General features: G+C 73.2%; 195 protein-coding genes, 7 pseudogenes and 1 riboswitch (2 of these 203 running past the window's edge). Of the genes and pseudogenes, 89 read left to right on the top strand and 113 right to left on the bottom strand.

Annotated elements, in window-relative coordinates; translation table 11 throughout:
* Positions 1–460: the 5' portion of a sulfite exporter TauE/SafE family protein gene (locus CP982_RS36690; RefSeq protein WP_150514420.1), read on the bottom strand. The gene continues 308 nt to the left of window position 1, outside the view; only the first 460 of its 768 coding nucleotides appear in the window; its start codon is at positions 458–460; its stop codon lies off the left edge, out of view.
* An 84-nt stretch (positions 461–544) separates the two neighbouring features.
* Here CP982_RS36690 and CP982_RS36685 point away from each other — a divergent pair, with 84 nt between their 5' ends.
* The 6 genes from CP982_RS36685 to CP982_RS36660 all read left to right on the top strand — a co-directional run bounded on the left by CP982_RS36685 (position 545) and on the right by CP982_RS36660 (position 17,723).
* Positions 545–1,468, top strand: a complete 924-nt coding sequence (locus tag CP982_RS36685) for a LysR family transcriptional regulator (RefSeq protein WP_150514419.1) — start codon at positions 545–547, stop codon at positions 1,466–1,468.
* Between the two features lie 479 nt (positions 1,469–1,947).
* Positions 1,948–5,907, top strand: a complete 3,960-nt coding sequence (locus CP982_RS36680; protein WP_229879001.1) for a non-ribosomal peptide synthetase — start codon at positions 1,948–1,950, stop codon at positions 5,905–5,907.
* Positions 5,904–15,029: a non-ribosomal peptide synthetase gene (locus CP982_RS36675; RefSeq protein ID WP_150514418.1), complete on the top strand. Its 9,126-nt coding sequence runs from the start codon at positions 5,904–5,906 to the stop codon at positions 15,027–15,029. Before CP982_RS36680 ends, CP982_RS36675 begins: the two co-directional genes overlap by 4 nt.
* A 30-nt stretch (positions 15,030–15,059) precedes the next feature.
* Positions 15,060–16,115 (top strand): GSCFA domain-containing protein, encoded by a 1,056-nt coding sequence (locus CP982_RS36670; RefSeq protein ID WP_150514417.1) that lies wholly within the window; start codon positions 15,060–15,062, stop codon positions 16,113–16,115.
* Positions 16,081–16,785, top strand: a complete 705-nt coding sequence (locus CP982_RS36665) for a hypothetical protein (RefSeq protein WP_184925378.1) — start codon at positions 16,081–16,083, stop codon at positions 16,783–16,785. Before CP982_RS36670 ends, CP982_RS36665 begins: the two co-directional genes overlap by 35 nt.
* Before the next feature lie 65 nt (positions 16,786–16,850).
* Positions 16,851–17,723, top strand: coding sequence for a TauD/TfdA dioxygenase family protein (locus CP982_RS36660; RefSeq protein WP_144322327.1), 873 nt, complete (start codon positions 16,851–16,853; stop codon positions 17,721–17,723).
* Positions 17,724–17,781: 58 nt separating this feature from the next.
* Here CP982_RS36660 and CP982_RS36655 read toward each other — a convergent pair whose 3' ends face one another.
* The 4 genes from CP982_RS36655 to CP982_RS36640 form a co-directional block, all read right to left on the bottom strand.
* Entirely contained in the window at positions 17,782–18,585 is an 804-nt protein-coding gene (locus CP982_RS36655) for a SpcZ (RefSeq protein WP_150514416.1), read from the bottom strand.
* 78 nt (positions 18,586–18,663) lie between these two features.
* Positions 18,664–19,599 (bottom strand): aminoglycoside phosphotransferase family protein, encoded by a 936-nt coding sequence (locus CP982_RS36650; RefSeq protein WP_229879000.1) that lies wholly within the window; start codon positions 19,597–19,599, stop codon positions 18,664–18,666.
* 72 nt (positions 19,600–19,671) lie between these two features.
* A complete protein-coding gene (locus CP982_RS36645; RefSeq protein WP_150514414.1) occupies positions 19,672–20,976 on the bottom strand; it encodes an MFS transporter in 1,305 nt (434 codons plus the stop codon).
* Positions 20,969–21,763, bottom strand: a complete 795-nt coding sequence (locus CP982_RS36640) for an inositol monophosphatase family protein (protein WP_150514413.1) — start codon at positions 21,761–21,763, stop codon at positions 20,969–20,971. Before CP982_RS36640 ends, CP982_RS36645 begins: the two co-directional genes overlap by 8 nt.
* Before the next feature lie 374 nt (positions 21,764–22,137).
* Between CP982_RS36640 and CP982_RS36635 the strand changes: the two genes are divergently transcribed.
* From CP982_RS36635 to CP982_RS36600, 8 genes are all read left to right on the top strand, one after another.
* A complete protein-coding gene (locus tag CP982_RS36635; RefSeq protein ID WP_170316568.1) occupies positions 22,138–23,262 on the top strand; it encodes a Gfo/Idh/MocA family protein in 1,125 nt (374 codons plus the stop codon).
* 105 nt (positions 23,263–23,367) lie between these two features.
* The gene (locus tag CP982_RS36630) at positions 23,368–24,696 is read left to right on the top strand and encodes an aspartate aminotransferase family protein (protein ID WP_150514411.1); all 1,329 of its coding nucleotides are present in this window, start codon (positions 23,368–23,370) and stop codon (positions 24,694–24,696) included.
* 24 nt (positions 24,697–24,720) lie between these two features.
* Positions 24,721–25,527, top strand: coding sequence for a sugar phosphate isomerase/epimerase family protein (locus tag CP982_RS36625; RefSeq protein WP_150514410.1), 807 nt, complete (start codon positions 24,721–24,723; stop codon positions 25,525–25,527).
* A 9-nt stretch (positions 25,528–25,536) separates the two neighbouring features.
* Positions 25,537–26,727, top strand: coding sequence for an ABC transporter substrate-binding protein (locus CP982_RS36620; RefSeq protein ID WP_150514409.1), 1,191 nt, complete (start codon positions 25,537–25,539; stop codon positions 26,725–26,727).
* Positions 26,728–26,791: 64 nt separating this feature from the next.
* Entirely contained in the window at positions 26,792–28,111 is a 1,320-nt protein-coding gene (locus tag CP982_RS36615) for a DegT/DnrJ/EryC1/StrS family aminotransferase (RefSeq protein WP_150514408.1), read from the top strand.
* On the top strand, positions 28,108–29,016 hold the full coding sequence (locus CP982_RS36610) for a radical SAM protein (RefSeq protein WP_150514407.1): 909 nt from the start codon (positions 28,108–28,110) through the stop codon (positions 29,014–29,016). Before CP982_RS36615 ends, CP982_RS36610 begins: the two co-directional genes overlap by 4 nt.
* 1 nt (position 29,017) lies before the next feature.
* Positions 29,018–29,845 (top strand): glycosyltransferase family 2 protein, encoded by an 828-nt coding sequence (locus tag CP982_RS36605; RefSeq protein WP_150514406.1) that lies wholly within the window; start codon positions 29,018–29,020, stop codon positions 29,843–29,845.
* A gap of 58 nt (positions 29,846–29,903) precedes the next feature.
* Complete coding sequence (locus tag CP982_RS36600) at positions 29,904–30,707, top strand: DNA-methyltransferase (protein ID WP_170316567.1); 804 nt, start codon at positions 29,904–29,906, stop codon at positions 30,705–30,707.
* 171 nt (positions 30,708–30,878) lie between these two features.
* On the opposite strand, the gene CP982_RS36595 is transcribed toward CP982_RS36600, so the two are convergent.
* Entirely contained in the window at positions 30,879–31,919 is a 1,041-nt protein-coding gene (locus tag CP982_RS36595) for a Gfo/Idh/MocA family protein (protein WP_150514404.1), read from the bottom strand.
* Between the two features lie 220 nt (positions 31,920–32,139).
* Here CP982_RS36595 and CP982_RS36590 point away from each other — a divergent pair, with 220 nt between their 5' ends.
* Positions 32,140–33,069: an NAD-dependent epimerase/dehydratase family protein gene (locus tag CP982_RS36590; protein ID WP_150514403.1), complete on the top strand. Its 930-nt coding sequence runs from the start codon at positions 32,140–32,142 to the stop codon at positions 33,067–33,069.
* 29 nt (positions 33,070–33,098) lie between these two features.
* Here CP982_RS36590 and rfbB read toward each other — a convergent pair whose 3' ends face one another.
* Complete coding sequence (rfbB, locus tag CP982_RS36585) at positions 33,099–34,091, bottom strand: dTDP-glucose 4,6-dehydratase (RefSeq protein WP_150514402.1); 993 nt, start codon at positions 34,089–34,091, stop codon at positions 33,099–33,101.
* A gap of 98 nt (positions 34,092–34,189) precedes the next feature.
* On the opposite strand from rfbB, the gene rfbA reads away from it, so the two are divergent.
* Positions 34,190–35,065 carry a glucose-1-phosphate thymidylyltransferase RfbA gene (gene rfbA, locus CP982_RS36580; protein ID WP_150514401.1) on the top strand — a complete coding sequence of 292 codons (876 nt, stop codon included), beginning with the start codon at positions 34,190–34,192 and terminating at the stop codon, positions 35,063–35,065.
* Positions 35,066–35,155: 90 nt separating this feature from the next.
* Here rfbA and CP982_RS36575 read toward each other — a convergent pair whose 3' ends face one another.
* The 6 genes from CP982_RS36575 to CP982_RS36550 are packed head-to-tail and all read right to left on the bottom strand — an operon-like array spanning position 35,156 to position 41,923.
* A complete protein-coding gene (locus CP982_RS36575) occupies positions 35,156–35,662 on the bottom strand; it encodes a DUF4430 domain-containing protein (RefSeq protein WP_150514400.1) in 507 nt (168 codons plus the stop codon).
* 56 nt (positions 35,663–35,718) lie between these two features.
* A complete protein-coding gene (locus tag CP982_RS36570) occupies positions 35,719–37,221 on the bottom strand; it encodes a prenyltransferase/squalene oxidase repeat-containing protein (RefSeq protein WP_150514399.1) in 1,503 nt (500 codons plus the stop codon).
* On the bottom strand, positions 37,133–38,158 hold the full coding sequence (locus tag CP982_RS36565) for an ECF transporter S component (RefSeq protein ID WP_308294324.1): 1,026 nt from the start codon (positions 38,156–38,158) through the stop codon (positions 37,133–37,135). The genes CP982_RS36570 and CP982_RS36565 overlap by 89 nt, the downstream gene beginning before the upstream one ends.
* Complete coding sequence (locus CP982_RS36560; RefSeq protein ID WP_150514398.1) at positions 38,155–39,759, bottom strand: ABC transporter ATP-binding protein; 1,605 nt, start codon at positions 39,757–39,759, stop codon at positions 38,155–38,157. The genes CP982_RS36565 and CP982_RS36560 overlap by 4 nt, the downstream gene beginning before the upstream one ends.
* Positions 39,756–40,868 carry a CbiQ family ECF transporter T component gene (locus CP982_RS36555; RefSeq protein WP_150514397.1) on the bottom strand — a complete coding sequence of 371 codons (1,113 nt, stop codon included), beginning with the start codon at positions 40,866–40,868 and terminating at the stop codon, positions 39,756–39,758. Before CP982_RS36555 ends, CP982_RS36560 begins: the two co-directional genes overlap by 4 nt.
* Complete coding sequence (locus CP982_RS36550; RefSeq protein ID WP_150514396.1) at positions 40,865–41,923, bottom strand: hypothetical protein; 1,059 nt, start codon at positions 41,921–41,923, stop codon at positions 40,865–40,867. Before CP982_RS36550 ends, CP982_RS36555 begins: the two co-directional genes overlap by 4 nt.
* A gap of 159 nt (positions 41,924–42,082) precedes the next feature.
* Positions 42,083–42,233: riboswitch (cobalamin riboswitch) on the bottom strand.
* 259 nt (positions 42,234–42,492) lie between these two features.
* On the opposite strand from CP982_RS36550, the gene CP982_RS36545 reads away from it, so the two are divergent.
* Positions 42,493–42,765: a DUF6355 family natural product biosynthesis protein gene (locus tag CP982_RS36545; RefSeq protein ID WP_184925407.1), complete on the top strand. Its 273-nt coding sequence runs from the start codon at positions 42,493–42,495 to the stop codon at positions 42,763–42,765.
* A 58-nt stretch (positions 42,766–42,823) separates the two neighbouring features.
* Here CP982_RS36545 and crcB read toward each other — a convergent pair whose 3' ends face one another.
* The 3 genes from crcB to CP982_RS36530 all read right to left on the bottom strand — a co-directional run bounded on the left by crcB (position 42,824) and on the right by CP982_RS36530 (position 44,171).
* Positions 42,824–43,198 (bottom strand): fluoride efflux transporter CrcB, encoded by a 375-nt coding sequence (gene crcB, locus CP982_RS36540; protein ID WP_150514394.1) that lies wholly within the window; start codon positions 43,196–43,198, stop codon positions 42,824–42,826.
* Positions 43,195–43,689, bottom strand: a complete 495-nt coding sequence (locus CP982_RS36535; RefSeq protein WP_150514393.1) for a fluoride efflux transporter FluC — start codon at positions 43,687–43,689, stop codon at positions 43,195–43,197. The genes crcB and CP982_RS36535 overlap by 4 nt, the downstream gene beginning before the upstream one ends.
* 218 nt (positions 43,690–43,907) lie before the next feature.
* A complete protein-coding gene (locus CP982_RS36530) occupies positions 43,908–44,171 on the bottom strand; it encodes a GlsB/YeaQ/YmgE family stress response membrane protein (protein ID WP_150514392.1) in 264 nt (87 codons plus the stop codon).
* A 358-nt stretch (positions 44,172–44,529) separates the two neighbouring features.
* Here CP982_RS36530 and CP982_RS36525 point away from each other — a divergent pair, with 358 nt between their 5' ends.
* The 4 genes from CP982_RS36525 to CP982_RS36510 all read left to right on the top strand — a co-directional run bounded on the left by CP982_RS36525 (position 44,530) and on the right by CP982_RS36510 (position 47,117).
* The gene (locus CP982_RS36525) at positions 44,530–44,904 is read left to right on the top strand and encodes a VOC family protein (protein ID WP_150514391.1); all 375 of its coding nucleotides are present in this window, start codon (positions 44,530–44,532) and stop codon (positions 44,902–44,904) included.
* A 60-nt stretch (positions 44,905–44,964) separates the two neighbouring features.
* Complete coding sequence (locus CP982_RS36520) at positions 44,965–45,306, top strand: DUF6479 family protein (protein WP_150514390.1); 342 nt, start codon at positions 44,965–44,967, stop codon at positions 45,304–45,306.
* A gap of 112 nt (positions 45,307–45,418) precedes the next feature.
* Complete coding sequence (locus CP982_RS36515; protein WP_150514389.1) at positions 45,419–45,775, top strand: DUF779 domain-containing protein; 357 nt, start codon at positions 45,419–45,421, stop codon at positions 45,773–45,775.
* A gap of 82 nt (positions 45,776–45,857) precedes the next feature.
* Positions 45,858–47,117 carry a phosphodiester glycosidase family protein gene (locus tag CP982_RS36510; protein ID WP_229878999.1) on the top strand — a complete coding sequence of 420 codons (1,260 nt, stop codon included), beginning with the start codon at positions 45,858–45,860 and terminating at the stop codon, positions 47,115–47,117.
* Positions 47,118–47,150: 33 nt separating this feature from the next.
* Here CP982_RS36510 and CP982_RS36505 read toward each other — a convergent pair whose 3' ends face one another.
* From CP982_RS36505 to CP982_RS36470, 8 genes are all read right to left on the bottom strand, one after another.
* Positions 47,151–48,731, bottom strand: coding sequence for a hypothetical protein (locus CP982_RS36505; RefSeq protein ID WP_150514387.1), 1,581 nt, complete (start codon positions 48,729–48,731; stop codon positions 47,151–47,153).
* Between the two features lie 96 nt (positions 48,732–48,827).
* Complete coding sequence (locus CP982_RS36500; protein WP_150514386.1) at positions 48,828–49,022, bottom strand: hypothetical protein; 195 nt, start codon at positions 49,020–49,022, stop codon at positions 48,828–48,830.
* Between the two features lie 126 nt (positions 49,023–49,148).
* Positions 49,149–50,006, bottom strand: a complete 858-nt coding sequence (locus tag CP982_RS36495; protein WP_150514385.1) for a phosphatidylinositol-specific phospholipase C/glycerophosphodiester phosphodiesterase family protein — start codon at positions 50,004–50,006, stop codon at positions 49,149–49,151.
* A 214-nt stretch (positions 50,007–50,220) separates the two neighbouring features.
* On the bottom strand, positions 50,221–51,261 hold the full coding sequence (locus tag CP982_RS36490) for a 2-hydroxyacid dehydrogenase (RefSeq protein ID WP_150514384.1): 1,041 nt from the start codon (positions 51,259–51,261) through the stop codon (positions 50,221–50,223).
* 37 nt (positions 51,262–51,298) lie between these two features.
* Positions 51,299–51,919, bottom strand: coding sequence for a histidine phosphatase family protein (locus CP982_RS36485; protein WP_150514383.1), 621 nt, complete (start codon positions 51,917–51,919; stop codon positions 51,299–51,301).
* Between the two features lie 10 nt (positions 51,920–51,929).
* Complete coding sequence (locus CP982_RS36480) at positions 51,930–53,447, bottom strand: FGGY-family carbohydrate kinase (RefSeq protein ID WP_150514382.1); 1,518 nt, start codon at positions 53,445–53,447, stop codon at positions 51,930–51,932.
* The gene (locus CP982_RS36475) at positions 53,440–54,933 is read right to left on the bottom strand and encodes an FGGY-family carbohydrate kinase (protein ID WP_150514381.1); all 1,494 of its coding nucleotides are present in this window, start codon (positions 54,931–54,933) and stop codon (positions 53,440–53,442) included. Before CP982_RS36475 ends, CP982_RS36480 begins: the two co-directional genes overlap by 8 nt.
* A 5-nt stretch (positions 54,934–54,938) precedes the next feature.
* Positions 54,939–56,273 carry an MFS transporter gene (locus CP982_RS36470; protein WP_150514380.1) on the bottom strand — a complete coding sequence of 445 codons (1,335 nt, stop codon included), beginning with the start codon at positions 56,271–56,273 and terminating at the stop codon, positions 54,939–54,941.
* Between the two features lie 219 nt (positions 56,274–56,492).
* On the opposite strand from CP982_RS36470, the gene CP982_RS36465 reads away from it, so the two are divergent.
* From CP982_RS36465 to CP982_RS36450, 4 genes are all read left to right on the top strand, one after another.
* The gene (locus CP982_RS36465) at positions 56,493–57,266 is read left to right on the top strand and encodes a DeoR/GlpR family DNA-binding transcription regulator (RefSeq protein ID WP_150514379.1); all 774 of its coding nucleotides are present in this window, start codon (positions 56,493–56,495) and stop codon (positions 57,264–57,266) included.
* A 141-nt stretch (positions 57,267–57,407) separates the two neighbouring features.
* Entirely contained in the window at positions 57,408–57,803 is a 396-nt protein-coding gene (locus tag CP982_RS36460; protein WP_150514378.1) for a TOBE domain-containing protein, read from the top strand.
* Positions 57,804–57,850: 47 nt separating this feature from the next.
* The gene (modA, locus tag CP982_RS36455; RefSeq protein WP_150514377.1) at positions 57,851–58,651 is read left to right on the top strand and encodes a molybdate ABC transporter substrate-binding protein; all 801 of its coding nucleotides are present in this window, start codon (positions 57,851–57,853) and stop codon (positions 58,649–58,651) included.
* Between the two features lie 26 nt (positions 58,652–58,677).
* Positions 58,678–60,648 carry an ABC transporter permease gene (locus tag CP982_RS36450; RefSeq protein ID WP_150514376.1) on the top strand — a complete coding sequence of 657 codons (1,971 nt, stop codon included), beginning with the start codon at positions 58,678–58,680 and terminating at the stop codon, positions 60,646–60,648.
* Positions 60,649–60,668: 20 nt separating this feature from the next.
* On the opposite strand, the gene CP982_RS36445 is transcribed toward CP982_RS36450, so the two are convergent.
* The 11 genes from CP982_RS36445 to CP982_RS36395 form a co-directional block, all read right to left on the bottom strand.
* Complete coding sequence (locus CP982_RS36445; protein WP_150514375.1) at positions 60,669–61,340, bottom strand: ABC transporter ATP-binding protein; 672 nt, start codon at positions 61,338–61,340, stop codon at positions 60,669–60,671.
* Positions 61,333–62,262: an ABC transporter ATP-binding protein gene (locus tag CP982_RS36440; protein WP_150515907.1), complete on the bottom strand. Its 930-nt coding sequence runs from the start codon at positions 62,260–62,262 to the stop codon at positions 61,333–61,335. Before CP982_RS36440 ends, CP982_RS36445 begins: the two co-directional genes overlap by 8 nt.
* A gap of 56 nt (positions 62,263–62,318) precedes the next feature.
* Positions 62,319–63,200, bottom strand: coding sequence for an ABC transporter permease (locus tag CP982_RS36435; RefSeq protein WP_150514374.1), 882 nt, complete (start codon positions 63,198–63,200; stop codon positions 62,319–62,321).
* Entirely contained in the window at positions 63,193–64,158 is a 966-nt protein-coding gene (locus tag CP982_RS36430; RefSeq protein WP_150514373.1) for an ABC transporter permease, read from the bottom strand. Before CP982_RS36430 ends, CP982_RS36435 begins: the two co-directional genes overlap by 8 nt.
* A 56-nt stretch (positions 64,159–64,214) precedes the next feature.
* Entirely contained in the window at positions 64,215–65,810 is a 1,596-nt protein-coding gene (locus tag CP982_RS36425) for an ABC transporter substrate-binding protein (protein ID WP_150514372.1), read from the bottom strand.
* Positions 65,811–65,921: 111 nt separating this feature from the next.
* A complete protein-coding gene (locus CP982_RS36420) occupies positions 65,922–67,019 on the bottom strand; it encodes an acyl-CoA dehydrogenase family protein (protein WP_150514371.1) in 1,098 nt (365 codons plus the stop codon).
* A complete protein-coding gene (locus CP982_RS36415) occupies positions 67,016–68,197 on the bottom strand; it encodes an acyl-CoA dehydrogenase family protein (RefSeq protein WP_150514370.1) in 1,182 nt (393 codons plus the stop codon). Before CP982_RS36415 ends, CP982_RS36420 begins: the two co-directional genes overlap by 4 nt.
* The gene (locus CP982_RS36410) at positions 68,194–69,171 is read right to left on the bottom strand and encodes an NADPH:quinone oxidoreductase family protein (protein WP_150514369.1); all 978 of its coding nucleotides are present in this window, start codon (positions 69,169–69,171) and stop codon (positions 68,194–68,196) included. The genes CP982_RS36415 and CP982_RS36410 overlap by 4 nt, the downstream gene beginning before the upstream one ends.
* A gap of 77 nt (positions 69,172–69,248) precedes the next feature.
* Complete coding sequence (locus CP982_RS36405; protein WP_150514368.1) at positions 69,249–69,884, bottom strand: helix-turn-helix domain-containing protein; 636 nt, start codon at positions 69,882–69,884, stop codon at positions 69,249–69,251.
* 63 nt (positions 69,885–69,947) lie between these two features.
* Positions 69,948–70,709 (bottom strand): PIG-L deacetylase family protein, encoded by a 762-nt coding sequence (locus CP982_RS36400; protein WP_150514367.1) that lies wholly within the window; start codon positions 70,707–70,709, stop codon positions 69,948–69,950.
* 136 nt (positions 70,710–70,845) lie between these two features.
* On the bottom strand, positions 70,846–72,147 hold the full coding sequence (locus CP982_RS36395; protein ID WP_150514366.1) for an alpha/beta fold hydrolase: 1,302 nt from the start codon (positions 72,145–72,147) through the stop codon (positions 70,846–70,848).
* A gap of 163 nt (positions 72,148–72,310) precedes the next feature.
* On the opposite strand from CP982_RS36395, the gene CP982_RS36390 reads away from it, so the two are divergent.
* From CP982_RS36390 to CP982_RS36375, 4 genes are read left to right on the top strand one after another with little or no spacing between them, the layout of a single operon-like run.
* Positions 72,311–73,066 carry a (Fe-S)-binding protein gene (locus CP982_RS36390; protein ID WP_150514365.1) on the top strand — a complete coding sequence of 252 codons (756 nt, stop codon included), beginning with the start codon at positions 72,311–72,313 and terminating at the stop codon, positions 73,064–73,066.
* Positions 73,063–74,538 (top strand): lactate utilization protein B, encoded by a 1,476-nt coding sequence (locus CP982_RS36385; protein WP_150514364.1) that lies wholly within the window; start codon positions 73,063–73,065, stop codon positions 74,536–74,538. Before CP982_RS36390 ends, CP982_RS36385 begins: the two co-directional genes overlap by 4 nt.
* Positions 74,535–75,194 carry a LutC/YkgG family protein gene (locus CP982_RS36380; RefSeq protein WP_150514363.1) on the top strand — a complete coding sequence of 220 codons (660 nt, stop codon included), beginning with the start codon at positions 74,535–74,537 and terminating at the stop codon, positions 75,192–75,194. The genes CP982_RS36385 and CP982_RS36380 overlap by 4 nt, the downstream gene beginning before the upstream one ends.
* Before the next feature lie 22 nt (positions 75,195–75,216).
* On the top strand, positions 75,217–76,380 hold the full coding sequence (locus CP982_RS36375; RefSeq protein ID WP_150514362.1) for an ABC transporter ATP-binding protein: 1,164 nt from the start codon (positions 75,217–75,219) through the stop codon (positions 76,378–76,380).
* A 129-nt stretch (positions 76,381–76,509) separates the two neighbouring features.
* Here the strand turns inward: CP982_RS36375 and CP982_RS36370 are convergent, their stop codons facing one another.
* From CP982_RS36370 to CP982_RS36360, 3 genes are read right to left on the bottom strand one after another with little or no spacing between them, the layout of a single operon-like run.
* Positions 76,510–77,460: an ABC transporter substrate-binding protein gene (locus CP982_RS36370; protein WP_150515906.1), complete on the bottom strand. Its 951-nt coding sequence runs from the start codon at positions 77,458–77,460 to the stop codon at positions 76,510–76,512.
* A gap of 50 nt (positions 77,461–77,510) precedes the next feature.
* Positions 77,511–78,197 carry an ABC transporter permease gene (locus tag CP982_RS36365; protein WP_150514361.1) on the bottom strand — a complete coding sequence of 229 codons (687 nt, stop codon included), beginning with the start codon at positions 78,195–78,197 and terminating at the stop codon, positions 77,511–77,513.
* A complete protein-coding gene (locus CP982_RS36360) occupies positions 78,194–78,871 on the bottom strand; it encodes an ABC transporter permease (protein ID WP_150514360.1) in 678 nt (225 codons plus the stop codon). The genes CP982_RS36365 and CP982_RS36360 overlap by 4 nt, the downstream gene beginning before the upstream one ends.
* A 125-nt stretch (positions 78,872–78,996) precedes the next feature.
* On the opposite strand from CP982_RS36360, the gene CP982_RS36355 reads away from it, so the two are divergent.
* The 8 genes from CP982_RS36355 (at position 78,997) to CP982_RS36320 (ending at position 90,661) form a co-directional block, all read left to right on the top strand.
* Positions 78,997–80,013: a peptidyl-alpha-hydroxyglycine alpha-amidating lyase family protein gene (locus tag CP982_RS36355; protein ID WP_150514359.1), complete on the top strand. Its 1,017-nt coding sequence runs from the start codon at positions 78,997–78,999 to the stop codon at positions 80,011–80,013.
* Positions 80,014–80,265: 252 nt separating this feature from the next.
* Positions 80,266–81,774: a glycoside hydrolase family 3 protein gene (locus CP982_RS36350; protein ID WP_150514358.1), complete on the top strand. Its 1,509-nt coding sequence runs from the start codon at positions 80,266–80,268 to the stop codon at positions 81,772–81,774.
* Between the two features lie 507 nt (positions 81,775–82,281).
* Positions 82,282–83,313, top strand: coding sequence for a phytanoyl-CoA dioxygenase family protein (locus CP982_RS36345; protein ID WP_150514357.1), 1,032 nt, complete (start codon positions 82,282–82,284; stop codon positions 83,311–83,313).
* Between the two features lie 14 nt (positions 83,314–83,327).
* The gene (locus CP982_RS36340) at positions 83,328–84,659 is read left to right on the top strand and encodes a DUF6271 family protein (RefSeq protein WP_150514356.1); all 1,332 of its coding nucleotides are present in this window, start codon (positions 83,328–83,330) and stop codon (positions 84,657–84,659) included.
* Positions 84,660–84,678: 19 nt separating this feature from the next.
* Positions 84,679–85,899, top strand: a complete 1,221-nt coding sequence (locus CP982_RS36335; protein WP_150514355.1) for a type III PLP-dependent enzyme — start codon at positions 84,679–84,681, stop codon at positions 85,897–85,899.
* On the top strand, positions 85,896–86,459 hold the full coding sequence (locus CP982_RS36330; protein WP_150514354.1) for a GNAT family N-acetyltransferase: 564 nt from the start codon (positions 85,896–85,898) through the stop codon (positions 86,457–86,459). Before CP982_RS36335 ends, CP982_RS36330 begins: the two co-directional genes overlap by 4 nt.
* A 5-nt stretch (positions 86,460–86,464) precedes the next feature.
* Positions 86,465–87,700, top strand: coding sequence for an MFS transporter (locus CP982_RS36325; protein WP_150514353.1), 1,236 nt, complete (start codon positions 86,465–86,467; stop codon positions 87,698–87,700).
* Between the two features lie 165 nt (positions 87,701–87,865).
* Positions 87,866–90,661: an alpha/beta hydrolase gene (locus CP982_RS36320; protein ID WP_150514352.1), complete on the top strand. Its 2,796-nt coding sequence runs from the start codon at positions 87,866–87,868 to the stop codon at positions 90,659–90,661.
* An 84-nt stretch (positions 90,662–90,745) separates the two neighbouring features.
* Here the strand turns inward: CP982_RS36320 and CP982_RS36315 are convergent, their stop codons facing one another.
* Positions 90,746–91,288, bottom strand: coding sequence for a flagellar hook-length control protein (locus CP982_RS36315; protein ID WP_150514351.1), 543 nt, complete (start codon positions 91,286–91,288; stop codon positions 90,746–90,748).
* Positions 91,289–91,490: 202 nt separating this feature from the next.
* Here CP982_RS36315 and CP982_RS36310 point away from each other — a divergent pair, with 202 nt between their 5' ends.
* A complete protein-coding gene (locus CP982_RS36310) occupies positions 91,491–92,105 on the top strand; it encodes a nucleotide triphosphate diphosphatase NUDT15 (protein ID WP_184925373.1) in 615 nt (204 codons plus the stop codon).
* Between the two features lie 125 nt (positions 92,106–92,230).
* Here CP982_RS36310 and CP982_RS36305 read toward each other — a convergent pair whose 3' ends face one another.
* Positions 92,231–93,676, bottom strand: coding sequence for a glyceraldehyde-3-phosphate dehydrogenase (locus tag CP982_RS36305; RefSeq protein ID WP_150514349.1), 1,446 nt, complete (start codon positions 93,674–93,676; stop codon positions 92,231–92,233).
* 206 nt (positions 93,677–93,882) lie between these two features.
* Here CP982_RS36305 and CP982_RS36300 point away from each other — a divergent pair, with 206 nt between their 5' ends.
* Positions 93,883–95,763 carry a reprolysin-like metallopeptidase gene (locus CP982_RS36300; protein WP_150514348.1) on the top strand — a complete coding sequence of 627 codons (1,881 nt, stop codon included), beginning with the start codon at positions 93,883–93,885 and terminating at the stop codon, positions 95,761–95,763.
* Positions 95,764–95,845: 82 nt separating this feature from the next.
* Here the strand turns inward: CP982_RS36300 and CP982_RS36295 are convergent, their stop codons facing one another.
* Together CP982_RS36295 and CP982_RS36290 are read right to left on the bottom strand one after the other, a co-directional pair.
* A complete protein-coding gene (locus tag CP982_RS36295; RefSeq protein ID WP_150514347.1) occupies positions 95,846–96,241 on the bottom strand; it encodes a VOC family protein in 396 nt (131 codons plus the stop codon).
* Positions 96,242–96,302: 61 nt separating this feature from the next.
* Positions 96,303–97,250 carry an EamA family transporter gene (locus CP982_RS36290; RefSeq protein ID WP_150514346.1) on the bottom strand — a complete coding sequence of 316 codons (948 nt, stop codon included), beginning with the start codon at positions 97,248–97,250 and terminating at the stop codon, positions 96,303–96,305.
* Positions 97,251–97,319: 69 nt separating this feature from the next.
* On the opposite strand from CP982_RS36290, the gene CP982_RS36285 reads away from it, so the two are divergent.
* Both CP982_RS36285 and CP982_RS36280 read left to right on the top strand, forming a co-directional pair.
* On the top strand, positions 97,320–98,180 hold the full coding sequence (locus CP982_RS36285) for a LysR family transcriptional regulator (RefSeq protein ID WP_150514345.1): 861 nt from the start codon (positions 97,320–97,322) through the stop codon (positions 98,178–98,180).
* Between the two features lie 140 nt (positions 98,181–98,320).
* Positions 98,321–99,292, top strand: coding sequence for an NADP-dependent oxidoreductase (locus CP982_RS36280; protein WP_150514344.1), 972 nt, complete (start codon positions 98,321–98,323; stop codon positions 99,290–99,292).
* 23 nt (positions 99,293–99,315) lie between these two features.
* On the opposite strand, the gene CP982_RS36275 is transcribed toward CP982_RS36280, so the two are convergent.
* Positions 99,316–99,729: a Fur family transcriptional regulator gene (locus CP982_RS36275; RefSeq protein ID WP_150514343.1), complete on the bottom strand. Its 414-nt coding sequence runs from the start codon at positions 99,727–99,729 to the stop codon at positions 99,316–99,318.
* Between the two features lie 293 nt (positions 99,730–100,022).
* Here CP982_RS36275 and katG point away from each other — a divergent pair, with 293 nt between their 5' ends.
* Complete coding sequence (gene katG / locus CP982_RS36270; RefSeq protein WP_150514342.1) at positions 100,023–102,248, top strand: catalase/peroxidase HPI; 2,226 nt, start codon at positions 100,023–100,025, stop codon at positions 102,246–102,248.
* 102 nt (positions 102,249–102,350) lie between these two features.
* Here the strand turns inward: katG and CP982_RS36265 are convergent, their stop codons facing one another.
* The 3 genes from CP982_RS36265 to CP982_RS36255 all read right to left on the bottom strand — a co-directional run bounded on the left by CP982_RS36265 (position 102,351) and on the right by CP982_RS36255 (position 108,352).
* On the bottom strand, positions 102,351–103,394 hold the full coding sequence (locus tag CP982_RS36265; RefSeq protein ID WP_150514341.1) for a glycoside hydrolase family 5 protein: 1,044 nt from the start codon (positions 103,392–103,394) through the stop codon (positions 102,351–102,353).
* A gap of 125 nt (positions 103,395–103,519) precedes the next feature.
* Positions 103,520–106,831 carry a CHAT domain-containing protein gene (locus CP982_RS36260; protein ID WP_229878997.1) on the bottom strand — a complete coding sequence of 1,104 codons (3,312 nt, stop codon included), beginning with the start codon at positions 106,829–106,831 and terminating at the stop codon, positions 103,520–103,522.
* A gap of 147 nt (positions 106,832–106,978) precedes the next feature.
* On the bottom strand, positions 106,979–108,352 hold the full coding sequence (locus CP982_RS36255) for an NAD(P)/FAD-dependent oxidoreductase (RefSeq protein ID WP_150514339.1): 1,374 nt from the start codon (positions 108,350–108,352) through the stop codon (positions 106,979–106,981).
* Positions 108,353–108,510: 158 nt separating this feature from the next.
* On the opposite strand from CP982_RS36255, the gene CP982_RS36250 reads away from it, so the two are divergent.
* Together CP982_RS36250 and CP982_RS36245 are read left to right on the top strand one after the other, a co-directional pair.
* The gene (locus tag CP982_RS36250; protein ID WP_150514338.1) at positions 108,511–108,942 is read left to right on the top strand and encodes a PPOX class F420-dependent oxidoreductase; all 432 of its coding nucleotides are present in this window, start codon (positions 108,511–108,513) and stop codon (positions 108,940–108,942) included.
* 130 nt (positions 108,943–109,072) lie between these two features.
* On the top strand, positions 109,073–111,961 hold the full coding sequence (locus CP982_RS36245; RefSeq protein ID WP_150514337.1) for an ATP-binding protein: 2,889 nt from the start codon (positions 109,073–109,075) through the stop codon (positions 111,959–111,961).
* Between the two features lie 64 nt (positions 111,962–112,025).
* Here CP982_RS36245 and CP982_RS36240 read toward each other — a convergent pair.
* Positions 112,026–112,865, bottom strand: a pseudogene (locus CP982_RS36240) (chitinase); the annotation flags it as partial.
* A 545-nt stretch (positions 112,866–113,410) separates the two neighbouring features.
* On the opposite strand from CP982_RS36240, the gene CP982_RS36235 reads away from it, so the two are divergent.
* The gene (locus tag CP982_RS36235) at positions 113,411–114,007 is read left to right on the top strand and encodes a hypothetical protein (protein WP_150515905.1); all 597 of its coding nucleotides are present in this window, start codon (positions 113,411–113,413) and stop codon (positions 114,005–114,007) included.
* 73 nt (positions 114,008–114,080) lie between these two features.
* Here the strand turns inward: CP982_RS36235 and CP982_RS36230 are convergent, their stop codons facing one another.
* The 9 genes from CP982_RS36230 to CP982_RS36190 all read right to left on the bottom strand — a co-directional run bounded on the left by CP982_RS36230 (position 114,081) and on the right by CP982_RS36190 (position 125,902).
* Entirely contained in the window at positions 114,081–114,845 is a 765-nt protein-coding gene (locus tag CP982_RS36230) for a methyltransferase domain-containing protein (protein ID WP_150514336.1), read from the bottom strand.
* A gap of 4 nt (positions 114,846–114,849) precedes the next feature.
* Positions 114,850–115,605 carry an SDR family oxidoreductase gene (locus CP982_RS36225; RefSeq protein ID WP_150515904.1) on the bottom strand — a complete coding sequence of 252 codons (756 nt, stop codon included), beginning with the start codon at positions 115,603–115,605 and terminating at the stop codon, positions 114,850–114,852.
* Positions 115,602–116,441: a TauD/TfdA family dioxygenase gene (locus tag CP982_RS36220; protein WP_150514335.1), complete on the bottom strand. Its 840-nt coding sequence runs from the start codon at positions 116,439–116,441 to the stop codon at positions 115,602–115,604. Before CP982_RS36220 ends, CP982_RS36225 begins: the two co-directional genes overlap by 4 nt.
* A gap of 57 nt (positions 116,442–116,498) precedes the next feature.
* The gene (locus CP982_RS36215) at positions 116,499–117,755 is read right to left on the bottom strand and encodes an aspartate aminotransferase family protein (protein WP_150514334.1); all 1,257 of its coding nucleotides are present in this window, start codon (positions 117,753–117,755) and stop codon (positions 116,499–116,501) included.
* 82 nt (positions 117,756–117,837) lie between these two features.
* Positions 117,838–122,067 carry a non-ribosomal peptide synthetase gene (locus tag CP982_RS36210; RefSeq protein WP_150514333.1) on the bottom strand — a complete coding sequence of 1,410 codons (4,230 nt, stop codon included), beginning with the start codon at positions 122,065–122,067 and terminating at the stop codon, positions 117,838–117,840.
* Entirely contained in the window at positions 122,064–122,648 is a 585-nt protein-coding gene (locus CP982_RS36205; protein ID WP_184925370.1) for a DUF6309 family protein, read from the bottom strand. The genes CP982_RS36210 and CP982_RS36205 overlap by 4 nt, the downstream gene beginning before the upstream one ends.
* Before the next feature lie 15 nt (positions 122,649–122,663).
* Positions 122,664–123,464, bottom strand: coding sequence for a phytanoyl-CoA dioxygenase family protein (locus tag CP982_RS36200; protein WP_150514332.1), 801 nt, complete (start codon positions 123,462–123,464; stop codon positions 122,664–122,666).
* 85 nt (positions 123,465–123,549) lie between these two features.
* Positions 123,550–124,797, bottom strand: a complete 1,248-nt coding sequence (locus CP982_RS36195; protein WP_170316566.1) for an MFS transporter — start codon at positions 124,795–124,797, stop codon at positions 123,550–123,552.
* A gap of 601 nt (positions 124,798–125,398) precedes the next feature.
* The gene (locus tag CP982_RS36190) at positions 125,399–125,902 is read right to left on the bottom strand and encodes a MarR family winged helix-turn-helix transcriptional regulator (protein WP_150514330.1); all 504 of its coding nucleotides are present in this window, start codon (positions 125,900–125,902) and stop codon (positions 125,399–125,401) included.
* A gap of 137 nt (positions 125,903–126,039) precedes the next feature.
* On the opposite strand from CP982_RS36190, the gene CP982_RS36185 reads away from it, so the two are divergent.
* The gene (locus CP982_RS36185) at positions 126,040–126,435 is read left to right on the top strand and encodes an ATP-binding protein (RefSeq protein WP_150514329.1); all 396 of its coding nucleotides are present in this window, start codon (positions 126,040–126,042) and stop codon (positions 126,433–126,435) included.
* 203 nt (positions 126,436–126,638) lie between these two features.
* On the top strand, positions 126,639–127,055 hold the full coding sequence (locus CP982_RS36180) for an STAS domain-containing protein (RefSeq protein WP_150514328.1): 417 nt from the start codon (positions 126,639–126,641) through the stop codon (positions 127,053–127,055).
* Between the two features lie 46 nt (positions 127,056–127,101).
* Here CP982_RS36180 and CP982_RS36175 read toward each other — a convergent pair whose 3' ends face one another.
* From CP982_RS36175 to CP982_RS36140, 8 genes are all read right to left on the bottom strand, one after another.
* Positions 127,102–128,334: a PP2C family protein-serine/threonine phosphatase gene (locus tag CP982_RS36175; RefSeq protein WP_150514327.1), complete on the bottom strand. Its 1,233-nt coding sequence runs from the start codon at positions 128,332–128,334 to the stop codon at positions 127,102–127,104.
* Complete coding sequence (locus CP982_RS36170; RefSeq protein ID WP_150514326.1) at positions 128,331–129,377, bottom strand: ATP-binding protein; 1,047 nt, start codon at positions 129,375–129,377, stop codon at positions 128,331–128,333. Before CP982_RS36170 ends, CP982_RS36175 begins: the two co-directional genes overlap by 4 nt.
* A complete protein-coding gene (locus CP982_RS36165) occupies positions 129,374–129,850 on the bottom strand; it encodes an ATP-binding protein (protein WP_150514325.1) in 477 nt (158 codons plus the stop codon). The genes CP982_RS36170 and CP982_RS36165 overlap by 4 nt, the downstream gene beginning before the upstream one ends.
* Positions 129,847–130,245, bottom strand: coding sequence for an STAS domain-containing protein (locus CP982_RS36160; protein ID WP_150514324.1), 399 nt, complete (start codon positions 130,243–130,245; stop codon positions 129,847–129,849). The genes CP982_RS36165 and CP982_RS36160 overlap by 4 nt, the downstream gene beginning before the upstream one ends.
* Positions 130,242–131,114: an STAS domain-containing protein gene (locus tag CP982_RS36155; protein WP_150514323.1), complete on the bottom strand. Its 873-nt coding sequence runs from the start codon at positions 131,112–131,114 to the stop codon at positions 130,242–130,244. Before CP982_RS36155 ends, CP982_RS36160 begins: the two co-directional genes overlap by 4 nt.
* Positions 131,115–131,511: 397 nt before the next feature.
* Positions 131,512–132,354 (bottom strand): RNA polymerase sigma factor SigF, encoded by an 843-nt coding sequence (locus CP982_RS36150; RefSeq protein ID WP_372503537.1) that lies wholly within the window; start codon positions 132,352–132,354, stop codon positions 131,512–131,514.
* Positions 132,355–132,541: 187 nt separating this feature from the next.
* The gene (locus CP982_RS36145; RefSeq protein WP_150514321.1) at positions 132,542–132,952 is read right to left on the bottom strand and encodes a VOC family protein; all 411 of its coding nucleotides are present in this window, start codon (positions 132,950–132,952) and stop codon (positions 132,542–132,544) included.
* Entirely contained in the window at positions 132,949–133,518 is a 570-nt protein-coding gene (locus CP982_RS36140; protein ID WP_150514320.1) for a hypothetical protein, read from the bottom strand. The genes CP982_RS36145 and CP982_RS36140 overlap by 4 nt, the downstream gene beginning before the upstream one ends.
* A 223-nt stretch (positions 133,519–133,741) precedes the next feature.
* Between CP982_RS36140 and CP982_RS36135 the strand changes: the two are divergent.
* Positions 133,742–134,119 (top strand): annotated as a pseudogene (locus CP982_RS36135) (DUF4232 domain-containing protein); the annotation flags it as partial.
* A 127-nt stretch (positions 134,120–134,246) separates the two neighbouring features.
* On the opposite strand, the gene CP982_RS36130 reads toward CP982_RS36135, so the two are convergent.
* The gene (locus tag CP982_RS36130) at positions 134,247–134,642 is read right to left on the bottom strand and encodes a RidA family protein (protein WP_150515903.1); all 396 of its coding nucleotides are present in this window, start codon (positions 134,640–134,642) and stop codon (positions 134,247–134,249) included.
* Positions 134,643–134,786: 144 nt separating this feature from the next.
* On the opposite strand from CP982_RS36130, the gene CP982_RS36125 reads away from it, so the two are divergent.
* Entirely contained in the window at positions 134,787–135,767 is a 981-nt protein-coding gene (locus CP982_RS36125) for a helix-turn-helix transcriptional regulator (RefSeq protein ID WP_150514319.1), read from the top strand.
* A 13-nt stretch (positions 135,768–135,780) separates the two neighbouring features.
* Here CP982_RS36125 and CP982_RS36120 read toward each other — a convergent pair whose 3' ends face one another.
* The gene (locus CP982_RS36120; RefSeq protein ID WP_150514318.1) at positions 135,781–136,878 is read right to left on the bottom strand and encodes a hypothetical protein; all 1,098 of its coding nucleotides are present in this window, start codon (positions 136,876–136,878) and stop codon (positions 135,781–135,783) included.
* A gap of 294 nt (positions 136,879–137,172) precedes the next feature.
* On the opposite strand from CP982_RS36120, the gene CP982_RS36115 reads away from it, so the two are divergent.
* The gene (locus CP982_RS36115; RefSeq protein ID WP_268255488.1) at positions 137,173–137,715 is read left to right on the top strand and encodes a cysteine hydrolase family protein; all 543 of its coding nucleotides are present in this window, start codon (positions 137,173–137,175) and stop codon (positions 137,713–137,715) included.
* Between the two features lie 26 nt (positions 137,716–137,741).
* Here CP982_RS36115 and CP982_RS36110 read toward each other — a convergent pair whose 3' ends face one another.
* The 4 genes from CP982_RS36110 to CP982_RS36095 all read right to left on the bottom strand — a co-directional run bounded on the left by CP982_RS36110 (position 137,742) and on the right by CP982_RS36095 (position 140,162).
* Entirely contained in the window at positions 137,742–138,110 is a 369-nt protein-coding gene (locus tag CP982_RS36110) for a VOC family protein (protein WP_150514316.1), read from the bottom strand.
* A 102-nt stretch (positions 138,111–138,212) separates the two neighbouring features.
* Positions 138,213–139,217 (bottom strand): iron-containing redox enzyme family protein, encoded by a 1,005-nt coding sequence (locus CP982_RS36105; protein WP_150514315.1) that lies wholly within the window; start codon positions 139,215–139,217, stop codon positions 138,213–138,215.
* Entirely contained in the window at positions 139,214–139,465 is a 252-nt protein-coding gene (locus CP982_RS36100) for a CDGSH iron-sulfur domain-containing protein (RefSeq protein ID WP_150514314.1), read from the bottom strand. Before CP982_RS36100 ends, CP982_RS36105 begins: the two co-directional genes overlap by 4 nt.
* Positions 139,449–140,162 carry a HemK2/MTQ2 family protein methyltransferase gene (locus tag CP982_RS36095; RefSeq protein ID WP_150514313.1) on the bottom strand — a complete coding sequence of 238 codons (714 nt, stop codon included), beginning with the start codon at positions 140,160–140,162 and terminating at the stop codon, positions 139,449–139,451. The genes CP982_RS36100 and CP982_RS36095 overlap by 17 nt, the downstream gene beginning before the upstream one ends.
* A gap of 234 nt (positions 140,163–140,396) precedes the next feature.
* Here CP982_RS36095 and CP982_RS36090 point away from each other — a divergent pair, with 234 nt between their 5' ends.
* Entirely contained in the window at positions 140,397–141,080 is a 684-nt protein-coding gene (locus CP982_RS36090) for a LysE family translocator (RefSeq protein ID WP_150514312.1), read from the top strand.
* Positions 141,081–141,111: 31 nt separating this feature from the next.
* Here the strand turns inward: CP982_RS36090 and CP982_RS36085 are convergent, their stop codons facing one another.
* The 4 genes from CP982_RS36085 to CP982_RS36070 all read right to left on the bottom strand — a co-directional run bounded on the left by CP982_RS36085 (position 141,112) and on the right by CP982_RS36070 (position 145,241).
* A complete protein-coding gene (locus CP982_RS36085; RefSeq protein ID WP_150514311.1) occupies positions 141,112–142,089 on the bottom strand; it encodes a hypothetical protein in 978 nt (325 codons plus the stop codon).
* Positions 142,090–142,099: 10 nt separating this feature from the next.
* Positions 142,100–142,879, bottom strand: coding sequence for a phytanoyl-CoA dioxygenase family protein (locus tag CP982_RS36080; protein WP_150514310.1), 780 nt, complete (start codon positions 142,877–142,879; stop codon positions 142,100–142,102).
* 2 nt (positions 142,880–142,881) lie between these two features.
* Positions 142,882–143,955, bottom strand: coding sequence for a class I SAM-dependent methyltransferase (locus CP982_RS36075; protein WP_150514309.1), 1,074 nt, complete (start codon positions 143,953–143,955; stop codon positions 142,882–142,884).
* Positions 143,956–144,209: 254 nt separating this feature from the next.
* Complete coding sequence (locus CP982_RS36070; RefSeq protein WP_150514308.1) at positions 144,210–145,241, bottom strand: glycoside hydrolase family 16 protein; 1,032 nt, start codon at positions 145,239–145,241, stop codon at positions 144,210–144,212.
* A gap of 329 nt (positions 145,242–145,570) precedes the next feature.
* On the opposite strand from CP982_RS36070, the gene CP982_RS36065 reads away from it, so the two are divergent.
* Positions 145,571–145,801 (top strand): hypothetical protein, encoded by a 231-nt coding sequence (locus tag CP982_RS36065; RefSeq protein ID WP_150514307.1) that lies wholly within the window; start codon positions 145,571–145,573, stop codon positions 145,799–145,801.
* A gap of 78 nt (positions 145,802–145,879) precedes the next feature.
* Here the strand turns inward: CP982_RS36065 and CP982_RS36060 are convergent, their stop codons facing one another.
* The gene (locus CP982_RS36060; protein ID WP_150514306.1) at positions 145,880–148,837 is read right to left on the bottom strand and encodes an AfsR/SARP family transcriptional regulator; all 2,958 of its coding nucleotides are present in this window, start codon (positions 148,835–148,837) and stop codon (positions 145,880–145,882) included.
* 126 nt (positions 148,838–148,963) lie between these two features.
* Positions 148,964–152,038: an AfsR/SARP family transcriptional regulator gene (locus CP982_RS36055; RefSeq protein WP_150514305.1), complete on the bottom strand. Its 3,075-nt coding sequence runs from the start codon at positions 152,036–152,038 to the stop codon at positions 148,964–148,966.
* A gap of 528 nt (positions 152,039–152,566) precedes the next feature.
* Between CP982_RS36055 and CP982_RS36050 the strand changes: the two genes are divergently transcribed.
* Positions 152,567–153,241 (top strand): DUF4232 domain-containing protein, encoded by a 675-nt coding sequence (locus CP982_RS36050; RefSeq protein WP_150514304.1) that lies wholly within the window; start codon positions 152,567–152,569, stop codon positions 153,239–153,241.
* 182 nt (positions 153,242–153,423) lie between these two features.
* Complete coding sequence (locus CP982_RS36045) at positions 153,424–153,624, top strand: hypothetical protein (protein ID WP_150514303.1); 201 nt, start codon at positions 153,424–153,426, stop codon at positions 153,622–153,624.
* A 115-nt stretch (positions 153,625–153,739) separates the two neighbouring features.
* On the opposite strand, the gene CP982_RS36040 is transcribed toward CP982_RS36045, so the two are convergent.
* Positions 153,740–154,663: an endo-beta-N-acetylglucosaminidase H gene (locus CP982_RS36040; RefSeq protein ID WP_150514302.1), complete on the bottom strand. Its 924-nt coding sequence runs from the start codon at positions 154,661–154,663 to the stop codon at positions 153,740–153,742.
* Between the two features lie 359 nt (positions 154,664–155,022).
* Here CP982_RS36040 and CP982_RS36035 point away from each other — a divergent pair, with 359 nt between their 5' ends.
* The 4 genes from CP982_RS36035 (at position 155,023) to CP982_RS36020 (ending at position 158,163) form a co-directional block, all read left to right on the top strand.
* Positions 155,023–155,487, top strand: coding sequence for an SSI family serine proteinase inhibitor (locus CP982_RS36035; RefSeq protein ID WP_229878996.1), 465 nt, complete (start codon positions 155,023–155,025; stop codon positions 155,485–155,487).
* Between the two features lie 102 nt (positions 155,488–155,589).
* A complete protein-coding gene (locus CP982_RS36030) occupies positions 155,590–156,816 on the top strand; it encodes a sensor histidine kinase (protein ID WP_150514301.1) in 1,227 nt (408 codons plus the stop codon).
* 14 nt (positions 156,817–156,830) lie between these two features.
* Positions 156,831–157,496 carry a response regulator gene (locus tag CP982_RS36025; RefSeq protein WP_150514300.1) on the top strand — a complete coding sequence of 222 codons (666 nt, stop codon included), beginning with the start codon at positions 156,831–156,833 and terminating at the stop codon, positions 157,494–157,496.
* Positions 157,497–157,671: 175 nt separating this feature from the next.
* Entirely contained in the window at positions 157,672–158,163 is a 492-nt protein-coding gene (locus tag CP982_RS36020) for a hypothetical protein (RefSeq protein WP_150514299.1), read from the top strand.
* Between the two features lie 129 nt (positions 158,164–158,292).
* Here CP982_RS36020 and CP982_RS36015 read toward each other — a convergent pair whose 3' ends face one another.
* The 4 genes from CP982_RS36015 to CP982_RS36000 all read right to left on the bottom strand — a co-directional run bounded on the left by CP982_RS36015 (position 158,293) and on the right by CP982_RS36000 (position 161,936).
* On the bottom strand, positions 158,293–158,823 hold the full coding sequence (locus tag CP982_RS36015; RefSeq protein ID WP_150514298.1) for a dihydrofolate reductase family protein: 531 nt from the start codon (positions 158,821–158,823) through the stop codon (positions 158,293–158,295).
* Positions 158,820–159,401: a TetR family transcriptional regulator gene (locus tag CP982_RS36010; RefSeq protein ID WP_150514297.1), complete on the bottom strand. Its 582-nt coding sequence runs from the start codon at positions 159,399–159,401 to the stop codon at positions 158,820–158,822. The genes CP982_RS36015 and CP982_RS36010 overlap by 4 nt, the downstream gene beginning before the upstream one ends.
* Entirely contained in the window at positions 159,376–160,893 is a 1,518-nt protein-coding gene (locus tag CP982_RS36005) for a carboxylesterase/lipase family protein (protein ID WP_150514296.1), read from the bottom strand. Before CP982_RS36005 ends, CP982_RS36010 begins: the two co-directional genes overlap by 26 nt.
* Positions 160,894–161,018: 125 nt before the next feature.
* Positions 161,019–161,936: an MBL fold metallo-hydrolase gene (locus tag CP982_RS36000; RefSeq protein WP_150514295.1), complete on the bottom strand. Its 918-nt coding sequence runs from the start codon at positions 161,934–161,936 to the stop codon at positions 161,019–161,021.
* A gap of 138 nt (positions 161,937–162,074) precedes the next feature.
* Here CP982_RS36000 and CP982_RS35995 point away from each other — a divergent pair, with 138 nt between their 5' ends.
* The 10 genes and pseudogenes from CP982_RS35995 to CP982_RS35950 all read left to right on the top strand — a co-directional run bounded on the left by CP982_RS35995 (position 162,075) and on the right by CP982_RS35950 (position 168,641).
* Complete coding sequence (locus CP982_RS35995) at positions 162,075–163,037, top strand: helix-turn-helix domain-containing protein (protein WP_150514294.1); 963 nt, start codon at positions 162,075–162,077, stop codon at positions 163,035–163,037.
* 180 nt (positions 163,038–163,217) lie between these two features.
* The gene (locus CP982_RS35990) at positions 163,218–163,607 is read left to right on the top strand and encodes a GerW family sporulation protein (RefSeq protein WP_150514293.1); all 390 of its coding nucleotides are present in this window, start codon (positions 163,218–163,220) and stop codon (positions 163,605–163,607) included.
* A 138-nt stretch (positions 163,608–163,745) separates the two neighbouring features.
* Positions 163,746–163,943, top strand: a pseudogene (locus CP982_RS43295) (helix-turn-helix domain-containing protein); the annotation flags it as partial.
* A complete protein-coding gene (locus CP982_RS43290; protein ID WP_150514292.1) occupies positions 163,918–164,283 on the top strand; it encodes a winged helix-turn-helix domain-containing protein in 366 nt (121 codons plus the stop codon). The pseudogene CP982_RS43295 and the gene CP982_RS43290, both read left to right, overlap by 26 nt.
* Positions 164,169–164,723 (top strand): hypothetical protein, encoded by a 555-nt coding sequence (locus CP982_RS35975; protein WP_170316565.1) that lies wholly within the window; start codon positions 164,169–164,171, stop codon positions 164,721–164,723. Before CP982_RS43290 ends, CP982_RS35975 begins: the two co-directional genes overlap by 115 nt.
* Before the next feature lie 100 nt (positions 164,724–164,823).
* Complete coding sequence (locus CP982_RS35970) at positions 164,824–166,140, top strand: alpha/beta hydrolase family protein (RefSeq protein WP_212669204.1); 1,317 nt, start codon at positions 164,824–164,826, stop codon at positions 166,138–166,140.
* A 205-nt stretch (positions 166,141–166,345) separates the two neighbouring features.
* On the top strand, positions 166,346–166,717 hold the full coding sequence (locus CP982_RS35965; protein WP_150514290.1) for a hypothetical protein: 372 nt from the start codon (positions 166,346–166,348) through the stop codon (positions 166,715–166,717).
* Positions 166,718–166,855: 138 nt separating this feature from the next.
* A complete protein-coding gene (locus CP982_RS35960; RefSeq protein ID WP_150514289.1) occupies positions 166,856–167,038 on the top strand; it encodes a hypothetical protein in 183 nt (60 codons plus the stop codon).
* A gap of 30 nt (positions 167,039–167,068) precedes the next feature.
* A pseudogene (locus tag CP982_RS35955) lies at positions 167,069–167,973 on the top strand (IS701 family transposase); the annotation flags it as partial.
* A 509-nt stretch (positions 167,974–168,482) separates the two neighbouring features.
* Positions 168,483–168,641, top strand: coding sequence for a hypothetical protein (locus tag CP982_RS35950; RefSeq protein WP_229878995.1), 159 nt, complete (start codon positions 168,483–168,485; stop codon positions 168,639–168,641).
* Between the two features lie 151 nt (positions 168,642–168,792).
* On the opposite strand, the gene CP982_RS43285 is transcribed toward CP982_RS35950, so the two are convergent.
* The 6 genes and pseudogenes from CP982_RS43285 to CP982_RS35920 all read right to left on the bottom strand — a co-directional run bounded on the left by CP982_RS43285 (position 168,793) and on the right by CP982_RS35920 (position 175,927).
* Positions 168,793–168,939 carry a trypsin-like serine protease gene (locus CP982_RS43285; RefSeq protein WP_150515899.1) on the bottom strand — a complete coding sequence of 49 codons (147 nt, stop codon included), beginning with the start codon at positions 168,937–168,939 and terminating at the stop codon, positions 168,793–168,795.
* Between the two features lie 1,221 nt (positions 168,940–170,160).
* Positions 170,161–170,469, bottom strand: a pseudogene (locus tag CP982_RS35940) (transposase); the annotation flags it as partial.
* Positions 170,470–170,531: 62 nt separating this feature from the next.
* Positions 170,532–171,902 (bottom strand): ATP-grasp domain-containing protein, encoded by a 1,371-nt coding sequence (locus CP982_RS41970; RefSeq protein ID WP_170316564.1) that lies wholly within the window; start codon positions 171,900–171,902, stop codon positions 170,532–170,534.
* A complete protein-coding gene (locus CP982_RS35930; RefSeq protein ID WP_150514288.1) occupies positions 171,895–173,505 on the bottom strand; it encodes a condensation domain-containing protein in 1,611 nt (536 codons plus the stop codon). The genes CP982_RS41970 and CP982_RS35930 overlap by 8 nt, the downstream gene beginning before the upstream one ends.
* Positions 173,495–174,259 carry a thioesterase II family protein gene (locus tag CP982_RS35925; protein WP_150514287.1) on the bottom strand — a complete coding sequence of 255 codons (765 nt, stop codon included), beginning with the start codon at positions 174,257–174,259 and terminating at the stop codon, positions 173,495–173,497. Before CP982_RS35925 ends, CP982_RS35930 begins: the two co-directional genes overlap by 11 nt.
* Before the next feature lie 183 nt (positions 174,260–174,442).
* The gene (locus CP982_RS35920) at positions 174,443–175,927 is read right to left on the bottom strand and encodes a condensation domain-containing protein (RefSeq protein WP_150514286.1); all 1,485 of its coding nucleotides are present in this window, start codon (positions 175,925–175,927) and stop codon (positions 174,443–174,445) included.
* A gap of 158 nt (positions 175,928–176,085) precedes the next feature.
* Between CP982_RS35920 and CP982_RS35915 the strand changes: the two genes are divergently transcribed.
* Positions 176,086–176,289, top strand: a complete 204-nt coding sequence (locus CP982_RS35915) for an MbtH family protein (protein WP_150514285.1) — start codon at positions 176,086–176,088, stop codon at positions 176,287–176,289.
* Between the two features lie 87 nt (positions 176,290–176,376).
* On the opposite strand, the gene CP982_RS35910 is transcribed toward CP982_RS35915, so the two are convergent.
* From CP982_RS35910 to CP982_RS35870, 9 genes are read right to left on the bottom strand one after another with little or no spacing between them, the layout of a single operon-like run.
* The gene (locus tag CP982_RS35910) at positions 176,377–179,598 is read right to left on the bottom strand and encodes a non-ribosomal peptide synthetase (protein WP_150514284.1); all 3,222 of its coding nucleotides are present in this window, start codon (positions 179,596–179,598) and stop codon (positions 176,377–176,379) included.
* Positions 179,595–181,403, bottom strand: a complete 1,809-nt coding sequence (locus CP982_RS35905) for a non-ribosomal peptide synthetase (RefSeq protein ID WP_150514283.1) — start codon at positions 181,401–181,403, stop codon at positions 179,595–179,597. Before CP982_RS35905 ends, CP982_RS35910 begins: the two co-directional genes overlap by 4 nt.
* 47 nt (positions 181,404–181,450) lie before the next feature.
* The gene (locus CP982_RS35900) at positions 181,451–182,665 is read right to left on the bottom strand and encodes a cytochrome P450 family protein (RefSeq protein ID WP_229878994.1); all 1,215 of its coding nucleotides are present in this window, start codon (positions 182,663–182,665) and stop codon (positions 181,451–181,453) included.
* A 29-nt stretch (positions 182,666–182,694) separates the two neighbouring features.
* A complete protein-coding gene (locus CP982_RS35895) occupies positions 182,695–183,513 on the bottom strand; it encodes a thioesterase II family protein (RefSeq protein ID WP_150514282.1) in 819 nt (272 codons plus the stop codon).
* Positions 183,510–184,802: a cytochrome P450 gene (locus CP982_RS35890; RefSeq protein ID WP_150514281.1), complete on the bottom strand. Its 1,293-nt coding sequence runs from the start codon at positions 184,800–184,802 to the stop codon at positions 183,510–183,512. Before CP982_RS35890 ends, CP982_RS35895 begins: the two co-directional genes overlap by 4 nt.
* Positions 184,799–186,610, bottom strand: coding sequence for a non-ribosomal peptide synthetase (locus CP982_RS35885; RefSeq protein ID WP_150514280.1), 1,812 nt, complete (start codon positions 186,608–186,610; stop codon positions 184,799–184,801). The genes CP982_RS35890 and CP982_RS35885 overlap by 4 nt, the downstream gene beginning before the upstream one ends.
* A complete protein-coding gene (locus CP982_RS35880) occupies positions 186,607–187,368 on the bottom strand; it encodes a hypothetical protein (protein WP_150514279.1) in 762 nt (253 codons plus the stop codon). Before CP982_RS35880 ends, CP982_RS35885 begins: the two co-directional genes overlap by 4 nt.
* Complete coding sequence (locus CP982_RS35875) at positions 187,361–189,184, bottom strand: non-ribosomal peptide synthetase (protein WP_150514278.1); 1,824 nt, start codon at positions 189,182–189,184, stop codon at positions 187,361–187,363. Before CP982_RS35875 ends, CP982_RS35880 begins: the two co-directional genes overlap by 8 nt.
* A gap of 47 nt (positions 189,185–189,231) precedes the next feature.
* Positions 189,232–190,524, bottom strand: a complete 1,293-nt coding sequence (locus CP982_RS35870) for an MFS transporter (RefSeq protein ID WP_150514277.1) — start codon at positions 190,522–190,524, stop codon at positions 189,232–189,234.
* Between the two features lie 434 nt (positions 190,525–190,958).
* Here CP982_RS35870 and CP982_RS35865 point away from each other — a divergent pair, with 434 nt between their 5' ends.
* Together CP982_RS35865 and CP982_RS35860 are read left to right on the top strand one after the other, a co-directional pair.
* Positions 190,959–191,660, top strand: coding sequence for an SDR family oxidoreductase (locus CP982_RS35865; RefSeq protein WP_150514276.1), 702 nt, complete (start codon positions 190,959–190,961; stop codon positions 191,658–191,660).
* 144 nt (positions 191,661–191,804) lie between these two features.
* Positions 191,805–192,553: pseudogene (locus CP982_RS35860) on the top strand (NADP-dependent oxidoreductase); the annotation flags it as partial.
* Here the strand turns inward: CP982_RS35860 and CP982_RS35855 are convergent.
* From CP982_RS35855 to CP982_RS35820, 8 genes and pseudogenes are all read right to left on the bottom strand, one after another.
* Positions 192,517–192,645 (bottom strand): annotated as a pseudogene (locus tag CP982_RS35855) (IS5/IS1182 family transposase); the annotation flags it as partial. The pseudogenes CP982_RS35860 and CP982_RS35855 overlap by 37 nt on opposite strands.
* A gap of 40 nt (positions 192,646–192,685) precedes the next feature.
* The gene (locus CP982_RS35850; RefSeq protein WP_229878993.1) at positions 192,686–192,916 is read right to left on the bottom strand and encodes a MafI family immunity protein; all 231 of its coding nucleotides are present in this window, start codon (positions 192,914–192,916) and stop codon (positions 192,686–192,688) included.
* 429 nt (positions 192,917–193,345) lie between these two features.
* A complete protein-coding gene (locus CP982_RS35845) occupies positions 193,346–194,086 on the bottom strand; it encodes a bestrophin-like domain (RefSeq protein ID WP_150514274.1) in 741 nt (246 codons plus the stop codon).
* Positions 194,087–194,129: 43 nt separating this feature from the next.
* Positions 194,130–195,455, bottom strand: coding sequence for a hypothetical protein (locus CP982_RS35840; RefSeq protein ID WP_150514273.1), 1,326 nt, complete (start codon positions 195,453–195,455; stop codon positions 194,130–194,132).
* Between the two features lie 177 nt (positions 195,456–195,632).
* Positions 195,633–196,049 carry a response regulator transcription factor gene (locus tag CP982_RS43040; RefSeq protein WP_280528648.1) on the bottom strand — a complete coding sequence of 139 codons (417 nt, stop codon included), beginning with the start codon at positions 196,047–196,049 and terminating at the stop codon, positions 195,633–195,635.
* A gap of 64 nt (positions 196,050–196,113) precedes the next feature.
* Entirely contained in the window at positions 196,114–197,469 is a 1,356-nt protein-coding gene (gene gad, locus CP982_RS35830; RefSeq protein WP_150514272.1) for a glutamate decarboxylase, read from the bottom strand.
* Positions 197,470–197,583: 114 nt separating this feature from the next.
* Positions 197,584–198,468, bottom strand: coding sequence for a dihydrodipicolinate synthase family protein (locus CP982_RS35825; protein WP_150514271.1), 885 nt, complete (start codon positions 198,466–198,468; stop codon positions 197,584–197,586).
* Position 198,469: 1 nt separating this feature from the next.
* Positions 198,470–199,318 carry an aldolase gene (locus tag CP982_RS35820; protein WP_150514270.1) on the bottom strand — a complete coding sequence of 283 codons (849 nt, stop codon included), beginning with the start codon at positions 199,316–199,318 and terminating at the stop codon, positions 198,470–198,472.
* A gap of 189 nt (positions 199,319–199,507) precedes the next feature.
* Between CP982_RS35820 and CP982_RS35815 the strand changes: the two genes are divergently transcribed.
* Positions 199,508–200,713, top strand: coding sequence for a cytochrome P450 (locus tag CP982_RS35815; RefSeq protein WP_150514269.1), 1,206 nt, complete (start codon positions 199,508–199,510; stop codon positions 200,711–200,713).
* Between the two features lie 42 nt (positions 200,714–200,755).
* Here the strand turns inward: CP982_RS35815 and CP982_RS35810 are convergent, their stop codons facing one another.
* A complete protein-coding gene (locus CP982_RS35810) occupies positions 200,756–201,721 on the bottom strand; it encodes a pirin family protein (RefSeq protein ID WP_150514268.1) in 966 nt (321 codons plus the stop codon).
* A gap of 224 nt (positions 201,722–201,945) precedes the next feature.
* On the opposite strand from CP982_RS35810, the gene CP982_RS35805 reads away from it, so the two are divergent.
* Positions 201,946–202,290 (top strand): tetratricopeptide repeat protein, encoded by a 345-nt coding sequence (locus CP982_RS35805; protein ID WP_144322186.1) that lies wholly within the window; start codon positions 201,946–201,948, stop codon positions 202,288–202,290.
* A gap of 24 nt (positions 202,291–202,314) precedes the next feature.
* Here CP982_RS35805 and CP982_RS35800 read toward each other — a convergent pair whose 3' ends face one another.
* Together CP982_RS35800 and CP982_RS35795 are read right to left on the bottom strand one after the other, a co-directional pair.
* A complete protein-coding gene (locus CP982_RS35800) occupies positions 202,315–203,694 on the bottom strand; it encodes a sensor histidine kinase (RefSeq protein ID WP_150514267.1) in 1,380 nt (459 codons plus the stop codon).
* Positions 203,691–204,443 (bottom strand): response regulator transcription factor, encoded by a 753-nt coding sequence (locus tag CP982_RS35795; RefSeq protein ID WP_150514266.1) that lies wholly within the window; start codon positions 204,441–204,443, stop codon positions 203,691–203,693. Before CP982_RS35795 ends, CP982_RS35800 begins: the two co-directional genes overlap by 4 nt.
* A 195-nt stretch (positions 204,444–204,638) precedes the next feature.
* Between CP982_RS35795 and CP982_RS35790 the strand changes: the two genes are divergently transcribed.
* The 4 genes from CP982_RS35790 (at position 204,639) to CP982_RS35775 (ending at position 208,626) form a co-directional block, all read left to right on the top strand.
* Entirely contained in the window at positions 204,639–205,952 is a 1,314-nt protein-coding gene (locus CP982_RS35790) for a glycosyltransferase family 4 protein (protein WP_150515896.1), read from the top strand.
* A 182-nt stretch (positions 205,953–206,134) separates the two neighbouring features.
* Entirely contained in the window at positions 206,135–207,076 is a 942-nt protein-coding gene (locus CP982_RS35785; protein WP_150514265.1) for a glycosyl hydrolase family 18 protein, read from the top strand.
* A 136-nt stretch (positions 207,077–207,212) separates the two neighbouring features.
* Positions 207,213–208,196 (top strand): aminoglycoside phosphotransferase family protein, encoded by a 984-nt coding sequence (locus tag CP982_RS35780; RefSeq protein ID WP_308294322.1) that lies wholly within the window; start codon positions 207,213–207,215, stop codon positions 208,194–208,196.
* Between the two features lie 163 nt (positions 208,197–208,359).
* Positions 208,360–208,626 carry a WhiB family transcriptional regulator gene (locus CP982_RS35775; protein WP_150514263.1) on the top strand — a complete coding sequence of 89 codons (267 nt, stop codon included), beginning with the start codon at positions 208,360–208,362 and terminating at the stop codon, positions 208,624–208,626.
* A gap of 44 nt (positions 208,627–208,670) precedes the next feature.
* Here the strand turns inward: CP982_RS35775 and CP982_RS35770 are convergent, their stop codons facing one another.
* On the bottom strand, positions 208,671–210,122 hold the full coding sequence (locus CP982_RS35770; RefSeq protein WP_150514262.1) for a dihydrolipoyl dehydrogenase family protein: 1,452 nt from the start codon (positions 210,120–210,122) through the stop codon (positions 208,671–208,673).
* A 118-nt stretch (positions 210,123–210,240) separates the two neighbouring features.
* Between CP982_RS35770 and trxA the strand changes: the two genes are divergently transcribed.
* Positions 210,241–210,621 (top strand): thioredoxin, encoded by a 381-nt coding sequence (gene trxA / locus CP982_RS35765; protein ID WP_150514261.1) that lies wholly within the window; start codon positions 210,241–210,243, stop codon positions 210,619–210,621.
* A 29-nt stretch (positions 210,622–210,650) separates the two neighbouring features.
* On the opposite strand, the gene CP982_RS35760 is transcribed toward trxA, so the two are convergent.
* Positions 210,651–211,748, bottom strand: coding sequence for a LacI family DNA-binding transcriptional regulator (locus CP982_RS35760; protein ID WP_150514260.1), 1,098 nt, complete (start codon positions 211,746–211,748; stop codon positions 210,651–210,653).
* 306 nt (positions 211,749–212,054) lie between these two features.
* Between CP982_RS35760 and CP982_RS35755 the strand changes: the two genes are divergently transcribed.
* The 6 genes from CP982_RS35755 to egtD all read left to right on the top strand — a co-directional run bounded on the left by CP982_RS35755 (position 212,055) and on the right by egtD (position 218,545).
* A complete protein-coding gene (locus tag CP982_RS35755) occupies positions 212,055–213,473 on the top strand; it encodes an amidase (protein WP_150514259.1) in 1,419 nt (472 codons plus the stop codon).
* Between the two features lie 56 nt (positions 213,474–213,529).
* Complete coding sequence (locus CP982_RS35750) at positions 213,530–213,847, top strand: hypothetical protein (RefSeq protein ID WP_150514258.1); 318 nt, start codon at positions 213,530–213,532, stop codon at positions 213,845–213,847.
* A gap of 246 nt (positions 213,848–214,093) precedes the next feature.
* Complete coding sequence (gene egtA, locus CP982_RS35745; protein ID WP_150514257.1) at positions 214,094–215,419, top strand: ergothioneine biosynthesis glutamate--cysteine ligase EgtA; 1,326 nt, start codon at positions 214,094–214,096, stop codon at positions 215,417–215,419.
* Positions 215,416–216,831, top strand: coding sequence for an ergothioneine biosynthesis protein EgtB (gene egtB / locus CP982_RS35740; RefSeq protein WP_150514256.1), 1,416 nt, complete (start codon positions 215,416–215,418; stop codon positions 216,829–216,831). The genes egtA and egtB overlap by 4 nt, the downstream gene beginning before the upstream one ends.
* Positions 216,831–217,586, top strand: coding sequence for an ergothioneine biosynthesis protein EgtC (gene egtC, locus CP982_RS35735; RefSeq protein ID WP_150514255.1), 756 nt, complete (start codon positions 216,831–216,833; stop codon positions 217,584–217,586). Before egtB ends, egtC begins: the two co-directional genes overlap by 1 nt.
* Positions 217,583–218,545, top strand: a complete 963-nt coding sequence (gene egtD, locus CP982_RS35730) for an L-histidine N(alpha)-methyltransferase (protein WP_150514254.1) — start codon at positions 217,583–217,585, stop codon at positions 218,543–218,545. Before egtC ends, egtD begins: the two co-directional genes overlap by 4 nt.
* A 55-nt stretch (positions 218,546–218,600) precedes the next feature.
* On the opposite strand, the gene CP982_RS35725 is transcribed toward egtD, so the two are convergent.
* On the bottom strand, positions 218,601–219,881 hold the full coding sequence (locus CP982_RS35725; protein ID WP_443744625.1) for an extracellular solute-binding protein: 1,281 nt from the start codon (positions 219,879–219,881) through the stop codon (positions 218,601–218,603).
* A gap of 242 nt (positions 219,882–220,123) precedes the next feature.
* Here CP982_RS35725 and CP982_RS35720 point away from each other — a divergent pair, with 242 nt between their 5' ends.
* A complete protein-coding gene (locus CP982_RS35720; protein WP_150514253.1) occupies positions 220,124–220,339 on the top strand; it encodes a dodecin in 216 nt (71 codons plus the stop codon).
* A gap of 69 nt (positions 220,340–220,408) precedes the next feature.
* Here the strand turns inward: CP982_RS35720 and CP982_RS35715 are convergent, their stop codons facing one another.
* Positions 220,409–220,897, bottom strand: coding sequence for a phosphatase domain-containing protein (locus CP982_RS35715; protein ID WP_150514252.1), 489 nt, complete (start codon positions 220,895–220,897; stop codon positions 220,409–220,411).
* A gap of 84 nt (positions 220,898–220,981) precedes the next feature.
* Here CP982_RS35715 and CP982_RS35710 point away from each other — a divergent pair, with 84 nt between their 5' ends.
* Entirely contained in the window at positions 220,982–222,028 is a 1,047-nt protein-coding gene (locus CP982_RS35710) for an MsnO8 family LLM class oxidoreductase (RefSeq protein ID WP_150514251.1), read from the top strand.
* A 74-nt stretch (positions 222,029–222,102) separates the two neighbouring features.
* On the top strand, positions 222,103–224,460 hold the full coding sequence (locus CP982_RS35705) for an ATP-binding cassette domain-containing protein (RefSeq protein WP_150514250.1): 2,358 nt from the start codon (positions 222,103–222,105) through the stop codon (positions 224,458–224,460).
* Between the two features lie 98 nt (positions 224,461–224,558).
* Here the strand turns inward: CP982_RS35705 and CP982_RS35700 are convergent, their stop codons facing one another.
* Complete coding sequence (locus CP982_RS35700) at positions 224,559–225,521, bottom strand: LysR family transcriptional regulator (protein WP_150514249.1); 963 nt, start codon at positions 225,519–225,521, stop codon at positions 224,559–224,561.
* Positions 225,522–225,556: 35 nt separating this feature from the next.
* Here CP982_RS35700 and CP982_RS35695 point away from each other — a divergent pair, with 35 nt between their 5' ends.
* Positions 225,557–226,498: a serine hydrolase gene (locus CP982_RS35695; protein ID WP_150514247.1), complete on the top strand. Its 942-nt coding sequence runs from the start codon at positions 225,557–225,559 to the stop codon at positions 226,496–226,498.
* A gap of 83 nt (positions 226,499–226,581) precedes the next feature.
* The gene (locus CP982_RS35690) at positions 226,582–227,571 is read left to right on the top strand and encodes an MBL fold metallo-hydrolase (RefSeq protein WP_150514246.1); all 990 of its coding nucleotides are present in this window, start codon (positions 226,582–226,584) and stop codon (positions 227,569–227,571) included.
* 21 nt (positions 227,572–227,592) lie between these two features.
* Here the strand turns inward: CP982_RS35690 and CP982_RS35685 are convergent, their stop codons facing one another.
* On the bottom strand, positions 227,593–228,298 hold the 3' portion of the coding sequence (locus CP982_RS35685) for a succinate dehydrogenase/fumarate reductase iron-sulfur subunit (protein ID WP_150514245.1). Its footprint extends 41 nt past the window's final position; 706 of the gene's 747 nt are visible here — the last part of the coding sequence; the start codon falls outside the window, past its right edge — the gene reads right to left on this strand; its stop codon occupies positions 227,593–227,595.

The following is a 228,298-nucleotide window of genomic DNA, read 5'->3' as shown; positions in this document are numbered from 1 at the left end:
CGAAGTATCCGCCGTACAGGGCGAGCAGGAACTGACCGCCGAGCACGGCCGTGGAGCCGAGGCCGAACGGGCGCCCGGTGGCGTCGCTCACCGCCCGCGCGAGGCGGCGGCCGAAGGCGAGGACCGCCGTGGCGAAGGCGAGCAGCCACGGCACCGCCGCGTCGAAGGAGGCCGCGGGCAGGGCCAGGAGCAGGACCGCGCCGAGGCCGCCGCCGACGGCGCTGACCACGGTGAGGGCCGTCGTGGAGGTCTCCCCCACCGGCGTGACGTCGCGGCGGTACACCCAGGCGCTCGCCATGGTGCCGGGCAGGAGCGCGACGGTCGACGACGCGTTCGCCGTCACGGGCGGCACGCCGACCGCGACGAGCGCGGGCAGTGCCACGAACGTGCCACCGCCGCCGAGGGCGTTCAGCGTGCCGGCGGCGACACCGGCGATGAGGGCCAACAGGATCTCGGACACCCGCCGAGCATCACGCGGCGGAGGGCGGCCCCACAATGCGTAATCGACACACTGTGCCTCAGCCTGTGCCATAGGCTCACGGGGGTGCGTTACGACTTGGACGACCTCCGGCTCTTTCTGCACATCGTGACGGAGGGGTCGATCACGGCGGGCGCGCGCCGGATGCATCTCAGCCTGCCGTCGGCCAGCGCCCGGGTGCGCTCCCTGGAGCGGCACGCGGGGGTGGCGCTGCTGATCCGGGGGCGGCGAGGGGTGCGGCCGACACCGGCGGGCACGGCCCTCGCCCGACATGCCCGGGACGTCCTGACGCACACGGCACGCCTGGAGAGCGCCGTCGCCAGCTACACCCGCTCCCCCGCCGCTCCCGTGACGCTGCTGAGCGGCGGCTCCGCGATGCACGGGCTCGTGCCGCGGGCACTCGTGACGTTCCTGCGCGAACACCCGGACACCGACGTCACGGTGTCCGAGAGCCGGACCCCGCGGACGGTGCGGATGCTCGCCGACGGTGAGGCGGACCTCGGGGTCGTCGTCGACGACGAGGCCCACGACAGCGGGCTCGTCCTGGAACCCCTCGGGGACGACTCGCTCGTGGTGATCGGGCAGGAGGGCGGGATCCTCGCCGGGCGGACGGCGCTGGCCTACAGCGAGGTCGCCGAGCACCCGCTCGTGGGGCTCGACGCCGAGTCCTCGCTGCGCCGCTGGATCGAGCGGCACCTCGGCCCGCACGCCCCGGTGGTGCGCTACCGCACGAGCGTCGCCGGGCTGAGCACCCTCGTCTCCCTGGTGGCCGCCGGGGTGGGGCTCGCCGTCGTGCCGCGCCGCGCCCTCGACCCGCACACGGGGCTGGAGGTGTGCGCGCTGCAGGACGCCTGGTCGCGCCGGAGGCTCCTGCTGGCGTGGGGCGTCGGGGACCGGTCCGCGGCCCCCGCGACGGCGGCCCTCGCCGAGCAGCTGCGGCGGGCGGCGCGGACCGAGGCACCGCCGCCCGGCCGCCGAGGCGCCGTCTGACCGAAGAACAGGTCCTGTCACGGCGGTTGGCGCCCACGGGTCCACCGGGGGCGGCGTCCGATCGGTGCCCCTAGCACGGAGGGGTCGGCCCAATCTGCCCGGAACCGGCCCCTCCAGGCAATACCCGAGCCTAAGTCTATGACCTTTCCCATACCGCTCGTTTGCGGCCGGGCAGGACAGGCGCAGCCATATTGACAGACCCTCAAGGGCTGATCGATCATCCCGTTGACGGCTCCCCACCTGTCCGGAGGTATACAGGCCGCACAGCAGGTCAGACGGCACGTCGAGCCCGCGCGGCAATGAATTCGCTTACGATCAGCGCCCCTTGGGTCCAAAGGCCCGACGCATTATGGATCCGATTGCAAATTCGGAACTGTCGGGATACTCGGCCGACCCCGCTGAGTAATAGCTCCGCGCCTTTCCGTCACCACTCCCCTCACCACCGTGAATAACCCACCCGCAGAGTGGAAGAGTCAGCTTTGTCCGCGAACCGCGACATCCCCCTTTCCGTCACCCTCCCGACCGCGGACCGCGATGCCCCCCTCGTGGCGTCCTCCGCACAGCAACGGCTGTGGTTCCTGTCGCAAATGCCGGGCGCGAGCGAGGCGTACCACCTGCCCACGGCGGTGGAGCTGCGGGGCGTCCTGGACCGGGAGGCGCTGAGCCGGGCCCTGGACGCGCTCGTCGCCCGCCACGAGGTGCTGCGCACCCGTCTCGTGGCCGTCGCGGGCGCGGCCGTCCAGCAGATCGACCCGCCCGGCGCGGGCCTGCCCCTCACCGCCGACGACCTGACCGGCCGGCCGGACGCCGAGGCCGAACTCGCGCGCGTGCGCCGGGAGGAGGCCGCCGCCCCGTTCGACCTGGCGCGCGGGCCCCTGGTCCGCGGCCGTCTGGTGACCCTCGGCGCCGACCGGCACGTCCTGCTGCTCACGGTGCACCGCATCGTGGCCGACGACTGGTCCATGGGCGTGCTGACCCGTGAGGTCGGCGCGCTGTACGCGGCCTTCCGCGAGGGCGCGCCCGACCCGCTGCCGCCGCTGCCCGCGCAGTACGCCGACCACGCCGCCCGGCAGCGGCAGTGGCTGGCCGACCCCTCGCCCGACGGGGGCGCGGCCCGGCAGAGCGCCTACTGGCGGCAGACCCTCGCGGACGCCCCGGCGATCCTCGAGCTGCCGACCGACCGGCCGCGCCCGGCCGAGCAGGACCACCGCGGCGGGCGCGTGCGCCTCTCCTTCGACGAGGACCTGACGGCCGCGCTCAAGGACCTCGGCGGGCGCGCCGGCGCGACGCCGTCCATGACGGTCCTGGCCGCGTGGGCCCTGGTGGTCGCGCGCGCCGCCGGCCAGTCCGACGTGGTGATCGGCACGCCCTCCGCGGGCCGCGGCCCCGAACTCGAAGGGCTCGTCGGCTGCTTCGCCCACTCCCTGGCGCTGCGGATCGACGTGTCCGACGACCTCACGGTGGCCGGGCTCCTCGACCGCGTCCGCACGGCAACGTTGTCAGCACAGAACCACCAGGACCTGCCGTTCGAGCAGGTCGTCGAGCTCGTCAAGCCGGTCCGCAGCCTCGCCCACACACCGCTGTTCCAGGTGACGTTCGCCTGGCGCGGCGACGAGGAGCCGTCGTGGGCGCTGCCGGGCCTGGAGGCGACGCCGCTCGCCTCGCCGTACCCGGTCGCCGAGTTCGACCTGGCCCTGTCCCTCGCGGAGGAGGGCGGCCGGCTCACGGGCACGCTCGTCTACGCCACCGCCCTGTTCGACGCCGGGACGGCCGAGCGGTACGGCCGCCAGCTGCGGCACGTCCTGGCACAGCTCGCCGCGGGTCCCGACACGCGGGTCGCCGACGTGACCCTGCTCGACGACAAGGCCCGCCGCCAGGTCCTCGTGGACTTCAACGACACCGCCCGCGCGGTCTCACCCGCCGGTCTGGTGGAGCGCTTCGAGGCCAGGGCGCGGGAGCTGCCCGGCCAGACCGCCGTCGTCCACGGCGACGACGCGCTCGACTACGCCACCCTGGAGCGGCGCGCCAACCGGCTCGCCCACGCCCTGATCGCGCGCGGCATCGGCACCGACCGCGTCGTCGGCCTGCACACCCATCTGTCGGTGGACCTGCTCGTGGGCATCCTGGGCGTCCTGAAGGCGGGCGGCGCGTATCTGCCGCTCGACCCCGCGCTGCCCGCGGAGCGTCTCGCGGGCATGGTGGCGGACGCCGGGGCCCTGCTCGTCCTGAGCAACGACGCCGCGCCGCCGGACGACGCCTGGCAGCAGCTGACCGCCGTCGAGGCCGAGGGACAGCGGGACGACGCGCCCGGCCGGGGCTTCCGCCCGGACGACCTGGCGTACGTGATCTACACCTCCGGCTCCACCGGCCGCCCCAAGGGCGTGGCCGCGACGCACCGGGGCATCCTCAACCTCCTGGACTACTGGCTGACGCAGTTCGAGGCGACGCCGGGCCAGGCCTCGGCGATGTGGCCGAGCTTCGCCTTCGACGCCTCGGTGCAGGAACTGCTGCTTCCGCTCACCTCGGGCGGCGTCCTCCAGCTGGTGCCCAAGGAGGTGCGCGACGACCCCGAGGCCCTCCTGGGCTGGATGCGCGAGCACCGCATCGTGGAGGCGCTGCTTCCGCCCGCCTACGTCAAGTGGATCTGCGAGGCCCCCGAGGAGCGCCTGGCGGGCCTGTCCCTGCGCTACATCCACACCGGCCTGGAGCCGCTGCCCGAGGACAGCCTGCACCGCATGACCCAGGTCCTGCCGGGCCTGCACATCCTCAACGGCTACGGTCCGACCGAGACCGCCCTGTACTGCACCGCGTACCTCACCCCCAAGCCGCTGGAGCGCCAGGCCCCGATCGGCCCGCCGGTGGCCAACACCCGCGCGTACGTGCTCGACGAGCGGCTCAGGCCGGTGCCGGTCGGCGTGGTGGGCGAGCTGTACATCGCGGGGGCGGGCATGGCGCGCGGCTATCTGGGCCGCCCCGACCTGACCGCCGAGCGGTTCGTGGCCGACCCGTTCGTGCCTGGCGCGCGCATGTACCGCAGCGGCGACCTGGTCCGCTGGCTGCCCGAGGGCGACCTCCTGTACGCCGGGCGCCGCGACCACCAGGTCAAGGTGCGCGGCTTCCGCATCGAGCTGGGCGAGATCGAGGCGACGCTGCTCGACCAGCCCGGCGTGTCCGAGGCTGCCGTCATCGCCGACCGCGACGGCGCGGGCGAGCCGCAGCTGGTGGCCGCCGTGGGCGTGGGCGACGCCGCGCCGCGCCCGGCCGCCGAGTGGCGCGCGGCCCTGGCCCGACGCCTCCCGGCCCATATGATCCCGGGCATCTTCGTCGAGGTGCCGCGCCTGCCGCAGACCCAGAACGGCAAGCTCGACCGGGCGGCGCTCCTGGAGCGGGCCCGCGCCGACCGGCCCGCCCAGGTCAACCTGGCGAGCCCGCGCGACCACATCGAGCTGACGCTCTATCAGATATGGCGGGGCCTGCTGTTGCAGCCGGACATCGGCATCCGCGACAGCTTCTTCGACATCGGCGGCACCTCCATCTCCGCCATCAAGCTGGTGCACGCCATCCGCGAGGCCTTCGGCGAGACCCTCCTGGTCCGTGAGGTCATGCTGCACCCGACCATCGAGGAGCTGGGCGGCAGGCTGCGCCGCGGCGCGTCCGGAGCGCCGCCGAGCAACCTGCTGCAGTTCCGCCCGGGCGACGGCGACGCGCACGTCGTCTGCGTCCACCCGGCGGGCGGCACCGCCTTCTGCTACCTCTCGCTGGCCAAGGCCCTGCCGGAGCACATCGGCGTGCACGGCGTCCAGTCCCTGGGCGTGAATCCCGGAGAGACCTTCCTGCCCACGGTCGAGGCCATGGCCGAGGCCTATCTGGAGCTCATCGAGCCGCTGTCCGGCGGGCCGCTGATCCTCACGGGCCTGTCCTACGGCGGTCTCGTCGTCCACGAGATGGGCCGCCGCCTCGCCGCCGCGGGCCACCGGGACGTCAGCGTGGTGCTGCTCGACGCCCAGGGCGCGGGCAACGCGGAGCAGCGCGCCAACATCGCCACCGTCGACATGGCCGAGTTCCGCGACAAGCTGGTGAAGTTCAACGGCATGTACCCCGGCATCGACGACCGGCAGATCGAGCAGTACTTCCACATCTACAACCACAACCGCACCACCGCGGGCGTCTACGACCCGCTGCCGACCGGGGCCCGGACCGTCTTCATGCAGGCGACCGAGGACGCGACGGAGCAGTTCCTCGCCGACATCAGGGACTTCTGGCGGTGCCGCGCCGACGGCGACTTCGAGGTGGAGCCGGTGGCGTGCGACCACTGGGAGATGCTGGAGTCCGACGAGGTCCTTCGGGTGGCCGCGCGGATCGAGTCGGAACTGGCCCGCTTCGCCGGGTCCGGTGAGGCGCGGTTCACCGAGTCCGCTCCGGCGCGGGAGGCGGAATGACCATCGCCGCACAGGTGCCGTCCCCGGCCCCCGCGCTCGCCCGGTCGGTGCTCGACCGGGCCCGCCGCCACCCCGACGCCGTCGCGGTCGTCGCAAGGGAGCGGTCCCACACCTACGGAGAGCTCGACACGGCGAGTGCCGCCGTCGCCGCCGCGCTGCGGCACCACGGCGTACGCCCCGGCCAGGCGGTCGCGGTCTGTCTGCCGCGCTCCTGGGAGCTGGTCTGCGCCATGCTCGGCGCGCTGCGCGCGGGCGCGACGGTCGTCCCGCTCGACGCCCAGAGCCCGGCCGACCGGCGCCGCCACATCCTGACCGACTCGGCCTGTGTGGCCGTGGTCCACGGCGCCGCGGCACCCGACGCGCTGCCCGACGCGGTGCTGCCGCTGCCGGTGGCCGCGCTCCTCGACGGCGGCCGGGACGCGCCGCAGGAGATCGCGCCCGCCGCGCCGGTCTCGTTCGTCTTCTACACCTCCGGCACCACCGGACAGCCCAAGGGCGTCGAGGTGCGGGACGCGGGCGTCCTGCGCCTGGCCCGGCCCGGCTACGTCGAAACCCGCGAGGGCGACGGCTTCGCCTGCATGTCCAACCCCGCCTTCGACGCGATCAGCTTCGAGGTGTGGGTGCCGCTGCTCACCGGCGGCCGCTGTGTGATCCTCGGCGACGAGACGGTCCAGGACCCCGAGGCCCTCGCGGCGGCCCTGGAGCGGCTGCGCGTCGACATCGTGTTCATCACGGTGGCGCTGTTCAACGCCGTCGTGAACGAGGTGCCGCACTGCTTCTCCTCCGTCGGCCAGGTCCTCACCGGCGGCGAGCAGCTCAACGCGCGCCTCATCCGCCGCTGGTACCGCGACAACGCCAACAGCGGCACGCGGCTGCACAACGTGTACGGCCCCACCGAGGCCACCACCTTCGCGCTGTGCCACCCCATCCCGCGCGACTTCGACGGCGACGTGGTGCCGATCGGGCGCGCCCTTCCCGGCACCGGGACGCTCCTCGTGGCGGCCGACGGCAGCCGCGCCGCCGCGCCCGGCGAGGTGGCCGAGCTGTATCTGGCGGGCGAGGCGCTCGCCGCGGGCTACCGCAACCTCCCCGAGGAGACCGAGCGCCGCTTCGTCACGCTGCCCTGGCACGAGGACGGCTCCCGGCGCCACTACCGCACCGGCGACCTGGTGCGCCTGGACGACGCGGGCGACATCGCCTACGTGGAGCGCGCCGACCGCCAGGTCAAGGTCCGCGGCTTCCGCGTCGAACCGGGCGAGCTGGAGCGGCAGATCGTGGCGCACCCCGCGGTGCGCCAGGCCTATGTGTGCACCCGCCGCGACGCGAGCGGCGTCAACGAACTGCTCGCCTATCTGGTCCTCGGCGCCGACCTCGCGTACGACGACTTCGAGGCGCACCTGGCGGCGAGCCTGCCCGCGTACATGCGGCCGCACCGCGCCTACCTGGTCGACGCGCTGCCGCTCAACGCGAACGGCAAGGTGGACAAGGCCGCGCTGCTCGGGCGCCCCGACGCGCCCTGGCGGCGCCCTGAGGAGCCCGGCGCCGCCGAGACCGTCACCGCCCGGCAGCGCGAGGTGCTCGACCTGGCGGGCGAGGTCCTCGGCCGCACCGGACTGCGCCTGGCCGACCGCTGGATCGCGTGCGGCGGCGACTCCCTGAAGGCGCTGCGCCTGCGCTTCGAGGCGCGCCGCCGCTGGGGCTGCGAGCTGCCCCAGGCCCTGGTCCTGCACGGGAACTTCGCCGACCTCGCCGCCGCCGTCGAGGCGGGCGGCGGCGCGGACGGCACCGGCGGCTCGCCCTACCCGGCGGCACCCGCCCCGGCCGGGGCGCGCTCCGCCCCCGCGACCTCCGAGCAGCAGCGGCTGTGGCTCCTGCACCAGCGCGACCCCGCGTCCCGTGCGTACCACGTGCCGATGGTCTTCCACGTGGACGGCGCGGTGGACACCGGCGCGCTGCGGCGTGCCCTGCGCCGCCTCGTCGAGCGGCATCCGGCGCTGCGCACCGCCTTCGAGGCCACGCCCGAGGGCGTGCGGCAGGCGGTGGCCGAGCCGTACGACCCGTGGGCGGAGCCCGACGCGGAGGCGCTGCGCGGCGAGGAGGGCCGCCGCGCTTTCACCGAGCGGTTCCTCGCCGCCCCCTTCGACCTGGCGCACCCCGGGCTCTTCCGCGCCTGCTGGCTGCCCCGGCCCGACGGCGGCGAACTGCTGCTGCTCCTGCACCACATCGCGGTCGACGGCTGGTCCCTCAACGTGCTCTTCCGCGAGCTGTCGGCCGACTACGCGCACGACGGCGAAGAGCCGCTGCGAACGGCGCGGCCCGCGCCGACCCCGCTCGACTACGCCGCCTGGCAGAGCGAGTGGTTCTCCCGCGACGCCTACCGGACGCAGCGCGTCGAACTGCGCGCGCACTACGACGCGTCCGCCGACGCCGCGCCGGACGACGCGCCGCTGGAGCCGGTCCGTGCCGCGGGCCGCGCGGGGCTGCTGCACACCACGCTCGACGCGGACCGCCGTGCCGCGCTCGACCGGCTCTGCGCCGAGCTCGGCCTCACCCGTTTCCAGCTCCTCCTCGGGGTGTACGCGTGGAGCCTGTACGCGGTGACGGGCCGTACCCGGCCCCGGATCGCGGGCCCCGTGGCCAACCGGCCGGTGCAGGACTTCGAGGCCAGCGTCGGCATGTTCGCCAACACCGTCCTGCTGCCCCTCGACCTGGCGCCGGGCGAACGGCTGCGCACCCAGCTGCGGCGGCACGGCGCCGCGGCGCGTGCCGTCCTCGACCGGCAGGACGTGGCCCTCGCCGACGCCCTGGCCGACCGGGGAGCGGGTGCGGGCGACGCTCCGTTCGACTTCCTGTTCGTCCTGGAGAACACCGACTTCGACGCGTTCGCGCTGCCCGGCTGCGCGACCCGCCCCCAGTGGCCGGTCCCGGACCGGGCGAAGTGCCCGCTGACGCTGTCGGTCATCGAGCGCGGCACCGGCTTCGACTGCCTGTGGGAGTACGACACCGCGCACTTCGACACCGCTCAGGCGGCGGCCCTGGACGAGCTGTTCCGGCGCGCCCTCGACCAGCTGGCCGACGGCGCCGACGGCACCCTGGCCGAGCTGGTCGCGCCCTACCGCCGCGCCCTGCCCGAGCCGGGCCGCTCCACCGCGGAGCCGCTGCCGTTCACCACCGTCGCCGAAGGCTTCGCCCGGCAGGCGCGGCGCACGCCCGACGCGCCGGCGCTGGCCGCCGGGGACCGCACCGTGACGTACGCCGAACTCGAAGCGCACGCGGCGGAACTCGCGGCCGAGCTGAGCGAGCGGCACCCGGTGGCCCCGGGCGAGCCCTGCCACGTCGCGCTGTACTTCCAGCCGTCCGTCGAGCACGTGGTGGCGCTCCTCGCGCTCGCCCGGCTCAACCTGACCGCGGTGCCGCTCGACCCGACGTACCCGCCCGGCCTGCTGCGGCAGATCCTGGAGCAGGTGGAGCCGCTGTGCGTGCTCGTCACGCCCGGCGACGAGGCGGCCCTCGCCGCGGTCGCCCCGGACTGCCTGCCGCGCCATGTGGTCGCGCTGTCCACCGCTTCCGTGGACGAGGTGGCCCAGCTCCCGCCGCACGACGGGGCACGGCCGCTCTACACGCTGTTCACCTCCGGCTCCACCGGCACCCCCAAGGGCGTCCAGGTGCCCGACCTCACGATGTGCAACCTGCTCCAGTGGCAGCGCACGTCCGGCGGTCTCACCGCGCCCGCCGCGACGCAGCAGTTCTCCATGCTGTCGTTCGACGTCTCCTTCCAGGAGATCTACAGCACCCTGTGCGCAGGCGGCACGCTGCACCTGGTGCGCCCCGGCTTGCGCCAGGACGCGCCCGCACTCCTCGACCAGCTCGAATCCGCGGGGATCGAACGGCTCTTCCTGCCGTACGTGGCCCTCCAGGTCCTCGCCGAGCACGGGGTGCGGCTCGGCCGCTACCCCGCGCGCCTGCGCGAGGTGATCACGGCGGGCGAGCAGCTGCTGTGCACCGACGCGATCCGCGCCTGGTTCGCCGGGCTGCCCGGGGCGCGCCTGTTCAACCACTACGGGCCGAGCGAGACGCACGTCGTGAGCGCCTTGTGCCTGGAGGGCGACCCGGCGCACTGGCCGGAGCGTCCCGCCATCGGCACGCCCGTGGCGGGTTCCTGGCTGCGCGTGGTCGACGAGGCCGACCAGGCCGTGCCGCCGGGCTGCCCCGGCCGACTGCTCGTCGGCGGGCCGATGGTGGTCCCCTGCTACCTCGACGCACCGGCCCTCAACGCCGAGCGCTTCGTGGAGCTGCCGGGACTCGGCACCTTCTACCGCACCGGCGACGTAGCCCGCTTCGACCACGACGGCCTCCTGCACTACCTGGGCCGCGACGACCAGCAGATCAAGCTGAGCGGCCACCGCCTCGAACTGGGCCAGGTCGAGGCGGCGCTCCTGCGCCACCCCGACGTCACGGGCGCGGTGGTGACCCGGGACGGCGACGCCCGGCTCGTGGCGTGCCTGGAGTGCCCCGGGCAGGCCCCGGCACCGGAGGACCTGACGCGCCATCTGGCGCCGCTCCTGCCGGCGTACGTACGCATCGACCGGTTCCGGCGGCTCGCGCGCCTCCCGCTCACGCCGAGCGGCAAGCTGGACCGCCGCGCGGCGCTGACCGCGCCCGGCGACGAGCTGCGGCCGCGGGGCGGGGCCGCGCCGGTCCTGTCGGCGCGCGAGGCCCGGCTCACCGAGCTGTTCGAAGCCGTGCTCGGCCGCCCCGTCGGGCCCGAGCAGCGGTTCTTCGACGCCGGTGCGACGAGCCTGGACCTGATGCGCTTCCATCTGCGCTGCGGCGCCGAGCCGGGTCTCGACTTCACCATTCCCGATCTGTTCGAGCACGTCACGATCCGCGGCCTGGCCCGCTTCCTCGACCAGGGGTCCGCCGACGCGGCCGCGGGCACGACCGTGCCCGCGGCGCCCGGGGCCGATGGCCTGGCCGACGAGCCGATCGCCGTGATCGGCATGGCGGTGCGGCTGCCCGGCGCCGACGACCTGGCCGCGTTCTGGGACCTGGTCCGGTCCGGGGGCCGCGGCATGGAGCACTTCGAGGCCGCCGAAGGCCTTGTGGGCGCCCGCAGCCAGATGTCGGGGCTCCTCGGCTTCGACCCGGAGCACTTCGGCATCAGCCGCCAGGAGGCGCGGCTGATGGACCCGCAGCAGCGCCATCTCCTGATGAGCTCCGTGCAGGCCCTGGCACACGCCGGGATCGCCGACCCCGCGGGGCGGCGCGTCGGCATCGTCGCCGGGTGCGGCGAGAACACGTACCACCAGTCCCTGGTGCGCGAGGCCGACCCTGAGCGGCTGCCGGACAGCTTCCAGATGGCCCTCCACCACGACAAGGACTTCCTCACCACCAAGGTCGCCTACCACCTCGACCTGACGGGCCCCGCCTTCACCGTCCAGGCGGCGTGCGCGAGTTCGCTCGTGGCCGTGCACGTGGCGGCCGGGCTGCTGCGCCAGGGCGATGCCGACGTGATGCTGGCGGGCGGCGTGCTCGTCGACACGCTCCTGACGGACGGCTACCGCTACCGGCCGCAGCACATCTTCTCCAAGGACGGCCACTGCCGCCCGTTCAGCGACGACGCCAGCGGCACCATCGGCGCCAGCGGCGTCGGCGTGGTCGTGCTCAAGCCGCTGCGGCTCGCCGAGCGCGACGGCGACACCGTGTACGCGGTGATCACCGGTTCGGCGCTCAACAACGACGGGGCGGGCAAGCTCAGTTACAGCGCCCCGTCGCTGCCGGGCCAGCGCGAGGTGATCCGCACCGCGCTGCGCCGCAGCGGCCGCACCAGCGCCGACCTGGGCTATGTCGAGGCCCACGGCACCGGCACCCAGCTCGGCGACCCGGTCGAGGTCGGCGCGCTGCGGCAGGCCTTCGGCCTGGACGGGGCCGACCGGTGCGCGCTGACGTCGGTGAAGAGCCAGATCGGGCATCTGGGCGCCGCCGCGGGCGTGGTCGGCCTGGTGCGGGCCGCGCTCGCGGTGCACCACGGGGTGATCCCGCCCAACGTCGACTTCCACCAGCTCAATCCGAAGCTCGGCCCCGACATCGCGCCCTTCTACGTGCCGACGCGGGCGCTCCCCTGGCCCGACGCCCGGCCCCGGGTCGCGGCGGTCAGCAGCTTCGGCATCGGCGGCACGAACGCGCACCTGGTGCTCGAAGCCGCCGAGGCCAAGGAGCCCGCCGAACACCCCGTCGTGCCCTGCCTGTTGCTCTCCAGCAGCAGCGCGGAGGGCCTGCGGGCCGACGCCGGACGCCTCGCCTCCTACCTGGAGGCGCGGCCCGAGGCGTACGACCAGGTGCTGCGCCACCTCCAGGCGGGCCGCACACCGCGCCGCTGGCGGGCCGCCGCCGTCCACGCCGACGTGACCGCGGCGGTCGCGTGGCTGCGCACGGTCTCCGGCGTCGAGGTGACCCCGGACGACGAGCCCTGCCTCACCGGGGGCCGCACGGCCGCCGAACTGGCCGACGCCTGGCTGTCCGGCCGGACCGTGGGCTGGCCCGAGGGCCCCGCGCAGGCGCCGTGGGACTTCCCGCCGCCCGTCTTCCGCCTCGACACGTACGACTTCGAGCGCGCCGCGGAACCCCGGGCGGCCACCGCCGGGCCGCAGCGGCTGCCCGAGGCCGACTGGCTGCACCAGCCGCAGTGGACGCGCCTCACGCGCGCCGCCCGCGCTGCCGGGCCCGGTGTGCCCCGCCTCCTCGTGGTCATGACCGCAGGGCCGCTGCCGTCCGAGGTGCTGCGCGTCTTCGACGCGGCGTACGAGCGGGTGGTGCGGGTCGAGGCGGCCGATGCCTTCGCCCGCGTCGCGGACGGCGTGTACGCGGTGGACCCCGCCGACGCCGACTCGCTGCGGGAGCTCTTCGACGCCCTGGGCGACGCGGCCGGGGCCGGGATCGACTGGCTGCACGCGCTGCCCCTCACCGTCGAAGGACCGGTCGGCGAGGCGAGCCTGGAGCGCGCCCGGTGGGCCTGTCTGGACACTCCGGCCGCGCTAGTCCAGGCGGCCGGGTCGCTGCGGCTTCGGCCCTGGTGGCTGTCGTACGGCGCCCAGCCCGTCGACGGGGACGTGCACCGGCCCGAGTTGGGGCTCCTCGCGGGCCCCGGCGAGGTCGTGCCGCAGGAGTCCGGCATCGACGGCCGCTGGCTCGATCTGCACTCCGCCGCGCCTGCCGACTGGGCGGTCGCGGTCGTGGGCCTGCTGTCGGAGGCGGACGCCTCGGCCGAGCTGCCGCGGCGGCTCGCGCTGCGGCAGGGCTACTGGTGGCGGCAGGCGCTGCTTCCGGTGCCCGCGCCCGCCCTGGCCGCGCCCGCCGCGCTGCCGGTGACGGCGGGGGCCACCTACGTGGTCCTGGGCGGCACGGGCGGCATCGGCTGCGCCCTCGCGGCCTGGCTCCTCACGCACGCCGACTGCCGCGTGGTCCTGCTGTCCCGGAGCGGGCGGCTCCCGGCCGACCTGGCGCAGTGGGCGGACCGCGTGGACCTGGTCGCGGCGGATCTGGCCGCGGACGCGGCCGACGACGTGCTGGCCCGGATCGAACGGCACGCCGGCCGGGTCGACGGCGTGGTGCACGCCGCCGGTGCGGCGGGCGGCGGTCTGATCGCCCGGCGCGACGGCGACGCGATGCGCTGGGCGACGGCGGCCAAGCTGGGCGGCGCGCTGCTCGTGGAGCGCCTGATCGAGCGCCACCGGCCGGAGTTCGCCGTGTACTGCTCGTCCATGGCGGCGCTGTTCGGCGGCATCGGCCAGTTCGACTACGCCGCGTCCGGCGGTCTGCTCGACGGCTTCGCCCGGTACCGCTCCGGCGCGGACGAGAGCACGCTGCGGACCGTCATCGACTGGGACATCTGGAGCGAGGTCGGCATGGCGCGCGACGCGCTGCGCTCGGACGCCCGGCACCAGGCCCACCTCGCGTTCGGCCTCGCGGTGAAGGAGGGACAGCGGCTGTTCGAGCGGGCGCTGCGCCTCCAACTGCCGCAGCTCCTCGTCTCCACGACGGACATCGAGCGGGTGCGCGACTTCTACGCGCCGCCTGCCGACTCGGCTGCCCCCGTGCGGCAGGACGCGGCGGCGGCCGCCGGGTCCGCCGCCTCCCGCACCGGTGAACTCGCCGGGTGGCTGCGGGACGCGCTCGGCCTGGACGACCTCGACCCGGACGCCTCGCTGTACGACCACGGCGCCGACTCGCTGACGCTGATCGATCTGATCGCCGAGGTGGAGGAGCGCTTCGGGGTCGACATCGAGCTGTCCCGGCTCAGCCACCGGGTGAGCCTCAACGAGGTGCTCACGCACCTCGGCGAGGTCGCGCCCGCCGCCGCGGACCCGGTCGCCCTGGAGGTCTGGCAGGAGGGCACGGGCGACGAGGTGGTGTGCCTGGTGCACCCAGTCGGCGGCGACATCCAGGCGTACCGTGCCCTGGTGTCGGCCCTCGACCCCCGTCTCACGGTGTGTCTGATCGCCGACCCCGCGCTCCGCGCCGCCGAGCCGCCCGGCTGGTCCCTCACCGAGCGGGCCCGCCGGTACCACGCCGCGCTCCAGGCGCGGTTCCCGCACGGCACGTGGCGGTGGCGGCTCGCGGGCTGGTCCTTCGGGGCCTGGGTGGCCCAGGCCATGGCCGCCGAGGCGGAGGCGGCGGGGCGTCCGGCCGCGGGGCTCTATCTGCTCGACCCGCCGCCGCCGGACGCCGGGCCGCACTTCCGGGCATACGACGACACCCGCCTGGAGGCGGTCTTCGCCCACGAGCTGAACCAGGGCGAAGGCACCGCGAGCGCGGGGGCGGCCGCGTACGCGGAGCGCCTCGCGCGCTGCTGCCGGGCCAACATCGCGGGCATGGCGGAGCACGAGCCGCCCGCGCTCGCGGCCACGCCCAGCTGGCTGTGGCTCGCGACGCGGCCGGTGGCAGGGCTGCCCGCGCTCGGCGCCCCCGACCGTCAGGAGCGGCTGTGGCGGGAGCGTCTTGCCGCCCTCCAGGAGTGCCACCCGCTCGACACCACGCACTACGACATCGTCCGGGCACCTCGGGTGCGGGCGGTGGCCGACACCGTCAACGCCACGTCGGCGCCGGTCCCCGGGGCCCGCTGACACCGCCCGCCGCACCATCGAAGGACCCTCATGAACCCCTATCAATCGCTGCCGCCGCGCTCCTTCTGGCGCACCGCCGTGGCCGAGCCCGACCCGCGCGACATCACCGGCCTGTGGACGCCCAAGTTCGCCCTCGGCCATGACGACGTGATCCTCACCGCCGGGTCGTGCTTCGCCCGGCACATCGGCCGCGCCCTCCTGGAGCGCGGCATGAACTGGCGCGACGCCGAACCGGCCCCGCCCGGCCTGACCCCGGCCGAGCGGGAGGCCCGTCACTACGGCGCGTTCTCGTTCCGCACCGGCAACATCTACACCGCCGCCACGCTGCGGCAGTGGCTGTCGTGGGCGTTCGGCGAGAGCGCGCCGCCGCAGGAGGTGTGGCAGGACGAGGGCCGCTTCTTCGACCCGTTCCGCCCGGCCGTCGAGCCCGAGGGGTACGCCTCGCCCGAGGATCTCGCCGGGGCGCGGGAGCGCACCCTGACGGCGATCCGGGGCGCGGTCGCCGATGCGGACTGCCTCGTCTTCACGCTCGGTCTGACGGAGGCGTGGCTGGACCGCGTCGACGGCACGGTCCACCCGGTCTGCCCGGGCACCGTGCGCGGCACCTTCGACGCCGAGCGGCACGCGTTCCACAACTTCACCTTCGCCGAGGTGCACCGGGATCTGTCCGCCGCCGTGGCGCTCGCCCGCGCCGTCAATCCGGGCCTTCGGGTGCTCCTGACGGTGTCCCCGGTCCCGCTGACGGCGACCGCGACGGGCGGCCACGCGCTCACCGCCACCACGTACTCCAAGTCCGTCCTGCGCGCGGTGGCCGGGCAGCTGGCGCAGGAGCTCGACCACGTCGACTACTTCCCGTCGTACGAGATCGTCACCGGCGCCCCCTTCAAGGCCGGGTTCTTCGAGCCGAATCTGCGCACCGTCACGCCGGAGGGCGTCGACTTCGTCATGGGCCGGTTCTTCGACGCCCTCTCCCAGGCCCCGCGCCCGCAGGAGCGGCGGCCGTCCGCCGACCGGCCCACCACCCCGACCAGCGGAGAGGACTTCTGGTGCGATGACGCCGTACTCGACTACTACAACTCCCACTGACGCCGCGACGGCCCGGTTCCTGCTGCTCGGCGACTCGCACGCGGGGGTGATCGGCCGGGCCGCCAAGGCGGCCGGGATCCCCTTCAGCGGCGGGCCCGTGGGCGCCGGGCGCGAGTTCAACGCGGAGTTCTTCGACCGGCGCGGGCACGACGTCGTGTTCCGCAAGCCCGAGACCGACGCGCTCTACCGGGGCTTCCTCGACGAGCTCGGCGTGGACGGTCTCGACGCCCTCACCGTGCCGCTGGTCTGCACGTTCGGCTTCAGCGCGCACTTCGTCGCGACGACGGCGAACTGGGACGTCTACCGCGTCGGCGGCGGCTTCGTGCCGGGCTTCCTGGAGAGCCGCCTCTTCGACGACCTCGTCCGCGCCACGGTCCGCGACGCCCTGGCCTTCTACGGCCACGCCCGCGGCCTGGGGCTGCGCGTGGTCTCCGCGATGCCGCCGCAGCGGGTGCCCGGCATGTCCGACCCGGTGGTCTTCATGGCGGCCCAGGACGTCATGCGCCGCGCGCTCGTCGAACTCGGCGTCGAGGTCGTGGACCTGCGCGCCCGCGTCACGGACGCGGCGGGCGTCCAGCGCCCGGAGTTCAGCGAGGCCACCGACGCGATCCACGGCAGTCTCGGCTTCGGCCGGCTGATCCTGGCCGAGCTGCTCGCCCTCGGCCTCTGACCGGCCGCCCCCGGGCCGCCACCACCGGCCCCACCCACTCATCCGAACCGCAGGAGGACACGACCATGGAACAGTTCGCGCTCGACGCCATCGAGGCCATCACCACCCGGCCGCCCGAGGTCTACGACCACATCACGGTCGACGCGCTGACCCCGGTGATCGGCGCCGAGGTGTCCGGACTCGACCTGTCCAAGGAGCTCACGGACGAGCAGGCCGCCGAGGTCAAGCGGGCGTTCCTCCGCCACCACGTGCTCGTCTTCCGCGACCAGGTGATCGACGGCGAGCAGCACAAGCGCTTCGCCCGGCACTTCGGCGAGCTGCACCCGGTGGCGCTCGCCCCCGAGGGCTCGGACCCGCACATCCTGGAGATCAGCGCCGACAAGGACTCCCGGAACGTCGCGGGCCACGGCTGGCACGCCGACGGCACCGCCGACCTGAAGCCGTCGCTCGGCTCGATGCTGTACGTCACGCGCACCCCGGAGATCGGCAGCGGCGGCGACACCATGTTCTCCAACATGCACCTCGCCTACGAGATGCTGTCGCCCGCGATGAAGGAACTCCTGGACCCGATGACCGCGGTCCACAACGGCCTGCTCGCCTGGGAGGGCGCCACGCCGCCGCCCGAGTACGACGTGCCGGTGAACGTGCACCCCGTGGTGGCCCGCCACCCCGACACGGGCCGCAAGCTGCTCTTCATCAACGGCATCTACGTCTCGCACATCGAGCAGCTCTCCAAGGGCGAGAGCCGGGCGATCATCGACATGCTCGTCAAGCAGATCACCAACACCGCGCTGCTGAGCTGCCGCGTCCGCTGGACCCCGAACACGCTGGTGTTCTGGGACAACCGCTGTGTGCAGCACCACGCGATCTGGGACTACTTCCCGCACTCGCGCTACGCCCAGCGCGTGGCCATCGCGGGCCACCGGCCCACGGCCTGACGTACGCGAGTGGGGGTGGAGGCCGCGACGGCCTCCACCCCCACTCGCGTACGCGGGCTCACCCGGCGGCGCGGTCCAGGGCCTCGGCGAGCCCGTCCGCGAGCCGCGCGCACGCCGCCCGGTACCGCTCGTCCCGCCCGGCCGGCTCCGCGCGCTCGGCGTCGGCGAGCGCGTAGACGTGGACGTACGCGAACGGATACGCCTCGGCGAACGCCCGCTCGTCGGCACGGGCGAAGGCGGCCGCCAGCGCGCGCGTGTTCGCCAGGGCGTTGGCGTCGGCGTAGGAGCGGGCGTTGGCGTCGGTGTTGAGCTTCGCGTACATGGCGGCGAACTCGGCGGCCTTCTCCTCGCCGTAGTCGTTGTCCATCGCGTACGCGCGCGCGTTGACGGAGGCCGTGGCGTAGGCGTCGGCGTACGCGTAGGCGTGGCCGTAGACCTGGGTGAGGGCGGGGCCGAGGGCCTCGGTCCACTCCGCCTCCGTCGCCCGCTCCCCCGCCAGGGCCCGCTCGTGCAGGCGCCGTACGGCGTCCGGGGCGGCGCCGTCGCCGCCGCGCCGGGCGCTCACCTCCGCGAGGAGCGGCGCCACGGCGCGGGCGTGCCAGTCGTGCACGACGTCGAACGGCACGGGTCCGCCGAGGCGGCCGAGCGCGGTGTGCACCCGCAGGGCCCAGCGCCGCGCCGCCTGCTCGTCCTGGCCGTGGAACAGGGCCGCGGCCAGCTGCGCCAGCCACGACGGAAGACCGGGCCCGCCCGGGGCCGCCGGGTGCTCCGGCCCGACCGGACCGGCCGCGAGCAGCTCGACGAACCGCTCGAACGCCTCCGTCGTCTCCGCCGGTTCCGGGGCGCCCGGGGTGCGACTCATCTGCCTGTCTCCTGTTTCGTCCGTTCTCACGGCTCGAACACCGGCCGCCCGTACACCTTACGCATCGGGCCGACCGGGCTAGGCTGCGGATCCGCCCGCCGCCAGTTGCCCCAGCGTGTCCGTGAAGCCCTTCCACGCGGACTCGGTGTCCTGCGTGCGCTGGTGCTCGGCGCGGAACCACTCCACGAACTCGGCCACGTCCAGCAGGCTCCAGCGCAGCCGGTAGAGCGCGAGGGCGTCCGGGTCCGGGGTGCGGCCGGTCAGCTCGGCGTAGCGGGCGAGGTCCGCCGGGTCGTCCGAGATCAGGGAGAGGTCGCGCTCGGCCGGGGCGAGGCCCACCGTGTCCCAGTCCACCAGGAGATAGCCCTCCTCACCCAGGATGAGGTTGCCCGGATGCGGCTCGCCGTGCGTGACGACGAGCGGCGCGCCCCGGCCCTTCACGCGCGCGACGAGGGCCTCGAACTCGGCGAGGCGCGCGTGGAGCGTCGCCTCGTGCTCGCGCAGCAGCAGCCGCGCGGGCTCGGCGAACGGGCCGCCCGACCAGGGCCCTTCCGACTCGGCCAGGGCCGCGCGCACGCCGGGAAGGCCCGGGGGCTCCATGTCGGCGGGCGGTGTGGTCTCCGGGGGCGTCCGGCCGTGCAGCTCCGCGAGCAGGGCGAGCAGCCGGTCCCGCTCGGCCTCCGTCAGGCGCTGCCCGAACTCCCCTGTGCGGCCCGGGACATGGGGGAACACCGTGAGCGCGTACCGGGCGTCCAGGGGCAGTACTGGACCGCCGCCGTCGGTGGCGGCCACCGGTGCCACGACGAACCGCAGTCCGTCACGGTCGCGCAGGGCCAGCGCCGTGTCCATGGCCTGTCGGAGCCCCTTCAGCGCGGCCTGTGCCCCCTGCCCGCAGTGCTCCTTGTGCTCCAGGTCGGAGACGGTGGCGAACCACGGCCGGCCGTCCTCGTCGGTCACCGTCCAGTGGTAGTCCCCGAATCCGACGGGGGCGTAGGTGACACGCGACGGGGACACACCAAATCCCCTCAAAGCTTCCCATAGGCGTGTTTCATCGAACTTTTCAGGAAGATTCTGCATAGCTCCACGCTAGCAACTAGTGGGCACGGTGGGGAAGTTGACGTCGAAGTCCCGCGTCCGGCGCAGCGGGGAGCAGAGCAGCAGCGGCGCGACGGCGAGCAGGGCGACGGCGAGCGTCCACAGCGCGGGGCGGACCCCGAGGTGTGCCGCGAGGGCGCCGCCCGCGAGGGCCCCCAGGGGCGCGGCACCCCACACCGCGAAGCGGAAGATCGCCGACACGCGGCTGAGCAGGTCCGCCGGGCACACCCGCTGCCGGTAGGTGACCTGGAGGATGTTGAAGACGGTGACGCCGACGCTGATGGCGAGGTGGGCGAGGGCGAAGAGCAGCACCCGCCAGTCGTCCTGGGTCAGCGGCGCGAGCAGCAGGAACGGGGCGGCGACGGGCACCGCGAGCGTCGCCGTGCGGGCGTCGCCGAAGCGGCGGGCGAGCCGCGGCGTCAGCCAGGCCCCGGCGAGCGCGCCCACCGCTCCCGACGCGAGGAGCACTCCGACGAGCCCGGCCGGGACGCCGACGACCTTGCTCAGGAACACCACGTCGAGCGCGAAGGCGGCGGAGAAGACGAGGTTGTTCAGACTGGCGGAGACCGCGAGCATGCGCAGGACCGGCTGGCGGCGCACGAAGGAAAGACCTTCCCAGGTCTGCCGGGCCAGGCCGTGCGCGAGCGCGGGCGGCTCGGGCTCGGGCACCTTGATCCGCCACAGGAGCACCGCGGAGACGGCCGAGCCCACGGCGTTCGCCGCGAGCGCCCAGTACGCGCCGAGCCACTGCACGGAGAGGCCGCCGAGTCCCGGCCCGCCCAACTCGGCGCCGGACCTGATGAGTTGGAGCGTGCTGTTGCCCTGCACGAGCTGCTCCTCGCGGACCAGGCGCGGCAGATAGCTGTGGTCGGCGATGTCGCCGAACAGCTGCGCGCAGCCGAGCAGCAGCGCCACCGCGTAGACCATCGGCAGGGAGAGGCCGTCGGCCGCCCAGGCGAGCGGCAGCGAGGCGAGCGCCACACAGCGGACCGCGTCGGCGCCGATCATGACGCGGCGCGGGCGCGCCCGCTCGACCAGTGCGCCCGCGGGGAGGCCGAGCACCAAGTAGGCACAGAAGTAGGCGCTTTCGATCAGGGCGGTCTGCCAGGCCGAGGCGTCCAGGGCGAGCACCGCGGTCAGCGGCAGGACGACGAGCGTCGCCGCCGCCCCGGTCTCGTTGAGCAGGTGCGAGCCGACGAGCAGCCGGAATCCGCGCCGCGCGGCCCGCTCGGCGCCCGGGTCCGGGCCCGGTGGCAGCAGGGCGTCGGAGGCCGGGCTCTCCACCGGGTCAGGCATGGCCCACCAGGGCGCGCAGCGCGTCCGCCGTCTTCGGGGCGCACGCGATCGTCATCGCGTCGCAGGGCGGCCGCCCGTCCGCGCCGCCGACCCAGGCCCCGGCCTCCTCGGCGATCAGCGCTCCGGCCGCGCGGTCCCACAGGCGCGTACCGGATTCGTAGTAGGCGTCGAGGCGGCCGGCCGCGACCCAGCACAGGTCGAGGGCGGCGGAGCCGCTGCTGCGGATGTCCCGCACGCGGGCCACCACGCGGGCGGCGAGGGCCGCCTGGCGGTCGCGGGTCGCCGGGTCGCTGCTGAATCCCGTGGAGACCAGGGCCTGTTCGAGCCGCTCGGCGCCGGACACGGTCAGCGGCAGGCCGTCACGGGCGGCTCCCCGGCCGCGGATCGCGGTGAACGTCTCCCGGCGGGAGGGGTCGTACACGACCCCCACCTCGGTGCGCCCCGCGCGCTCGGCGGCGATGGACACGACGAACGCCGGATACCCGCTGACGAAGTTCGCCGTGCCGTCCAGGGGGTCGATCACCCAGCGCACGCCGGAGCCGCCCGGGCGCTCGCCGCCCTCCTCCCCCAGGATGCCGTCGTCGGGCCGGGCCGCGGTGAGGATCTCGACGACGCACGCCTCGCTCCCGCGGTCGAAGGCAGTCACCAGGTCCTTGGCCGACGACTTGGTCCGTACCTCGGGCGGCCCCGCCGCGGCCCCTTCGAGCAGCAGCTCACCGGCCCGGTGTGCGGCCCTGACGGCGAGTCGGAGTAACGCGGCACCGCCCTCGGCATGTGCCAAAGACATGGGCAACCCCCTTGTGGTGTACACGCGATTATGTAAAGGTACCACCAAGTCGTTCCAAGGGTGTGAGCCGCGCTGAATCTTCTCGGCGCGCGGGAACTCGCCCGCCGTGTATGTGCCTTGGGGCCGTTCCAAGCACGGGGGATTTGAGTCAGGTTCAGTAAGCCGAACGATGTCGGGGCCCAGAGGAGACCTTTGTGGAATTCCGCCCAACTGCATCGGTGACGTAGGTCCTTCGGCGTCATCGTCCGTTTTCCGTCGGGCGCGGTGCGCCGATGGCTTCACCCCTTTCGGGAAAGCAGGTCCGGCCTCTTCGGGCTGCCCTGATTTCCCCGCTCCGGTCCGCCGCTCCACTCCTTTCGAGAGAAGTTGGTGCCGTGCAGAAAGAACGTGTCCGCGTGGGCGTCATCGGTTGCGGAACCGTCGCCCAGATCATGCATCTGCCCTATCTGCAGAGCCTCTCCGACCAGTTCGAGATCACCGCGCTCAGCGACCTCTCCCCCGGCCTCCTCGACGCCCTCGGCGAGCGGTACGGGGTGCCGCACGGGCGGCGCTTCACGGACTACCGCGCGCTGCTCGACACCGATGTGGACGCTGTCCTCGTGCTCAGCGGCGGCAGTCACGCGCCGCAGGTCCTGGCCGCCGCCGAGGCGGGCAAACACGTCCTGGTGGAGAAGCCGCTGTGCTTCACGCTCCGCGAGGCCGACGCGATCGAGGCGGCCGTCGCCCGGTCCGGAGTGCGCCTCATGGTGGCCTACATGAAGCGCTTCGACCCCGGCTTCCTCTATGGGAAACAGCTGGTCAGCGCCATCGAGGAGCCTCGGTACGCGCAGATCAACACCCTGCACCCCAGCGAGGACCAGTACATCGCCATGCACGGCGTGCGCCGCTTCGACGACGTGCCGGGCCAGGTCGCGCGGGAGCTGCACCGGGCCCAGGAGGAGCTGCTCGACGAGGCGGTCGGCGCGGTCCCGGACGCCCTGCGCTTCGTCTACCACGACGTGTTCCTCGGCAGCATGGTGCACGACGTGAACGCGCTGCGGTCCCTTGTGGGAGAGCCGGACGACGTGCTGTTCACGGAGATCTGGCCGCGGGACTCCCGCTTCCCCTCCGTGACGACGGTCCTCGCGCACCCGGGCGACCTGCGGACCAGCTACACCTGGACCTATCTCGACGACGTCCGCGACTACTTCGAAGAGATCGCGGTGCTTTCCGCAGGGCAGCGGGTGCGCATTCAGTTCCCCTCCCCATTCCTCAAGCACTGGCCCACTCCTGTCGTCGCCCAGCACATGGAGGACGGCGCCCTGGTGGAAAGGAGAATTCAGGCCTCGTACGACGAGGCGTTCCGCGAGGAACTGCGCGCTTTCCATGCCTGCGTCGTGGACGGCACGCCACCGCTCACCGATGTGCGCGACGCTCGGGAGGACATCGCCGTACTCCAGCGCGTCTTCGCCAGGAGCGCACCCGGAGGACTCGGCGGCGAAGCGGGCAAATGCCCGTGATCCAGGGCCTCTCCCCACCACGCCGAACTTCAAAGGAATGTAAAGCATAAACGCGAGAGGCAATGCGAAGCCGACGCACAACGCGGCAGAAAGGCCCAGGGAAGCATGAGCACCACCGCCATGCCCGCGTCGACCCACCACACCATCGCCCTTGAGCGGAGCCACCGCCTGCCGGGCGGGCAGTCCATGACGGACCTGTCCGGTCTCGTCGTGGACCGCGCGCGCAACGCCGAGGTGTGGGACAAGGACGGCAAGCGGTACATCGACTTCTTCACCGGCGTGGGCGTGTGCAACATCGGGCACTCCCACCCCAGGTTCCTGGCCGAGGTCGGGGAGCAGCTCGGCGCGTGCGCCGTCGGCACGTTCTACACCGACGCGCGCTCGCGTTACTACGAGCTCCTCGCCGCCCAACTCCCCGAGCGCCTCGGCAAGATACACATGTTCTCGACCGGCAGCGAGGCGGTCGAGGCCGCCGTGAAGCTCGCCCGCGCCGCCACCGGCAAGCACGAGGTCGTCAGCTTCTGGGGCGGCTTCCACGGCAAGACCCAGGGCGCCCTCAGCCTGCACGGCGGCCCCCGCAAGCACCGCTCGGGGCCGTTCCCGCCGGGCTCCCACCAGGTGCCGTACGCCTACTGCTACCGCTGCCCCCTCCAGTTGGAGCACAGCACCTGCGGCCAGCGGTGCGTGGACCTCGCCGAGCAGTCCATCGAGAACGGCTCGGTCGGGGACATCGCCGCGATCATCGTGGAGCCGGTGCAGGGCACGAACGGCAACATCATCCCGCCCGCCGGATATCTGCGGGCCGTGCGCCGGCTCGCGGACCGGCACGGGGCCCTGCTCATCCTGGACGAGGTCATCACCGGCTTCGGCAGGACCGGCTCCCTGTTCGCCTTCGAGCAGGATCCCGAGGTCCGCCCGGACGTCGTCGTGCTCGGCAAGGCGATGGCGTCGGGCGTCCCCGCGAGCGCGATCGTCAGCAGGGCGGAGCTGGTCGAGGGCACCTCCTTCGGCCAGCCGAGCGCGGCCGCCTCCACCTTCGGCGGCAACCCGCTGGCCAGCGCTGCCGCCCTCGCCACCCTGCGGATCCTGCTCGACGAGCGCCTGCCCGAACGGGCCCGCCTGCTCGGGGAGACGGTGGCGCGCCGACTGGCCTCCTGGAAAGAGGAGTTCCCCTTCGTGGGCAACGCCGCGAACGTCGGCCTCATGGTCGGCGTGGAGCTCGTCGAGCCCGGTACCCGGCGGCCGCTGCCCAAGGACGTCACCCGCCGGATCTTCCAGGACCTGCTCGCCGAGGGCGTCCTGGCGATGGCGTACGACAGCAGGATCCGGATCTACCCCCCGCTGAGCATCCCGGCGGACCACCTCGACGAGGGGCTGGCGGCCTTCGAGTCGGTCTTCCGGTCGCTGCGGCCGAGTCGGCCGACACGGCAATGACGCAGAAGTGACACAGAGACAGAGATGAGGAGCGCCATGGAACTCGGGTGCGTGGTGCGCAGCGCCCCGGAGGCCGAGCGAGCCGCCCGCCTCCCGCTGGACTACCTGGAGATCAAAGGAGACATGCTGTGTGTCGAACGCGGTGAGTTCGCCGCCCTGTGCGTCCGGCTGCGGGCTGCGGGCCTGCCCTTCAAGGCCATGACGTCCCCGCTGCCGCGCCGCTTCAAGTGCCGTGTCGTGGGCCCGGACGCCGACCACGCGGCGGCCCTGGACGTGTTCCGCGACATGTGCGACCGGGGGGCCGCGCTCGGCGTGCGCACGGTCGTCCTCGGCAGCGGGCAGGCCCGCTCCGTCCCGCCCGGCCACGTGCGCGGACAGGCCCTCGGGCAGTTCAGGGACTTCCTGGTCCAGGCGCACCAGGTGTGCGCCGAGCGCGAGATGACGCTCGCCCTCGAACCCCTGAACCGTACGGAGACCAACTTCGTGAACTCCTGCGCCGAGGCGCGCGAGGTCGTCGACAGCCTCACCGGCGTGGACGTGCGGATCACCGCCGACTGCTTCCACATCATGAGCGAGCAGCTGCCGATCGCCGACGATGTGGCCGCCGCGGGAGCGGCCGTCGGACACGCGCACACCTCGTCCGTGCCGCGCGGCAGCGGTGACTTCCACGAGGGCGCGCAGAAGGAGTTCGTGGCGGCGCTGCTCGCCGCGGGGCACCGGGGCGGGCTCACCGTCGAGGACGACTTCGGCGACTTCGGGCGCGAGGCGTCCGCCGCGGTCGACGTCTTCCGCCGCGTCCTCGCCTCCGTCTCCGGCCCTTCCATGCCCTGAGGAGTCCGTATGCCCCTGAGCTTCCTCACCGACCACACCTCACCCCTGATGCGCGGCTTCGCGGACGAGGTCGTCGCCCGCTGGAACGAACGGCGCCCGGACGCCCCGGTCGCCCTGTCCGTCCTGGACCACGAGGAGCTGCGCGACCGGCTGCACGCGGGGCTCACCGGCGAGAGCCCGCCGGACGTCATGACCTGGTTCGCGGGCAACCGCATGCGCTCCCTGGTGGACCAGGGCCTGATGCTCGACATCTCCGCGATGTGGCGGGCGGAGGGCTTCGCCGATGTGTACCTGCCGAGGTTCCGCGCCATGACCGGCGGCATGGGCCCCTCGTCCTTCCTGCCGACCTCCCACTACTGGTGGGCCGTGTACTACCGCCCTTCGGTCTTCGCCGAGCTCGGCATCCGCACCACGGTCGAGACCTGGCAGGATCTCACGGACGCGTGCGCCGTGCTGCGCCGCGCGGGCGTCACCCCGTTCTCCCTCGGCGCCCGCCACCGCTGCCCGGCCGCCGCCTGGTTCGACTACCTCGACATGCGGCTCAACGGGCCCGCGTTCCACCAGGATCTGATGGCACTGCGCGTGCCGTACACGGACCACCGCGTCACCGAGGTGTTCGCGTTCTGGCAGCGCCTCGTGGAGGACGGCTGGTTCCTCGGCGACCCCGCGGCGTACGACGAGGAGGAGGCCGTCGCGGCGGTGCTGCGCGGCGAGGCGGGCATGACGCTCGTGGGTGCCTACGCCACCGACGAGTACACCCCGCCCGGCGAGCCGGACATCGACTTCTTCCGCTTCCCCCTGATCGACCCCGGCCTGCCCGTCGGCGAGGACACCCCGGTCGACGGCTACTTCGTGGCCGGGACGAGCGGGGCGCCCGAGGAGGCCACCGCGTTCCTCGCCCATCTCGGGTCGCGCGAGGTGCAGCAGCTGACGATCGAGCGCCTCGCCACGCTGCCCACCCGCACCGACGTGGACGTGGCCCGGGGCGGACGGCACGTCACCAAGGGCATGGAGATCGTCCGGAACGCCGACCACCTGGGGCAGTTCTACGACCTCGACACCACGTGGGAGCTCTCGGACACCGGCATGGCGGCATTCGTGGCGTTCCTGCGGGAGCCGTCGCGCGCGGTGGAGCTGCTGCACGAGGTGGAGGCGGCCCGCAGGGAACTCCTCGCGGCCCCGTCCTCGGCACCGGTCTGACCCGCCGGTCCCCCGCCCCCTCTCCCTTCCGCACACCCCCGTTCCTGACGACAAGGGGACAGACATGTCAGCGGTACGCAGTTCACCTCTCGCCCTCCTCGGCGGCACGCCGGTCCACGACGGCGCCTGGCCGGCCTGGCCGCAGGCGCCCGATTCCACCCTGGCCCTGCTCAACGCGGCCGCCACGTCCGGGCGTTGGGCGGTCAGCGGCATCTACACCGGCACCCCGAGCTTCGAGCGGCGCTTCTCCGACGCCTTCGCCGCCTACCACGCGGCGCCCGGCGTGACGCCCTACGCGGTGCCGACGACGAACGGCTCGGCCGCGCTCACCATCGCCATGGAGGCCCTCGGCGTCGGCCCCGGCACCGAGGTCATCGTGCCGGGCCTGACCTGGGTGGCCTGCGCGTCCGCCGCACACGCGCTCGGCGCCACGCCGGTGCTCGTGGACGTGGACCCGCACACCCTGAGCATCTCGGCCGACGCCGCCAAGGCCGCGGTCACCGACCGGACCCGGGCGATCCTCGTCGTGCACGCCTACTGCTCGGGCGCCGACGTCGACGCGTTCCAGGAACTCTCGCTGAGCACCGGCATCCCCGTCATCGAGGACTGCTCGCAGGCCCACGGGGCGGAGTGGCGGGGCCGCAAGGTGGGCACGTTCGGCACCATCGGGGTGTTCAGCCTCCAGCAGACCAAGGTGCTCACCTGCGGCGAGGGCGGGGTCGTCCTCACCACGTCGCCCGAGCTGCACGACCGGCTCCAGCAGTACCGCGCCAACGGACGGCGCTACACGGCCCACCCGGTGGCGGGCCAGTTGGAGCTGGAGGACGTCGGCGCGGTCGAGGGCCACAACCACTCCATGTCCGAGTTCCACGCGGCGGTCGCGCTCAGCCAGTTGGAGTTCCTGGAGGAGCAGACCGCGCGGCGCGAACGCAACGCCGCCGTCCTCACGGACCTGCTCGCCGCCGTCCCGGGCGTGTCGACGCTGCCCGCACCGGCGGGCCTGACCCGGCGCACCTACTACGACTTCGTCATCCGTCTGGACGCGGAGCTGCTCGGCCCGGTGCCCGTCGACCGCGTCGTGGACGCGATGTCCGCCGAGCTGAACATGTTCTTCGAGACCCTCGACACCCCGCTGAACGCCAACCCGCTGTACGTGCCGCTCAAGTCCCCGCGCACGCCCGGCTCGGACGAGGCGCGGCGGGGCCTGGACCCGGGGCGGTTCGAGCTGCCCGCGGCGACGGCCGCGTACCGCACCTGCTTCGCCTTCCTCCACCAGGCGCTGCTCGGCACCGAGCGGGACGTGACGGCGATCGCGACCGCCGTCGAGAAGGTCGTCACCCACCTCGACCAGCTCGGGGACGGCGCGGAGAGGGGCCGGGCATGAGCGTGCGTCTCGCCGACGGCAAGGTGCACAACCCGGAGGGCATCGAGGTCAACGCCAGCCTCCAGTGCAACATGCGCTGCCGGTCCTGCGCACACCTCTCGCCGCTGTACCGCCGCGAGAACGCCGACCCGGCGGAGATCCACGACACCCTGAGCGTCCTCGCCCGGAGCTACCACGCCTCGTACGCGAAGATCATGGGCGGTGAGCCGCTGCTGCACCCGGACGTCGTCGGCCTGATCGAGGCGGTGCGGGCCACCGGCATCTCCGACACGGTCCTCGTGGCCACCAACGGCACGCTCCTGCACCGCGCTCCGGAGCGCTTCTGGCAGGCCGTGGACTCCCTGGAGATCTCGGTCTACCCGAGCCGGACGATCGCCCCCGAGGAGATCGAGCGCTATCGCGCCCTGGCCCGGGACCACGGGGTCTCCCTCCTCGTCAACTACTACGGGCACTTCCGCGCGGTGTACTCGGAGTCGGGCACCGACGCGCCGGACCTGGTCCGGGACGTCTTCGACACCTGCAAGCTCGCCCACTTCTGGAACTCGCACACGGTGTACGACGGCTGGCTCTACCGCTGCCCGCAGAGCGTGTTCATGCCCCGGCAGCTGCGCGACGGCGGCTGGGATCCGCGCGTCGACGGGCTGCGCATCGAGGAAGACCCGGCGTTCCTGGAGCGCCTGCACCGCTTCCTCACCGCCGACGATCCGCTGCGGGCCTGCCGGAACTGCCTGGGCAGCGTCGGCAAGCTGCATCCGCACCAGGAGCTGCCGCGCGCGGGGTGGCAGGTGACGGAGCGCCTTGAGGAGCTGGTCGACTACCCGTTCCTGGAGGTCTGCAAGGACGACATCACGGCCGACGACGGCTGCGTGGAGCGGTCGTTGTCCGCGCCGGTGGGAGGTGTCTGACATGACGGCGAACGAGAAGTCGGCCGCGGCCGGGCCCGGCGAGAGCGTCACCGTCGTCACCCTGACCCGCTACCGGCCGGTCCTCGTGCAGCGGGCCATGCGCAGCGTCCGCGCCCAGGTGGCCGACGTGCCGGTGCGCCACCTCGTCCTCATCGACGACAGCCAGGAGACGCTGGCCGCGCTGAGCGAGGTGACGGACGCGTTCCCGCACTGCGAGGTCCGGTACGTGGAGCGCGAGCCGCACGAGAGGTCAGGACCGGGGCGGTCCTCGCGCCTGCGCAACCTCGGGGTGCACCTGTCCGACTCCTCGTGGATCGCCTACCTCGACGACGACAACGAGTGGACGCCCGACCACCTCCAGTCCCTCCTCGACGAGGCCCGCGCGCACTCCGTGCGCGCCGCGTACAGCGAGGTCGGCCTCCTGGACAAGGACGGCGCCCCGTACCTCGCACCGCGGTGGCCGTGGGCGAACAGCGTCGCCGAGGCGGAGCGGATGTACGCGGACTACGTGGCCAAGGGCATCTGTGTGCCGGGCTCGAACGTGATCAAGGACCGGCCGGGCACGTACGAGGTGCCCGTCGACACCAGCGCCTGGCTCCTGGCGCGGGAGCTGCTGCTCGCTGTGCCCTTCGAGGAGCGGTTCTCCGCCGCCGACGCGGACGGCCTGGTCAGCGAGGACGACAAGCTCTACTACCGCCTCGTCCAGAGCCGGGAGCCGATGGTGTGCACGGGGCGCGCGACGCTCCGCTACTACCTGGGCGGCTACTCCAACAGCCGCGAGACCGTCACGCCCGAGGAGCGGGGCGCGATCGCCTGGGCCTCGGAGTGAGGCGGCTGCCCGACACCCGCGGTGCGGAACGACGACAGACAAGGGAGAGGGTTCCGTGGTGACCGAGTCGACGACCGCGGCGGGAGACCGCTGCGCTCTGGGGGCCGAGCACGGCTCCTACCACTGGGGGGACAGCCTCAAGCTGTTGGAGGGGGTTCCCGACGGCAGCGTGCGCGCGGTGGTCTGTTCGCCGCCCTTCGAGGGCCCGCGGCTCATCGCCGACGAGGACCGCACGGGCGCGGTGTTCCTCGACTGGCTGATGCCGTTCTTCCAGCAGTTCGAGCGGGTGCTGCGCCCGGACGGCTGTGTGGCGTTCGAGCTGGGCGGCCTCTGGCTGTCGGACGCGCCGGGCAAGGCGGTGCAGCACGCCGGTGCCGTGCACGCCCTGGCGAAGGCGGGCTGGCGGCTCGTGCAGGACTTCTACTACTACAACCCGCAGCTGCTCAACCCGGAGCCGGAGGGCGCGGCACGGGCCCCGGACTCCGTCACGCCCATCTGGGTCATGGCGCGCACGCACGACGTGCACTACGACGTCTCGGCGCTGCGGCATCCGGCACGACGGCCCTTCGTACGGGGCAACCTGCTGGAGTTCGACACCTCGGGCAGCTATGACCAGGCGTACGAGAAGACCCTTGCGGAAACGTCCCTGCACCCCTATGCGGACCGCTGGCCCACGGTGGTCCCGGAGTTGTTCGTGGAGCTGCTCACCCGGCCCGGCGATCTGGTCCTCGATCCGTTCGCGGGCAGCGGGGCGACCTGTTTCGCCGCCGAGCGCCTGGGCCGGCGGTGGCTCGGCTTCGAGCTGGACCGGGGCCTGGAGCAGCACGTGCGGGCGATGTTCGCCGCCCGCCGCGCGGGCTGAGCGCTCCGCTGGTTCTGCCGCGCCCTGCCGTCGATCGCCTGCGGAGTCGTCCTGGCCGGCCGCGCAGTTCCCCGCGCCCCTTCGGGGCACTCCCGTACCGCATGGCGGGTGGGTGGTCCCGTGCTCCGGCACGGGGCCGCCCACCCTTCCCCGCAGGTTCCTGATGAGTCGTCAGGCCGGGGTCAGGAGCGCTTCCGGCACTCGGCAGTCGATCCACCGGCCGCCGTCGGCGGCCGAGGCGTAGGCGCCGTCGATCACGAACGACGTGGTCAGCGCCTCCCGGATGAGGCCGCGGCCGCGCTCGGGCTCGGCGACCACCGCCGTGAAGTCAAGGAGCATCCGCTGGAACCACTCCTGGTGGGACGGGTCGTCGAAGCCGGACTCGATGGACGTGCGGACCACGACACCGTCCGCCGCGTAGGTGAGGTCGTCACCGTCGACGACCACGGAACCGGAGGTCCCCATGATCGAATATCCGGTGCTGCGATGACCCGCGGCCCACGACAGGTGCAGCGCGATCTCGACGTCGCCCTCGCACCGCAGCCGCAGCAGCGCGGTGTCCTCGGTGTCGGCGTACGCGGCACCGTCCCGCAGCCGCCCCGTGAGGCAGGAGACCGACATCGGGGTCAGCCCTGTCAGGTTCATGGCAAGGTACACGCTGTGCGGGCCGTGGTCGCGCAGGATGCCGCCGTGCGACGTACCGGGCTCGCGCCGCCAGTGCGGCCGCCAGTCGCGCACGCCCTTGGCGTGTCCGGCGCGCAGCGTGCGGAAGTGGGCGCCGACGACCTCGCCGAAGCCGGGCGCGGCGATGCGCTCCTTCATCGCCGCGAGCACGGGCGCGTACTTGTAGACGTGGCACGGGTAGTAGACGCGGTCGCTGGCGTGGATCCGGGCCAGCTGGCCGGCGTAGCCGTCGGCGGCGGGCAGGAAGACGGGCTTCTCGCACAGGACGTGCAGTCCGTGCGCGAGCGCGAGGTCCGAGTACTCGGCGTGGCTGCTCGGGGGCGTGCAGATGTCGACGAAGTCGAGGGTCTCGTTCGCGACCAGCTTGGCGAAGTCGCTGTAGGCGGGGATTCCGAACGATTCCTCCGCATGGCTCCGCCGCTCCTTCGAGACATCGATGACCGCAGCTATGGATAAGTCCTCTACCCGCGAATAGCCGACCATGTGTCCCATGGCTATGGTGCCGAATCCAATGATGGCGCCGCGCATGGCGAACCTCCTTCTTCAATACGCCTTCCGGACGCGTGAAGAGCACGCGAGAAAGGGGATGCGTGCACAATTTTTAAGTGCCGTACGACGCACTGTCAACCGGCGGCCACAATGAAAGCGTTGCCTTTTCCGGCTCTCGATATAAAACCGGAGCCGTTTATCAGGCACGCCCGAAATCGATGTCCGGGAACGGTTTTCGAAGGAATATGGGGGCCACGTCATGAAATCGAGCCCAGCCGGTGCGGCCGGATCGCCCGCCGCCGCGCGGGTCGCCGTGGTCGGCGGTTCCGGGTTCATCGGGAGGAACCTGCGCAAGGCACTGGACGCGGCCGGCGTGCGGATGTGCTCGTTCACCCGGCAGCGCCCCTTCGCGCAGGGGGGCCGGGTGCACCGCGCCCTGCTGCGGTCGCACACGGTCTTCTACGTGGCGGGCGGCGTGACGCCCGCGCGGGCGGAGCGGGAGCCCCGGCTCGCCGCGCAGGACTACTGGAATCTCCAGCTCCTGCTGTGGGGGCTGCGCGGCGCGACCCACCGCCCGCTGGTGGTCCTCGCGAGCTCGGGCGGGACCGTGTACGCCCCCGAGGCCGATCCGCCGTACCGGGAGGACGCCCCGACGCGCCCCGTCTCCACCTACGGCGCGGTGAAGCTCGCCCAGGAGCGGGCCCTGGCCTGCGCCGCGTGGACGGCCCCTGTGGTCCTCCGCCTCGCCAACGTCTACGGACCCGGGCAGCCGGCGGGCGCCGGGTTCGGGGTGATCCCGCACTGGGCCGGTGCGGTGCGGACGGGCGGGGCACTGACGCTGATCGGCCGCTCCCGGCGGGACTACGTCCACGTCGACGACGTGTGCGCCGCCCTGCTCGCGGCGCACCGGCGGGCCGACCTGCTGCGGGCCGCGCCGGGACCGACCACGCTGAACATCGGCTCCGGCGTGCCGACGTCGCTCGACGAACTGCACCGGCACTTCGAGCGGGCGGCGGGCCGCGCGCTCGACGTGCGGCGCGAGCCCGCCCGGAGCTTCGACCGGTCGGACGTGTGGCTGGACGTGACGGCGGCCCGCGAGGTCCTGGGCTGGACTCCCCGCACCGGCCTGGCGGACGGGCTCGCGGGCACGCTCGCCGCTGTCGCCCCGCCCGCCCGGCTCCCGTCGTGACCGGCCGGGCGGACGCCACCGGTCCGCGGCTACGCCGGGGTGCGCAGGGCCGCGCGCCGCTGGAGCGGCTCCCACCAGGAGCGGTTGTCCGCGTACCACGCGACGGTGTCGGCGAGGCCGCGCTCGAAGCCGACGAGCGGGGCGTAGCCCAGCTCCGTGGCGGCCTTGGTGCAGTCGAGGGAGTACCGCGCGTCGTGGCCCTTGCGGTCGGGGACGCGCTCGACCCGCTCCCAGCCGCGGCCGGTCGCGGCGAGCAGGTGCCCGGTCAGCTGCTCGTTCGTCAGCTCGGTGCCGCCGCCGATGTGGTAGACCTCCCCGGCCCTGCCGTGGCGCAGCGCCAGTTCGACGCCCCGGCAGTGGTCCGACACGTGCAGCCAGTCACGGACGTGCTGTCCGTCGCCGTACAGCGGCACCTTGCCGCCGTCGAGGAGGCGGGTGATGAACAGCGGGATGACCTTCTCGGGGAACTGGTAGGGCCCGTAGTTGTTCGAGCAGCGGGTCACCACGACGTCCATGCCGTGCGTGCGGTGGCAGGCGAGCGCGAGCAGTTCGGAGCTCGCCTTGGTGGCCGCGTACGGCGAGTTCGGCGCGAGCGGACTCTCCTCGGACCAGGAGCCGACCGGGATCGAGCCGTAGACCTCGTCGGTCGACACGTGCAGGAACCGGCCGACGCCGTGCCGGCGCGCGGCGTCGAGCAGCAGCTGCGTGCCGAGGACGTTCGTCGTCACGAACGGGGCGGACCCCGTGATGGACCGGTCCACGTGCGTCTCGGCGGCGAAGTGCACCACCGCGTCGTGCCCCGGCACCACCTGGTCCAGGAAATCGCCGTCGCATATGTCCCCGTGCACGAAGGAGTGCCGTGGATGGCCCGCGACCGGGTCGAGGTTTTCCCGCACTCCGGCATACGTCAGCTTGTCCAGGACGGTGATACGGATGTCGTTCGCCGCGCCAGGGGCCAACAGCATGGACCGGACAAATTCGGACCCGATGAAACCGGCACCGCCCGTCACAATAATCCGCATGGAGAAAAGATACACACGGACGGGGGTACGGCGGTAGGGACCCCGACAGGAAGGGAGGAAAGGGCCGGTCCGCACGAACGGCCGGCCCGCCGTCAGCAATGCGCGGAATCATACTTGCAGGAGGCACCGGTTCCCGTCTGTGGCCGGTCACCCAAGCCGTTTCCAAACAGCTCATGCCGGTGTTCGACAAACCCATGGTCTATTACCCGCTGTCCACCCTGATGCTGGCCGGAATCCGCGAGATCCTCGTCATCACCACCCGCGAGGACGAGGTCGACTTCCGGCGGCTGCTCGGCGACGGCTCGCACCTCGGCCTCCGGCTCACCTACCGGGCGCAGGACCGGCCCGGGGGCATCGCGGAGGCCTTCCTCATCGGCGCCGACTTCATCGGCGGCGAGCCCGTGGCCCTGATCCTCGGGGACAACATCTTCCACGGCCGCAGCTTCGGCGTGCAGCTGCGCGAGCACACGGCCCCCGACGGCGGCCGCATCTTCGCCTACCCCGTCGCCGATCCCACGGCGTACGGCGTCGTCGAGATCGGCGAGGACGGCACGGCCCTGTCCATCGAGGAGAAGCCCGCCAAGCCCAAGTCCCGGTACGCCGCCGTCGGTCTGTACTTCTACGACGAGCGCGTCGTCGACATCGCCGCGGGGCTCCGCCCGAGCGAGCGCGGGGAGCTGGAGATCACCGGGGTGAACGAGGAGTACCTGAGGCGCGGCGCGCTGTCGGTGACGGTGCTCGACCGGGGCACCGCCTGGCTCGACACCGGCACGTTCACGGCGATGGTGCAGGCGTCGGAGTACGTGCGCGTCATCGAGGAGCGCCAGGGCCTGAAGATCGGCTGCGTGGAGGAGGTCGCGTGGCGCTGCGGCTACATCGACGACGAGCGGCTGCGCGCGCTGAGCGGGCCGCTGCTCAAGAGCGGGTACGGGCGCTATCTGCTGAGCCTGCTCGACGAGGACGCGCTGTTGTGAGGGACGGGCACGGGCCCGGCGCGGTGCGGCCGCGCCGGGCCCGTGCGGTGCGGGCGACCGCCTCGGCGGCCGTCGCCCTCCGTCGGCGGATCAGTTGTTGATCTTGGTCCAGGTGAAGGCGACCTTGTCGCCCGCCTTGATGTGCAGCTGGCAGCCGCCGACCTGCGTGGCCTCGCCGTTGACGGCGATGTTCCAGTAGTACGCGTTGCCGCCGTTGTGGCCGCCGATGGTGGTCACGAAGTAGTCGTCGAAGGACGGGTACCAGCTGCCGTCCCAGGTGAAGCCCTGCTTCTTGGCGGCGTCGTCGAGGGCCGCCGTCGGGGTGGGCCCCGCCGAGGTGTTGGCCTCGTTGTTGGTGCCGTCGCACTTGTGGGTGCCGCCCGAGGCCGTGGTCACGGAGTGCCCCTTCGTGGTGACACTGCCGTTGAAGACGTTGCCGTTGGGGCCCTTCACGGTGACGGTGACCTTGACGGCCGTGTTGGCGGTCGCCTTCGCGGGCGCCGCGTCGGCGACCGGGGTGACGGCGAGGGCCAGGCCCAGGGCGCTGACGACGAGGGCGGCTCTTCGGCCGAGCGAGAGCGTGGAGGTCTTGCGCATGGTGTCTCCTTGCATAGGTGCGTAGGTGCGGAGTTGCTGGTGCTGAGGAGGAGGGTTCAGAGGGTGGTGCGGCGGCGCCGCACCACGAGGACGGCCGTCGCGCCGGCGGCGAGCAGGGCGCCCGCGGTGGCCGCGAGCGGCAGGGAGGACGTACCGGTGGAGGCGAGGCTGCCGCCGGGGTTGCCCACGGGCTGCACTCCGGAGCCGCCCACGTCGCCGCTGCCGCCGGAGTCGTAACCGGCCTGCGGGGCGGGCGCGTTGCCGCCGCCGTCGGTCGCGTCGTCGTCCGAGCCGCCCGTCGTGGCGTCGTCGCCATCGCCGCCGGTGCCGCCGTTGCCGCCGCCGGAGTCGGTGCCGCCGTCCGAGCCGGTGCCGCCGTTGTCGCTGCCGTCGCCGCCCGATCCGCCGTTGCCGCCGGATCCGCCGCCGTCCGTGCCGCCGTTGTCACCGTCGCCGCCGGAGGTGCCGCCGTCGCCGCCGCCGGTGTTGCCGCCCGGGGTGCCGCCGCCCGGTACGCAGCTGATCTCCTCCAGGTCCGCGGCGGCGTCGCCCGCGTCCACCTGGGCGAGGGACTTGCCCGCGAGCGCGGGCACGACCTGGGCGGTGGCGCGCAGCGCCATGCCGTCGGCCTTCGGCTCCAGGAAGCCGACGGCACCCCAGTCCTTCTGCGGGGCTGCGCAGTTCACCTGGCGGGACCTGAGCCAGGCGACGCCCTTGGCGGCGGCCTCCGTGCGGCCTCCGGCCGCGAGTGCCTGGACGGCCAGGGCGGTGCTGTTGGAGTTGCCCTTGGCGGCGCTGCCCAGGAAGCTGTCGGGGAAGCCGCCGTCGGGAAGCTGCTTCTTCTCCAGCCAGTTCAGGGCGGGTTTGGCGGCGGCCGTGCGGCCCGAGCCGAGCAGGGCCTGGACGGCCAGGCCCGTGCTGTCGATGTGGGAGCACTTGTCGGGGGCCGCGTTGAAGTACAGCGGGTAGCCGCCGTCCGAGCAGCGGGACCCGGCGATGAAGTCGACGGCCTTGTCCGGCGCCCCGCCGGTGCGTTGCAGCGCCAGGACCGCGAGGGCCTGGGTGAACTGCTGGGAGCTGTCCCCGCTGGGGCTCTTGTCAGTGAAGCGGCCGCTCGGCTGGAGGCGTTCGGTGAGGGTCTTCACCAGGTCGTAGCCGCCGAAGTCCTTCGGGTCGCGGTGTTCGATGCCGGCGACGAGAGTGAGCTTGGCGAGGCCGCCCGCGTAGACGGTGCCGGGGCCGCCCTTGCTCTCGATGTAGCCCTTGGCGTTGGCCTCCAGCCAGTCCGTCACCTTCTTCTGCACGGCGCCGCCGGTGTCGGTCGAGGCCAGGCCCATGACGACGTCGGCGGTCAGCCCCACGTCACCCTTGGCGTTCGAGCCGTCGGTCAGCTTCGAGGACATCCAGGTGGCGGCGGCGTTCGCCGGGGCCTTGGGGACGAGCGCGGTCCCCGCCGCCGGCTTCGCGGGCTCAGCGTGGGCGGTGACCGGCAGCAGCACCGTGGCGAGGGCGGCCACCGGTATCCCCACCGCCGTTCTCGACCGTACGGACAGAGGCATGGCGAAGCTCCTTGTGCTTGCGGGAGGAACGGGAAGAGGACGGTGCCGATGAGGTGTCCGGAAGCGGCGCGGCGGTGTCGGCGGCCGGCGCCGACAGGGTCACCGGCGCTCCGAAGGCGGCGCGGCGCGCGGCCCGGCGCAGGACGGCCAGGACCGCGGGGCCGAGCGTGACGATCGCGACGAGGTTGGTGAGCGCGCGGCCGGTGTCCCAGCCGAAGGTGGAGGTGACCAGCGTGAAGACGGCGAAGCGGTGCAGGTTCTCGCCGATCGACGCCCCCGGCACGAAGGACAGGTCGGTGTCGGGGCCCGCCGTGAACGGCCAGAACCACATGTTCAGGAGGAAGCCGAAGAGGTACGCGACGACGACGCCGTAGGCCGCGAGCATCGCGATCTCCGCCCGCCCGGACACCCGCTTGGGCAGCAGCCCGGCGCCGAGCCCGATCCACCCGGAGGCGATCATCTGGAACGGCAGCCAGGGCCCGACGCCGGCGGTGAGCAGCGCGGAGGCGAACAGCGAGGTGCAGCCGAGCACGAAGCCGAAGCCGGGCCCGAACACCCGGCCCGCGAGGACCAGCAGGAAGAACACGGTCTCGATGCCCGCCGTGCCCGCGCCGAGCGGCCGAAGGCCCGCGTTGACGGCGGAGAGCACGCCGAGCATGGCCAGGGCCTTGGTGTCGATGCCGCCGGACGACATCTCGGCGAGGACGACGGCGAGCAGCACCGGCATCGTCAGGAGGAAGACGAGGGGCGCGTCGGTGGTGTGCGCGACGCCCTCGGGGCGGGGCGCGGCGAACAGCGGCCAGAAGAACATGGCGAGCCCCGCGAGGCTCGCGAGGGTGAGCACGACGGCGGTGCGCGCGCCGATCGGCAGGACGGGGACACGGATGCGCCGGGCGCCGGCGCGACGGCCCGTCGTGGCGGGGCTCCCGGTGCTCACACGGCCTCCAGGGCGGTCCGTACCTGCTCCACCGTCAGCCACTCCTGGGGGCTGAGCACCTTGGCGACCTGGGGTGCGAACGCGGGTGAGGAGACGACCACGTCGGCCGTCGGGCCGTCGGCGACGATCTCGCCCTCGGCCAGGACGACGACGCGGTCGGCGGCGCGCGCGGTGAACTCCACGTCGTGCGTGGCGACCACGATCGCGCGCCCCTCGGCGGCCAGGCGCCGGATGACGCCGGTGAAGGCTTCCTTGGCGTGGTAGTCGAGACCGCGCGTCGGCTCGTCGAGGAGGACGACGCCGGGCGCGGCGGCGAGCTGGACGGCGAGGACGAGGGCGAGCTGCTGCCCTTCCGACAGGTCGCGCGGGTGCCGGTCGCCGGGGATGCCGGGCGCGAGCGCGTCAAGGAGGGCGCGGCAGGTGCCGTCGGCGGCGTCGGACTCCCGGTCGGCCTGCGCGCACTCGGCGTCCACGGTGTGCAGATAGAGCAGGTCGCTCGCGGTCTGCGGGACGAGCCCGACGAGCGCGCGGGCCTTGCGGGCCGCGACCTTCCCCGGGTCGGTGCCGCGCACGTCGACCTGCCCCGAGTAGCGGGGCCCCGAGCCCTGGAGCGCCCACAGGAGCGAGGACTTGCCGGAGCCGTTGCGGCCCATGAGGGCGGTGACCTCGCCGCCCGCGAGATCCAGGTCGAGTTCGCGTACGGCGACGGTGTCGCCGTACGCGACGGTCACCCGCCGCGCGGACAGGGCGGGTTGCCCCTGGGTCGCGGGCACGGCGGCCGGGGCGCGGCCGGTGAGCCGGGTGCGCAGTTCGGCGGCCTTGCGGCGGGCGTCGCGCACCGAGAGGGGCAGCGGCTCCCATCCGGCGAGCCGCCCCAGGCGGACGACGGGCGGCGCGACGTCGCTGTCGCGCATCAGCTCCGCCGGGTCGCCCTCGCGGACGCGGCCGTCCCCGGTCAGGTGCACGAGCCGGTCGGCGTACTGCAGGACGCGTTCCACGCGGTGCTCCGCGACCAGGACGGTGGTGCCGAGGTCGTGGACGAGCCGGGTGAGGGCGGCGAGCACGTCCTCGGCGGCGGTGGGGTCGAGCGCGGAGGTGGGCTCGTCCAGGACCAGGACCTGGGGGTGCGCGGTGAGCACGGAGCCGATAGCGACGCGCTGCTGCTGGCCGCCGGAGAGGGTGCGCAGCGCGCGCCTGCGCAGCTCGGCGATGCCGAGGAGGTCGAGGGTCTCCTCGACGCGCTTGCGCATGACGGCGGCGGGGATCGCCAGCTGCTCCATGCCGTACGCGAGTTCCTCCTCGACGGTGTCGGTCACGAAGGAGGCGAGGGGGTCCTGGCCGACGACGCCGACGACGTGGGCGAACTCCTGCGGCGGCGCGTCGGCCGTGCTGAGGCCGTCGACGCTGACGCGGCCCTGGAGATGGCCGCCGGTGAAGTGCGGCACGAGGCCGTTGACGGCACCCAGCAGGGTCGACTTGCCGACTCCTGTCCGCCCGGTGACCAGGCACAGCTCGCCCTCGCCGACGGTCAGGTCGACCTCGCGCAGGGCGGGCTCGGGAGCGTCCGCGTAGGTGAAGGTGACGTGCTCGAAGCGGATCACGCGGCGGCCTCCCGGGGCCGGGGGGCGGCGCGCGGCGGCGTGGGCGCGAGCCAGGCGGGCAGGACCCCGGCAAGAGCGGCGAGCGCGGGAAGCGCGGTCACTTCGGGCCAGGCGAGGGGCGAGAGGGAGGGGTAGAGGGAGGCCGCGTCCGTGCGGGAGACGACGTACATCAGCACGCCCGCGGCGAGGCCGGACGCGGCCACGGACCACTCGGCGGCGCGCCACGGGTCGGGCCGGTAGATGCTGCGCCTGACGCGGCGCCCGCCGAGCACGAACCCGGCCACGGCCAGGGCGAGTCCGGCGAGCAGCAGCGGCGTGCCCAGGTAGGGCGGCGTGCTCGCGCCCATCGCGCCGTACAGGCCGCCGCACACGCCGAGCAACCCGGCGATGACCAGGGCGCCGGTGAAAAGGCGGGTGCGCGGGGCGGTGCGCCCGGTGTGGCCGTAGCCGTGCGAGGCCATCGCGGCGGCGAGGGCCAGGGAGCGGTTCATGGCGTCCTCGAGGACGGGGATGACGATGCCGCGCAGTGCGCCGATGCCGCGGTAGCCCTTCTTGACCGTGCCGCCGCGCAGCAGCCGGGCCCTGCGCACCCGCTGCACGCTCTCGACGAGCTGCGGCGCCACGGTGAGCGTGACGACGACGGAGGTGCCGATCTCGTAGAGCGCGCCGGGCAGCGCCTTGAGCATGCGCTTGGGGTTGGCGAGGGCGTTGGCCGCGCCGACGCACACCACCATGGTGGCGAGCCGCAGTCCGTCGTACAGGCCGCCGAGGAGCTGCTCGGCGGCGACGGGTCCGAACAGGCGGATCCCCGCGGCCCATTGGGGCAGCGGGATCTCCGGCAGTGTGAACAGGACGGTGTCGCCCTGGCCGCCGCCGAAGACGACGCGGAAGACGACGCGCATCACGACGATGAACGCGCCGAGGGTCAGATACATCCGGAACGCGAGCGCCCAGGGCGCGTCGTCGCGCCGCTGGGCGACCACGAAGCCGACCGCTGCCAGGATCAGGACGAGCAGCACGGGGTTGGCGGTGCGGCTCGCGGCGGCGGCCATGCCGAGCGCCCACAGCCACCACGCCCCCGGGTGGACCGACCGGGCGAGTCCGGTCACGGGGCACCGCCCGAGGCGCGGCCGCGGCGGCGCCAGGCCGTCACTCCCCCGGCGACGGCGAGGGCCACGGCGGCGGCCGCGCCGACGACCGTGCCGGTGGGCACCCCGTCGTCCTTGGCCGCCGACACGGTCCGCTTGTCCTCGCCGCCGGTCCAGTCGGCGGCCTCGCTCGGCGCGGGCGCGGGGCCGGAACTCATGGAGGGCGACGGCTTCGCGCTCTTCTCGCCGTCCTTCTTGCTGTCCTTCTTGCTGTCCTTCTTGGCCTTCTTCGGGTCCTTGGCCTTCTTGTCCTCGGCGCCCTTCCCGCCGTCCTTCTCGCCCTGGTGGCCGGGCGGCAGCGCTAGGCCGCCGCCGTCGGCGGGTGGCCGGGCGCCGTCGCTGTCGCGGGGGCCGCCTCCGGCGGGCGGGGCGCCCCGGTCGGAGGTGTCGGGCGTGGTGCCGCGGTCCGGTGCTCCGCCGCCGGGCTTGCCGCCGCCGGTGTGTCCGCCGCCCGTGTGCCCGCCGCCGCCCGCTCCGCCGCCGCTGCCGGGGGCCGCGGGACGCCGGGGCGCCACGCGCGGCGCCGGGGCCTCGCCCTGGTCGCGGTCGAGGGAGAAGGACCAGCCTTCGAAGCTGCCCTTGGGCGGGGTGCGGTACGTCGCCCCGTACTGGCTGTAGGTCCAGCGGCCGCCGTTGGAGGCGTGCCAGTACGACCAGTAGGCCTTGGCGGGCGGGGTGTCGAGGCAGGACTCGCGGTCGGCGCCCGGCTTGCCCTCCAGACGGCAGATGAAGGACTCGCCCCAGCGGTTGGTGCCGGCGACCTGGATGCCCGCGTCCTTGAGCGCGGCGAGGCCGGTCCGCTGGGAGCCGACGGCGCACCGCACGAGGGTGGTCCCGCCGAGTTCCCGGAAGTCCACGACGACGGTGACGCCCTCGCCGTTCCTGCAGAAGCCCGCGTGGCCGCGGCCGGTGTCCACCGCGGCGGCGGGCGCGGCCGGGACGGGCCCGACGCCGAGTACGGCCGACGCGAGCAACAGCCCGAGCGCGGCGGCGAACGCGCGTATCGCGCCGGCCATGTCGAGGTGCCCTTCGGTTGGGGTCCGCACGGGACCCCGCACCACGGTCGCCGGTGCCGCACGAAAAACCCCTGACGCGCGTTCCAGAAGGAAGCGGCAGGGGGCCGTAGGAGCCGGTGACGGGCTCTGGGCTCCACGCTGCAGACCATGACAGTGAGAAGCAGTGCACGTACGGCGGCGGGCAGCCCGACTCGCGGTCACGCCTGAGGCGTGCCGCACACGGTTGCAGGTCAGTGCCGGACTCTCACCGGCTTTCCCCAGTCGCGTACGCATTCAGTTGTCTGTGTGTGCCCTCAGCTGCACTTTTCCTTCACAGCCGAAGCACACGCATCGTAGGCCCGCCCCCACGGGCCGCGCCAGGCCGGTGAGTTGTGACGTCGGCCACCGAATGGCCTGATCCTTATGGAGGGTGACATTCCCTCAGCGATCACTCGAACGGCACATGCGGAAACGATCCGCCAGGTGAGGCCTCCCGCGTTCCGCCGTCCGGCGCGGGGCACCGCGGCGATCCTCGGGCCGACGTGGTTCCCTCTCGACTTAGGAGTCCTCTGGTGCGTATCCGTCGCAAGGTGATCGGTGCCCTCGGTTCGGCCGCGCTCGCGCTGACGTCGTTCGGGGTGGTGACCGCCTCCGCGAGCCCGGCGGCCGCCGACCCGTGCGGGTTCTACGAGACGAGCTCCGACGCCTACTACCAGCACTGCACGTCGGACGGCTCCCGCGTGGTGATCCAGGTCAGGGTCGCCCTGGCCCCGGACTACGAGCGGTGTGTCGCCCCCGGCAAGACCTGGCTGGGCTCCGCCGACAAGATCCAGGGCGCCCACTACGTCGGTCGCACCTGCTGACACCGGCCACGGGCGGGGCGGCTCACCAGGGGGCGCCCCGCCCCCGGCGGCGCGGGAGTCAGCCCCAGAGCGCCCGCGCGAGCGCCGCGCCGGTGACCGCGGCACCGAGCCCCGCCACCACGCTCGCCACCGCGCTGGCCGCGGCGAGGAACCGCGTGCCGGTCTCGGCCAGGCGCAGCGTCTCGTACGAGAAGGTGGAGTACGTGGTCAGCGCCCCGCACAGGCCGGTGCCGACGAGCAGCTGGACGGAGTCCGACGCGGCGCCGTAGGTGACGGCCCCGGTGACGACGCCCAGGATCAGACAGCCGACGACGTTGACCGTGAAGGTGCCCCAGGGGAAGGCGGAGTCGTGGCGGCCCTGGACGGCACGGTCCGTCAGATAGCGCAGGGGCGCGCCGACGGCGGCTCCGGTGAGCACGAGCAGCCAGTTCATCGCGGCCTCCGGGAGAGCACGCGACGGGTCGTCGCCGCCGCCGTCCACACCGCGGCGAGGGCCACCAGCGGGGTCAGGGCCAGATACGCGAGCGCGGTGCGGGCGTGACCGTCCCCGATCAGCCGCTGGATGTCGACGGCGTACGTGGAGAACGTGGTGAAGCCGCCGAGGACGCCCGTGCCGAAGAAGGGCCGCACCAGGCGGTGGGCGCTCCACACCTGGGTGACGAGCACCATGAACGCGCCGATCACCGCGCAGCCGAGCGCGTTCACCACCAGCGTGGTCCAGGGGAAGGCGGCCGTCGCGGTGGGCCAGAGGAGCGCGGCGCCGTAGCGGGCCCCGGCGCCCGCGGCGCCGCCCGCCGCCACCGCGGCGAGCACCGGTGCCTGGCCGTGGTCCCGCCCCCGGCCCCGGCTCCCGGCGGGTGCCGGGACGTCGAGGTCCGGATCGATGGGTTCGGGCTCGGCGGTCCGGTCGCGCGGTGCTGTCATCGGGTGTGCGTCTCCCACTCGTGCGCCGCCCGGGTGCGGGCGCGCGTCCTCACAAGCAGGGACCGTTGGCGGTGCCGTCACCGCGGTTGGGGTACGGCGGGCCCCACCGCCGTACGGCCGTCGCCCGCGTCACGGGTCCGGCCGCACCGCCCAGGATAGTCGGCACCGGGCGGACCGGCCGCTCGGCGGCCCGGCGGCCGTACGCGGGCCGGGACCGGTCAGCGCCGCAGCTTGACCCGCGAGAGCGCCGCCACGCCGAGCGCGGCGAGCCCGATCTGGATGAGCCACTCCGCCCAGTCGACGCCCTCGGTGTCGGCGACGTCCAGGCCCTCGGCGACGGCGGTGCCGACGAGGGCCGCGATGATGCCGACGACGATGGTCCACAGGACGCCGATGCGCTGCCGCCCGGGGACGACGAGCCGCCCCAGGATCCCGATGACGGCGCCGATCACGATCGCACTGATGAGCCCTGAGATCTCCATAGCTCCGCTTTCCCTCGGCAGAAGTCCCTTGCGCCTCACCGGGTTCCCGGCAACGCGCCCGGCAGTCGTGACGGCGGGCCGGTCGTGGCCGGGCGGCGTCGTGGACGTTTCCGCCCCGGTTGTCAGGGCACCCGCGAGCATGCGGGTCCCGCTGCCCATGGAGTGGGGCAGCCGTGCGGCCCCTCGGGCTCCTGGCACGAGGCCGCCGGGTCCCTGGGCGCGGGCCCGTACCCCGCGCCCAAGGCTCCTCACTCCCCGTGGCTTCCCAGCCGCAGCTGCGGGTCCCCCGGCGGTTCCCCGGCAAACCCGGATCCGCCGGTCACCTCCCACCGATCACCCACGGCGAAACGAGGGCACCATGGCCACAGTCGAAACGGCGATCCTTGTGCTGGACAGCGGCGAGCCCGAGCAGCTGGCCGCGTTCTACGCCGGGCTCCTGGGCGAGGAAGTGGCGTACAACCCCCAGGCCGACCGGTTCGAGACCGCGGGCGCGTCCGGTACCCGCCTGGGCTTCCGGCGCGACGCGGGCTTCGCGCCGCCGAGCTGGCCGCGCCCGGACGACGCCCACCAGACGCATCTGGAACTGCTCGTCGCCGAGGGTGACATGGACGCGGCGGAGCGCGCGGCCATCACGGGCGGCGCCCGGCCGGTGGACACCCAGCGGGGCGGCACCCACGAGGTGCGGCTCTACTCCGACCCGGCCGGGCACACGTTCGCGCTGCGCACCCACTGACGCGCTCCGGGCACGCGCCGCGTTCCGGGTACGCGCCGCTTTCCCGGGTACCCGGCGCGCATGACGACGCAGAACGGAATCCACGCACTGGCCGCGCCGGGCGGCGCCCCGCTCGCGGCCTCGCCCTCCACGAGCGCCTTCCTCGCCTTCGGGCTCGGCCTGCTCATCGTCGCGGCGCTGACGTGGGCCGTCTGGCTCGGCATCCGGGTGCGCAGGAGGGAGCCGGACCGGCCGCGCCCCGAGGAGCAGCCCCGGCTCCCGGACGAAGGGCCGGTCCGCGAGGTGCAGGAGCGGCGTGAGCCCGACGAGGTCCCGCGGGACGGCGGGCGCCTGACGCCCCACCAGCTGAAGGGCGGGGGCACCATCGGCAGCCGCCCGAGCGACGACCAGGGGCCCACCTGAGGCGCGCCGCCGGGCGTCCGGCTGCAACCCCCTCGCAACCTCCCGCCGTGTTGACTGGCCGGGCCGTGCCACCACGGCCCGGCGACCGCGACCCGGAGGAGGCCGACCGGCCATGGCTGACACCCCGCGCGTGGAGCTGACACCCGCCGCCGCAGACCTGCTGCGGCGGCTGCGGTCGGCCCACGGCCCGCTGATGTTCCATCAGTCCGGCGGCTGCTGCGACGGCAGCGCGCCCATGTGCTACCCGGAGGGGGAGTTCCGCACGGGTGACTCCGACGTCCTCCTCGCGTCGCTCACCGTGGACGGCGTGGCGGAGCCGGTACGGTTCTGGATGTCCAAGAGCCAGTACGAGGTGTGGAGTCACACCCGTCTCATCGTCGACGTCGTCGAGGGGCGCGGCAGCGGCTTCTCGCTGGAGGCCCCCGAGGGCGTCCGTTTCCTCATCCGTTCGCGGCTCGTGGGCACGTAGTCATCCGCGCCGTCACCGCCGTATGGTGAACTCCCCTGACTGCTGGGACAGTTGGACGGCCCAGCCGACCCGAGGGGGATCCGTGACACGACGCGGGCAAGGCAGCGGACGGTTCAGAGCGGTGCGCGGCGCGCTCGCCGCGCTGACGGCGCTCGGCACCCTGGCCGGTGCCGCCCTCCTCGGGGCGGCACCGGCCAGCGGTGTTCCGGGGGCCGCGCCCGCGGCCACCGAGATCGCGCCGGGCGTGGAGTACCGGGACTACGACATCCCGACGCCGCGCGGCACCGCGCACGCACACGTTCTGGACGTCGACCTGCGCCATCCGCGCGTGCGCGTCGGGCTCCTCTACCCGGGGGCGGTCGGCGCCCGGCAGACCGTCTCCGCGATGGCGGACCAGGAGGGGGCCGTCGGCGCGGTCAACGGCGACTTCTTCAACATCACCGAGACCCAGCACCCGGGCGTCGAGGCGACCGGCGCGCCCGTCGGCCCCGCCATCGCCGACGGCGACACCCTGAAGGCAGCCGTCCCGAACGGCCAGCGCTTCGGTCCCGCCCTGCCGCCCGGCACCACCACCGAGGACGTCATCGGCGTGGGCGCCGACCGCAGGGCCCGCCTTGACCGCATGACCCTCGACGGCAGCGTGCGCACCCGCGAGGCGCGCCTGCCGCTCGGCGGGCTCAACCAGTACGCGCTGCCGGTGGGTTCCGTGGGCGCCTTCACCAGCGACTGGGGCGTCACCTCGCGGGTGCGGGCGACCTGCGGCACCGACACCGACCGGGGCGCGCCGTGCAGCACGGACACCTACGAGGTGACGGTGCGGCACGGGCGGGTCGCGACCGTGGCCGACGCGCCCGGCCGGGGCGCCATCGCCCCGGGCACGACGGTGCTCGTGGGCCGGGAGGCGGGTGCGCAGCAGTTGCGCAAGCTGGCGGTCGGCGACCCGGTGCACGTCCGGCACCGGCTCGTGCCGTCGGTGTCGAGCGTCCCGTACCGCTTCGTCCTCGGCGGCTATCCGCTGCTGCGCGCCGGCGCGCCGCTGCCGGGCCTGGACGACCGTACGGCCGCCGTGCGCACCGCCGCCGGGATCGACGAGGGCGGCCGCCGCCTCATCCTGCTCGCCCTCGACGGCGCGCCCGAGTACCGGGGCGGCCTGACGATCGCCGAAGTGGCGGCCTCCTTGCGGCAGTTGGGCGCCGATGACGGCTTCAGTCTGGACGGCGGCGGCTCCAGCACGCTGGCCGCACGGGAGCCGGGCGCTCCCGGCGTGTCGGTGCGCAACCATCCGAGCGGCGGCGCGGAGCGCCCGGTGCCCAACGGCATCGGGGTCTTCTCCCGCCTCTAGCGCCCCCGGCGTCCCCGGCGCCCGTGGGAGGCCTCACTCCCCCGCGTCCCGCACGGCCACCAGGCCGTTGAAGACGCCCACGTACGCGGTGCCGTCCGGTCCGAGCGTCACGGGTGCCCAGTTGTTGTCGTACGCGACGCCCGTCCCGGCGAGCCGCTTCCAGCGGGTCTGGCCGGTGCGGAAGTCGACGGCCGTCAGGTACCAGGCGTCGATGCCCAGGCGGTTGGGCTCCTTGGTGTAGAGGTACAGCAGCCCGTTGCCGGTGGACAGCTTCGGCACGGTGGACGGGGAGCGCTCCTCGCTCTGCCACACCGTGTCGCAGCCGCTGCCGTCGGGGCGGACGTCGACGCGGGTGACGCCGCCGACGACACTGCGGCCGAAGGTGAGCGAGGTGATGTTCTCGTAGCCGTAGTTGTTCTCGACGACGAGGCTGTTTCCGTAGCTGATCAGGGAGTTGTCGGTGGTGGAGGCGCCCCGCCCGAAGACGGGGACCTCGCAGACCAGGCGGCGGCTGGCGGGGACGTCGGCGCCGCGCCGGTAGACGAGGACGTTCATGCGGTCGTCGGCGTTGTCGGTGATGGCGACGTACTTCTCGCCGGTGCCGAACAGGTCGGGGGTGGTGCCCGAACCCTGGTTCACGGAGCCGGGTTTGGTGCCCGTGCCCCGGTCGTAGGTCTGCCGCCAGGTGACCTTCGGGGTGCCGTCGGCGGCGGCCTCGAAGCCGTACAGAGCATGGTCGGAGACGATCGACACCCCGTCCTCCGCGACCGAGAACGAGTTCTGGATCTCCTCGCCGCGCAGCCTCGTGGACCGTACGTCGCCCGTCTTCGGGTCGACGGTGCCGACGCGGCCCTGCCGGGTCACCCACCACAGGCGTCCGTCCCAGTCGGGCATCACGGAGGTGACCGGGTCGCACTCACCACTGGGATAGAGGTTCGTCCAGCTCACGCAGTCATGGGGGACGTGCGCCGTCAGGTCCCAGTCCTTGTCGACGACGAAGCGCCAGGTGCCGTCCGGGTTTCGTTCGTGCGCGAGCCGTACGACGTGCTGGCGCGAGTCGGCGAGCACGAGGCGGTCCTGGTCGTCGAGGTAGGAGTAGGCGCCGCCGGAGGTGTCCTTGAAGATCCTGGAGAAGTCGAGCCGGGTGATCGCCTCGACGGTGGAGGGGCGCTGCGGCAGCTTGTGCTCGGCGAGCGTACGCAGCGAGTGCGGGTCCAGGAGCTTGACCAGGAAGCCGGAGAACGTGCCGCACACGGTGACGATGCGGCCCGCGCGGTCGAAGGTGACGGTGGCGCACTCGCCGCCGAGCGCGGCCATCTTCTCGCTGCTGACCTGCGGCGCGCGCCCGAGCGGGCCGTTCCACGGGTACGTTCCGCTGCCGGCCGCGTCGGCGTGCATGCCGCTGCGCCCGTTCGGGGCGAGGTACGGGTGCTGGGGCGGCGGCTCTCCGGGGACGGCCCTGGCGGTGGCGGGCGCCCCCGTGTACGGGGCGACGAGCCGGTGCCCGGGCGCCTTGGGGATCTCCTCCGCGTGCGCCGCGGGCAGGGCGAGAGCCGTGGCCCCGAGGGCCACGGCGAGGACACGGGGCAGAAGCGTACGGCTCGGACGACGCATGCGCCGAAGCTAGGGCCGACCCCTCGAAGTGTCCATGTGTATGCGGGAGTTGTTCACGAGGCCGAAACGATCACGCGGCCCGGGGCCCGCGCACGGTCACGGCCGGATGCCGCTGACGATGTCCGCCGTGGCCGTCAGGCCGTCGTGGATGGTCGGCGCCACGCTCGTGCCCGCGAGATAGAAGCCGAGCAGACCGCAGACCACGGCGTGCGAGACCTTCATGCCCCCGTTGCGCAGCAGGACCACCGCAATGATCAGGAGCAGCAGCCCCACCGAGATCGAAATGGCCATCACGGACCTCCTCCGCCACGTCCGCACCGTGGCTTTCGGCGGCAAGTGTGGCGTAGCGGAGGGTTTGTCCGGGTGAGCGGCGTGTCCGCCGGACGAGTGGTGTGCGGGGAAGGCGCCGCGGGGCCGCTACCTCCGGCGCGCGTCCAGGAACGTCTGGAGGCCCGCGAGGTCGTCGGTGTTGAGGTGGTCGACACCGGCGTCGAGGAGTTCGGTCCAGACGGCGTCGCGGGCCGGGCCCGGCAGGTCGGGGGTGGCCCAGAAGCGGACGCGCTGCCCGCGCTCGTGGGCGGCGGAGACGATGCCGCGCAGCTTGGCGCGCTCGGCGGGCGGGATCGGGCCGACGCCGCTCCAGGTGAAGTTCAGGGACCAGTTGTCGCTGATGAGCGGGGCGAAGGAGGCGGGCGTCGCGCTTCCGAGGTCGGCGAGGCGGCCGTCGTAGAAGGCGCGGCGCACCGGCTGCGCCTCCATCACCGGGCGGGCCGCGCGGTCGCCGGAGATCACGGCGGTGATCGCGGAGCGGCGGACCTTGCCGTGCGCGTACGTGGTGAACAGGTGCCGGTAGGGCCGCAGATGGCGGTCCAGCTCCCGGTACGTGGAGGCGCCTTCGGTCTTGATGTCGATCAAGAGCTGGAACTGGCCGTGCCAGCGGCGGTACACGGAGCCGTGGTGGGCCCGGACGCGGGCGGCGAGCGGCTCCAGGTAGAGCGACTCCAGGGTGCGGCTCGGGTCGAGGTCCGCCGGGTCGTGGGCGACGAGGAGTTGGCCGCCGACGAGGAAGATGTCGGCCTCGACGCTGGTGAAGCGGTGGTCGAGGGCGTCCAGGAGGGGCCGGGCGTGCTCGTAGTCGTTGTGCGCGTGCGCCTGTGCGAGCGGGCGGGTGCCCGGCGCGGCGTCGGCCGCGTGGGCGAGGCCGGGCGCGGCGACGGCGGCCGTGACGGCCGCGCCGAGGGTGGTCAGGGCTCTGCGACGGGTGACGAGGGCCATGGGGTACCTCCCGGAAGGGCGGGGTGGAGTGGGGCGGGTGAGGTGGAGTGGGGACGGCAAACGGCCGGAGCCTCAGTGAGTATGGCCTCCGGCCGCCCCAGAGAACCCTTCTGGCCTGGGAGTTGGCGTGATCGCCGCCTTCAGTTCACCGCGCGCGTGCCCGCTCGGCCGCCCCGCTCGCCCGTCCCGGTCGGCCGCCGGTTGCCGCGTCCGGTCAGCGGCGGGGGGCCGCCGCCGGGTTCGCGCAGTGCGCCAGCGGTTCGCCGCGCAGATAGCGGCCCACCTCGGCCGCGACGATCCGGGCCGCCTTGTGGGCGACTTCCTGGCTGCCGCCCGCGATGTGCGGGGTCATGACGATGCCGGGGGTGCGCAGGAGCCGCGAGTCGGCGGGCACCGGCTCCTCGGGGTAGACGTCGAACCCGGCGCCGGCGAGCCCGCCGCTGTCCAGTGCGTCGCAGACGGCGTCGTAGTCGAGGAGGGCGCCGCGGGCGCAGTTGACGAGGACGGAGCCGCGGGGCATCCGCGCGAGCTGCGCGGCGCCGATCATGCCGGTGGTCTCCTCCGTGACGCGCGCGTGCAGCGACACGATGCGCGAGCGGCTCAACAGCTCGTCCAGGCCGACCGGTTCGGCGACGCCCCGGAGCGACTCGGCGTCCACGTAGGGGTCGTGGACCAGGACGTGCGCGCCCATGGCGGCGATGATGCGCGCGACGCGGCTGCCGATCGCCCCGTACCCGACGAGGCCGACGGTGGCGCCCTCGATCTCGATGCCGCAGGTGTCGTAGTCGTAGTAGTCGCCGCGCCACACCCCCCGGCGCAGGTCGGCGTGCGTGTCGCCGACGCCGCGCGCGGCGGCAAGGAGCAGGGTCACGGTGTGCTCGGCGGTGGCGACGGCGTTGCGGCCAGGCGCGTAGCAGACGGCGACGCCGTGCCGGGTGGCCGCGTCCAGGTTGGCGTTGACGGGCCCGCCGCGGCTGACGCACACCAGCTTCAGGTCCGGGCAGGCGGCGAGGACCCGCTCGGTGAGGGGCGCCAGCTGCGTCACGCACACCTCGGCGCCCTGGAGGGCCGCGATCAGCTCGTCCTCGGTGCCGGAGGCCTCGACGACCTCGCCGACGGGGCCGAAGGGGGTGTGCGGCCAGGGCAGGGTGAGCTCGCGCACGTCGACGGCGACGCCGGCGGCCTTGCGCAGTTCTTCGGTGAGCAGGCGGGGCAGGACGAAGTGGTCGCCCGCGGCGAGGACGGTGGTGCTCATGGGAGGCTTCTTTCGAGGGAGTCGTTCGGGAGGCGGGTCAGAGCGCCGGGGCGCGCACCGTCGGCGCGTTGAACCGCAGCAGCGCCGACTGGCCTTCGCTCAGCCGCAGTTCGGTGAGGGCGCCGTTGGCGACGTGCGGGAAGACGCGCCGGTACTGGCGCAGCGGGATGCCGAGCTGGTCGCACAGGAGCAGGCGCAGGAGCGTGGAGTGCGCCACGATCAGGACACGTCCGTCGGGGAACTCGGCGGCGATGTCCGTGAGGCAGGCACCGGCGCGGGCGACGGCCGCGCCCGGGTCCTCGCCGTCCGGCAGGTGGTGGGCGACGGGGTCGGCGAGGAAGGCGTCGAGCGCGGCGGGGAAGCGCTCGCGCATCTCGGCGCGCGTGAGGCCCTCGCCGCGCCCGAAGTCGACCTCGCACAGGCGCGCGTCCTCGCGCGCGGCGACGCCGAGCGCCTCGGCGGCCGGTGCCGCGGTGAGGCGGGCGCGCGACAGGGTCGAGCTGTAGACGGCGTCGATGTGCTCGCGCGCCGCCCAGGCGGCGAGTTCGGCGGCCTGGAGCCGGCCGCGCGGCGTGAGGGCCACGTCGGTGCGGCCCGCGTAGCGGTTGCCTTCGTGCCAGACGGTTTCGCCGTGGCGTACGAGAATGACGTCGGTCACTGGTCTTTCCTCATCGGTGGTGCGTGGGGGCGGTCCTGGCGCGTGCGTGGGCGGCGGCCTCGGGCGGCAGCCAGCCACGCGCCCGCAGTTCGTCGACGAACCGCAGGTAGGCGGGGAGCAGGCGGGCGGTGCGCGCGGGGTCGGGGAGGACCTCCGCGCCGGGCTTGACCATGGCCGCCGCCGCGTCCCGTACGGGGGTGCCGTCGGCGGTCGCCGCGAGCACGGCCATGCCGACGGCACCCTCGGCCTGTTCGGGCACGCGCACGGGGCGGCCGAGCAGGTCGGCCCGGAGCGTGTTCCAGTAGGGGTTGCGGGCGCCGCCGCCGGTGAGCGTGAGCGGGCCGTCGACGGGCGCGCCGAGCAGGTCGAGGTAGTCGAGGCAGAGCCGCTCGACGCAGGCCACGCCCAGGAGGTGCGCGTGGAAGCGCTCGGCCTCGCCGCGCGCCTCGCCAAGGGTGAAGGGCTCGGCGGCCGCCGCCCGGAACGGGAAGCGTTCGCCGCGGCCCACCAGGGGGTAGGTGACGGCGTCGCCGTCGCAGGCGGCCGCCGCCTCGGTGAGCCGGACCAGGTCCGCGCCGGGGAACTCGCGCGCGAGCGCGCCCGCGCCGCTGCTGGAGGCGCCGCCCGGCAGCCAGGTGTCGTCGGGGCCGCGGTGGCAGTAGACGACGCCGCCCGGGTCGCGGATCAGGCGCGGGCTCACGCCCTTGAGGACGAGCGTGGTGCCGAGGACGGAGTTCCAGGCGCCGGGGGTGAGCGCGCCCGCGCCGAGCTGCGCGGCACAGCCGTCGGTCATCCCGGCGACGATGGCGGTGCCCGCCGGGATGCCGGTGGCCGCGGCCGCCCGCGCGCACACGGCGCCGATGACGGTCCCGGGCCGCGCGACGTCGGGCAACAGCCGCTCGGGCACGTCGAGTTCGGCGAGCACCCGCGCGGGCCAGCGCTCCTCCAGGAGGTGGTAGCCACTCTTCAGGGCGTGGCTGGCGTCGCTCGCGACCTGGTGCCCGGCGAGCCGCCAGGTGACGAGGTCGGCCTGGTGCAGCAGCCGCGCGTCCGCCGGGTACGCCGCGTGGTCCAGGAGCCAGCGCAGCTTGGGCAGGGCCCAGGACGGCTGCATGGAGCGGTAGCCGAGCTCGCGCCAGACGGCGGCGCCCGCCGTGTTCACGCGCGCCGCCTGTTCGGCGGCGCGGCCGTCGTCGTACATCAGGCCCGGTGTGAGCGGGGTGCCGGACGCGTCGGCGAGCAGGATCGTGCCGGAGGTGGCGTCGAGGGCGAGGCCCCGCACGCGCCCCGGGTCGTCGAGGGCGCCCGTCGCCGCGCGGCAGGCGGCGGCGAGGGCCGACCACCACTGCTCGGGGTCCTGTTCGTGCCGTCGGCCTTCGCGGTGGCCGGTCAGCGGCCGGGACGCGGCGGCGAGGACGGTGCCGGCGGAGTCGACGGCGACGCAGCGGGCGCTCTGGGTGCCGAGGTCGAGGCCCAGCCAGACGGCGTCGGGCGGCGGCGCGGCCGCCCGTGCGGCGTGCTCAGACACCGGTGCCTCCTTCGGTGCGCGCGGCCCAGCCGGCGTCCCGCGCGAGCCCGCGCCAGCGCAGGAACTCCTCGTACAGCTGCGCGTAGAACCCGGCGCGCTCCGCGTCCGGCTCCCAACTGGTCCGCATCCGTACGTACTTGGCGGCGGCGCTGTGCATGCTCGACTCGGCCCCGGTCAGGACGAGGCCGGTGAGGAAGGCGCCCTTGGCGCCGAGTTCGGTGTCGCCGGAGCGGGCGGTGGGCACGCCCGTGGCGTCGGCGATGAGTTGGCACCAGGCGTCGCTGTTGGCCCCGCCGCCGCACAGGCGCAGCTCGGAGACCGTCGTGCGCGCGGCCGCGAGCGAGTCGCGCAGGACGAGCGAGAGGCCGTCGAACACCGAGCGGGCCAGGTCGGCGGGGGTGTGCTCCAGGGACAGGCCCCAGAAGGAGCCCCGGGCGCGCGGATCGAGGAACGGCGCCCGCTCCCCCGCCGGTGACAGATACGGCAGGAACAGCACCCCGTGCGCACCGGGCGGCGCGCCGAACGCCGCGTCGGCGAGCTCGGGCGGCCCGTCGAGCCCCAGCGTGCGGGCGGCCCAGCCGAGCACCTCGGCGCCGTTGAGGGTCGGGAAGGCGCGCAGGACCCGCGCGCGGCCGCGGTAGGCGATGGTGATGCCGGACGGCTCGCCGCTGGTGTCGACGTCCTCGCGGACGATCTCCGTGCACAGCGTCGTGCCGAGGATGCTGCACGCCTGGCCGGGGTTGACGACGCCGACGCCGCGCGCGGTGGAGGCGATGTCGTACGGGGCCATGACCACGGGCAGGCCCGGCGGCAGGCCGAGTTGAGCCGCGGCGCCGCCCGTTATCTCGGCGATCCGCTCGTGCTCGCCCAGGACCCGGGGCAGCAGCCGCGCGTACGGCGTGAGGCCGAAGAGCGCCACGACGTCCGGGTCGTAGTCGCCGGTGCTGTGGTCGAGGAACGGCGCGGACGCGTCGGACTCGTCGACCGCCGTGACGCCGGTGAGCTTGTGGAACAGCCAGCCCGCGGCGGTCAGGGACGCGCTGGAGCGCTCCAGGCGCTCCGGGTCGTGGGCGGCGAGCCAGCTGAACACGGCGTTCGGCATGCCGCTGCAGGTGAGGGAGCCGTTGCGGCGGAACGCCTCCTCCAGGACGCCCTCGCGCTGCCAGCGGGTGAGGAGTTCGCCCGCGCGGCCGTCGGACCACAGGATCGCGGGCCCGGTGGGCCGCCCGGCGGCGTCGACGAGCCAGGCGCCGTCGCCCTGGGCGGTGAACGTCACCAGCCAGACGGGGTCGGCGACTTCGGACAGGGCGGTGCGGACGGTGTAGACGACCGCGTTCCACACGGTGTCCATGTCCTGCTCGGCCCAGCCCGGGTGGCGGCGCAGGACCTCGGTCGCGAGCCGCGACACGGCGAGCTCGCCGCCCTGGTCGTCGAAGACCACCGACTTGATCATGGTGGTGCCGACGTCGATCGCGAGGACGGACATGGTCTTCACAGTCCCTTCGTGGCGGGTGCGGCGACGGTGCGGGGCGGCTGTGGGGCGGCAGCCGCCGGATCACCGTCGGCGGCGGTCTTCAGGGCGAGGGTGAGCAGCGCGCTCACGGCGTGCAGCGCGGCGAAGATCCAGACGACGCCCGCGACGCCGAGGGGCCCCCGGAACAGGCTGACGATCAGCGGTCCGACGAACGTGGACGCCCCGGCGCCGAGGTTCAGAGCCGCCATGGCCTGGCCCTTGTGGGCGGGCGCGATCGCGGTCATCAGGGCGGAGAGGGGGACGTACCCGGAGAGCGTGGCGCCGTACAGGACGGCGACGAGGACGCACAGGCCGTAGCGGTCGCCCGCGCCCGCCGGGACGTAGTACAGGAGCAGGGTCGAGACGGTGCAGCCGAGGCCGCCGCACCACGCGACCGTCGCGCGCCAGCCGACCTTGTCCCCGACGACGCCGAACAGCAGGTTCGTGACGATGTTCGTGGCGAACATGATGGCGAGCAGTCTGAGCCACTGGGCGTCGGAAAGCCCGACCTCGTCCGTGAACCACGCCGGAAGCATCACCAGAAAGCCGAACTGCGACGCCGTGTTGAGCATCCGCACGACGGCGCCCGCGCCCACCCTGGGCTCGCGCACCAGGATCGTCAGGCTGCCGGTGAGCCCCGCGAGCGGGCTCTGCCCGGCGGGCGCGAGCCGGGCGGCGCCGGTCCGCTCGCGGACCAGGAGCAGCGGGAGCAGCCCACCGGCGGCGACGACGCCGAGCGCCGCCCAGAGCGTGCCGCGCTCGCCGACGTGCGGGATGAGCAGGCTGGCGGTGAGCGAGCCGAGCGTCGGCAGGCCCGCGGAGAACGCCGACCAGAACCAGCCCATGGCGCTGCCCATCTGCCGGGGCGGCGCGACGGCGGCGATCCAGACCAGGAAGGCGTACGCGAACAGCGGATACGCGAGCCCGCGCAGGCCGTAGCCGACGAGAAGGAGCACGAAGGACTCGCTGGGCACGGCGACGGCGAGGAAGAACACGTGCGTGAGCGCGAACGAGAGCAGGCCGAGCCACATCACGCGGCGCGGCCCCCACAGGTCGGACAGCGCCCCGGACAGCCAGGCCGCGACGGCGCCGGTGACGCCGTACACGGTGAAGACCATCGCGACCTGCGCCTCGGGGATGCCGAGGTCTTCCAGGTACGGGGAGAGGAACCCGGCCTCGACGCCGACTCCGGTCATGAAGACCAGCAGGCCGAGATAGCCCCAGGAGAGGGGGCGCGGGATGCCGAGGCGTGTGAAGAGCGAACGCGGCTCGGCGGTGCCGCCCGGGACGGGTGGCACGGGGGTGTTCGTCATCGAAGCTCCCCGGGGACGGCGGAAGGGAACGGGAAGGGAGTGCGGGGGGGGCGTGCTGCGCGCTGGAGTGAGCAAACAACTGGCTGAAAAGGCACGTCAAACGTCTGGGCAATCCTCACGCGGGCCGTGCCGGGCGCCATGTGACGGGCGCGGCCCGCGGGCAGGGCCGAGCTGGGAGGCAGCGGCGGAGGGGATGTGAAGTGCATGAGAACATCACTCATGGACTTCACACGCGAGCAGCGGCAGGGCGAGGTGCGGGAGCGGGTGGTCGCGAGCGGCTTCGTGCGGGCCGCGGACCTGGCCGACGCCTTCGGCGTGAGCCTGATGACGATCCACCGCGATCTGGACTTCCTCCAGGCGCAGGGGTGGCTGCGCAAGGTGCGCGGCGGGGCGACGGCGCTGCCGTCGGCCCAGTTCCACGGCAGCGTCGCCGAGCGCATGTCGACGATGGCCGCGACGAAGCAGCGCCTCGCCCGCGCGGCCGCGGGCCTGGTGGTGCCGGGCCAGACCGTGCTCCTCGACGACAGCACAACGTGTCTGCATCTGACCCGCGAGTTCGCCGGGCGCACCCCCCTGACGGTCCTCACGAACTCCCTGCCCGCGATCACGGCGCTCGCCAAGGAGCCGGGCGTCTCCCTGATCGCGCTCGGCGGCAGCTACTTCCCGGCGTACGACGCCTTCATGGGGCTGCACACCGCCGACAGCGTGGCGGCCTTCCGCGCGGACCTGCTCTTCATGTCGACGACCGCCGTGACGCGCGGCCGCTGCTACCACACCTCGCCCGAGACGGTGCAGGTCAAGCGGGCGATGATGACGGCGGCGACGCGGCGCGTGCTGCTCGCGGACCACACGAAGTTCACCCGTGACGGCCTGTACGCCCTCGCGCCGCTCACGGACTTCGACGTGGTGGTCGTCGACGAGGCAGTGGCACGCGACGAGGTGCGGGCGATGCGGGAGAAGGGGGTCGAGGTGCTGGTGGTGGAGAAGGGCTGACCGGCACCCGGCCCCGACCGGATCACGTCCGACGGTCGGCCGGGCGACAGCCTTGGATCATCCTCCAGGGGCCTTGCATCTGCCATGTGGAATCGCCACAAGATCTGTAAATGCCAGATGAAGGCGACTATCTTGTCGCACATGCAGTCCTACACAATCGGCCAGGCGGCGCGTCTGCTCGGCGTCAGCCCCGACACCGCGCGCCGCTGGGCGGACGCCGGCCGGGTCGCGACCCACCGCGACCAGAGCGGCCGCCGCCTCATCGACGGGCGGGACCTGGCCGCCTTCTCCATCGAGGTCGCCCAGGGCGGCATCGGCGAGGAGGAAGGCTCGTACACCTCGGCCCGCAACGCCTTCCCCGGCATCGTCACCGCCGTCACCCTCGGCGACGTCGCCGCCCAGGTCGAGATCCAGGCCGGGCCCCACCGGCTCGTGTCCCTGCTCACCCGCGAAGCCGTCGAGGAGCTCGGCCTGGAGGTCGGCATGCAGGCCACCGCCCGCGTGAAGTCGACCAGCGTGCACATCGACCGGACCTGAGCACCCGTCCCCCAGCGGCATCGCCCGCAGCCAGAGGAGTCCCCCGCATGTCCACCGTGATCACCAAGCGGCGTGCCGCCGCCGCGCTCGTCACCGCCGCCCTGCTCCTGCCGCTGGCGGCGTGCGGCAGTGACGACGACAAGAGCGACAAGGGCGCCGAGAAGGACGGCGGCGCGCCGCAGCGGGCCGATCTCACCGTGCTCGCCGCCGCCTCGCTCACCGACGTGTTCAAGACCGCGGGCGCCGCGTACGAGAAGGCGCACCCGGGCACCAAGGTCACCTTCTCCTTCGAGGGCTCGCAGGAGCTGGCCGCCAAGGTCCGCCAGGGCGCCCCGGCCGACGCGCTCGTCACGGCCGACACCAAGACGATGGACGGGCTGCGGTCCGACACCGGCACGCCCACCGTGATCGCCAAGAACCGCCTGGTCATCGCCACCGGCAAGGGCAATCCGAAGCACGTCAAGCAGCTCAAGGACCTGGCCAAGGGCGATCTGAAGGTGGTCCTGGCCGCGCCCGAGGTGCCGGTGGGCCGCTACAGCGAGCAGATCCTGGCCGCGCAGAAGGTCTCCGTGAAGCCGGTCTCCCAGGAGCCCAACGTGCGTGCCGTCCTCTCCAAGGTCGAGCTGGGCGAGGCCGACGCGGGACTCGTCTACAAGACCGACGTCCAGGCCGCCGACGGCAAGGCCGAGGGCGTCGACATCCCCGACGGCCAGAACGCCATCGCCGAGTACCCGGCCGCCGCCCTCAAGACGTCGAAGCACTCCGACGCCGCCGCCGCGTTCGTGAAGTGGCTGAACTCCGCCGCGGCGCAGAAGATCCTGCGGGACGCGGGCTTCCAGAAGCCGTAGCCCCCGCCCCGACCTGGGAATCCCCGATGAGACCAGTCCGTGGCCGCGGCGGCCCGTCCGCTCGCGGCACCGGCGCGCGCCCGCCGCTCACCCTGGCCGTGCCCGCGCTCCTCGCCGTCGCGTTCCTGCTCCTCCCGCTCGTCGGCATCCTCAGCCGGACCGCCTGGGGCGACCTCGGGACGCATCTGACGAGCCCCGGGGTGACCGAGGCGCTCAAGCTCTCGCTGTACGTGTCCTTCTGGGCGCTCGGCCTGTCCCTGGTCCTCGGGGTGCCGCTGGCCTGGCTGCTCGCCCGCGTCCCGTTCCCCGGCAAGGCCCTTGTGCGCTCGCTCGTGCTGCTGCCCATGGTGCTTCCGCCCACGGTCGGCGGGGTCGCGCTGCTGCTCGGCCTCGGCCGGCGCGGGCTGCTCGGGCCGTGGCTGGAGGACACCTTCGGGATCGTGCTGCCGTTCCACACGTCGGGGGCCGTCGTGGCCGCCACGTTCGTGGCCATGCCGTTCCTGGTCATCAGCCTCGAAGGCGCCCTCGCGGGCATGCGCCTGTCGTACGAGGAGACCGCGGCCTCCCTCGGCGCCTCGCCGGTACGGGTGTTCTTCACCGTCACCCTGCCGATGGTCGCGCCCGGGCTCGCCGCCGGGGCCGCCCTCACCTGGGCGCGGGCGCTCGGCGAGTTCGGCGCGACCATCACCTTCGCCGGGAACCTGCCGGGCACCACGCAGACCCTGCCGCTCCAGGTCTATCTGCTGCTCCAGGACCAGCCCGAGGCCGCGACCTCGGTGTCCCTGCTGCTGCTCGTCATCGCGATGGCCGTCCTCGTCGCACTGCGCGGACGCTGGACCGGCGGCACGACCGACCGCGCGGCACGCCCCCGCGGCACCGCCGGGGACCGCGCCGAACCGCGGGGCGACGAGGCCGCGCACCCGCCGGAGGCCGCCGCCCCGGCCGGGGCCGCGCGGGAGCGCTGGCCCCTGCACGCGGACGTCACCGGCTTCAACCGGCTCACCCTGGAGGCCGACCCCGGCACCACCATCGCCGTCGTCGGGCCGAACGGCGCGGGCAAGACCACGCTCCTTCGCGCCCTGCTCGGGCTCACCCCCCGCGCCCACGCCCGGCTCCGCCTCGGCGACACGGACGTCACCGCACTGCCGCCGCACCGGCGCGGCGTCGCCTGGGTGCCCCAGGACGGCGCGCTCTTCCCGCACTTGAGCGCCCTGTCCAACACCGCGTACGGGCTGCGCGCGCAGGGGGTGCCGCGCGCCGAGGCCCGCCGGACGGCCCGGCTCTGGCTCGACCGGCTCGGCGTCGGGCACCTCGCGCACCGCAGGCCCGCGCAGCTCTCCGGCGGCCAGGCCCAGCGCGTCGCCCTCGCCCGGGCCCTGGCGCCGCACCCGCGGCTGCTGCTGCTCGACGAGCCGCTTGCCGCCCTCGACCAGACGACCCGGGCCCAGGTGCGCCACACCCTGCGCACCCATCTGGCGGACTTCGGCGGGGTCTGTCTGATCGTCACCCACGATCCGGTCGAGGCCGTCTCGCTGGCCGACCGGGTCCTCGTCCTGGAGGACGGCCGGGCGCTTCAGGACGCCCCGCCCGCCGAGGTCACCCGGCGCCCGCGCTCGCCCTGGGTGGCGCGCATGCTGGGGCGCAACGCCCTCGCGGGCACGGGCACGGGGAACGGCACCCTGCTGCTCGCCGACGGCGGGCACCTGGTGGCCGCCGATCCGCTCGACGAGGGCGCGCGGGCGCTCGCGATCATCGCGCCCGAGGCGGTGTCGCTGCACCTGGAACACCCCGAGGGCAGCCCGCGCAACGTCTGGCCCGGCGCGGTCCGGGAGATCACCGCGGTCGGCAGCCGACTGCGGGTCCTGGTCACCGGCGAGAAGACGCCGGACCTCGTCGCCGAGATCACCCCGCAGGCGGCGGCCGAACTGGGCCTCGCCGACGGCACGTCCGTCTATACGAGCGTGAAGGCGACCGAGGTCACGCTGGTCACCGTCTGACGCACGGGTCGGCGGCCCCTCTAGGCGGGCGCGGCCCCACCGGTCAGCTCGTCCCAGTGCACCGTCCGGTCGCACCACCGCTCCAGGAGCACCTTGTCGTGCCCCACGGCGAGCAGCCCGGCCCCGGCGTCGGCCCGGTACTCCTCCACGGCGGCGACCAGGGCGGCGGTGGTCGACGCGTCGAGCATGGCCGTCATCTCGTCGCAGATCAGCCAGCGCGGCCGCAGCACCAGGGCGCGGGCCAGACAGGCCCGCTGGAGCTGGCCGTCGCTGACCTCGTGCGGGCGGCGGCCGAGCAGGTCGGTGCCCAGGCCGACGGTGCGGGCGAGGTCCGCGACGCGCTCCGCGGCCCCGGCGGCGCGCCCGGTGGCCCGCAGGGGCTCCGCGATCAGCTGGGTGAGGGTAAGGCGCGGGTCGGCGGAGAGCCGGGGCTGCTGGAAGACCACGCCGAACGCGGTGCGCTGGGCGCGCGGGGCCCGGTGGCGCCAGCCGCGCGCGGCCTCGCCGTCGATGACGACCTGGCCCGCGTCCGGCTGGTGCAGGAGGGCCGCGACCCGGGCGAGCGTCGACTTGCCGCAGCCGCTGGGGCCGAGCAGGCCCACGGACTCGCCGGGCGCGAGGGTGAGGCTGACGTCCCGTACGACGGGGTCGCGGCGGTCGTATCCGGCGGTCAGGGAGCGCAGTTCAAGCACGGGGCGCCTCCAGCGCGGCGGTGACCGGGTGGTGGCAGGCGACGCCGGACGTCAGCGCGGGCCGCGTCGCGCAGGTCTCGTCCGCCCCCGCGCAGCGGGCCGCGAAGGCGCAGCCGTCCGGGAGCGCGGACAGCTCGGGCGGCATGCCGGGGATCGGCGTGAACTCCCGCTCGGGCAGGGCGTCCAGGAGGCCGCGCGCGTACGGGTGGCGTGGTCCGGGCGCGCCGAAGAAGTCGGCGGCGGCGGCGATCTCGACGACGCGGCTCGCGTACATGACGGCGACGCGGTCGGCGACGCGCCGGGCGGCGGCCAGGTCGTGGGTGATCAGGAGCAGCGCGCGGTCGTCGCCGACGTGGCGGCGCAGTTCGTCGACGGTGCGGTCGACGAGCTCGCGGTCCAGGCCCGTGGTGGGTTCGTCGGCCAGGAGCAGCGGCGCGTCGCCGATCAGGGCGAGCGCGGTGGCGGCGCGCTGGGCGAGGCCGCCGGAGAGCTGGTGCGGGTAGCGGTCGAGGTGACTGACGGGGAAGGAGGCGCGCTCGGCCGCCGCCTCGGCGGCCGGGCGCAGCGCGGGGCGGCGCACGCCCGTCAGCTCCCGCAGGGTCTCCTCCAGCTGGGAGCGCACGGTGCGTACGGGCGTGAGGTGCGCGGCGGGGCTCTGCGGGACGAGGCCGACGCGCCGCCCGCGCACGGTGCGGGCGAGGGTGCGCTCGTCGGCGGTGAGCAGGTCGAGCCCGCCCTGCCCGCCGGACCCGCCGAGCAGCGCGGACCCGGCGGTCTCGGCGTTCCCCGGCAGGAGGCCGAGCAGCGCCGAGGCGAGCACGGACTTGCCGCAGCCGCTCTCGCCGACGAGGGCGAGGCATTCGCCGGGCGCGAGGTCGAAGCGGGCGTCGGTGACGGCGGAGACGTGGGCGCCGCCGCGCATGCGGAAGCGCACGGAGAGCCCTCGTACCGAGAGCACCGGTTGTCCGGGCGCGGCGGTCACAGCATCAGCTCCGATCGGCGGCGCGGGTTGATGCGCTCGCGCCAGGCGCCCGCGAGGCCCGCGATCGCCAGGGTGGGCACGATGATGAACAGGCCGGGGAAGAGCGTGGGCCACCAGTCAACCGCGAGCAGCGAGCTGCGCGCGCCCTGCACGAGCGTGCCGAGGCTCGCCTGGTGCGTGGGCAGGCCGAGGCCGAGGAAGGACAGCGCGGACTCGTGCCAGATGGCGTGCGGCACCATCAGGACGGCGGCGAGTCCGGCCTGGGGCAGGACGCCGGGCAGCAGATGGCGCACGGTGACGCGCCAGCGCGAGGCGCCGCCGGAGATCGCCGCGTCGACGAAGGGACGCGAGCGCAGCGACAGGACCTCGGCGCGCACGATGCGGGCCGTGGACAGCCAGTGGGTGAGCCCCACGGAGATCACCACGGGCCAGACGCCGGGCCGGAACATCGCCACGATGAAGATGCCGAGCAGCAGGTGCGGGACCGACGCGAAGACGTCGACGAGGCGCATCACGATCCGGTCCACCCAGCCGCCGCAGGCGGCGGCGAGCGCGCCCACGGCGGTGCCGACGACGGTGGCGGCCACGGCGGCGACGACGCCGACGAGCAGCGAGACGCGCAGCCCGTACACGCAGCGCACCAGCAGGTCGCGGCCCACGTCGTCGGTGCCGAAGGGGTGGTCGAGGGACGGCGGGAGCAGCTTGTCCGCGAGGTGCACGGCCTGTTCGTCGAGGTCGACGAGCGGCGGCACGACCAGGACCGCGAGCACGACGGCGGCGACGATCGCGGCGGAGCCCCACACCCGCCACGCGCGCGTGGCGGCCGCCGAGGTGCGCGACGAGCGCGCGGCGGCGGGGCGCCAGGTGGTGTCAGCCATCGAATCCCACCCTCGGGTCGGCGAGCCCGTACAGCAGGTCCGCGAGGAGGTTGCCGAGCAGGACGGCGGCCGTCGCGAGCGCGGTGAGCGCGGCGAGCAGCGGGAAGTCCACGGAGGTGGCGGCGCCCACGGTGGCCGCGGCGATGCCGGGCCAGCTGAAGACGGTCTCCACGAGCAGCGCGCCGGTGATGAGTTCGGGCACGCGGGAGCCGACGAGGGTGAGCACCGGCAGCAGGCCGGAGCGGAAGGCGTGCTTCAGGAGCACGGTGCGCTCGGCCAGGCCGCGGGCGCGGGCGCCGCGCACGGGGTCGTCGCCGAGCGCGTCGCCGACGCCCTGGCGCACGTACAGCACGAACCACGGCAGCTGGGAGATCGCGAGGACGGCGGCGGGAAGGATCAGATGGCTGGTGACCTGGTCGAACGTCACCGTCGTGCTGGCGGTGTCGGTGAGCCCGCCCGCCGGGAGCACATCGAGCTTGAGCGCGAACAGCCACATCACCAGCAGGCCGAGCCAGAACGGCGGCGCGGCTTCCAGGGTGTAGGCGAGCGAGGTGATGCCCCGGTCGAGCCAGCCGCCGGGGCGGCGCGCGGCGAGCACGCCGAGGGCCGAGCCGAGCAGGATCGCGAGGACGAACGCGGTGGCGGCGAGGAGCACCGACCAGCCGATGCGCTCGCCGATGGCGTCGGCGACGGGCTGGCGCAGGGTGCTGGAGTCGCCGAGGTCGCCGGTCAGGGCCGAGGTGAGCCAGTCCCACCAGCGGCCGACGAGCGGCTTGTCGACGCCGAGGTTGGCGCGCAGCTGGTCGAGGTTCTCCTGGGACGCGGTGAGCCCGGCCGTGCCCGCGTACGCCTTGACGGGGTCGAAGGGCGAGGCCTCGGCGACGGCGAAGACGCCGAAGGTCACGACGAGCAGGACCGGTACGGCGAACACGGCCCGTCGTCCGACGAGCCGTGCCATGGGCCCCCAGGGGACCCGGCCGGTCCCCTGGGCGCGCCGCTTGTCGGGCGCGGAGGTCACTTCTTCGGCTGCCAGTCCTCGACGTTCCACCACGGGCCCGAGGCCAGGCCGTGGTCGTGCGGCTCGACCTGCGTGGACAGATCGCCGAAGGACTCGTTCACCACGTACAGGTGGTCGATGTGCGTGAGGAAGGTGTAGCCGGGGTTCTTCACCAGCTCGCGCTGGACGGTGTCGTACGCGGCTCCGCGCTCGGCCCGGTCGCCGCTCTCGCGGGCGTCCTCCAGGGCCTTGTCGACCTTGGCGTTGTCGTAGTGCGCCATGTTGTTGAAGCCGTCACCGGCGAGCGAGGACTTCAGGAGCGTGTACTGGTCGAAGTCCGGGTCGGCCGGGGAGCCGCCGCCGGCGAGGACGGCGTCCTTGGCCATGCGCGGCTCGATGACCTCCCAGGTGCCGGACTGCACCTCGACCTTGATGCCGAGCTTCTTGGCGTCGGAGGCGTAGGCGAGCGCGTGGTCCTGGCGGAGCTTGTCGCCGGTGAGGTACCAGAGCGGGAACGACGCCTGGACGCCGTCCTTCTCGCGGATGCCGCCCTTGCCGGGCTTCCAGCCCGCGTCGTCGAGGATCTTCTTGGCCTTGGCGGCGTCGAACTTGCGCTCGGTGCCCTTGGTGAACCAGGGGCTGTCCGTCGGGACGGGGCCGTAGGCCTCCTTGCCCGCGCCTTCGAGGATGGAGTCGACCATGGCCTTGCGGTCGACGCCGATGTCGAGGGCGCGCCGGACGGCGGTGCTGCCCGCGACCTTGTTGCCGGTCGGCAGGGTCACGACGCGGTAGTCGAAGGTCTTGGCGGCGTACGTCTTCTTCTGCCCGTCGGACTCGAAGGTCTTGGCGAGGTTCGGCGGCAGGATGGCGCCGTCGAGGTCGCCGGTGCGCAGCCGGGTGGCGCGCACGTCGTCGTCCTTGATGATCGCCATGGTGAAGTTCTTGATCTTCGGCGCGCCGCCCCAGTAGCCGGGGTTCGCCTTGAAGACGATCTTCTCGCCCCTGGACCACTTCACCAGCTCGTAGGGGCCGGTACCGACGGGCTTGGTGGAGAAGTCGCCCTTGTTGACGTCCTGCTTGCCCGCGATGTGCTCGGGGGCGATGGGCAGCACCGTGCGCTCGGCGAAGGGCGCGTAGGGGTACTTGAGGTGGAAGACGACGCCGTCGCTCCCCTTGGCCTCGACGCTCTTGAGGGCGTCGAGCTCGGTCTTGGAGGCGTTGTTCGTCTTCTTGTCGAGGATCGTCTCGTACGTGAAGACGACGTCCTTGGCCGAGAAGGGCTTGCCGTCGCTGAACTTGACGCCCTTGCGCAGCTCGTAGGTGTAGGTCTTGCCGTCGTCGCTGACCTTGGGGAGCTTCGCCGCGAGCGCGGGCCGCAGCTTCATGTCGGCGTCGTGCGTGAGCAGACCGTCGAAGATCTTGGAGTTGCCGTCCTTGCCGTAGCCGAGGAGCGGGCTGAGGGTCTCGGGCTCGTAGGCGATGCCCACGACGGCCGAGTCCTTGGCGCCGTCCGAGCCCTTGCCGTCGTCCGGCGACGAACAGGCCGACGCGGCGACCGCCAGTGCGGCGGCCGCCGCGACCGCGCCCGTGGTCCGTATGGATCGGGCCCTCATGCTCCACACCCCTACTGAAGATCAATCCTTGTTGCGAACAGCTCGCAATTATGCCTCAAGTAATGGGTGTGTAAGGCACGGGTCCCCTACGACTTTCGGACTACGTGCAGGTCAGGGCGGCGGCAGGGCGACGAGCCCTGCCAGGGCCTCCTTGTGCCGCCCCGCCGTGCCCAGGGCGATGGAGTCGGCCTTGGCGCGCTTGAGGGCGAGGTGGACGGGGTGTTCCCAGGTCATGCCGATGCCGCCGTGCAGTTGCAGGGCCTCCTCGGCGGCGCGCACGGCCACGGGGGACGCGTAGGCCTGGGCGAGGGCCGTCGCGAGGTCCGGCTCGTCGCTGCCGGTGGCCAGGGCGTCGGCGGCGTGCCGGGCGACGGCGCGGGTGTTCACGACGTCGAGCCAGACCTGGGCGAGGCGGTGCTTGAGGGCCTGGAAGGAGCCGACGGGGCGGTTGAACTGGTGGCGCTCCTTCGTGTGGCGCACGGTCTCCGTCAGGCACCACTCGGCGAGGCCGAGCTGCTCCGAGGCGAGCAGGCCCGCCCCGGCGCGCAGCCCGCGGCGCACCGCGGCTGCCGCGTCGGTGGTGAGCAGGCGCGCGGGGGCCGCGCCGAGGGTGACCGCGGCGAGCGGACGGGTGCGGTCGAGCGAGGTCAGGGCGGTGACGGTGACGCCGCCCCGGCCGGTGTCGACGGCGAACAGACCGCTGTCGGACGGGACGAGCAGGACGTCGGCGGCGGCCGCGTCCGCGACGCCGGTCACCTCGCCGTGCAGGACGCCGTCCGCGTACCGCGCCGAAGGGAAGGCGGCACCGGGGGCGGTGGCGAACGGTACGGCCAGGGCACCGACCGTGCGGCCCGACGCCAGGGCCGCCAGCAGGTCCGCGGCCTCCCCGCCACAGCCGAGCAGGGCTTCAGTGGCGATGACGGCACTGGTCAGATACGGCACGGGGGCCACCGCGCGGCCCAGCTCCTCCAGGACCACGGCGGCCTCGCGGTGCGTGGCGCCCTGGCCGCCCCGCTCCTCGGGCACCAGGAGACCGGCGAGGCCCATGCCCTCGGTGAGGGCCTTCCACAGCTCGCGGTCGTGCGGCCGGTCCGACTCCGCGCGCGCCGGCAGGGCGGCCGGATCGCAGCGGTCGGCGAGGAGGGAGCGCACGGCGGAGCGGACCGCCTCTTCCTCCTGCGTGTAGAGCAGGTCGCTCGGTGAGGTCATCGGGCCAGGTCCTTCCAGGCGACGTCCTTGTCGGTGCGCGGTTCCGGCGGCAGGCCGAGGACGCGCTCGGCCACGATGTTGAGCAGGACCTCGCTCGTGCCGCCCTCGATGCTGTTGCCCTTGGCGCGCAGATAGCGGTAGCCCGCCCCGCGCCCGAAGAAGTCGACCCCCTCGGGCCGCCGCATCGTCCAGTCGTCGTACAGCAGCCCTTCCTGGCCGAGGAGTTCGACCTCCAGTCCGCTGATGGCCTGGTTGAGGCGGGCGAAGCCGAGCTTCATGCCGGAGCCCTCGGGGCCCGGCTGGCCCGCCACGAGCTGCTGGCGCAGGCGCTCGCCGGTGAGCCGGGCGACCTCGGCCTCCACCCAGAGGGTGAGCAGGCGCTGGTGCAGATCGTGGGTGCGCAGCTCGGGGCGCTCGCGCCAGGTCCGCGCGAGGGGCTCGATCATGCCGCCCTCGCGCGGCAGGCGGGCGCCGCCGATCGAGACGCGCTCGTTCATCAGCGTGGTCTGCGCGACCCGCCAGCCGTCGCCGACCTCGCCGATCCTGTGGGCGTCGGGGATGCGGACGCCGGTGAGGAAGACCTCGTTGAACTCGGCCTCCCCGGTGATCTGCCGCAGCGGCCGCACCTCGACGCCCGGGTCGGACATGTCGCAGACGAAGTAGGTGATGCCGCGGTGCTTGGGCACGTCCGGGTCGGTGCGGGCGATGAGGATGGCCCAGCGGGCGAGGTGCGCGCTGGAGGTCCACACCTTCTGCCCGGTCACCACCCAGGTGTCGCCCTCGCGCACCGCGCGGGTGCCGAGCGCGGCCAGGTCGGAGCCCGCGCCGGGCTCGCTGAAGAGCTGGCACCACACCTCCTCGCCGGCCCACAGGGGCCTGAGGAAGCGGCGCTTCTGCTCCTCGGTGCCGAAGCCGAGGATCGTCGGCGCCGCCATGCCGAGGCCGATGCCGATGCGGCGCGGGTCGTTGTCGGGGGCGCCCGCCGCCTCCAGTTCGGCGTCCACGACGGCCTGGAGGGTGCGGGGCGCGCCGAGCCCTCCGAGGCCCTCGGGGTAGTGCACCCAGGCGAGCCCGGCGTCGAAGCGGGCCTTCAGGAAGGCGTCGCGCCCCGTCGCCGCCGGCGGGTGCGCGGCGAGGAACTCCCGGGTGCGGCGGCGCAGTTCGGCGGCGTCGGTCATGCGGATCCTCCGTCCGTGCGCCCGGGCAGCACGACGACGCGCCCGGTGGTGGCCCCGTCGGCGACGCGCTGCACGGCCGCCGCCGCGCCCGACAGCGGGACGCGCTCGCTCACCAGCGGCTTGACCGCGCCCTTGGCGGCGAGCGCGGTGAGCTGCTCGTGGCAGTCGAGGACGGACCGCGGGTCCTTCGTGGCGTACAGGCCCCAGTGCAGGCCGACGATCGAGTAGTTCTTCACCAGGGCGTGGTTCAGGGCGGGCGCCGGGATGGTGCCGCTCGCGAAGCCGACGACGATCAGGCGGCCCTCGAAGGCCACGCACTTGGCGGACTGGGTGTACGCGGCGCCGCCCACCGGGTCGTAGACGACGTCGGCGCCGCGGCCGCCGGTGGCGTCCTTCACGGCCGCGACGACGTCGTCCGCGTGCCGGTCCACGACCGCGTCGCAGCCGAGTCCGCGGGCGACCCGGGCCTTCTCGGCGCCGCCGACGACGCCGATGACGCGCGCGCCGGCGGCCTTGCCGAGCTGGACGGCCGCGCTGCCGACGCCGCCCGCGGCCGCGTGCACCAGGAGCGTCTCGCCCGCCCGGATCCCGGCGCGCCGGTGCAGTCCGAACCAGCCGGTCTGGTAGCCGATGTGCAGGGCCGCCGCCTCGGCGTCGTCGAGGGCGTCCGGGGCGGGCAGCAGGGCGGCGGCGTCCGCGACGGCGTACTCGGCGAACCCGCCGTACGGCAGCACGGGGTTGGCGATGACGCGCCGCCCGTCCGGCGTCTCGCCGCAGACCTCCACGCCGGGCGTGAACGGCAGCGGCGGGGTGATCTGGTACTGGCCGCGGCACAGCAGCGCGTCCGGGAAGTTGACGTTCGCGGCGCGGACCTTCAGCAGCACCTGGCCGTCGCCGGGCACCGGGGTTTCCGCCTCTTCGAGCCGCATCACCTCGCCCGGCTCGCCGTTGCGGGGTACGTGCCATGCGTGCATGCGGGGCCTCCACGAGGGCGTAGGTGGACCGTGCTCCCGCGCATACTAAGCGGTCGCTTGCCCCGAAGGGAACAGGGTCAGTCCGCCGCCGCGGACCGCTTCTTGGGCTTGGCCCGTACGTGCATGCGCTCGCCCTGCGGCCCGAACAGGCTCAGGAACTCGGCGGGGCCCTCGCCGGTGGAGCCGAACCAGTGCGGCACCCGGGTGTCGAACTCGGCCGCCTCCCCCGCGGCAAGGACCACGTCGTGCTCGCCGAGCACCAGGCGCAGGCGTCCGGACAGGACGTACAGCCACTCGTAGCCCTCGTGCGTCCTCGGGTCGGGTTCGACCGCGCGCTGGGGCTCGATGACCTTGTACGCCTGGAGTCCGCCGGGCTGCCGGGTCAGGGGCACCATCGTGCGGCCGTGCCGGACGATCGGCTTGGCGCGGACGCGGGGGTCGCCGACGGGCGGGGCGCCGACCAGCTCGTCGAGGGGCACCTGGTGGGCGCGGGCGATGGGCAGGAGCAGTTCGAGGCTCGGCTTGCGCCCGCCCGACTCCAGGCGGGAGAGGGTGCTGACGGAGATGCCGGTGGCGGCGGAAAGCCCGGCGAGCGTGGCGCCGCGCTCCTTGCGGATCGTGCGGAGACGGGGGCCGACGGCGGTGAGGACCTGGTCCGTCCCGCCGTCGCCCCCCTCGTGGGTCTCGTGCGTGTGACTCTCTTCGCGTGCCATGCGCCCATTGCAGAATCGGCAACGCGGGATGTCAAACCCGCATCACCGGCGCCCGCGCGCGGGTCAGCGGCCGAAGAGCTGGAACGCCACCGCGGGAGTTCCGCCGAAGCGCGGCGCGAGCCGCTCGGCGAAGCCGCCGAGGAACGAGCGGCAGTACTTCTCCGGGTCCTCGTCGGTCAACGCCTCCAGGTACGCGCGGTGTTCGAGCAGCGAGCGGACGGAGCGCTCCAGGCCGGGGCGCGCGTCCACCGCGTGCGTGGGCCGGTCGGTCCCGGCCACGGCGACCCAGCGCACCCCGTTCCACGGCTCGAGGCCCTGCTCGATCAGCTCCGGGAAGATCCAGCGGTTGCCCGCGTCGGCGGCCGCGTCCAGGGTGGCGCGGCCGACGGCGACGTGGTCCGGGGTGTTCCAGGCGACGCCGCCCCACGTGTCCTGATGGTTGAGCGTGATGACCAGCTCGGGCCGGTGCCTGCGGATCGCGGCGGCGATGTCGCGGCGCAGCGCCGTGCCGTACTCGATCACGCCGTCCTTGTGGTCGAGGAACTCGACGGTGTCCACGCCGACGACGGCGGCGCTGGCGCGCTGCTCCCGCTCCCGCAGCGGCGCGGCCTCGGCGGGCGCGAGGGAGTCGATGCCCGCCTCACCCCGGGTCGCGAGGAGGTACGCCACCTCGCGACCCGCGTCCGTCCAGGAGGCGATGGCGCCCGCGCAGCCGTACTCCAGGTCGTCCGGGTGGGCCACGACGGCGAGGGCGCGCTGCCAGTCCTCGGGCATGGGGGCCAGCTGGTCCCGCTCGGTCGTCGGGGTGTTCTGCGACTCGGTCATGCGCGCAGCCTAAGCGCTCCGCTGAATTCGCCGTGCCCTGCCGTCGTTCGCCTGCCGGTTCGTCGAGGCCGGTCGCGCCCACGCGGCGGAGCCGCATGTCGGCACAGCCCCGCGCCCCTTCGGGGCGCTTCCGGTGTCAGATCTCGCCCCGCACCAGGCCGAGCAGACGGTCCAGGACCCGGTCGCCGCTCGCGCGCAGGCCGTCGTGCTCGTACTCGTCGGTGACCCAGGTGCGCAGGCCGCCGATCGTGCGGGCGGTGCGCAGGGAGTCGGCCGTGTCGACGTAGAGGTCGTCGTGGTAGACGGCCGCGGCCACCGGCACCTCGTTCGCGGCGAGGCGCTCGGCGTCGTACAGCGGGGCCCAGTCGGCGCGTTCGGCGAGCAGGTCCGCGGTCTCGCGCAGCGGGCGGAGCGCCGGGTCGCAGTCGAACATCCAGCGCTGCACGGCCTCCCCGGTGAAAAGGACCGGCTCGCCCCCGGCGAGGCTCTTGCCCGCGTCGAAGGCGGGGAACTCGCCGCGCACCCGCTCCGCCGACCACGCGGTGGCACGCCCGCCCTGGGCGTAACAGGCCTCGTGCAGCAGGGCGTACAGCGGGTGTCCGGCGTACGACAGGAGGGCCTGGGCCTGCTCCTGGAAGGAGTCCGACAGCTCGTGCCCGGAGGCGGTGCGCACGAAGGCGTCCTCCAGGAGGTAGTGCAGACGGTGGCTGCCGTCGCCGGTGCCGAGCAGGATGCCCAGGGACTGGAAGGCCTCGACGGTGAAGCGGTAGCCGCCGTTCAGGACGGGCTCGTGCTCGGCGGCGTACTCGGCGACGCGCCGGGCCCGTTCGGCGTCCTGGGGGTAACGGGCGTAGTGGGCGAGGGACTTGCGCTCCATGCGCGGGTAGGCGGCGCGGTACACGTCGTCGGCGTGCCCGTCGAGCGTCGGGAGCCCGCCGGTGATCAGGGCGGTCGCGAGGCCCTCGGGCGCGGTGGACAGGTAGTGCGTGGCGCAGAAGCCGCCGAAGCTCTGGCCGAGGACGGTCCAGGGGGCGCCGCCGGTGACCTCGCGCCGGACCGCCTCGCAGTCGCGCACGATCGCGTCGGCGCGGAAGTGGCCCAGGTAGGCGGCCTGTTCGCGGGGCCCGCCGCGCAGCGGAAGGGTCTGCCGGTTGGCGGGCGTCGACGCGCCGGTGCCGCGCTGGTCGAGCAGCAGCACGCGGTAGTCGCGCAGGGCGCGGCCGAGCCAGGCCTGCTTGCCGCTGAAGCGGTGGGCCCCGAAGCCGGGGCCGCCCTGGAGGTACACCAGCCAGGGCAGCTCCGCGTCCTGCCGCGCCGCCGCCACGCACTCCCGCGCGAACAGCTCTATCCGCTCCCCCGCGGGGTCCTCGTGGTCGAGCGGGACGCTGAACCGGCGGTCGGTGAGCACGACTCCGGGCTGACGGTACGTGGGGCTCAAGGCGACTCCTCAACAGTGCGCGGAAGCGGAACCGTCCTAGTTGAGCACACCGCCCGCCGGGCCGACGCGGCGTCCCGGGCCGTCCCCGCCGCCGGGGGCTCGTGCGGCGCCGCCCGCGCAAGTACGCTCGGGCCATCCGATGATCGACGAGGAGGAACGCACCATGCGTGTCGCACTCTTCCTGACGTGTGTCAACGACACGCTCTATCCCGACACCGGCCGGGCCACCGTGAAACTCCTGACCAGGCTGGGCGTCGAGGTGGACTTCCCGGAGGCCCAGACCTGCTGCGGGCAGGCGCACTACAACACCGGCTATCGCCATCAGGCGGAGCCCCTCGCCCGGCATTTCTCCGATGTCTTCGGCGGGTACGAGGCGATCGTGACGCCCTCCGGCTCGTGCGCGGCGATGGTGCGAGAGCTGTATCCGCGGCTCGGCGAGCGGGCCAGGGCCGAGGGCCGCGGCGGCGGACTCGCGGCGGCCGTGGCTCCGGTGGTGCCCCGTACCTACGAGCTGACCGAGTTCCTGGTGGACGTCCTGGGCGTCACGGACGTGGGCGCGTACTACCCGCACACGGTGACGTACCACCCGACGTGCCACGGCCTGCGCTCGCTTCGGCTCGGCGACCGTCCCGCGCGGCTGCTCGGCGCGGTCAAGGGGCTCGACCTGGTGGAGCTGCCGGGCGCCGAGGAGTGCTGCGGATTCGGCGGCACCTTCGCCGTGAAGAACGCCGCCGTGTCGGCGGCGATGGGCGCCGACAAGGTGCGCAACGCGGAGTCGACCGGGGCCGACGTGCTGTGCGCGGCGGACAACTCCTGCCTCATGCACATCGGCGGCACGATGTCGCGGCTGAAGGCGGGCCCGCGCCCCGTCCACCTCGCCGAGATCCTGGCGAGCACGGAAGAGGAGCCCCTGACATGAGCGGCACCTTCGTGGGCATGCCCGCGTTTCCCGAGGCGGCCCGTGCCGCCGTCGGCGACGCGACGCTGCGCGCCAATCTGCGGCACGCCACGCACACCATCCGCGACAAGCGGGCCAGGGCCGTCGCCGAACTCGACGACTGGGCGCGCCTGCGCGAGGCGGGCAAGCGCATCAAGGACCACACGCTGCGCCACCTCGACCGTTATCTGCTGCGCCTGGAGGAGGCGGTGACGGCGGCGGGCGGCACCGTGCACTGGGCCGCCGACGCCGCCGAGGCCAACCGGATCGTGACGCGGCTCGTCCAGGAGACCGGCGAGTCGGAGGTCGTCAAGGTCAAGTCGATGGCCACCCAGGAGATCGGCCTCAACGAAGCCCTGGAGGCGGCGGGCGTCCGTGCCTACGAGACCGACCTCGCCGAGCTGATCGTGCAGCTCGGCCACGACCGCCCCTCGCACATCCTGGTGCCCGCCATCCACCGCAACCGCGGCGAGATCCGGGACATCTTCCGCGCGGAGATGGGGCGTTGGGGCCGTCCCGCCCCGGAGGGGCTCACCGACACGCCCGCCGAGCTCGCCGAGGCGGCGCGTCTTCACCTGCGGGAGAAGTTCCTGCGCGCCAGGGTCGGGATCTCCGGCGCCAACTTCATGGTCGCCGAGACGGGCACGCTGGTCGTCGTCGAGTCCGAGGGCAACGGCCGCATGTGCCTGACGCTCCCGGAGACCCTGATCTCCGTCGTCGGCGTCGAGAAGGTCGTGCCGACGTGGCGGGACCTGGAGGTGTTCCTGCAGACCCTGCCGCGCTCGTCGACGGCCGAGCGCATGAACCCGTACACGTCGACGTGGACGGGCACCACGGACTCCGACGGCCCCCGCGCCTTCCACCTGGTGCTGCTCGACAACGGCCGCACCGACACGCTCGCCGACGAGGTCGGCCGCCAGGCGCTTCGCTGCATCCGCTGCTCTGCCTGTCTCAACGTGTGCCCGGTGTACGAGCGGGCGGGCGGGCACGCCTACGGCTCGGTCTACCCGGGGCCGATCGGCGCGATCCTCAGCCCGCAGCTGCGGGGCACCGCGAGCGCGGTCGACGCGTCGCTGCCGTACGCGTCGTCGCTGTGCGGCGCCTGCTACGAGGTGTGCCCGGTGGCCATCGACATCCCGGAGGTCCTGGTGCACCTGCGGGAGCGGGTCGTCGAGGGCGGCGAGGTGACCCGCCGCGGTGTGCGGGTGCGGCTGCGGCCCGCCAAGGGGCACGCGGCGGAGCGGGCCGCGATGCGGGCCGCGCGGTGGGTCTTCGGGCACCCCGGCGCCCTGCGCGCGGGCCAGCGCCTCGCCTCCCGTACCCGGGCGGTGCACCCCCGCACACTGCCGGGGCCCGGCCGGGCGTGGAGCGCCACGCGGGATCTGCCGCCGGTGCCCGCCGAGCCGTTCCGCGACTGGTGGCGGCGTACCCACGGCGAAGGGAGCGGGGCGTGAGCGGCAGGGACGTGATCCTCGGGCGGATCAGGCGCGCGCTCGGTCCGGAGCCGGACGACGCGCAGGACCCGCACGCCGGCTACGAGTCGGCCGTGCCGCGTGACTATCTGCGCGAGCACGGGACGCGCGGCGAGGACGCGACCGTCGATCTGCTCGCCGAGAACCTCGCCGACTACCGGGCACTCGTGCACCGCACCGACGCGGACGGCCTCGCGGAGCTGCTCGCGCGGCTGCTCGCCGCGCGGGGCACGCGGACGGTCCTGGTCCCGCCCGGCCTGCCGCGGTGGTGGCTCGCGACCGCCGACGCCACGCGCGTCCCCGACCGCGCGGCGCACACGGCGCGCGACCTCGACCGCGTCGACAGCGTCGTCACGGGCTGCGCGGTCGCCGTCGCCGAGACCGGCACGCTCGTCCTCGACGGCTCCCCCGACCAGGGGCGCCGCCGGATCACGCTGGTCCCCGACCACCACGTCTGTGTCGTACGCGTTCCCGACCAGGTCGTCGCGTCGGTGCCGCTCGCCCTCGAACGGCTCGATCCGCGCCGCCCGCTCACCTGGATCTCGGGCCCCTCCGCGACCAGCGACATCGAGCTGGACCGGGTCGAGGGCGTGCACGGCCCCCGCACCCTTGAGGTGGTGCTGGTGAGCGGGGTGTGACCGGCGCGGTTAGCGTGAGGGGATGATCCGGTTCGAGCAGGTGACCAAGCGCTACCCGGACGGTACGACGGCCGTGGACGACCTCTCCTTCGAGGTCGCCGAGGGCGAGCTGGTCACGCTCGTCGGCCCGTCCGGCTGCGGCAAGACGACCACGATGATGATGGTGAACCGGCTGATCGAGCCGACGTCCGGCCGGATCTACGTGGACGGCGCGGACATCGCCGCCGTCGACCCCGTGCGCCTGCGCCGCCGCATCGGCTACGTCATCCAGCAGGTCGGCCTCTTCCCGCACCGCACCGTCCTCGACAACACGGCGACCGTGCCCGCGCTCGTCGGCTGGAAGCGGGCCAGGGCGCGGGCCCGCGCCGCCGAACTCCTCGATCTGGTGGGCCTCGACCCGAAGACGTACGGCTCGCGCTATCCGGAGCAGCTCTCGGGCGGGCAGCGCCAGCGCGTGGGCGTCGCCCGCGCGCTCGCCGCCGACCCGCCGGTGCTCCTGATGGACGAGCCGTTCGGCGCCGTCGACCCGGTGGTGCGCGAACGCCTCCAGAACGAGTTCCTGAACCTCCAGCGCACCGTGCGCAAGACCGTCCTGATGGTCACGCACGACATCGAGGAGGCGGTGCGGCTCGGCGACCGGGTCGCCGTGTACGGGCAGGGCCGCATCGAGCAGTTCGACACGCCGGGCGCGGTGCTCGGCACGCCCGCCACCCCGTACGTCGCCCAGTTCGTGGGCGCCGACCGGGGTCTGAAGCGCCTTTCGGTGACCGTGATCGAGGCGGACGACCTGGAGCAGCCGCCGGTCGCCCGCCTGGAGGAGCCGGCCGCGCAGGCCGCGGCCCGGCTGCGGGCCGACGGCGCGCGCTGGGCGATGGTCCTGAACGCCGACGACGATCTGCACGGCTGGGTCGGCGTCGACGAGGTCGCGCTCGCCGGGGACGGCGCCACGGTCGGCGACCTGGCCCACCGCATGAACGCCTGGCTGCCCGTGGGGGCCTCCCTGAAGCAGGCCTTCGGCGTGATGCTCCAGCACGACGCCGGATGGGTCGCCGTGGTCGACGGCGCCCGCTTCGTGGGCGTCCTCACCCCGGCGAAGCTGCACGAGGCGCTGCGCCGCTCGGTGGACGCGGATGCCCAAGGGGTGGGCAGGGACGAGGTGGAGTTCGACTCGGTCGCCGACGCGTGACGCTGCGCTGTGCCGGACCGTGACTTCCGTGGGTGCCGCGAACGCTCGTGCCCTGCCTGCGGGCCGCCCTGGGTTGCTCGCGCAGTTCCCCGCGCCCCTTCGGGGCGCTTCCCGCCTTCGGAGCGTCTACTACAGCAGTCCCTTGTCCTTGAGGTACTTCTTCGCCACGTCCTCGGGCAGTCTGCGCCAGCTGTCCACCTGGCGGTTCATGTCGGCCAGGTCGTCCGTCGTCAGGACGGTGTTGAGGCGGCCGAGGGCGCGGGCCACGCCCTCGCTGCCCGCGCGGGCGCGGTTGACGACGGGGACGACGTAGTCGGCGTTCTGGAGGTGCTTGTCGTCGGCGAGGAGGACGAGGCCGAACTCGTCGAGGGTGGCGTCGGTGGACGTGGTGAGCACCAGCTGGTCCCGGCCGCTCTGCACCGCCTTCTTGGCCTGGGTGGTGCCGACGCCCTTGGGGTCGACGGCGGTGACGTCGATGCCGTACACCGTCTTCAGGCCGGGCTCGCAGTAGGGGCGCCGGACGCACTCGTCGCCCGCGGCGAGCCGCACCTTCAGGCCCGACTTCCCCAGGTCGGTGAGCGTTTTGAGGCGGTGCTCGCGGGCGTACGAGGCCGCGACCGCGAAGGCGTTCTGGTCGACGGCCTCGCCGGGGTCGAGGACGGTCAGGCCGCGCGGGGCGGCGAGGTCGCGCAGGGCCTTCATGGTGGTGTCGAGGTCGGGCGAGCCGACCGGCTCGGCGTCCGCGCCGTTGACCTTGGCGTTCAGCCAGTCCGCGAAGGTCGCCGCGTACTCGGGGACGACGTCGATCTGCCCGGACTCCAGGGCGGGTTCGTACAGCTCGCGGTTGGCGACGGACAGGAACTCCGTGCCGTATCCGGCCTTCTCCAGGAGCTGGGCGTACATGTGCGCGAGCAGATCGCTCTCGGTGAAGCCCGCGGAGCCGACGACCAGGTGCTTGCTGTCGCCCGGCGGCAGGCTGGCCTCGCCCCGGTTCTCCAGGGAGGGCCCGGAGTCGCAGCCGGAGGCAAGGACGGCGGCCGCGACGAGCACGCCGGACAGCAGACGGGTGCGCCAGGTCATTCGGGCGGGCCAGGTGCGCCACGTCGTGCCGGTGGGCCGGGTGCGCCACGTCATTCCGCTCTCCTTCTCCGCGCCGTGCGCGCCCACCCGGGCGCCAGCCGCTCCGCGGCCTCGAAGAACGCCTCGACGACCAGGGCGAAGGCGGCCACCAGGACCGCGCCCGCCACGACCTGCGGGGTGCTGGCGAGGTTGAAGCCCGCGGTGATGATCCGGCCGAGCCCGCCGCCGCCCGCGAGCGCCGCGATGGTGGCGGTGGCGACGAGCTGCACGGCGGCGATCCGCACCCCGCTCATGATCAGCGGAAGCGCCAGCGGCGCCTCGACCCGCCACAGCATCTGCCACCCCGTCATGCCCATGCCGCGCGCGGCCTGGACGACGCCGCGGTCGACCTCGCGCATCCCGACGTACGCGTTGGTGAGCAGCGGCGGCACGGCGAACAGGACCAGGGCGACGACGGTCGGCCCCTCGCCCCAGTCGCCGATCGGGGTGAGCAGCAGCAGGACGAGGACCGCGAAGGTCGGCACCGCCCGGCCGACGTTGGAGATGTTCACCGCGAGCGCCCCGCCCTTGCCGAGGTGCCCGAGCACGAGGGCGACGGGCAGCGCGACGAGACAGCTGATCACCAGGCACACCACGGTGAGGACCAGGTGCTGGACGAGGCGGTGCCAGATGCCGCCGTCGCCCGACCAGTGCGCGGACGTGCTGAGCCAGTCCCAGGCGTCACCGAGGGTCGTCACGCGCGCCCCGCCCTCGTCCAGGGGGTGAGCAGGCGCTGGACGCCGAGCAGCAGCACGTCGGCGGCGACGGCGATGACCACGCACAGGACGGAGGCCGTGAGGACCTGCGCCTTGAAGTAGGTGTTCATGCCCGCGTAGATCAGGTTGCCGAGGCCGCCGAAGCCGACGATCGCGCCGACGGTGACGAGCGAGACGGCGGAGACGGTGGCGATGCGCAGACCCGCCATGGCGGCGGGCAGCGCGAGCGGCAGCTCCACGGTGAGGAGCAGCCGGATCGGCCCGTAGCCCATGCCGCGGGCGGCCTGCCGGGTCTCCTCGGGCACGGCGCGAAGCCCGGCGAGGATGTTCCGTACGAGCAGCGTCAGGGAGTACAGGACGAGCCCGGCCACGACCAGCGTCGCGGACAGGCCGTAGACGGGAAGCAGCAGCGAGAACATCGCGAGCGACGGGATCGTGTACAGCACGGTGGTGACGGCGAGCACGGGTCCTGCCGCGATGCCCCAGCGCCGGGCGACCACGGCCAGGGGCAGGGCGATGGCGAGCCCGATCAGGACGGAGACGGTGGTCAGCTCCAGGTGCTGGACCACGGCGTCGAGGAGGATCCGGCGGCGGGTGCTCAGATACTCGCCGCAGATCCACTCGTTGCGGGCCAGGCAGTCGTCCGGGGGCGTCACCCGTCCATTCCACCGCCGGACGGCGCGGTACGGCGCGTCCTGCTGGACCGTACGGGGGCCGCGCCCCCTGTCGCCCGGCGGCCGGACGTCCTATGATTCCGGGCCGGTGCGTCCAGGGAGGACTGTTGGCTGTCGGACCCGCGACCGGCGAGACCGTCTACGAACCGGTGCCCTATTGGGCGAGGATCCCGCACGGGATCTGGCTCCAGGAGGCCACGTCCGTCGCCGTCGACTCGGCCGACCGGGTGTACGTCTTCAACCGCGGCAACATGCCGGTCCTGGTCTTCGACCGGGAGGGCCACGTCGTCGACATGTGGGGCAACGACACGCCGTTCACCGGCACGGAGCTGATCGAGAACCCGTACGGCACCCTGACCCCGCGCTGGCGGGGCTGCCGCTTCCTGCACCCGCACGCCGTCACCGTCGACCACGAGGACCACCTCTGGCTCGTCGACGACATCGGTAACAAGATCACCAAGACGGACCGCGAGGGCAACACCCTGCTCGTCCTCGGCACCGGGAGCCCCAGCGGCTTCCAGAGCGGCGAGCCCTTCAACCGCCCCACGGACGTGGCGGTGTCACCGCTGACGGGCGACGTCTTCGTGACCGACGGCTACGGCAACTCCCGCGTGCACCGCTACGACGCTCGCGGGCGCCATCTGCTGTCCTGGGGCGCGCCCGGCAGCGACGACGGGCAGTTCAGCCTCCCGCACAACATCGCCCTCCTCGGCGACGACGCGGTGATCGTGTGCGACCGCGAGAACCACCGCGTGCAGGTGTTCTCCCTGGACGGCGACTTCCGCACCTCGTGGCACGCCCACAAGGCCGTCGCCGTCTGCGCGGGCAAAGGCGCGGACACCCATGTGTACGTCGCCGAGCAGGGGCCGCCGCCGGTGCAGCACGGCGTGCCCGGGCTCGGCCACAAGGTGCGGGTCCACGACCGGGACGGCCGCCGCGTCACCTCGTTCGGGGCGGAGCTGCCCGGGGAGGCCCCTGACCGGTTCAACTGGCCGCACAGCGTGGCCGTGGACTCCGAGGGCAGCGTGTACGTGGCGGAGGTGTCGTACGTCGAGGTCGGCAGCAAGCTCACCCCGCCGCGCGAGCTGGTGAGCCTGCGCAAGTGGCGGCGCGTCCGGGGGTGAGGGCGCCGCAGGGCCGGTCGGCGGCCGTCCGCCTCCCCGCGTACGCCTTTGCGAATCACCACCGGGCGGGGAGAGGCCCGCCGTGTGGCATGAACTCGCCCTCTGCCCAGGGCATTTAAGGCCATACCGCCGCAACGGGACGTCTTGACACCCCGGATTGGTATAGGCCAACATCCGGCTCGGTCGCCCGCTTCGTCGCGGTCAACCGATCCCGACCGCACTGCCCGTCGCGCGCCCCTGTGGAGGTCTCCCATGGCAAGCACCAGCCACCCGCACCTCACCCGCCTTGCCAACTCCGTCCTCCAGCCGGGGTTCGTGGGCACGACCGCGCCGGACTGGGTGCGGCGCAGGATCGCCGAAGGGCTGGCGTCCGTGGTGCTGTTCGGGCGCAACATCGAGAGCCCGGAGCAGGTCGCCGCGCTCACCGCGGAGCTGCGCGCCGAGAACCCCGACCTGATCGTGGCCATCGACGAGGAGGCGGGCGACGTGACCCGCATCGCCGCGCGCACCGGCGCCTCCTGGCCCGGCAACCTCGCCCTCGGCGCCATCGACGACCCCGATCTGACCGAGCGCGTCGCGCGCGACATCGGCCGCCAGCTCCGCGAGATCGGCGTGTCCCTGGACTTCGCGCCGAGCGCCGACGTCAACTCCAACCCGATGAACCCCGTCATCGGGGTGCGCTCCTTCGGCGCCCGCACCGACGTCGTCTCGCGGCACACCGCCGCCTGGATCCGGGGGCTCCAGTCCGCCGGGGTCGCCGCCTGCGCCAAGCACTTCCCGGGCCACGGCGACACCGCCGTCGACTCGCACCACGGCCTGCCGCGGTTCACCGCCGACGCCGAGGAGATCGCGCGCACCGCGCTTCCGCCGTTCACCGCCGCGATGGAGTCGGGCGTACGGGCCGTCATGACCGCGCACATGCTCGTGCCCGCGTACGACGCCGAGCGGCCCGCGACGCTCAGCCCCGTCATCCTCGACGACGTGCTGCGCGGCCAGTTGGGCTTCGACGGCCTCGTCGTCACCGACGGCATCGAGATGAGCGCCGTGTCCGGGCCCTACGGCATCGCGGGCGCCACCGTCCGCGCGGTCACCGCGGGCGTGGACGCCGTGTGCGTCGGGGGCGAGAGCGCCGAGCAGTCCACGGCGGACGACCTGCGCGACGCCCTGGTGCGGGCGGTGCTCGACGGCACGCTGCCCGAGGAGCGCCTGACCGAGGCCGCCGCCCGCGTCGGCGAGTTCGCCGCCTGGTCGGCCGCGCTCGCCCGGGACGCCGCCCCGGCCGCGGACGCGTCCGACATCGGTCTGGTCGCCGCGCGGCGCGCGGTCCGGGTGCACGGCGAGTCCGGCGCCGCGCTCCCCCTGACCGCCGACCCGCACGTCGTCGAGCTGTCGCCGACGATGAGCCTGGCCGTGGACGGCGCGACCCCCTGGGGCGTGGCCGAGCCGCTGCGCGCGCTGCGCCCCGGCACCACGTCCGTGCGCGTCGGCGAGGCCGAACTGACCCGCGAGGCCGACCTCCTGGACCGCGTCGCCCTCGCCCCCGCGAGCGGCCGCGAGCTGGTCGTGGTGGTCCGGGACGCGGCCCGGCACCCCTGGATGTCGAAGGCGCTCACCGACCTCCTGAACAGCCGCCCCGACGCCGTCGTCGTCGAGATGGGCGTGCCCGCGGGCGACCGCGTCGGGGCCGTCCACCTGACCACCTACGGCGCCACCCGCGTGTCCGGGATCGCCGTGGCGGAGGTGCTCGCCGGGGCCGCGTGAGCGTAGTTCCGCCGCCCTACCGGCCTACGCACACCTGCCGATACGAACCACTCAACGGCGTCCGCTCCAGCGGCGCCCGACGGATGCGCGAGCGGCGTGCGGGAAAATCCCCCGCACGCCGCTGACCAGTACAGACGCCGCCATTGCGGGCGTCGGGTACGCAGCGGGACACACCAACGCGGCTCCTGTGGACGGGGCTTGACTCCGTCGGTGGCCTAGTCCATCTTTGGAGCACCCAAGAGCTGGTCTAGTCCTTTGCAGCCCCCTGTCGGGCCGCCGTCCCCCGCACGCCACCACCGTCGCTCGAACCGACCCGCCGGGGCGCGCCGCGCCGCCCGGCCCCTTCCCTCATCGGCCAGGGGAACACCGCTGTTCCCCGGCCGCGTCGGCGACAGCGCTTCCACCGTTTCCGACCCGCCTCCGCCCGAGGCTCCCCCACGCCCGGAACCACGAAGCCGCGGTCGCTCCTGCCCGTCTCTCACCACCCACCACGCCAGGAGTACGTGCATGTCCGCACCCGCCGCACCCTTGCACCGCGCCGCCTCCCCGACCCCGTACTTCAGCGCCGACGGCGAGACGTACCTCGCGCAGACGCCCCTGAAGGACATCCGCAAGTCCCGCCCGCTGCGCGTCCTGTCGACGGAGCAGTACACCTTCTGGCAGACGTACGGGTACGTCGTGGTCGAGGAGGCGATACCCGCCGACGCGGCGCGCCGGCTCCTCGACTTCGCCTGGGAGTTCCAGGGTCTGGACCGGGACCGGCCCGAGAGCTGGTACGAGGAGCGGGAGTTCCGCACCGACCTCGACCGGGACCTGTACGTCTACGGCTTCGTCGAGGCCTACCACCACCAGCTGATCTGGGACAGTCGCCAGACCCAGCGCGTCTACGACGCGTTCGTCGACGTATGGGACTGCGAGGAGCTCTGGGTGACCCTCGACCGGCTGAACCTCAACCCGCCGAACGTCAAGAACCGCTCCCGCTCGCTGATCGCGCCCACGGACACGGGCTTCGACATCGAGCTGCACTGGGACGTCGACTCCACGCTCAGCGTGCTGCCGCAGCGCGTCCAGGGGATCATCGCGCTGCACGACACCGAGAGCGAGCTCGGCGGCTTCCAGTGCTCGCCCGAGCTGTTCCGCCGCTTCGACCGCTGGAAGCTCGACCAGCCCGCCGACCGGGACCCGGTGCGGCCGGACACCGACCGCGCGGAGTTCCCCGTGGTCCGGCCCGAGCTGAAGGCGGGCGACCTGCTGATCTGGAACGGCATGCTGGCCCACGGCGTGGCGCCCAACACCTCGGCGAACGGCGTCCGGGCGGTGCAGTACCTGTCGATGATGCCCGCCCTTGAGGAGCACCACGTCCTGCGGAAGTCCCGGGTGGAATCCTGGCGGCACCTGAGCACCCCGGACTGGAACGCGACGCTGCTCGGCGACGCCCGCCTGCCCGAGTCCGAGCGCTACGGCACCGCCGCCCTCAACAGCCTCGGCGAGAGGCTCCTGGGGCTCACGCCCTGGCACTCCGCCGACGCCCACCGGTGAGGCGGGGAGCCGACATGCGCAAGATCTGCCTCGCCCTGCCCACCGACCGGGCCTGCGCCCCCGTGATCACCGCCCTCGGCCGGGAAGCCGCGTACGCCGCCGCGCACTTCGACGTCGAGGTGCACGTGCTGATCCTCGATTCCGCGGAGCCCGCCGCCTTCGCGGAGCACGCCCGGGCCGCGCGCGCCGCCATCGGCACTCCGAACGTCGTCGTCCACCACCTCGGCGAGGCCGCCCAGCGCGTGTTCCTGCGCCAGGTGATCCAGCGATCGGAGCTGCCGAAGCCCCAGTTGCTGCTCGACCTGATGCTGCCCGCCGAGCCGTCCTACGGGGCCTGCACCAACCGGGCGTTCCTGATCGCGAGCGCCCTCGGCTGCTCCTCCGTGCACCGCAGGGACTCCGACAGCGGCTACCAGGTCCTCGGCGACACGACCGCCTTCCCCGTCCACCACGAGCTGACCTCGCTCGGCAAGCGCGCGGGGGACGCCGGTTCCGGCGTCACCGAGACCGCGCTCGACCCGGCGCACGCGGACAAGCCGGTGGTCCTCGTGGGCGGCTCCTTCATCGGCGAACTGTCCGTCGACATCGGCGAGATCCACGACCTCGACCCCGGCGTCTACCACGACGTCGTCAGTCTCTGGGCCCCCGCCGACTGGTCCCAGGACGACAAGCGCGCCCTCGTCGAGGAGTCCTTCAAGGGCGCGGGCACCGAGCCGTTCACCGCGGACCACGCGGTCCTGACCCTCGTCGACCCCATGCGGGTCGACATGTGCAACATCAGCTTCCAGCAGGTGCACGAGCGCGTGCCGCTGCCCCCGGCCACCAACACCATCGGCAGCGACTACTTCCTGCTGCACGTCGTGTACAACGGCACGCTGCCGGGCGTGCTGCACAACCGCGACATCGTGAACTTCTACACCGGCGAGCGGCGCACCGACCCCGGCTTCGCCGCGTACCAGACGCGGTTCACGAAGTTCTTCCTGTCCATGCTCTACCTCAACCGCGTCTACGCGGACCTGGCGCGAGAAGGGGCGGCGCTCCTCGACGCCCGGCACGGCGTGCGGGCGGCCCGCGTCGCCGAACTCGTGCGCGCCAGCACGCTCCTGGACACGGCCGAGAACGAGGCCCGCCTCGACGTCATCGAGCGCTCCTACCGCAAGCTCGGGGGGCGCTACGCCGAGTTCGCCGCCACGCTGCCCGCGCGCCGCGCCCGCCTGATCGACGAGGCGCGCCAGGACATGGAGGACTTCGCACTGCTCATCGAGGCGTGGGCGGCGCTGGTGCGGGCGAGCGCGTCCACGGGCGTGCCCCGCGTCGACGGCCACGCCCCCGAGCTGGACCGCTAGCGAGGGACAGAGCATCCACATGAACACCACGTACGTCACCACACGGCTGCGCGCCGCCCTGGAGGCCGCGACCGACGACCGGCTCGTCTTCGACCTGCCGGGCATCGAGGAGCGCTACGCGTCCTTGCGCCGCGAACTGCCGGGCGTGGAGGTCCGGTTCGCGATGAAGGCCTGCCCGCTGGACGAGGTCCTCACCGCCCTGGCCCGGCGGGGCGCGGGTTTCGACGCGGCGAGCCCGCACGAGATCGCCCAGGCCCTCGCGACCGGCGTCCCGGCCGACCGCGTCCACTACGGCAACACCGTCAAGTCCGACCGGAACATCGCCGACGCCCACCGCCTGGGCATCAGGGACTTCGCCACGGACAGCGTGGAGGACGTCCTCGCGATCGCGGCGCTCGCCCCGGGCGCCCGCGTCTTCTGCCGTCTCGCCACCGACGGGGGCGGCGCGCTGTGGGGCCTGAGCCACAAGTTCGGCTGCACGCCCGCCGACGCGCTGCGCGTCCTCGAGGCGGCGCGGGACGCGGGCCTGACCCCGGCGGGCCTGTCCGTGCACGTCGGCTCCCAGCAGATGACGGCCGAGGCCTGGCGCGGCGCCCTGGCGCGCATGGCCGACGTGATCGCGGCCCTGCGGCTCCGAGGTATCCACCTGGACCACGTCAACCTGGGCGGCGGACTGCCCGCCCTCGGCTACCGCGACCGCCACGGCCGTCCCCTCGAACCGCCCCTCGACAAGATCTTCGCCGTGATCCGGGAGGGCATGCGGCGGCTGCGGGCCGTGTCCCCGACGCCCCTGGACTTCGTCATCGAACCGGGCCGCCACCTGGTCGCCGACCACGGCGCGATGCGGGCCCACGTGTCCCGGCTCTCCACCCGGCAGCAGGGCACCGGGGAACGCCGCCACTGGCTGTACCTGAGCTGCGGCAAGTTCAACGGCCTGTACGAGATGGACGCGCTCCAGTACGCCCTCGTCTTCCCCACGCACCGCGGCGCGGACCGCGTTCCCGCCGTGATCGCGGGACCCACCTGCGACAGCGACGACGCGTACAGCCACGAGGGCAGCCCGGTCCAGGTGCCGCGGCAGGCCGCCTCCGGCGACCCCGTCTGGGTGCTCTCCACCGGCGCGTACGCCACGAGTTACACGACGCAGGGCTTCAACGGCTTCCGTCCGCTGCCGCACACCTGGATCCGCGGCGAGCGCGAAGCCCTCGCCGGCTCAGGCGCGGGGAGGGCCGTCACATGAGCGCCGGCCTGCGGATACGGGCCATCGCCGACGCCGACTGGGACGGCATCGCCGCCCTGGAGGCCGCGGTCTACACGCCCCTCGGCCTCTCCGAGGGGCGGGCCGCCCTGGAGTCCCGGGCCGCGTCCTCACCCGGTACGTGCTTCGTCCTGGACGGCGGCCGGGGAGCCGCGGGCTATGTGCTCGCGCTGCCCTACCCCCTCTTCCAGTGCCCCGATCTGACCCTGGGTGAGGCGTCCGCCTTCCCCTCCCGCAATCTGCACCTGCACGACCTGGTCATCGCCGAGCACCTGCGCGGCGGCGGGCTCGCCCGGCGCCTGCTGCGCCACCTCTCGGCGACCGCGCGCTCCCTGACGTACGAGCGGATCTCCCTCGTCGCCGTCGGCGGCAGCGACACCTTCTGGGCGGCGCACGGCTTCGCCGCCCACCCCGACGTCCCGCTCCCGGACGGCTACGGCGCGGACGCGCTCTACATGTCGAAGGCGCTGCCGGGCACCGCTCCACGGGCTCCACACGCTCCACCCGCTCCACCCGCTCCACGGGAAAGACAAAGAGGCTGATGCACATGTTGCGTGTTCGCGATGACTTTCGCCGGGCACAGATAGCCATCGCGGCGCTGTTCTGCGCCCTCGGCTTCCAGTACGCCACCTGGGCCGCCAGGCTGCCCGCGCTCAAGTCCCGGCTCGATCTGAGCGAGGCCGAACTCGGTCTGCTCCTCATGGCCTGCGGGGTCGGCGCCGCGGTGTCCTTCCCGCTGGTCGCGGTGCTCACCCGGCGGTGGGGGTCGCGGCGGCTCGCCTTCGTCTCCACCGTCTTCCTCGGACTGCTCCTGCTCGCCCTGGCCGTGGCGCCGAACTATCCGGTGGCCCTGCTGATCATGTGCGCCGACGGCGTGGGCGTCGGCTGTCTCAACGTCGCCATGAACGCGCAGGGCGCCGCGCTCGAATCCCGCTACGGACGCACCGCCATGGCGAAGCTGCACGCCACGTTCAGCGGCGGCTCCCTCGGCGCGGCCCTGCTCGCGTCCGGCACGAGCGCCCTGACGTCGTCGGTGGCCGCCCACTTCGGCGCGGCCGCGATCCTCGTCCTGCTGCTCGCGATGTTCGCCCACCCGGCACTTCTGACGGAGGATCAGCAGGCGGACGCGCCCCGGGAGAAGAAGCGCCGCGGCTTCGTCCTGCCCGCCGCCGTCACGCTCTGGATGGGCCTCGCCATGGTCTTCGGCACCGTGGCGGAAGGCTCGATGAACGACTGGTCGGCGCTGTACATGAAGGACGTCGCCGACGCCTCGTCCCGCGTCGCCCCGCTCGGCATCGCCGTGGTGTCCGTGATGATGGTGCTCGCGCGCCTCTTCGCCGACGGCTGGCGCACCCGCTGGGGCGACGGCCGCGTCGTCCGCGCGGGCAGCGTCCTGGCCGCCGCCGGGCTCGCCTTCGCCCTGCTCCTGGGCGGCGTCGCACCGGCCCTGATCGGCTTCGCCTGCATGGGGCTCGGCCTCGCGGCCGTCACTCCGTGCGTGTACGTGGCCGCCGCCCGGCAGGGCTCGCAGGCCCTCGCCCTGGTCGCCGCGATGGGCACGACGGGGCTGCTCGCCGGTCCCCCGGTCATCGGTTTCATCGCCAGCGGCAGCAGCCTGGTCTGGGGCATGGCGGCCGTCGCGGTCTCGGCCCTCCTGGTGTCCTGCTGCGCGCTGCGGATCGACTGGACTCCCGTGGAGCGGGCCGCCGACGGGCTCGCGGAACCGGCGGGGCAAGCGGCCGTCGGCACGACCGTCGACGATCAGGCAACCACCACGGCTTGACCGCTTTTGCCCGATCTCCGACTGTTATCCGCCCGCAATCCGCCGCATCTTGTACGAATCTCCGCTCCCACGAGGCAACCCCGCGGCCCCCGTTGCCCTCTCCTGGTCCGGAGGAGCCCTGTGACGTAAGGGCTCTCGGGGGAGCAAGTGACGAGGAGGACTGTCTTGATCCGTGTCCCGCGCTTGGCGACTGCCGCTGTCACGGCGCTCGCGCTCGCGGTGGGCTTGCCGGAGCTCGCGCACGCGTCGCCGGACCAGCCGCGCGCGCAGCGCTCCGACGACCTCATATCGCCCGGCCTGTCGGACGGACCCGGCGACGGGCTCCCGCCCGGCTGGGAACTCACCGGCGACGGCGCCGACCAGCACCTGGTGTGGCGCGCGCCGCAGCCGGTGCCGATGGGCGACGCCCGGGTCGAGTTCTACGCGGGCGACCGGCTGCTCGGCCGCCCCACGGCCACCGACGACCAGCGGACGTTCCGGCTGAAGCTCGCCGACGAAGGCGTCACCGCGAAGGACGCCCTGGGGGACGTCCAGGCGCTCGCGGGCGGCCGTCGCCTCGACAAGCCCGAGCCGGCCGCGCCGCCCCAGGAGGCGGCACCCGCCCCCGACCGGCTGCCCGCGGCCGAGGTCGACCCCGGCAAGCCCGGCAAGTACCGCACCGTCAAGGGCGAGTACGACCTGGAGTCGGTCAAGCTGCCCGGCTTCCCCAAGAAGGTGGAGATGCGGGCCGCGGTCGTGGGCCCCGTCGACGCGCCGGGGAAGCGGCCCCTGGCCCTGTTCCTGCACGGCCGTCACGGCACCTGCTACAAGGGTGACAAGTCGGACGGCAGCTGGCCCTGCAAGTCCGGCTGGAAGCCGATCCCGAGCTACCAGGGCTATCTGCACGACCAGAAGCTCCTGGCCTCCCAGGGCTATGTGACGGTGTCGATCTCCGCCAACGCCATCAACAGCCAGGACGACCGCGCCGCCGACAACGGCGCGCAGGCCCGCTCCTCGCTCGTGCGCCAGCACCTCGGCCGCTTCGCCGACTGGGCCGCGGACCCGAGCAAGGCCCCCGGCGCCGTCCGCGGGACCGCGCCGGTCGACCTGGACCGCGTCCTGCTCGTCGGGCACTCCCGCGGCGGCGAGGGCGTCAACCGCGCGGCCTTCGACAGCCGTTACCAGCCGCCCGCCGACGAGGACGGCTACCCGCACAAGGCGCGCTGGCAGATCCGCGGCACGGTCCTCATCGGCCCCACGGTCTTCGGGCACAACCCGGACCCGGACGTGCCGTCCGTGACGCTCCTGCCGGGCTGCGACGGTGACGTCTCCGATCTCCAGGGCCAGCTCTACTCGGACAACACCCGGGGAGTCGGCAACGGTTCCGCGCTGCACAGCTCGGTGTACATGGTCGGCGCCAACCACAACTTCTTCAACACCGAGTGGACGCCGGGGCAGGCGCAGGCGCCCGCCGACGACGACTTCTCCCCCTCGGGTCCGCGGCCCGACCCGGTGTGCTCGCCGGGCCACGGCCCGCGTCTGAAGGCGAAGCAGCAGCAGAAGGCGGGATCCACCTACATCGCGGCCGCCGCCCGGCTCTTCGTCGAGGGCGACGACGCGGCGCGTCCGCTCCTCGACGGCTCGGGCAAGGGCGCGCCCTCGGCGAACCCGGCCCGCGTGCTCACCCACGCCGTCGGCGGGCAGCGCACGCCCGCCGTCGTCCCCGGCCGCTCGCTCGAGGTGACCGGCGGCACGCTCTGCGACCAGACCTCGTCCGGGTCGAAGGGCTGCCTCACGCGCGGCGCCAAGGGCCAGTCCCCGCACTTCGCGGGCTTCGAGGTGTCCCCCGACCCCGGTCGGTACGCCCTCGCGATGAACTGGTCCAGGACCGGTTCCACGATGTCCGTCAAGAACGCGCGCCCGGTCTCCCTCCAGGGCTCCGACGCGCTCGCACTGCGCCTGATCGTGCCGCCCAACACCAAGGGCACCAAGCTGGACGTGACGGCCGTCGACGCCTCGGGCAAGCGGGCCAAGCTCGGCCAGGTCCGCGCCGACGGGCTGCCGGGCACCGGGTACATGGCCACGTACTGGGGCCAGGAGCTGCGGGTTCCGCTGACGGCCGCGGCGCGTGCCGGGCTCGATCTGAAGCAGGTCAAGGCCCTGGAGCTGACCTCGCGCACCGGTTCCGGCAAGGCGTGGCTGATGGATGCCTGGGGCTGGCGCCCCGGCACGGCCGAGGTGCGCCCGTCGCGGCTCGCGCGCGTCGACATCGGTCAGCTGCGGGTCGACGAGGGCGACTCCGGGGTCCGTACGTACCGCGCTCCGGTGCGGGTGACCGGTGACGGCAACGGCAAGGTGCGGCTCTTCGTGCCGGGCCCGAACCCGGACAGGTTCGTCGCCAAGACGGTCACGGTGCGCCCCGGCGACACGTCCGTCGGCGTGCCGTTCGAGGTCAAGGGCAACAAGCGCTACGGCGGTCCGTCCTCCCAGGACGTGTTCGCCAAGACGATCAGCGGCGCGGTCGTCGGCGGCTACCACGGCGGGGTCTTCGTCCGTGAGGACGACCCGATGCCCAAGGTCAGCGTGAAGCCGGTCGCGGCCAAGGTCACCGAGGGCAAGCCGCTCAAGTGGCGCGTCTCGCTGTCCGAGGCCGCCGACGTCGAGACCTTCGTCGCGTTCCGCTTCGAGCGCGTCAGCGGCAGCAAGGAACTGTCCACCAAGGACGTCGACAAGGCCTGGCTCAAGCGGCAGTTCGACAGCAAGCCGAATCCGGAACGGGCGCTGTCCAAGGTGACGCGGGACCCGTACCTCTCGGTGTACGTCAAGGCGGGCAAGCGCAGCGCGGAGCTGAGCGTCCCCACCGTGAAGGACCGGGTGCGCGAGGGCCAGGAGTCGGTGCGGCTCCGGCTCTACACGTTCGACGAGAACTGGAACGAGCACCGGGGTCCGGTGTTCACCGGCCGGGTGCGCAACGCCTCCTAGGCGACGCCCCGCGCCGTGAGCGGTGCGGGAACAGGGCGGGCGGCTCCCTCAGGGGGCCGCCCGCTCCCGCGTTCGCGGCGCCGCTCAGCTCCAGGGGTTGGCGGGCTGGTCGTTGATGTACGTCCAGAAGCGGGTCCCGACGGGGACGTCCCCGTACGCCCAGAAGCTCCAGCCGCCCGAACTGGCCAGGTTCGGGCCGTACTTGCCGTCGTGGAACTCGGCCATGCGCCACCCCGTGCCGAAGGTGTTCGCGCACAGGCCGTCGGCGGCCGCGAGGCTGGTCAGGCGGGTGCCGCGGATGGGGTTGGTGGCGGCGACGGTGCCCTTGGCCCAGCCCGCGTAGAAGTCGGGCGTGATGCCCGCGGGCACGGGGCTGCCGTCGACCTTCAGACAGAGCACGGGCAGCGCCGTGCCGGTGGCGGTGTCGCCCTGGTACGGGTTGCTCAGCGGACCGCCGCCCACGCGCACGGTGCCGTCGGGCCCGTCGCCGAGGAAGGTCCAGGTCATGGCCTTGGTGTTCCGGGTGTCGGACGGCGCGGCGGCCGCCGGGGTCACGGTGCCCGCCGCGACCGCGAGGGCGGCCGCGGCGAGGCAGACGGAGCGCACGGACATCTTGATCGAACGCAAGGCTTCTCCTCATGGCTGACGCGGAGCAGGGCTGTTGCGGAGCAAGACCCTCGAAGTGCCGGTCGATCAGGGATTCTTCACTTCCTTCACAGCTTCTCCAAGAGCCATAACCGGACATCCACGGCCCCTTGGTCACGGCGGCCCCAGCCGGGATGATCGACTCACGACCAGGAAGACCGGAAGGAACACGGAAGGAACACGGGTGGGACACACACAGCGGCACGCACCGACGGACGACCACACTCCCGGGCCCACTCCCGACCAGGCCCCCGGGCACCCGCCGCTCACCTACGCCGACAACCGCCGCCCCACCCCGCACGCCGTCGTCGGCGCGGGCGTCGTCGTCACCGACGAGCGGGGCCGGGTGCTGCTCGGCCACTCGCGCCGCGGCGCCTGGGAGCTGCCCGGCGGCAAGCCCGACCCCGGCGAGTCGTTCGAGCAGGCCGCCGTCCGCGAACTCCGGGAGGAGACGGGCCTGACGGCCGCGCCCGCCGACGCCCGTGTGCTGGCCGTCCTCATGGACGCCGTCCACGGCGTGCCGCGCCTGACCGCCGCCGTCCACGTCACCCGCGCCACAGGCACGCCGACCGTGACCGAGCCCCTGCTCATGGACCGCTGGGAGTGGCACGAGGTGACCGCCCTGCCACGGCTCGGCGCGGCCCTGTTCACCCCCAGCGCGCACGTCCTGGAGACGATGTGGCCGGGACTGCTGCCCGACCTGCCACCGGTCCACCGCAACGCCGTAACGCCGCACCCGGTCCGACCGGAGACGGTCGGATCCCGCGCCGCAGCGGACGGAGCAGCTCACTCCGTATAAGGAGGAGTGGAACCTGTTCCAAGGAGAGCGACATGCCTGGGAATGGCCTCGCCGCCACCGGGTACCAGATGCGTGGGCCCCGCCGCGCTCCCCCGTCGCGGCGGGGCCCTTTCGTGTCCGCCGGGTCAGACCGCCGGGGCCGGGTAGGTCGGGTACTCCACGCCGGAGACGTGCTGTACGACGCGGATGACCTGGCACGAGTAGCCGAACTCGTTGTCGTACCAGAGGTAGAGGATCGCGTTGTCGCCGTCGACCTTGGTGGCGCCGGCGTCGACGATCGAGGCGTGGCGCGAGCCGATGAAGTCGTTGGAGACCGCGTCGGGGGCGCTGGTGAAGTCGATCTGGCGGCGCAGCGGCGAGGTCAGCGACACCTCGCGGAGGTGGTCGAGGACCTCCTCGCGGGTGGTCTCGCGCCCCAGGCGCAGGCTGAGGATCGCGATCGAGACGTCCGGCACCGGTACGCGGATCGAGCTGCCCGTGATGGGCGCCTTGAGGTCGGGCAGCGCCTTGGCGACGGCCGACGCGGCACCGGTCTCGGTGATCACCATGTTGAGCGGCGCGGAGCGGCCGCGGCGGTCGGCCTTGTGGTAGTTGTCCAGGAGGTTCTGGTCGTTGGTGAACGAGTGGACGGTCTCCACGTGGCCGCGCAGCACGCCGTACTCGTCGGCCATCGCCTTCAGCGGCGGGACGATCGCGTTGGTGGTGCAGGAGGCGCAGGACAGGATCTGCTCGTCCGGCTTGATCGTGTCGTGGTTGACGCCGTGCACGATGTTCGGGACGTCGCCCTTGCCGGGCGCCGTCAGGACGACCTTGTCGATGCCCGGACGCAGGTGCTGCGACAGGCCCTCGCGGTCGCGCCACTTGCCGGTGTTGTCGATCAGGATGGCGTCCTTGATCCCGTACGCCGTGTAGTCGACCTCCGAGGGGTCGCCCGCGTAGATCACCTTGATCTCGTTGCCGTTGGCGATGATCGTGCTGTTCGCCTCGTCGACGGTGATCGTGCCCTGGAACTGGCCGTGGATGGAGTCGCGCCGCAGCAGCGAGGCGCGCTTCACGATGTCCTGCTCGCCACCCCGGCGGACCACGATGGCGCGCAGCCTCAGGCCGTTGCCGGAGCCGGCCTTCTCGATCAGCAGGCGGGCCACGAGGCGGCCGATGCGGCCGAAGCCGTACAGGACGACGTCGCGTCCCTGGCGGCACTCGATCTTGTTGGCGCCCGTGGCGCCGGCGACGGCCTCGGCGGTGAACTCCGCCACCGACAGACCGCGGTCGTCGGCCTTGTGCGTCGCGGCGAGCATGCCGATGTCGATCTGGGAGGGTCCGAGGTCGAGCGCGGTGAGGGCGCGCAGGAACGGCAGCGTCTCGGTGACCGAGAGCTCCTCACCGGCTATCTGGCGGGCGAATCGGTGGGTCTTGAGGATGCTGACCACCGACTTGTTCACCAGGGAGCGGCTGTGCAGCAGGACCGTGACGTCCCGCTCGCGGTGCAGCTTCCCGATGAGCGGGATCATCGACTCCGCGGTTTCCTCGCGGTGCTTCCAGTTGGTGAACGAGTCGTCATTGACAGTCACAGGAGTATCTTTCGAGCTAGGCGGCGCTCATATGCTAACCCCACGCCTGTTCGACCCTCCATGGGGTGCCCTCCCCGCCATCACCGCCGGGGGCCGGGGTCACCCTTCTCAGGCGGCCATTCGGCCCCGCTCCCCCCGCGTCCACCGCCGCGGCGGGTGATCGTGCTCGTGTCCTCACCGTTCGCGCACGTGCACGAAGGAGCCCCATGATCCCCGTCAGACTCGCCGTCGTCGCGGCGGCCGCCACGCTCGCCACCGCTCTGCCCGCGGCCCCGAGCCCCGCCGCCGCGCCGCCCGACCCCGGCCTCCCCGGACTGCTGCGCACGGGCGGGGCCGAGTGGCCCGAGGGCGCCTTCCGCGCGCTGTGCCGCCGCGGACCCGTCGCGGCGCCCGACCGGCGCGTCCTGCCGCTCCCCGACGGCAGGTCCGTCACCGCCCACGCCACGAAGGTCTCGCGCGACCGCGAGGGCACCCTGCTGTGGAGCGGCCGCCTCGCCGGGCGCTCCGACCGGCCGGTGACCCTCGCGGTCGACGGCGCGTGCGGCAAGGGCAGGCCCAAGGTCGCCGGGGAGATCCACGAGGGGCGCGTGCGCCACGCCCTGGACGCCGTGCGGCCCGGCGTCTCGCGCGTCCGCTCGTTCGACACCGTGCGCCAGACCCCGCTGGTCCGCGACGCGCTGCGGCTCGCCAGACCCGCGCGTCCCGCGGCGCCACCCAGCAGACGCGCCGAGCCCAAGGACCCCGTCATCGACGTGCTGATCGGCTACACCCCGGAGACCGCTGCGGAGACCGAGGGCGGCGCCGACGCCCTCGCGCTCCAGGCCAAGGCCGCCGTCGAGGGCACCAACCAGGCGTACGCCGACAGCGAGGTGAAGGCCCGTCTCAACCTGCTGGGGACGTTCGAGACGCCGAGCTGGAGCGGTGCGGCCGGCGACATGGACGGGATGACGAACGCGCTGGCCAACCCGGAGGACCCGCGCTACTCCGACGACTGGGCCGCGAGCGTCCGCGCCACCCGGGACGAGAAGGGCGCCGACCTCGTCCACGTCCTGTCGAAGTTCACGCCTCCCGAGGGCGAGTACACGGCCGGAACCGGCATGACCCCCTCACTGCCCCGCCTCATCCCGGGCGAGAACGCCAAATACAGCACGGACGACACCGGCTTCGGCGCGCAGCAGGCCGACACCTTCGGCACCCACCACCTCGCCCACGAGATCGGCCACAACTTCGGCCTCAACCACGACTACCTCACCGACCCGATCGACCCGGACGAGGACAACTACCGGCCCGGCAACCACAACCCGTACTACCCGGACAACCACGGCTTCCTGCCGAAGGACCGCACCTGGGTCGACATCATGGGCTACAACATGAGCTGCGCCGACGAGGACAAGTGCGAGAACAAGATGTGGTTCTCCAACCCCCGTCAGGAGTACGACGGAGCGCCGCGCGGCGTGGCCCTCGGCTCGAAGGAACCGGCCGACAGCACCCGCGTCATGAACCTCACAGGTCCGGTGCTCGCCAACTACCGCACGCCCGGCGGCAGTACGGACCCCAAGCGCCACGCCCTCACGGCGGTGCCGCAGGACGGCACGGGCGGCACGGTCAGCGCCCCCTCCACCGGCCTGTTCGCCACCGGTGACCAGGTCACGGTCACCGCCGCCCCGGAGACCGGCTACACGATCGACCGCTGGACCGTGGACGGAAAGGTCCAGCCCACCCGGGCGGCGTCCCTGAGCGTCACGATGGACAGCGACCACTACGTCACCGTGAAGTTCGTCAGGAGCGGTGCCCCGCTCAGCCCGATCCCGGCGGCGCTCACCGCCGTCAGCCCCGACACGGGCTCCGTCAAGGGCGGCTTCACCGTCACGCTGACCGGCGGCGGCCTCACCGGCACCACCCAGGTCCTCGCGGGCACGCCGACCGCGGGCGGCTTCCGCGGGGTCGCGGCCACGAACGTGCGCGTCGTCGACGACACCAAGGTCACGTTCACCGCGCCCGCCTACCCGCAGGCGGGCCCCGTCCAGTTCGCCACGGCCCGCGGCGGCTCCCTGACCGCGTCCATCGGCTTCACGTACACCGGCTGACCACGGACCGGTACGGCATCCGAGGCCCGGCCGCCGCCCGCAAAAGGGGCGGCGGCCGGGCCTCGGGCGCCGGGTGGCGCGGTCAGGCCTCGGTGGCGACCTTCCAGAGATGGCCGTCGGGGTCGCTGAAGTAGCCGAAGTACCCGCCCCACTCGGCGGCGGCCGCCGCCTTGACCGCGGTGCCGCCCGCGGCCACCGCGGCGCGCATCACCTCGTCCACCGTCTCCCGCGACGCGGTGATGAAGTGGAACGAGCAGCCGCGGAAGCCGGACCCCTCCGCCGGGACCCCGGCGTCCTGAGCCGCCGCCTCCCGCGTGTACAGCACGAGGGACGGGGAGCCCTCGCCCAGGCCGCAGCGGACGAACCCGGGGTGGTCGAGCTCGACCTCGCAGCCGAGCCCGTCGACGTAGAACTTCTTGGCGGCGGCGACGTCATCGACGCCCAGCATGAGGGCGTTCACCTGCAATTTGATGTCCATGGCGACCACGGTAGGCAGCCGTCGGCCCCGGTCGCTTCTCGAAAACTGACCACCTTCGGGCTCAGCGCCCGCCGGTGCGGACCGCGCCCGCGCTCGCCGCCACGACCAGGGCGATCGCCGCGCACTGGAGCGGCGAGAGGCCCTGGTCGAGGACCAGATAGCCGGCGAGCGCGGCAAGCGCGGGCGACAGGCTCGTCAGGACCGCGAAGGTCGCCGCGGGCAGACGGCGCAGGGCCAGGAGCTCCAGCGCGTACGGGACGCCCGAGGACATCACCGCGATCGCCAGGCCGAGGGCGAGCACGCCCGGTTCGAGCAGCGTCCCGCCCGCGGCCCCGATGCCCAGCGGCAGGCTGACCAGCATGGCGACGGTCATCGCGATCGCCAGCGCGTCGAGGCGCGGGAAGCGGGCGCCCGCGCGGGCGCTGAACACGATGTACGCCGCCCACATCGCCCCGGCCCCCAGGGCGCAGGCCACGCCCACGGCGCCGAGCCGGCCGAACCCGCCCTGGCCCTGGCCCAGCAGAAACACGCCGGTCAGCGCGAGTCCCGCCCACAGCAGGCTGGCGGCGCGGCGCGAGGCGACGACCGAGAGCAGCAGTGGCCCGAGCACTTCGAGGGTCACCGCGGCGCCCAGCGGGATCCGGTCGATGGCCTGGTAGAAGAGGATGTTCATGCCGCCGAGCGCGAGGCCGTAGCCGACCGCCACCGCCCAGTCGGCGCGCGGGTGGCCGCGCAGCCGGGGCCGGGTGACGACGAGCAGCAGCACCGCCGCGAACGCCACCCGCAGCGCGACCGTGCCGAACGCCCCGGCGCGGGGGAACAGGAGCGCCGCGACGGCCGACCCGAACTGCACGGTCACCGCCCCGGCGAGCACCAGGCCGACACCGCCGAGGGTGCCGTGCCCGGCGGCGGCGTCGCGCAGGACCGCGGGCGTGGCGGCCGTGGCGGCCGTAGCGGGGGACGACGAGGCGGCCGTCGTCGGGGATGAAGTGTGCGCCGTGGAAGTCATGCGCCTCACGCTAGGGAGCCGCGCGCGCCACGTGAAATGCCTGTTTCACTGCGGTTATGCTCTGGAAGCATGACCATTGAGCTGCGGCATCTGCGCGCCTTCCTCGTCATCGCCGAGGAGGGCAACGTCACCCGCGCCGCGGCCCGGCTCCACGTGGGGCAGCCCGCCCTCTCCCGCACCCTGCGCCAGCTGGAGGACCACCTCGGCGCCCGGCTCGCCGACCGCTCCACCCATCACCTGGAGCTGACCGCCGAGGGCCGGACGTTCCGCGACAAGGCCACCGCCGCGCTCGCCGCCGTGGAGACCGCCCTCGACCCGGCAGGCCTGACGAGCTGGCCGCTGCGCCTCGGCCACACCTGGGCGGCGCTCGGCGACCACACCGTCGCGCTGGTGCGCCGCTGGGACGAGACGCGCCCGGGCGTCCCGCTGGAGCTGCTGCGCGTCGACGACCGCACGGCGGGCCTCACCCGGGGCGCGGTGGACGCGGCCCTGCTGCGCGGCGCGGTCGCCGCGCCCGGGCTCCGCACCGAGCTGCTGCGGATGGAGGAGCGGGTGGTGGTCATGGCGAAGGACAGCCCGCTGGCGGCGCTGCCCCGGCTCACCCTCGCGGACCTCGCGGACCGGCCGATCGCCCTCAACACCGTCTCCGGCACCACCACACCGGACCTGTGGCCGTCGGCCGCCGGGCCCGCCGCGACCGTCGAGGTGACCAACACCGACGAGTGGCTCATCGCCATCGCCGCGGGCCGCGCCGTGGGCGTCACCACCTCGGCCACGCCGGGCACCTACGCTCATCCCGCGCTCGTGTACCGGCCGCTCGCGGACGCCCCGCCGGTGCCCCTCGTGCTCGCCTGGCGCGAGGGCCTCGGCCACCCGGCCCTCGCGGACCTGGTGACCCTCGTCCACGAGGTCCTCGCGACCGGGGCGTGACCCGATCCTGTCGCTCCCTGGCCATCGGGCCGCTACTGAAGCCCTCTCCGCCCCTGCACGCTGGGGGTCGCGCCCCGGCGGCACCGGAGCGCGACAGCCGGAACATCCGCAGGACCGACCGCCGAAGAGGGCACCTCACCATGCACCAGGCCACCACCCCCACCACCATGCGCGCCGTCTCCCAGGACGCCGCCGGAGCACCGGACGTCCTCAAGCTCGTCACGGTGCGGCGACCGGATCCGGGCCGGGGCGAGATCCTGGTCCGGGTGCACGCGGCGGGAGTGAACCCGGCCGACTGGAAGACCCGCGCGCGGGGCGTGTTCGCGACCGGCGCGACGCCGCCCTTCACCCTCGGCTTCGACGTCTCCGGGGTGGTCGCGGCGGTCGGCCAGGGCGTGACGCTCTTCCGGCCGGGCGACGCGGTGTTCGGCATGCCGCGCTTCCCGCACCCGGCGGGCGCCTACGCCGAGTACGTCACGGCCCCGGCCCGGCACTTCGCGCCGCGCCCCGAGGGCCTGACCCACGTCCAGGCGGGTGCCCTGCCGCTGGCCGCGCTGACCGCGTGGCAGGCGCTCGTGGACACCGCGGACGTGCGGCCGGGGCAGCGCGTCCTGGTACACGCCGCCGCGGGCGGGGTCGGCCATCTGGCCGTGCAGATCGCCAAGGCGCGCGGCGCGCACGTCATCGGCACGGCCAGTGCCGCCAAGCACGAAGTGCTGCGCGCGCTCGGCGCCGACGAGCTGATCGACCACCGGGCCCAGGACTTCGCCGCGGTGCTCCGGGACGTCGACGTCGTCGTGGACGGCATCGGCGGGCCCCACTGGGCCCGGTCCCTGCGCACCCTGCGGCCGGGCGGCACCCTGGTCTCGCTCCTGCCGCCGGACGGCGACTTCCCCGTCGCGGAGGCCGAGGCGGCCGGGGTGCGGGCGGTGTTCATGCTCGTCGAGCCCGACCACGGCGGCCTGCGGGCGATCACCTCACTGGTCGAGGAGGGCCGGCTGCGCGTGCTCGTCGACGCGGTCCTGCCGCTCGAAGAGGCCGCCCGGGCGCATGTGTTGGGCGAGACCGGCCGCACCACCGGCAAGATCGTGCTCTCGGTCACCGACGCCTGATCGCACGCGCGGCCCGGACGTGATCAGGCGATGCAGGCCGGGCACAGCCCCCGGTAGGTGACCTCGGCCCCCGAGACCGCGAACCCGAACCGCTCCTCCGGCGGCAGGGAGGCCAGCGGGTCGCCGGTCGGACGGACGTCGCGGATGGTGCCGCAGCGGGAGCAGACCAAGTGCTGGTGCGGATGGTGGGCGTTGGGGTCGTAGCGCTTGGCGCGGCCGTCGGTGGAGACCTCCATGACCTCACCGAGGGAGACCATCTCGCCCAGCGTGTTGTAGACGGTCGCGCGGGAGATCTCCGGCAGTCTCTCGGCCGCGCGCGCGTGCACCTCGTCGGCCGTGAGGTGCACGTGGTCGCCGTCGAGGACCTCGGCGACGACGCGTCGCTGGGAGGTCACCCGCCAGCCACGCCCTCGCAGTCGCTCCAGCAGGTCGCTCATATGTCGGTTCACCTACTCGGTTCGGTGGAGTACCCGGAGTTTACGGCAGCGCTACTTGCTCCGAATGAATATGGATCAGGTGAGCTTCTTGACCTGGATCCCGTCCATCGTAGGATCGGTTCCCGACGATGGCCAAGGGCAGCCTCGCCCTGTTCCAAGGACGCGTCAGGGACAACCACCACAAGTCGTACGGAGAAGTCGCTGACGTCGATCACGCGGTCGGTGCGGCCCCTTCCACCGCCTGCAGTTCTTCGCGTTCCACGATTCGCCCAGACCGATCCGGAAGGATTCCCATGGCTGAGAACCCCGACGCAATCGTCACCGACCCGAAGACGGAGGAGACAAGCGGCGGCTGCCCGGTCGCGCACGGGCGCGCCCCGCACCCGACGCAGGGCGGCGGGAACCGCCAGTGGTGGCCGGAGCGGCTGAATCTGAAGATCCTCGCCAAGAACCCGGCCGTGGCGAACCCGATGGGTGAGGACTTCGACTACGCCGCGGCGTTCACCGCCCTGGACCTGCCGGCCGTGAAACGCGACATCGCCGAGGTCCTGACCACCTCGCAGGACTGGTGGCCCGCCGACTTCGGCAACTACGGCCCGCTGATGATCCGCATGGCCTGGCACAGCGCGGGCACGTACCGCATCAGCGACGGCCGCGGCGGGGCCGGTGCGGGCCAGCAGCGCTTCGCGCCGCTCAACAGCTGGCCGGACAACGCGAGCCTGGACAAGGCCCGTCGGCTGCTGTGGCCGGTGAAGAAGAAGTACGGCAAGAACATCTCCTGGGCCGACCTGATGGTCCTCACCGGCAACGTGGCCCTGGAGACGATGGGCTTCGAGACGTTCGGCTTCGCCGGCGGCCGCGAGGACGTGTGGGAGCCGGAGGAGGACGTCTACTGGGGCCCCGAGACCAACTGGCTCGACGACGCGCGCTACACCGGCGACCGCGAGCTGGAGAACCCGCTCGGCGCGGTCCAGATGGGCCTCATCTACGTCAACCCCGAGGGCCCCAACGGCAACCCCGACCCGGTCGCCGCGGCCCGCGACATCCGCGAGACGTTCCGCCGCATGGCGATGAACGACGAGGAGACCGTCGCCCTCATCGCCGGTGGCCACACCTTCGGCAAGACCCACGGCGCAGGGCCCGCGGACAACGTCGGCGACGACCCCGAGGCCGCGCCCATGGAGCAGCTCGGCCTCGGCTGGCGGAGCACGTACAACACGGGCGTGGGCAAGGACGCCATCACCTCGGGCCTGGAGGTCACCTGGACCGAGACGCCCACCCAGTGGAGCAACCTGTTCTTCAAGAACCTCTTCGAGTACGAGTACGAGCTCTCGAAGAGCCCGGCCGGTGCCCACCAGTGGGTGGCGAAGAACGCCCCCGAGATCATCCCGGACGCCTTCGACTCCTCGAAGAAGCACCGTCCGACGATGCTCACCACCGACCTCTCGCTGCGCTACGACCCGGTCTACGAGCCGATCTCGCGCCGCTTCTACCAGCACCCGGAGCAGTTCGCGGACGCCTTCGCCCGCGCCTGGTACAAGCTGACGCACCGTGACATGGGCCCGGTCGTGCGCTACCTCGGCCCGGAGGTCCCCTCCGAGGTGCTGCTGTGGCAGGACCCGCTGCCGGAGCGCACCGGGGAGAGCATCGACGCCGCGGACGCCGCCTCCCTCAAGGAGCGGATCCTGGCCTCGGACCTCACCGTCGCGCAGCTCGTCTCGGCGGCGTGGGCGTCGGCGTCCTCCTTCCGCGCCAGCGACAAGCGCGGCGGCGCCAACGGCGCCCGCGTCCGCCTGGAGCCGCAGCGCAACTGGGAGGTCAACAACCCGGACGACCTCGCGCAGGTGCTGCGCGCCTTGGAGGGCATCCAGGAGTCCTTCAACTCCGCCCAGTCGGGCGGCAAGCAGGTCTCCCTCGCCGACCTGATCGTCCTCGCGGGCAACGCGGCGGTCGAGCAGGCCGCCAAGGACGCGGGCGTCGCCGTCGAGGTGCCCTTCTCGCCGGGCCGGGTGGACGCGGCGCAGGAGCAGACGGACGTCGAGTCGTTCGCCGCCCTGGAGCCGGCCGCGGACGGCTTCCGCAACTACGTCGGCAAGGGCAACCGCCTTCCGGCCGAGTACCTGCTGATCGACAAGGCGAACCTGCTGAACCTCAGCGCCCCCGAGCTGACGGTCCTCGTCGGCGGCCTGCGCGTGCTCGGCGCGAACCACGCGCAGTCGAAGCACGGCGTCCTCACCGACCGGCCCGGCACGCTCACCAACGACTTCTTCGTCAACCTGCTCGACCTGGGCACGACGTGGAAGTCGACGTCCGAGGCCCAGGACACCTTCGAGGCCCGGGACGCGAGCGGCGCGGTCAAGTGGACCGGCACCCGCGCCGACCTGGTCTTCGGCTCGAACTCCGAGCTGCGCGCGGTCGCGGAGGTCTACGCGAGCGACGACGCCGAGGAGAAGTTCGTGAAGGACTTCGTCGCGGCGTGGGCCAAGGTCATGGACCTCGACCGGTTCGACCTCGTCTAGCCGTTCCCCGCTCCACCGTCCAGGCCGGGCCCGCACGGGCCCGGCCTGGACCTTTTGTGACCACGTACCGGTCGATGACCAGATGGTCGATCCCGGCCGCGCTCAGAAGTCGTCCGCGCTGCGCACGCGCTCCCGGATCCACACGCCCGCGGGCTTGAGGCGACTCGTGCCGGTCCAGGGGCCGTTCGCGGCACAGGTGCCGGTCTTGTAGACGGCGCCGGTGCGGTCGTCGTCGGAGAAGTTCCAGTTGACCCAGCTGATCTTCTTCGAGGCCATCAGGTCCAGGTACTTCTGCGACATGGCGAAGTCGTTCGAACCCTCGCCCGCGTAGTTCTGGGTGCCGAACTCCGTGACGAACACCGGGAGTTTGTCGGCCGCCCGCGAGAGCGTATTCAGATACTCCTCGCGGTGCGAGTCGGCGTAGAAGTGGAACGTGTACATGATGTTCCCGGCCTTCACCGGGTTGTTCACGACCTCCTTCTCGTCCGAGCCCTCCGACACGCCGAACGACGACCACGCGCGGGTGCCGACCAGGACGGGGGCATCGGCGTCGATGTTCCTGATCACCGGAATGATCTGCTCGGCATAGGACTTGACGCGCGACCAGCTCACCCCGCTCGGCTCGTTGGCTATCTCGTAGATGATGTTGTTCTTGCCCTTGTGGCGCTGGGCTATCTCGGTGAAGAAGGTCTTGGCGCGCGCCAGGTTGGCGTGCGGGTCACCGGGGTCGAGCATGTGCCAATCGACGATCACGTACATGCCGCGCGCGCTCGCCATGTCGATGAGCTTGTGGGCCAGGTCGGTGAACTTGCGCGGGTCGGAGGCGTATCCGCCCTCCTGCACGTACGTCGACACGCGCAGGACGTCGGCGTTCCAGTCACCGGCGAGGGCGTCGAGCGAGCCGCCGGTGAGGCAGTGCGCGTACCACTGGGTGCCGTGGCTGCTCAGCCCGCGCAGCTGGATGGCCTTGCCCCGCTGGTTGCAGAGCTTGGTGCCGCACACGGTGAGCTGGCCGTTGGCGGCGACGGGGGTCGCGGCGGCGGTGCGCGGCGCGGCGGGACCCGTGGCGGTGGCGGGCGCGGCGGCGGACACGAGGCCCGCCACGAGCGCGGCGGCGAGGGCGGCTGCTGAGCGAGTCGGTTTCATGGGGGGGACTCCAGGCCGTTGAAGGTTAGGAACCTTTCCTAACCATTGGATACCAGCGGCAGGAGCGACTCACAAGGTTCATGACAAAAGAGGGGCTCGGGGCCCGCGCCGGCCCAGGGCCTCCCCTACACTCCCCAGGCCGTGAACGCGCCCCAGTGGACAGGAGAGTCGAAGGGGTGCTTCCTCCTGCCCCGCGCGCGGGCCGCGTACCCCTCGCTGAGGGCCGCCAGGTGGCGGTGCGCCTCCGCGTACCGCTCCAGCTCGTCCCATGTGAGCCGGCGCAGCCAGCGGCGGGAGCGGCGCAGCGCCGGTACCGGGTCGTGGGTCTGGGCGAGCAGTTCGTAGAAGCGCGTCATCAGGACGGCCGTGGCCAGGTCGTCCACGAGCCACAGACTGCTGACGGCGCAGGCCGCGCCCGCCTGGAGGAAGGCGGCGGGGAGGCCGAGGAACTCGTCGGGGGTCTCGATGATGCCGTAGTGCCCCGACTGGCAGGCGCTGGCCACCGTGAGGCGGCACACGGGCAGTTGGTGCCGCACGAGGGTGTCCATGTCCAAGGGGCCGTCGGCGAGCGCGAGGGATCCGCCCCGGCTGTCGAATCCGGCGCTGCCGTGACAGCTGAGGTGCAGGTACGACGCCGTGGCGAGGTGGTCGAGCACCCAGGCCACGGTGGCGTCGGCCCCCACCGCGTGGCCGGTCTCGCCCCGGCCCGCGAACAGGTCGAGGATCTCGGCGAGTTCGCTGCGGCTGCCGGGCAGCGAGCCGTCGGGGTCGGCGACGGCCGCCAGGCGCGGCGGCGTCCGCGGCGGCCGCGCGGCCCGGGAGCGCGTGGCCTCGCGCACCGCGGCGGACGGCGAGAGCATCAGGGTGCCGACGTCGTCGAGCACGTCGTCCGTGCCCGCCCCCACCGGAAGGGCGTGCAGCGGCACCAGGCCGAGGAGGCCCGTCGGCACCACGACCGCCTCGTGCCGCGCGTCCTCGGTCAGGAGCGCCGCGAGCGGGCGTACGAGCGGTTCGAGGGCGGTCAGGCGGTCCAGGGCGGCGGGGAGCAGACGCCGGTACGTGGCCGTGGGGGCCTGCTGCACGAGCCACAGGCCCACCGCGTCGCCGTCCGGGTCGTCCATGTCCATCAGGAGCAGCCGGGCCAGGGTGGTGCTGGTGACCTCCGGCACGAGTACGGCCCGTACGGTGGGCCGGGTGCCGAGGACCGCGAGGACGTAGCTGCCCCAGGGGGAGTTCACCAGGTAGGCGAGCGGACGGCCGCCCGCGGCCCGGACGATGTCCCGCAGTTCGGTGGTGCGCAGGAAGTCCTCGAAGCCCGGGATCGCCTGGACGTCCTCGACGACCGCGCGCAGCTCGCGTTCGGCGCCGGCCTGCTCCCGGGTCGCGGGCGCCGCACCGTCGGGGTTCATCGGGGAGGGGCCCCCGACCGTGGACCGGTAGCGGGAGCGGGCCTGCCGGTAGCGGCGGGCCATGACGGGGTCGACGCGGTCGAGCTCCGCGAGGTCCGCGGCGCCCCGTCCGGCCACCACGGACAGCTCGCAGGCGAGGCCGCGTTCGAGCGCTTCCACCGCGCGCTCCGGGCGGCCCGCCCGCGCGAGCAGGAAGGCCGTCCAACGGGCGAGCCGGTCCACTTGGACGAGGACACCGCGGCGGCTGGCGACCGTGACCTGGGCGTCGTAGAGCACGCTCACGGCGGTCAGCATGTCCGACGCGACGTCGGCCGCCTCGGTCCAGCGCTGCGCCGACGCGTAGGTGGTGAGGAGTTCCCTGGCGATGCCGAGGTGCAGGGAGGGCGCGACCGCGGGCGGCGCGGCCGCCAGGGCCTCGCGGCGCAGCCGGGTGCTCCCCGCGTTGTCGGGCCCGTCGAGCAGGTCCCCGGCCTGGGCGAGGAGCCAGGCGATGCGGCCGGTGTCGAGCAGGCCGGGACGCCGCGCGGCGAGGTCGCGGGCCGCGGCCGCCGCCGCGCGGGCGCCCTCGGCGTCGGCGGGTTCGCGGGACAGCAGCAGATGGGCCAGGTTGCACTGCGTCTGCGACCACAGCACCGGATCGGCGTCGGGGTGCAGCAGGCGCAGCGCGTCGCGGTAGCAGCGCTCCGCCTCGCCCAGGTCGTCAGGACCGGCGCGACGGGACAGCACCAGGCCGAGGTTGGCCATGGAGTAGGCCCAGTTCACCGTGGAGCGCTCCGGGGACCGCTCGGTGAGCCCGGCCCTGATGTGGTCGATGCCGAGCGTGAGGTCTTCGGTGCCGCCGCCCGGCCGTTCCGCGAGCAGCAGCCCGTAGTTGGTCTGGATCCTGGCCCAGAACTCGGGGTGCTCGGCGCGGTCGAGTGCGCTCGCGCGCTCCAGCAGGACGCGGGCGGCCTCCCAGACCTCGTGCCGGTCGCCGTCGTCGCGCGCGTAGTGGGCGCTGGCGAGGTTGTTCGCCACCCGCACCCAGTCGAGGCTGCCCTCCGGCAGCAGGGCGAGGGCGCGTTCGAGGGCCTCGTACGCCTCGGAGAGGTCGGCGTCGAGCCCGGCGTGGACGGCGCCCATCAGGCGTTCGCCGAGCATGGCGGCGAGCGCGCTCTCCGTCTCCCGCTCGCCGAGGTCGGCCGCGAGCGCGAGGGCCTCGCGGACCAGCGGAACGCTCTCGGGGCCCGGGGCCTCGCAGGCCCTGGCGTACATGTCGCGCAGCTGGGTGCGCAGACCGCCGCCGAACCGGCTCAGGGACTCGAAGTACCGGTCCACCGCCACCTGCGCGGGCGTGCGGCCGTCGCACAGGCCGTCGAGCAGCTCCTGCCGCCGCTGGAGCACCGATTCCAGCGGGGTGCCGACCGCCGCGCGCAGCTCTTCGCGGCCGGCGTCCCGCACCCTCGTGTCCTCCGTCAGCTCCGGGTGGGTCCGCAGGAGCGCGGCCAGTTCGTCCGGCGGGCTCGTGAGCACCGCGCGCAGCAGGTCGTCCACCCGGGACTCGTCGCGATCCCCGGCGAGGAGCCGGAGGAAGACCTCGTAGTTGGCGACGGTCGGCGGCCCTTCCGGCTCCAGGTCGCGGCACGCCGCCTCGGGGTCGCCGAGGTCCCGTTCGACGTCGCGGGTCAGGACGAAGGGCAGCAGCCTGCGCGGCAGCGGAATGGCCTTGCCGGTGAAGACGTCGTCGTCGCGGAACGCCCCGGCCGCCGCTGCCTCCTCAAGGAGCGCCACGGCGAACTCCGGTGGCCCGTCCTGGAGTTCCGCCATGGAGGTCGCGTACAGCAGCGGCGCCGCCGCACCGGGGCGCAGGACGAGCAGCGGCGCCTCGACGTGCGCTCTCGTCCCGCATCCGGGGCAGTCCACCCAGGCCACGCCGGGGCCGGGCCCCTCAAGGACGTCGGCGCGCTCGCGGGCGTCGACGACGCGCCACACGGGGGCGCCGGACTCCCGGCCGCAGTTCTCGCAGCGCCACGTGTAGGACGCCCTCACCGAGACCGTCACCCCAGCCCCCCGCCCCTTGTCCCCTTTTGTTCACCTCGCCACGCACCCATTCTGGCGCGCGCCGCCGCCCGGCCGTGAGGGATCGCGCGAAAGCGCGGCGGAAGGGAAGGGGGCCTGGTATCCGGGCGCCGGCGGCTAGCCCCTGCGGCGCGCGAGCGCCTGGCGGACCACCTTGGCCAGGACGGCCGGGCGGAACAGCAGGGACGGCGGTGCCGTCATGTTCAGGACGCGGACGAACCGGGCCCACACGCCCGGGTCGTGGACGGCGAGCGCGAAGACCCGCTGGTTGTACCAGTGGGCGAAGCGCGCGGGCAGCGGCTGCTTGCCGGGGGCCCACATGAGGTCCGAGCTGCTGGCCATGGTCCACGGGACCTGGATGAGCCGGGCCGCGGCGCGCTGGTAGGCGCGGCTGAGGCCGTCGAGCCCCGATGCGTTCGCCCGGCGGTGGCGCAGCAGCCGGCCGAGCAGCTCCGCTTCGAGCGCGGCGACCGTCAGGCCCTGTCCGTACACGGGGTTGAACACGCAGACCGCGTCCCCGACCGCGACGAGCCGCTCGGGCCAGCGGGGGTTCTTGTGGTGCAGCCGCCACTCGTTGCCGGGGTTGGTGTAGCGGTGGATCTCGCCCTCCCTGGTGCCGCGCTTGATCTGCTCGGCGAGGCGCGGGTTGCCGAGGGAGCGGGCGAAGTCGAGGTAGCCCTCGTCGTCGGTGGGCGGCACGTGCCCGTCGACGCCGAACAGCGAGCACATCCAGCGGTGGTGCTCCACGGCGAGCACCACTCCGCCGCGCGGCACGCCGGGCGCGAAGGCCATCTGGTACGCGACGTCGAAGTCCTGCTCGTCCCCCGGCGGACGGGCGTAGCACGCGGACGTGTAGGTGATCTTCGCCTTGACGACGGTCCTGCCGGAGACCGGAAGGCGCGCCTCGGTGAGCCAGCGGTCGACGGACGTGGCGCGGCCGGAGGCGTCGACGACCAGGTCGGCGACGACGTCGGTGGGCCCGTCGGCACCACGGGCCCGGTAGCGGACCCGGTCGAGACGGCCCGGGGCACTGCCCGTCACCGTCTCGCAGGACGTCGCGGCGAGCAGCCGTACGGCGGGGAGCGCTGCCACGCGCTGCCGCAGCCGCCGCTCCAGCTCGTCGCGGGTGAAGGTCTGGATGGACACGCCGACCGGATCGGGCGGCGCGTAGCCGGTCGGCAGCAGGAAGCTGATGCGCTCGCCGTAGTCGAAGACGGGTGCGCCGAGACCGGCCAGTTCCGTCCTCAGGCCGGGGAACAGGTCCTCCAGGACGTCGCCGCCCTTGGCGAGGAGCGCGTGCGCGTGGTAGCCCTGCGGGACGCTCGGGTGCACCCCGCTGTCCGGCTCCACGGCGTCGCGCTCCAGGACGAGCACCTCGTCGAAGTGGTCGGCCAGGACCCGCGCGGTGACCAGACCCGCGTACCCGCCGCCGACGACCACCGCCCGGCTCCAACGGGTGTCCGACGGCAGACTGCGCTCGCTCTCGACCATGGCACGACCCGTTCCCCTCGGTGCGGCGGCTGAGCTGACACTCCATCCCGTGCCACCGGGGCGATCAAGACCGCCCGGGGAGCGCACGGAAGCACACGGCGCCACGCGCGCGGGGCCGGCCGGAATAGAGCACCCCCTCCCCCGCCTTGGCTTCAGACATGACTGACACGCCCTTCACCCCACGCGCCCTGCTCGCGGAGAGCCGGCTCGGCGTCCTCGCCACCATCAAGGCGGACGGCCGCCCCCAGCTCTCCCCCGTCATGCCCTACTACGACCGCGACGCCGACGTCCTCTACGTCTCGATGACCGAGGGCCGGGCCAAGACGGCGAACCTGCGCCGGGATCCGCGCGCCGCCCTGGAGGTCACCAGCGCCGACGGCCGGTCCTGGGCCACCGCCGAGGGCACCGTGACCCTCACGGGACCGGGCACCGACCCCCACGGGCCCGAGGTCGAGGCCCTGGTCCGCTACTACCGCGAGGCGGCGGGCGAGCACCCGGACTGGGACGAGTACCGCGCGGTGATGGTCGCCGACCGCAGGGTCCTCATGACGATGCCGGTCAGCCACGTGTACGGCGAGAAGCTCGGCTGACGGCGAGGAGACCCGTGTGGGCGAAGCCTTGCTAGGCGCACGCCCGGCGGCATAGCTTCACGCTGTCGCCGTGGTGTCGCGCCCGTCGCCCTCGTGTGCGCCACGGTCCCCCACAGGCCGGAGTCCCCCCATGACCGCCTCCCTTCCGCGCACCCCGGAAGCGCCCGTACTGGTCGGCCGGACGGCGGAGTTGCGCGCCTTGGCGGACGCGCTGGCGCACCCGCCGTCGGTGGCCCTGGTCGAGGGGGAGGCCGGGATCGGCAAGACCCGGCTGATCCGCGAGGCCCTGCGCCGCCGCGGCGGGCGCGGTCGCCGCGTCCTGGTGGGCAGTTGCCGCCCGCTGCGCGAGCCCTTCCCGTACGGGCCGGTCTTCGACCTGCTGCGCCGCCTGACGGACGGGCTGCCCGCCGCGCTCAGCCCGGTCTGCGGCGCGCTGCGCCCGTATCTGCCCGAACTCGCCGGGCGGCTGCCGCCCGCTCCCGAGCCGCTCGGCGATCCGCGGGTCCGGCGGCACCGCCTCTTCCGCGCCGTACGGGCGCTGCTCGACGCACTCGGCCCGGCCGTCCTCGTCGTGGAGGACCTGCACTGGGCCGACGACGCCACCCGGGACCTGCTGCGGTTCCTGGTGGACGACCCGCCGGACGCCCTCGCGGTGGTCCTCAGCTACCGCCGCGAGGAACTGCCGGGCGCCCGGCTGCCGTTGGGGCGGGCGTACCACCGACCACCGGGCACCACCGCGGTGGTGATCCCGCTGCGCCCCCTGGACGTGCCCGCCGTGCGCGCCATGTGCGCCGCCCTCACCGGAACGCCGGAGACCTCCGCGGCCCTGGCCGCCGAGCTGCACCGGCGGACCGCGGGCATCCCGTTCGTGGTGGAGGAGGTCGTCCGCGCGCTGCCGGAGACCGTACGCCGCGCGCCGCGCGCGGGCCGTGAGGCGCTGGACGGGATGACGGTGCCCACGCCGCTCCAGGAGGCGATCGCCGACCGCATGAGCGTGCTCTCCCCCGGGGCCACGGCGGCCGTGCACGCCGCCTGCGTGCTGCGCGTCCCCGCGGGCGAGGCGCTGATCGCGAACGTGACGCGCGGCACGGCCGGGCGGCCCGCCGCCGCCGGGGACTCGGCGGGCGTGCGCGAAGCGCTGCTCGCAGGTGTGCTGTACGAGTGGGGCGACGACCAGTACGCGCTCCGGCACGCCCTCGCCCAGCAGGCCGTCTACGCGAGCCTGCCGGGGCCCGACCGGCACCGCCTGCACCGGCAGGCGATGGGCGCCCTGGCGGCGCTTGACCCGCAGCCCCTGGTCCAGCTCGCGTACCACGCCCGCCGGGCCGGGGAGCTCGCGCGCTGGCAGCGGTACGGCGAGGCGGCCGCGGCATCGGCGCGCGAGACGGGCGATCTGGCCCTCGCCGTGGAGCTCCTGGAGGAGCTGCTCTCCGACGGCCGCCTGGGCCGGACGGCGTGCGGGCGCATCGCCGTCGACCTCAGCCGGGACGCGGTGGTCGGCCTGACCCACCGCAAGGCGACGGCGCTGCTCTGCCGCATCGTGCGCGACCAGCACCTGCCCGAGGGCCTGCGCGGCGAGATCCGGCTCCATCTGGGGCTTTTGCTCTACAACCAGGCCGGGCGGCACGAGGAGGGCCGGATCAACACCGAGTGGGCGATCAGGGAGTTGCGCCGCCGTCCCGCCCTCGCGGCCCGCGGCATGGCCGCCCTGGCGATGCCCGCCTGGGGCGACCACCCCTACCCCGTCTACGAGCGCTGGATCGAGCAGGCCGAGCGCCTCGCGGCCCGTGAGCCCGGCCCTTCGGTGTGCACCGCCGTGCGCGCCAACCACCTGGCGCTCGCCATGTACGTGGGCGACCCGGCGGTCTGGGAGCAGGCGGAGCTCCTCGTCGACGCCGCGGGGCCCGGCGGCGACCGCCGCCAAGTGGCCCGCGCCTGCGGCAACTTCGCCGACGCCGCGACCTGTCTGGGGCACTTCCGCGCGGCCCATCGCTTCCGCAGGCTGGGGCGGCGGCTCGCGGCCGAGTGCGGCGCCGCGTTCCTGTCGGGCATCGTGGAGGGCACCGCGCTGCGCCTGGACTGGTACGAGGGCCGCTGGCAGGGGCTCGACGAACGGGCCCGGCACGTCCTGGACACCATGCCGGGCGTCTCGGGCATCGCGGCCGACGCCCACCTCGTCCTCGGGCTGCTCGCCGCCGCGCGCGGCGAGTGGGACGAGGCCGCGGCCGAGCTGCGGGCCGCGGGGCTCGCCGCCCCGCACAACGCCCCGGCGCCGGTCCTCGCCACGGCTTCCGGTGCGATGGCCCGCCTCCTGGCGGCCCGCGGCGACGGCGCCGAGGCGCGGATCGAGGCCGAGCGCGGCCTCGCCAGGGTCCGCCGCAAGGGCATCTGGTCCTGGGCGGGCGACCTGGCGCCGATGGCGGTGACCACGCTGGTGCGCGGCGGCCGGCTGCCGGACGCGGAGCGCGTCACCGCCGAACTGGCCGACGGCATCGCGGGCCGGGACGCGCCCCTGGCGGCCGCCGCGCTCGTGGCCTGTCACGGCGTCCTGGCCGTCGGCCGCGGGCGCCACGAGGAGGCCGCCGCGGTCTTCGACACGGCCCGCACCGCGTACGCCGTCCTGCCGCTGCCCTACGCGGCCGCCCGCGCGGGCGAGGCGGCCGCGCGCTGCCGTCTCACCGCGGGCGACCGGGGCGCGGCGGACCAACTGGCGGCGGTGGCGGAGCGGTTCACCGACCTCGGCGCCACCCGCGACGCGGCCCGCTGCCGCCGGGTGCTGCGCGGCCACAACGTCCCGCTGCCGTCCCGGCGCGGGCGCCGCGGCTACGGCGACCAGCTCTCGCCCCGGGAGCGCGACGTCGCCCGGCTCGTCGCGCTCGGGCACACCAACCGGGAGATCGCCGACGTGCTGTTCCTCTCGCCGCGCACCGTCGAGCAGCACGTGGCCAAGGTGCTGCGCAAGCTCCGCGTCAGGTCACGGGCCGAGGTCCGGGCGCAAGGGCGCGTGATCGCGCCCTGACGGGCGCGTCGGCTCTCCCGGACCGGTCCGGGAGAGCCGACGCGCCGTCGGGGCAGGCCGGTGGTCAGCCGGTGAAGCCCGCGGTGATGGAGGTGAACTGCCAGGAAGGACGGTCGCGGTTGACCGCCCAGAAGGACAGGCGGCCGATGTGGTGGGCGTTGGACCAGTCGCGGATCTGGGTCCAGATCTGGGGCGTGGTCACCTCGCCCACGTCGCTGTTGCCGTTCATGCCCGAGATGCCGATGTGGGCGTAGGCCTCCGCGTCGGACCATCCGTACACGGACTTGAGCTTGGTCTTGAGGCCCTCGGTGGCCTTGACGGTGTTGCCGTACATGTCGGCGTGGCCGCCGAAGTTGAACGGCATGATCGTGAAGTTGTCGATGTCCGCCTGGAGGGCCTTGGACCGCTCGATGAGGCGGTTCCCCCAGGAGTTGGGCCCGGTGTTGAGCGTGGGGAAGGTGAGAATCGTCCGCAGGCCCGGGTTGTTCTGCTTGACGATCTTCAGGGCGCCGAGGATCCGGTCCTGGACGGCCGGGCTCTCGAATTCATCGGTGTTCTCGATGTCGACGTCGACCGCCTTGAGCCGGTAGGCGTCGATGACCTTCTGGTACGCGCCCGCGAGGGCCTGCGGCGTCGAGCAGTTGGGGCCGAGCTTGTTGCCGCTCCAGCCGCCGATGGAGGGGACGATGTCCCCGCCGGCCGCGCGGATCGACTTGATGGTGGTCTCGTCCACGCCGCCGGTGAGGGGGCGCTGGCTGTCCCAGGCGGGGTTGCAGCCGTTCCGGGCGAGGATGAAGGCCATCGTGTACCACTTGATGCCGGTGGCCCGCATCACGTCGGTGGCGCTGGGCGGGTTGCCCCAGCCCAGGTAGAGGTAGGGCGCGGCCTGGACGAAGCCGGGCGCGCGCCCTTCGCCCGCGGGGGCCGCGGGGGCGTCGGCCGCCCGCGCCGGGGCGGCCAGGGCGGCGAACGGGACGACCAGGCTGACGAGCGCCGTCGTGACCCGTCGTGGAAGGCGTCTGCGCGTGGGGGATCTCAAGGGGACTCCCTCGAGTGTCGGTTCCGGATGGGTGGTGCGGACGGCTCGTCCGGACACTGCCGCCCGTCGCTCATGAGCCCGTCGGCCGCGGCACCGCACCGGCTCGCTCGGAGGCTATTGGCATGTACCAATCCGGTCAATAGGTCTGGACCACATGGCGCGCCCGGATTTCTGCGTAGCCCTACCTACCGATACCCGGATTGTTCTCACCTGGACTTCCGCGAACTCTAGGACTGCACAACGCCGTTGGCCCAGACCAAAGGGCGCGGCGGTCGGCGCACCCTCGTCGGTGCGCTCCCCCACACACGCTCAACGTGCCACCCCCCACACAGAGAACACCTCCACACAGAACACCTCCACACAGAACGCCTCCCCCCACAACGCACGCCCCCCACACCAGGAGGAGAACCATGCGAAGGAACCTGCTCCTGAGATCCGTCGTCGCGGCCGTGGTGACGGTGGCCATCGGACTTCTCGGCTCCGGGGCCCAGGCCGCGCCCTCCCCCCAAGGGCGGCCCGCCGCCGCGACGGACGCGGCGGCGGAGGGCCACGGCATCACGGCCGACGAGCTGGCGGCGCTCGCGGCGGCGGGCCCCCGGTCCTTCCAGCCCCCTCCGGGCGGCTGGCCGGTGCCCTCCGACCGCAGCTACCGCCTCACGGCCTCGTGCCAGCAGTACGCCGCGACCATCAGGCAGGGCGCGGCCGCCTGGGCGAACCTGGACGAGACCACCAACCGCGACACCCCGGTGGAGTGCCGCAACACCTACATCACCGACTGCGGCGGAGGCGGCAGGATCGTCGGCTGCAACTGGGGGCGCGGGCAGCGCATCGCGCTCTACATGGGCGGTGTCCGGGACCAGGCACTGCTGGCCGCGCACGAGTTCGGCCACGACTGGTACGGCCACTCCGGCTACCAGTGCGCGGGCTGGAGCAGCGCGCAGCACGTGATGGCGCCGTCGATGTGCGGCTTCGGGCCCGGCACGAAGAACCCGGTCCGCATCGACTGAGGTGAGCGCGACGAGCCCTCGTGGTTCCTTCCCCTTGATCGGGCCGGTGGCGGCGACCTCGCCACCGGCCCCTTCAACGTACGGGATCAGCGACGGGCTCCCCCGGCCCCAGGTGCCGCCAGCGCACCGGGTCGTGGGCGCCCGCGCCGGGCCTCTCGGCGGGCAGCGGGCCGCGGTCGGCGACGTCGAGGACGAGCGCCTCGTCGCCGCCCGGCTGGAACGCGTAGTCGACCCGGTGCAGCCGGGACGGCACGCCCAGGGCGTCGAGCGCGGCGCGCAGCCGGTCGAGGGCCGCGTACCGGCGGTCGCTGGTGTGCAGGACCACCGGGAAGAGCCGCACTTCGCGGCGCGCCACCCGCACCAGCTCCAGGAGCGCGCTCAGATGGAACTCCTCGCTCAGCTGCGCCCCGTAGGAGAACAGCAGGTGCGAGCTGAGCACGAGGTCGAAGGAGCGGTCCGCGAAGGGCAGGTGCGGCAGCGCTCCCGCGACGTACCGGTCGGGGCGGGCCGCCAGGTCGGCGGTGAAGGCGCGCACCGAGGCGGCCCGCAGCCGGGTGTAGCGCTCGGGGCCGCCGAACCAGTCCCACACGAAGCGCTCCGCGTTGTCGGCCACGTACGCGTGCTTGTGCTCGATCTCGCGCAGCGCGAGCGTGCCGAGCTGCTCCCGGCCGGAACCGTACTGCGGGTCGACGGCGACCGCGTCGGTGCCCCGCGCCCCGGCCTCGGCGACGAAGCTCGCGGCGCCGCCGGGGCAGTCGAGGACGCGCAGCCGGAGGTCGTCGTCCGTGAGCGCGAACATCGCGCGGTACTCGTCGAAGGAGCGGGCACTGACCAGCATCGCGTCACCCCCTGCCGATGTACGGCATCGTCGTGGGCAGCACCGTCAGGGACTGCACGTTGGTGTCGAGCGGCATCGACGCCATCAGCACCAGGGCTTCGGTGAAGCGCTCCACCGGGATGGTCGCCTCCACGGCCATCGTGCCGTCGCCCTGCATGGAGGGCGGCTGCGGGCTTCCGTCCACCGGCGTCACGTTGCCCACGTCGATCTGCCCGCAGGCGATGCGGTAGGGGCGGCCGTCCAGGGACAGGCCCCGGGTGATGCCGAGCACCGCGTGCTTGGCCGTGGTGTAGGCGATGGCGTGGGGGCGCGGCGCGTAGGCGGACGGCGCGCCGTTGTTGATGATGCGGCCGCCCTGCGGCGACTGGTCGCGCATCACGCGGAACGCCTCCTGGGAGCAGAGGAACGTGCCGGTGACCGTGGTGGCCATGATCTGGTTCCAGTCGTCGACGGTCACCTCCCCGACCGGCCTGCGGGGCACCACCGCGCCCGCGTTGTTGAACAGCAGGTCGAGACGGCCGAAGTGGTCCACGACGGTGCGGAACAGAGCCTCGACCTGGTCCGGGTCGCTGATGTCGGCGGGCACCGCGAGCACCCGGTCCGCCCCGGCCCCCGAGAGGGCCGCGGTCTCCTCCAGCGTCTCCTTGCGCCGCCCGGCGAGCGCGAGCGACCAGCCCTGGTCGAGCAGGGCGAGCGCGGCGGCGCGGCCGAGGCCGCTGCCGCCGCCGGTGACGACGCCGATCCTCCCCCGGCCGCTCATCGCTCGTTCATCCAAGCGCGCAGGATCCGTCGCGCCTGCGGACCCGGGACGTCCACGTACGGGGAACGGCCGTGCAGCACACGGCTGTTGCGGATCATCAGCAGGTCGCCCGCGCCGAGCTGGAGGCCGAAGGCGATCTCCGGGCGGTACAGCACCTCGTCCAGGTAGTCCAGGGCCTCCAGGCGCCGGGCGTCGAGCTCCGCCGACGCCCGGACCGTGCGGGTCTGGTAGTAGCAGCCGATCGTCCCGTCGTCCTGGGTGAACAGGATCGGGGTGACGACGATCTGCTGGCCCGCGCGGCCGCTGCGGTCGAAGCGCCACTCCTCCTGCAACAGGGCCAGCACGTCGGGGCGTTCGCGCGCGATGATGTCGTACACGTGCCGGGCGCTGGCCAGCTTGGTGGTGCCGCCACCGTCCGCCGCGGGCCGCAGACAGAGCAGGACGAGCAGGTCGCAGGTATCGCAGTGGAAGCCGAGTTCGGTGGCGCCGTCACCGTCGCGGTCGCGCAGGACGGTCCACAGGTCGCCCTGCGCGTTCTGCGGGATGGCCCCGCCGATCTCGTCGACGACGCGGGACAGACTGGTGATGAGGTCGTCGTCGGAGGCGTCCGGCGAGATGACGTTGCGCACGTTCACGAAGCCCACGGCGTCCAGGCTGTTGGCGATGAACGAGCGCACGGTGGTGTACGCCTCCTCGCCCGCACCCCAGCGCCCGGTGAGGGAGTCCGGCCACAGCAGCCGCCGGTCGTCGTCGGAGACCGACAGCGACCACACGTCGCGCGCGGACTCCAGGTAGTCGCTGGTCCAGCCGATGTCGTCGATGGTGGTTCCGGTCATGGCGTCCTCAGTCCTTTCGAGAGGCGTACGGGCAGGGGGTTCCGCTGTGCGGAGCCGTCACCGGACGGCCGCGGCCACGGCGTCGGACCACAGGGTCAGCGCCTCGTCGATCTGCTCGGCGGTGACGACGAGCGCCGGAATCATCCGTACGACGTTGCCGTGCACCCCGCAGGTCAGCAAGAGCAGGCCCCGCTCGGCGGCGGCCTGCTGCACGGCGCGGGCCAGGGCGGCGTCGGGCGAGCCGTCGGGGCCGCGGAACTCGCTGGCCAGCATCAGGCCGGTGCCGCGCACATCGGCGACGGCCGGGACGCCGGCGGCGGTCTTGCGCAGCCCGTCCGCGAGGCGGCGGCCCTGCTCGGCGGCGTTGGCCACCAGGCCCTCGTCGCGGATGACGTCGAGGGTGGCGAGGGCCGCGGCACAGGCCACGGCGTTGCCGCCGTAGGTCCCGCCCTGCGAGCCGGGGCGGGCCCGGCCCATGAGCTCGACGGACGCGGCGATCGCCGACAGCGGGAAGCCGCTGGCCAGGCCCTTGGCGGTGATGAGGATGTCCGGGACGACACCGGCGGAGTGCTCGTGGGCCCAGAACCGCCCGGTGCGGCCGAAGCCGGTCTGGATCTCGTCGAGGACCAGCAGGATCCCGTGCCGGTCCGCGCGCTCCCTGAGCCCCGCGAGGTAGCCGGGCGGCGCGGGCACGTAACCGCCCTCGCCGAGGACGGGTTCGACGAAGATCGCGGCGGTTTCCTCGGGCGCGCTCACGGTGGCGAGGACGTGGTCGAGGCCGCGCAGGGCGTGTGCGACGGCCGCCTCCTCGCTGAGGCCGAGCGCGAAGGCGTGCGGGAACGGCGCCACCGCGACACCGGGCATCAGCGGGCCGCTCCCGGCGCGGAACCGGGTGCCCGCGGTGCTCATCGCCGCCGCGCCCATGGTGCGCCCGTGGAAGGACCCGTCGAGCACGATCACGTTCTGCCGCCCGGTGGCGTGCCGGGCGAGCCGCAGCGCGGCCTCCACCGCCTCGCTGCCGGAGTTGAGGTAGAACAGCGCGTCCAGGCCCGCGGGCAGTACCTCGCCCAGGCGCTCGGTCAGCGTGAGCAGCCGGTCGTGCATGACGGTCGTGTACTGGCCGTGGATGAGCTGTCCCGCCTGCTGCCGCACGGCCTCGACCACCCGGGGGTGACAGTGGCCGGTGTTGGTCACGCCGACGCCCGCGGTGAAGTCGAGGTAGCGACGGTCGTCGGCGTCGTACAGGTACATCCCCTCGCCGCGGGTGGCGACCACGGGCGTGGCCTGCTGGAGCACCGGGGAGAGCTGGGGCATCGCGTCACTTCCTAGGATTCGGTGGCCCGTCGGGCGGGCCGGATGAGGGTGCGGCCCGCAGGGGGCCGTGGTGCGGGGCGGTTCAGCGGGCCGGGTCGGCCGGGACCGGGGACCGGTGCGGCAGGAACCCGGCGTCGGCGGCCCAGGTCAGCGCGGCCGACCACCACTCCGCGGTCGGCTCGGCGAACCGCACCCCGAGCCGGTCGAGCACGGACTGGGTCCACGCGCTGTCGACGACGACGTTGCGGTCGCCGAGCTGGGACCAGGTCGAGGCGAGCCTGGCCATGGTCGGATGGTGCCGCTCCGCGCGGGCGAGCGCCGCGGCGAACGTGGCGTCGTCCGTGAGCCGGATGGGATAGCCGTGCCGGACCATCCACGCCACCAGGTCGTCGTGGGCGACGGTGTGCGGCGACTCCTCGTGGTAGACGCCCGGCGCCGCGTGCGGCTGGGTCGCGAGCGCCGCGATTCCCGCCGCCACCGTGTCCACGTGGGAGAACTCGAACGTCGTCGACGGCCTGCGCGGCGCCGCCCCGGCCAGGACGTAGCCGCGCACGGTCTGGTAGATCCGGTTGTCCGCGACGTTGCGCTGGAACGCGCCGGTCCTGCTGTGCGCCGCGATGTGGCCGCTGCGGTGGACGTAGGCCTGACGGCCGGATGCCGCCCAGGCCCGCACGGTCTCCTCCGCGTGGAACTTCACCTTCTCGTACGGGGTGCGGAAGCTCTGCCCGATGCGCAGGTCGGCCTCGCTGAAGCGGCGCGCGGGCCCCTCCACCTCGCCCGAGACGGCCAGCGTGGAGACGTGGTGGAAGCGGGCCGCCGGGGTGTGGGCGTCGATCCAGTGGAGCAGCCGCCGCACCGCGGTGTGGTTGGTCCGCTCGAGGTCCGCGGGCGAGGCCACGAGGCGGACGTCCGCGGCCGCGTGCACGACGACCCGGGCCGTGCGGGCGCGGGCGAGTCCGGCCGGGGTCAGGCCGAGGCCGTCCGCGGTGATGTCACCGGCGATCACGTCGGCGCCGCCGAGCCGCCGGGCCGCCTCGGCATCGTTGTCGCCGCGGACCAGGCAGGTCACGCGGGCGCCCCGCGCCGCCAGTTCGGTGAGCACGTGCCCGCCCAGATAGCCGGTCGCCCCGGTCAGCAGGACGGGCACCGGCTCGCGCACGACCGTCCAGTGTCCGCGCGCGGGAGCGATGCCGGTGTGCACCAGCTGGCCGGAGGTGGACACCACCGCCCGCGCGTGGTCGGCCGGTTCGGTGTCCGCGGCGGCGGCCACCGCGCGGGAGAACGAGGCGACGATCCGCTCCGCGCTCTCGTGCGACAGGCGCGGCCAGGCGTAGACCAGGTCGGTCACCAGGCGCCCGTCGACGATCCGGGCGGTCAGACGGAGCCGGTAGAGCGAGTCCCCGGTGGCGCAGCGGGCGGCCCCGGCCTGCTCGTCCGCCACCGACCAGTCCAGACAGGGCTCGTCGGGCAGCCGGAAGGTGCCGAGGAAGTTGAACGCCGCCTCGGGGCGCGCCCCTTCGACGTCCATCGGCAGCTGGGGCGCCGCGCGTACGAGGTCCTCGACCCGGGCGGTGCGCTCGGGCCCTTCGGCCGTCCCGCCCGCGTCGACGGCCAGCCACTTGACGGCGGTGAACCAGCCCACCGTGTCCAGGTACTGGCCGTCGTCGCCGTCGGTCCCGCGGCCGTGGGTCTCCACCTCCACGCCGAGGCTCCGCTGCCCGCTCCAGGCGAGGGTGGCGTCGGCGAAGGCCGCGAGCAGCACCGCCTCCAGGCGCTGCGCGCCCCCGTGGCGCTCCAGAAGACGGCCGGTCGCCCGCTCGTCGAGGCTCCACACCAGGGTCGCCGGTTCGGTGCTCGACGTGGCGTCGTCCACCGGGAGCCGGGGCGCGACCGCCGGGTGCGCGGCGGCCGTCCGGGGCGTGGTGGCGGCCCAGGCGTAGAAGTCGGCCGTCGGCGCCAGGTCTGCCCGCTGCCCCGTGAGCGCGGCCCGGTAGGCGGCGGCGAGGTCGTCGAGCAGGATGCGCCAGGAGAGGCCGTCGACGACGAGGTGGTGGGCGATCAGCGCGAGCCGGTCGTCGACGCCCGGTCCGCCCGCGAACCGGTGCACCCTCAGCAGGCGCCCGGCTTCCGGGTCGAGGCTGCGCTGCAGCTCGGTGCAGAGCGCCCCGACCGTCTCGGGCAGCGGATCGCCCGGCCGCAGCCGTGAGTGGCTCACCGCGTCCAGGTCGCCCGCGGGCCGCAGCGGGCCGAGGCCGCCGGGACCGAGCGGCCTGCGCAGCGCCGTGTGCCGGTGCAGCACGGCCTCGACGGCCCGCGCAAGGGCTCCGGCGTCCACGCGCTCGCGGCAGCGAAGGAGCACGGACTGGTTCCAGTGCCGCGGTTCGTCGACGGGCTGGCGGAACAGCCACCGCTGGGCGGGCGCCAGGTGGCGCGGCTCGGCCGCCAGGGTCTCGGCGCGCGGCTGTGCGCTCCGCCGGGACGAGGCGGCGACCGCCGCGAGCCGGGTGGGCGTCGGGTGCTCGTAGAAGTCCTCGAACGCGACGCGGTGGCCGCGGCGGCGCAGGAACGCGATGGTGCGCATCGCGAGGATCGAGTCCCCGCCCAGGCTCAGCACGTCCGCGTGCGGGTCGACGACGGGCAGGCCCAGGGCGTCCGCCCACAGCTCGCACAGGGCGTGCGCGAGCGACGCGGCGGAGCGGTCGGCGGGCCGCCCCGCGGTGGCGGGCGCGGGCCGCGCGGTCCGGGCCCGGGACTCGATGAGGCCGGACACGATGTCGCTCAGGCGGGCGCGGTCGAGCTTCCCGTTCGCGCCGAAGGGGAACTCCGGCAGGGCGAGGACGGGCTGCGGCACGGAGTAGCCGGGCAGCCGGTCGTGCAGGTGGGAGCGGAGCGCGGCGAGCGTGCCGTCCTCGTCGCGCCCGCCGGTCAGGCGTACGGCGGCCAGGAGTTGGCTGCCCGCCGGGGTCTCGCGGACGATCACCGCGCCCTGGCCGACGCCCGGGAACTCCTCCATGGCCCGCTCGATCTCGGCGGGGTCGACGCGGAAGCCACGGACCTTGACCTGGCGGTCCGAGCGGCCGACGAAGACGAGGTTGCCGTCCGCTCGGCGGCGGCACACGTCGCCGGTGCGGTACATGCGCCGTCCCGCGTGCGCGATGAAGCGGCGCGCGGTCTCGTAGGGGCGCCCGAAGTATCCGGCGCTCACGCCGCGTCCCCCGATGTACAGCTCGCCCTCCGCGGCGTCGGGGTCGGGCGTCACGGGCGCGCGCGTGTCGGGGACGAGCCGCAGTTCGACCTCGCCGATGGCGGTGCCGATGGGCACGGTGGGCTCGTCCGCGGGCAGGTCGGCCGCGGTGGCGGCGAGGAAGCAGGTGGCGCCGACGGTGGTCTCGGTCGGACCGTAGTGGTTGGCCACGCGCGCGGCTATGCGCTCGTCGAGCAGGCGCGCGGCGAGCGACCGGGGCAGCGCCTCGCCGCCGAGCAGGACGGTGTCCAGGGCGGGTGCGTCGGACGGCCGCCCGGCGAGCAGGGCCGTCAGGTGCGACGGCGTCGTCTTGAGCACCGAGACCCCGGCCGCGCCGAGGTCCGCCCAGAACGCCTCCGGGTCCCGCGCGGTCGCGTCGGGCACCACGTGCACCGAACCGGCGGTCGCGAGGGCGAGCAGCCAGGAGGTGTGGCCGAGGTCGGCGGCCAGGGTGGTGACGTGGGCGACGCGGGGCGCGTCGGCGTCGGTGAGGCCGAGCCGGTCGCGCAGGGCGAGGGCGTAGTGCACGGCGTTGGCGTGGGTGACCGCGACGGCCTTCGGCTCCCCGCTGGATCCGGAGGTGAAGGACAGGTACGCGAGGTCGTCCGGCGCGCAGCCCTGTGTGCCGTCGGGCGCGACGGGCGCGCTCGCGGCGAGCGCGTCGACGTCGACGACCTCGGTGCGGTACGGCTCGGGCGCGCGCAGGTCCCGCGCGGTGGTCAGGGCGTGCCGCACCTTGACCGCGTCCAGGCGCCGGTGCACGTCGCGCGGGCTCCACCCCGGGTCGACCAGGACGGCGGCCGCGCCCGCGCGCAGGACGCCGTGCAGCAGCGCGCACATGCGGGCGTCCCGGGGGCCGAACAGCGCGACCCGGTCGCCGCGCGCGGTGCCGAGTCCGGCGAGGCGGGCCGCGATGTGCCCGGCCGCGGTGTCGAGTTGCCGGTGGTCGAGGGTGCGGGTCCCGTCGCTGAGGGCGGTCCTGTCCGGGTGGGTCAGGGCGTGGTGGACGAGCAGGCCGGGCAGCGTGGCGTCGGGCAGCGAGGCGGGGGAACGCATCGCTCGCGTCATGGGCGTGGACCTCCGGTGGTGGCGTTCGGTGTGCTGTCGCTCGCGGCGGTCGGGGCGAGCGGGGTGAGGTCACCGGCGATGAGGGCGGTCAGCTCCGCGCCGGGCGACAGGCGTCCCGCCAGCTCCCAGGCGAGCAGGCGGTGCAGGCCGTCGAGGTGGACAAGCCCTTCGTCGGTGGGGAGGTCCGCGTAGTGGTCGTGCGGGATCGGCCGCGTGGTGAGGTAGATGGAGGAGAAGGCGGCGGTGCGGAACCGGGCGATCTTGCCGGTGCAGACGGGGTTGGCCGCCGTGAACTCCGCCTCGTGCGCGCGCAGCAGGTCCGCCGCCTGGCCGACGGTGAGGCCGGTGCGCGGGACGAGCTCGCGGCCGCCGCCGCAGCTCAGGTGCCAGGGCAGGAGCACCGAGCGGACGTCGGCGCGGGACAGCCGGATCGTGGCCCAGGTGCCGAAGGTCGCGTCGGCCAGGCGCAGCGCGCTGTCCGCGTCCTCGTTGGTGTTGACCTCGTGGGCGCGGGTGACGGGATGGTCCCGGTGGAAGAGGGCGCGTACCTCGTCGAAGGTGGTGGGGCCGATGATCTGCATCCGTGCGGTCCTTTCTCACGCGTGCCTGGCGTACTCGGTGAAGTGCCGCTCCGCGAACAGCTCCGGCCAGCGCCCGCCGTCGAGATCGAGGGTGCGGGCCGTACGGAGCATGTGCCGCCAGTACGGCTTCACCGGCCGCCAACGCGCCCCGGTCTGGCAGTACGAGGCGTCGACGAAGTAGCGGGCCGGGCTGCCGGGCGGGCTCGGCGCGGGCCTGCGGGCGTGCAGCAGCGCGGAGTTGATGACCACGGTCGAACCGGGCGGCAGCTCGTCGATGACCACCTCGCCCGGGAGTTCGGTGGTGCCGAGGTGGGCGAGCGCCGACTTGGCCCAGGGCCGGTGGTGGGAGCCCGGCACCACGGTGAGGTTGCCGACCGTGCCGTCGAGGCCGCCGAGGTAGTGCAGCGCGTGCACCATCGACAGGTCGGGGTCGCCCGCGTCGTTGGGCTCGTGGTCGTGGTGCCACGGCTTGCCGGGCACGCCGGGATTGTGCCGGTCGCTGTGCAGATGGTGGAAGACGAAGGGCGCGCCCATGAGGTCCGCTATGACCCGCAGCAGGGGTTCGTGGGTGATGAGTTCGCCATGGGCGGGCAACTCCAGCTCCATGACGGGCGGCGGATCGTGGTCGGGGCCCGGATCGAGGCAGGCGGCGATGGAGCGGGACCGCAGCCCGTCGTCGACCCAGCGGTCCACCTCGGGCACGAGCCGGTCGAGGAGCGATCCGGGCAGCAGGGCGGGCAGGACCAGGTAGCCCAGGTCCGTGAAGTGCTCCCGCTGCGCCGAAACCGTCCCACTGCCCTCGAAGAATAGTGGCATCTACCCCACACCTTTCCGTGAACGGGAATGACGCAGTGAACGTGGATGGTATGCATGCGACTGGTGAGGTCCCGCCGCAGTCGGCTCAATTCCTGCCTGTTCGACTCGGTAGTGACGTCGGTTGCGGCGAAGGAATGACCTGGGGCCCGGCCACTTCGACGCGCGAAGAGCCGGATCTCCCCAATGGCGAAAAACGAGTACCGAGCCAGACGAAGAACTGAATGACGGCGATGGCCGTGAACAGCGCGGTGACACCGAACTCGACGACCAGCCAGCCGCCGAGAAGCGAACTGACCGGGATGGCGGCGAAGGGAATGGCCCGCTGCAGCCCCACCACCCTGCCGAGGAATTGCGGATCGACCGCGCCCTGCCGATAGGTCCGCCAGGGCACGATGAACGTGGAGGTCGTCGTGCCGACGACGAACCAGCACACGGTCAGCGCGCCGATGCCGGGCTGGAACGCGGGCAGTGTCAGGGCTAGGGCCTTCACGGCCATGGCCGAACCCATGAGCGTGCCCGCCGAGAACCTGCGCAGCAGCAGGGGTGCCGCGGCGGCGCCGAGCGCGACCCCGAGTCCCTGTGCCGCCGCGACCACCGCGAGCGAGGCCGGGACGTCCCCGTCGGGCCCGGCCACGATGTAGACGAGGTTGGCCGCCGCCGCGGGGAAGGTGAGGTTGGCGAGGGTCAGCAGGAACGTGGCCCACAACAGGGCGCGCTCCCGCACGACCATGCGCAGCGCCGCCGCGGAGTCGGGCCCGAGCGAGCGGCAGGCCGCGGCGAACGAGGTCCGCAGGCGCCGCCCCGCGGCGACGGCGGCGGTGGCGGCGATCAGCAGGGCGGAGACCGCGAACGAGGCCGCGTTGGCGAAGCTCGCCGCGGTCGGCCCGAGGAGCGTGACGACCGCGACCCCGGCGACGGGGCCGAGCATGCCGAGGGTGCCGTCCGCGCCCTGGACCCAGGCGTTCATCGAGGCCCGCCGTTCCTCGGCGACCCGCTCGGTGATGAATCCCTGGAACGCGGGGAACGAGAACGGCCGTACGCAGCCCAGCAGAAAGGCCGCCGCCATCACCAGGAACACCGGCGGATCGATCAGGCAGAGCACCCCGATCCCGGCCACGATCACCGCGGACACGACATCGCACGCGATCATCAATTGCCGTCGGTCGGCCCGGTCGGCGACAACTCCGCTGAAGAGTCCGATGACGACGAACGGCACGAACTCGATCGCATAGGTCAGCGCCGTGGAGACCGCCGATCCGGTGATCTGGAGCACGAGTACGGGCAGGGCGAAGCGGAATATCCAGTCCCCGCTGCTGGAAATGATGAAAGCCACTCGTAAAAGCCGCTCGTCCCGCCGCTGGGCGTCCCGCTTCACCGCGGACTGCCGGCACTGCGCACAGGCGGTGCGGGCGGAGCGCGTGACGTGTAAGCGCCGCCGCCCATGCGTGTGCACAGCAATCACGAACCCTCCCCGCAAAGCAAAAGGAAAAGAAACGGAAGCGCTCACGGGGTCGTCCGTGGTGCCCTGGAGTCTCGCTCGGCTTGGCTCAGAGAAGCACAGGAAGCTCAGGTTCCGCCATCCTCGTCCTACCATCTGAGACCATTTCAACATGTGCAACGCCAAGGATTTCACCATGTGCAACGGCAGGAATTCCGGCGGTGCTTGGCGGGGGAATCTACTCGCGCCCCTAATAGAAAGACAAGACGTTGACTGGGTGTTGCACCAGGAGTATGGTCTACACCACTTCTGCGAGAATGCACTGGTCACCGCAGTGCGCGCCCACGCCTTCGCGCCGAAGCGCCCGATAAACTACTCGTAAGTTATACCGGCGGGTTAACAACGGCCGTCCGAGCCCTATTCGAGCTGCCCGACATCCATTCCACTCCCACGGGTCCCACGGGAGCACGGAAAGGCAAGGCGGCGCGACGGCGTGTCAGCGCCCATCGCCCTCGGTATCGCGCCCCGCTGCGGTCTCCGGGTGCGCCAACGTGGCGCGCAGCGCGAGGAGTCCGTGGAGCAGGGCGCGGCGGTCCGCCGGGGTCATCCGGTCCGTCACCTCCCGCAGCGAGGCGACGCGCCGGTCCTTCAGGGCGCGCAGATGCGTCCTGCCGTGGCACGTCAGACGGAGCTCCAGCTCGCGCCCGCTGGCCCTGCTGGGGGCGCGGCGCACGAAGCCCAGGACCTCCAGGCGGTCGCACAGCCTGCTCACGGACGGGGGCGAGGCGCCGAGCAGTTCGCCGAGCGTGCGCAGGTTGATGCCCTCGTCCCGGTCGAGGCAGTGGAGCACGCGCAGCTGCGAGGGCGAGGCGGGCGCCGGGCTCACCGCACGGCCGTGCTCCCACAACACCTCAAGGACGTCCGCCAGTTCGGCGGCCGGATCGGCGTCCGCGCGGTCCGCGCGCCGCCGCGCTCCCGGCCCACCGGGGTCCGCGTCCATGGCCTTTCCCCTCGTCGCCCCTCTCCCACGGCTGGCGCGTCCACACTATCCGCGTGCCGCACCGGAACCACCGCGTAGTCGGCGGGGTTCGGGGCAAGCGATCGGTGTGAACCGCGGAACGACGGGAGGTTGTCGTGATGCACCCTCCGAAGGAGCAGCGAGTGGTGCGCGAGTGGGAGCGTAACGGGACGGTGTCGGCCGCCGAGGCACGTGCGGCGGCGCGTGACTTCATGGCGTCGGTGGGATGCGACGACGAGCGGCAGGCAGAGGCCGTGCTCCTGGTCGTGTCGGAGCTGGTGACGAACGCGCTGCGGCACGCCCGCGGGGTGACCGCCCTGCGGCTCGGCCACAGCGACCTGGGTCTGACGGTGTCCGTGTCCGACGCCGCCGACGAGCCGCCGCGCACCTTGCCCCTCGACCCGGCGCGGCCGGGCGGATTCGGGCTCCACCTGGTGCGGGACCTCGCGGGGCGGCTTGAGGTCGAGTGGTGTCCGGGCGGCAAGAGAGTGCGCGCCACCGTGCCGCTGTCGTGACGTCCGTGACGTCCGTGACATCCGTGACATCCGTGGCGTCCTGGGGCAGTTCGCCGTCCGCAGGCGTGCTCGCGTGTGATCAAGGCGACACGTACGGCCCGTCCGCGCGCCGGTATCGGCGCCGACTCGGGGGTACGGGTCAGCTCCACGTACGCACGTCAGCAGCGAGTCGGGCGGTGACGGCCCGAGAGAGGTGCGCAGGCATGGAAGACCGCTTCTGGCTCCGCCGCGAGGACGATGAGGGCGCGCGGGACGACGGGGGCGCACGGGACCACGGCCGCTCGCAGGACGACGGGGCGGGGGCACGGGCCGTGCTGCGGCTCTCGGGCGAGCTGGACCTGGAGGGCGCGCCGTCGCTCGCCGAGGCCGCGGGGCCGCTGCTCCAGGACGGGTCGCGGACCCTCGTCCTGGACTGTCACGGCGTCACGTTCTGCGACTCCAGCGGGCTCAACACGCTGCTGAACCTGCGCGAGCGGGCCGCGGCGTCCGGCGCCCGGCTGCTGCTCGCGCGGCCCTCCCCCAGCGTCCGTCATCTGCTGCGACTGACGCACACCGAGCGGGTGTTCCACGTCGTCGACGCCACCGAGGCCGTGGACGACGCGCCGGCGCCGCGCTCCTGACCTCCCTGTGCGCTCGGGGACCTCACCTCTATGCGCTCACGGGCCGCTATGCGCTCAAGCGCACCGCGAGGGCGAGGGTGTCGTCGGCGTGGAGTATCACCGCGTGCATCTCCTTGGCGAGCGCCCTCGGCAGGTGCGCCGTCGGGCGGTGGGCGTGGTCGCGGACCGCGCGGGCCAGCCGGGCCTCGCCCTCCTCGGGGTCCCTGCGGCTCTCGGTGAGGCCGTCGGTGTAGAGCAGCAGGAGATCGCCGGGGCGCATGCGGGTGCGGCGGACCTCCTCGCTGCCGGGCAGGGGGAAACCGATGCCCCGGCCGGGGGTTTCGAGGTACTCGGTGCCGCCGCCCCGGCGCATCAGGAGCGCGGGCGGATGGCTGCCGCCCGCGAGGTGCAGCTCCCCGGTCTCCGGGCGCAGCCGGGCCAGCAGGACCGTCGCCATCAGTGCGGGGTCGAAGGGCGCGAGCACTTCGTTCGTACGGGCCACGATCGACTGCAAGGGGTGGCCTTCGAGGGCCAGGGTGCGGACGGCGTGCGTGACGTTCAGGGCCGTGCGGGTGGAGCGGACGCCGTGGCCGAGCGCGTCCACGACCGTGATGTGCACGGTGCCGTCCGGCAGCACGAACCAGTCGTACAGGTCGCCTCCCGTGGGTGCCTCGGAGTCGGCCGGGGCGTAGTGCACGCCCAGTTCGAGCCCGGGCACGTCCAGGACGGGCGGGCGCAGGGCGTCCTCCAGTTCGCGCAGGACGCGGCCGTGGGCGCGGCGCACCTGCTGGTCGCGCTCGTCGAGCTGGACGTACAGGGCGAGCACACCGCTGTTGGTCTCGGCCAGTTCGTGCTTGAGGAGGCGGTGTTCGGCCTTCAGGGCGTCGACCTGGGCCAGGGCGGCGCCGAGTTCCTTGAGGAGCACCTCGCTCTCGCCGTCCGGCGGCGCGTCCGCGTCCGTCGGCGCCGGTGTCGTCCCCCCTGCGGTGTCGAGGGCGATGTGCCAGGTCACGGTGGACGGCGTGGTGCTGTGCGCGGCGAGCGGCAGCTCGTCGGCCGGGGGGACGCCGATGCCGCACGCGCGGTGGTCGAGGGTGACCGCGAGCAGCGGCGCCCCGCCGTCGTCCTCCCTGGTGGCGGTCAGGGTGACCGGGAAGCCCGCGTCGACGACCGGCGCCGCAACGCGCCCGGCGGCGAGCGCGAGCCGGGCGCGTACCTCCACGCCGAGGCGGTGGGTGTCGGCGAGCGAACGGACGGCGTGCCTGAGCGCCGGCAGGGAGCGCAGGTCGGTGGCGGTCATCGGGGCCTCTGGGGGGTCTTGACGGCGACGGCGGTCGCGTCGTCGCGGCTGCGGCGGAATCCGTGGACGAGGGCGGCGGCGAGCAGCGGCGGCGGCAGGCGCAGCAGGAACGGCTCCGGGTCCCGGGACCACCGCTGGTCGACGCCGTCGGTGTGGAGCACGGCCGTGGCGCCCGCGGGCACGCTGAGGCGGCGCACCTGCGGCGGGGGCATGTTCCAGCCGACGACGCCGGGCTGCCCGCTGAGCCGTCGCCCGACGTCGTCGGGCGACAGGAGTACGGCGCGTACGTTCCCGACGCCGCAGTAGTCGACGGCGGTGTCCCGCAGCCGGAGCAGACCGATGGCGGCGCCGCGGGAGTGGCGCAGGGCGCGGTTCGCCGCGGTGAGCAGGTCGGGCAGGTCGGCGTCCGGCCCTCGGTGGAAGCAGCGCACGGCGGCCCGCGCGGCCTCCTCCGCCTCCGCTCCGTGGCCGAGCCCGTCCACGGCGAGGGCGGTCAGGCCGCGGTCGGTGAGGGCGAAGGACGCGGCGTCGCCGCAGTGCCGCTCCCCCTCGGCGGGCAGGCACAGGGACCCCAGCGGCCGTTCGGCGTCGGCGGTGCGGCCGGGGGGTGCGAGGCGGGCGCAGACGAGCGTGCCGGTGCCCGCCCGGGTGCGGATGGTCAGCGTGGTGGCGATGCGGCGGATCGCGCCGAGCCCCGCGCCGAGGGTGTTGGTGGTGGTGTAGCCGTCGGTCAGACAGCGCTCCGGTTCGCGCATGCCGGGGCCCCGGTCGACGGCGGTGATCTCCAGGCCCTCGCCGTGGGTGAGGGCCTGGAGGTAGACGCTGCCGCCGGTGGCGTGCTTGGCGATGTTGCTGGCCAGCTCCGAGGCGACGACGGCCGCCCGGTCGGGCAGGGCGCCGGGAAGGCCGCACCGCCGGGCCAGGGTGCGGGCCGTGGCCGCGGCCAGGTGCACGGCGCTGAAGTGGTCGATGGGGACGGCCCGGGTGGGCTCCGCGAGGACGGCTCGCGCGGGGCCGGGGTGACCGCTGGGGCCAGTGGTCACGCGCGCCTCTTGTGCCACCGGACGGCCGTGACGACCGTGCCCCGCCCGGCCTCGGTGCGCAGCGCGAAGTCGTCCATGAGCCGGCGGGCGCCGCCGAGGCCGTGGCCGAGGCCCGCGCCCGTGGTGAAGCCGTCGGTGAGGGCGGCCTCCACGTCGGCGATGCCGGGGCCCTCGTCCTTGACGGTGAGCCGGAGGCCCGTGGTGCCGAGCCTGCGCACGATCTCGACGGTGAGGACGCCGCCACCGCCGTGGACGTAGGCGTTGCGGGCCAGTTCGCTGGCGGCGGTGACCACCCGCGTCTGGTCGACGATGCCGAAGCCCGCGAGCACGGTGGCGGCCCGCACCGCGTGCCGGACGTGCAGCAGGTCCTCCTCGCTGTACACGGTGTGGGTGGTGGACTCCTGCGGGCGGGTCAGGCCGGGCTCCCCCGCGGTGCGGGGCGCCGCGGCGGTCCGTCCTTCGGTTCGCGTCATGGCTCCGCCCTCTCCCGCGGCGGCACGCCCTTGTGCCAGCCAAGGGCGGTCAGGCCCTGTTCGGCGCTGAGCGCGGTCTCGACCCCGGCCAGCTCGATGCCGAGCTCGACGAGGGTGATGGCGACCGGCGGGCGCATCCCGGCCACGATGACGCGGGCGCCGAGCAGCCGGGCCGTGGTGCTGAGGTCCATCAGCATGCGGGCGACGAAGGAGTCGACGAGTTCGAGGCGGGAGATGTCGATGAGGACGCCGCGCGCGCCGCTGGCCACGATCGTCTCGGTGAGTTCCTCGGTGAAGGCGAGCGCCGACTTGTCGTCGAGCTCGTTGAGGAGCCCGCTGACAAGGACGTCGCCGAGGCGCAGGATGGGCACTCCCGCGGTGGGGTGCCCGTTCACCGGCCGTCCGTCCCGTCGGGGCCGGGGGTGTCCGCGAGCTTGATGGCGGCGGCGAGCGCGTCCGCGAGCGTGGCGCGGGTCAGGATGGTCGACAGGTCGATGCCGAGCTGGGCGATGGTCTGGGCGATCGGCGGCCGGATCCCGCTGATGACGCAGTCGGCGCCCATGAGCCGTACCGCCTTGACGGTCTGCATGAGGTGCTGGGCGACGGCGGTGTCGACGGTGGGCACACCGGTGATGTCGATGATGGCGACGAGGGCCTGGTCGTCTTGGATGGCCTGGAGGAGGTTCTCCATGACGATCTGGGTGCGCGCGGTGTCCAGGGTGCCGATCAGCGGTACGGCGAGGACCTGGCGCCACAGGCGTACGACGGGGGTGGACATCTCCAGGAGCTGGCGGCTCTGCCGGCGGATGATCTCCTCGCGGCCTTCGACGTAGACCTCGAACGACAGGGCTCCGGCGCTGTCCAAGAGCTGGTTGATGAGCAGCGCCGCCGCGAGGATCTCGTCGCTCTCCCGCGTGACGCGGCGCACGGCTTCGAGGAGCGCCTGCTTCAGGGCCTGGACGGCGAGCGAGGCCACGGTCGGGGAGGCGCCGCTGCGGGCCCGGCGCAGGGAGAGGTCGGTGACGCTCCTGTTGAGGTCCTCGTGGGTGTGGACGAGGCCGTGCGCGTGTCCCGGCCCGTCGAGGGCCCCGGCGAGGGCGCGCATCAACGCGTCGGCCTCCTCGTGCAGTTCTCCCTCGGTGAGGTCGCTGCCGAGCACGGCCTGTTCCCGCTGGAGCCGTACCCAGCGGTCCGCGATGTCGTCGGCGTTCGCGCGCAGGACCTCGGTGACGCGTTCACGTACGGCGGTGTCGCTGCCAGTCACAGCCCAACCCCTCACCTTCCGGATGCGCCCGGTGGGGCGTCATCCTCTTGCTTTCGACCGGGAGTTGAGGCCGGGTTCGCCTCGCCCGGCCGGGTTTCGTTTGCCGCCCGGCAAATGTTATCGACCCCCGTCCTGCCGCCGGCGGCGGGTTCCGCGCGGCCGCGCGGCGGGGGCCGTCGTGCTCGTCTGACTCCGTGTACCCCTCCGTCCCGTACGAACCATGGCACTTGCGGGTGACCCCGGAACGCTTGAGCGGGTGCGGACGGGGGGCGCAGGTGCCAGAAGAAGGTGGCGGGGCCGACATCGGCCCCGCCACGTTCGTGTGTCGTACGGCGTGTGGACGCCGCGTACCGCTTGCAGTTGTCCGTCTCTCCGGTGGCCGGTGGCCGGTGGCCGCTCAGGCGCCTTCGGGCAGCAGGCCCGCGCGCAGCCGGCCGAGGATGCGGTTCAGCAGGCGGGACACCTGCATCTGGGACACCCCGATCCGCTCGCCGATCTCCGCCTGCGTCAGCTCCTCCACGAACCGCATGTGGACGATCTCCCGGTCCCGCTCGGACAGTTCGCCGATCAGCGGGGCCAGGCTGTTGAGGTCCTCCACCAGTTCGTACCCGGCGTCCTCCGCGCCGATGAAGTCGGCGAGGACGGCCTCGCTCTCGTCCCCCGCGGCGCCGGTGAGCAGCGTGGTGTCCAGGGACGAGGACGTATAGGCGTTGGCGGCCTTGCGGGCCTCGACGACCTCGTCCTCGGGCAGGGACATCAGCTCGGCCAGCTCGGCGGTGGTGGGGTCGCGGTCGAGGCGGCTGGACAGCTCCTCGGTCGCCTTCACCAGTTCGATACGGGCTTCCTGGAGGCGGCGCGGCACGTGCACGGCCCAGCTGGTGTCACGGAAGAAGCGCTTGATCTCGCCGACGATGTAGGGGACGGCGAACGTGGTGAACTCCACTTCGCGCGTGAGGTCGAAGCGGTCGATGGCCTTGATCAGGCCGATCGTGCCGACCTGCACGATGTCCTCCCGCTCGTCGCCGCGGTTGCGGTAGCGGGTGGCGGCGTAACGCACGAGGGAGAGGTTCAGCTCGATCAGCGTGTTGCGGACGTACTGGTGGTCGTGGGTGCCCTCCTCCAGCACGGCGAGGCGTGCGAAGAACTGCTTGGACAACACCCGGGCGTCGCGCGGCTCGACGGACAGCGGCGCTTCGATCAGTGGCAGTTCACCGTCCGTGCCGACGTGCGTTGCGGGCACCTGGACCTCGGACACTGCGCCTGTCGCGGCAGCCACACCTTCCACCCTTCTCTCGACGTCACTGGCTCTCCCCTCCCCCGAGGGGGATGTGTCGTGCGTCTGCCCGCCACCCGCGGTTCCATGCACGCGGATTCGCGCGACCGGACCGATGCCCCGTCAAGAGCCGTGCCGCCGTAGGCGCTGCTCCTCATGGATGGGTCCCGGCGACGAGTTCGACCTCGAAGCCGTCGGTGTTCTCCAGGTAGGCGGCGTAGGTCCGTTCGCCACCGGCGTGGGGGTGGCGGTCGGGGAACATCAGGCTCCAGCCGTGCCGCGGCGCCTCGGCGACCAGGGCCTCCACGGCGCGGTGGTCCTCGACGTGGAACGCCAGGTGGTTCAGGCCGGGCCGGCACCGGTCGTGCCGGTCCGCGGTACGGGCCGGGGACGCCTCGACGACCAGGTACGTCGCCCCGAGCCGCCAGCTGCGGCCCGTGGTCCAGCTCTGGAACCGTACGTGGCCGAGGGCTTCGAGGAGCCAGCCGAAGGAGGCGACGGCGCGGTCGAGGTCCGGCACCCAGACCTCGACGTGGTGGAGCGTCCCCGTGGCCGGTGCGGTCATCGGGACATCAGGGCGAGGAGCCCGAGCCCCGGCGCGAGGGCGCCGGGCTGCCCGAGGGCGCGGAAGTCGCCCTCGACCTCGGCCAGGTCGAGGACACCGGCGCGCACCGCGTGGTACCGGACGAGCGACCACAGGAAGACGTCGAGGCTGTCGTGCTGCGTGTCGGCCTCGACGGCCTCCTCCTCGTGGAACCACACCGCGACGCGGCCGTCGGTGAGGACGACGTAGTAGTTGCCTCCGCCGTCGGCGCCGATGGACCACACGTCGTCGTCGGACAGCTCCGTCTCGTGGTCGGAGCCGAGGATCCGGCAGTCGTTGGCCGCGAAGTCGAAGGCGTACGACCAGTCGGCTATGTCGAGCACGCCCGGCAGGGTTCCCGCGCGGACCCGGCGGTCGAAGGCGGCGAGGGCGGTCGCGGCGTCGTGCGGAAGCCTCGCGAGGAACGGTGCGACGGGGCGGGTCGACGCCGGGACCTCCACGCGCGGCCCGTCGGGAAACCAGCGCGCCAGGTCGGCGTCGAGGCCCCGCTCCACGTATCCGGTCAGCTGTTCCACGGTGAGAGACATGCGGGGAGGCTAACGGAGGGGTCCGACATCCGGTCACTTCCCGCTCTCGCCGCAGGAGCCGCGCGTGCAGGTAACAGGACTGTCTTGGGCGGAAGTTGAGCGGAACGGTTCACTGGGTGTGACCGGTCCTGGTGGTCAGCAACGCTCGCTCGTACCGAATCGCAACGACTCGTACCGAGCGGCCGACACCGCCACCGCCACCGCCACCGATCCCGAGGAAACAATGACGCGCGTTCACAAGCTCACCTTCGCCGCCCTGGCCGTAGCCGCCGGTCTCTCGCTCACGGCCTGCGACGGCGACGACGACTCGGGCCGGAGCGACTCGTCGTCGTCCTCGTCCCACGCGTCGTCGTCCACGGGAGGTTCCGGCTCGGGCGGCTCCGACGCGAACGCGAAGGTCGGCAAGTGCCGCACCGACGACCTCGACATCACCGCGTCGGACAGCACCATCGACGGCGACACCGAGGGCACCGTCGCGGTGACCTTCAAGAACGGCGGCGGCCGGGACTGCGCCCTGTCCGGATACGCGGGCGCTGATCTGAAGACCAGTGAGGGGGACCTGTCCGCCCAGCGCAGCGGTGAGCGGGCCACCCCGATGACCCTCAAGGACGGCGAGTCGGTGTCCTTCGGCATCACCTACCCGGTCAACGTCCGGCGTCCGGGTCACGGCTCTCGTGGTGCCCCCTCCCGGCGAGACCAAGCGGCGCGAACTGAGCGACGGGGCCGCGTCACGCCACGGCGGTTCCCTCCAGCTCGACCAGCTGGCCGGGGACCGCGAGGCGCGTCACCTCCAGCATCGTGGAGGCCGGCGCGACCCCGGCGGCACCCAACCGCGCCGCGAGCACGCCGTAGTGCGGCATGAGCCGATCGACGTCGGTCGTGTAGACGTTGAGCCGGACGAGGTGCGCGAGGGACATGCCGGCCTCGCCGAGCACGGCCTCCAGATTGTCGATGCTCAAGGCCAACTGCGCCGCGATGTCCCCGTCGTGCCGGGGTTCGCCGTCGGCGCTCGTCGCGGTCTGCCCCGATACGTACAGGGTCCGGGGGTGCCCGGAGACCAGCTCGCCCTGGTTGAATCCCAGCTCCTGCGACCACGTCACCGGGTTGACCGCCGTTCTTTCCACTGCCACATCAGCTCCAGTCCATGCGTCGGAACATCGGAGTCCGGCCCAGCGCGGTTCGGGTCGGCAGCCGCCTCCGACGTCGTGCCGACGAGCCTGCCAACCAATCACGACACCCTCAGTCATGTATTCGGTTAGCGTTCTCGCATGCGTGCCGATCGGCTGGTCTCCCTGGTCCTGCTGCTGCGCCGGCACGGCCGGATGACGGCGGACGCGCTCGCCCGCGAGCTGGAGGTGTCCACGCGTACCGTGCTGCGCGACATCGAGGCGCTGTCGGCGGCGGGTGTCCCGGTCTACGCCGAACGCGGCCGACACGGCGGTTTCGCGCTGCTGCCCGGTTTCCAGACCGAGCTCACCGGCCTCAACCACGACGAGGCCCTCGCCGTCCTGACCGCCGGATCGGCCCTCGGCGAGCAGGTGTTCGGCCTCGGCTCGGCGCTCGCCTCGGCCATGCGGAAGGTGGTCGACGCACTGCCCGAGGACCACCGGGCCACCGCGAGCGACGCGGCCCGGCGCTTCCTCGTCGACCCGGAGACCGACCTGCTCGCGCGCCGTCGGGTCGTCGACGACATACCCGGCGCCACCATGGTCGAGGTCAGGCGCGCGGTCCTCACCGGACACAAGCTGCGCATCCACTACGCGGCCTCGGACCAGGCCCCGCGGTGGCGCACGGTGGACCCCATCGGCCTGGTGACCGTGCGCGACCGGGGCTATCTGCTGGCCGCACGAGCGGGCGAGGACCGCACCTACCGGCTGTCCCGCGTCCTGGCCGCCGAGGCGCTCCCCGAAGCGGCGGAGCGCCCCCACCGGGTCGACCTGGACCGGATCTGGCGGGAGCGCTCCGCGCGGTTCCTCTCCGACGGCGACCACATGGCCGTGCGGGTACGGGTGGACCCGGCGCGCCGGGAGGAGCTCCTGGACACCGCCCTCGCCGTCCGCGCGGAAGAACCGGAAGCGGACGGCTGGCTGCGCCTCGAAGTGACCTTCCAGGACGCCCGGCACGCCGAATGGGCGCTGTGGCAGCTCGGCACGGAGGCAGAAGCCCTGGCCCCGCGGTCGCTGCGCGCCGCCCTGCACCGGCGCGCCACCACGGTCGCCGCCCGCTACGGAGCTCCGCCCTCGGCGTGACGGGCCCGGCTCGTCACGACCGTGTGGCCGTCCCGCACCCGACCCCGGCCGCCTCCCGCATCCGTTCGTCCATGGACGTGCTCCGGTCGTACGGGTCGACCTCGGGGCCGTCCCCGGAGCCGGTGCCGGCGCGCTGGGAGCCGAAGGTGGGGGTGAAGTAGCCGGTGTCGTTGTCGCAGCCCCCGTTGGTGAAGTCCGCCTTGTACGACACCAGGGAGAGCGTGCCGGGCCTGGTGATCACTCTCGCCGGATCGTCCCAGCTCATCACCACCTCCCGGCGCACGATGGTGCGAGCGACTTCGTCGCTGCCGCCCGCGGCGCGTACGACCGGATACACGTACGTGACGTCGCTGACGACCTCGACCGCGCCGCGCTTCCCCTCCCGGAACGTGATCCGCCCCCGCGTCTTGACCACGTCGCCGACAGGCCGCACCTCGTCCTTCGGGAAGCGGCTGAAGAGCAGCAGGGGGTCGTTCTTGCGGCTGGGAGTGCGGAACGCGGCGGCCAGATAGTCCTGCACGTCCTGCTGGCGCGGGTTGATCAGCGCGATCGCCTTGGTGGGCCGCTGCCCCCGCAGCACGTCCTCGTCCAGGCTGGACGCGGCGAGGAAGTCCCGGCTGCGCGTGAGCGCCCGGGCGACCTGGGACTTGCTCATCCACCCGGTCGCCCGCGCGGGCGGCAGGTGGATCCCCGCCGTCCCGTCGCCCCAGCGCGCCGCGGGTGAACCCCTGAACGGGTGCTCCACCGTGGGCAGTTGGGCCGCCTCCAGCCTCGGCGCCCCGGTCGGTCGTTCCGACTCCGCGGCGAGCGGGGGCTTTTCGCCGCCTCCGCTCCCGAACCACCCGGCCACCTGGTCGGAGGCCAGCGCCACCACCAGCAGGGCGGCCGCCGCCGCCATCCCGACCACGTACCAGGCCTTGACGCCCCGTCGTCGCGGGGGCGGCCGGTGCGTCCGCCACCCCTCCGGCCCGCCCGGCTCCTCCCGCAGGCGCCGCCCCACCATCCTGGCCCGCGCCGACGGCTCCTTGGGCGCGCCTTGCGTGTCGGCCCCCGCGTCCCGCAGGAAGCGCTCCCACTCCTGGTCCGATATTTCCTTGTCGCCACTCACGATGCGCTCTGCGCCCTCCCCGCCCTCTCGGCCCCCCGGGACCTCCGTTCCCTTACTCCATCACATGGCTTCACCGCGTCGCCACACACCGCGGGCGCCCGGGGAGCGAGCACGTTTCACACGCGCCCGGCCAGGTACCCCGACTGCGGCCACAGCGTGCGGAGCGGCACGGCGTGGCCGAGAATGGCGAGAATGGAGGGCGCTGTGACTGGATTCCCGGGCGTCCCGGCGCTGACGCGGCACCGGCCCGCTTCTTCCGGGGAGTCCGTGACCACTGCGTCGTCAGGCACCGGGGCGCTGTCCGCCGTGATCGTGATCGACATGATCAACATGTACGACCACGAGGACGCCGAGCGGCTGCTGCCCTCGGCGCGCAGGGTCGTGCCGGTGGTGGCCGACCTGCTCGCCGCGGCACGGGCCCAGGGCGCTCCGGTGGTGTACGCCAACGACAACTTCGGGCAGTGGCGCTCCCACCACGGCGAGATCGTCGACGCGGCCCTGGCCGGTCCGCACGCGGATCTCGTCGCACCGATCGTGCCGGACGACGAAGCGCTGTTCGTGGTGAAGGCGCGGCACTCGATCTTCTACGAGACGCCGCTGTCGTATCTGCTGTGGGAGCTGGGAGTGCGCCACGTGGTCCTGTGCGGCCAGGTGACCGAGCAGTGCGTGCTCTACTCGGCGCTCGACGCCCACATCCGGCACCTGGACGTGACGGTCGTCTCCGACGCCGTCGCGTCGATCCACCCCGAACTCGCCGACGCGGCACTGGAGATGATGCGCACGAACATGGGCGCACGCGTCGTCCGCGCTCAGGACGTCAGGTTCACAGGGCGGGAGTGAACAGCCGGATGAGGCAGTGCCGCACGTCAGGCGCGGCACAGGCAGAACGGGTGGCCCGCCGGGTCGGCGTAGACGCGGAAGCCGCGCCGACCGCCCTGGTCGTCCAGGTCCAACGGCATCGCGCCGAGCGAAAGGGCCTGGCTCTCGGCCGCGTCCATGTCCGTGACGTGGAAGTCGAGGTGCAGTTGCTGGGAGGCGTCCGCGCGGGGCCACTGCGGCGGCTGGTGCCCCTCGGCCCGCTGGAAGGCGATGCGATGGCCTCCCGGCACGTACAGGTCGTACCAGTCGTCGCTGTCCCGCTTGATGTCGCCGCCGAGGAGCGCGGCGTAGAACCCCGCCAGGGCAGCGGGATCAGGGCAGTCCACGGCGACGAGACAGTAGGTGGCTGGGGGCACGGTGTTCTCCTTGTCCTCGTCTGTGAGCCTCGTCTGTGACACGTTCTCTCGTCGGCTACGGGTGCCCTGGCGCACGGCTCGCACACCACGGCAGAGGTGACATCAGGGAGCACGCAGTGCGCTGCGGCCCTGCCGCCAGGCTTCCAGGAGGCCGGCGCCGAGGCGGTCTTCGAGGACGCCGGTGGCGCGGACACCGAAGGCGACCTGGGCGTCCAGGGCGGGTTCGGCGGCGAGGAGACCGCCGACGACGTCACGGCGTACGACCTGCTCGTGTACGGCGTCGGCCACCACGTGTTCGTCGTAGAACCGCTGGGCCGCGGGTCCCGCGCCGGTGCGGCGCAGGGCCGCGGCGAGGCGCCGCGAACCGGGCGGCGACGTCACTTCGACGGACGCGAAGTGCCCCACGAGCGCCCCGCGCAGGGCGCGGTGCAAGCCGAACAGGGACATGAGGTTCACGGGGGCGAGGGCCGCGGCGGGGGCTGCCGGGAGGTAGTGGCCGTAGGCCGTCTCCAGACCCAGGTCGGCCATGAGGTCGGCGAAGAGCCGCGCGTGGACGTCCTCGGCGCGCCCGGCCCCGAACTCGTCGAACTCGACGGCCACCATGGCCGCCTTGGCCCGGCCGTGCAGCCGTGGGATGACCCAGGCGTGCGGATCGGCTTCCTTCAGGTGGTACAGCGAGCGCAGCGCCACGTACTCCCTGAGCTGCCACGGCTCTCCGTCACGCTGGAGGTGGTGGCTCACGCTCGCCGCGTCGTGCCCGGCGGGCTCCACCAGGAGCGCGGCCAGCGCTTCCTCGGCGCCTTCGCGCGGGGGCGCGTCGGCCCGCAGGGCTTTCAGGAATCGCTGCTCCAGGGCGGCCCGCAGGGCCAGCAGGGCGGGGTCCCATTCCCGCTCGTCGGCCACTGCCGCGAACCCTTGGTAGTGGAGTTCGTAGAGAACGTACAGGGCGAGCTGGAGGTCGTCTCCGTACGCGTCCGCGTCCCGTGCCTCCCGAGGCGAGGGCACCGCGTCACCGGCCCGCAGGGCGGCGATGACTCCACCGGACAGATCGCCGCGGGCGTCCGGGAGTTCGGGGCTGCGGTGACGCGGCTCCGTGAAGACGGTCATGACACGGCCCCGCGCTCCTCGCCGCCGGTCAGGGACGGCGGCCGCCCTCGGCGACTCTCCCGTGGACGGTGGCTCGTGTCGCACCACGGGTACGTACGGCTGCGGCGGCAGGTGCAGACCGCGACGGTGAAGCGCCGCGAGACGTGGACGGTGCCGTCGTCGGCGACGACCTCCACCGGGCCCTCGACGAGGAGGGGCCCGTCGGGGCCGATCGTGACGCGGCGAGGGCGCTCAGCGGCGTTCGGCACGGATGACCACCAGTTCCTCGCAGGTCTCGTCCTCGCCGAGGAGGTCGCGGTGGCGCAGCCACGCCCGGCGGGAGCGCAGTACGGGTCCGAAGGGGACGATTTCCCGGCCGGTGACCTGGGCGTCCATGCCGAGGTCCGTCAGCCGGGCCAGCGTGGCGGCCACGCCGCACAGCGCGGAGTGCACGATCAGCAGGGCGCCACCGGCACGCAGGGTGCGGGCGCTCACGTCGCAGACGCGGTTCACGAAGGCCCTGCCGTCGGGGCCGCCCTCCCAGGCCCGTGCGGCGCCGCGCCGGGGCGGCAGCGCAGAGAAGGACGGCACGTACGGCGGGTTGCTGACCACGAGGTCGTAGGGCCCCGGGGGGACCCGGGCGGTCATGTCCCGGCGGCGCACCGTGACCGGCTGCCCTGCGCGGAAGGCGTTGATCCGGGCGGTCAGGACCGCCCTCCAGGAGATGTCGAGGGCCGTCACCTCGGCTCCGAGCCGGGCCGCGGCCAGGGCGAGGGCCCCGGAGCCGGTTCCCAGGTCGAGGACGGGAGCGGCGGTGCGGATGTCCTCGCGGTACAGGGCGCGGAGCAGGAGTTCGGTGTCGCACTGCGGCGCGTACACGCCCGGCGGGGTGAGCAGGCGGACCGGCCGGGCGCGCGGGGACGTCCGCGGCCACCCCTGCGTCGCTGTCCGCACGCGCGTGGTCATCTGGTGCCTTCCGTCCGTCGGGACTCCACGGCAGGGCGTCTTCTTCTCCACCCTCCGTCTGTTCGCGGCCGGTCGCCGCTTCTGCCATGACAGATGGCGACGCGATGCGGACAGCGTGGAGTTTGCACAGCTTCCGTTCGCCCCTGGGTGCCCGGCCGACCGCTCTCCACACCCCGAAGCGCCGTGAATTCATGCGGAGCCATTAGGGCTTGAATGTGGGGTATACGTGTCTTCATGTTCTCTGACGTGGAGTGGACGACGTTCTTCCCCGCGGCCCTGCTCGTGGCGGCGACGCCCGGCGCGAATCAGCTGCTGAGCCTGCGCAATGGCTTGCGTCATGGGCTCACCCCCGCGATGAGCGCGTCATTGGGCCGCTTCACGGCCTTCGCCCTCATGGTGGTGGCCGTGGCCGCGGGACTGGGCGCGGTGCTCGCCGCTTCGGAGGTCGCCTTCAACGTCATCAAGTGGTGCGGTGTGGCCTACTTGGTGTGGCTGGGCGGAAAGACACTGGCCACGGCCCTGCGTGGCCGTTCGGGCGACGAGCGGGAGACGGGCGGGGACCGGCCCGCGCCGCGGGACGGCGACCGCCGGGAGGCCGGCCGCCCGGACACGGTGCGGTCCTGGCGGCTGGCCCGGCAGGAATTCATCGTCGCCGCGTCGAATCCCAAAGCCTTGATTCTCTTTACCGTGTTCCTTCCGCAGTTCCTCGTCCACGACGCCAAGGATGTGGCCGTACCGTTGTTGCTGCTCGGCGCCGCGTATATCGCCGTCGAATTCCTCTGTGCGTGCGGCTATGCGGCCTTGGGAAGCCGTCTGCGGAGCATGGGGATCTCCCGGCGTGCTCGGCGCGTACTGGATGGTTTCACGGGTGTGGCGATGCTGGGGCTCGCCGGATGGCTCTCGACGGAACAGCATTGAACGCTGACCGCACGCATTGCTCAGTCAGGGTTCATTCAGACCGGCCGGCCGAGGGAATGACGGGAATTCCCTCTCGGCGGCAGTAGGTGGCGGGGCGGCGGACGGCGCGGCGCAGCCTGCGCCAGTTGCCGAGGGTGCGCAGCAGCCCGTCGTCGGGAGCGCTGTGCCAGAAGCGGTTCTCGTCCTGGGTGCCGAGCAGGGGGCAGAACAGGGACACGGCCAGGGTGATGCGGTCGCCTCGGGAGACAGGGGTGACGGCGTGGTACACCCTGCTTCCCCGGGTGAACATGGTGTCGCCGACGTGCTGGAAGGGAGCGGCGTGCACCTCGGGGTGCGATGCCCCCATGGCGGTGATCTTCTCCCGGTTGATGTCGAAGTCGCGGGGGTGCCCGCGGTAGTAGACGTAGTCCCCGCCGGTGTGTTCGGCGTGATCGGAGAGCGTCATGGTGAAGACGTAGTTCATGCCGTCGAGGTGCCACTTGGCGACCGCGGGGGCGGCGCCGTCCGCGGGCGGGGCGTAGTAGTTGATCTGGACTCCGGCGTTGCGCAGCGGATGCGGTATCAGCGGGACGCCCACCAGTCGGGAGGCGTTGCGGAGGAACGCCGGGTCACGGACCATCGCGCGGACGAACGGCGAGACGGCCTCGACGTTGCGCAGCCGGTGGGAGACGACGTAGTCGTTGTGGACCGCCCACGGCTTGAGGTCGCGGCAGATGGTCCGCAGCGCCTGGGCTCCCCGGGCCGTGAGCAGTTCGACCGGGCCCGCCATCGCGAGGTCGTCGGTGAGCCCGGCCCTGCCGTGGAGTTCCGCGGAGGTGTAGTCGAACTCGGCCATCCGTAAGGAGCCGACGCCCGCTCGCGGGAGGTCGGCGACGAAGCCGGGCTCCCAGGGCGGCTCGTCGAGGTGGCGGGGGACGCCGTCCTCGGCGGTGTGCAGGGAGCGCCGCAGCCGGTCGAGACCGGTGGTGATGGCGGCGACCCTGGTGGTGTCGGGGGTCGTGGTGATCATGGGTGTGCTCCTAGGTGTCGTCGCTTGCGGCTGTGGCCCGGTACAGGCCCGCCTGATACTGCTGGTCCTGGATCCACTCGTCGCGTACGGAGTCGAGCGGGTCGTCGAGCAGGAGACGTGCGAGGCTGTTGCCGTCCTTCCAGGGCTCCTTGGTGGAGCGCATGACCAGGACGAGGGTGACGCGTTCGCCGTCCTCCAGGGGTTCGGCGGTGTGCAGCAGGCGTCGCCCCTGCATCAGGACGGCGTGTCCGGTGCGCTGGGGCACGCGGGCGTGTTCGTGCGGAGGAAGGGCACCGCGGTGCCGCAGCTCCCATCGGCCGTCCTCCGGGGAGCCCGGGTAGATCAGGGTGGCGCCGCCTTCCGCGGGCCCGCTGGTGTACAGGGGGATGAGCTCGACCATGGCGGCGCCGTCCGTGTGGTGCTCGATGGGGATCTCACCGGGCCGGTAGAAGTTGATGTGGGAGGCGGCCCGCGTGATCGGGTACGGCTCCAGTTCGGTGCCCGCGAGCTGGCCGAGGCGTTCCAGACGGCTCCTGTCACGCATGAGCTTCTCGACGCCCGGGACGGCCTCGTGGGCCGCCCGGAGGTGACGCAGCTTCAGGTAGCGGTCGGCGCTGCGGGCCTCCCCCTCGTGCCGGACGCACGCGCGCGCGGCGGCGAGGATGTCGTCCAGCAGCGGCTGCGGATAGTCGTGGACGTAGCGGGCGTAGCCCAGGGACGAGACGGCCTGCACGTCGTGGGCCTGGCCGGTGACATCGGTGAGGCTGCGGTGTTCCAGAAGGGTCCACATGGTCAGGCCCGTTCGTCGAGGGTGACGACGGCGCTGAGCGAGTGCCCCACCCCCAGCCCCGAGGAGAGCCGGTGCTCCACGGCCCGCAGGCCGCGGGCCACCATGGGGCCGCCGACGGCGGCGGGGAGGCTGCGCGCGCGGGTGCTCGCCCCCGCGGCGTCCAGCACGTCGTTCCACTGGGTGAAGAGCTGGCTGAAGAAGGCTCGTTGCACGGGCGGCGCCTGCTCGGGCACGGCGGGGGCCCGCAGGTCCTCGAGGGGGACGGCGTCGCCGTCCTCCAGCAGGTTGATCAGCGTGCGGTAGGGCGGCAGCTGGGGGTTGAACTGCCCGGTGGCGGTGTGGCGGCCCACCATGATGGAGCGGTCGAAGAGCTGCTGTCGCTCCATGTGCGCCCCGGCGTTCCTGGCGGCCTGTCCGATGCAGTCGCGCAGCCCGCCCGCGTCCCAGAAGGTCATGGGCACGTCCTGGGCCTCCTGGTCGCTCTGGAAGAAGCTCATGCGGTACGGCCACCGCGCGCGGCCCCAGTTCGGCACCCACTCCAGGGAGTAGCGGCCCAGGACGTCCACGACGACGACAGAGCGGGTCCGGTTGCGGCGGACCGCGGTGAACACCCGCGTCAGCGCCGCCAGCAACTCGTCGGCGGTCAGGTGCGAGTAGGGCACACCACAGGACAGATACAGATCGAAGGGGTCCTCGGGGAGGTCCTCACGGATGTCACCGTGCCAGAACTCCGCGTCGTCCTCCTCGTGGTGCGTGCGCGCCGCGAGGCGCAGGAGGCCCTCGTCCAGGTCGAGTCCGCGGTAGGTGATGCGGGGCAGGTCGGCGAGGGCGCGCGTGGCGTGCAGGGCCCGTAACAGATGCAGGCCTTCACCGGCGCCGCAGCCGATGTCCATCACGCTCAGGCTCCGTGACGTCGGCACCTGCGCGAGCGCCGCTCGCAGGATCGAGAAGGTGACCGGCTCCTCCCAGAGCCTCTTCACGGCGTCCCGGCGATGGCGCGAGGCGTAGTGATCGAGACCCGGCGCGTAGGCGTCCGTCGAAGCAGAGCTGCTGGGCGTGGCCATGACGTTCTGCATGGTGCTCCTGGGGCAGTCGGGCGATGGGTCGAGCCCCTACGTCCCACGCCTGACCCACCCTAGTCATCCCATGAGCCCGAACCAGCCACCCTCAGCGCGCGAGCCACGTCCGGCACCCGCAGATCAAAGCCCCGGGCAGCGGGCCGCCCCGCTCTCCTTGCCTGGTGGACGGACGCGTGCAGGAGCCACTGGTTGAAGGCCAAACATGGCCGATACGGCACTGCCTCGGGCGCTCCCTCGGCCCCCGCCCCGGGTCACGGACCGGACCGGGGCGGCCGGGACACCACGTCGGCCGGGAAGGGCACGGCGGCGTCCTCGCGGATGCCCGGTGGCCGCGAAGGCCGTGCGGCGGGAGAGTCACCGCACCCGTCGTACGCGTACGCCGTGATCCAGGTGATCTCGAGCTGTGCCGACGACCCCGGGGCCGCGTAGGGGCCGTACAGGGCGCTCTCGTTCTGCAGGATCCAGCTCAACGGCCGGGACGGCACGCCTCGCGTGTCCTCGCCGACGCGCTCGCCGTCCAGGAAGAAGCGCACGCGGCCCGGCGTCCACTCGGTGCTCACCGTGTGCCAGTCCGTCCAGCGCGCGCCGGTCGGGAAGGAGCCCTGGGGCCTGCCGTCGCAAGGGTGGTGAAAGGCGGTGATGGTGTCCGTCCAGTTCTGCTCCGGGTAGTCGATCTCGCAGCCGCCGCCGTAGTGCAGCCACGCCGACTTGTAGCCGGCGGCGAGCCTGGTCACCTTGATGCGGGCGCTGAACTTCCCGTACGCCTGCTCCATGACCCTCTTCGGCACGAGCGCGGCGGAGTGGACGTCACCGCCGCCGGAGGGGCGCCACATGCGGATCCGCATCCGCCCGTCGCCGTCGTCGGCCGGACCCACGCTCACCGTGTCCTCGGGGTGGTAGACCCCTCCGACCGCGCGGCCGGTGTTGCCGTCCGCCCCGCTCTTCGCGGTGTCCTGCCATCCGGTGGGGTACGCCCACCAGTTGGCGCGGTACTCCCCCGTGAGCCCGCCGCAGTAGGCCGTGCGCCGGTCCGGGGTGTGGTCGCAGTCGGTGAACGAGCCGAGCGGTACCGAGTCGCCCTCGAAGTCCTCGGCGAAGACCTGCCGGAAGGGGCCGCAGTCGCCGCGCGGCATGACGATCGTGGTCGTACGGCAGGCGTCTTCGGACGGCGCCGACGCGCCGGACGCCTCAGCGGGGGCAGAGAGAAGGGCCACCACAAGGGCGGCCCCGAAGGTCACGGCGATCAGGGGTGTGCGTCCGCGTCGTCGCTCGCGCTGGGGCATGGTCGGCTCCCTACGGTCGGTCACCGGTTCTGATCGGCCGCTGCCCCGAAAGCTGGAGCCCGCCGATCCCCGCTCCCGGCCGGAACGGCTCCGCCCGATGCCAAGGAACTGCGGATCAGCGCTGGTCAGACGGAGATGACGCGGTCCCAACCGCACCCGTTCGGCCGTCGCCTCCTCGGCCCAGCGCCTCCCGGCGCGGAGCTTGCCGACGCCGGTCCGCCGGACCCCTGACGCCTCCAGGAACGCACCGTCACACCGATGTTGACCGCTTGTTGATCGGTGGTCGGTCTACTGCGTGCGTTGATCCCCATCAGACCTTGGAGGTTTTCGTGATCAAGCGTGTGGCAGTGGGTGTGGCGGCAGCCGCCCTGTGCGCGTTCGGCGGCGGCGTGGCGGTTGCCGATGCGGGCGGCAACGGCGCCCACGCGACGGGGGCGGCGGCCGCGCACGGCCCCGCGGCCGGTTCCGACGTCGCTCCGGGGGCGTGGGAGCTCCGCCCGGCCAAGCACAGCGTGGTGGCCGCCGGCTGGCTCGACAAGCCCCGTCCGGGCGAGCTGTAGTCCGGCTCTGGTCCAGCGAGAGCGCCCCGTCGGCAGTGTGTTGCCGACGGGGCGTGTGCGTTGAGCGGAGGGCGTGCCTCACAGCTCCCCGAGGTGCCGCGCGATGTCGTCCGCGTCGGGCAGGCCGAGCTCGTGGAAGACGCTCCGCGCACGGCGGTACTGCTCCAGGGCCCGGTCGGTGTCGCCCTGCGCGCGGTGGGCGTGGCCGAGCTGGGCGAGGGCGCGGGCGAGGATGCCCGCGTCGCCGCGCGCCTCGGCGATGTCCCGGGCCCGCGCGGCGTGTTCGGCGGCCTCCTCGGGACGTCCCGAGAGGTTGTGGGCCTGGGCGATCGCGCCGAGCAGCAGGCCCTCGCGGAAGCGGGAGCCCGTCTGCCGCCACAGGCGCAGGCTCTCGTGCAGGCAGTCGAAGGCCTCGGACGTCCGCCCGGTGCGCAGACAGACCTGGCCGAGGTTGTGCAGCGCGTTGGCCTGACCCGCGACGTCCCCGGTCGCCCGGGTGACGGCGACGGCCTCGCGGCAGTGCGCGAGCCCCTCGTCGGCCCGCCCTGTGGCCAGCAGGGCCAGGCCGAGGAAGCCGAGCGCGTACGCCTCGATGCCGCGGCTCGCCAGGGCCCGGCAGTGGGTCAGGGCCTCGCTCAACAGGGCGTGCGCGGCGGTGAAGTCGCGCAGGGCCAGGGCTCCTCCGCCCCGTGTGATCAGTACGTGGGCGAGCAGCCTCCGGTCCCCGGTCTCGCGGCACAGCTCGACGGCCCGGTCGAGGGCGGGGGCGCCGAGCCGCATGGCGAAGCGGTGCTGCACGGAGCTGCCCAGCATGTACAGGGCGCGCGCTTCGGCGGTGCGGTGACCGGCGGCGCGCGCGGCCCCGGCCAGGGTCCGGGCGGCGCGTTCGATGCCGTAGGGCTGGGCGCCGAGGCGGCCGAGCGGGTCCGCCGCGAGGAGCAGGTCCGCGCAGACGGTCAGCGACAGGGAGGCGTCGCCCGCGGCCTGCTCGATGAGCCCGAGGAGCGACGTCTGCTCGTCGAGCAGCCAGACGGTGGCCTGCTGCGGCCCCGCGAAGTCCAGGCCCTCGTGGCGCAGCGCGGCCACGTGCCCGGGGAACACGTCGTCGGGCAGCGATGCCCGGTGGGCGCCGAGGGCGGCGGCCAGGCAGAACTCGAGGAGACGGGTGAGCGCGGCCGTCCGCTCGTGGTCCGGCACTTCGGCGCGCGCGGTCTCACGGGCGAAGAGCCGGAGCAGGTCGTGGTAGCGGTAGCGGCCGGGAGCGACCGACTCGAGCAGGCTCAGGTCGACGAGCGACTCGCACAGCTCCTCCGCCTCCCGCTCCGGCCGGGCGAGCAGCGCCGCGGCGACGGGCACGCCCAGTTCGGGCATCTCGGGCAGGGCGAGGAGCCGGAAGGCGCGGACCTGCTCGGCGTCGAGGAGTTCCATGCCGAGCCGGAAGGTCGTCTCCACGGCGGTGTCCTCCGCCCGCAGCGCGCCGAGGCGGCGCCGCTCGTCCGCGAGGAGCGCGGCGGTCTCCGCGAGCGTGTGGTCAGGGCGGGCGACGAGCCGGGAGGCCACGATGCGGATGGCGAGCGGCAGATGGCCGCAGGCGTCGAGCACCTCGGCGGCGGCCTCCGGCTCGGCGGACACGCTCGGTTCGCCGACGATCCGGGTCAGCAGCTCCAGGGCCTCCGCCCGCGCCATGGGCCGCAGGTCCACCAGGGTGGCCCCGGTCAGGCCGACGAGGCGGGAGCGACTGGTGACGACCACCGCGCTGCCGGGCGCGCCGGGCAGCAGGTCGCGCACCTGGGCCGGGTCGCGGGCGTTGTCGAGGACGACGAACACCTGCCGGGTGGCGAGCAGTGAGCGGTAGAGCGCCGCCCGCTCCCCGGGCAGCCTCGGGAGGTGACCGGCGCGGACGCCGAGGACGCCCAGGAAGCGGCCGAGGACCTCCATGGGCTCGGCGGGCCGGGGGTCGGTGCCCCGCAGGTCCGCGTAGAGCTGCCCGTCCGGGAAGCGGTGGCGCATCCGCCGGGCCACGTGGACGGCCAGGGCCGTCTTGCCGATGCCGCCCATCCCGCTGATGGAGCTGAGGGCGACGATCCCGCCCTTCTCCAGCGCGGCGCACAGCCGGTCGGCCTCGTCGCCGCGGCCCGTGAAGTCGGCGACGTCCTGCGGGAGTTGAGCCGGTCCGTGGGAGCGGCCCGGAGCCGGGGGCCCGGCCGCGTCACCCGTCCGTCCCCCGGGCCCCTCGGTGAGGATCTTCTGCTGGAGCCGGTCGAGGCCGGGGCCCGGCCGGATGCCCAGCTCCTCGGCGAGCGCGCGGCGGACGTGCGCGTGGACGTCGAGTGCGTCCGCCTGCCGTCCGGCCTGGTGCAGCGCTGTCATCAGCAGCTCGTGGACCCGCTCGCGCCACGGGTGTTCGGCGGCGAGCGCGCGCAGCGGACCGATCGCGCCGTCGCTCCCGCCCGAGGCGATCTCGGCCTCCCAGCGGGCCTCGACCGCCGACAGGCGCAGCTCCTCCAGACGGGTGCGCTGGGCCTCGGCGTACGGGCCGGGCACACCGGCGAGCGGCGTGCCGCGCCACAGGTCGAGGGCGGAGACGAACAGTGACCGCGCCCGTTCGAGCTGACCTGCGGCCCGGGCCCGCCGTGCCTCGGCAGTACGGAGTTCGAAGACCGTCAGGTCGACGTCCTCGGGGTCGACGTTCAAGCTGTAGCCGTCGCCCGTCGTCAGCAGCGTGCGCGCGGCGGCGCGGGGTGCCCGGCCGGGTTCGAGGAGGCGGCGCAGGGTGAAGGCGTGGGTGCGCAACGACCCCAGCGCGCCGGGCGGGGCCTCGTCGCCCCAGACCGCGGCGATCAGTTCCCAGGCGGACACGGGGGTACGCGCCCGCAGCAGCAGAACCGCGAGCACCGCCCGCAGCTGGGGCGCGCCGACGGGCACCTCGGCCGGACCGTCGTACAGACGAAGCGGGCCGAGAACGGTGAAGCGGTGGGCGGAGGTTCGCCCGGACTCGTCGCCGGAGGAGCGGGCGGGCGAGGCGGTGGGGGGCATGGGATGTCTCCAAATGACGTGAGGACCATTTGGCGGGCGGGCCTTGCGACGCGCGGTCACGGAAGGGACGAGAGGTCACGGGAAAGGAGGGAGGTCACGGGAAGGAAGGGAGGTCACGGGAGAAGGTCACGGGAGGGGGGATCGCCCGTGCCGCCGGTTACGCCGTGCCGCGTTCGGCACGCGAGGGGAGCGGGCCGCTCGCGCCGGAGGTACCGGTGCTGGTTCCGCCGCAGGAACCGATGCTGGTTCCGCCGCGGGAACCGGTGCCGGTTCGCCCCCGTCCCGGCGCCCGGGCCCGTCGCCGAGCAGGGCGAGGAGGTCGTCGGCCTCCGGCATGCCCAGGCGGGTGCAGATCTCGTGCGCGGCGCGCCGGTGCGCCCGGGCGCCGTCGTGGTCCCCGAGCCGGTCGAGGGCGGAGCCGAGCACGGACAGGGCGTGTGCGCGGCCGTGGTCGTTCCTGGCCTCCTCCAGCATCGCGGCAGCGGTCCGGGCAAGGCCCGCGGCCTGCTCGGCGAGACCGGTGGCGAGCCGGTTCTCCGCGAGCCGGAACAGGGTGAGCCCTTCCCACAGTCGGCTGCCGCGGTCACGGAAGAGGGCGAGCGCCTCGGTGAGGCGCGCGGCGGACTCGGCGGTCCGCCCGGCGCCGTCGAGGACGACGCCCAGGTCGTACAGGGCGAACCCCACCCGGCGCCCGTCACTCAGGCCCTGATGGACCGCCAGGGCCTCCTCGGCGTCCGCGACCGCCAGGTCCGTCTCGCCCGTCGCCTGGCGCACCCGGCAGCGCGCGCCGAGGAGGTTCGCCTCGCCGAACCGGTCGGCGTGGGCCTCGAAGACCGCCGACGCCTCGGCGAGGAGGGCACGGGCCTCGTCGTGGCCGCGCAGGTGGTACGAGCAGCGCGCGAGCAGCACCAGCGCGTCGGCCATGACGAGCGCGTCGCCTGCCGCACGGCTCGCCGCCACCGCCTCGCGGCAGGCCACGACCAGTTCACGCAGGCGGGCGGCGTGGTAGTAGCCGTGGCCCAGGGCCAGGTAGGCGCGGCCCGCGCTGCGCCGGTCGTCCAGGCGGAGCGCCGCGGAGACCACGGCGTGGGCCGCCCGCTCGAACTCCGGTCCGGGGCCGCCGCGTTCGAGGAGTTCCTCCATCATGAGCAGCAGGTCGGCCGCCGGGGCGACGGCGCGCGCCGCGGCTGCCTGGCGCACGGCTGCGAACAGGCACGGCGCCTCCGCGGCCAGCCAGGCACCGGCGTCGTCGGCCGTGGCGAACGAAAGGCCGGTGACGGTCGCGGTCACCCCCAGGCGCTCGGCCCTGCCGAGGGTGCCAGGGTGCGCGGCCCGCACCGTGGACACCAGGAAGTCGAGGAGGCGGCGCAGGGCGGCGGCCCGTCCCTCCACGGACTCCTCCGCGCTCGCGCGTCCACGCGCGTAGAGGCGCAGCAGGTCGTGGTAGCGGTAGCGGCCGGGAGCCGGGGATTCGAGGAGGCTGACGTCGACCAGGGACTCGCACAGCGCCTCGGCCTCCGGCTCCGGCAGACCGAGGACGGCGGCCGCGGCGGCGGACGAGACGTGCGGGCCGTCGGGCAGGGCGAGCAGCCGGAAGGCGCGCCGCTGGTCCGGCCGGAGCTGGGCGTGGCCGAGTGCGAAGGCGGCCTCGACGGTCAGATCGGCGACGCGCAGTTCCGCGAGGCGGTGCCGCTCGTCGGCGAGCCGGTCGTGCAGCGCGCGCAGCGGCCACGCGGGGCGCGTGGCGAGGCGGGCCGCCACGATCCGTACGGCAAGCGGCAGATGGCCGCAGGCCGACACCAGCCGGGCGGCGTCGTCCGCCTCTGCGGCGACGCGGTCCCGGCCCAGGACCCGGCCCAGGAGTTCGAGTGCCTCGCTTGCGGTCATGACGTCGAGGTCGACCAGGCGCGCCGACGTCGGCCCCGCGAGCTTGGCGCGGCTGGTGACCAGGACGGCACAGGAGGGCAGCACGGGCAGGAAGGGCCGCACCTGCTCGGGGCCGTGGGCGTTGTCGAGCAGGATGAGCACGCGGCGCCCGTCGAGGCGGGCGCGCAGGAGCGCCGAGCGTTCCGCCAGGCCCTCCGGTATCACGGCGTCGTCCACGCCCAGCGCGCGCAGGAACGAGCGCAGCACGGTGGCGGGGTCGGCCGGGTGGCCGCCGACGCCCTGGAGGTCCACGTACAGCTGTCCGTGCGGAAAGGACTGCCGTACGAGGTGCGCGACGTGCACGGCGAGGGCGCTCTTGCCCACCCCACCGGCCCCGGAGACCGCCACCAGGGCGGCGGCACCGGGGCGGTCGGACGTCAGCAACGCGCACAGGTCCGCCACGAGCGCGGCGCGGCCGGTGAAGTCGGCGAGGTCGCCCGGGAGCTGGGCGGGCAGCGGTGGCGTGGCCGGGTCCGGGAGCCCGGTCCTTCCGGTGGTGTCCGGCGGCGCGAGCAGATCGCGTGCCTCGGCGAGGTCGCGGCCGGGTTCGAGGCCGAGTTCCTCGTCCAGCAGCAGACGGGTCTCGTCGTAGACAGCGAGCGCTTCGGCGGACCGGCCGTGCCGGTGCAGCGCCCGCATCTGGAGGGCGCGCAGCCGTTCGCGCAGCGGATGGCGTACGGCCAGGTCGGCGAGGACCGCGAGGACCGCCCGTGGACCGTCCAGTTCCAGGTCGAGCTCCAGCCGGGCTTCGAGGGCCGTCAGGCGCTGGTCGGCGAGCCGGGCGCGGTGCGCGTCCATGGCCGCGCCGGGGACGCCCGGCAGGGGGTCGTCCCGCCAGGGTTCGAGCGCGAGGCACAGCCGGGCGCGCGCCTCCGCGAGCTGCCCGGCGGCCCGGGCCCGGCCCGCCGCGGCGACGTGGTCCTCGAACCGGGTGAGGTCCACTGACTCGCGCGGCAGCTGCAGCGCGTAGCCGTCGGCGACGGACACCAGGACCCGGGGTGACTCGCCCGCGGCCCGCTCCGGTTCAAGGACCTTGCGCAGCCGCGACGCGTACGTCCGTACGGCGCCCACGGCGCGTGGTGGTGGGTTCCCGCCCCACAGGGCCTCCACGACGTCGCCCACCGACGCGGCCCGCTCCTGACGCAACAGGAGCACCGCGAGGAACGCCTGCTGCTGCGGCGAGCCGAGCTCCAGCTCCCTGTCGCCGCGCCACGCGCGCAACCGGCCGAGCAGCGCGAACCGCAGCCCGGTGTCCCCGGTGTTCCCGGTGACCATCTTCCGCCCCACCCCATTGCCGCCTTCGGGCGCGTCGCCCGTGCGGCCGGCCCCGTCTTCCCCCGCCGGGCGCTCGGCGCGTCGTCCCCACGGCGTGCGCTGGCCTGAATCCTACCCGGGCAGCACCTTCCAGAGCGTCGCCGGGCCGCCATCGGGGCGGGCCCCCGCGCAGGTGAACACCACGCCGCCGCACCCGACACGGCGAGGCGACCGGACACCGTCCCTGCGCGTTTCGGCCAGGCCGCGGACACCAGGAGTACCGACAGGCGAAGTCCAGGGAACCGGAACCCCGAGGACCGCCACGTGAGGGGCGACGCCCCGCAACCACCGCCGCCCACCCGTCAAAGGGACCGGAACCATGGGCAGTTCACCCCGCGGTCGCACCCCCACAGGCTCCCCCGGTCTCCACCGTGAGGCCGGTACGCCTGTGACAGAACGAAGACTTCACGGAGGACCGCCCGTGACTCGGTGCGAGTTACAAATACTTCCGACCGCATGACATGCACCGCGCCACTTCTGGGGGAACCCGTGAAGCACACCCGAGTCACCGCTCTCGCCGCCGTCAGCCTCGCCGCCACCCTCTCGCTCACCGCCTGTGGCGGCGACGACGCGAAGAAGGACTCTTCCTCCAAGGGCTCCTCGTCCTCGTCGTCTTCCTCTTCCTCTTCCTCATCTGCGTCCTCGGGCGGCGGCTCGAAGTCGGAGAGCGGCTCGGAGGCAGGCGACGCGAAGACGGGTTCCGGTGGGGACACCGGGGCCGGGACGGCCGCGAAGGGCGCGACGAAGACCGGCGGCAAGGTCACCTTCTGCAGGACGGCGGACCTGGCTGTCGACGCCGCGGACGCCGCACCCGACGCGCAGTCCGGCAGGATCGACATCACCATGGTCAACCGGGGTTCGACCACCTGCTCGGCGACGGGCTTCGCGGGCGTCGACATCAAGGACGCCGACAACACCTCCAGCCCCATCGAGCGCGGCCCGGCCCAGCCGCGCGTCACCACCCTGAAGCCCGGCGACGCCGCCGTCTTCAACCTCGCCTACGACATCGACACCACCGGCGACAGCCTCGCGTCCCCGACCGACATCCTGGTGACGCCCCCGAACGAGACCCACAGCGTGAACCTGAAGTGGCCCGCGGGCGCCGGAGACATCAAGGGCGCCTACACCGACGTTCAGGTCTACCCCACCCACACGACCGACTAGCGGCTGGACCCACCGTGGCCGCGGACGGACCTGAGGTGACCGGCGAGCTAAGGCACCCCCGTACGCCTAAGGCCCCCCGCCCCCGGAAGATGCGGAACCTTCCCGATGTGCCCGACCCCCCTGGGAAACGAAAGTGGAGTCATCGCACAGAGCGAGACACCACCACCCAGGGGGACACGAGAATGTTCGACTACGAACTCCACCAGTTCCGCACCGCCGAGCTCGCCGCCCAGGCCGCCCACCACGGCCTCGTACGCGAAGCCCGCAAGGCCGCGAAGACGCGCAGGACGCTGCTCGGCCGGGAAGCGGCCGAGGCCCGCCCGACCGCCGAGCGCACCCGGCCCACCACCCACCGCCCGGACCGCTACAGCCGCGCGGCCTGACCCGGGCCGCATCCGCGCCTCCGACATCGTTGTCGAAGGCGCGGCCTGCGTGGCCGTGACCTACGGGACGCGGCGCGCCCCGAGGGAGCGGCGCGCTTCGAGGCGCTCGGTCGCCTTACGGCGTGTAGACGGCGTCACTGCCGTACAGCTCCCTGGTGAACGCGGAGACTTCGGCGCTGCGGTCGGCGCCGTTGAGGTTGTACGTCAGATAGACGCCGTACCCCTCACTGACGGTGCGGCGGGCGAGGGCGGCGGACGTGCTCTGCGAGGTCCGGCCGATCTCGACGGCCGCGGGCGAGAGCTTCGACTTGGGCAGGGCGATGCCGGGGACCTGCCAGGTGCCGTAGTACGGGTTCCAGGCGTAGTCGAACTTGGACGAGATGTTGACGCCGCCGTAGGAGAGGCGCGAGGCGGCCGGGCCGATGTTGTAGAGGCTGATGATCTTGTTCGGCATGTTCGCGCGCAGCGCCGTCACCAGGTGCACGAACGAACTGGCGTTGGGCTGGCCGGTGCCGTTGTTGCCGTACTCGGCGTACTCGTCGTCGAAGTCGATGCCGTCGAGGCCGTACTTGGCGACGGTGTCCGACAGTTGCTTCGCGAACGCCGAAGCCGCCTGCTTGGTCGGGAAGTTGGCGAAGCCCGCGCCCTGATGGTTGCCGAGCACCGAGAGGACGACCTTGATGCCCTTCTGCTGCAACGGCCGTATCTGTGTGGCGGCGTTGTCGAGGACGCGCTGCACGTTCTCGTTGAAGTGCAGATACGCCGCCTTCTTGGTCGTGTCGTAGTTGATGTTCGCCGCGAAGATCACGGCGACGTCGAAGACGTTGCCACCGCCCTTGGCGAGGGTGTACTTGCCGACGTTCAGCATGCTGTTGTCATTCACCTCGACGTACGCCACCGAGGTCGGCCCCTGTTTCGCGGGAGCCGGAGCGGGGGCCGCCACCGCGCCGGTCGAGGTGGTCGCGCCGAAGGCGAGGGCCGCGACTGCCGAGAGCGCGAGCGCGGCCGTCCGCACTCTGCTCCGTACCAGAGTGAACATCGTTGATCGGTCTCCCATCGCATGGGTCGGCGCCCGACCTGTTCGAAAGCGCCGAGTGAGCCCTCTGAGCTTTCCGCTCTTGTGACCGAATCCCAAGAATCACTCGCAATATCTTCACGACTCCCACGCACGTCGCGCCACGGTCCAGCACGCGCGGCCAACGGAGCCCCGGGCGACGCTCTGCCCACTCCAAGGGCTTCGCTTGGGGCGCGCGACAGCCACGCGCTCGCACGGGAACCCTGGACCGATCCGTGACGGTGATGGGCCGTGCGAGTGGTCGAGCGGGGCGAAGGTGAGGCCGCCGGGCGGGCCTGGCAATGGATCGGCATGAGCATCCGCTCGTTTCATCCACGTCATCCATGTCGTCCACGTCGCCTACGTCATCCATGTCGTCCATGTCGGGAGTGCTCATGCCGCGCCGCGTTCTTCTCACCCTGGCCCTGGCCGCAGGGCTCACCTCCGTCGGCCCCACCGCCCAGGCCGAGGCACCTCAGTACCGGCTCACCGTGACCGCCGGCGATTCCGGCGGCCCCGACGCCGATGGCACCTTCGAGCTGCGCTGTCACCTCGCCGGTGGCACCCACCGCGATCCCAGCGGGGCCTGCGCCAGGCTGGACGAGCTGACCACCCCGGGCTCCGATCCCTTCGCGCCGGTACCGCAAGACGCGCAGTGCACCATGCAGTACAGCGGTCCGGCCACCGCCCACATCACGGGAACCTGGGCCGGCCGCCCCGTGGACGCCGCCTTCGACCGGTCCAACGGATGTGAGATCGCACGCTGGAACGGTCTGGTGCCGGTACTCCCGGCCACGAGCACCCCCTAGCGGGGGTCACGACGCGGTGCACCAGGTCCCGCCCATGGCGGCCGTCGGCAACTCAACCGTGGGACTGACGACATGAGTTGAGCGCGGGTCTACCATCCCCCGATGCAGGTGAGATCGGTATGGTCCGTGCCCGTTCAGCGGATCGTCTTCGCCGTGCTCGCCGCCGGGGTCGCGGTGAGCGGAAGCGTCGCGGGGCACGTGTACCACCCCGAGGGGTGGGAGCCGTTCGACGCGTGGGCGTATCTGCTCACCGCTCTGGTCGCGCTGCCCCTGGCGTGGTGCCGCTCGGCACCGGTGGTGGCCCTCGCCGTCTCCTGTACGTCGTACGTCGGATATCTCGCGCTCGGCTACCAGCCCTCGCTGAACTGGTGGGCTCCGATGATCGCCCTGGTGAGCGTGGCCGCGTTGCGCGAGCCGCGCGTGTCGTCGGCCGCGTCGGTGCTGACCGGTGCCGTGATCCTCTACAACGGGGTGTGCGGGCGCCTCCCCGTCCTCTTGGTCGTCGCCCAGGGGATTCTCATCCCGGCGATCGGCCTGGCCTTCGGGTACGCGATGCGCCTGGTCACGCAGCGCAATCGTGAACTGCGGCGGTTGAGCGCCCAGTTGGCGAACGAGCAGGCAGCGCACGCGCGCAACGCCGTCCTTGGCGAGCGGGTCCGCATCGCCCGCGAACTGCACGACGTCGTCGCCCACCACCTGTCGGCCATCTCCGTGCAAGCCGGCCTGGCCGCGTACGTCTTCCACACCGACGGAGCGACGGCACGGTCGGCCCTGTCCGCCGTGGCGGACTCCAGCCGGGAGGCCCTGGACGAGCTGCGGCGCCTGTTGTCGATGCTGCGCGTGGACGACCGCTGTGACGACGTGGAGGGCGGTGCGCCCCGGCACGCTCCGCCCGGACTCAGCCGGGTCGGCGAACTCGCCGAACGGCTCAAGGCGGCCAACGTGAACGTCACCGTCCACACCCAGGGCACCGTCCGAAAGCTGGCCCTGGGCCCGGACCTGTGCGCGTACCGCGTCGTCCAGGAGGCGTTGACCAACGTGGTCAAGCACGCGGCGCCCACCAGCGCGTACGTGCACATCACCTATGAGCCGGAGCACGTGATGGTCGCCGTGCTCGACGACGGAAGGTCGCCCGGTGGCAGCCATGAACCGGCCATTTCGGCACCGAAGAGCGGCTACGGCTTGATCGGGATGCGGGAACGGGCAAACCTCTGTGGGGGTTCGCTGTCCGCCGGGCCGCGGCGTAAAGGGGGGTACGAAGTCCGGCTCACCCTTCCGACCAGCGCCGCGCCGACAGTGTCTGACGCACCGGACGGCGGCGGACCGTAAGGGGGAGATCGTACATGACCAGTGTTCTCGTTGTCGACGACCAAGACCTGATCCGGGCGGGAGTGGCCGCGCTGGTGCGTGCCACGCCCGGCTTCACGTCCGTCACGGAGGCCGCGGACGGCGAGGAAGCCGTGTCCCTGGCCGAGCGGCACCGGCCCGACGTCGTGCTCATGGACGTCCGTCTGCCCGGCATCAGCGGCCTCACCGCGGCGGAGCGCATCCTCGCTCTCGACCTCGTTCCACCACCGCGTGTCGTCGTCCTCACCACGTTCGACGTGGACGAGTACGTGTACGACGCGCTGCGCATCGGCGCCTGCGGCTACCTCCTCAAGGACACCCCGCCGCAGCGCCTGCTCGGCGCCATCGCCACCATCGCCGGTGGCGACGCGCTGTTCGCGCCGACGGTCACGCGCCGTCTCATCGAGGCGTACACGCCCCGTCCGGGTGCCGCGCTGCGCCGACCCGAGCAGCTGGCCGAGCTCACCACGCGCGAACTCGACGTCCTCACCCTGGTGGCACGGGGCCTCACCAATGACGAGATCGCCGCCGGGCTCTTCCTCAGCGAGGGCACGGTGAAGACGCATCTGCACCGGATCATGTCCAAGCTGAGCCTCAAGAGCCGCGCCCAGGCCGTGGTCGTCGCGTACGAGAGCGGGCTCGTGGTGCCGGGTTCCGCGTAGGGCCTATCCGCCCGGCCTCCCACCCGGCTACTGTCAACTGCCGCTCAGGTTTACCCCGGTTACGTGCTGGGTTGACAAGCGACGTCCAACGAGCGCAGGACGCGCACCACGTGGCCCACGCCCTAGGTTCTCGTGTCGAGCACACAACCAGAAGGCAGAACAAGGGGGAATCACCGTGCGCACATCACACGCATTGACGGGCCTCGCCCTGGGGGCCGCGCTCGCCCTCGGAGGTACGGCGGTGTCGGCCCAGGCGGCCACAGGCTCCGCGAGCCGCGGCGCGGCCCTGGCCGTATCCGACCCCGGCACGACGTACCAGAGCGGCGGATGGTGCCACTACAGCAACTGGGGCGGCAACTTCTACTGCAACAGTCAGCTCAAGCACAAGCTGCCCAACGGGCAGTGGCAGGTCTTCGTCATCGGCACGAACCGGCAGGCGTACACGAAGTGGGGCTCCGGAAGCGGAACGAGCGGCTGGACTTCGCTCGGGGGGACGTGCACGCAACCCGGTAACCACTCCATCGACATGGCCTGGGCCAACGGGTGGAACTTCGCCATCACTTGCAAGGGGACCGACGGAAGGGCCTGGTACAAGGAGCGGTTCAACGGCGGCAGCACCGGAGGTGCCCCCGGGCACTGGAGCAATTGGCGCCTGAACAAGTACTGAGGACCTTCCGGGCGGATCCGGGTGGCCCGGAGGTGTGATCCCTCCGGGCCACCCGGCTACGGAACGAAGCCATCGCCTCGGCCGTGGAGTCCCGCTCGGACACCAGCCGCGAAACAGGTCGCGGGCACGCTACTTCTCCACGGTGTAGCGCAGCTGCGCGAAGCCGCCGCCGACGTCGGTGGCCGAGTCCAGGCGCAGCGGGACGTCCTCGGTCAGCTCGCCGAAGAGGCGGTGACCGGCGCCGATCAGGACGGGAGCGACGCTGATGATGAAGGCGTCGACACGTCCGGCGCCGATGAAGCTCTGGACGAGGCGCCCGCCGTCGGGGTAGACGTGCTTGATCCCGCGCTCGTCGAGGTCGGCGACGAGGCTGTCCATGTCGCGGTAGACGGTGACGCGCGGGTCGGTGTCCTCGGGAAGGGTGGTGCTCAGGACGCCGACGTGGCGGTCGCCGTAGTGCCAGTTCTCCTCGCCGAAGCCTATGACCTTGTCGTAGGTGTTGCGCCCCATGACCACGGCGTCGACCGAGCCGAGGAACTCGAAGAAGCCCAGGTCACCGGCGCGCTCGCCGCGCGAGGTCAGCCATTCGATGTCGTCGTCGGGGCGGGCGATGCAGCCGTCGAGGCTGGTGCCGATGAAGACGGTGGCGGTGAAGGTCACGGGGTGCTCCTCAGCAGGTGTTCGAGGTCGTCGTGGAGAAGGGCGGCGGGGTCCCCGTCGCCGGTCAGGGCCCACCGCAGCAGGGAGCCGTCGGTGGTGATCTGAACGGCGCGCGCCAGGCGCGGCACGTCCGTGCCGGAGGGGAGTTCACCGTCGGCGACGGCGTCGGCGAGCAGCTCTCGCAGCGCCGTGTCGACCGCGCGGGTGTGCTCGGCGGCGTGGACGCGGAACTCCGGATCGGAGAGGTCGAGCTGGAGCATGGCGAGGTGGTTGGCCATCTCCTCGGGGGTGGACAGGTGACCGGCGAACTCGTCGGCGACGGCGTGCAGGGCCGCCAGGGGCGAGTCGTGCGCGGCCCGCGCCCTCCGGTAGGGCCCGGCGGCATCCGCGGCGGCGCCCGCGGCGAAGGCGAGCAGCAGACCCCGCTTGGACCCGAACCGCTGCGACAGCGTCGCCGGGGAGACTCCCGCTTCGGCGCCGACGTGCGCCAGGGTGAGCTTGCCGGGCCCGTGGGCGCCGATGGCGCGTGCGGTGGCGGCGAGGATCTGAGTGTCACTGGTAGCGCGTGGACGTGGCATGGGTTCCTCCTCTCGAAGTCGACCCTACCACGTTAATAAATGGCGGTTCATTTATTAAGAGAGTGGGCTTCCACCGCGAAGTCCTGCGGGGTGCAGGGGCCCAGGCAGGGTCGCCGGTGGTGGCGAACGCGACCCAGGCGCCGTGTACCCGCGCCGCGAGTCCTGGTGGGGCGGGGTCGGGGCCGAGCAGGCGGGTGTCCCCGTGCAGCCAGGGTTCGTCGGCGATGTCGAACACGAAGGGCAGCTCGACGGTGTGGGCCGCGCCGAGGCGCCCCTCCAGGGCCGTCGAGCGGTACCCGAAGGAGTAGACGTGCGTGCGGCCGCCCGAGATCCGCGCGTGGGCCCGCGCCATGCGCGTCGTACCGGACTCGAACAGGGCCTGCCCGAGCAGGGCGGAGCGCAGCTCGCCCGGTGTTCCGTCCGGGCGTGCCGCCCGGTGCCTGGCGAGGGCGGCCTCGGGGTCCGCGTGCACACGGGTGGCGACGGCGAGTACGTCGGCTCCCGTGGTGGACTCCAGGTCGCCCTGCGGTACGAGGTAGAGGCGCCCTTCTTCGGTGTTGGTGCCGATGAGCAGGTCGACGTGTCCGGCCGGACCGTCGGCGAGGGCATCGGCGGGCTGGACCGGCAGGACCAGGCTGAACAGGCTGAGACCGGCCAGCGGGTCCATGGCGGTACTGGTACGCAGGTCGAGGCCGGCCAGCGCGGGCAGAACGGCCAGGAAGCGCTCGTCCGGGATCGCACCGAACGCCTCGGCGGTCGGTGCGACGCCCAGCGCGGCGGCCGCCGCGGTGGTGACTCGTCGGGCTTGTTCCGGGGTGAACGCGCCGGTGCCGTTGCCGCTCTGGATGATCGCTCGCTGGAACAGCCCCTCTGCCTCGGGTGTCGCGAGCAGCGCGCCGGTGAGCGTGGCGCCCGCGGACTGACCGAAGACCGTGAGGTTGCCGGGGTCGCCGCCGAACGCTCCGACGGTGTCGTGTACCCATCTGAGCGCGGCGAGTACGTCCAGCAGTCCGCGGTTGGCCGGAGCACCCGCCAGATCGAGGAACCCGGGGATGCCCAGACGGTAGTTCACCGTCACGAGGACGATGCCGTCGCGGACGAAGGCCCTGCCGTCGTAGAGCGCGGCGCGGTTCGAGCCGGTGACGAACCCGCCACCGTGCACGAAGACCATGACGGGCCGCCTGCCGCCGTCGGCGGCGGGCGTGTGGACATCGACGGTCAGGTACTCCTCGCCGGGCACCCAGCCGGGCCCGAAGTAGGGGGCCATGTCGAGCCGGCCGAAGTCGCGGACCGGCTGGGGAGCCGTGGGCGAGGGCCGCGTGGCGTCGCGGACACCGGACCAGCCCGGGTGAGGCGCGGGCGGGGCGAAACGGCCGGCGCCGGTCGGGGCCGCCGCGTAGGGCAGGGCGCGGTAGCGCTCGCCGGACCCGTCACGGAGGCCGCGCACGGCGCCCGCCGGGGTTTCGACGACCGGATCTGCCTGTCGGGACAAGGGGCGCACTTCCATTCGGGCTTTCGGGCTTTCGGGCTTTCGGGCTTTCGGGCTTTCGGGCTTTCGGGCTTTCGGGCTTTCGGGCTTTCGGGCTTTCGGGCTTTCGGGCTTTCGGGAGAGGGTCGTCAGGAGACGCGGGAGAAGCCCGCCCACTCCTTGATCGCGAACTTCGAGCCGCTGCGGGCGACCTCCACGGCGCCCTGCCCGCCGAAGTGCGCAGGGAAGACGAGCGCGTTGCTCTCGGCGGCGCGCCCGAGCAGCTCGCGTCGGGTGGCGCGGGACTGTGCCGGGTCCTCACAGAAGCAGGAATTGGTGTCCGGCTCCGCGATCTGCAGCGCGGTGTGCACCAGGTCCCCGACGAACAGGGCACGTTCACCACCGGATTCAAGGGTGAGCACGGACGAGCCGGGAGTGTGCCCGGGAGCGAGGTCGAGACGCAGGTTCTTGTCGATCCGGTACGTCCCGTCCCACAGGTGGGTGAGTCCCGCCTGGTGGACGGGCGTGACACTGTCCTCGAAGACGTTCTGGTTCCCGCGGCCCAGGACGGTCCTGTTCTCGTTGGCCGGGTCCCAGAAGTCGAAGTCCCGCCGGGGCATGAGGTACGTGGCGTTCGGGAAGGTCGGCACCCAGGACCGGCCGTCGAGGCGGGTGTTCCAGCCGACGTGATCGATGTGCAGATGGGTGTTGACCACGATGTCGACGTCCTCGGGACGCACCCCGGCGGCGGCCAGGTGGTCGAGGTAGTTCGTGTCCAGGCGGCTCCACACGGGCGCGTAGGGCCGGTCCTTGTGGTTGCCCACCCCGGTGTCGACGAGGATCGTGCGCCCCTCGCTGCGCACCAGCCAGGTCTGGATCGCCGTACGACAGTCGTCCTCCTCCGGGTTCCAGAAGTCGGGTGCCAGCCAGTGGCGGTGCTCCTCCCACGACCCGCGCGGGCTGTCGGGGAAGAACTGGCCCGGAGACATCCGCGACGAGCCGTAGAACTCCTTGATACGGCTGACGGTGACGTCGCCGAGCGTGATCTGCTTCGGACTCTGATCCATGTGGGCCGTCCTCGGGTCTGAGATGCGTTGCCGAACGGGACCGAGCCTGGACGCGCGGACGGGCACGCACCACACCCTGGTTGTCCCACCCCTCACAGGGTGTGGCTGGGGCCGGGCCGCGCACCGAATACTGGGGGGATGAACGGACCCGGCCCGCTCGGCACCTTCCTCCAAGCCCGACGGGCGCGGCTGCGCCCCGAGGACGTCGGCCTGCGCGACCTCGGCCCCCGCAGACGCGTGGCCGGGCTCCGGCGCGAGGAACTGGCCCAGCTGGCGGGCGTCAGCGTCTCGTACTACGCACGGCTGGAACAGGGCCAGTCCCGCGGGGCCTCGGCCGAGGTCCTCGACGCGATCGCCCGCGCCCTCCAACTCGACGACCACGAGCGCGAACACCTCCACCGCCTCGCCGACGGCGCCCGCCACACGCCGCGGCCGCGCCGCCCGCGGCCCGAAAGGCTGACCGCCGAAACCCGCGACCTCCTGCGCGCCGTCGACGGCGTCCCGGCGATCGTGCTCGGCCGCCGTACGGACGTGCTCGCCTGGAACACCCTCGGACATGCCTTGCTGGCCGGCCACCTGGACTTCCGAGACCCGGACGACCCGGAGCGACGCCCGAACATGAGCCGGATGCTGTTCCTGGACCCGCACTGTCAGGAGCTGTACGCGGACTGGAAGCGCAAGGCACGCGCGGTGGTGGGCAACCTGCGCATCACCGTAGGCAGGAACCCGGAGGACCCACTTCTCGCGGAGCTGATCGGCGAACTGTCCATGAAGAGCCCGCAGTTCGCCTCCCTGTGGGCCGATCACCGTGTGGCACCGTGCGATGCCGCGGCCTACGAGCTGCACCATCCTCTCGTCGGCACGGTGACGGTGACACAGCAGACACTGTCGATCGCCCGCTCACCCGAGCAGACGCTCATCGTGTGCACCACCCCCACCGGCTCCCCATCGGAGGAGGCCCTCGCGCTGCTCAGGCAGACGAGCGATACGGCGAGCCCAGCGGGCCCCGTCGTAGCCATTCACCTCGCCGAAGCGCATGCCCGTGCCCACCCGTTGAGTCGGTGTGGGGGCCCAAGCGGCTTGGGGGAGGTTCCTTGCTGATGTGTGGGGCCGGTTTCGTTGCTGGGGCATGGCCTGTTCGACATTCCCCCCTGCCCTGACCACAGCCGCCTGTACCCTCGCTGCGGTGGACTGCTTCGCCTATGCCGAGATTCGAATGTCCTCCCCGGCTGCCATCGACCCTCTGAGCCCGGCCGAACGCCCGGCTGAGGGCGGCCCCCGATGACCGCTTCAGAGAACGCACCGCTGGAAGCGAGGACAGCAGACCATGTCTCTGCCGTCCTGCTGGAACAGCTGGCCGACAAGCTCGGCGGCCGGGCCCCGGGCACCGTCGTGTTCGGCGAGCCCATCGTGAGCCAGGACGTCACCGTGATCCCCGTGGCGCGCATCGGATTCGGCTTCGGCGGCAACACCGGCCAGGAGGCCGGTAGGGACACCGTGGTCGGCGGCGGGGCAGAAGCGAGGCCGCTCGGCTTCATCGAGATCAAAGAGGGCAAGGCCACGTACAAGTCCATCCGCGATCCCTGGGTGAGCGTCCTCGTGCCACTGACGGGCGGCCTCCTGGCCGGGGCTGCGATCCTGCGCTTCCTGGCGCGTCGCGGGAGGCGCTGAATCAGGGGCGTTCGGGGATCCGGTGACGTTGGTTGCGTTGGGTAGGCGTCCCTTGGGAGGGACTCCGCTGGGAGGGACTCCACGCCCAGAAGCCTTCATGGTGAGCTGACCGACGATCAGCGGCGCGAGTCGCACGCGTTGCTGGCTCGCCGCGTTCTGACCGCCTACACCCGCCAGCGTGCCGAGTGCATCCGCTTCCTGGATCGCGGCAGGTCCGTATCCGAGGTCGCTGACCTGCTGGAGTGTCATCCGGTCACGGTCCGTGCCGCGGTCCACCGCTTCGCGGAGGGCGGGGTCGAGGCGCTGCCCGATGCCCCTCGCTCAGGTCGGCCGGCAAAGCTTCTGGGACCGGACGATCGGACCGGTGGGGATCACGTGGAGTGCCCCGGCTCCGTGCGACTGGCTGCAGGCCGAGCGCGGGGTGGAGATTTCTGCGGACTGGCTGAGCGAGCTGCTGCACCGCGAGGGTTTCCGCTGGAAACGTACCCGTGACAGCGTGCGGCACAAGGCCGACCCCGTCCTCCAGCAGACCGCCCGGGCCCAGCTGGAGGACTTGCGGCCTTGCGGCAGGCCGCACACGCCGGAGTATGCGACCTGGTCTTCCTGGACGAGTCCGGCCTCGCCCCGACAATGCCCACCGGCTACACCTGGCCGCGCATCGGCCGCCGGGCGGTAGTGCCACGTGAGGACACCAGAAACCGGCGGGTCAACGTGCACGGCGCGCTGGGGTTCGTCTGCGTGCGGCTGGCGGGCCTGGGCGGTGGAGCGGCCGTGCTGGACCTGGCCGCCGACGGCCTCGGCATCGATGTGATGCCGGTCTGGGAACGCCGCAGGCGGTGCACAGTCGTGCTGGACAACGCCTCGGCGCACGTGGCCAAGGCGTTCAAGGGGCGCCGCCGTCAGCTGGCGAAGATCGGGGTGGCGCTGTTCCATCTATCGCCATATAGACCGGAGTTGAACGACATCGAGCTGGTCCGGCGGCAGGCGAAGTACGAGGGCTATCCACAGCGTGCCCGGACCAGCACTGGCTCCCTCGGCAAGGCCGTCGACGAGGCCATGGCCCAGCAACGAGACCGGCTCCACACATCAGCAAGGAACTTCACCCAAGCCGCTTAGCCCTCCCCCGTACCCGGGGGTGTGCACCAGTGCGCCCGGCGCCTCTCCTGACCGAGGCTGAACCCGTCGTGGATCAGCCGGACTTGAGGGAGAACGCACCATGGCAGTCGCCAGAACCTCGTATCGCCGCCGCTACGGTCACCGCCGAGTCACCACCGCCGTCGCCGTCGCCCTCGCGATCCTCGCCGGGGCGGGCGTCGCCGGGGCCGGCCCCGACCCCGGCCCCGCGTCACGGACGTCCGCCGCGTCCTCGTCCGACGCCACCTCCCGGCGCGGCACCCTGCTCTCCGCCGAGCGGCTCTACACCCTCGCCTCGCCCGAGGACTCCGCAGCCGAACTCACCGCCTCCGGTTACGATCCCGGCGCCGCCCGCCACGGCGTGGACGCGTACCGCCTCCTCTACCGCACCGTGGACGCACAGGGCCGACCCACCACCGCCAGCGGCCTGTTCACCCTCCCGCGCGGCCTCCACGGGCGCCTTCCCACCGTCTCGTTCGCCCACGGCACCGGAGTCCACCGCGTCGACGCTCCCTCGATGCAGCGGAAGGTCTTCCTGACCGGCCCCTCCGTCTCGTACGCCTCCGCGGGCTTCGCGACCGTCGCACCCGACTACCTCGGCATGGGCACCGGCCGCGGCACACACCCTTGGATGGATGTGCCGTCCGAGACGACGGCTTCCCTGGATCTGCTCCGGGCCGCACGCCGGTTCGCCCCGCGCACCGGACGCACCCTGGACCGCGACATCCTGGTCACCGGCTTCTCCCAGGGCGCATCGGCCGCCCTCGGGCTCGGCCGGGCCCTCCAGGCGGGCGAGGACCGGCACTTCGGACTCGGCGCCCTCGCCCCCGTCAGCGGGGCCTACGACTTCGGCGGCACGCAGATCCCGGCGCTGCTCGCGGGTGACGGTGAGCTGGAGCCGAGGTGGGGCATGGTGTACGCCGCGTACACCCTGGTCGCCTTCGACCGCGTCCGCGACGTGTACGACGACCCGGACGAGGTGTTCCGCGACCCCGCCGTGGCGGAGCTGTTCGACGGCGTGCACACCGGCCCGCAGATGCTCGGCGCGCTGCCCCGGACACTGGACGAACTGCTGACGCCGTACGGGCGCGATCTGCTGGCCCACCCCAAGGGCGGCCTCGCGGCCGGGCTGCGGGTGACCGACAGGGTGTGCAAGGACTGGAAGGTGAAGGCCCCGACTCGGCTGTACATGGCGCGGGGCGATGAGCAGGCGACCGTCCGGAACACGGCCCGCTGCGCCGCGGCCTTCCACGCCGGCGGCAGTGAGGTGTCGGTCGTCGACCTCGGTGCCGTCGACCACCAGACGTCACGGCACCTCGGCTCGAACGTGCGGGCGACGGCAGAGGTGGTGCGCTGGTTCAGCACACTCCGGACACTCCGGCCGGGCAACGCCCGATAGCCGTCTAGCGGCGGTGCGTCGGAACGGAGCCTCCGCGTGCGTGGCCCCTCGCCCGTCACGCCCGATGCCGTTGCGGGGAGAGACATGTGAGGCTGCTGCGGTACGACTAGTCACCCCTTCGGGGGGTGGGGTGCTTGGCCGCGATGACCTGCGGGGAGAGGGAGCGTGCACAGCGCCCGCCACCACTCCTGGAGGATCCACCGACATGTCTCGCCGAACCGCTCCGCTCGCCGCCGCGATCGCCGCGGCCGTCCTGTCGGCCGCTGCCCCGGCGTCCGCGGCGCCCGCACCGGAAAGGTCACGGGGGGACGTCTGCTTCTACACCGAACCCGGCTACGCCGGGGCGAGTTGGTGCTACCGGCCGCCGGGCTATGCCGACGTACCGGCACCGCTGCACGACAACGCAGCCTCCTTCGAATCGAACGCCGACGTCACCGTCTATGCCATCGACTGGGTCAGGCCCGGTGAATGCCTCTACCGAACGATCTGGACGGGCGACCGGAGCACCAACTGGGAGTGGCGCAACAAGCTGGACGCCGTACAGAGCGTCCGGCCCACCGACTGCCGGCCCGGCTGAGCCCGGCCCTTGACCTCGGACTGGTTGTCCTTCGCGTAGGGGGGCGGGTGACGGCGAACGCGTCCTGAGCGTGATGCCGGACCAGGCGCCGCCGCTGCCCCCGCTGCGACGACGCGCGCAGAGCAGAGGAAACGGACGATGAGGCGATGGGTGGCGACCCTGGCCGGCGCGGCGGTGGCGGCGAGCCTGCCGCGCTGGCTGCCCCAGGTGGTCGTCAACGCGCGGGTGCGCGTCTTCACGGCGGTCAACGGGCAAGAGGGCATCGCGGTGCCCGGTGGCAGCGTCGGAACGGGCCGAGTGCTGCAACGGTGCCTGCTGTGATTGCTGAGCAGGTTTGTCGTCGATGGTTTCGTGGGTGGGGACGTTGCTGATGTCAGGCTGTGGGCGGGTGAGCTGGAGCGGGTACATGAGCGGTTCGCGCACCGGTTCAGCAGGTCGGAGCCGCAGGAGTAGGCGCTGAGCCCCTATGCGCGGGCTGGTCGCTCCGCTGGAGCGGAAGAACGGCTGGACGCTGGCGGAGGAAGCCGCACATGCGGGGCCGGACCGGCTGCACCGGCCGCCGAACCGGATCGAGTGGGACGCCGACGAGGTCCTTGAGGACGTGCGCGGTTATGTGGTCGAGAACCTCGGTGACGAGGAGGCCATGCTGGTCGTGGACGACACCGGCTTCCTGAAGAAGGGCACCGGCTCGGCGGGCGTGCAGCGGCAGTACTCCGGCACCGCAGGCCGCACCGAGAACTCCCAGAACGGGGTCGGCTTCGCCACGAAGGCGGCCCTGGCCAAGGCCATGGTCCCGCGGGCCATCACGGACCGGAGTCCGTTCGGCTGGATGACCGCGGATGCCGCCTATGGCTTCTCCAAGGACGGGCGGTTCGAGCTGGAGCAGGCGGACGTCTTCCACGTGATGGCCACCACCCGGCACGACACCGTGGTCACCCGCTGGGCGATCGACCACCCCGTCCATGACCTGTCCCGTCCTGACACGGCAGAGGTGGAAGCGCCGCTCGCGTGGCGACGGCGCCCACGGCCGACGCGTTGATGACTGGGCCCGGGCGCAGGTGCGGCCCTGGCACCGGGACGACCGCCGACACTGGGTGCTGACCCGCCGCAGCGTCCGCCAGCCCGAGGAGATCTCCTACTACATCGTCTGCTGCCCGGCCGACACCACGCTGGACGAGGTGGTCCGCGTTGCGGGCAGCCGGTGGGCGGCGGAGGAGTGCTTCCAGAGCACTGCTCGAGCAGTCGCTCGGCCTGATCCGCCGTGAACTGCCGGTACGGGGCAGCGCATGTGCTCCACGATCCCACCCGCACCTGGCTGCGCATCCGTATCGCTCAACTTGACGTAGTAGTCCTTGACGAAAACCCCGGCATCGATCTGAGAGATCTCCAGGGCATACACGAGGCCGCCGGACAGCGGGCGTTCGTATGCGCGGTGCGGGGCCCTGGACAGCGAGAGCCAGGATGCCGTCGGGTACCAACGCGTCGTGCACGTGAACCGGCGCCCTGACGTTGTCCTCGTCGTCCACGAGGTGGCTGATGAGCATCGTCTCGTCGTTGTTTTCATCGCGGGTGAAGTACCAGATGCCACCCACGGAGTAAGCCGCCTGGAAGGGCGGCGGAAGCACGGAACAGCGGATGTCGCCACCGATCAACCGCACTCGCTCAGTTGAGGAGGACGAATCAGCTCGGCATACTCGCCCGATGAATCAGCCTGCCCGGCGAGAAGCTGGCCGCCCAGCTGGTGCGTACGCCGGCGAAGGAGGTGATGAGCCTCAACCAGCATGTCTCCGAGCTCGACAAGAGCATCGAGGCCCGGTTCCGCGACCACCACGCCTTCGACGTGATCACCAGCATGCCCGGTCTGGGCGTCATCCCCGGTGTTGTTCAGCATCCGGCGCTGCGACGGGTCGCGTCAGTTCTATGACCGCAAACGCGCCGAAGGCAAAGGCCATCGCCATAGTGATCGAATGCCTTCCAGCATGCTGTGGCCCGGCATTCGCCGGAACACCAGAGGAATCTGCAGCTCACGAAGCTTCAATGCCGAATCCCAGCCCGCCCGAGGTTAAGTATCAAGCCTAGACGGCCCGGATCCAGTCGAGGTAGGCGGCGGTGCTGGTGCCGACGTCGGGAGCACCGACCGCGCAGGTCTTACCGTAGGGGGCGATGCCGATGAGGCGGCCGCGGGAATTGACGAGGGGGCCGCCGCTGTCACCGGGGCACAGCCTCTGAGCTCATAAATCATAGAAACAAGCTGAGATTTTCCTGATGGTCAGCCGGCGTCGGCGCACCCGCCGCACCCATCTCCTCCGACCCCATGGCAGTCACTTCCCTCGCGCGCATCACCGGAACACGAGTAACCGCTGCCTTTCGACATGGAGGGCGTGCTGGAATCGAACCCATTCACACTTAAGTCGATCCCGATGAACATGAGGAAGGCCCCGCATATGGTTATGCAGATAACCCAGCCGATGTGTATATCCACCTCGCCAGCCATCTTGAGGGGCAGGATCGACAATGCACCGAACGCGACAAGGAAGGCCAGTACGACAGTTACAATATCGCCCCCCTTGACTCTGCGCCCATTTGCGCCCATTTTCACTCCAAGAGATAGACCAACCCTTACATCCGCTATACCAAGACACTGACGACTGGGCAATACATGAGCTTGCGTTCCATCCCCATCGTCGGGGTTGGGTGGCAGCCTTGTGGCGGGTGGGACGTGATTACGCTCGCCTACGGCGAGGATTCTGTGCACGTCATGTGTATCGCGGGCCGTTGATTTCGTGAGCCAACGGGCCCTCCTAGGACTGGAGTTGAGGGTTTCGGTTCACGGCCCGGTGAAGCGGCTGTCGGGCGCAGTTTCCTGAATTCCCGTCAGTCCCGGGCGGGGTGAGTCGCTCCGGCGGGGCGGACGAACAGGTGCAGCACTTCCACACGTTGGCTTCCAAGGTCCGGCAGTGATCGGCCCACCGTCGTCCACGGACCGGATCCGTCGGCTCCGTCATCACGTCTCACGAACGCCATCGATACACCTGCACCACAAGTCCCGAACTGCGCAAACGGCATCGCCCTAAACCACGTGGCTCGCCAGACGACGTCCACGCCTACCGGTGCCACGTGGTACCGCGCGACCCTTTCGTCTGCACAGCGGACCGCACACCAAGATCCGGACCAGGAGCGGACCAACTCGGCTCCGCAAGCGAAAATCCGCCCGCTAGCTGCAGGCCAGAGACGTTAGCGAGCGCGTACCACCAGCAGGCCAACAATCTGCGGGTGGGCACCGCAGCCCACAGGGGTGTCGATTTCCCCACACACAGCCCGAGGGTCGTCGGCCTACCACAACTCGTGAGTCGCCCGCTACGGAATCGCCCACCCTTCACGCCGTCAAGTCAGCACGAGTCGTGCGCCCCCGTCCGCCCGTCGCCGTCTCCGCGCACCGTGACCAGCACCCAGCGGCGACGTCCCATTCGCTCGCTGCACTCGATGCCCTTGCGGGCAATGCACACTCCAATGTGCTTTCCCCAAAGCCATTTCCGCAGGTGAGGGATGTCGTATGCCTTGTCCGCAGGGAGCCGCTGCGGCTTGAAGCACCGGCCGCGGTAGGAGTCGTGTTGCGTTTGGTGCCCCTCGACCATGGGCTTCAGTCCTTCGCTGTCGTGGACGTTGGCGGCCGAGACGCCGACGAGAAGGGGCAGTCCGTTCTCGTCCGACAGGATGTGCATCTTGGTACCCGGCTTGCGCCGGTCCACGGGCTCGGACCTGGGTGACGTCGATGAGACCAGCGTCATCGAGTTGATCCTGATGCGGAAGGCCTCTACACGCGACCGCTGTTCAGTGATTGCCGTGGATCCGGACGGGGGGTGACGCTCGCGTCCTCCACCGCCTTGTCCGTGATCGGCGCCGGAGTGCGCTGCGCCGTGTCGTCGGTCCGCGCCCGCTGTGGGGACACGGTCCAGGTGGTGGCGCCGTCGGTGAACTCGTAGCGGAGAAGGGGCAAGGCCTGGTCCAGGAGATCGACCATCGCGGAGTGGTCGGGCGCGTCGCCGGTGAGGAGGTCCATGAAGGTGCTGCCCACACCGCCGGAGAGGTGGTCGCCGGGGCGGACGTAGGGCCGGTAGCCGGTGATGCCCTCGAGGGAGCGGATCTCGTCGGCGCCGGTGAGGGCACGCAAGTGGCAGGGGCTGTCCGGGGCCAGGCCGTTGAACTGGAAGAAGACCCGGTCGGGCGGTGCCGGAGCGGGCGGCGGGGCGGCGCCGAGGGCGAGGAGCGCGGCCGTCCGGACGAGGTCCACTCCGCAGGCGCGGCGCGACAGTTCGTTGAGGTGGCCGCCGAGACGACCGTTGACCTCGATGATGCGGGGGCCGTGCGGGGTGAGTTTGATCTCCGTGTGGCAGATGCCGGTGGTGACGCCGAGTGCGGTGACCGCCCGTACCGCCAAGTCCGACACGGCAGCGGTGTGGTCGGGGGTCAGCGCGGCGGGCCAGAACTGGCCGGTCTCGCGGAAGGGCGGGGTCAGCGGGTGCTTGCCGGTCACCGCGAGCACCCGCGTGCCGTGCGGGTCCGTCGCGGTCTCGACCGACACGTAGTCGCCGAAGGGCCCGCCCGGCTGTCCGCTCAGGAGTTGCTCGACCACCCAGGACTCGCCGGGGTCGGTGAAGAGCCGTGACCGCAGCCTTTCCGCCTCCGCCCGGTCGTGGACGGCGAAGGTGCCCCGGCTGCCCTGCCCCCGTACCGGTTTGACCACCGCGGGCAGTCCGACGGCCGCCAGCGCCTCCTCCCAGGCGGCGGCGTCCGGCACCAGGTGGCAGGCCACCGCGTCGACTCCGGCGGCGCGCAACCGCTGCCGCTGCCGGTACTTGTCGGTGAGGACCTCGGCGACCTCCGGCGTGTGGTGGGGCAGGCCCAGAGCGTGGGCGAGACCGGCCGTGACGCGCAACAGGTTCTCGGAGAAGGTGAGCACCCCCGCCGGGGCGAGCCGTCGTACGAGGACGGCGTCCTGTTGGGCGCTGCCCGTCGACTGGACCACCCGGCCCAGCTCGGCCAGGACCGGGCGCAGCGTGCGTACGTGCGGGGAGCGGGGCAGCAGGAAGACCACCGGGGCCAGGCCCGCCACGCCCACCGCGATCTCAGCCGGGGAGACGGAGCCCACGTCGTACGCCACCACGAGCGGTGCCGGTTCACCCATCGTGAGGCTCCGTCCCGGCCGCGTGCACGTCCCGGGCCGCGGCGCGCAGGCCGTCGACGGTCAGTGCCTCGTACCTCTCCACCTGTTCCTCGGTCACCAGGTGCGGGTCGAAGGAGAGGAGGAGGCCGCTGCCGAAACCGGGGTAGTCGAGGGTGAAGTCACAGGACATCGGGTGGCTGGCCTTGTCCCGGTCCCACCATCCGTCGGCGGTGAGGGCGGTGAGTCGGGACACGCGGCGGTAGACGTGGAAGTCGGTGAAGTTGAAGGCCACGTCGAAGGACCGCCGCCCGGCGCTCTCCTCGATCAGCGCGAGGGGATGGCGCTGGTGGGGCGCGGCGGCGGTCTCCGTCTCCCACAGCGTCCGGGCCAGTTCGGCCCAGGTGCCGGACAGGGACGGCAGGCGCAGCGGAACGGTGTTGAGGAAGAGCCCGACGACCCGGTCGGCGTCCGGCAGCTCGGGGCGCCCGTTGACCACCACGCCGGTGACCACGTCGGTGGCGCGGCCCGCCATCCGGCCCAGGGCCCAGCAGTGCACCGCGAGGAGCAGGCTCTTCAGCGGGACCCGTGCCTCCGCGGCCCCGGCGCGCAGGTCGGCGAAGAGGCCGGCGGGCAGTGCCGTGGCCCGCCGCTCGGAGGCGTTGGCCGAACGGCCGTACCGCTCCCGGTCCACCAGCGGCGGCGCATCGCACTGGGCGCGCCAGAACGCGGCGGCTTCCGGGGAGTCCACGGCGGCCCGCTCGAGGCGGACGAACTCGGCGGCCGCGGCCGCGGGCGGCTCCGGCAGTCCGTGGTCGGTGCCGGACAGGTGGGCGTCGTAGAGGGTGAGCAGGTCGACGACGACGGTGGCGAAGCTCCAGCCGTCCATGATCGCATGGTGCATGGCCACGGTCACCCGGAAGGTGTCGCCGGGACCGGCGGCCACATGGCAGCGGAACAGGGGCGCCTGTTCCCAGTCCAGGGTGGTGGAGAGCTGTTTGTCGCGCCAGGCGGACACGGCCGCGTCGGCCTCGGCGGCCGTGCCCACGCGCTCGCTCTCCAGTGGCTCGGCCACGTCGCCCCAGAACACCTGCAGGGACTCCGAGTAGCTGCCCAGATCGAAGGAGCTGCGCAGCGCGGGGTGCCGGTCCATCAGCTCGCGCAGGGCCGACCGGAAGAGGTCCTCGTCGTAGGGCGCCGTCACGCGCAGCCCGATCAGGTCGTGGTAGAGGCTCGGGTCCTCGGCCATCTCGCACTGGAAGATCAGACCGGTCTGGAGCGCCGAGGCGGGCAGCGCGTCCAGTGCGCCCGCGGGCAGGGCCGCCCGGTCCTCGGGTTCCACCAGGGAGTCGCCCGGGTAAGCCGGGGCGGCCGCCGCCTCCCGCGGGTCCGCGCCGTCGGTGGCCGCGGCGCGCAGGTGGTCCACGAGTTCGTCCACCGTCGGGTTCATCAGCAGGTCGATCAGGCGCAGCGGCATGCCCTGCTCGGTCGCGCGCGTGACCACCCGCACGGCGATGAGGGAGTCCCCGCCGACCGCGTAGAAGTCGTCGTCCGGCCCGATCTGGTCGGACCCGATCTCCTCCTGAAAGATCGTGAGGAGCGCGTGGGCCGTCGGCTCAGGCGTCATGGAGCGTCTCCTTTCCTGCCGGGGTGTCGGTGAGGGCCTCTTCCACGGCGGCCAGGACGGCGTCGCGGTGCCGGCGCAGATAGAAGTGACCGCCCGGGTACATGCGGATGCGGATCGGCGCGGTGAAGTGGTCCTGCCAGGCGGCGAGGCGGGACTCGGTCACGTCGTCCTCGGTGCCGCCCAGGGCGAGCAGCGGCAGGGACAGGCGGCCGAACCGCGGCACGTAGTCCTGCAGCAGGCGCGTGTCGGCGCGGAACGTCCCGAGGATCAGCTCGCGCAGTTCGGGCTCCTCAAGGACTTCGGCCGGAGTTCCGCCCATGGCGAGGACGCGCCGCAGGAGCCACTCGTCCTCGCTCTCGCCGGGCCCGGGCCGGGCCTGGTTCACCGGCGGGCGGGCCGAGACGACCAGGAGCGCGGGCACGGAATGCCCGCCGCGCTCCAGCCAGGCCGCCACCTCGGCCGCGATCGCGCCGCCCATGCTGTGTCCGAAGAGCACGAAGCGCTGCGGGGCCCTCTCGACCATCAGCCCGCCGATCAGGGAGGCGAGCTCAGGCATGCTTTCGATGCCGGGCGTGTCGATCAGCTGCTCGCGCCCCGGCAGTTGGACGGGCTGGACGTCGAGGGTGGTGGAGGCCCTGACCCACTCCCGGTAGGCCGAGGCGCCCCCGCCCGAGTGCGGCAGGCAGAACATGGTGGCTCGGGCGCCTGGCAGTCGGTCGTCCCAGAAGGGCAGCAGAGCGTCGGCGGTCGTCATCGGCGGTTTCCCTCTCGGCGGATGGTCTTGGCCCGGTCGTCTGTGGTGCGCGAGCGCGGCGGCGAGGTGGCGTCTCGGTGTGCTGGTCGGGCGGTCAGGCCGCGGCGGCACGGTCCGCGCGGGCCGTACGGCCTGTTCCTGGCCGAGCGGCTCCGCTCGCCGCCCGTGCCGCCCGGCGGCCCGTCAACCGCTGCCCACGCTCCAGTCGTCCAGCAGGGTGGACCGCTGGCGCGCGGAGAAGAGCGGCACGCGCGAAAGCCGCAGCCCCGGGTCGGCGGCCACCGCCGCCAGGAAGTTCGCGTAGTGCTCGCAGAGCCCGTTCGCCGTCTCGGCCGCGAACAGGTCCTGTGCGTACAGCAGTCGGCCGGTGATCGTCCCGTCGGCGCGCTCGCCCAGGTGCATTTCGGCGTCGAACCGGGTCCGCACCCGTCCCTCGGTGAAGTACTCGCTCCGCACCCCGGGCAGGGCCAGGAGGTCGGCCGCCGTGCCGGTGTCGCCCGCGTCCAGGTCGAACCAGACCTGGACCAGCGGGTTGCGGCTGAGGTCGCGTACGGGCGACAGCTCCCGCACGATCCGGTCGAACGGCACGTTCTGGTGTGCGTGCGCCGAAAGGAGCGACTCGCGCGCCCGGTCCACCATGGCGGCGAACGCCGGGTCGTCGTCGAGGTGGACGCCGATCGGCAGGGAGTTGGCGAAGAACCCGATGAGCCCCTCGTACGCCACCTTCGCCCGGCCGTTGACCGGGCAGCCGACCGCGAGGGCGGTCTCCGCGGTGTAGCGCGACAGCAGGCCCTGGAAGGCTGCGAGGCACGTCATGAACAGGGAGGCGCCGCGCTCAGTGGACAGGGCCCGCAGCCGTTCGGCGGTCTCGGCGTCGATGTGGATCGCCGCCTCGCCGGCCCGGTAGGTCGGTTCCTTCGGCCGCTGGTGATCGGCGGGCAGCTCCAGTACGGGCGCCAGGCGGCCCAGGGTCTCGCGCCAGTAGCCGAGTTCCTTCTCGTACTCCTGCGTGCCGGTCAGGCCGCTCTGCCACAGGGCGAAGTCGGCGTACTGGGCGTCGAGCGGGGGCAGTTCGGGGGTGCCGGCGGCGGCCTCGGCCCGGTAGGCCGCGGAGAGCTCACCGGCCAGGACGGCCAAGGACTCCCGGTCGAAGGCGATGTGGTGCACCACGATCCCCAGCACGTGGTCGTCCGGCCCCAGCGTGGCCAGCCACAGCCGCAGCGGACCTTCCGCGTCGAGGCGGAACCGGTGGTCGGCTTCGCTGCCGGCGATCCGCAGGGCCTCGGCGACCGGGTCGGCGGCCGAGGTGAGGTCGTGCCGTGCCACCGGCGTCCGCGGGCCGGCGTCGGTGTCCAGGACGCGCTGGAACGGCTCGCCCTGCTCGTCGGCCGGATAGCAGGTGCGCAGCACCTCGTGCCGCCGCACCACCAGGTGGACGGCGCGCTCCAGCGCCTCGGTGTCCAGCGGGCCGCGCAGCCGGTAGGCGGTCGGCACGTTGTAGGCCAGGCTGCCCTGGGTGAGCTGGTGGATGAACCACAGTCGGCGCTGGGCCGGTGCGAGCGGCGGACGCTCGGGGCGCGGGTCCCGCTCCTTGCCCACCGGCGCCGAAAGGCCGGCGAGCCGCCGCTCCATAAGCCTGCGGGCGGCGTCCGAAAGGTTGCCCGTCACATTCGACTCCAGTCTTGATCGATGGTCCGGCAATCGGGACGGTACTCGGCCGGAACGCGGAGCACAAGGGATTTCAAAACCCTCGACAATTGATCCCCGGGATAAGTAGGCTGCACCGCCGGTAAGAGCTCTGCACAACTTGTTCTGGAGGCTCCTGAATGACCGACGACCGCGTCTATCAGATTGTTGTCAATCACGAGGAACAGTACTCGATCTGGGACTCCGAGATGGACATACCCGCAGGCTGGAGCCCTGTCGGAGTCTCCGGCAGCAGAGCGGAATGCCTGGCTCACATCGAGCGGACCTGGACCGACATCACCCCGCTGAGCGTACGGAAGAAGTATGCCGAGGCATCGGCCTGAGGGCGTTCAGAATTCCTGAGAAGTTTCCCGAGCACTCTCGATACCGCCGCGACCATCAGGTCGCGGCGGTATCTTTCGGTGGGCGCGTCAGTGATTCAGCGCTTCGGCTATTTCACTCTCGGACATGGTGGAAATGGATTCGAGTACGAGTTCTTCGATGGCGACGCACTGTTCGGTGACGGTACGGAAATCGAATACCGCACGTACCGGGAAGTCGATCGCGAAGACCTCCCGGACCCGTACCGAGAGCCGGGCCGCCGACAGCGAGGTGCCGCCCGCGGCGAAGAAGTCGTCCTCGACCCCGGGCGCGCGTCCGGGCAGCACCTCCAGCCACAGGGCGTGCACCGCCGACTCGGCCGGGGTCCGCGGGGCCACCGCCGCGCGGGCCCCCTCCGAGGGCGCGGGCAGCGCATGGCGGTCGATCTTGCCCGTGACGGTCAGCGGCAGCGCGTCGAGCCGGACGAAGACCGACGGCACCAGGTACGAGGGCACCTGGCGGCGCAGCTGGGAGCGCAGCTCCGCGTCGCTCGGGCCGGGAGCGTCGCACACCAGGTGGGCTACGAGCATCGGGGTTCCGTCGGGGCCCGCGGCCGCGGTCACGACCACCTCCCGCACGCCCGGGCAGCGCAGCAGCACCACCTCGACCTCGGCCGGTTCCACCCGGTAACCGCTGATCTTCAACTGCCCGTCCGCCCGGCCCCGGAACTCCAGCGAGCCGTCGGCCGACCACCGCACCAGGTCCCCGGTGCGGTACATCCGCGCCCCCGGCTCCGCGGCGAACGGATCCGGGACGAACCGCTCGGCGGTGAGGCCGGGCCGCCCCAGGTAGCCGCGTGACACCAGGGCCCCGCCGAGCCACAGCTCGCCGCGCACTCCACGGGGCACCAGGTGCAGCCGGTCATCGAGCACGTAGGCCCGCACCCCGGCGATCGGCCGACCGATGGAGCGGCCCGGCCAGGGACGGGTGAGCGCGTCGGTGGCGGTGGCGACGACGGTGTTCTCCGTCGGGCCGTAGTGGTTGACCACAGCGACCCCCGGCGCGTCCCCGGCACGCGGCCGGAACACATCCCCACCGGTCAGCAGCCGCCGCAGCGCGGTCCGCTGCCCGAGCGGCTCGCGGATCAGCAGTTCCGCCAACGCGGTGGGCGCGAAAGCCGACTCCGCGCCCGCCTCCTCCAGGCGCGCGAGCAGGCGCGACGGGGTGCGCACCTCGTCCGCCGAGCACACCTCGAGGCGCGAACCGCCCGCAAGGGCCGGCCAGATCTCCCAGGCCGCGGCGTCGAAGGAGACTCCGGCCGTCTGCGCCGTGGCCGCTCCCGACGCCACGGGGTAGCGGTCGAGATGCCAGTCGAGGAGCCGGGTGAAGGAGCGGTGGGTGACACCGACACCCTTGGGCAGCCCGGTCGAGCCGGAGGTGTAGACGACGTACAGCAGGCGGTCGGGATCCAGCGCCGTCGGCAGGTCCTGTGCCCCGGTCCCGGTCGCCGACGGCGCCGCCCCGCCGTGCGGGCCGTCGCCGTCCACGAAGTGGTCGACGCGCACCAGGGGGTGCCCGGTCACCTCGGTGAGGCTCTCGGCCCCGGCGTCCCCGAGCACCGCCATCGCGCCGGAATCGCGCAGCAGGTACGCGATCCGCTCGGCCGGAAGCTCCGGATCCACCGGCACGTAGGCCGCCCCCGACCGCACGACGCCCAGCAGGGCGCAGACCAGCTCGGGCCCGCGCGGCAGACAGACCGCGACCACCTGCTCGGGCCCGGCCCCGTGCTCCCGCAGCGCCCGGGCGATCCGCCGTGACCGCTCGTCGAGCTGACGGTAGGTCAGCCGCCGTTCGCCGGAGCGGACGGCCACCTCGTCCGGAACGCGGGCCACCGTGCGCTCCACGTACGCGTCCACCGTCGCCGGGCCGCGCCGCACGGCAGGCCCGGTGCCCAGGTCGATCAGTCGCGCGCTCTCGTCCGCCCCGGTGAGCGGGATCGAGTCGAGGGGTCGCCCCGGCTCCGCGGCCGCCGCGGCGAGCAGCGCGGCATAGTGTCCGGCAAGGCCCGCGGCCGTCTCCTCGTCGAACAGCTCCGCCGAGTACAGGAGCCGTCCCGCCAGACCCGCTCCCGCGGGACGCAGATGCAGTTCGGTGTCGAAGCGGGTGGTGGTCTCGGTGACCGGGACCGGCCGGATCCGAACGCCGGGCAGGATCAGCGCAGGCCGGTCCCACTGCGGGTCCGCCAGGTCGAACCAGTGCTGGAACAGCGGATTGCGGTTGGCCTCGCGGGTCACGCCGAGCCCGTCCACGAGCTGCTCAAGCGGCAGTTCCTGGAGGTCCATCGCCTCGAGCACCCGGTCCCGCGCCTGCCGGGTCAGTGCGTCGAGCGACGGTGACCCGGCCAACTCCCCGCGCAGCGGCACGGAGTGCGTGAAGAACCCGATGATCTGCTCCGTCTCCGGGTCCTCGCGGCCCGCGAACGGCACCCCCACCAGCACGTCCCGGGCATCCGCGTACCGGCCGAGCAGATGCTGGTAGGCGGCCAGGCCGACACAGAACAGGGTCGTCCGTCGCGCTTGCGCGACGCGGTGCAGGGCGGCGGTGACCTCTTCGGGGACCACGAAGTCCACCCGCCCCGCCCGCGGGCCCGGCCTGGCCGGGCGCGGGCGGTCCGAGGGCAGCTCGAGCACGTGCGGCGCGCCGTCCAGGGCGGTGCGCCACTGGGCCAGCAACTCCTCGCGCTCGGCGGGTCCGAGCGCCGCCCGCTGCCGGGCCGCGTGGGCGGCGTAGTCCTGCCCTGGCGGGGGCTCCAGTGCCGGGCGGCCCCCCGCCAGGGCCCGGTACTGCGCCGACAGCTCCCGCTCGAACAGGCCCCGGGAGATCCCGTCGAAGGCGATGTGGTGCACCTGGACGTGGAAGAGGGCGCTGCCCTCGCCCAGTGTGAACAGCGCGGCCCGCAGCCACGGCGCCGCCGTCAGGTCCATGGGCGTGTTCAGCATCGTCGCCACGGCGGCCTCGGCGGCGCGCTCCGGGTCCGGCGCACCGCTCAGGTCGACGCGCTCCAGGCGGACCGTCGCGGCCGCCTCGACCACGGGAACCGGTGTCCCCGAAGCATCGTCGATCCGTGACCGCAGCACCGGATGGCGCTCCGCGACCGCCCGCAGCGCGCGCTCCAACAGGTCCGCGTCCACCGGGCCGTCAAGACGGCGGCTGAACGGCGTGAGGTAGCCGGACTCCCCCGGTGAGAGCTGGTCGAGGAACCACAGCCGCTCCTGGGCGAAGGACAGCTCGGGCCGACCGGTCGGCTCCCCCGCCGCCGTCCCCTCCTTCATCCGCGCTCCTCGCGCAGCCGGCGCGCTTCCTTGGCCAGTGCCGCGGCGGTCGGACCTTCGAAGACCGCCCGCATCGGGAGCTGCACCCCGAGCGCGGCGCGCAGCCGGTGCACCACCTGGGTGACCAACAGCGAGTGCCCGCCCAGGCGGAAGAAGTCGTCGGTGACGCCGATCCGGTCCCGGCCGAGGACCTGGGCGAGCACCTCCGCGGCCGCCCGCTCGGTCTCGTCGCGCGGCGCGACCCACTGCGCCCCGCCGCCGTCCGGCAGCGGCAGCGCCTTGCGGTCCACCTTTCCGGTGTCGGTGAGCGGGAACTCCGGCAGGAAGACGTAGGTGCTGGGCACCATGGGCGCGGGCAGCCGAAGGCCGAGGTACTCGCGCAGCTCGCTCGGGGCCGGCGGTTCGCCGTCGGCGATCAGATACGCCGCCAGGTAGGCGTCCTGGCCCTCGCCGATCCGCAGCACGACGGCCCGCTCCACGTCCGCGCGCTCGCGCAGCAACGACTCGATCTCACCCGGTTCGATGCGGTAGCCGTGCAGCTTGAGCTGGAAGTCGACCCGGCCCAGGTACTCCAGGACTCCCCCGGGCCGCCACCGGCCCAGGTCACCGGTGCGGTACATGCGCGCGCCGGGCTCCGCCGCGTAGGGGTCGGGCAGGAACGCGGCGGCCGTCAGGCCCGGGCGCCCCGCGTAGCCGCGGGCGGGCGGTCCGCCACCCACGTAGATCTCGCCCTGGACGTTCGGCGGTACCGGCGAGAGGTTCGCGTCGAGCACGTAGATCCGCGCGCCGGACATGGGCCGTCCCGTCAGCGGGTGGTCGGGCCACTCGGCGGCCGGTGCCGTCAGGCGCGGCGCGGTGACCACGTTCACCTCGGTGGAACCGTAGTGGTTGTCCAGGAACATCTCGGGGTGCTGGTCGCACAGGTCACGGATGGCCGGAGTGATCGCCTGCCGGTCACCGGTGGTGATCAGTTCACGGAGGGTGGCCACCTGGTCGGGTGCGCTCCTGCTGTGCCGGGCGAGCTCGTCGAGCGCGACCACCGGCAGCAGGACCTTGCTCACGGCGTGCCGGGCGATCAGGGCGGCCAGGGCCTCGATGTCGTAGCGCTCCGGTTCGGTGGCGACCACCGCACAACCGCCGAGCCACCACGTGGACATGAGCTCGAGGAAGGCCACGTCGGCGGTCACGGGGAAGTACTGCAGGGCGACCGGGCGCTCGGCGTAGTGCTCCCGGCACCAGTCGAGCAGCGTGATCTGCGGCCCGCTCTGCATGGCGATGCCCTTGGGCCGCCCGGTGGAGCCCGAGGTGTAGATGACGTACAGCAACTGGTCGGCCTCGCCGGCGGGGCAGGCGTCCGGGTCCGCGACGGTCGGCGCCGGGCGCTCACCGTCCAGCTCGTACACCGGCGTCCTGCCCCAGCCTTCGGCATCCAGACCGGCCGACACCGACCGGTCCGTCACCACGAGGCGCGCCCCGGCGTCGGCAAGGACCGTCCGGGACCGCGCCGCGGGGTGGGCGGGGTCCAGCGGCAGGTACGCCGCGCCCGCCTTGACCACGCCCAGGACCGCGACGGCCAGGCCGGTGCCGCGCGTGACGCACAGCCCGACCACGGTCTCGGGCCCGCACCCCAGCGCCCGCAGGTCACGGGCGAGGGCCTCGGCCTCCTCGTCCAGTTGCCGGTAGCTCAGCGCGGTGCCGTCCGAGATCACGGCGGGCTCGTCGGGGGCCTTGGCGGCCCAGGCGTCGAAGCCCTCCAGGACCGTGCGGGCCGACCGGCTCGGGGCCGCCTGCTGCTCTTGTGCCATGGCGCACTCCAGATCTTCGTGTCGTTGTTGTCGGGGGCGTCGCGAGCTCAGCGAGCCGCGGGGGTGGGCAGCAGCACCGGCAGCGCACGCGGTCCACGGAGCATGGGCCCATACGTCCACACCACCTCGTCGAAGGGCACGGCCAGTTCGATCCCGTCCAGGCGGCGGAAGAGGATGTCGAGGGCGATCTCGCCCTCCAGGCGGGCGAGATGGGCGCCCAGGCACAAGTGGGCGCCGTGGCCGAAGCCGAGGTGGCCCGAGCCGCCGCGGTCGGCACGGAAGGTGTCCGGGTCGGGGAACCGGGCCGGATCACGGTTGGCCGCGGCGAGCGACACAAGGAGCGCGTCCCCCTTGCCGATGCGCACCCCGCCGAGGTCCAGGTCCTCCTTGGCGTAGCGGTACACCGTGGACTGGACCGGGGCGTCGTAGCGCAGCAGTTCGTTCACGGCCGACTGCCAGGTGATGCTTCCTTCGCGGATCGCCGCCAGTTGGTCCGGGTGCTGCAGCAGCCGGTAGACGGCCGTGCCCAGGAACTGAACGGTCGTCACGTGTCCGGCGCCGAGCACCGACAGGATCATCGCCGCGAGTTCGTTGTCGTCGCGCAGCTCGCCCGTCTCCAGGCCCCGGACCAGGTGGGTGCCGACATCGGGCCCGGGATGGGTGCGCTTGTACGCCGCCAGTTTGGCCGTGTACTCAAGGAGTTCGCCCAGCTTGTCCACGTCCAGCGGGTCGGTCAGGCCCGTGTGGTAGAAGAGGTCGAGGCAGTGCGCCGGGGACTCGCGCTGCTCCGGCGGGATCCCGAGCACCTCGTGGATGATCGCCACCGGCACCGGCAGCGAGAAGTGCTCGACGAGGTCGCAGCTCTCCAGGCCCGCCAGGGTGTCGAGGGCCTCATCGGTGATGCGGACCATCATGTCCCGCATCCGCTCGACGGCGCCCGCGCTGAACGCACCCGCCACCAGGCGCCGCAGCCGGGCGTGTTCGGGCCGGTCCAGGTCGAGCAGCCCCCGTGCGGGATCCCACTCACCGCTGCCGAAGGCACCCTGCGCGCCCGCCGAGTTGCGGTCGTCGTTGCTCAGGCGCGGGTCGGTCAGGCAGGCGCGGGCGAGGTCGTAGGTGGTGACCAGCCAGGTGGTGCCCTCCCGGTGGGGGGTGTAGACCTCGCTGACCGGTGCGTGCTCACGCAGCCAGGCGTAGTTGGCGTACGGGTCGGGGTCGCCGGTCTCCTTGAGCGAGCCGGACACATAGGGGTCGGATGCCACGGGTTCCTCTCTTCCGGTCGGCTCGGTGTTCACTGGGCCGCCCTCGCGGCGACCGCGTCGCCAAGGTCCGCGGCGAGCACGTCGACCAGCGGGTCGGGGGCGCGCAGGAAGGCGTGGTGGTCTCCCGGCAGCACCGTGCGCGCGCACCGCCCCGCGGGGGCGCACTCCTCCCAGCCGGTCATGCGCTCCGGTGCGACCTCCTGGTCGTCGCGCCAGCCGAGGGGGCGGATGCGCGTGGGCAGCACGACCGGCTCGGGGGTGCGGTAGGCGCGGTTCGCCGCGAGGTCCGCGTTCATGACGCCCAGGCCCAGGTCGATCAGGTCCGGCACCGGCTCCGAGCCCATGACCCTGGTGAGGCGCTCCAGCTCGCCGCGCAGCCCCGTCTCGTCCATCGTGAGGTAGCGGCCGTAGGGGCCCTGGTGCGGGGCTACCTGGGAGGACATGAAGAGCACGTCGGGGACGGGCATGCCGAGCTCGGCAAGGCGGTGCGCCGTCGCGAAGGCCGCGAGGGCGCCGCCGCAGTGGCCGAAGAAGCCGAACGGCCGGTCGAGGTGGGGCAGCAGGGCCGGCGCCAGGTCGGCGGCAAGCGCCTCATAGGTGCCGAAGTGCTCTTCCCGCACCCGGTTCTCGCGACCCGGCAACTGGATGCGGCACACCTCGGCCGGTCCTACCCGGTCCGGCCACTTGTTGTACATCGAGGCGCCGGTCCCCGAGTACGGGAAGCAGAACAGCCGGGCGGAGGCGTCCGCCGCCGGGGTGCGCAGCAGCCATCGCTTCTTCTTCGGCGGTCTCTGCGGTGTGTATGGCTTCTGCGGTGTCTGCGGCTTCTGTGGTGTCTGCGCGGTCATGCGACGGCCTCCGGGCGCGGCAGGGGCGCGTGGGCAGCCAGGGCTTCGGCCGCGCCGTCGCGCAGGGCGGCGGTGACGGGAAGGGAGCTGATGCCCGCGACGAAGTTGGACTTCAGATGGCGGACCGGCCCCGCGGGCCGGAACTCGGCCACGAGCCGCACGATCTCCTGGAACATCACGCGCAGCGCGATGCGGGCCAGCGGCGCGCCGATGCAGTAGTGCGGTCCGAAGCCGAAGGCCACGTGCCGGTTCGGACTGCGGTCGACGGCGAAGCGGTACGGGTCGGGGAAGACAGCGGCGTCCCGGTTCGCCGAGCCCAGCCAGGCGACCACGGCGTCGCCGCGAGCGATCCGCACACCGTTCTGCTCGGTGTCCTTGACGGCGTACCGCATGAAGTGGTTGGCCGGCGAGGACCAGCGCAGCCCCTCCTCCACGGCGCTGGTCACCAGGGCCGGTTCGGCCAGGAGGCGACGGTACTGATCAGGGTGCTCCATGAGGGCAAGCACGGTCGCCGCCAGGGCGTGCGGGGTGGTGACGTTCGCACCCAGGAGCAGGCTGTAGCAGTTGTACACCAACTCGTCCTGGCGCAGCGGGCGGCCGTCGGGCCTCATCCGGAGCAGGAATCCGGTGAGGTCGTCGCCGGGCGCGGCGGAGACCGTGCGCACCCGCCGGGCGAAGTACTCGAACAGCTCGTGGTGGGCGGAGAGCAGCGTCGTGTGTCCCCCGCCCGCCTCGAACGCCGGGTCCTCCGGGGCGACGGCCATCGTGGTCAGGTGGGCGAGCCGGGCCCAGTCGTCCTCCGGCAGGCCCATCAGCGCCCCGGTGAAGGCCATCGGGAAGGCCGTGCCGGCCTGCGCCAGGTCCAGCGGTCCTTCGGCGAGCGGCGCGAGCAGCCGCAGCACCACCTCGCGGATGCGTGGCTCCCAGTGCGCGAGGGCGCGGGCCGACAGCGCCTTGCCCATCGGCTCGCGCAGCGCGGTGTGCACGGGCGGGTCACTGGCCGCCATCATCAGGCCGCCGGCCGGGTCGGAGGAGCCCAGGATGGACAGCAGCGTGCCGCGCTGTGAGGTGTACCGGGTGTGGTCGCGCAGCACGTCGTTGACGTCGCGATAGGAGGTCACCGACCAGAAGGAGCGGCCGTCGGGCAGGGTCTGGCGGTGGACCGGTTCCCGCTCGCGCAGCGCGTGCCACAGGGTGTGCGGGTCGCCCGAGGCGTACAGCTCGGGGTCCGCGAGGTCGATGGTGTCGAGCGCGATGTCCGCAGTCGCCGCGGGGCTGCCGATCCTCATCGGACGCTCTCCCTCAACTCGGCGACCAGCTCGGCGAGTTCGGCCACCGTGGGGTTCTCGTAGAAGGACCTGGCGGTGACGAACACCCCCTGGACCTGACCGATCTCCCCGGTGATCGCGGCGGCGACGAGCGAGTGTCCGCCCACTTCGAAGAAGTCGTCGTCCACACCGACCTGGTCGATCCCAAGCAGGTCGCACCAGAGCTGCGCGAGCCACTGCTCCAGTTCGTTCTCGGGCAGGCGCAGCGGTACGTCCGTCTCGGGCCGGGCGCGTTCCCCGCGTGCCGCCAGGGCGCGCCGGTCGACCTTGCCGGTGCTGCCCAGCGGCAGGCTCTCCAGCTGGACGAAGGAGCCGGGCACCAGATGGGCGGGCAGCTTCTCGGCCAGGGCGCGCCGCAGGCCGGGAAGTTGCAGCGGCTGCTCCTGCTTCCCCGTCACATACGCGACCAGAGCGCGCTCTCCGGTGGGCCCGGTACGGGCGACGACCGCGCTGTCCCCGACGCCGGGCAGCTCGCGCAGCGCCGCCTCCACCTCGCCGGGTTCCACTCTGAATCCGCGGATCTTCACCTGGTCGTCCACGCGCCCGTGGAATTCCAGGACCCCGTCCGGCCGCCGCAGGGCCAGGTCGCCGGTGCGGTACAGGCGGGCGCCCGGCGTACCCGAGAACGGGTCGGGGACGAACCGCTCGGCGGTGGCCACCGGAAGGCCCCAGTAGCCGTGGGCGACACCCCTGCCGCCCGCGTACAGCTCCCCCACGGTTCCGTCGGCCACGGGGCGCAGCCGTTCGTCGAGCAGATGTGCCTGGGTGCCGGGGATCGGGCGCCCGATGGGCACCTGGTGGGCGGAGACCGGTTCCGCCATGGCGTGGCAGCACGTGAACGTGGTGTTCTCCGTCGGGCCGTAGCCATTCACCAGCGTCAGTCCGGGGAAGGCCGCGAGCATCGCGTCGACGTGCCGGGGCGAGAGGACGTCGCCGCCCGCGAGCAGCCTGCGCACTCCCGCGAGGCGCGGGTCGGGCCTCTCCGCGACCAGGTGGAACAGGCCTGCGGTGAGCCACATCGCGGTCACCCCTTCCGCCTCGACGACCTCGGCGAGCCGTTCCGGGGTCACCTCACCGGCCGGGAACACCGCGAGGCGCGCACCGTTCAGGAGGGGCGCCCACAGCTCCAGCGTCGAGGCGTCGAACGCGGCCGGTGCCAGGTGGAGCACCACGTCCCCTGGCCCGACCGGCAGCACGTCGCTGTCCTGGACCAGGCGCAGTACCGCACCGTGCGGCACCAGCACGCCTTTGGGCTCGCCGGTGGTGCCGGAGGTGTAGGCAAGGTAGGCCGCGTCCTGGTCGCCGCCCGGCGGGACGGCCGCGGGGGCGGTGCCGGCCGGCGCGTCTGCGGGGTGGAGGGAGTCCAGGTACACCGGCTTGGCCTCGGCGAGCAGTTCGGCGGGCACTTCTGGACGGGTGACCAGCAGTCCGGCGCCGCAGTCGCGCAGCAGCGACGCCGACCGTACGGCGGGCTCGCCCGGGTTCAGCGCCACGTAGAAGCCGCCGGTCTTCAGCACCGCGAGCAGGGCGATGACCAGGTGCGGTGAGCGTTCGATGCGGACGCCCACCGGGCGGCCCGGCCCGGCGCCGAGATCGCGCAGCCGGGCAGCCACCGCGTCGGCCGCGGCGTCCACCTGCGCGTACGTCAGGACGGTGCCGTCGCAACTGAGGGCCGGGGCCTGCGGGGTCGCACGGGCCTGAGCCGTGAACTGGCCGTGCACGGTGGCCCGGCTGTCGTCCCGGATCACGGAGCCCTGGTGCTGGTTCATGCCGTGTCCTTTCCTGGCGAGTTCGAGACGTGGGTGCCGGAGTCGACGAGCGCCGTCCAGGTGGCGGTCGCGCTCGCCAGGAGCTGCTCCGTGGCGTCGTACAGGGCGCTGTCGACCCGCAGCAGCCGCCCGCTGACGGCGCCGCGCCTGGCCACCACCACGCACGGCTCACCGGCTCGCGGCGCGCGCCGCACGACGGCAGTCATCCGGCTCAGGAGACGGGGGCGGGCCAGCGGGTCGTCGGCCCAGCCGCCGGGGCAGTCGAGCGCGCTCCACACGAGCTCGTCCGGGACGGGGAAGCCGTCGGCGATCCCCTCGGCGGCGGGAGTCCAGGGGGTGGCCACGGTGTCCGGCACGCCGTCCACCGGTCCTGGGGCCAGAGCGAGGCCGTCCTGGGCGGTGCGGCTGTGCCCGCACGCGAAGCAGGTGGGGAACGGGTGGCCCGCGTGCCCCTCGAAGCGGGCCGCGGCAGCGCGCGCGGCGGCCGGGTCCACGGAGGGCGGTGGATCGACGGGGGCATGGCCGGGCGCCACCGTGGCGATCAGCCGGGTGCCGTGGGTGACCGTGGACCGTCGCGGGCCGGGGGTGAAGGTCAGCGGCTCGTCCAGCGGGGTGGGCTCGGTCAGGGTCACGGTGACGGTGGCGCCCTGGTGGGGGGCCGCAAGGGCGGCGAACCGGCCGGAGACGTATCCGCCGTGCCCGGAGTCGGGCGGTCCGTTGTAGCGGGCCGGGATCCGGAGTTCGTGTCGCTCAGCCAACGCCGGCGCCTTCCCGTTGGGCGACGGCCTCGTCCACGACGGCGGCGAAGCGCGCCAGGGTCGGGGCGCGGAAGACCGCGCGGGCGGGCAGCCGCACACGGAATCCGGCCCGGACGCGGGCGATCAGCCGCATGGCCAGGAGCGACTGTCCGCCGAGGGTGTGGAAGTCGGAGTCGCGTCCCACGCGTTCGACCCCGAGCAGGTCCTGCCACATCTGGGCGATGGTCTGCTCGGTCTTGGTGCGCGGGGCGTCGTACGGCGGCTCGTCGGATGCGTCTCGCGGGTGGTGTGCGGCCTGCTGGGCCAGGGTGAGGCGGTCGATCTTTCCGCTGGTCAGCCGGGGCAGGGTCGGGTGCCGCCGGTAGCTTTCGGGGAGGGCGGCGGAGACCAGGCGCTGGGCGAGGAAGTCACGCAGGTCGGCGTCGTCGGGCGTCTTCTCGCCCGTCACCAGGTGCGCGGCGAGGCGGATGCCCCCGTGTTCGGGGTCCTCCACCGCGACCACGGCCGCCTGGCTGACGTCGGGGTGCAGCAGCAGGGCGTGTTCGACGTCGGAGGGCTCCACGCGGACCCCGCGGATCTTGACCTGGTGATCCACGCGGCCGAGGAACTCCAGTGCTCCGTCGGGCCGTTCGCGCACGAGGTCGCCGGTCCGGTAGAGCCGGCCGCCGGGGGCGCCGTACGGGTCGGGCACGAAGCGCTCGGCGGTCGCGGCGGCGGCCCCCGCATACCCCCAGGCCACGCTGGTACCGCCGATCAGCAGCTCACCGGCGGTACCGGCCGGGACCGGGGCACCGGCCTCGTCGGCGACCACGGCGTGCACCCCGTCGAGGGGGCGGCCGATGGGCATGGCGTCCAGTGCCTCGTCCCCGGGGGCGATCTCGTGGGTGAGGACGTCGATGCACGTCTCGGTGGGGCCGTACTGGTTGAAGATCCGGGCACCCGTCAGATCCAGGACCTGCCGGATCAGATCGCCGGGCAGCCGCTCGCCCGCGATCAGCAGATAGCGCAGCGAGGCCAGGGCCGCAGCTCCGCCTTCGGAGGTGAACTCGCGCAGCAGGGAGGGCACGGAGTGCATCACGGTGACCCGGTGGCGGTCGAACAGCGCCGCGAGTTCTTCGGGTTCGGCCTCAAGGCCGTCGGGGGCCACGAGCAGGGTGGCACCGAAGCACAGGGGCGCGAGCACCACCCAGAACGAGCAGTCGAAGACCAGGGATCCCCAGTGGGCGACGGTGTCGTCAGGGCCGATGGGGTAGCGGGTCTGCCCCCACAGGAAGCGGTTCTGCACGGCGCTGTGCGGCACCTGCACCGGCTTGGGCCGCCCCGAGGAGCCGGAGGTGTGCAGCACGTACGCGAGGTCCGTCGGATCCGGACCGGGCGGCAGCGCCACATCCGGGGCCCCGTCCACGGCCAGCAGGCCGTCCAGGCGCAGCGCGTCGGGGAAGAGCTCCGCCCCGTCGGCGTCGGCGAGGACGACGGCGGGCGCGAGCCGCGTCACGTTCTCGCGTACGGCCGTGGCGGCCTGGCGCACGTCGAAGGGCGCCACGGCGGCTCCGGAGGCGAGGGTGCCGACCAGAGCGAGGACCTGCTCCGTGGACCGCACGGAGCACAGGGCCACGGTGTCTCCCGGCCCGATCCCCTTGTCGCGCAGGACGTGCGCGACCCGGACAGCGATCGCCACCAATTCCGCATAAGTGAAGTGGCGCATTCCGTCGGTGAGGGCCACCGCGTCGGGACGGCGCACCCGTGTCTCAGATATCAGGTCCCATACTGTCGTCTCTTTTTGGGCAAGGGCATGCGAACGCTGCACAGTCACCATGAACCCCCGTTTCGGGAACTGCGGCGAAAAGGAGAAGAAGGGGTGGGTCAGGTCGCCGGTACGTCAGATGTACTGGACTCGGCTGATTCTGCGGAGTTCTCCGCGGCGCTCTCGTTCTGATCCGCATTCGGCGCGTGCAGATTGCGTACGGCCGGCAGCATGAGCACCACGGAATTAGCAAGGACCTGCCAGCCGACGCCGATGGCCAGGATCAGGCCGATGCTGGTCTGTTCCGCCAGCGGACCGGCGAGGGCGAGCCCGACCGGCCCGACGGAATAGGCTCCGAAGGTCACGTACGACATCACCCGGGACAGGCTGTCCGCGGGCACGTGCTGCTGGATCGTCGTCATCCAGAGGCTGTTGAACACCGCGCTCGACACGCCGGCCGCGAGGGCCGCGGCGCACACCGTCCACAGCGGGGCGCGGACGGCGAGGGCCGCTGAGGGAGCCGCCCACAGGAAGGTGATCAGTGTGGTCACGACCAGCGGGCGCGAGGGCCGTCGGCCGAGCAGCAGCAGACCGCCGAGCAGCGAGCCGCCGCCGAAGGTGCCGACGATCAGCCCCCAGGCCTCGGACCCGCCGTAGCTGCGGCCCGCCGAGACGGGGCCGAGGACCAAGTAGGGCGCCCACACCAGCAGGTTGAACAGAGTGAACTGGAGGGTGACGGTCCACAACCACGTGTGGGCCGAGAAGGCCCGCCATCCGGCCCGCAGTTCGGCCACCATGGAGCTGCCGCCGGAGTCGGGAGCCTGGTTGCCGGCCCGCAGCATGAGCAGGGCGCCGACGCTCACCACATAGCTCAGCGCGTCCACCAGCAGAACCGTGGCCGCCGAGGTGACCGCGACCAGGACGCCCGCGAGCGCCGGACCGCCCACGCTCGCGGCCGACTGGGCCATCCCCAGCAGGGAGTTGGCCTCCGGCAGCCGGTCCTTCGGGGCGAGTTGCGGCACCATACCGTCGAACGAGGGACGGAACAGGGCCTCGCCGACCCCACCGCAGGCGGCGAGGGTGAGCACTACCCACAGGGGCACGGGCCCGATCAGCAACAGCACGGCCAGGGCACCCTGGCTGAGGGCGCGCACGGAGTCGGCCACCAGCATCACCAGGCGCCGCGGCAGCCGGTCGCCGAGCACCCCGCCGCCGAGGAGCAGCAGCACCATCGGCACGATGCGCGCGGCGAGGACCAGACTCAGGTCGGTGGGTGATCCGTCGTTGTGCAGGACCGCGAACGCCAGCGCCACGGATGCCATCGACGTACCGAGGTTGGACGTGACGTAGCCGACGAAGAAGACGGAGAAATCACGGTCCCGAAATACCGCGAACCGTTCTCGAGACCCCATCAATGGCCGGTCCTGGCCGCTATGGGAAAGGAACCCTGTGGGGTGACTGCTCGCACTGACACGAAAGCCTTTCGTGTGGCGGACAACTTGCGGCCCGAACGGCCTTGTGATGGACAACTTTTGGCTTGAACGACCGGAGCCTACGTATCGTCGACGACCGACGTCAACCAAAAACATCCCTGTTCGTAGCAGCAGATGGGACACAGGGTTGCCGCCTGTGAGCTGCGCTACACGGCGATAGCGATGGCCGAAGAGCACACAGCGGGGCACGCCGGCTGCGCGCACCTGGCGCCTGCCTCCACGCCACGGGCGCGGATGGGCAGCCGGGCCGACGGCCGTTCGGCCCGCCCTGGGTCAACTCACGCTTCACCGGAGACCGAACCGGCGATCTGGGGGGTGGTCACCACCGGATGCGTGAGGCAAGATCTGCGGGCATGGCGAACCCCATAGCTGTGGTGACGGGTGCCAGTAGCGGGATCGGGCTTGCTTCCGCCCGCCGCCTGGCCTCCGACGGATTCGACGTCGTCGTCGCGGCACGTCGCTTCGACAGGCTCGAAACCCTGGCGAAGGAGATCGGAGGGCGAGCGATCCGGCTGGACGTCACCGACGCCCGGTCGGTCGCGGAGCTGGCCGAGTCGGTGTCCGAGTGCAAGGTCCTCGTGAACAACGCGGGATGCTCCCTGGGGGTGGACCGGATCGCGGACCTCGATCCGGAGGCCTGTCTGCGCATGTACGAGATCAATGTCCTGGGCACGATCCGCGTCACGCAGAAGCTGCTGCCCGCGCTGCGGGCGAGCGGTGACGCGAGGATCGTGGTGATCACCTCGCTGACCGGGTACCAGACCTATCCCGGTGCCGCGGGCTACGCGTCGGCGAAGTACGGTCAGGTGGCGGTCGCCGACACCCTGCGCAAGGAGATGCAGGGAACGCCCGTCCAGGTGATCGAGATCGCCCCCGGCCTGGTGCGCACCGAGTTCAACCTCGTGCGATTCGGCGGCGACGAGAAGAAGGCCGAAGAGGCGTACGGAGAGATCCAACCGTTGAGCGCCGATGACGTCGCCGACTGCGTGAGCTGGGCGGTGGCCAAACCGGCGGGCGTCAATGTGGAGTTGATCAAGGTGTTGCCCAACTTCTGAGCACACGTGGCGTGTTCCCCGCATGCGGACGCGGCCGTCTGCCAGGGGCACCGCCGCGGAATGACACCGTGCCCAGCCGAGGGCAGGCCCACGGGCAGGCGGGTTGTCGGCATGTCCTGGCGTGACACCGGTGGTACGCCCGCGTTGCGGCGATCATCGTTGAGGTGCGCCGGATGGGGTGACCTCGCGGGCGACGAGGTGTTCGGGATGCCCCTGTTCCCGCGGGCGGTGAGCGCGTACGCCGAGGTCGTGCCGGCGCCGGCGTTACACCTGGCACACAAGCCCGCGTCGCACTCGCACGTCGAGGCGGCGGCGCTGCCGGTCGTCGGGCTGACGGCATGGCAGGGCCTCGTCGACCTCGGCGGCGTGAGCGAAGGCGACCGCGTCCTGGTCCACGGCGGCGGTGGCGGGGTCGGCCACGTCGCGATCCAGATCGCGAAAGCGTTCGGCGCGCACGTGATCGCGACCCCGAGCGGGAGCAAGCGGGAGTGCGTCGAGGGGGTCGGGGCCGACGAGGTGATCGACTACAAGGCCGTCGACTTCACCGACGCGGTCCGCGACATCGACGTCGCGCTCGACACGATCGGCGGCGACGCCGCCGAGCGGTCGCTCGAAGTGCTCCGCCCGGGCGGCCACTTCATGACGGCGATCGCCGAAACGCGGAGCTCATCGCCACGTACGAGGCGGCCGGCATGCGCTTCAGCGGCATCGCCGTCGACCCCGGCCGGGTCGCCCTGCGAGGTCTCGCCGAACTTGTCGAACAGGGCAGGCTCCCCGAGAAGACCGACCAGCGAAGGAACCGGCTGAGGCGCGGTGGCCACGGCGGCCGACCGCCAGGGTTAGACCGGCGAACCTACCGGCGGCGCAACACGAGCGAACGCTGCTTCAACCGAGGCACGGTGAGCAGCTTGCCGAACTGCCGCGGGCTCAGCCCGGTGCACGGGGCTGTCCAGGACGGCTCCGACGCTGGGATCACACCAGCCACGGACAGATCATCTCTCAGCAAGATCACCGAGAGGGTGATGTCAGTCGCCCAGCAGCTCGTCGAGTCGCTGCACGGACGTCGGAGTCTCCATCTCGCTGGCCAGCGCCACCAGTCGAGCGTGGAACTGCCGGGTGAGGGGCAGGGCGTCCTCATAGATCCACGAGCACATCGTGTCGAACGCCAACGCCTCCTCGCCGTGCGAGAGCAGGTCGCGCACATCCGTGATGACAGCCTCCGAGGCCAGCGGGGAATCCCCCAGAAGCGCAGCCACCCGCGCTCGATACGACAGACTCACGCGCTGCCCCTCAGCAAGAGCTAAAACGGATCGACGACGCCCCACATCCTCGCCGCGCGCTTGAGGACTGTCGACTCGTCCGACACTTGCGGGACAGCGTTTACGCAGGACTACGCGGCAGTGGCGGGAAGTAGTGTGCGAGAAGAGCTACGGATGCCCCCGTGGACCAGCCGCCCTCGCCTTCTTGGACCGCCCGGCTACCGGGGTTCCATGCGCCCAGACTCCCCGCCCCGGCACAGACCCACCGCAGCGTGGGCCACTGCGGCGACACCCAGTACTGGGAGGACTTGCCATGACCGGCACAGCTGGGGCGGCACCTGCCGCTCGGCCGCACCCACCGTCAGGCCCCGCAAGGGCCGTCGGGAGCGGAGCCGGAACACGGCTCGCGGCAACAGTGCTCAGGTGTCAGAAGTACCGGGTGAACGGCGTGGCGTCCACGGCGAGCATGCCTGTGAACGGACGGTCGAGCTCGTGGATCAGCAGCACCATGAAGGTGATGAGCGCGGAAAGGCCCATCACCATCACCACATGGGTGTAGCTCCGCTCCACGCCGAACATGAACATGAACGCCACGGTGAGTACGCCGCCCATGATCAGCCCCACCCACAGCGCCGGCGCCAGTCCGCCGTCCGCATCGCTCTCCCGGCCGCGCCGCGCGTCGTCCAACGTGCCGAGCTGGGCCAGGACCTCCTGAGCCGTCATATGCTGCGACGGCGTGGCGTCGGCGGCCGTCCTGCTGGCGTGGCGCAGCGCCGACAGCAGGTCCCAGCCACGCTGTCCGAGCGGATCGCCCGCCGCCATCGCCGGAAACTCGACGTCCACCACATGGCTGACGTACGCCTCGATGCCGGAGCGCACTTCCCGTGCCTGCCGCTGGGGCAGGCCGTCGGAGAGGAGGCGCACCTGGTGCGCGGCGCTCGCCTCGGTCTGCGTGTGTTCGTCGGCTGCGGAACGGGTGTCCCACACCGACACCAGAGCGAGCCCGAGCACGAGCGCGTAGAGCACGCCCACCATCATCGAGATGTACTCGGCCACGTCCTCGCGCGGTTCGTCGTCCGGATCGGGCGGCCAGAAGCGGTGCTTGACCACCACGCACGCCGCAGCCAGCAGGGATACACCGATGATGATGGCGAGGGTTTCGAGCATCGGGGCCGGGCTCCTGTCGAGTGCGTGGATCGCGGCGGCTCGGCTAACCCCGACGGGACCCGAGCACGGCGGCCGCGACGGCAGCGGGGATCAGCACGAGGAAGAGGGCGGTCAGGAGTCCGAGTCCGGTGGGCCCCTCCCCGGCGCGGTAGAAGCGGCCCAGTGCGTCGCCTCGCGGCCGTGCCGCAGGGGGCACAGCGGCTCCCCCCGTGTCCGCGCCGGCGACGGCCGCGCCTGCCACTGCCCCGCCAGGAGGTTCTGCGGGGGCATCGGCTTCCCCGGCGGCCTCGGCGGCGCCTGGGCCGTCACCGGGTGCCGCGACACCGGGCGGGGGGACGGGCGGCCCCACCTCCCCCGGCAGCAGCGGCACCGGCAGCGCCTCGGGAGGCACCGGGCCCATGGCGGGAAGCGGTCCCGCAGCCGGTGGAGGCCCGGCGGGCGGCGGAGCCGGGACCGGAGGTCCGGCCGGACCTCCGCCGGGCCGCCGGGGCTCCGACGGCTTGGGCGGCTTGGGCGGCTTGGGCGTCACCGCCGGCCGGGGGATCTCGAAGCGCCGCAGCGCACGCGCGGTGAGTCTCGGTGGCGGCACCGTTCCGCCCGACCGGCCGATCGTGCGTACCCTGTCGCTGCCCTCGGCGACCCCGGCGCTGGTGTACGCGCCCGGAGCCCGGCGCACCACGGTGCGGCACTCGGCGGACCGCCCCGGCTGGAGCGTGGGGACGACCGGCTGCCCACCCCCGCAGTCGATGCGCGCGCCGGTGAGCGGCGGGTCGCCGAGCCGAATGGCGTGCACCGTGCGGTTTCCCGTGTTCCGCACCCGGTACGTGACAGTCGCCTGCCGGTCCCTGACCATCACCCCCTCCGACAGCGCGAGACCGCCCCCGACACCCGCGTACCCGGACCGCGCCCGGGCCACCGATCGGGCACGCAGGTAGGGGATGTTCCCGGTCGCCACGACCTGGCCGGTCCACACGCCGGCGCGCGCCGCTGTGCGGGCCGTGCAGTGGGTGGAGCTGAGTCCGCGCAGCATCCGCACCCGGTCACCGCCGCCCTGGCAGCGGATCGCGACGCCCGGCAGGCCCGGGTCGGTCACCCGGACCTGGTACAGGTCCGCTCCGCCCCGGTTGATGAGGCGGTATGTCTTGACCACCGGGTCGCCCACCCGGATGCCCGGCCGCAGGGCGCCGACCTCGGGGTGGGAGTTCACGGTCACCCGCAGCGCCAGTCCGTTCGTGCTCGCGCCGTCGGACACGGCCGGGCCCGCCGGAGCCGCGCCGATCATCACGGCCGGAACGGAAGAGGCCAGCACGAACAGGACACGCCACTGCGTGCGTGGCCGTCGGCGCTCCGCTCGACTGTCGATGATCACACCGGCATCCTCCTGGCCGGTGGCGCCTCGCGAGCCGGACGGCACGCCGGAGCGCGCAGCCGGCCGCCGAAGATCCCCCGACTGCCACGGGTGGTGCGCCTGTCCCCTGCCGACCGGGGTCACCACGCCCGCGCGCGCCGCCATCCGCCGATGGCTCGGCAGCCCTCCGGCCGGACCTCACGGCTGATGGGCCTCCAGCACCTTCACGACTGCCTGGGTGCGGTCCGTGACGTCGAGCTTCAGGAAGGCGGCGCGCAGATGGTTCTTCACCGTCGGCTCCGAAATGCTGAGATCGCAGGCGATACGACGGTTGGACAGTCCCTGTGCGAGGAGCTCCACCACTTCCCGCTCCCGCCGCGTGAGACGGGCGTCGTGCAGCACACGGGCCATGCCCTCGAACGGTCGCGTCGGACTGTCGTAGCCCTGCGTGCGGGAAGGCGGGCTCAGCGCGTTCGAGCCCAGCAGGACTTCCAGCCGCAGGAGCACCCCGGTGAGCTGACTCAGGCACTCCGTCGTCTCTTTCAACAGGGCGCGCGCCGCTCTGTCCTGTTCCTGACCGCAGTCAGGAGCGCATGCGCTGCCGCACGTGCTCACCCGTCCTCCTCCTCGCCACTGTTCGCACACCCCGTGGTCCGTCGGACTGACACGGGCCCGGGGGTCACGGCTGCGGGTCTCCGTCGAGCAGGGCGGCGACCTCCGTACGCAGGTCTCGCACGAGGTGCTCAGCGATATCTTGACTGAACCCGTGGCGGACCACGACCCGCAGTACTCCGATGTGTTCCAGGTCGGGGGGCAGGTTGTAGGCGGGGATGTGCCAGCCGTGACGGCGCATGCGATCGTGGATGTCGAAGACCGTCATCGCGTCCTCTCCCGGCCGGATCCGGATGCCGACCACCGGCAGATCAGTGCCATCGGTGATCACGTCAAGACCGGGGACCAGCGCGATCTCCTTCGCCAGGTAGCGGGCCACCTCGCGCGAGGTGTGCTGCACCGCGCGGTACCCCTCGAAGCCCAGCCGCAGGAAGTTGTAGTACTGCGCGACCACCGGGGCGCCGGAGCGGGAGAAGTTGAGCGTGAAGGTCGGCAGGCAACCGCCGAGCAGTTCACAGTCGAAGACCAGTTCCTCGGCGAGGTCGGCACGGTCCTCCCAGACGATCCAGCCGACTCCCGGGTAGACCAGCCCGAATTTGTGGCCAGAGGCGTTGATCGACCGTACGCGCGGCAACCGGAAGTCCCAGACCCGCTCGGGATCCAGGAACGGGGTGACGAAACCGCCGACGGCGGCGTCCACATGGATCGGGACGTCGAGGCCCTGATCGGCTTGCAGCCGGTCCAACTGGGCGGAGATCTCGGCGACGGGATCGTAGGTGCCCAGAGCGCTGGAACCCAGGATCGCGACCACGCCGATCGTGTTCTCGTCGCAGGCCGCGGCGACCGCGGCCGGGTCGATGTTGTAGCCGGGCTCGCTGATGGGGACGTAGCGCGGTTCGACGTCCCAGTAGCGGCAGAACTTCGGCCAGCAGGTGTGCACCGCGGTGGACATGACCAGGTTGGGCCGGTCGGTGGCCAGCCCGGCGGCCCGGCGGCGGTTGCGCCAGGCGAACTTCATCGCCAGGCCCGCGAGCATCGCCGCCTCACTGGAGCCGGCCGTCGAGCAGCCGACACCGACACCGTCCGGGTCGTTCCACAGGTTGGTGAGGATGTTGACGCAGCGCGTCTCGATGTCCGCGGTCTGCGGGTACTGGTCGTGGTCCATCAGGTTCCGGTCGAGGCACTCCGCGATCAGCTCTCTGGCCTGCGGTTCCATCCATGTGGTGCAGTACGTCGCCAGGTTGAGCCGGGCGTGGGACTCCAGGATCAGCTCGTCGCGGATCAGAGCGGTCGCGGCATCGGCCGTCATCGACGCGTCCGACAGCTGGAAGCGCGGCACTCCGCCGGGCGGCACGAGATCGCTGTACAGCGGGTTGACCGGCAGTACTTCCTCACGACGGTCGGAGTGAATGGGACGCAGCATGGATGGGTTCTCCTCACGCTGGTGGTGCAGTTCAGTTCGCGGTCTGCGGGGTGAGCCCCGCGCTCCCGTACGGAGCAGGGGGACGGGGCGGGATAGCGGCCGCCCGGCCGCTGTTCACAACTGCGCCAGCAGCGCCTCGAGTTGCCGCACGCGACTCTCTTCCAGCGGGAGCAGAGGGCGGCGCGGTTCCCCGACGTCGAGCCCCTGGAGGGCGAGCCCGGCCTTGACCGCCGTGGGCAGCCCGTTCGCCATGAGGAAGCGGAGCGGCGGCAGCAGCCGGTAGAACTGCTTGCGGGCGTCCGCGAGATCGCCCGCGCGCACGGTCTCGTAGAACGCCAGGATCTCGGCGGGGAACAGGCACGGGGCGGCCGTGCACCAGCCCGTCGCGCCCGCGGCGAACGCTTCGAGCGCCAGCGGATTGCTCCCGTTGAAGAACGGCAGGCGCCCGTCCGTCAGCTCGTGGAGCCGGTGCATGCGCTGCACGTCGCCCGAACTCTCCTTGACCATAGTCACGTTGTCGAACTCGGAGACGAGCCGGATCAGCAGGTCGGGCGACATGTCGATGCCGCTCGTCGCCGGGTTGTTGTAGACCATGACCGGAAGAGCGATCGCTTCGGCGACCGCACCGTAGTGGCTGACGATCTCCCGCTCCGAGAGCTTCCAGTACGAGACCGGCAACACCATCACGACGTCCGCACCGGCTCGCTCGGCGAACCGGGCACGCCGGACGGCGCCCTCCGTGGTGAGGTCGGAGATGCCCACCACGGTCGGCACCCGCCGCGCCACGGCCTCCAAGGACGCCTCCGCCACCTCGCACCACTCGGCATCGGACAGGTACGCACTCTCACCGGCGGACCCCAGCGGTGCGATGCCGTGCACGCCGGATGCGACCAGCCGGTCGATCAGAGCGCGCAGCGCGTCCGTGTCCACGGCGCCGTCGGACCGGCGGAACGGTGTGACCGGGTAGGCGATGACTCCCCCGATCGTCGGCCCTTCCATGTCACACCCCTCCCTCGATGGGGATCGTGTGCCGGTCCGTGGCCCCGGAGACGTCCGGCGGAGCCGCGTCGATGCAGTCGTCGTGCCCATGGCGCAGCGCCCGGCGCGCGTAGTACGCGAAGGCGGCCTGATGGCGTTTGGGGGTGGAGACCCAGTCGTGCGCCTCCACGGCCAGCAGTTCGTCCACCGGCTTGATGTCGCCCGCAGCCATCGCGAGCAACTGCAGCCTGGCCGCGCGTTCGAACAGTACGGCGAGCACGCACGCTTCCTCGACGGAGGCGCATGCCACCAGTTGGCCGTGGTGGGCGAGCATGAGCGCCTTCTTGTCGCCCAGGGCCCCGGCTATCAGTTCGCCCTCTTCGTTTCCGACTGGAATTCCCGGCCATTTCGGCAGGAATGCACAGTCCTCGTAGAGGGGGCAGGTGTCCATGTGGGAGAGGGCCAGCGGAATCTCCAGCATGGAGAGGGCCGATACGTACGGTGGATGGGTGTGAATGATGCAGTTCACGTCCGGACGGGCCCGGTAGACCCAGCTGTGAAAGCGGTTGGCCGGATTCGCCATCCCGCCGCCTTCGAGCACGTTGAGGTCCTCGTCGACCTTGAGGAGATTCCACTCGGTTATCTCGTCGAAGCCGAGCCCGAGGCGCTGGGTGTAGTACGTCCCCGGTTCCTCCGCGCGCGTGGTGATCTGCCCGGACAACCCGGAGTCGTGCCCCATATGGAAAAGAATCCGGCAGGTCAGAGCAAGTTTCTGAAGTTTCGTCCAGGTATTGTCGGCGATCGCGGACTGCATGCGCTCCTGAGCCAACCGCACCAGATCCGACTTGCGGGCCTCGAAGGATTCGCCCATGGCCGTGTCTCCTCTGACTTTCACAGGACTCCCTTCGCGATCCTCAGCCAGAAAGCCCGCGCATGCCACCCGGCGACGACCTTCGATCCTTTGGTACTAGGCAATTCGTGCCAGATTGCCGGACGCTCCGGCGGGTTATGTTCCAGGCGCGGGGCAGTACCGGTGGAAATCCGCCCGAGGAGTGGCATCATGTCCGCGCTGACCGACAGCATCACGGTGGACCGCCTGGAGGCGGACCCCTATCCGATCTACGAGCGGTTGCGCGCCGAGGAGCCGGTGGCGTGGGTGCCCGCCGTGGGCGCCTGGCTCGTCACCCGCTGGAGCGATGTGCGTCACGTGCTGACGAGTCCGGAGTCGTTCACCACCACCAACGACGTCTCCCCGCTGTCCACGTACTGCGGGGCGGAGAACGTCCTGAACCAGGAGGGCGACCGGCATGCCGCGATCCGCGCGTCGGTCGACGACCGGTTCCGCCGGGAGACGGCCCCCGCGGTCGCCGCCCATGCCCGCTCCCTCGCCGCTCGGCGGCTCCAGGACCTCGCCCACCACGATCACGCCGATCTGATGGCCGAATACTTCGAACCGGTCTCCGTGGCCACCTCGATGTGGCTCCTCGGCCTCGACGACGTCGACGGCATCGACACGGCCGGCCTCACGCGCTGGTCGTCGAACCTGACCGCGGCGCTGTACAACCCGACCAAGGACACCGCGGCGCACCAGACCGGAGCGGCCGTATCGGCGGAGATGGAGCGGACTCTGACGCCGTATCTGACACGGTTGCTCACGCGGCCGGACGACTCGCCACTGTCGGCGCTGGTCCACGCCGGGCTCCCGGGGACCGACGCGTCAGGCAACGCGACGCAGGCGCTGGCGACACTCAGGATGATGACGAGCGCGGTACGGGAGCCGGGCTGGCTGGCAGGCAACACGCTGCACGCCCTGCTCACTCACCCGGAGCAGATGGACGCCCTGCGGGCCGACCTGGGACTGCTGGGCGCCGCGGTGCACGAGGGGATCCGCTGGGCCGCCCCGGTCGGAACCGTCGGCCGGCTCACGACAAGGCCCCTGGTCCTGGGAGGCCGGGACCTCCCCGCCGGCGCACCGGTGGCGCCCGGCATCGCCTCGGCCAACCGGGACGAGTCCGTCTTCCCCGACGCGGACCGGTTCGACCTTCGGCGCGCCCGCACCACCACCCCCTTGTCGCTCGGGTTCGGTCGGCACGAGTGTCTCGCCGCGTCCGTCGTCCCGGCCATCGTCGCGGGCGCGCTGCACGCACTACTGGAACGCTTCCCCCACCTGAGCCTGGCGCAGGAGTCACAGCCGTGCGGCTGGAAGTTCAGGAAGTTCGACGCGCTGCCGGTCGGCTGGCGCGACCGGTCCTCGGCCCGCCGTTGACGGCGGCGCCGCGCAGTAGCTCTCCCGCCACGTCCGCCCAGGTCAACGGACCCTCCCCCGAGGCTTCAACGCCACCGGCGGCAGCTCAGGCGCGGGCAGCGGGGCCCCGTCGTAGCCCTTCACCTCGCCGAAGCGGGTGCCCGTCATCCAGTCCGTGCGGGCCTGTTCGATGTCGGACTGGGTGCGGCCGATGAAGTTCCACCACATGATCAGTTCCTCCTCGAACGGCTCGCCGCCGAGGAGCATGAGGCTCGCGTCGGACGCGGCGCGTACGGGGAGTTCGGTGCGGCCGCAGCCCAGGTAGAGCATGGAGCCGGGGAGCAGGGGGACGCCGTCCACGTGGGCCTCGCCGGACATGGACAGGACGGCGTACTCGAAGTCGGGCTCCAGAGGGAGGCGGAGGTCGGCGCCCTGGGTGAGGGTCAGGTCCGCGCCGACGATCGGGGTGTACGTCGTACCGGGTGACGTGGTGCCGTCGAGGGAGCCGAGCAGGAGCTTCGCGCTCAGACCCGGTGCCGTGACGACCGGCAGGTCGGGGTGGTGCTCGAAGTGCGGCTCGGTGTGGCGGTGGGCGTCCGGCAGCGCCACCCAGAGCTGCGCGCCGTGCAGGAGGCGGGCGTGCGACTTGGGGCTCTCCTCGGAGTGGGAGATGGCCCGGCCCGACGTCATCAGACCCAGCTCGCGCGGGCGGACCGTCTGCAGGCTGCCCGTGCTGTCGCGGTGCAGGACCTCACCCTCGTGCAGCCACGACACGGTCTGCAGGCCCATGTGCGGGTGCGGCGGCACCTGCATGCCGGGCTCGTCGGCGATGTCGTCGGGGCCGTAGTGATCGACGAAGCACCAGGCGCCCACCATGCGCCGCCCCAGGTTCGGCAGGAGCCGTCGCACCTCGGTGGACTCGCCGAGCTGCACGCGTCGAGGGCTGAGGAGTTCCCGCACCGGTTCCGCGACGACGAACCCGCGGCCGCCGCACTGGGCCGGCACCGCCTCGCGATCAAGATTGCTCATGTCGCACAACCTAGCCCCGACGAGCCCGGCCCGTCAGCATCCGCCTTCGCGCCGCCAGGAGACGGTCCGGAGACTGTCCGGAGACGGAGCCTGTCCGGAGCCGTTCCGGAGCCGGATGCGTCCTCGGGCCCACGCCCCTGGGCCCATGCCCCGAGCCCACACCACGACGTAGTGGAATATTCAAATACCTGGCTTCGTTGTGGGCCGTCGAGGAGGCCACCACAGTGAACATCACCTACTACGACCACGGAACCGCCGCCGAGCGCTGGGAGCGGGCGGGGCAGTTCTTCGACGCCAAGGAGTACGCGACGGCGGCGCGCATCCTCGCCCCGCTGGCGGACGAGGTGCCCGAGCAGGTCGCCCCGCGGCTGCTGCTCGCCCGCGCCTACTACCACTCGGCCCAGCTGCGCCGCGCCGAGACCGAGCTGCGCGCGGTCCTGGAGCTCGACCCCGTGGAGAGCTACGCCCGGCTGATGCTCGGCCGCACCCTCGAACGGCAGGGCCGGGACGCGGAGGCCGTACCGCAGCTGCGGATGGCGGCCGCGCTGTCCGGTGAGCCGACCCCGTGAGCGGGCCGGGCCCCCGGCCCGGCCTCAGGGCTCGCCGAGCGTGAAGCCCACCACCGCCCCTCCCCCGGGCCTCGCCCCGGCGAAGACCGTGCCGCCGTGGGACCTCGCCACGTCGCGGACGATCGACAGGCCGAGGCCCGAGCCGGGGAGGCTGCGCGCGGCCGGGGCGCGGTAGAAGCGGTCGAAGACGCGCGCGAGGTCGGTGGCCGCGATGCCGGGCCCCCGGTCGCGGACCTCGACGCGGTCGGCAGAGACCTCCAGGTCGATGGGGGCGGTGCCGTCGCGGTCGAACTTGGCGGCGTTCTCCAGGAGGTTGGTGATCGCGCCCTTGACCGCGGCGGGGCGGGCCCGGACGGGTGTGTCGTCCCGCGCGCGGACCGCGATCTCGCGGCCGGTGCGGCGGCGCGCCACCGCCGCGGCCTCTTCGGCGACGTCCGCGAGGACGAGGTCGACGGGCGGTTCGTCACCGTGGCGGCCCGCGGCGATGGCGACGAGTTCGTTGACGAGGTCGGTGAGTTCACGGGACTCGTCGGCCAGGTCGACGACCAGCTCCGCCCGCACGGACGGCTCCAGTTCGTCGATGCGGCGCAGCACCGCGATGTTCGTACGCAGTGAGGTGAGCGGCGTGCGCAGCTCGTGCCCCGCGTCCTGGACGAGCCGCCGCTGGTCGTCCTCGGCCTGCGCGAGGCGGCCCAGCATGCGGTCGAAGGAGCGGCCGAGCCGCCCCACCTCGTCGCTCCCGGCCACCGGCACCTGCCGGTCGACGCGGCCGGTCTGCGCCACGTCCTCGGCCGCGTGGGCGAGCCGCACCAGGCGCCGGGTGATCCGGCGGGCCAGCCACCAGCCCGCGAGGGCCGCGGCCAGGACCACGAGCGTGGCGAGCAGCAGCGTGCGCCGCTGGAGGCTGTGCAGCAGGTCCTCGGTGTCGCTGAACTCCCGCGCCACCTGGATGGCGCCGAGGCCGTCGCCGAGGGAGACGGTGACCAGCCAGTAGTCCCCGTGGGCGAGGTCGACGTCGCGGCGCGTCACCACGCCGGGCCGCTCCTTCGCGGCCGTCGCGCGCTCCTCGTCGCCCACCGGAAGGCGGCGTCTGCCGCGCTCGGTGACCCCGCCGCGGGGGCCGAGGACCTGGGCGTCGAAGCGGGTGGGCCGCAGCAGGTCGTCGCGGACGCCGTCGCCGTCGAGGTCTGTGGCGATGGAGACGTTCAGGCGGTGTCTGCGCACCTGCTCGCGCAGGTCCTCGACGACTTCGTTGAAGGCCGAGTGCTGGTCGCGGCGGATGAGGCGGGCCGCCGCGTCGTAGCTGAGGAAGCCCACGAGGAGGGTGACGACGACGGCGACCGCCGCGAACGAGGCGGCGAACCTCGTGCCGAGGCTCGTGCCGATCCGGGCGCCGGTCCTCATGACGCCCGCAGGACGTACCCGACGCCGCGCAGGGTGTGGATGAGCGGCGGCGCCCCGGGCGCGTCGAGCTTGCGGCGCAGGTAACCCACGTACACGGCGAGGTTCTTGGAGTTCGGCCCGAAGTCGTAGCCCCAGATGCGGTCGTAGATGGTGGCGTGGTCGAGGACGATGCCCTCGTTGCGGGCCAGCAGGTGCAGGAGGTCGAACTCGGTGCGGGTGAGTTCGACTTCGCGGGGTCCGCGCCAGGCGCGCCGGGCCCCGGGGTCGATGTGCAGGTCGCCCGCCCTGAGGACACCGTCGGGGCCGTCGCCGGCGGTTCCACCCGCCGCCACCGCTCCGTCCGCCCGGCGCAGCAGCGCGCGCAGCCGGGCGAAGACCTCGTCGACCTCGAAGGGCTTGGCCACGTAGTCGTCGGCGCCCGCGTCGAGTCCGGCGACGCGGGCGGCGGTCTCCACCCGGGCGGTGAGCATCAGGACGGGCGTCCTGCTGCCTTCGGCGCGCAGCACCCGGCACACCTGGAGACCGTCGATGCCGGGCATCATCACGTCCAGGACGAGCAGGTCGGGCGGTTGCCGGTGCGCGGCCGCGAGCGCCTGGACGCCGTCGGCGACGGCGGTGACGCGGTAGCCCTCCAGCGTCAGGGCGCGCTCGAGCGAGTTGCGGATGGCACGGTCGTCCTCGGCGAGCAGCACGGTGTGCGACGGACCGCCGGGAGTCGGCGTGTTGCGATACGGCTCGGTGTGCGGCATCCCGTTAGTCTGCCAACCGCCCCTGTTCCACCGGCCAAGGGCCGCGTTCTTACCGTCCTCTCACCGTGGCCGGAATCCCGGCTTACCCGGGCGCGGGAAGGTGGCTTGCGTTTCTGCCGCGTCATTTCGCCGCGCGTCCCGACGCACGCGCGGATCTGTCGAGCACCGCCGAGGGGAAAGCTCCGCATGAAGGCTCTGAAGGTCGTGTTCCTGCTGCACAACGTGTACGGCGTGGGGGGCACCATTCGCACCACCCTCAATCTCGCCTCCGCGTTGTCCGAGCGCCACGACGTCACCATCGTCTCGCTGATGCGCCACCGCGAGTGGCCGCGCTTCGAGGTCGACCCGCGCGTGCGGCTCGTACCGCTGGTGGACATCAGGGCCGGGAGCGCGGACACGCTGGACCCGGCGTTCGCCGAGCCCGCCGAGGTGTTCCCGTCGGCGGAGCGGCGCCACCACCAGTACACGCGCCTGCACGACGAGCGCGTCGCGGCGTACCTGCGGCGCTGCGACGCGGACGTGGTCGTCGGTACGCGGCCGGGGATCAATGTGTACCTCGCGCGGTTCGGCCCGCGCCGCGCGCTGCTGGTCGGCCAGGAGCACCTGCGGCACGACGCGCACAGCAAACGCCTTCGCGCCCAACTCGCCCGCCACTACCGCGACCTCGACGCCCTGGTGACCACCACGGAGGCGGACGCGGAGGTGTACCGCAGGCGGATGCCGCTGCCGGGGGTGCGGATCCTGAGCATCCCGAACATGGTGCCGAGGCCGCACGTCCTGCCGTCCGACGGCACCGCCAAGGTCGTCGCCGCCGCCGGGCGGCTCGTGCCGGGCAAGCGGTTCGACCTGCTGGTGGCGGCGTTCGCCACGGTCGCTGAGCGGCACCCCGACTGGCGCCTTCGGATCTACGGCGGCGGGCAGCAGAAGGAGCCGCTGGAGCGCGCGGTCGAGGAGCTCGGGCTGCGCGGGCACGTGGAGCTGATGGGGGTGCGCTCGCCGATCGAGCCGGAGTTCGCCCAGGCGTCCGTGGTCGCGTCGGCGTCCGACGCCGAGTCGTTCGGCATGACGCTTGTGGAGGCGATGCGGTGCGGCGTGCCGGTGGTGAGCACCGACTGTCCGCTCGGCCCCGCCGAGATCATCAGTGACGGCCACGACGGCCGTCTGGTGCCGACGGGCGACGAGGCCGCCCTGGCCAAGGCGCTGCTCGAACTCATCGAGGACGCGCCGCGGCGGCGCGCGATGGGCGCCGCCGCCCTGGAGAGCGCTCGGCGGTACGACCCGGAACCGATCGCGGCCCGGCACGAACTGCTCTTCGCCGAGCTGCGCTCCACACGTCGCAGACGGTCCTGGCGGCGGGTGGTGCCCGCGCGGGCGCGGCGTGCGCTGCGGCGGCTCCGCGCCCGGGGCGGGGGCTCCGCCGCGGTGCCCGCGCGGTCGGCGTCGGGCTCGGCGGGGCCGGACCGTACGCCGCGCGAGGCGCGGACGCCGGTCGCCACCAGCTCCAACTAAAGCGCATTAGTTCACGCCGTGCTCTAGCCGTGTCCCCCCTCCGTCGTCAGAATTGCGGCGGTCTCGATCAATGATCGTGACCGCCGCTGCCGGTGCGGCCGCTTTCGGCCCGGAGCCGTTAGCGGTACCGGGCCGATAACGGCTCCGGCCGGTAATGCGCAGGACACGGAGGAGAGTTCCGCATGAAAAGACGCTCGGTACTTCTCGGCGCGCTCGCACTCACGGCGGGCAGCGCCGCCACGGCGAACGCCGCCGCCACGAGCGCCGCGCCGCGCGCCGCGGCGGGCAAGCGCGTCGTCGTCTACTACCAGACGCAGTACACGAACGGCACGTACGTCTCGCCGCTCGGCCTGACCGCGCACCGCACCGGGGTGACCGACGTCATCGTCGCCGCGGTGCACCTCAACGACGTCAACGGCCCGTACAAGCCGGTGCATCTGAACGACGATCCGCCGAACGCGGCCAAGTTCGACCAGATGTGGCGGGACCTGAAGACCCTCCAGAGCCAGGGCGTGCACGTCCTCGGGATGGTCGGCGGGGCGGCGCCGGGCAGCTTCACGCGGCTCGACACGGAATTCGACACGTATTACCCGCTCCTTCGGGACTTCATACGCCAGTACGGCCTCGACGGCGTCGACCTCGACGTCGAGGAGCGGATGTCGCTCGCGGGCATCGAGCGCGTCATCGACGCCCTGCGCCGGGACTTCGGCCCCGGCTTCCTCATCACCCTGGCGCCGGTGGGCAGCGCCCTCAGCGGCGGCGGCAACCTCTCCGGCTTCGACTACGAGCGCCTGTACCGCGACCGGGGCCGCGACATCGCCTGGTTCAACGCCCAGTTCTACAACGGCTGGGGCAGCATGGCGTCGACGTCGAGCTACGACGCGGTCATGCGGCGCGGCATCGTACCGGCGTCGAAGGTCGTCGCGGGCACCCTCACCGACCCGTCCAACGGCGGCAGCGGCTATGTCGACACCCCCCGGCTGAAGTCCACCGTGCGCCGCCTGGTCGCCAAGTACCCGCAGATGGGCGGCGTGATGGGCTGGGAGTACTTCAACTCGCGGCCCGGCGGCACCGCGGCGCCGTGGCGGTGGGCGGCGGAGGTGTCATCGGCGCTGCGGGGCTGACCTGCCGCGCGGCGGGGCGCCGGAAAATCCGGCCGGGAAATCCGGTGGACGGCGGATCTCGCCGACGGGTGGAATGGGCCGCCTGCCACCAAGTCGACGAAGGCGCCGGGCACATGGCCCGGCCGAGGGGATCCCCGTGTCACCGAGCGGTACCGACGAGACGTACGACGAACCGGACCAGGACGCCCTGGACATCCCGGGCGCCCAGGACGACGACGAGGTCGCGGTGACCATCGACGTGCCGCTGGTGCGGCGCCTCCTCGCGGCGCAGTTCCCGCGGTGGGCGCACCTGCCCGTGACCCCGGTGCCCCGCTCGGGCATGGACAACGCGACCTTCCGCCTGGGCGACGACATGGCCCTTCGGTTGCCCCGCCACGCCCGCTGGAGGGGCCAGGTCGAGCGGGAGCAGCGCTGGCTCCCGTGGCTGGCGCCGCAGCTGCCGCTCGCGGTCTCGCAGCCGCTGGCGCAGGGCGGGCCGGGCGAGGGCTATCCGTTCCCGTGGTCGGTCTGCCGCTGGCTGGAGGGCGAGCCCGCGACGACGGATGGCCTGGCGGATCCGCATGAGGCCGCCGCCCAACTCGCCGACTTCATCGGCACGTTGCAGCGGATCGATCCGACGGACGGGCCGCCGCCGCAGTGGAGCAACGCCTTCCGGGGCGCGCGCGTGGGCGCCGAGTGTCCGCAGCTCGCCGCCGACTCCACGGTGCGGGCGAAGATCGCGAAGCTGGACGGCATGGTCGACACGGACGCCGTCACGGCGGTGTGGGAGCAGGCGCTCGCGGCGCCCGCCTGGGACCGTCCGCCGGTGTGGCTGCACGGCGACCTGGCGACCGGCAATCTGCTGGCCGTCGACGGGCGCCTGACCGCCGTCATCGACTTCGGGACGCTGGCCGTCGGCGACCCGGCGTGCGATCTGATCCCGGCGTGGATGTTCCTGCCCGCGACGGCCCGCGCCACGTTCCGCGCGGCCGTCGGCGCGGACGACGCGACGTGGGCACGCGGCCGCGGCATCGCGCTCGCCGGGTCCCTGCCGGTCCCCGACGACCCGTTCTTCCAGCAGGACCCGGCCCGCGTGACGACGGCGCTGCGGCATCTGAAGGCGATCCTCGCGGACGGCTGAGCAGGCGGCTGAGTCGGACGGCTGAGCGGATGGCTGTGCCGACGGCTGAGCGGGTGGCCGAACCGACGGCTGAGCGGCCGGCTCAGCCCACGGCCGCGCTCCCCGCGCACACAGTACGGAACATTCCGTTTCGTCCCCTCGCCTCCCGGGCACCCGGGCCCGCATGGAACTGGTGCCCCTGCGACAGGACTGGATCCACCGGGCCGCGTGTGCTGATGAGGACCCCGAGCTGTTCTTCCCCGTCGGCACCTCAGGACCGGCCGAACGGGACCAGGAGGAAGCCAAACGCATCTGCGCGCACTGCGCGGTGGCGCGGGAGTGTCTCGCCTACGCGCTCAGCTCCGGCCAGACGTCGGGAGTCTGGGGCGGCAAGGGCGAGGACGAACTCGCGGGCCTCCGCCGCTCCCGGCCCGCCCGCAGGCGGGCGTAGGCACGGCCCCCGCTGGGCCGTGCCCCGTTCGGCGGGGCGCTCGCTCAGCCCCGGTACGTCTCCAGGAGCCGCAGCCACACCTCGCTGATCGTCGGATACGCCGGGACCGCGTGCCACAGGCGGTCGACGGGGACCTCGCCCGCGATGGCGACCGTGGCGGAGTGGATCAGCTCGCCGACGCCGGGACCGACGAAGGTGACGCCAAGGACGACCTCGCGGTCCAGGTCGACGACCATGCGGGCGCGGCCCCGGTACCCGTCGGCGTACAGGCCGGACCCGGCGACGGACGCGAGGTCGTAGTCGACGGCGCGCACCCGGTGGCCCGCCTCCTCGGCGGCGGCGAGGGTGAGGCCCGCCGAGGCCGCCTCGGGGTCGGTGAAGACGACCTGCGGGACGGCGTCGTGGTCGGCGGTCGCGCTGTGGGCGCCCCACCGGTCGGTCTCCAGGATCGGCACGCGCCGCGCGCGGGCGGCGATCGCGGCGCCCGCGATCCGCGCCTGATACTTGCCCTGGTGGGTCAGCAGAGCCCGGTGGTTCACGTCACCGACGGCGTACAGCCAGTCGCTGCCGGCGACCTGGCAGCTGTCGTCGACGGACAGCCACGCGCCGGGCTCCAGGCCGACCGTGTCCAGGCCGAGGTCGTCGGTGCGCGGGGCGCGGCCGGTGGCGAAGAGCACCTCGTCGGCCTCGATCAGGTCGCCGCCGTCGAGCTCGACGGTGACCGTGGCGCCGTCCCTGCGCACCGCCTTCACCGAGGTGTCCGTACGGACCTCCGCGCCCGCCTCGCGCAGCGCGTCGGCGACCAGCTCCCCGGCGAACGGCTCCATCTTGGGCAGCAGCCCCCCACCCCGCACCAGGAGCGTCACCCGGGAGCCGAGGGCCTGCCAGACCGTGGCCATCTCCACGCCGACCACCCCGCCGCCGACCACGACCAGGCGGCCGGGCACGTGGTCGGCGCCGGTCGCCTCGCGGCTGGTCCACGGCTTGGCGTCGGCGGCGCCCGGCAGGTCGGGGACGACGGCCCGGCTGCCGGTGCACACGGCGACCGCGTGCCGGGCCGCCAGCTCCGTGACGGTGCCGTCGGCGGCGGTGACGGTCACCCGGCGCGTGCCCGCGAGCCGGCCGTGGCCCCGGAACAGGTCGACGCCGATCGAGTCGAGCCAGCCGACCTGGCCGTCGTCCTTCCAGTGGGAGGCGTACTCGTCCCGGTGGGCGAGGACGGCGGACGCGTCCAGGGCGCCCTCCACCAGGTGGCGCAGGCCCGGCACGCGGCGCGCGTCGGCGCGCGCCACGACGGGCCGCAGCAGCGCCTTGCTGGGCATGCAGGCCCAGTACGAGCACTCCCCGCCGACCAGCTCGCTCTCCACGATCGCCGCGCTGAGGCCCGCCGCGCGCGCCCGGTCGGCGACGTTCTCCCCGACCGGTCCGGCCCCGATGACCACTACGTCGTAGGTGTTGTCCGCTGTTTCGCCCGTGGCGTCCGTGGATTGCGTCATGAGGCCAGTCTGGTGCCAGGTGTGCGGCGTGGCCACACGGGTACGCGCGCGGAATACGGCCGCCGCCGCGGCCGTTGTGCACGACGGCTTCGCCCCCACCAGGAAGAGAGACTCAATCATGAGCACGACCGTGGAGCTCACGAAGGAAAACTTCGACCAGACGATGACGGAGAACGACTTCGTCCTGATCGACTTCTGGGCGTCCTGGTGCGGTCCCTGCCGCCAGTTCGCACCGGTGTACGAGAAGGCCGCGGAGGCCAACCCGGACCTGGTCTTCGGCAAGGTGGACACGGAGGCCCAGCCGGAGCTCGCGGCCGCGTTCGGCATCCAGTCGATTCCCACGCTGATGATCGTCCGGGACCAGGTCGCGGTGTTCGCGCAGCCGGGCGCCCTTCCGGAGTCCGCCCTGGAGGACGTGATCGGTCAGGCCCGCCAGCTCGACATGAACGAGGTCCGCAAGTCGGTGGCGGAGCAGCAGGCCAAGGAGCAGGGGGCGTAACACGTCGCCCGGGGGCGCCGGGCCGGGGCTCAGCTCGACTCGCGGTGCACCACGCTCGCGCCGAGCACGTCGTGCACCTCCGGCCGCGCCCCCGGCTCCCGCACCACGCGGTCGACCAGCTCGGCCAGGCCGCGGCCCGACGGCAGCTCGATGCGGACGCTGCTCAGGCGCGGCCGAAGGAGTCTCCCGAGCATCAGGTCGTCGGCACCCACGACGGCGGTGTCGTCCGGGACGCGCAGCCCCTCGTCCTGGAGGGCGCGCATGAGGAGCATCGCGTACTCGTCGTTGTACGCGAAGACGGCGTCGAGGCCGAGCGCGCGCCAGCGGCCCGCGAGCCGGGCGGCGGAGTCCTCGCCGTAGCCCAGCGGCAGCTCGGTCACCTCGCCGTCGCCCGTGCCGCGCACGGCGGCCCGCACGCCGTCGAGGCGCGGCCGCGAGAAGGGTTCGAGCCCGGGCTCATCGGGGACCACCACGCCTATGCGGCGGCGGCCGCGGGCCAGCAGGTGCTCGGCGGCGCTGCGGCCGACCAGGCGCTGGTCCATGAGCAGCGCGTGCGCGCCCTCGGCCCGCTGCGGGCCGAGCGTGAAGACCGCCTTGGCGCCGGAGCGCTTGAGGACGGAGACGCCGCGGGCGCCGAGCGCGGTCGCGTCGGGGGCGAGGACCGCGACCGGGCGCAGCTCGGCCCAGGCGCGGGCGGCCTCCTCACCGGTGAGGCCGAGGCTGCCGTACTGCACGACGGTGTAGTCGAACCGGCTGAGCGCCCACTGGAGTTCGCTGAAGAAGCGGCTGAAGAGCGGGCCCACGGGGATCTGGGGCGTGGGCATGAGGACCATGCGGGTGTGCCCGGCGCGCAGACTGCGGGCGGCGGCGTGCGGGACGTAGCCGAGCTCCTTGGCGGCCTCGCGGACGCGGTGGCGCGTGGGCTCGCTGATGCGCACGGCACTGGTGTTGTTCAGGACGTAGCTCACGGTGGCGCGCGAGACGCCCGCGAGGCGTGCGACGTCGGCGCTGGTCGGAACGGAGTGCGGCACGCGCTGCGCGGCGTCCTGCGGCTCGGGGTCGGATGGCGGGCTCGGCGCGGTCGGCGCCGGATCCGGCGCGGGCTGCTGCTTCGGTATCTGCACCATGACGGGGGCAATCCTTCCAGACGCCCCCGGGGCGCACCCAGGCGGGCGCGGGGGCGCTGCCGGGCAGTCGCCGGGGCATGGGCGCGCACGCCATCCTGGCTGGTAGCGCGGGAGGTCACACGCGCCCGTACCCGCGCACACACGGCTCGGCCGGGGCGGCCCACGCCGCTCGCGCGCGCCGCGCCGATGCGGAGCGCGCGCGGCGGGCGGGAGTGAACTGCGCCTGGCCGATTCCGCGTTGGCCCACCGGAAGCTACCGTGCGGTAAGCAACCGCGGCCGCGCCGCCCGACCGAAGGTGCCCCCACATGAGCAGCGACCGTTCCGAAGGCCTCGCGGAGACCGTCCGCGCGCTCAGCGCGGGCGAGGTGTCCGCGCGCGAACTCGCCGAGCGGACGCTCACCCGCATCCTGGCGACCCAGGGCACGCTCAACGCCTTCCGCGTGGTGCGCGCCGAGGCCGCGCTCGCCGAAGCGGACGCCGCCGACCGGCAGTTGGCGGCGGGCGTCCGCGCCCCGCTGCTCGGGGTGCCGATCGCGGTGAAGGACGACACGGACGTGGCGGGCGAGCCGACGGCGTTCGGCTGCCCCGGCGACTTCCCGCCCAAGGCGCGCGACGCGGAGGCGGTGCGCAGGCTGCGGGCGGCGGGCGCGGTCATCGTCGGCAAGACCAACACGTGCGAGCTGGGGCAGTGGCCGTTCACGGAGGGGCCCGCGTTCGGCGACACCCGCAATCCGTGGAACACCCGCCACACGCCGGGCGGTTCGTCGGGCGGCTCCGCCGCGGCGGTCGCGGCGGGCCTGGTGCCGGTGGCGCTCGGCTCGGACGGGGCGGGCTCGGTGCGGATCCCGGCCGCGTGGACGCACCTGGTCGGGGTCAAGCCGCAGCGCGGGCGCATCTCGACGTGGCCGTGGCCGGAGGCGTTCAACGGCATCACCGTCAACGGCCCGCTCGCGCGCACCGTGACCGATGCCGCGCTGCTCCTGGACGCGGCGAGCGGCAACCACCGGGACGACCCGCACCAGCCGTCCGCGATCCGCGCCGCCGACGCGGCGACGCGCGAGCCGCGCAAACTGCGTGTCGCGCTCTCCCTACGCACGCCGTTCACGGCCACGCCCAAGCGTCTGCACCCGCTCGTGCGGGCCAAGGTCGTGGACCTCGCCGACCGCCTGGCCGCGCTCGGGCACGACGTGGAGGAGGCCGACCCGCGCTACGGCCAGATCGGCCTCGCCTTCGTGCCGCGGGCCACGGCGGGCGTCGCCGACTGGGTGCGCGAGGTGCCCGACCCCGCCCTGCTCGACCCGCGCACCAAGGACGCCGCCCGCCTGGGGCGGCTGCTCGGCGGTGCGCCGCTGCGGCTCTCCCGGCGGGCGGAGGCGACCCTGCACCGGCGCGTGGGCGCCGTCTTCGACACGTACGACGTGGTCCTCGCGCCCACGACCGCCACCCCGCCGCCGCCCGTCGGGGCGCTCGCGGGGCTCAGCGCCTTGCGCACGGACCAGGCGATGATCGCGGCGTGTCCGTACGCCTGGCCGTGGAACGTGCTCGGCTGGCCGGGAGTGAACGTCCCCGCGGGCCGGGTCGCGGGCGGTCTGCCGGTGGGCGCCCAGCTCCTCGGCCCGGCGGGCAGCGAGCCGCTGCTCATCTCGCTCGCGGCGCAGCTGGAGGCCGACCGGCGCTGGCACGAGTCCTGGCCGGAGCCCGCGGACACGCGGGCGGCCCCCTGAGCGGGCGGGCCGAAAATGCCGTGCGGCCCGTGCGGACGCCGTCTACCGTCTGAGCCGTGCAGCTCTACGAGATCCACATCCACGGTTTCGCCGACACGGAAGCCGCGCTCGCGCTCCAGGAGCCCCTCGCCCGGCTGCTGTGTCCGGTCGAGGACCACGAGGGGCCCTGCGAGGTGCCCTGGGGCTTCACCGCGGGGGACGGCTCTCTGGTGCTCGGCATCTACGCGAGCGCCGCGCGGGCGGCGGAGGTGACGGACCGGGTGCGGTCGTTCGTGGGCGGCGCGCACCCGGCCGTCCTGGGCGGGCCGACCAGCGACGCCTTCGACGAGCTGATGGGGCAGTACCGCGTCGAGCGCCCCGCCGCCGGCGACTGACCGGCGCGCTCCCGGGGCGGACGTGGCGTTTCGGCCATCCCGTGCGGGAACGGCACACGCGTGGTCTATTGGAAGGAATGCCCCGTGTGGTGCGCGAACCGACGGCGCGGCGCGGCCGTCGTTCACCGCGACGGCATCTTCCGGCCACCCGGGGCCGTCTTGTGCGAAATAGCTTCAAGGTCTTGGGTGTTACGAGCGCTGCCCGGACGCGACGTCCGGACCGCCCGGAACAGGAGGACCCCCGGCATGCCAGAAGGAGACTGTACGAACCGTCGCGCGCGTCCTCGGGACGCCGTGACCGAGGCGGAGGTCGAGGCCCTGGTGCGCGGCATCTGCTTCAAGAACGGGCCGCCCGCCGCCGTCGGCGTCGAGCTGGAATGGCTCGTCCACGACCGGCGCTCACCGCGCCTTCCCGTCACGTCCGCCCGTGTGGAGGCCGCCCGCGCGGCCCTTCGGACCCGGTCCCTGCACTCGGCGGTCACCGTGGAACCCGGCGGTCAGCTGGAGCTCAGCTCGCTGCCCGCCGCCTCGCTCATGGAGTGCGTATCGGCCGTGGCGGCCGATCTCACCGTCGTCCGCGACACGCTCCGCCCCCTGGACCTCACCCTCACCGGCCTCGGCGCCGATCCGTGGCGCGCCCCGACGCGGCTGCTCCGGGAGCCGCGCTACGACGCCATGGAGTCCTGGCTCGACCGCGCGGGTGAGGCGGGCCGCCGCATGATGTGCTCCACGGCGTCCGTGCAGATCTGTCTGGACGCCGGGTACGCGGAGCCGGGGCCGCTCGGCTTCGCCCGGCGCTGGCGGCTCGCGCACCTCCTCGGCCCCGTCCTGGTGGCGGCGTTCGCCAACTCGCCGGTGCAGGACGGCCGCGCCACGGGCTGGCGGTCCACCCGGCAGGCCGTGTGGGCGGGCATCGACCCCGGCAGGTCGGGCGCGCCCGCGCTCGACGAGGAGCCGCGGGCGGCCTGGGCCCGGCACGCCCTGGACGCGCCGGTGATGTGCGTGCGCACCGAGAGCGCCGGGGCCGCGGACGGGGCGCCGTGGCTGGTGCCCCAAGGCCTGAGCTTCCGGTCCTGGGTGCGCTCGGGCCTGCCGCGGCCGCCCACCCGCGGGGACCTCGACTACCACCTCACCACGCTGTTCCCGCCGGTCAGACCGCGCGGACACCTGGAGCTGCGCATGGTCGACGCGCAGAGCGGCGCGGACGGCTGGGTGGTGCCCCTTGCGGTGACCATGGCGCTCTTCGACGACGCGCAGGCCGCCGAGACGGCCTACCGCACGGTCAAGCCGCTGGCCGAGCGGGCCGGGGCGACGCCCGCGCCGCACAGCCCGCTGTGGCTGGACGCGGCGCGCCACGGCCTCGCGGACCCGGAGCTGCGCGAGGCGGCGACGGCCTGCTTCGACGCCGCCCTGGACGCGCTGCCCCGGCTCGGCGCCGCGCCCGCGGTGCTGGCCGCCGTCGCGGCGCACGCCGACCGGTACGTCGTCCGCGGCCGCTGCCCGGCGGACGACCTGCTCGACGAACTCGACGCACAAGGGGCGCTGGCCCCCGGGAAGGACGTACCGCGATGACCGGTTCCACGACCGGAGCCCCGCCCGAGGTGCCCGTCGGCCCCGAGGAGCTGCGGCAGCGCGCGCTCACCGCGCTCCGCGCCGCGCGCGAGCGCACCGCGCTGCTCACCTCGTGCGTCGAGGACGGCGAACTGACAGCCCAGCACTCGCCGTTGATGTCACCGCTGGTGTGGGACCTCGCCCACATCGGCAACCAGGAGGAGCAGTGGCTGCTGCGCGCGGTCGGCGGCCGCGACGCGCTGCGGCCCGAGATCGACTCCCTGTACGACGCCTTCGAGCACCCGCGCGCCGCGCGTCCCTCGCTGCCGCTGCTCGCGCCCGCCGAGGCCCGTCGCTACGCCGCCGACGTGCGCGGCCGGGCGCTCGACGTCCTTCAGAGCACCCCGTTCACGGACGGCACCCCGTTCACGGGCACCCCGCTTGCGGAGGGCGCCGCGCAGGCGGTCCGCGGCCTCACCGACGCGGGCTTCGCCTTCGGCATGATCGCCCAGCACGAGCAGCAGCACGACGAGACCATGCTGATCACCCATCAGCTGCGGGCGGGCGCCCCGGCGCTCACCGCCCCGGACCCGGAGCCCGCTCCGGCCTTCGGCGGCCCGGACGAAGTCCTCGTGCCCGGCTCCACGTTCACCATGGGCACGTCCACCGAGCCCTGGGCGCTCGACAACGAGCGCCCCGCCCACCGGCGTCTCGTACCGCCGTTCTTCCTCGACACCACACCGGTGACGAACGCCGCGTACCAGCGCTTCATCGACGACGGCGGGTACGACGAGCCGCGCTGGTGGCACGAGCGCGGCTGGGAGGCGGTCCGCGGCCACGGCCTCACGGCGCCGCTGTTCTGGCGGCGCGAGGGCGGCCAGTGGCTGCGGCGGCGCTTCGGCCGCGTCGAGCCGGTGCCCGCCGACGAGCCGGTGGTGCACGTCAGCTGGTACGAGGCGGACGCCTACGCGCGCTGGGCGGGACGGCGCCTGCCGACGGAGGCCGAGTGGGAGAAGGCGGCCCGCCACAAGCCGGAGGAGGACCGCTCGACGCGCTACCCGTGGGGCGACGAGGACCCCGCGCCCCACCACGCGAACCTGGGGCAGCGCCATCTGCGGCCCGCGCCCGCGGGCAGCTATCCGCGGGGCGAGTCCCCGCTCGGCATACGGCAGTTGATGGGTGACGTGTGGGAGTGGACGGCGAGCGACTTCCTGCCGTACCCGGGCTTCGTCGCCTTCCCCTACCGCGAGTACTCGGAGGTGTTCTTCGGCGGCGACTACAAGGTCCTGCGCGGCGGCGCCTTCTCCGTGGACGCCGTGGCCTGCCGGGGCACCTTCCGCAACTGGGACCACCCGGTGCGGCGGCAGATCTTCTCCGGCTTCCGCACGGCCCGCGACGCCACCACCGCCGAGCTGGCCGCGGAGCTGGGCTGATGTGCCGTCACCTCGCCTACGTGGGCGCGCCCGCGCACCTGGGCGCGCTGCTCGTGGAGCCCGCGCACAGCCTCTTGCGGCAGTCCTGGGCGCCCCGGCACCAGCGGCACGGCACGGTCAACGCCGACGGCTTCGGCGTGGGCTGGTACGCCGACGGCGACCCGGTGCCCGCGCGCTACCGGCGGGCCGGGCCGATCTGGGGCGACCAGTCGTTCGCGGACCTGGCCCGCGTGGTGCGCTCGGGGGCGGTCCTGGCCGCCGTGCGCGACGCCACCGTGGCGGGCGCGGACGGGGAGGCCGCGGCGGCGCCGTTCGCCGCGGACCGCTGGCTGTTCAGCCACAACGGCGCGGTCTCCGGCTGGCCCGGCTCGCTCGCGCCGCTCGCCGCGGGCCTGCCGCCCACCGATCTCCTCTCCCTCGAGGCGCGCTGCGACTCCGCGCTCGTCTGGGCGCTCGTACAGGCCCGCCTCCGGCGCGGCGAGCCGCTGTCGCAGGCGCTCGCGGACACCGTCGTGGAGGTCGCAGAGGCGGCCCCGGGAGCACGTCTGAACCTGCTGCTCACCGACGGCACGACGATCGCCGCGACAGCCTGGGGCGACACCCTCTGGTACCTGGCCGTGCCGGGGCGCGGCACCGTCGCCGCGTCCGAGCCCTACGACGACGACCCGCGCTGGCGGGAGGTCCCCGACCACACGCTGCTCCACGCGAGCCGCACCGACGTCCTTCTCACCCCGCTCAAGGAGCCACCCGCGTGAGCCCGTTCCTGCTGACCCGCACCCTGCCCGAGGACGCCACCGACGCCGCCCTGCGCGCCGACGTCCTGCACGGCCTCACCCACACGCCGAAGACGCTCCCGCCCAAGTGGTTCTACGACGCGCGCGGCAGCGTCCTCTTCGACGAGATCACCACCCTGCCCGAGTACTACCCGACGCGTGCCGAGCGCGAGATCCTCGTCGCCAGGTCGGCGCGGATCGCCGAGGTCACCGGCGCGCGCACGCTGATAGAGCTCGGCTCTGGCTCCTCCGACAAGACCCGGCACCTCATCGACGCGCTGACGGACCTGCACACGTACGTGCCCGTGGACGTCAGCGAGTCCGCGCTCACCGGCGCGGCGAACACGCTCCTCGCGGAGCGGCCGTCCCTGAGCGTGCACGCGCTCGTCGCCGACTTCACCCAGGGCCTGGCGCTGCCCGGGACGCCGGGGCCGCGCCTGGTGGCGTTCCTCGGCGGCACCATCGGCAATCTGCTGCCCGCCGAGCGCGCCGCGTTCCTGGCCTCGGTGCGCGGCCTGCTCTCCCCCGGCGACTCGCTGCTCCTCGGCACGGACCTGGTCAAGGACGCCTCGGTCCTCGTGTCCGCGTACGACGACGGGGCGGGCGTGACCGCCGCGTTCAACAAGAACGTCCTGCACGTCGTGAACCGCGAGCTCGGCGCGGACTTCGACCCCGAGGCGTTCGGCCACGTCGCGGTCTGGGACGGCGACCGGGAGTGGATCGAGATGCGGCTGCGCTCCCGCCTCGCGCAGACGGTGAAGATCCCCGCCCTGGACCTGACGGTCGACTTCGAGCGGGGCGAGGACCTGCGCACCGAGGTCTCCGCGAAGTTCCGCGAGGACGGCGTCCGCTCCGAACTCGCCGCGGCGGGCCTGAAGCTGACGCACTGGTGGACGGACGAGCGCGGCCGCTTCGCGCTGTCGTTGAGCACGGCCTCCTGAGAGGCAGCCGTTCCCGGGGCCCGGCGCCGACGGCGGCGGGCCCCTCGGGCCGGGCTCAGCGCCCGTAGTCCTCCAGCGCCTCGGTGATCCGGCCGGAGGCCGCCTTGGCCTCGGCGGCCGCGTCGGCGCCGGCGAGGACCTTCGACATATACGCCTTGATCGGGTTGTTGGCCTCGACCAGGGCCCAGCGCGGCGAGTTGGGCGTGGCCCGGCCCCGTGCGGCCCCGGCCGCCATCGCGGCCACCCCGGCGTCGCCGGACACGGTCGGGGCGAGCTTCGTCTTGTTCGGCACGTAGTCCATGGTGCGCGCCAGGTCCTTCTGCCACTTCGCGCCCGCGAGCGCCTTGACGACCTCGACGGCCGCCTTGCGCTCCTTCGTGCCCTCGCGCACGACGAGGTCGGAGCCGCCGGTGAAGACCGCGCCGGGCTTGCCCGCGGTCTTGCCGGGGATCGGGAAGTAGCCGATCTTCCCCTTCAGACGGGGGTTCTTCGCCTCGATGGCGCGGGCGCTGCCGGGCACCGCGATGATCTGGGCGACGTCGCCCTTGGCGAACACCCCGGCCTGCGGCGGGTGTTCCTCGTCCGCGTTCTGCGGGCCGTCGCCGAGCGCCTGGAGCTGCTTGTAGAACTCCATGCCGCGCAGGGCGGCCGGGGAGTGCAGGCTGCCCTTCCAGGCGCCGTTCTTCTCCTTGGCGAGGTCGCCGCCCTCGTCCCAGATGAAGCCGGACAGCGTGTACCAGTCCTGTCCGGCGAGGTAGATGCCCTGATTGGCGCCGTTGTCGAGGCGCGCCGTCGCGTCCAGCCACTGCTGCCGGGTCTTGGGCGGCTGCTTGATCCCGGCCTGGGCGAACAGGTCCTTGTTGTAGAGGACGACGCGGTTGGCGGCGTACCACGGCACGCCGTACTGGGCGCCCCGGTAGCGCCCGGGCTCGCCGAGGCCGGGCAGCCAGTCCTCCATGCCGAGGTCGCGCGCGGACTCCAGGGTGAGGTCCTCCAGGCCGCCCCGGTCGACGTACTGGGAGACCTGGGTGTTGCCGACCTCGATGACGTCGGGCCCGTCCGCCTTCTTGAGGGCCTTCTGCACCTTGGGGCCGATGCCGGTCCATTCGTGGACGCGGATGTCCAGGTCGATGTCGTCGTGCTCCTTCTCGAAGCCCTCGGTGAACCGCTCGACGAACGCGTCCGACGCGCTGCCCCGCATCAGCCAGACCGTGACGGTGCTCTTGTCGTCGTCACCGCCGGGCAGGAGGCCGCAGCCGGGCAGCAGGGCGGTGGCGGCGAAGGCCAGGGCGAGGGACAGCGAGATGCGTCTGTGGCGCGCGTTCACGTCGGTCACTTTCTGCGGTGGACAGCATGGGGGTAGGGCCCGACGTGGGGAAGAGCGGTGCTCGAACGGGTGTGTGGGATTTTGGTACGGACCACAACTTCGGTCAAGGGGCTCGGGCGCATCGGTCCCTCACGGCACCTCCATCGGTCACACACATCGCTCCCCCGCCGCACCGCCGCCAACAGGCCCGTGCGGAGCCCCGGCACTACCGTGGAGTGCAGCCGCACCGCCGCGGAGAGGAGAAGGACCGCATGTCCGAGCACACCTACCGGGTCACCGAGATCGTCGGCACCTCCCACGAAGGCGTCGACCAGGCCATCCGCAACGGCATCACCCGCGCCTCGCAGACGCTGCGCGGCCTGGACTGGTTCGAGGTCACGCAGGTGCGCGGCCACATCGAGGACGGGGAGATCCGGCACTTCCAGGTGGGTCTGAAGGTCGGCTTCCGTCTGGAGGACGCGGACTGACCGCCCGGCGCCGCCCCGGCCGCGCCGCCGACCCTCGCGGCCTCAGGTGCGCCGTCGCCCCTCGCGGCCTCAGGTGCGCCCCTCGCGCTCCTGCGCGTCCTTGAGCGCGTCCGACGGCCGCGCCCAGTCCGCCCGCACCACCGTGAACCCGGCCCGCTCCGCGTCGTCGCACACCAGCGCGTCGTCGTCCACCAGCACGCGCACCTCCCGATCCCGCGCGAGGCGCCGCAGGATCTCCACCTTGGTGCGGCGGGCGGGCCGCCGGTCGTGGTCGCGCCGCATCCAGATCCGCCCCGCGGGCAGCCCCTGCGCGGCGAGCCACGCCTCGGTGTCGGCGCGGCAGCGCTCCGGCCGCCCCGTGAGGTACACGACCTCGCACTCCACGGCGCTCTGCCGCACGAGCGCGACACCCGGCGGCAGCGGCGGGTCGTGCGGCGCCGCCGCGAAGAAGGCGTCCCAGTCGCGCGGCTCGCGCTCCAGGAACCGCTGGCGGTGCGCGGTGTCGGCGAGGGTGCCGTCGAGGTCGAACACGGCGAGCGGTCTGAGGTCGTCCGTCACGCGCCCAGCGTACGGACCCGCCGAAGTGCGCGGCGACCTGGCGCGAGCGGGAATCCCCGGCCGCGGCGAGCGTTGAACATGTCTGTGAGCACAGTGATCGAATCCACCCGGTTCTCCGTCCTCGACCGCTCGCGCGTCCGCGAGGGGCACGAGGGCCCCGAGGCGCTGCGCGACACGGTCCGCTTCGCGCAGGACCTGGAAGCCCTCGGCTACCACCGCTTCTGGGTGTCCGAACACCACGGCGTGCCCGGCGTCGCCGGTTCCGCGCCGACCGTGCTCGCGGCGGCCGTCGCCGGGGCCACCCGGACGATCCGGGTCGGCACGGGCGGCGTGATGCTGCCGAACCATCAGCCGCTCGTGGTCGCCGAGCAGTTCGGGGTCCTGGAGGCGCTCTTCCCCGGCCGGATCGACATGGGGCTCGGCCGCTCGGTCGGGTTCACGGACGGCGTCCGCAAGGCGCTCGGCCGCGACAAGCACGCCGCCGAGGACTTCGCGGCACAGCTCACGGAGCTGCTCGACTGGTTCCGCGGCGCGTCGGACACCGGCGTGCGCGCCTACCCCGCCGACGGCGTACGGGTCCCCGCGTACGTCCTGGCCACCGGCGAGGGCGCCGCCATCGCGGCGGCCGCGGGCCTGCCGCTGGTCATCGGCGATCTGAGGGGCCGCGACAGGATGCTCCGCGCCGTCGACGGCTACCGCGCGGCCTTCACGCCCTCGCCGTGGGCGCGGGAGCCGTACGTGATCGTCTCGGGTTCGGTCGCCGTCGCGGAGACCGAGGCGGCGGCCCGCCGGCTGCTCGTGCCGGAGGCCTGGTCGATGGCGTACTCCCGCACCCGCGGCACGTTCCCGCCGCTGCCGCCCGCCGAGCGCGTCGAGGAACTGGCGGCGACGGGCGGCATGGCCGACAAGGAGCGCGAGCTGTACGAGTCCGGGCTCCAGGGCCACATCCACGGCACCGAGGAGCAGGTCGCCGACGCCCTGGAGGGACTGCTCAAGGACAGCGGCGCCCAGGAGGTCCTGGTCACCACGAGTACGCACGACCGGACGGGCCTGCTCGACTCCTACCGGCGCCTTGCGCGCGTGGCGGGCCTCACCGGGGCCGCGGGGACCACGCCGGCCGACCGGCGGTGACCGCCCGAGGTGCGCGAACGGCTCCGGCCTAGAATCGTGGGGTTTGCCCCATCGCCGCGTTCGGAGCCCGCCCCATGCCAAGCCCCCGCGCCCACGACCACGACCCGTTCGTCCGCGTCCGGGGCGCCCGCGAGCACAATCTGCGCGGCGTCGACGTGGACGTCCCGCGCGACGTGATCGCCGTGTTCACCGGCGTCTCCGGGTCCGGGAAGTCCTCGCTGGCCTTCGGGACCATCTACGCGGAGGCCCAGCGCCGCTACTTCGAGTCCGTCGCGCCGTACGCGCGCCGCCTCATCCACCAGGTCGGGGCGCCCGAGGTCGGCGAGATCACGGGTCTTCCGCCCGCCGTCTCGCTCCAGCAGCGCAGGGCGGCGCCCACCTCGCGCTCCTCGGTGGGCACCGTCACGACGCTCTCCAACTCGCTGCGGATGCTGTTCTCGCGGGCCGGTTCCTACCCCGCGGGCGCCGAGCGGCTCGATTCCGACGCGTTCTCGCCGAACACGGCCGCCGGGGCGTGTCCCGCGTGCCACGGCCTCGGCCGGGTGCACCGCACCACGGAGGAACTCCTGGTCCCCGACGCGTCCCTGTCCATCCGCGACGGCGCCATCGCGGCCTGGCCCGGCGCCTGGCAGGGCAAGAACCTCCGCGACGTCCTCGACACGCTCGGCCACGACGTGGACCGCCCCTGGCGCGAACTGCCGCAGGGCGAGCGGGACTGGATCCTGTTCACCGACGAGCAGCCGGTGGTGACGGTCCACCCCGTCCGCGAGGCCGGCCGCATCCAACGCCCCTACCAGGGCACGTATATGAGCGCCCGGCGCTACGTCATGAAGACCTTCTCCGACTCCAAGAGCCCGACCCTGCGCGCCAAGGCCGAGCGCTTCCTGACCAGCGAGCCCTGCCCGGCGTGCGGCGGCAGCAGGCTGCGGCCCGAGGCGCTCGCGGTGACGTTCGCGGGCCGCACGATCGCGGAGCTGGCCGCGCTGCCGCTGAGCGACCTCGCCGCGTGCCTGCGGGACGCCGGTGGCTCGGAGACGGCCCGCGTCCTCACCGCCGACCTCCTCTCCCGCATCGACACCATCACCGAGCTGGGCCTCGGCTACCTCTCCCCCGACCGCGCCACGCCGACGCTCTCCCCCGGCGAACTCCAGCGCCTGCGCCTCGCGACCCAGCTGCGCTCCGGGCTCTTCGGCGTCGTGTACGTCCTCGACGAGCCGTCGGCCGGGCTGCACCCGGCGGACACCGAGTCCCTCCTCGCGGTGCTCGACCGGCTCAAGGCCGCGGGCAACTCGGTGTTCGTCGTGGAGCACCACCTCGACGTGATGCGGCACGCCGACTGGCTCGTGGACGTGGGCCCGCGCGCGGGCGAGCACGGCGGCGAGGTGCTGCACAGCGGGCCCGTGGCGGACCTCGCCGACGTCCCCGAGTCCGCGACGGCCCGCTATCTCTTCGGCCGCGCCCCCGCCCCGGCGCGGGAGGCCCGCGAGCCGCGCGGATGGCTGAAGGTGGGCCCGGTGACCCGGCACAACCTGCGGGACGTGACGGTGGAGTTCCCCCTCGGCGCGTTCACCGCGGTCACCGGCGTCTCCGGCTCCGGAAAGTCCACGCTCCTCGGCGAGCTCACCGAGGAGCTCGACGGCGTCGGCCGCCTGGTCCGCGTCGACCAGAAGCCCATCGGCCGCACCCCCCGCTCCAACCTGGCCACCTACACCGGTCTCTTCGACGTCGTACGCAAGGTCTTCGCGGCCACGGACGAGGCGCGGGAGCGCGGGTACGGCGTCGGGCGGTTCTCCTTCAACGTGGCGGGCGGCCGGTGCGAGACCTGCCAGGGCGAGGGGTTCGTGAGCGTGGAGCTGCTCTTCCTGCCCAGTACGTACGCCCCCTGCCCCGACTGCGCGGGCGCCCGCTACAACCCGGAGACCCTCCAGGTCACCCACCACGGCCGGAACATCGCCGAGGTCCTCGACCTCACCGTCGAGGGCGCCGCCGACTTCTTCGCCGACGTCCCCGCCGTCCGGCGGAGCCTGGGCACCCTCATCGACGTCGGCCTCGGCTATCTGCGTCTCGGGCAGCCCGCCACGGAGCTGTCCGGGGGCGAGGCGCAGCGCATCAAGCTCGCCAGCGAGCTGCAGCGGGCGCGGCGCGGGCACACCCTCTACCTCCTGGACGAGCCCACCACCGGGCTGCACCCCGCCGATGTCGAGCTGCTCGTGGGGCGGCTGCACGAACTGGTCGACGCGGGGCACTCCGTGGTGGTCGCCGAGCACGACATGGCCGTGGTGGCCGGGGCGGACTGGGTGGTGGACCTGGGGCCCGGGGGTGGGGCGGGGGGTGGCCGCGTGGTGGCCTGCGGCCCGCCCCGCCAGGTCGCCCGCGAGGCCCACAGCCGCACGGCCCCCTACCTGGCCGCGGCCCTGCCCTCCCCGGCCTAGCGGCCCCTCCTCCCACCCGTACCTGGGGGAATGTGAGCCCGTCCGGCGATTGAGGACGAGCGCGGAGCGCGATGGGGGCGGGTGGGTGGGGAGTGGGCTCACGCGGGGTCGTAGACCACTGTCCAGGGGCGGGGCACCGGGCCCGGGGTGGACGGGGGGCGAGGGGTCGCTGGACCGTTGCTGGACAGCACCTCCGCGGCGAGCCCCGCGAAGCGCCCGGCCCCGGCGTGAGCCCCCTGCACGGGCCACGCCCCGGCGACCCGCTGCGCGAGGGGCCGCCCGGCGAGGGGCCGCCAGACCACCCGCGGCTCCTTGCGCGCGGCGGTACCCCGTTCGAAGGCCACGCCCTGACCTGCCGCCACGAGGCCGAGCAGGAACTCGGGGTTGCGGGCGTGCCGGACGCGGCCGGGCACGAAGCCGCCCCCGCGGCAGACGTCGAGCGTGGTGTCGTACCAGCCCGGCGCGGCGTCCCGCGGGCACAGCACCAGATCGTGCCCGGACAGGTCCGCGAGGGCGACCTCCGGTAGCCGGGCCAGCGGGGACGTGCGGGGCAGCACCACCCCCAGCTCGACGGCGACTTCGGGGCCGAGGACGAGGCCGGTGGCGTCGACCGGCAGATGCAGCAGGCCGACGTCGAGGCCCCCGGACGCGAGCAGCCGGAGCTGCTCCTGCGTGGACACCTCCTGGAGGTCGACGCGGAGCCCGGGCGCGCGCTCGGCGCAGGCGGCGAGCAGCGCGTGCAGCACGGGCGCGGCGGTGTCCTCGGGCACGCCGGCCCGCAGCGTACCGACGTCGCCGTCGACGGCGCGCCGCACCAGGGAGCGCAGCCGCTCCTCGCGGACGAGGAGCGCGCGGGCCTCGTCGTAGAGGACGGACCCGGCCGCGGTGAGCCGGACCTGCCGGTTGCTCCGGTCGAAGAGTTCGGCGCCGAGTTCCTTCTCCAGGCGCCGCACGGCCTGGCTGAGCGGCGGCTGTGCCATGCCGAGCAGTTCGGCGGCCCGGCTGAAGTGCAGCTCCTCCGCGGTGACGACGAAAATACGCAGGTGCCGCAAGAGATCCACGCGACGAGCGTAGGCGAGAGGAAGCGAGGGACGGGATGCGGGTCGAGGAACACGGGGCCGAGGGACTCGGAGTCGAGGAACGCGTACGGGAGGTCTTCGCCCGGGCGGGCGCGGAGGGCGCGCTGCACGCGATGCGCGTAGACGCCCCCGGAGGGGACGACGTCTCCGTCGCCGCCGACACCCCCGTCGCCATCTCCTCCGTCTTCAAGGTGCTGCTGGTCCTGGAGTTCGCCCGCCAGGCCGCCGCGGGGCAGCTCGATCCCCGGGAGCGGGTCCTGGTGACGGACGCGCACCGGCTGGGCGGCTGGGGGACCGCCGGGTGCGTGGACGACGTGGAGATCTCGCTGCGCGACCTCGCGTACTTCGCGCTGACCGTGAGCGACAACTCGGCGGCCGACATCCTGCTCTCACGCGTCGGCCTCGACACGGTGGGGATGCTGGCGCGGGAGCTGGGTCTGACGCGGACCCGGATCGTGGGCGGGCCGCGCGAGGCCCTCGCCTCGATGCTCGACGACGTCGGGGCGCGTACGGCCGAGGAGTTCGCCACGCGCTACCGCGCCCTGTCGGACGAGGGCAAGCGCCGCCTGGGCGTCCTGGACCCGCGGCGCGCCAACGCCGGCACACCGCGCGAGGTCACCCGCCTCCTCGACCTGATCTGGCGGGACGCGGCGGGGCCGCCCGAGGCGTGCGCGCGGGTGCGGGAGCTGATGGGCCGCCAGGTGTTCCGGCACCGGCTCACCTCGGGTTTCCCCGACGACGTGCGGATCGCCGCGAAGACCGGCACGCTGCCGGGGCTGCACATCGAGGCGGGGGTGGTGCGCTGGCCCGAGGGCGACACGTACGCGGTGGCGGTGTTCGCCAGGAGCCGTGCGATGGTCGCCGACCTCACCCGGGTGGACGCCGCGATCGGCACCGCCGCGAGAATCGCCGTCGACAGCTTGCGGTCCGGGGCCGGCCACCCACGTCAACCGGTCTGACCTGGCGCTATACAGAATCGGATATGGACTTCACGGCCCTTTGCTCTTGGACGGCGGGCCCTGGCTCCTGGTCTGCTGCCGCCATGAACACCGACGCACGACACGGCGGCCCCGGCCGTCGCACCCTCCTGCGCGGTGCCGCCCTCGGCGCCACCGTCCCCCTGATCCCCGCCGCCGCGTCCGCCGAGGGGCGCGCCCCGGCGCGTCGCCGTTCCGCGACGGCCGTCTCGTACCGCTGGCTCGGCACCTCCGGCTGGCGCATCGACCTGCGCGGGGAGCCGAAGACGCGGACCGTCCTCGTCGATCCGTACGTCACCCGCTTCGACACCGGCCTGTTCACCGGCTCCTTCGACCCCGCGACGCCGCTGCGCACCGACGAGGCGCTGGTACGCGAGCACACGGGCACACCCGAGGTCATCTGCGTCACGCACACCCACTGGGACCATCTCAACGACGTTCCGCACGTGGCCCGTTCGACGGGGGCCAGGGTCATCGGCACCGAGACGACGTACCACGTACTGCGCTCGCTCGGCGTGGACGCGGGGCAGATCTCCGTGGTGAAGGGCGGCGAGGTGCTCGCCTTCGACGGGTACGTGATCGAGGTGGCGAGCTCGCGGCACAGCCGCAACGGCTCGTACTCCTACTTCGCGCCGGGCACCCTGCACGCCCCGCCCGCCACGGCGCCCCGGACCGTCTCCGACCTGCCCGAGGGCGACACCCTTGCGTTCAAGGTGACGCCGGACGGCGCGCCCTCGGCGCTGTTCATGGGGGCCAGCGACTTCGACGAGCGCTCCTTCAGGGGCCTGGAGCCGGACATCGCGATGGTCGCGGTGGCGTCGAGCGCGTCCACGCACCGCTATGTGCCGCGGCTGCTCGACGCGCTCGGCCGCCCCGACGTGCTCGTGCCGGTGCACTGGGACGACTTCGAGCAGCCGCTGAGCCGGCCGCCCCGCAAGGACGGCACGGGCCTGGACGACTTCCTCGCCCGGGCCCGTGCGGTCAGCCCCCGCTCCCGGCTCGTGGTGCCGGACTACCAGACGGTGTACGGGGCCGACCTGCGGCCCCGCCGCTAGCGCCCCGAAGGGCGCGGGGCGCTAGCGGGGCGCCTTGCGCGCAGCCCGCAGCCACTCCTTGTTCATCGCCGCGATGGACGGCAGCGGGATGCCCTTCGGGCAGGCGGTGGCGCACTCACCGGTGAGGGTGCAGCCGCCGAAGCCCTCGGAGTCCATCTGCGTGACCATGTCGAGGACGCGGGTCTCGCGCTCGGGCGCGCCCTGCGGAAGGACGTTCAGGTGGTTGACCTTGGCCGAGGTGAACAGCATCGCCGAGCCGTTGGGGCAGGCCGCCACGCAGGCGCCGCAGCCGATGCACTCGGCGTGCTCGAAGGCGTGGTCGGCGTCCGGCTTCGGCACGGGCGTGGCGTGCGCCTCGGGGGCGGCGCCGGTCGGCACGCTGATGTAGCCGCCCGCCTGGATGATGCGGTCGAAGGCGGAGCGATCGACGACCAGGTCCTTGATGACCGGGAAGGCGGCCGCGCGCCACGGCTCGACGTCGATGGTGTCGCCGTCCTGGAAGGAGCGCATGTGCAGCTGGCAGGTGGTGGTGCGCTCGGGCCCGTGCGCGTCGCCGTTGATGACGAGCGAGCAGGCGCCGCAGATGCCCTCGCGGCAGTCGTGGTCGAAGGCGACCGGCTCCTCGCCCTTGACGATGAGCTCTTCGTTGAGGGTGTCGAGCATCTCCAGGAAGGACATGTCCGGAGAGATCCCGTCCACCTCGTAGGTGGACATGGCGCCTTCGGCG

This window comes from Streptomyces spectabilis, assembly GCF_008704795.1.
Classification (GTDB): Bacteria; Actinomycetota; Actinomycetes; order Streptomycetales; family Streptomycetaceae; genus Streptomyces; species Streptomyces spectabilis.
Note: the sequence above shows the minus strand (reverse complement) of the source record. Positions and strands in the feature narration are given on the sequence as shown.

Excerpts from the sequence above, each read along its gene's own strand:
- CP982_RS36490 (WP_150514384.1), bottom strand. The coding sequence starts at position 51,261 with ATGAGCACCACCGTCCTCGCCGCGGGCGACCACTTCGTCCTGCCCCGC.
- CP982_RS36350 (WP_150514358.1), top strand. The coding sequence starts at position 80,266 with ATGGCAAGCACCAGCCACCCGCACCTCACCCGCCTTGCCAACTCCGTC.
- CP982_RS36450 (WP_150514376.1), top strand. The coding sequence starts at position 58,678 with ATGAGACCAGTCCGTGGCCGCGGCGGCCCGTCCGCTCGCGGCACCGGC.
- CP982_RS36275 (WP_150514343.1), bottom strand. The coding sequence starts at position 99,729 with ATGAGCGACCTGCTGGAGCGACTGCGAGGGCGTGGCTGGCGGGTGACC.
- CP982_RS35950 (WP_229878995.1), top strand. The coding sequence starts at position 168,483 with ATGAGCCTCAACCAGCATGTCTCCGAGCTCGACAAGAGCATCGAGGCC.
- CP982_RS41970 (WP_170316564.1), bottom strand. The coding sequence starts at position 171,902 with ATGGGTGAACCGGCACCGCTCGTGGTGGCGTACGACGTGGGCTCCGTC.
- CP982_RS35890 (WP_150514281.1), bottom strand. The coding sequence starts at position 184,802 with ATGAGGATCGGCAGCCCCGCGGCGACTGCGGACATCGCGCTCGACACC.
- CP982_RS36435 (WP_150514374.1), bottom strand. The coding sequence starts at position 63,200 with ATGGCTGACACCACCTGGCGCCCCGCCGCCGCGCGCTCGTCGCGCACC.
- rfbB (WP_150514402.1), bottom strand. The coding sequence starts at position 34,091 with ATGCGGATTATTGTGACGGGCGGTGCCGGTTTCATCGGGTCCGAATTT.
- CP982_RS36045 (WP_150514303.1), top strand. The coding sequence starts at position 153,424 with ATGTTCGACTACGAACTCCACCAGTTCCGCACCGCCGAGCTCGCCGCC.
- CP982_RS36410 (WP_150514369.1), bottom strand. The coding sequence starts at position 69,171 with ATGCACGCATGGCACGTACCCCGCAACGGCGAGCCGGGCGAGGTGATG.
- CP982_RS36200 (WP_150514332.1), bottom strand. The coding sequence starts at position 123,464 with ATGCCACTATTCTTCGAGGGCAGTGGGACGGTTTCGGCGCAGCGGGAG.
- CP982_RS36140 (WP_150514320.1), bottom strand. The coding sequence starts at position 133,518 with ATGTCTCTCACCGTGGAACAGCTGACCGGATACGTGGAGCGGGGCCTC.
- CP982_RS35795 (WP_150514266.1), bottom strand. The coding sequence starts at position 204,443 with ATGCCGCACACCGAGCCGTATCGCAACACGCCGACTCCCGGCGGTCCG.
- CP982_RS36440 (WP_150515907.1), bottom strand. The coding sequence starts at position 62,262 with ATGCGCGGCGGCGCCCACGTCTCCGCCGTCACCGACGCCCGCTTCGAC.
- CP982_RS36000 (WP_150514295.1), bottom strand. The coding sequence starts at position 161,936 with ATGGATCAGAGTCCGAAGCAGATCACGCTCGGCGACGTCACCGTCAGC.
- CP982_RS35760 (WP_150514260.1), bottom strand. The coding sequence starts at position 211,748 with ATGGTGCAGATACCGAAGCAGCAGCCCGCGCCGGATCCGGCGCCGACC.
- CP982_RS36345 (WP_150514357.1), top strand. The coding sequence starts at position 82,282 with ATGTCCGCACCCGCCGCACCCTTGCACCGCGCCGCCTCCCCGACCCCG.
- CP982_RS36665 (WP_184925378.1), top strand. The coding sequence starts at position 16,081 with ATGACGCCGTACTCGACTACTACAACTCCCACTGACGCCGCGACGGCC.
- egtA (WP_150514257.1), top strand. The coding sequence starts at position 214,094 with ATGCCAGAAGGAGACTGTACGAACCGTCGCGCGCGTCCTCGGGACGCC.
- CP982_RS36625 (WP_150514410.1), top strand. The coding sequence starts at position 24,721 with ATGAGGAGCGCCATGGAACTCGGGTGCGTGGTGCGCAGCGCCCCGGAG.
- trxA (WP_150514261.1), top strand. The coding sequence starts at position 210,241 with ATGAGCACGACCGTGGAGCTCACGAAGGAAAACTTCGACCAGACGATG.
- CP982_RS43290 (WP_150514292.1), top strand. The coding sequence starts at position 163,918 with ATGCCCCTCGCTCAGGTCGGCCGGCAAAGCTTCTGGGACCGGACGATC.
- CP982_RS36415 (WP_150514370.1), bottom strand. The coding sequence starts at position 68,197 with ATGACCGACGCCGCCGAACTGCGCCGCCGCACCCGGGAGTTCCTCGCC.
- CP982_RS36465 (WP_150514379.1), top strand. The coding sequence starts at position 56,493 with ATGGACTTCACACGCGAGCAGCGGCAGGGCGAGGTGCGGGAGCGGGTG.
- CP982_RS36425 (WP_150514372.1), bottom strand. The coding sequence starts at position 65,810 with ATGAGGGCCCGATCCATACGGACCACGGGCGCGGTCGCGGCGGCCGCC.
- CP982_RS36185 (WP_150514329.1), top strand. The coding sequence starts at position 126,040 with ATGCACCCTCCGAAGGAGCAGCGAGTGGTGCGCGAGTGGGAGCGTAAC.
- CP982_RS36190 (WP_150514330.1), bottom strand. The coding sequence starts at position 125,902 with ATGGACGCGGACCCCGGTGGGCCGGGAGCGCGGCGGCGCGCGGACCGC.
- CP982_RS36175 (WP_150514327.1), bottom strand. The coding sequence starts at position 128,334 with ATGACCGCCACCGACCTGCGCTCCCTGCCGGCGCTCAGGCACGCCGTC.
- CP982_RS36335 (WP_150514355.1), top strand. The coding sequence starts at position 84,679 with ATGAACACCACGTACGTCACCACACGGCTGCGCGCCGCCCTGGAGGCC.
- CP982_RS36630 (WP_150514411.1), top strand. The coding sequence starts at position 23,368 with ATGAGCACCACCGCCATGCCCGCGTCGACCCACCACACCATCGCCCTT.
- CP982_RS35690 (WP_150514246.1), top strand. The coding sequence starts at position 226,582 with ATGAACACCGACGCACGACACGGCGGCCCCGGCCGTCGCACCCTCCTG.
- CP982_RS36095 (WP_150514313.1), bottom strand. The coding sequence starts at position 140,162 with ATGACCACGCGCGTGCGGACAGCGACGCAGGGGTGGCCGCGGACGTCC.
- CP982_RS36505 (WP_150514387.1), bottom strand. The coding sequence starts at position 48,731 with ATGCGTCGTCCGAGCCGTACGCTTCTGCCCCGTGTCCTCGCCGTGGCC.
- CP982_RS35995 (WP_150514294.1), top strand. The coding sequence starts at position 162,075 with ATGAACGGACCCGGCCCGCTCGGCACCTTCCTCCAAGCCCGACGGGCG.
- CP982_RS36245 (WP_150514337.1), top strand. The coding sequence starts at position 109,073 with ATGACCGCCTCCCTTCCGCGCACCCCGGAAGCGCCCGTACTGGTCGGC.
- CP982_RS36475 (WP_150514381.1), bottom strand. The coding sequence starts at position 54,933 with ATGTCCGTCCTCGCGATCGACGTCGGCACCACCATGATCAAGTCGGTG.
- CP982_RS36230 (WP_150514336.1), bottom strand. The coding sequence starts at position 114,845 with ATGCTGGTCAGTGCCCGCTCCTTCGACGAGTACCGCGCGATGTTCGCG.
- CP982_RS35845 (WP_150514274.1), bottom strand. The coding sequence starts at position 194,086 with ATGCTCGAAACCCTCGCCATCATCATCGGTGTATCCCTGCTGGCTGCG.
- CP982_RS36570 (WP_150514399.1), bottom strand. The coding sequence starts at position 37,221 with ATGCCTCTGTCCGTACGGTCGAGAACGGCGGTGGGGATACCGGTGGCC.
- CP982_RS36405 (WP_150514368.1), bottom strand. The coding sequence starts at position 69,884 with ATGGCACGCGAAGAGAGTCACACGCACGAGACCCACGAGGGGGGCGAC.
- CP982_RS36280 (WP_150514344.1), top strand. The coding sequence starts at position 98,321 with ATGCACCAGGCCACCACCCCCACCACCATGCGCGCCGTCTCCCAGGAC.
- CP982_RS36520 (WP_150514390.1), top strand. The coding sequence starts at position 44,965 with ATGACGACGCAGAACGGAATCCACGCACTGGCCGCGCCGGGCGGCGCC.
- CP982_RS36290 (WP_150514346.1), bottom strand. The coding sequence starts at position 97,250 with ATGACTTCCACGGCGCACACTTCATCCCCGACGACGGCCGCCTCGTCG.
- CP982_RS35960 (WP_150514289.1), top strand. The coding sequence starts at position 166,856 with ATGAGGCGATGGGTGGCGACCCTGGCCGGCGCGGCGGTGGCGGCGAGC.
- CP982_RS36125 (WP_150514319.1), top strand. The coding sequence starts at position 134,787 with ATGCGTGCCGATCGGCTGGTCTCCCTGGTCCTGCTGCTGCGCCGGCAC.
- CP982_RS36645 (WP_150514414.1), bottom strand. The coding sequence starts at position 20,976 with ATGCCTGACCCGGTGGAGAGCCCGGCCTCCGACGCCCTGCTGCCACCG.
- CP982_RS35895 (WP_150514282.1), bottom strand. The coding sequence starts at position 183,513 with ATGACCGCGCAGACACCACAGAAGCCGCAGACACCGCAGAAGCCATAC.
- CP982_RS36610 (WP_150514407.1), top strand. The coding sequence starts at position 28,108 with ATGAGCGTGCGTCTCGCCGACGGCAAGGTGCACAACCCGGAGGGCATC.
- CP982_RS35930 (WP_150514288.1), bottom strand. The coding sequence starts at position 173,505 with ATGACGCCTGAGCCGACGGCCCACGCGCTCCTCACGATCTTTCAGGAG.
- CP982_RS36060 (WP_150514306.1), bottom strand. The coding sequence starts at position 148,837 with ATGCCCCCCACCGCCTCGCCCGCCCGCTCCTCCGGCGACGAGTCCGGG.
- CP982_RS36620 (WP_150514409.1), top strand. The coding sequence starts at position 25,537 with ATGCCCCTGAGCTTCCTCACCGACCACACCTCACCCCTGATGCGCGGC.
- CP982_RS36400 (WP_150514367.1), bottom strand. The coding sequence starts at position 70,709 with ATGACCGAGTCGCAGAACACCCCGACGACCGAGCGGGACCAGCTGGCC.
- CP982_RS36640 (WP_150514413.1), bottom strand. The coding sequence starts at position 21,763 with ATGTCTTTGGCACATGCCGAGGGCGGTGCCGCGTTACTCCGACTCGCC.
- katG (WP_150514342.1), top strand. The coding sequence starts at position 100,023 with ATGGCTGAGAACCCCGACGCAATCGTCACCGACCCGAAGACGGAGGAG.
- CP982_RS36655 (WP_150514416.1), bottom strand. The coding sequence starts at position 18,585 with ATGAGTCGCACCCCGGGCGCCCCGGAACCGGCGGAGACGACGGAGGCG.
- CP982_RS35915 (WP_150514285.1), top strand. The coding sequence starts at position 176,086 with ATGACCGACGACCGCGTCTATCAGATTGTTGTCAATCACGAGGAACAG.
- CP982_RS35885 (WP_150514280.1), bottom strand. The coding sequence starts at position 186,610 with ATGAACCAGCACCAGGGCTCCGTGATCCGGGACGACAGCCGGGCCACC.
- CP982_RS36225 (WP_150515904.1), bottom strand. The coding sequence starts at position 115,605 with ATGAGCGGCCGGGGGAGGATCGGCGTCGTCACCGGCGGCGGCAGCGGC.
- CP982_RS35925 (WP_150514287.1), bottom strand. The coding sequence starts at position 174,259 with ATGACGACCGCCGACGCTCTGCTGCCCTTCTGGGACGACCGACTGCCA.
- CP982_RS36340 (WP_150514356.1), top strand. The coding sequence starts at position 83,328 with ATGCGCAAGATCTGCCTCGCCCTGCCCACCGACCGGGCCTGCGCCCCC.
- CP982_RS36575 (WP_150514400.1), bottom strand. The coding sequence starts at position 35,662 with ATGCGCAAGACCTCCACGCTCTCGCTCGGCCGAAGAGCCGCCCTCGTC.
- CP982_RS36670 (WP_150514417.1), top strand. The coding sequence starts at position 15,060 with ATGAACCCCTATCAATCGCTGCCGCCGCGCTCCTTCTGGCGCACCGCC.
- CP982_RS35785 (WP_150514265.1), top strand. The coding sequence starts at position 206,135 with ATGAAAAGACGCTCGGTACTTCTCGGCGCGCTCGCACTCACGGCGGGC.
- CP982_RS36165 (WP_150514325.1), bottom strand. The coding sequence starts at position 129,850 with ATGACGCGAACCGAAGGACGGACCGCCGCGGCGCCCCGCACCGCGGGG.
- CP982_RS36535 (WP_150514393.1), bottom strand. The coding sequence starts at position 43,689 with ATGACAGCACCGCGCGACCGGACCGCCGAGCCCGAACCCATCGATCCG.
- CP982_RS36090 (WP_150514312.1), top strand. The coding sequence starts at position 140,397 with ATGTTCTCTGACGTGGAGTGGACGACGTTCTTCCCCGCGGCCCTGCTC.
- CP982_RS35695 (WP_150514247.1), top strand. The coding sequence starts at position 225,557 with ATGCGGGTCGAGGAACACGGGGCCGAGGGACTCGGAGTCGAGGAACGC.
- CP982_RS36605 (WP_150514406.1), top strand. The coding sequence starts at position 29,018 with ATGACGGCGAACGAGAAGTCGGCCGCGGCCGGGCCCGGCGAGAGCGTC.
- CP982_RS36300 (WP_150514348.1), top strand. The coding sequence starts at position 93,883 with ATGATCCCCGTCAGACTCGCCGTCGTCGCGGCGGCCGCCACGCTCGCC.
- CP982_RS36025 (WP_150514300.1), top strand. The coding sequence starts at position 156,831 with ATGACCAGTGTTCTCGTTGTCGACGACCAAGACCTGATCCGGGCGGGA.
- CP982_RS36035 (WP_229878996.1), top strand. The coding sequence starts at position 155,023 with ATGTCGTCCACGTCGCCTACGTCATCCATGTCGTCCATGTCGGGAGTG.
- CP982_RS36430 (WP_150514373.1), bottom strand. The coding sequence starts at position 64,158 with ATGGCACGGCTCGTCGGACGACGGGCCGTGTTCGCCGTACCGGTCCTG.
- CP982_RS36010 (WP_150514297.1), bottom strand. The coding sequence starts at position 159,401 with ATGCCACGTCCACGCGCTACCAGTGACACTCAGATCCTCGCCGCCACC.
- CP982_RS36215 (WP_150514334.1), bottom strand. The coding sequence starts at position 117,755 with ATGCCCCAGCTCTCCCCGGTGCTCCAGCAGGCCACGCCCGTGGTCGCC.
- CP982_RS36370 (WP_150515906.1), bottom strand. The coding sequence starts at position 77,460 with ATGACCTGGCGCACCCGTCTGCTGTCCGGCGTGCTCGTCGCGGCCGCC.
- rfbA (WP_150514401.1), top strand. The coding sequence starts at position 34,190 with ATGCGCGGAATCATACTTGCAGGAGGCACCGGTTCCCGTCTGTGGCCG.
- CP982_RS36495 (WP_150514385.1), bottom strand. The coding sequence starts at position 50,006 with ATGGCCCTCGTCACCCGTCGCAGAGCCCTGACCACCCTCGGCGCGGCC.
- CP982_RS36660 (WP_144322327.1), top strand. The coding sequence starts at position 16,851 with ATGGAACAGTTCGCGCTCGACGCCATCGAGGCCATCACCACCCGGCCG.
- CP982_RS35775 (WP_150514263.1), top strand. The coding sequence starts at position 208,360 with ATGGAACTGGTGCCCCTGCGACAGGACTGGATCCACCGGGCCGCGTGT.
- CP982_RS36205 (WP_184925370.1), bottom strand. The coding sequence starts at position 122,648 with ATGCAGATCATCGGCCCCACCACCTTCGACGAGGTACGCGCCCTCTTC.
- CP982_RS36375 (WP_150514362.1), top strand. The coding sequence starts at position 75,217 with ATGATCCGGTTCGAGCAGGTGACCAAGCGCTACCCGGACGGTACGACG.
- CP982_RS36080 (WP_150514310.1), bottom strand. The coding sequence starts at position 142,879 with ATGTGGACCCTTCTGGAACACCGCAGCCTCACCGATGTCACCGGCCAG.
- CP982_RS35905 (WP_150514283.1), bottom strand. The coding sequence starts at position 181,403 with ATGGCACAAGAGCAGCAGGCGGCCCCGAGCCGGTCGGCCCGCACGGTC.
- CP982_RS36330 (WP_150514354.1), top strand. The coding sequence starts at position 85,896 with ATGAGCGCCGGCCTGCGGATACGGGCCATCGCCGACGCCGACTGGGAC.
- CP982_RS36030 (WP_150514301.1), top strand. The coding sequence starts at position 155,590 with ATGCAGGTGAGATCGGTATGGTCCGTGCCCGTTCAGCGGATCGTCTTC.
- CP982_RS36325 (WP_150514353.1), top strand. The coding sequence starts at position 86,465 with ATGTTGCGTGTTCGCGATGACTTTCGCCGGGCACAGATAGCCATCGCG.
- CP982_RS36460 (WP_150514378.1), top strand. The coding sequence starts at position 57,408 with ATGCAGTCCTACACAATCGGCCAGGCGGCGCGTCTGCTCGGCGTCAGC.
- egtB (WP_150514256.1), top strand. The coding sequence starts at position 215,416 with ATGACCGGTTCCACGACCGGAGCCCCGCCCGAGGTGCCCGTCGGCCCC.
- CP982_RS35800 (WP_150514267.1), bottom strand. The coding sequence starts at position 203,694 with ATGAGGACCGGCGCCCGGATCGGCACGAGCCTCGGCACGAGGTTCGCC.
- CP982_RS36675 (WP_150514418.1), top strand. The coding sequence starts at position 5,904 with ATGACCATCGCCGCACAGGTGCCGTCCCCGGCCCCCGCGCTCGCCCGG.
- CP982_RS36550 (WP_150514396.1), bottom strand. The coding sequence starts at position 41,923 with ATGGCCGGCGCGATACGCGCGTTCGCCGCCGCGCTCGGGCTGTTGCTC.
- CP982_RS35990 (WP_150514293.1), top strand. The coding sequence starts at position 163,218 with ATGACCGCTTCAGAGAACGCACCGCTGGAAGCGAGGACAGCAGACCAT.
- CP982_RS36390 (WP_150514365.1), top strand. The coding sequence starts at position 72,311 with ATGCGTGTCGCACTCTTCCTGACGTGTGTCAACGACACGCTCTATCCC.
- CP982_RS35970 (WP_212669204.1), top strand. The coding sequence starts at position 164,824 with ATGGCAGTCGCCAGAACCTCGTATCGCCGCCGCTACGGTCACCGCCGA.
- CP982_RS36590 (WP_150514403.1), top strand. The coding sequence starts at position 32,140 with ATGAAATCGAGCCCAGCCGGTGCGGCCGGATCGCCCGCCGCCGCGCGG.
- CP982_RS35810 (WP_150514268.1), bottom strand. The coding sequence starts at position 201,721 with ATGAGCAATCTTGATCGCGAGGCGGTGCCGGCCCAGTGCGGCGGCCGC.
- CP982_RS36180 (WP_150514328.1), top strand. The coding sequence starts at position 126,639 with ATGGAAGACCGCTTCTGGCTCCGCCGCGAGGACGATGAGGGCGCGCGG.
- CP982_RS36235 (WP_150515905.1), top strand. The coding sequence starts at position 113,411 with ATGCGAAGGAACCTGCTCCTGAGATCCGTCGTCGCGGCCGTGGTGACG.
- CP982_RS36265 (WP_150514341.1), bottom strand. The coding sequence starts at position 103,394 with ATGAAACCGACTCGCTCAGCAGCCGCCCTCGCCGCCGCGCTCGTGGCG.
- CP982_RS36420 (WP_150514371.1), bottom strand. The coding sequence starts at position 67,019 with ATGACCTCACCGAGCGACCTGCTCTACACGCAGGAGGAAGAGGCGGTC.
- egtC (WP_150514255.1), top strand. The coding sequence starts at position 216,831 with ATGTGCCGTCACCTCGCCTACGTGGGCGCGCCCGCGCACCTGGGCGCG.
- CP982_RS36105 (WP_150514315.1), bottom strand. The coding sequence starts at position 139,217 with ATGACCGTCTTCACGGAGCCGCGTCACCGCAGCCCCGAACTCCCGGAC.
- CP982_RS35965 (WP_150514290.1), top strand. The coding sequence starts at position 166,346 with ATGTCTCGCCGAACCGCTCCGCTCGCCGCCGCGATCGCCGCGGCCGTC.
- CP982_RS36085 (WP_150514311.1), bottom strand. The coding sequence starts at position 142,089 with ATGATCACCACGACCCCCGACACCACCAGGGTCGCCGCCATCACCACC.
- CP982_RS35755 (WP_150514259.1), top strand. The coding sequence starts at position 212,055 with ATGAGCAGCGACCGTTCCGAAGGCCTCGCGGAGACCGTCCGCGCGCTC.
- CP982_RS35865 (WP_150514276.1), top strand. The coding sequence starts at position 190,959 with ATGGCGAACCCCATAGCTGTGGTGACGGGTGCCAGTAGCGGGATCGGG.
- CP982_RS36145 (WP_150514321.1), bottom strand. The coding sequence starts at position 132,952 with ATGACCGCACCGGCCACGGGGACGCTCCACCACGTCGAGGTCTGGGTG.
- CP982_RS36385 (WP_150514364.1), top strand. The coding sequence starts at position 73,063 with ATGAGCGGCACCTTCGTGGGCATGCCCGCGTTTCCCGAGGCGGCCCGT.
- CP982_RS36595 (WP_150514404.1), bottom strand. The coding sequence starts at position 31,919 with ATGCGCGGCGCCATCATTGGATTCGGCACCATAGCCATGGGACACATG.
- CP982_RS36055 (WP_150514305.1), bottom strand. The coding sequence starts at position 152,038 with ATGGTCACCGGGAACACCGGGGACACCGGGCTGCGGTTCGCGCTGCTC.
- CP982_RS36525 (WP_150514391.1), top strand. The coding sequence starts at position 44,530 with ATGGCCACAGTCGAAACGGCGATCCTTGTGCTGGACAGCGGCGAGCCC.
- CP982_RS36255 (WP_150514339.1), bottom strand. The coding sequence starts at position 108,352 with ATGGTCGAGAGCGAGCGCAGTCTGCCGTCGGACACCCGTTGGAGCCGG.
- CP982_RS35820 (WP_150514270.1), bottom strand. The coding sequence starts at position 199,318 with ATGGGCGAATCCTTCGAGGCCCGCAAGTCGGATCTGGTGCGGTTGGCT.
- CP982_RS36615 (WP_150514408.1), top strand. The coding sequence starts at position 26,792 with ATGTCAGCGGTACGCAGTTCACCTCTCGCCCTCCTCGGCGGCACGCCG.
- modA (WP_150514377.1), top strand. The coding sequence starts at position 57,851 with ATGTCCACCGTGATCACCAAGCGGCGTGCCGCCGCCGCGCTCGTCACC.
- crcB (WP_150514394.1), bottom strand. The coding sequence starts at position 43,198 with ATGAACTGGCTGCTCGTGCTCACCGGAGCCGCCGTCGGCGCGCCCCTG.
- CP982_RS35720 (WP_150514253.1), top strand. The coding sequence starts at position 220,124 with ATGTCCGAGCACACCTACCGGGTCACCGAGATCGTCGGCACCTCCCAC.
- CP982_RS36070 (WP_150514308.1), bottom strand. The coding sequence starts at position 145,241 with ATGCCCCAGCGCGAGCGACGACGCGGACGCACACCCCTGATCGCCGTG.
- gad (WP_150514272.1), bottom strand. The coding sequence starts at position 197,469 with ATGCTGCGTCCCATTCACTCCGACCGTCGTGAGGAAGTACTGCCGGTC.
- CP982_RS36040 (WP_150514302.1), bottom strand. The coding sequence starts at position 154,663 with ATGTTCACTCTGGTACGGAGCAGAGTGCGGACGGCCGCGCTCGCGCTC.
- CP982_RS36530 (WP_150514392.1), bottom strand. The coding sequence starts at position 44,171 with ATGGAGATCTCAGGGCTCATCAGTGCGATCGTGATCGGCGCCGTCATC.
- CP982_RS35910 (WP_150514284.1), bottom strand. The coding sequence starts at position 179,598 with ATGAAGGAGGGGACGGCGGCGGGGGAGCCGACCGGTCGGCCCGAGCTG.
- CP982_RS35705 (WP_150514250.1), top strand. The coding sequence starts at position 222,103 with ATGCCAAGCCCCCGCGCCCACGACCACGACCCGTTCGTCCGCGTCCGG.
- CP982_RS36295 (WP_150514347.1), bottom strand. The coding sequence starts at position 96,241 with ATGGACATCAAATTGCAGGTGAACGCCCTCATGCTGGGCGTCGATGAC.
- CP982_RS35770 (WP_150514262.1), bottom strand. The coding sequence starts at position 210,122 with ATGACGCAATCCACGGACGCCACGGGCGAAACAGCGGACAACACCTAC.
- CP982_RS35875 (WP_150514278.1), bottom strand. The coding sequence starts at position 189,184 with ATGGTGACTGTGCAGCGTTCGCATGCCCTTGCCCAAAAAGAGACGACA.
- CP982_RS36210 (WP_150514333.1), bottom strand. The coding sequence starts at position 122,067 with ATGACGCGAGCGATGCGTTCCCCCGCCTCGCTGCCCGACGCCACGCTG.
- CP982_RS36075 (WP_150514309.1), bottom strand. The coding sequence starts at position 143,955 with ATGCAGAACGTCATGGCCACGCCCAGCAGCTCTGCTTCGACGGACGCC.
- CP982_RS36220 (WP_150514335.1), bottom strand. The coding sequence starts at position 116,441 with ATGACCGGAACCACCATCGACGACATCGGCTGGACCAGCGACTACCTG.
- CP982_RS35815 (WP_150514269.1), top strand. The coding sequence starts at position 199,508 with ATGTCCGCGCTGACCGACAGCATCACGGTGGACCGCCTGGAGGCGGAC.
- CP982_RS36515 (WP_150514389.1), top strand. The coding sequence starts at position 45,419 with ATGGCTGACACCCCGCGCGTGGAGCTGACACCCGCCGCCGCAGACCTG.
- CP982_RS36470 (WP_150514380.1), bottom strand. The coding sequence starts at position 56,273 with ATGACGAACACCCCCGTGCCACCCGTCCCGGGCGGCACCGCCGAGCCG.
- CP982_RS36500 (WP_150514386.1), bottom strand. The coding sequence starts at position 49,022 with ATGGCCATTTCGATCTCGGTGGGGCTGCTGCTCCTGATCATTGCGGTG.
- CP982_RS35870 (WP_150514277.1), bottom strand. The coding sequence starts at position 190,524 with ATGGGGTCTCGAGAACGGTTCGCGGTATTTCGGGACCGTGATTTCTCC.
- CP982_RS36250 (WP_150514338.1), top strand. The coding sequence starts at position 108,511 with ATGACTGACACGCCCTTCACCCCACGCGCCCTGCTCGCGGAGAGCCGG.
- CP982_RS36285 (WP_150514345.1), top strand. The coding sequence starts at position 97,320 with ATGACCATTGAGCTGCGGCATCTGCGCGCCTTCCTCGTCATCGCCGAG.
- CP982_RS35825 (WP_150514271.1), bottom strand. The coding sequence starts at position 198,468 with ATGGAAGGGCCGACGATCGGGGGAGTCATCGCCTACCCGGTCACACCG.